Origin of the sequence: Arthrobacter sp. V1I7, from assembly GCF_030817015.1 — a bacterium.
Taxonomy (GTDB): domain Bacteria; phylum Actinomycetota; class Actinomycetes; order Actinomycetales; family Micrococcaceae; genus Arthrobacter.
Window position 1 is genome coordinate 622,920 of the sequence record NZ_JAUSYS010000001.1, and the last position, 224,967, is coordinate 847,886.

212 protein-coding genes, 4 tRNA genes and 5 pseudogenes (1 of these 221 cut by a window edge) are annotated in these 224,967 nt (G+C 67.1%); 136 read left to right on the forward strand and 85 right to left on the reverse strand.

Going from position 1 to position 224,967, the window contains the following annotated elements; all coding sequences use genetic code 11:
* Positions 1–90 precede the first annotated feature (90 nt).
* Positions 91–189, forward strand: a complete 99-nt coding sequence (locus tag QFZ69_RS02955; RefSeq protein ID WP_003792170.1) for a 30S ribosomal protein bS22 — start codon at positions 91–93, stop codon at positions 187–189.
* Between the two features lie 101 nt (positions 190–290).
* Here the strand turns inward: QFZ69_RS02955 and QFZ69_RS02960 are convergent, their stop codons facing one another.
* Entirely contained in the window at positions 291–1,109 is an 819-nt protein-coding gene (locus QFZ69_RS02960; RefSeq protein WP_306915538.1) for an HAD family phosphatase, read from the reverse strand.
* 172 nt (positions 1,110–1,281) lie between these two features.
* On the opposite strand from QFZ69_RS02960, the gene QFZ69_RS02965 reads away from it, so the two are divergent.
* Both QFZ69_RS02965 and QFZ69_RS02970 read left to right on the forward strand, forming a co-directional pair.
* Complete coding sequence (locus tag QFZ69_RS02965; protein WP_306915539.1) at positions 1,282–1,554, forward strand: glutaredoxin family protein; 273 nt, start codon at positions 1,282–1,284, stop codon at positions 1,552–1,554.
* Between the two features lie 73 nt (positions 1,555–1,627).
* Positions 1,628–2,323, forward strand: a complete 696-nt coding sequence (locus QFZ69_RS02970; RefSeq protein WP_306915540.1) for a redox-sensing transcriptional repressor Rex — start codon at positions 1,628–1,630, stop codon at positions 2,321–2,323.
* 47 nt (positions 2,324–2,370) lie between these two features.
* Here the strand turns inward: QFZ69_RS02970 and QFZ69_RS02975 are convergent, their stop codons facing one another.
* The 3 genes from QFZ69_RS02975 to QFZ69_RS02985 all read right to left on the reverse strand — a co-directional run bounded on the left by QFZ69_RS02975 (position 2,371) and on the right by QFZ69_RS02985 (position 4,869).
* Positions 2,371–3,093 (reverse strand): resistance to Congo red protein, encoded by a 723-nt coding sequence (locus QFZ69_RS02975; protein ID WP_306915541.1) that lies wholly within the window; start codon positions 3,091–3,093, stop codon positions 2,371–2,373.
* Between the two features lie 234 nt (positions 3,094–3,327).
* Complete coding sequence (locus QFZ69_RS02980) at positions 3,328–4,077, reverse strand: hypothetical protein (protein WP_306915542.1); 750 nt, start codon at positions 4,075–4,077, stop codon at positions 3,328–3,330.
* A gap of 243 nt (positions 4,078–4,320) precedes the next feature.
* The gene (locus QFZ69_RS02985) at positions 4,321–4,869 is read right to left on the reverse strand and encodes a YceI family protein (RefSeq protein ID WP_306915543.1); all 549 of its coding nucleotides are present in this window, start codon (positions 4,867–4,869) and stop codon (positions 4,321–4,323) included.
* Between the two features lie 209 nt (positions 4,870–5,078).
* On the opposite strand from QFZ69_RS02985, the gene QFZ69_RS02990 reads away from it, so the two are divergent.
* From QFZ69_RS02990 to ccsB, 5 genes are all read left to right on the forward strand, one after another.
* Positions 5,079–5,747, forward strand: a complete 669-nt coding sequence (locus QFZ69_RS02990; RefSeq protein WP_306915544.1) for a histidine phosphatase family protein — start codon at positions 5,079–5,081, stop codon at positions 5,745–5,747.
* Positions 5,748–5,800: 53 nt separating this feature from the next.
* Positions 5,801–6,391 carry a TlpA disulfide reductase family protein gene (locus QFZ69_RS02995; protein ID WP_306919577.1) on the forward strand — a complete coding sequence of 197 codons (591 nt, stop codon included), beginning with the start codon at positions 5,801–5,803 and terminating at the stop codon, positions 6,389–6,391.
* A gap of 12 nt (positions 6,392–6,403) precedes the next feature.
* Positions 6,404–7,159, forward strand: coding sequence for a cytochrome c biogenesis CcdA family protein (locus tag QFZ69_RS03000; protein WP_306915545.1), 756 nt, complete (start codon positions 6,404–6,406; stop codon positions 7,157–7,159).
* A gap of 227 nt (positions 7,160–7,386) precedes the next feature.
* Complete coding sequence (locus QFZ69_RS03005; RefSeq protein ID WP_306919578.1) at positions 7,387–9,120, forward strand: cytochrome c biogenesis protein ResB; 1,734 nt, start codon at positions 7,387–7,389, stop codon at positions 9,118–9,120.
* On the forward strand, positions 9,120–10,247 hold the full coding sequence (ccsB, locus tag QFZ69_RS03010; RefSeq protein ID WP_306915546.1) for a c-type cytochrome biogenesis protein CcsB: 1,128 nt from the start codon (positions 9,120–9,122) through the stop codon (positions 10,245–10,247). The genes QFZ69_RS03005 and ccsB overlap by 1 nt, the downstream gene beginning before the upstream one ends.
* Before the next feature lie 198 nt (positions 10,248–10,445).
* Here ccsB and QFZ69_RS03015 read toward each other — a convergent pair whose 3' ends face one another.
* The 3 genes from QFZ69_RS03015 to QFZ69_RS03025 form a co-directional block, all read right to left on the reverse strand.
* Entirely contained in the window at positions 10,446–10,892 is a 447-nt protein-coding gene (locus QFZ69_RS03015) for a hypothetical protein (RefSeq protein ID WP_306915547.1), read from the reverse strand.
* A gap of 10 nt (positions 10,893–10,902) precedes the next feature.
* Positions 10,903–11,067, reverse strand: a complete 165-nt coding sequence (locus QFZ69_RS03020; RefSeq protein WP_306999893.1) for a hypothetical protein — start codon at positions 11,065–11,067, stop codon at positions 10,903–10,905.
* Between the two features lie 537 nt (positions 11,068–11,604).
* Positions 11,605–12,033, reverse strand: coding sequence for a PLD nuclease N-terminal domain-containing protein (locus tag QFZ69_RS03025; RefSeq protein WP_306915549.1), 429 nt, complete (start codon positions 12,031–12,033; stop codon positions 11,605–11,607).
* Between the two features lie 132 nt (positions 12,034–12,165).
* On the opposite strand from QFZ69_RS03025, the gene QFZ69_RS03030 reads away from it, so the two are divergent.
* On the forward strand, positions 12,166–12,474 hold the full coding sequence (locus QFZ69_RS03030; protein ID WP_306915550.1) for a DUF4229 domain-containing protein: 309 nt from the start codon (positions 12,166–12,168) through the stop codon (positions 12,472–12,474).
* Positions 12,475–12,552: 78 nt separating this feature from the next.
* On the opposite strand, the gene QFZ69_RS03035 is transcribed toward QFZ69_RS03030, so the two are convergent.
* From QFZ69_RS03035 to QFZ69_RS03055, 5 genes are all read right to left on the reverse strand, one after another.
* Entirely contained in the window at positions 12,553–13,434 is an 882-nt protein-coding gene (locus tag QFZ69_RS03035) for a 1,4-dihydroxy-2-naphthoate polyprenyltransferase (protein WP_306919579.1), read from the reverse strand.
* A 48-nt stretch (positions 13,435–13,482) separates the two neighbouring features.
* Positions 13,483–14,637, reverse strand: a complete 1,155-nt coding sequence (locus QFZ69_RS03040; protein ID WP_306999895.1) for an AMP-binding protein — start codon at positions 14,635–14,637, stop codon at positions 13,483–13,485.
* Positions 14,638–14,646: 9 nt separating this feature from the next.
* Positions 14,647–15,600 carry a 1,4-dihydroxy-2-naphthoyl-CoA synthase gene (locus tag QFZ69_RS03045; RefSeq protein ID WP_306915551.1) on the reverse strand — a complete coding sequence of 318 codons (954 nt, stop codon included), beginning with the start codon at positions 15,598–15,600 and terminating at the stop codon, positions 14,647–14,649.
* Between the two features lie 21 nt (positions 15,601–15,621).
* A complete protein-coding gene (locus QFZ69_RS03050) occupies positions 15,622–16,062 on the reverse strand; it encodes a VOC family protein (protein ID WP_306915552.1) in 441 nt (146 codons plus the stop codon).
* A gap of 95 nt (positions 16,063–16,157) precedes the next feature.
* Positions 16,158–16,919: a CPBP family intramembrane glutamic endopeptidase gene (locus tag QFZ69_RS03055; protein WP_306915553.1), complete on the reverse strand. Its 762-nt coding sequence runs from the start codon at positions 16,917–16,919 to the stop codon at positions 16,158–16,160.
* 52 nt (positions 16,920–16,971) lie between these two features.
* Between QFZ69_RS03055 and QFZ69_RS03060 the strand changes: the two genes are divergently transcribed.
* From QFZ69_RS03060 to QFZ69_RS03075, 4 genes are all read left to right on the forward strand, one after another.
* A complete protein-coding gene (locus tag QFZ69_RS03060) occupies positions 16,972–17,955 on the forward strand; it encodes a metal ABC transporter substrate-binding protein (protein WP_306915554.1) in 984 nt (327 codons plus the stop codon).
* Positions 17,952–18,764 (forward strand): metal ABC transporter ATP-binding protein, encoded by an 813-nt coding sequence (locus tag QFZ69_RS03065; protein ID WP_306915555.1) that lies wholly within the window; start codon positions 17,952–17,954, stop codon positions 18,762–18,764. The genes QFZ69_RS03060 and QFZ69_RS03065 overlap by 4 nt, the downstream gene beginning before the upstream one ends.
* Positions 18,765–18,767: 3 nt before the next feature.
* Entirely contained in the window at positions 18,768–19,643 is an 876-nt protein-coding gene (locus QFZ69_RS03070) for a metal ABC transporter permease (protein ID WP_306915556.1), read from the forward strand.
* A gap of 331 nt (positions 19,644–19,974) precedes the next feature.
* Entirely contained in the window at positions 19,975–21,435 is a 1,461-nt protein-coding gene (locus tag QFZ69_RS03075) for an amino acid permease (RefSeq protein WP_306915557.1), read from the forward strand.
* 127 nt (positions 21,436–21,562) lie between these two features.
* On the opposite strand, the gene QFZ69_RS03080 is transcribed toward QFZ69_RS03075, so the two are convergent.
* Positions 21,563–21,739: a CsbD family protein gene (locus QFZ69_RS03080; protein ID WP_306915558.1), complete on the reverse strand. Its 177-nt coding sequence runs from the start codon at positions 21,737–21,739 to the stop codon at positions 21,563–21,565.
* A gap of 200 nt (positions 21,740–21,939) precedes the next feature.
* Between QFZ69_RS03080 and QFZ69_RS03085 the strand changes: the two genes are divergently transcribed.
* The 3 genes and pseudogenes from QFZ69_RS03085 to QFZ69_RS03095 all read left to right on the forward strand — a co-directional run bounded on the left by QFZ69_RS03085 (position 21,940) and on the right by QFZ69_RS03095 (position 23,148).
* Positions 21,940–22,422: an SRPBCC family protein gene (locus QFZ69_RS03085; protein WP_306915559.1), complete on the forward strand. Its 483-nt coding sequence runs from the start codon at positions 21,940–21,942 to the stop codon at positions 22,420–22,422.
* Positions 22,422–22,732: pseudogene (locus tag QFZ69_RS23225) on the forward strand (pentapeptide repeat-containing protein); the annotation flags it as partial. The gene QFZ69_RS03085 and the pseudogene QFZ69_RS23225, both read left to right, overlap by 1 nt.
* Positions 22,733–22,776: 44 nt before the next feature.
* On the forward strand, positions 22,777–23,148 hold the full coding sequence (locus QFZ69_RS03095) for a hypothetical protein (RefSeq protein WP_306915560.1): 372 nt from the start codon (positions 22,777–22,779) through the stop codon (positions 23,146–23,148).
* 79 nt (positions 23,149–23,227) lie between these two features.
* On the opposite strand, the gene QFZ69_RS03100 is transcribed toward QFZ69_RS03095, so the two are convergent.
* Positions 23,228–23,371: a hypothetical protein gene (locus tag QFZ69_RS03100; RefSeq protein WP_306915561.1), complete on the reverse strand. Its 144-nt coding sequence runs from the start codon at positions 23,369–23,371 to the stop codon at positions 23,228–23,230.
* 332 nt (positions 23,372–23,703) lie between these two features.
* Here QFZ69_RS03100 and QFZ69_RS03105 point away from each other — a divergent pair, with 332 nt between their 5' ends.
* The 10 genes and pseudogenes from QFZ69_RS03105 to QFZ69_RS03150 all read left to right on the forward strand — a co-directional run bounded on the left by QFZ69_RS03105 (position 23,704) and on the right by QFZ69_RS03150 (position 32,497).
* A complete protein-coding gene (locus tag QFZ69_RS03105; RefSeq protein WP_306915563.1) occupies positions 23,704–23,946 on the forward strand; it encodes a cation transporter in 243 nt (80 codons plus the stop codon).
* 56 nt (positions 23,947–24,002) lie between these two features.
* Positions 24,003–26,156 (forward strand): copper-translocating P-type ATPase, encoded by a 2,154-nt coding sequence (locus tag QFZ69_RS03110; protein WP_306915564.1) that lies wholly within the window; start codon positions 24,003–24,005, stop codon positions 26,154–26,156.
* Between the two features lie 82 nt (positions 26,157–26,238).
* Positions 26,239–26,724 carry a hypothetical protein gene (locus QFZ69_RS03115; protein ID WP_306915565.1) on the forward strand — a complete coding sequence of 162 codons (486 nt, stop codon included), beginning with the start codon at positions 26,239–26,241 and terminating at the stop codon, positions 26,722–26,724.
* Between the two features lie 148 nt (positions 26,725–26,872).
* The gene (locus tag QFZ69_RS03120) at positions 26,873–27,502 is read left to right on the forward strand and encodes a DUF305 domain-containing protein (protein ID WP_306915566.1); all 630 of its coding nucleotides are present in this window, start codon (positions 26,873–26,875) and stop codon (positions 27,500–27,502) included.
* Positions 27,503–27,597: 95 nt separating this feature from the next.
* Positions 27,598–28,482: a F510_1955 family glycosylhydrolase gene (locus QFZ69_RS03125; protein ID WP_306915567.1), complete on the forward strand. Its 885-nt coding sequence runs from the start codon at positions 27,598–27,600 to the stop codon at positions 28,480–28,482.
* Between the two features lie 73 nt (positions 28,483–28,555).
* Positions 28,556–28,729: pseudogene (locus QFZ69_RS03130) on the forward strand (pentapeptide repeat-containing protein); the annotation flags it as partial.
* Positions 28,730–28,888: 159 nt separating this feature from the next.
* A complete protein-coding gene (locus QFZ69_RS03135; protein WP_306915568.1) occupies positions 28,889–30,118 on the forward strand; it encodes an acetyl-CoA C-acyltransferase in 1,230 nt (409 codons plus the stop codon).
* A complete protein-coding gene (locus QFZ69_RS03140; protein WP_306915569.1) occupies positions 30,118–30,957 on the forward strand; it encodes an enoyl-CoA hydratase/isomerase family protein in 840 nt (279 codons plus the stop codon). Before QFZ69_RS03135 ends, QFZ69_RS03140 begins: the two co-directional genes overlap by 1 nt.
* Before the next feature lie 2 nt (positions 30,958–30,959).
* Complete coding sequence (locus QFZ69_RS03145) at positions 30,960–31,847, forward strand: 3-hydroxyacyl-CoA dehydrogenase family protein (protein WP_306915570.1); 888 nt, start codon at positions 30,960–30,962, stop codon at positions 31,845–31,847.
* 26 nt (positions 31,848–31,873) lie between these two features.
* The gene (locus QFZ69_RS03150; protein WP_306915571.1) at positions 31,874–32,497 is read left to right on the forward strand and encodes a GNAT family N-acetyltransferase; all 624 of its coding nucleotides are present in this window, start codon (positions 31,874–31,876) and stop codon (positions 32,495–32,497) included.
* Here the strand turns inward: QFZ69_RS03150 and QFZ69_RS03155 are convergent.
* The gene (locus tag QFZ69_RS03155; protein WP_306915572.1) at positions 32,494–33,330 is read right to left on the reverse strand and encodes an SGNH/GDSL hydrolase family protein; all 837 of its coding nucleotides are present in this window, start codon (positions 33,328–33,330) and stop codon (positions 32,494–32,496) included. The two genes, QFZ69_RS03150 and QFZ69_RS03155, sit on opposite strands and share 4 nt — an antisense overlap.
* A gap of 263 nt (positions 33,331–33,593) precedes the next feature.
* Here QFZ69_RS03155 and QFZ69_RS03160 point away from each other — a divergent pair, with 263 nt between their 5' ends.
* The gene (locus QFZ69_RS03160; protein WP_306915573.1) at positions 33,594–33,956 is read left to right on the forward strand and encodes a tyrosine-protein phosphatase; all 363 of its coding nucleotides are present in this window, start codon (positions 33,594–33,596) and stop codon (positions 33,954–33,956) included.
* 12 nt (positions 33,957–33,968) lie between these two features.
* On the forward strand, positions 33,969–36,644 hold the full coding sequence (locus QFZ69_RS03165; RefSeq protein WP_306915574.1) for a S1 family peptidase: 2,676 nt from the start codon (positions 33,969–33,971) through the stop codon (positions 36,642–36,644).
* Between the two features lie 37 nt (positions 36,645–36,681).
* Here the strand turns inward: QFZ69_RS03165 and QFZ69_RS03170 are convergent, their stop codons facing one another.
* Positions 36,682–37,098 carry a PaaI family thioesterase gene (locus QFZ69_RS03170; RefSeq protein WP_306915575.1) on the reverse strand — a complete coding sequence of 139 codons (417 nt, stop codon included), beginning with the start codon at positions 37,096–37,098 and terminating at the stop codon, positions 36,682–36,684.
* Between the two features lie 158 nt (positions 37,099–37,256).
* On the opposite strand from QFZ69_RS03170, the gene paaZ reads away from it, so the two are divergent.
* Both paaZ and QFZ69_RS03180 read left to right on the forward strand, forming a co-directional pair.
* Positions 37,257–39,368 (forward strand): phenylacetic acid degradation bifunctional protein PaaZ, encoded by a 2,112-nt coding sequence (gene paaZ / locus QFZ69_RS03175; RefSeq protein ID WP_306915576.1) that lies wholly within the window; start codon positions 37,257–37,259, stop codon positions 39,366–39,368.
* Positions 39,369–39,509: 141 nt separating this feature from the next.
* Positions 39,510–39,917: a VOC family protein gene (locus QFZ69_RS03180; RefSeq protein ID WP_306915577.1), complete on the forward strand. Its 408-nt coding sequence runs from the start codon at positions 39,510–39,512 to the stop codon at positions 39,915–39,917.
* A 226-nt stretch (positions 39,918–40,143) separates the two neighbouring features.
* Here QFZ69_RS03180 and QFZ69_RS03185 read toward each other — a convergent pair whose 3' ends face one another.
* The 4 genes from QFZ69_RS03185 to QFZ69_RS03200 form a co-directional block, all read right to left on the reverse strand.
* The gene (locus tag QFZ69_RS03185; RefSeq protein WP_306915578.1) at positions 40,144–40,929 is read right to left on the reverse strand and encodes a DUF427 domain-containing protein; all 786 of its coding nucleotides are present in this window, start codon (positions 40,927–40,929) and stop codon (positions 40,144–40,146) included.
* 84 nt (positions 40,930–41,013) lie between these two features.
* The gene (locus QFZ69_RS03190; protein WP_306915579.1) at positions 41,014–41,619 is read right to left on the reverse strand and encodes a TetR/AcrR family transcriptional regulator; all 606 of its coding nucleotides are present in this window, start codon (positions 41,617–41,619) and stop codon (positions 41,014–41,016) included.
* Positions 41,620–41,702: 83 nt separating this feature from the next.
* Positions 41,703–43,031, reverse strand: coding sequence for a phenylacetate--CoA ligase PaaK (gene paaK / locus QFZ69_RS03195; RefSeq protein WP_306915580.1), 1,329 nt, complete (start codon positions 43,029–43,031; stop codon positions 41,703–41,705).
* A 15-nt stretch (positions 43,032–43,046) separates the two neighbouring features.
* Positions 43,047–43,565 (reverse strand): hotdog fold thioesterase, encoded by a 519-nt coding sequence (locus tag QFZ69_RS03200; RefSeq protein WP_306915581.1) that lies wholly within the window; start codon positions 43,563–43,565, stop codon positions 43,047–43,049.
* Between the two features lie 186 nt (positions 43,566–43,751).
* Between QFZ69_RS03200 and pta the strand changes: the two genes are divergently transcribed.
* Positions 43,752–45,896, forward strand: coding sequence for a phosphate acetyltransferase (pta, locus tag QFZ69_RS03205; RefSeq protein ID WP_306915582.1), 2,145 nt, complete (start codon positions 43,752–43,754; stop codon positions 45,894–45,896).
* 8 nt (positions 45,897–45,904) lie between these two features.
* Positions 45,905–47,074: an acetate kinase gene (locus tag QFZ69_RS03210; protein ID WP_306915583.1), complete on the forward strand. Its 1,170-nt coding sequence runs from the start codon at positions 45,905–45,907 to the stop codon at positions 47,072–47,074.
* A gap of 98 nt (positions 47,075–47,172) precedes the next feature.
* Here QFZ69_RS03210 and QFZ69_RS03215 read toward each other — a convergent pair whose 3' ends face one another.
* From QFZ69_RS03215 to QFZ69_RS03230, 4 genes are all read right to left on the reverse strand, one after another.
* Complete coding sequence (locus QFZ69_RS03215; RefSeq protein WP_306999898.1) at positions 47,173–47,790, reverse strand: dihydrofolate reductase family protein; 618 nt, start codon at positions 47,788–47,790, stop codon at positions 47,173–47,175.
* Positions 47,791–47,924: 134 nt separating this feature from the next.
* Entirely contained in the window at positions 47,925–50,156 is a 2,232-nt protein-coding gene (locus QFZ69_RS03220; protein ID WP_306915585.1) for a S9 family peptidase, read from the reverse strand.
* 27 nt (positions 50,157–50,183) lie between these two features.
* Complete coding sequence (locus QFZ69_RS03225) at positions 50,184–51,248, reverse strand: LCP family protein (RefSeq protein ID WP_306999899.1); 1,065 nt, start codon at positions 51,246–51,248, stop codon at positions 50,184–50,186.
* 1 nt (position 51,249) lies between these two features.
* A complete protein-coding gene (locus tag QFZ69_RS03230) occupies positions 51,250–51,855 on the reverse strand; it encodes a low molecular weight phosphatase family protein (protein WP_306915587.1) in 606 nt (201 codons plus the stop codon).
* A 225-nt stretch (positions 51,856–52,080) separates the two neighbouring features.
* Here QFZ69_RS03230 and paaA point away from each other — a divergent pair, with 225 nt between their 5' ends.
* The 7 genes from paaA to galU all read left to right on the forward strand — a co-directional run bounded on the left by paaA (position 52,081) and on the right by galU (position 58,195).
* The gene (gene paaA / locus QFZ69_RS03235; RefSeq protein ID WP_306915588.1) at positions 52,081–53,112 is read left to right on the forward strand and encodes a 1,2-phenylacetyl-CoA epoxidase subunit PaaA; all 1,032 of its coding nucleotides are present in this window, start codon (positions 52,081–52,083) and stop codon (positions 53,110–53,112) included.
* A 107-nt stretch (positions 53,113–53,219) separates the two neighbouring features.
* The gene (paaB, locus tag QFZ69_RS03240; RefSeq protein WP_306915589.1) at positions 53,220–53,630 is read left to right on the forward strand and encodes a 1,2-phenylacetyl-CoA epoxidase subunit PaaB; all 411 of its coding nucleotides are present in this window, start codon (positions 53,220–53,222) and stop codon (positions 53,628–53,630) included.
* Positions 53,627–54,553, forward strand: a complete 927-nt coding sequence (gene paaC, locus QFZ69_RS03245; protein ID WP_306915590.1) for a 1,2-phenylacetyl-CoA epoxidase subunit PaaC — start codon at positions 53,627–53,629, stop codon at positions 54,551–54,553. Before paaB ends, paaC begins: the two co-directional genes overlap by 4 nt.
* Positions 54,554–54,564: 11 nt before the next feature.
* Entirely contained in the window at positions 54,565–55,146 is a 582-nt protein-coding gene (paaD, locus tag QFZ69_RS03250; RefSeq protein ID WP_306919581.1) for a 1,2-phenylacetyl-CoA epoxidase subunit PaaD, read from the forward strand.
* A gap of 15 nt (positions 55,147–55,161) precedes the next feature.
* Positions 55,162–56,400 carry a 1,2-phenylacetyl-CoA epoxidase subunit PaaE gene (paaE, locus tag QFZ69_RS03255; protein ID WP_306915591.1) on the forward strand — a complete coding sequence of 413 codons (1,239 nt, stop codon included), beginning with the start codon at positions 55,162–55,164 and terminating at the stop codon, positions 56,398–56,400.
* A gap of 27 nt (positions 56,401–56,427) precedes the next feature.
* Complete coding sequence (locus QFZ69_RS03260; RefSeq protein ID WP_306915592.1) at positions 56,428–57,207, forward strand: enoyl-CoA hydratase/isomerase family protein; 780 nt, start codon at positions 56,428–56,430, stop codon at positions 57,205–57,207.
* 97 nt (positions 57,208–57,304) lie between these two features.
* Positions 57,305–58,195 carry a UTP--glucose-1-phosphate uridylyltransferase GalU gene (gene galU / locus QFZ69_RS03265; protein ID WP_306915593.1) on the forward strand — a complete coding sequence of 297 codons (891 nt, stop codon included), beginning with the start codon at positions 57,305–57,307 and terminating at the stop codon, positions 58,193–58,195.
* 23 nt (positions 58,196–58,218) lie between these two features.
* On the opposite strand, the gene QFZ69_RS03270 is transcribed toward galU, so the two are convergent.
* The gene (locus QFZ69_RS03270; RefSeq protein ID WP_306915594.1) at positions 58,219–59,193 is read right to left on the reverse strand and encodes a GDP-L-fucose synthase; all 975 of its coding nucleotides are present in this window, start codon (positions 59,191–59,193) and stop codon (positions 58,219–58,221) included.
* Entirely contained in the window at positions 59,193–60,221 is a 1,029-nt protein-coding gene (gene gmd, locus QFZ69_RS03275) for a GDP-mannose 4,6-dehydratase (protein ID WP_306915595.1), read from the reverse strand. The genes QFZ69_RS03270 and gmd overlap by 1 nt, the downstream gene beginning before the upstream one ends.
* A 163-nt stretch (positions 60,222–60,384) precedes the next feature.
* Between gmd and QFZ69_RS03280 the strand changes: the two genes are divergently transcribed.
* A complete protein-coding gene (locus QFZ69_RS03280; RefSeq protein WP_306914167.1) occupies positions 60,385–61,827 on the forward strand; it encodes an IS1380 family transposase in 1,443 nt (480 codons plus the stop codon).
* On the opposite strand, the gene QFZ69_RS03285 is transcribed toward QFZ69_RS03280, so the two are convergent.
* The 3 genes from QFZ69_RS03285 to QFZ69_RS03295 form a co-directional block, all read right to left on the reverse strand.
* A complete protein-coding gene (locus tag QFZ69_RS03285) occupies positions 61,814–63,046 on the reverse strand; it encodes a glycosyltransferase family 4 protein (protein ID WP_306919582.1) in 1,233 nt (410 codons plus the stop codon). The genes QFZ69_RS03280 and QFZ69_RS03285 overlap by 14 nt on opposite strands.
* Positions 63,025–63,228, reverse strand: a complete 204-nt coding sequence (locus QFZ69_RS03290) for a hypothetical protein (RefSeq protein ID WP_306915596.1) — start codon at positions 63,226–63,228, stop codon at positions 63,025–63,027. The genes QFZ69_RS03285 and QFZ69_RS03290 overlap by 22 nt, the downstream gene beginning before the upstream one ends.
* A gap of 269 nt (positions 63,229–63,497) precedes the next feature.
* Positions 63,498–63,956: an Lrp/AsnC family transcriptional regulator gene (locus tag QFZ69_RS03295; RefSeq protein WP_306919583.1), complete on the reverse strand. Its 459-nt coding sequence runs from the start codon at positions 63,954–63,956 to the stop codon at positions 63,498–63,500.
* Positions 63,957–64,115: 159 nt separating this feature from the next.
* Between QFZ69_RS03295 and QFZ69_RS03300 the strand changes: the two genes are divergently transcribed.
* From QFZ69_RS03300 to QFZ69_RS03330, 7 genes are all read left to right on the forward strand, one after another.
* Positions 64,116–65,369: a thiamine pyrophosphate-dependent dehydrogenase E1 component subunit alpha gene (locus QFZ69_RS03300; RefSeq protein ID WP_306915597.1), complete on the forward strand. Its 1,254-nt coding sequence runs from the start codon at positions 64,116–64,118 to the stop codon at positions 65,367–65,369.
* Positions 65,366–66,490, forward strand: a complete 1,125-nt coding sequence (locus tag QFZ69_RS03305) for an alpha-ketoacid dehydrogenase subunit beta (protein WP_306915598.1) — start codon at positions 65,366–65,368, stop codon at positions 66,488–66,490. Before QFZ69_RS03300 ends, QFZ69_RS03305 begins: the two co-directional genes overlap by 4 nt.
* 2 nt (positions 66,491–66,492) lie before the next feature.
* Entirely contained in the window at positions 66,493–68,151 is a 1,659-nt protein-coding gene (locus QFZ69_RS03310) for a dihydrolipoamide acetyltransferase family protein (protein WP_306915599.1), read from the forward strand.
* A gap of 157 nt (positions 68,152–68,308) precedes the next feature.
* Entirely contained in the window at positions 68,309–69,124 is an 816-nt protein-coding gene (locus tag QFZ69_RS03315) for an MBL fold metallo-hydrolase (protein ID WP_306915600.1), read from the forward strand.
* A 119-nt stretch (positions 69,125–69,243) separates the two neighbouring features.
* Positions 69,244–70,542, forward strand: coding sequence for a MinD/ParA family protein (locus tag QFZ69_RS03320; protein ID WP_306915601.1), 1,299 nt, complete (start codon positions 69,244–69,246; stop codon positions 70,540–70,542).
* A gap of 15 nt (positions 70,543–70,557) precedes the next feature.
* On the forward strand, positions 70,558–71,295 hold the full coding sequence (locus QFZ69_RS03325; RefSeq protein ID WP_306915602.1) for a GAF and ANTAR domain-containing protein: 738 nt from the start codon (positions 70,558–70,560) through the stop codon (positions 71,293–71,295).
* Positions 71,296–71,351: 56 nt separating this feature from the next.
* Positions 71,352–72,566 carry an MFS transporter gene (locus QFZ69_RS03330; RefSeq protein WP_306915603.1) on the forward strand — a complete coding sequence of 405 codons (1,215 nt, stop codon included), beginning with the start codon at positions 71,352–71,354 and terminating at the stop codon, positions 72,564–72,566.
* A 64-nt stretch (positions 72,567–72,630) separates the two neighbouring features.
* Here the strand turns inward: QFZ69_RS03330 and QFZ69_RS03335 are convergent, their stop codons facing one another.
* Complete coding sequence (locus QFZ69_RS03335) at positions 72,631–73,608, reverse strand: phosphatase PAP2 family protein (RefSeq protein WP_306915604.1); 978 nt, start codon at positions 73,606–73,608, stop codon at positions 72,631–72,633.
* Positions 73,609–73,746: 138 nt separating this feature from the next.
* On the opposite strand from QFZ69_RS03335, the gene QFZ69_RS03340 reads away from it, so the two are divergent.
* From QFZ69_RS03340 to QFZ69_RS03365, 6 genes are all read left to right on the forward strand, one after another.
* On the forward strand, positions 73,747–75,087 hold the full coding sequence (locus tag QFZ69_RS03340; protein ID WP_306915605.1) for a glycoside hydrolase family 32 protein: 1,341 nt from the start codon (positions 73,747–73,749) through the stop codon (positions 75,085–75,087).
* Positions 75,088–75,107: 20 nt separating this feature from the next.
* Positions 75,108–76,175 (forward strand): o-succinylbenzoate synthase, encoded by a 1,068-nt coding sequence (locus tag QFZ69_RS03345; protein ID WP_306915606.1) that lies wholly within the window; start codon positions 75,108–75,110, stop codon positions 76,173–76,175.
* A 77-nt stretch (positions 76,176–76,252) separates the two neighbouring features.
* Positions 76,253–78,349 carry a PhoX family phosphatase gene (locus QFZ69_RS03350; RefSeq protein ID WP_306915607.1) on the forward strand — a complete coding sequence of 699 codons (2,097 nt, stop codon included), beginning with the start codon at positions 76,253–76,255 and terminating at the stop codon, positions 78,347–78,349.
* 63 nt (positions 78,350–78,412) lie between these two features.
* Positions 78,413–80,269, forward strand: coding sequence for an arginine--tRNA ligase (argS, locus tag QFZ69_RS03355; protein WP_306915608.1), 1,857 nt, complete (start codon positions 78,413–78,415; stop codon positions 80,267–80,269).
* On the forward strand, positions 80,266–81,972 hold the full coding sequence (gene menD / locus QFZ69_RS03360; protein ID WP_306915609.1) for a 2-succinyl-5-enolpyruvyl-6-hydroxy-3-cyclohexene-1-carboxylic-acid synthase: 1,707 nt from the start codon (positions 80,266–80,268) through the stop codon (positions 81,970–81,972). Before argS ends, menD begins: the two co-directional genes overlap by 4 nt.
* Positions 81,973–82,814: 842 nt before the next feature.
* Complete coding sequence (locus QFZ69_RS03365; RefSeq protein ID WP_306915610.1) at positions 82,815–83,198, forward strand: hypothetical protein; 384 nt, start codon at positions 82,815–82,817, stop codon at positions 83,196–83,198.
* Between the two features lie 108 nt (positions 83,199–83,306).
* On the opposite strand, the gene QFZ69_RS03370 is transcribed toward QFZ69_RS03365, so the two are convergent.
* The 4 genes from QFZ69_RS03370 to QFZ69_RS03385 all read right to left on the reverse strand — a co-directional run bounded on the left by QFZ69_RS03370 (position 83,307) and on the right by QFZ69_RS03385 (position 87,338).
* Positions 83,307–84,110: an amino acid ABC transporter ATP-binding protein gene (locus tag QFZ69_RS03370; protein ID WP_306915611.1), complete on the reverse strand. Its 804-nt coding sequence runs from the start codon at positions 84,108–84,110 to the stop codon at positions 83,307–83,309.
* 13 nt (positions 84,111–84,123) lie between these two features.
* Positions 84,124–84,915, reverse strand: a complete 792-nt coding sequence (locus QFZ69_RS03375) for an amino acid ABC transporter permease (RefSeq protein ID WP_306915612.1) — start codon at positions 84,913–84,915, stop codon at positions 84,124–84,126.
* Positions 84,916–85,032: 117 nt separating this feature from the next.
* A complete protein-coding gene (locus QFZ69_RS03380; protein ID WP_306915613.1) occupies positions 85,033–85,836 on the reverse strand; it encodes an ABC transporter substrate-binding protein in 804 nt (267 codons plus the stop codon).
* Between the two features lie 164 nt (positions 85,837–86,000).
* Positions 86,001–87,338: an isochorismate synthase MenF gene (locus tag QFZ69_RS03385; RefSeq protein ID WP_306915614.1), complete on the reverse strand. Its 1,338-nt coding sequence runs from the start codon at positions 87,336–87,338 to the stop codon at positions 86,001–86,003.
* A gap of 150 nt (positions 87,339–87,488) precedes the next feature.
* On the opposite strand from QFZ69_RS03385, the gene QFZ69_RS03390 reads away from it, so the two are divergent.
* From QFZ69_RS03390 to QFZ69_RS03405, 4 genes are all read left to right on the forward strand, one after another.
* Entirely contained in the window at positions 87,489–88,280 is a 792-nt protein-coding gene (locus QFZ69_RS03390; RefSeq protein ID WP_306915615.1) for a demethylmenaquinone methyltransferase, read from the forward strand.
* Between the two features lie 12 nt (positions 88,281–88,292).
* Positions 88,293–89,702, forward strand: a complete 1,410-nt coding sequence (locus tag QFZ69_RS03395) for a geranylgeranyl reductase family protein (protein WP_306915616.1) — start codon at positions 88,293–88,295, stop codon at positions 89,700–89,702.
* Positions 89,699–90,799: a polyprenyl synthetase family protein gene (locus QFZ69_RS03400; RefSeq protein WP_306999902.1), complete on the forward strand. Its 1,101-nt coding sequence runs from the start codon at positions 89,699–89,701 to the stop codon at positions 90,797–90,799. Before QFZ69_RS03395 ends, QFZ69_RS03400 begins: the two co-directional genes overlap by 4 nt.
* Positions 90,800–91,209: 410 nt before the next feature.
* Entirely contained in the window at positions 91,210–92,082 is an 873-nt protein-coding gene (locus tag QFZ69_RS03405; protein ID WP_306915617.1) for a type IV toxin-antitoxin system AbiEi family antitoxin domain-containing protein, read from the forward strand.
* Positions 92,083–92,184: 102 nt separating this feature from the next.
* Here QFZ69_RS03405 and QFZ69_RS03410 read toward each other — a convergent pair whose 3' ends face one another.
* Both QFZ69_RS03410 and QFZ69_RS03415 read right to left on the reverse strand, forming a co-directional pair.
* A complete protein-coding gene (locus QFZ69_RS03410) occupies positions 92,185–92,613 on the reverse strand; it encodes a hypothetical protein (RefSeq protein ID WP_306915618.1) in 429 nt (142 codons plus the stop codon).
* 13 nt (positions 92,614–92,626) lie between these two features.
* Positions 92,627–93,298: a trimeric intracellular cation channel family protein gene (locus QFZ69_RS03415; protein WP_306915619.1), complete on the reverse strand. Its 672-nt coding sequence runs from the start codon at positions 93,296–93,298 to the stop codon at positions 92,627–92,629.
* Positions 93,299–93,358: 60 nt separating this feature from the next.
* Here QFZ69_RS03415 and QFZ69_RS03420 point away from each other — a divergent pair, with 60 nt between their 5' ends.
* From QFZ69_RS03420 to QFZ69_RS03440, 5 genes are all read left to right on the forward strand, one after another.
* Entirely contained in the window at positions 93,359–94,069 is a 711-nt protein-coding gene (locus QFZ69_RS03420; RefSeq protein WP_306915620.1) for a sirohydrochlorin chelatase, read from the forward strand.
* A 142-nt stretch (positions 94,070–94,211) separates the two neighbouring features.
* Positions 94,212–95,957, forward strand: a complete 1,746-nt coding sequence (locus QFZ69_RS03425) for a nitrite/sulfite reductase (protein WP_306915621.1) — start codon at positions 94,212–94,214, stop codon at positions 95,955–95,957.
* A complete protein-coding gene (locus QFZ69_RS03430; RefSeq protein WP_373461783.1) occupies positions 95,954–96,796 on the forward strand; it encodes a phosphoadenylyl-sulfate reductase in 843 nt (280 codons plus the stop codon). The genes QFZ69_RS03425 and QFZ69_RS03430 overlap by 4 nt, the downstream gene beginning before the upstream one ends.
* Positions 96,793–97,764 carry a sulfate adenylyltransferase subunit CysD gene (gene cysD, locus QFZ69_RS03435; RefSeq protein ID WP_306915622.1) on the forward strand — a complete coding sequence of 324 codons (972 nt, stop codon included), beginning with the start codon at positions 96,793–96,795 and terminating at the stop codon, positions 97,762–97,764. The genes QFZ69_RS03430 and cysD overlap by 4 nt, the downstream gene beginning before the upstream one ends.
* Complete coding sequence (locus QFZ69_RS03440) at positions 97,764–99,215, forward strand: sulfate adenylyltransferase subunit 1 (RefSeq protein ID WP_306915623.1); 1,452 nt, start codon at positions 97,764–97,766, stop codon at positions 99,213–99,215. The genes cysD and QFZ69_RS03440 overlap by 1 nt, the downstream gene beginning before the upstream one ends.
* Here the strand turns inward: QFZ69_RS03440 and QFZ69_RS03445 are convergent.
* The gene (locus QFZ69_RS03445; protein ID WP_306915624.1) at positions 99,203–99,652 is read right to left on the reverse strand and encodes an SRPBCC family protein; all 450 of its coding nucleotides are present in this window, start codon (positions 99,650–99,652) and stop codon (positions 99,203–99,205) included. The genes QFZ69_RS03440 and QFZ69_RS03445 overlap by 13 nt on opposite strands.
* A 96-nt stretch (positions 99,653–99,748) precedes the next feature.
* Here QFZ69_RS03445 and QFZ69_RS03450 point away from each other — a divergent pair, with 96 nt between their 5' ends.
* From QFZ69_RS03450 to QFZ69_RS03465, 4 genes are all read left to right on the forward strand, one after another.
* Positions 99,749–100,915, forward strand: coding sequence for an RtcB family protein (locus QFZ69_RS03450; RefSeq protein ID WP_306915625.1), 1,167 nt, complete (start codon positions 99,749–99,751; stop codon positions 100,913–100,915).
* A 225-nt stretch (positions 100,916–101,140) separates the two neighbouring features.
* Positions 101,141–102,334, forward strand: coding sequence for an ABC transporter substrate-binding protein (locus QFZ69_RS03455; protein WP_306915626.1), 1,194 nt, complete (start codon positions 101,141–101,143; stop codon positions 102,332–102,334).
* Between the two features lie 37 nt (positions 102,335–102,371).
* Positions 102,372–103,097, forward strand: coding sequence for an ABC transporter ATP-binding protein (locus QFZ69_RS03460; RefSeq protein WP_306915627.1), 726 nt, complete (start codon positions 102,372–102,374; stop codon positions 103,095–103,097).
* On the forward strand, positions 103,087–104,052 hold the full coding sequence (locus tag QFZ69_RS03465; protein WP_306915628.1) for an ABC transporter permease: 966 nt from the start codon (positions 103,087–103,089) through the stop codon (positions 104,050–104,052). The genes QFZ69_RS03460 and QFZ69_RS03465 overlap by 11 nt, the downstream gene beginning before the upstream one ends.
* A 152-nt stretch (positions 104,053–104,204) precedes the next feature.
* Here QFZ69_RS03465 and QFZ69_RS03470 read toward each other — a convergent pair whose 3' ends face one another.
* Positions 104,205–104,669 carry a DUF4383 domain-containing protein gene (locus QFZ69_RS03470; RefSeq protein WP_306915629.1) on the reverse strand — a complete coding sequence of 155 codons (465 nt, stop codon included), beginning with the start codon at positions 104,667–104,669 and terminating at the stop codon, positions 104,205–104,207.
* A gap of 373 nt (positions 104,670–105,042) precedes the next feature.
* Between QFZ69_RS03470 and QFZ69_RS03475 the strand changes: the two genes are divergently transcribed.
* From QFZ69_RS03475 to QFZ69_RS03495, 5 genes and pseudogenes are all read left to right on the forward strand, one after another.
* On the forward strand, positions 105,043–105,549 hold the full coding sequence (locus QFZ69_RS03475; RefSeq protein ID WP_306915630.1) for a DUF2243 domain-containing protein: 507 nt from the start codon (positions 105,043–105,045) through the stop codon (positions 105,547–105,549).
* A gap of 30 nt (positions 105,550–105,579) precedes the next feature.
* Positions 105,580–105,786 (forward strand): annotated as a pseudogene (locus QFZ69_RS03480) (manganese catalase family protein); the annotation flags it as partial.
* Positions 105,787–106,098: 312 nt separating this feature from the next.
* Positions 106,099–107,370, forward strand: a complete 1,272-nt coding sequence (gene cobA / locus QFZ69_RS03485; RefSeq protein WP_306915631.1) for a uroporphyrinogen-III C-methyltransferase — start codon at positions 106,099–106,101, stop codon at positions 107,368–107,370.
* A gap of 88 nt (positions 107,371–107,458) precedes the next feature.
* Positions 107,459–108,925 carry an FAD-dependent oxidoreductase gene (locus QFZ69_RS03490; RefSeq protein WP_306915632.1) on the forward strand — a complete coding sequence of 489 codons (1,467 nt, stop codon included), beginning with the start codon at positions 107,459–107,461 and terminating at the stop codon, positions 108,923–108,925.
* 76 nt (positions 108,926–109,001) lie between these two features.
* On the forward strand, positions 109,002–110,003 hold the full coding sequence (locus tag QFZ69_RS03495; RefSeq protein ID WP_306915633.1) for a DNA topoisomerase IB: 1,002 nt from the start codon (positions 109,002–109,004) through the stop codon (positions 110,001–110,003).
* Positions 110,004–110,016: 13 nt separating this feature from the next.
* On the opposite strand, the gene QFZ69_RS03500 is transcribed toward QFZ69_RS03495, so the two are convergent.
* Positions 110,017–110,823, reverse strand: coding sequence for a DUF1206 domain-containing protein (locus QFZ69_RS03500; protein ID WP_306999905.1), 807 nt, complete (start codon positions 110,821–110,823; stop codon positions 110,017–110,019).
* A 74-nt stretch (positions 110,824–110,897) separates the two neighbouring features.
* Entirely contained in the window at positions 110,898–111,188 is a 291-nt protein-coding gene (locus QFZ69_RS03505; RefSeq protein WP_306915635.1) for a hypothetical protein, read from the reverse strand.
* 195 nt (positions 111,189–111,383) lie between these two features.
* Between QFZ69_RS03505 and QFZ69_RS03510 the strand changes: the two genes are divergently transcribed.
* On the forward strand, positions 111,384–111,920 hold the full coding sequence (locus QFZ69_RS03510; RefSeq protein ID WP_306915636.1) for a hypothetical protein: 537 nt from the start codon (positions 111,384–111,386) through the stop codon (positions 111,918–111,920).
* 247 nt (positions 111,921–112,167) lie between these two features.
* On the opposite strand, the gene QFZ69_RS03515 is transcribed toward QFZ69_RS03510, so the two are convergent.
* The 3 genes from QFZ69_RS03515 to QFZ69_RS03525 are packed head-to-tail and all read right to left on the reverse strand — an operon-like array spanning position 112,168 to position 115,654.
* Complete coding sequence (locus tag QFZ69_RS03515; protein WP_306999907.1) at positions 112,168–112,848, reverse strand: FadR/GntR family transcriptional regulator; 681 nt, start codon at positions 112,846–112,848, stop codon at positions 112,168–112,170.
* On the reverse strand, positions 112,845–114,143 hold the full coding sequence (locus tag QFZ69_RS03520; RefSeq protein ID WP_306915637.1) for an MFS transporter: 1,299 nt from the start codon (positions 114,141–114,143) through the stop codon (positions 112,845–112,847). The genes QFZ69_RS03515 and QFZ69_RS03520 overlap by 4 nt, the downstream gene beginning before the upstream one ends.
* Positions 114,144–114,196: 53 nt before the next feature.
* The gene (locus QFZ69_RS03525; RefSeq protein ID WP_306915638.1) at positions 114,197–115,654 is read right to left on the reverse strand and encodes a PucR family transcriptional regulator; all 1,458 of its coding nucleotides are present in this window, start codon (positions 115,652–115,654) and stop codon (positions 114,197–114,199) included.
* Positions 115,655–115,796: 142 nt separating this feature from the next.
* Here QFZ69_RS03525 and QFZ69_RS03530 point away from each other — a divergent pair, with 142 nt between their 5' ends.
* Both QFZ69_RS03530 and gabT read left to right on the forward strand, forming a co-directional pair.
* On the forward strand, positions 115,797–117,227 hold the full coding sequence (locus QFZ69_RS03530) for a gamma-aminobutyraldehyde dehydrogenase (protein ID WP_306915639.1): 1,431 nt from the start codon (positions 115,797–115,799) through the stop codon (positions 117,225–117,227).
* A gap of 66 nt (positions 117,228–117,293) precedes the next feature.
* Positions 117,294–118,667 (forward strand): 4-aminobutyrate--2-oxoglutarate transaminase, encoded by a 1,374-nt coding sequence (gene gabT / locus QFZ69_RS03535; protein WP_306915640.1) that lies wholly within the window; start codon positions 117,294–117,296, stop codon positions 118,665–118,667.
* 188 nt (positions 118,668–118,855) lie between these two features.
* On the opposite strand, the gene QFZ69_RS03540 is transcribed toward gabT, so the two are convergent.
* Positions 118,856–119,647 (reverse strand): hypothetical protein, encoded by a 792-nt coding sequence (locus tag QFZ69_RS03540; protein ID WP_306915641.1) that lies wholly within the window; start codon positions 119,645–119,647, stop codon positions 118,856–118,858.
* Between the two features lie 199 nt (positions 119,648–119,846).
* Here QFZ69_RS03540 and QFZ69_RS03545 point away from each other — a divergent pair, with 199 nt between their 5' ends.
* Positions 119,847–120,719 (forward strand): universal stress protein, encoded by an 873-nt coding sequence (locus QFZ69_RS03545; protein WP_306915642.1) that lies wholly within the window; start codon positions 119,847–119,849, stop codon positions 120,717–120,719.
* Between the two features lie 36 nt (positions 120,720–120,755).
* Here QFZ69_RS03545 and rarD read toward each other — a convergent pair.
* Positions 120,756–121,779, reverse strand: a pseudogene (rarD, locus tag QFZ69_RS03550) (EamA family transporter RarD).
* Between the two features lie 172 nt (positions 121,780–121,951).
* Between rarD and QFZ69_RS03555 the strand changes: the two are divergent.
* From QFZ69_RS03555 to QFZ69_RS03575, 5 genes are all read left to right on the forward strand, one after another.
* Positions 121,952–123,388 (forward strand): FAD-dependent oxidoreductase, encoded by a 1,437-nt coding sequence (locus QFZ69_RS03555; protein ID WP_306915644.1) that lies wholly within the window; start codon positions 121,952–121,954, stop codon positions 123,386–123,388.
* Positions 123,389–123,537: 149 nt separating this feature from the next.
* The gene (locus QFZ69_RS03560) at positions 123,538–124,920 is read left to right on the forward strand and encodes a GAF domain-containing protein (RefSeq protein WP_306915645.1); all 1,383 of its coding nucleotides are present in this window, start codon (positions 123,538–123,540) and stop codon (positions 124,918–124,920) included.
* A 125-nt stretch (positions 124,921–125,045) separates the two neighbouring features.
* Entirely contained in the window at positions 125,046–126,569 is a 1,524-nt protein-coding gene (locus tag QFZ69_RS03565) for an aldehyde dehydrogenase family protein (RefSeq protein WP_306915646.1), read from the forward strand.
* A 114-nt stretch (positions 126,570–126,683) separates the two neighbouring features.
* Positions 126,684–127,091: a DUF779 domain-containing protein gene (locus tag QFZ69_RS03570; RefSeq protein ID WP_306915647.1), complete on the forward strand. Its 408-nt coding sequence runs from the start codon at positions 126,684–126,686 to the stop codon at positions 127,089–127,091.
* 134 nt (positions 127,092–127,225) lie between these two features.
* On the forward strand, positions 127,226–128,794 hold the full coding sequence (locus QFZ69_RS03575; protein WP_306915648.1) for an amino acid permease: 1,569 nt from the start codon (positions 127,226–127,228) through the stop codon (positions 128,792–128,794).
* Between the two features lie 130 nt (positions 128,795–128,924).
* Here QFZ69_RS03575 and QFZ69_RS03580 read toward each other — a convergent pair whose 3' ends face one another.
* The 4 genes from QFZ69_RS03580 to QFZ69_RS03595 form a co-directional block, all read right to left on the reverse strand.
* Positions 128,925–130,508 carry an HNH endonuclease gene (locus tag QFZ69_RS03580; RefSeq protein WP_306915649.1) on the reverse strand — a complete coding sequence of 528 codons (1,584 nt, stop codon included), beginning with the start codon at positions 130,506–130,508 and terminating at the stop codon, positions 128,925–128,927.
* A 206-nt stretch (positions 130,509–130,714) separates the two neighbouring features.
* Positions 130,715–131,350, reverse strand: coding sequence for a DUF2461 domain-containing protein (locus QFZ69_RS03585; protein ID WP_306915650.1), 636 nt, complete (start codon positions 131,348–131,350; stop codon positions 130,715–130,717).
* 184 nt (positions 131,351–131,534) lie between these two features.
* Positions 131,535–133,052: a catalase gene (locus tag QFZ69_RS03590; RefSeq protein ID WP_306915651.1), complete on the reverse strand. Its 1,518-nt coding sequence runs from the start codon at positions 133,050–133,052 to the stop codon at positions 131,535–131,537.
* A 25-nt stretch (positions 133,053–133,077) separates the two neighbouring features.
* Positions 133,078–133,545 (reverse strand): Fur family transcriptional regulator, encoded by a 468-nt coding sequence (locus QFZ69_RS03595; RefSeq protein ID WP_306915652.1) that lies wholly within the window; start codon positions 133,543–133,545, stop codon positions 133,078–133,080.
* Between the two features lie 90 nt (positions 133,546–133,635).
* Here QFZ69_RS03595 and QFZ69_RS03600 point away from each other — a divergent pair.
* Both QFZ69_RS03600 and htpX read left to right on the forward strand, forming a co-directional pair.
* Positions 133,636–134,908 (forward strand): annotated as a pseudogene (locus QFZ69_RS03600) (MFS transporter).
* Between the two features lie 64 nt (positions 134,909–134,972).
* Positions 134,973–135,842, forward strand: coding sequence for a zinc metalloprotease HtpX (gene htpX, locus QFZ69_RS03605; RefSeq protein WP_306915653.1), 870 nt, complete (start codon positions 134,973–134,975; stop codon positions 135,840–135,842).
* A gap of 207 nt (positions 135,843–136,049) precedes the next feature.
* Here htpX and QFZ69_RS03610 read toward each other — a convergent pair whose 3' ends face one another.
* Both QFZ69_RS03610 and QFZ69_RS03615 read right to left on the reverse strand, forming a co-directional pair.
* Complete coding sequence (locus tag QFZ69_RS03610; RefSeq protein WP_306999910.1) at positions 136,050–136,460, reverse strand: hypothetical protein; 411 nt, start codon at positions 136,458–136,460, stop codon at positions 136,050–136,052.
* A gap of 1,022 nt (positions 136,461–137,482) precedes the next feature.
* Positions 137,483–137,974: a YajQ family cyclic di-GMP-binding protein gene (locus QFZ69_RS03615; RefSeq protein WP_306915655.1), complete on the reverse strand. Its 492-nt coding sequence runs from the start codon at positions 137,972–137,974 to the stop codon at positions 137,483–137,485.
* Positions 137,975–138,173: 199 nt separating this feature from the next.
* Between QFZ69_RS03615 and QFZ69_RS03620 the strand changes: the two genes are divergently transcribed.
* Together QFZ69_RS03620 and QFZ69_RS03625 are read left to right on the forward strand one after the other, a co-directional pair.
* Positions 138,174–138,428: a hypothetical protein gene (locus QFZ69_RS03620; RefSeq protein ID WP_306915656.1), complete on the forward strand. Its 255-nt coding sequence runs from the start codon at positions 138,174–138,176 to the stop codon at positions 138,426–138,428.
* 150 nt (positions 138,429–138,578) lie between these two features.
* A tRNA-Tyr gene (locus tag QFZ69_RS03625) sits at positions 138,579–138,660 on the forward strand.
* A 132-nt stretch (positions 138,661–138,792) separates the two neighbouring features.
* Here QFZ69_RS03625 and QFZ69_RS03630 read toward each other — a convergent pair.
* Positions 138,793–139,593: a hypothetical protein gene (locus QFZ69_RS03630; protein WP_306999912.1), complete on the reverse strand. Its 801-nt coding sequence runs from the start codon at positions 139,591–139,593 to the stop codon at positions 138,793–138,795.
* 86 nt (positions 139,594–139,679) lie between these two features.
* Here QFZ69_RS03630 and QFZ69_RS03635 point away from each other — a divergent pair, with 86 nt between their 5' ends.
* Positions 139,680–139,973 (forward strand): DUF4190 domain-containing protein, encoded by a 294-nt coding sequence (locus tag QFZ69_RS03635; protein WP_306915658.1) that lies wholly within the window; start codon positions 139,680–139,682, stop codon positions 139,971–139,973.
* 44 nt (positions 139,974–140,017) lie between these two features.
* On the opposite strand, the gene QFZ69_RS03640 is transcribed toward QFZ69_RS03635, so the two are convergent.
* The 4 genes from QFZ69_RS03640 to QFZ69_RS03655 all read right to left on the reverse strand — a co-directional run bounded on the left by QFZ69_RS03640 (position 140,018) and on the right by QFZ69_RS03655 (position 141,392).
* Entirely contained in the window at positions 140,018–140,284 is a 267-nt protein-coding gene (locus QFZ69_RS03640; RefSeq protein ID WP_306915659.1) for a hypothetical protein, read from the reverse strand.
* 117 nt (positions 140,285–140,401) lie between these two features.
* Complete coding sequence (locus tag QFZ69_RS03645) at positions 140,402–140,590, reverse strand: hypothetical protein (RefSeq protein ID WP_306999914.1); 189 nt, start codon at positions 140,588–140,590, stop codon at positions 140,402–140,404.
* A gap of 82 nt (positions 140,591–140,672) precedes the next feature.
* Entirely contained in the window at positions 140,673–140,888 is a 216-nt protein-coding gene (locus tag QFZ69_RS03650) for a hypothetical protein (RefSeq protein ID WP_306915661.1), read from the reverse strand.
* A 66-nt stretch (positions 140,889–140,954) separates the two neighbouring features.
* The gene (locus QFZ69_RS03655; protein WP_306919585.1) at positions 140,955–141,392 is read right to left on the reverse strand and encodes a DUF1810 domain-containing protein; all 438 of its coding nucleotides are present in this window, start codon (positions 141,390–141,392) and stop codon (positions 140,955–140,957) included.
* A 753-nt stretch (positions 141,393–142,145) separates the two neighbouring features.
* On the opposite strand from QFZ69_RS03655, the gene QFZ69_RS03660 reads away from it, so the two are divergent.
* The 4 genes from QFZ69_RS03660 to QFZ69_RS03675 all read left to right on the forward strand — a co-directional run bounded on the left by QFZ69_RS03660 (position 142,146) and on the right by QFZ69_RS03675 (position 144,401).
* Positions 142,146–142,874 carry an MgtC/SapB family protein gene (locus tag QFZ69_RS03660; RefSeq protein ID WP_306915663.1) on the forward strand — a complete coding sequence of 243 codons (729 nt, stop codon included), beginning with the start codon at positions 142,146–142,148 and terminating at the stop codon, positions 142,872–142,874.
* Positions 142,864–143,271, forward strand: a complete 408-nt coding sequence (locus tag QFZ69_RS03665; RefSeq protein WP_306915664.1) for a DUF1801 domain-containing protein — start codon at positions 142,864–142,866, stop codon at positions 143,269–143,271. The genes QFZ69_RS03660 and QFZ69_RS03665 overlap by 11 nt, the downstream gene beginning before the upstream one ends.
* A 102-nt stretch (positions 143,272–143,373) precedes the next feature.
* On the forward strand, positions 143,374–143,919 hold the full coding sequence (locus QFZ69_RS03670; RefSeq protein ID WP_306915665.1) for a thioesterase family protein: 546 nt from the start codon (positions 143,374–143,376) through the stop codon (positions 143,917–143,919).
* A gap of 68 nt (positions 143,920–143,987) precedes the next feature.
* On the forward strand, positions 143,988–144,401 hold the full coding sequence (locus QFZ69_RS03675; protein WP_306915666.1) for a co-chaperone YbbN: 414 nt from the start codon (positions 143,988–143,990) through the stop codon (positions 144,399–144,401).
* 37 nt (positions 144,402–144,438) lie between these two features.
* On the opposite strand, the gene QFZ69_RS03680 is transcribed toward QFZ69_RS03675, so the two are convergent.
* Positions 144,439–144,717, reverse strand: coding sequence for a putative quinol monooxygenase (locus tag QFZ69_RS03680; RefSeq protein ID WP_306915667.1), 279 nt, complete (start codon positions 144,715–144,717; stop codon positions 144,439–144,441).
* 101 nt (positions 144,718–144,818) lie between these two features.
* Between QFZ69_RS03680 and QFZ69_RS03685 the strand changes: the two genes are divergently transcribed.
* Positions 144,819–146,495 (forward strand): AMP-binding protein, encoded by a 1,677-nt coding sequence (locus QFZ69_RS03685; RefSeq protein WP_306915668.1) that lies wholly within the window; start codon positions 144,819–144,821, stop codon positions 146,493–146,495.
* Here QFZ69_RS03685 and QFZ69_RS03690 read toward each other — a convergent pair.
* Both QFZ69_RS03690 and QFZ69_RS03695 read right to left on the reverse strand, forming a co-directional pair.
* Positions 146,492–147,172, reverse strand: a complete 681-nt coding sequence (locus QFZ69_RS03690) for a VOC family protein (protein WP_306915669.1) — start codon at positions 147,170–147,172, stop codon at positions 146,492–146,494. The genes QFZ69_RS03685 and QFZ69_RS03690 overlap by 4 nt on opposite strands.
* Positions 147,173–147,255: 83 nt before the next feature.
* Complete coding sequence (locus tag QFZ69_RS03695) at positions 147,256–148,236, reverse strand: DNA-3-methyladenine glycosylase (protein ID WP_306915670.1); 981 nt, start codon at positions 148,234–148,236, stop codon at positions 147,256–147,258.
* A gap of 163 nt (positions 148,237–148,399) precedes the next feature.
* Here QFZ69_RS03695 and QFZ69_RS03700 point away from each other — a divergent pair, with 163 nt between their 5' ends.
* The 5 genes from QFZ69_RS03700 to QFZ69_RS03720 all read left to right on the forward strand — a co-directional run bounded on the left by QFZ69_RS03700 (position 148,400) and on the right by QFZ69_RS03720 (position 154,411).
* Positions 148,400–148,843 (forward strand): VOC family protein, encoded by a 444-nt coding sequence (locus QFZ69_RS03700; RefSeq protein WP_306915671.1) that lies wholly within the window; start codon positions 148,400–148,402, stop codon positions 148,841–148,843.
* Between the two features lie 68 nt (positions 148,844–148,911).
* Positions 148,912–150,297, forward strand: coding sequence for a cystathionine beta-synthase (locus tag QFZ69_RS03705; RefSeq protein ID WP_306999917.1), 1,386 nt, complete (start codon positions 148,912–148,914; stop codon positions 150,295–150,297).
* An 86-nt stretch (positions 150,298–150,383) separates the two neighbouring features.
* The gene (locus tag QFZ69_RS03710) at positions 150,384–151,586 is read left to right on the forward strand and encodes a cystathionine gamma-synthase (protein WP_306915673.1); all 1,203 of its coding nucleotides are present in this window, start codon (positions 150,384–150,386) and stop codon (positions 151,584–151,586) included.
* A gap of 229 nt (positions 151,587–151,815) precedes the next feature.
* A complete protein-coding gene (locus tag QFZ69_RS03715; protein WP_306915674.1) occupies positions 151,816–153,123 on the forward strand; it encodes a glycosyltransferase 87 family protein in 1,308 nt (435 codons plus the stop codon).
* 61 nt (positions 153,124–153,184) lie between these two features.
* Positions 153,185–154,411, forward strand: a complete 1,227-nt coding sequence (locus QFZ69_RS03720) for a glycosyltransferase 87 family protein (RefSeq protein WP_306915675.1) — start codon at positions 153,185–153,187, stop codon at positions 154,409–154,411.
* A 13-nt stretch (positions 154,412–154,424) separates the two neighbouring features.
* Here QFZ69_RS03720 and mptB read toward each other — a convergent pair whose 3' ends face one another.
* The gene (mptB, locus tag QFZ69_RS03725; protein WP_306915676.1) at positions 154,425–156,047 is read right to left on the reverse strand and encodes a polyprenol phosphomannose-dependent alpha 1,6 mannosyltransferase MptB; all 1,623 of its coding nucleotides are present in this window, start codon (positions 156,045–156,047) and stop codon (positions 154,425–154,427) included.
* Between the two features lie 259 nt (positions 156,048–156,306).
* Between mptB and QFZ69_RS03730 the strand changes: the two genes are divergently transcribed.
* Together QFZ69_RS03730 and QFZ69_RS03735 are read left to right on the forward strand one after the other, a co-directional pair.
* Positions 156,307–156,837 carry a helix-turn-helix domain-containing protein gene (locus QFZ69_RS03730; RefSeq protein WP_306915677.1) on the forward strand — a complete coding sequence of 177 codons (531 nt, stop codon included), beginning with the start codon at positions 156,307–156,309 and terminating at the stop codon, positions 156,835–156,837.
* Entirely contained in the window at positions 156,834–158,201 is a 1,368-nt protein-coding gene (locus QFZ69_RS03735) for an MFS transporter (protein WP_306915678.1), read from the forward strand. The genes QFZ69_RS03730 and QFZ69_RS03735 overlap by 4 nt, the downstream gene beginning before the upstream one ends.
* 499 nt (positions 158,202–158,700) lie before the next feature.
* On the opposite strand, the gene QFZ69_RS03740 is transcribed toward QFZ69_RS03735, so the two are convergent.
* From QFZ69_RS03740 to QFZ69_RS03760, 5 genes are read right to left on the reverse strand one after another with little or no spacing between them, the layout of a single operon-like run.
* Positions 158,701–160,008 (reverse strand): IS110 family transposase, encoded by a 1,308-nt coding sequence (locus tag QFZ69_RS03740; RefSeq protein WP_306915679.1) that lies wholly within the window; start codon positions 160,006–160,008, stop codon positions 158,701–158,703.
* Positions 160,009–160,045: 37 nt separating this feature from the next.
* Positions 160,046–161,236 carry an acyl-CoA dehydrogenase family protein gene (locus tag QFZ69_RS03745; protein WP_306915680.1) on the reverse strand — a complete coding sequence of 397 codons (1,191 nt, stop codon included), beginning with the start codon at positions 161,234–161,236 and terminating at the stop codon, positions 160,046–160,048.
* A gap of 9 nt (positions 161,237–161,245) precedes the next feature.
* Complete coding sequence (locus tag QFZ69_RS03750; RefSeq protein ID WP_306915681.1) at positions 161,246–162,772, reverse strand: APC family permease; 1,527 nt, start codon at positions 162,770–162,772, stop codon at positions 161,246–161,248.
* The gene (locus tag QFZ69_RS03755) at positions 162,769–163,989 is read right to left on the reverse strand and encodes a glutathionylspermidine synthase family protein (RefSeq protein WP_306915682.1); all 1,221 of its coding nucleotides are present in this window, start codon (positions 163,987–163,989) and stop codon (positions 162,769–162,771) included. The genes QFZ69_RS03750 and QFZ69_RS03755 overlap by 4 nt, the downstream gene beginning before the upstream one ends.
* A gap of 3 nt (positions 163,990–163,992) precedes the next feature.
* Positions 163,993–164,634: a Tat pathway signal protein gene (locus QFZ69_RS03760; RefSeq protein WP_306915683.1), complete on the reverse strand. Its 642-nt coding sequence runs from the start codon at positions 164,632–164,634 to the stop codon at positions 163,993–163,995.
* A 186-nt stretch (positions 164,635–164,820) separates the two neighbouring features.
* Between QFZ69_RS03760 and QFZ69_RS03765 the strand changes: the two genes are divergently transcribed.
* The 6 genes from QFZ69_RS03765 (at position 164,821) to QFZ69_RS03790 (ending at position 171,303) form a co-directional block, all read left to right on the forward strand.
* Complete coding sequence (locus QFZ69_RS03765; RefSeq protein ID WP_306915684.1) at positions 164,821–165,474, forward strand: MOSC domain-containing protein; 654 nt, start codon at positions 164,821–164,823, stop codon at positions 165,472–165,474.
* Positions 165,475–165,883: 409 nt separating this feature from the next.
* Positions 165,884–168,010 (forward strand): DEAD/DEAH box helicase, encoded by a 2,127-nt coding sequence (locus QFZ69_RS03770; RefSeq protein WP_306915685.1) that lies wholly within the window; start codon positions 165,884–165,886, stop codon positions 168,008–168,010.
* A gap of 221 nt (positions 168,011–168,231) precedes the next feature.
* A tRNA-Thr gene (locus tag QFZ69_RS03775) sits at positions 168,232–168,303 on the forward strand.
* Positions 168,304–168,364: 61 nt separating this feature from the next.
* Positions 168,365–168,441 (forward strand) — tRNA-Met (locus QFZ69_RS03780).
* Positions 168,442–168,573: 132 nt separating this feature from the next.
* Entirely contained in the window at positions 168,574–170,604 is a 2,031-nt protein-coding gene (locus tag QFZ69_RS03785; protein WP_306919586.1) for an acyltransferase family protein, read from the forward strand.
* Positions 170,605–170,643: 39 nt separating this feature from the next.
* Entirely contained in the window at positions 170,644–171,303 is a 660-nt protein-coding gene (locus QFZ69_RS03790; protein ID WP_306915686.1) for an NAD(P)H-binding protein, read from the forward strand.
* Here the strand turns inward: QFZ69_RS03790 and QFZ69_RS03795 are convergent.
* Positions 171,300–172,490 carry an ROK family protein gene (locus tag QFZ69_RS03795; RefSeq protein ID WP_306915689.1) on the reverse strand — a complete coding sequence of 397 codons (1,191 nt, stop codon included), beginning with the start codon at positions 172,488–172,490 and terminating at the stop codon, positions 171,300–171,302. The genes QFZ69_RS03790 and QFZ69_RS03795 overlap by 4 nt on opposite strands.
* A 107-nt stretch (positions 172,491–172,597) precedes the next feature.
* Between QFZ69_RS03795 and QFZ69_RS03800 the strand changes: the two genes are divergently transcribed.
* The 8 genes from QFZ69_RS03800 (at position 172,598) to QFZ69_RS03835 (ending at position 182,749) form a co-directional block, all read left to right on the forward strand.
* The gene (locus QFZ69_RS03800) at positions 172,598–174,304 is read left to right on the forward strand and encodes an alpha-amylase family glycosyl hydrolase (RefSeq protein WP_306915690.1); all 1,707 of its coding nucleotides are present in this window, start codon (positions 172,598–172,600) and stop codon (positions 174,302–174,304) included.
* Positions 174,305–174,354: 50 nt separating this feature from the next.
* Positions 174,355–175,302: an aldo/keto reductase family oxidoreductase gene (locus QFZ69_RS03805; RefSeq protein WP_306919587.1), complete on the forward strand. Its 948-nt coding sequence runs from the start codon at positions 174,355–174,357 to the stop codon at positions 175,300–175,302.
* 80 nt (positions 175,303–175,382) lie between these two features.
* A complete protein-coding gene (locus QFZ69_RS03810) occupies positions 175,383–176,246 on the forward strand; it encodes a CoA ester lyase (protein WP_306915692.1) in 864 nt (287 codons plus the stop codon).
* 187 nt (positions 176,247–176,433) lie between these two features.
* Positions 176,434–177,975 carry an ABC transporter substrate-binding protein gene (locus QFZ69_RS03815; protein WP_306915693.1) on the forward strand — a complete coding sequence of 514 codons (1,542 nt, stop codon included), beginning with the start codon at positions 176,434–176,436 and terminating at the stop codon, positions 177,973–177,975.
* Between the two features lie 49 nt (positions 177,976–178,024).
* Complete coding sequence (locus QFZ69_RS03820) at positions 178,025–178,966, forward strand: ABC transporter permease (RefSeq protein ID WP_306915694.1); 942 nt, start codon at positions 178,025–178,027, stop codon at positions 178,964–178,966.
* Positions 178,959–179,804, forward strand: coding sequence for an ABC transporter permease (locus QFZ69_RS03825; protein ID WP_306915695.1), 846 nt, complete (start codon positions 178,959–178,961; stop codon positions 179,802–179,804). Before QFZ69_RS03820 ends, QFZ69_RS03825 begins: the two co-directional genes overlap by 8 nt.
* Positions 179,797–181,440, forward strand: a complete 1,644-nt coding sequence (gene nikE / locus QFZ69_RS03830) for an ABC transporter ATP-binding protein (protein WP_306915696.1) — start codon at positions 179,797–179,799, stop codon at positions 181,438–181,440. Before QFZ69_RS03825 ends, nikE begins: the two co-directional genes overlap by 8 nt.
* Positions 181,430–182,749, forward strand: coding sequence for an MFS transporter (locus QFZ69_RS03835; RefSeq protein WP_306915697.1), 1,320 nt, complete (start codon positions 181,430–181,432; stop codon positions 182,747–182,749). The genes nikE and QFZ69_RS03835 overlap by 11 nt, the downstream gene beginning before the upstream one ends.
* Before the next feature lie 127 nt (positions 182,750–182,876).
* Here the strand turns inward: QFZ69_RS03835 and QFZ69_RS03840 are convergent, their stop codons facing one another.
* Both QFZ69_RS03840 and QFZ69_RS03845 read right to left on the reverse strand, forming a co-directional pair.
* Positions 182,877–183,488: an NADPH-dependent FMN reductase gene (locus QFZ69_RS03840; RefSeq protein WP_306915698.1), complete on the reverse strand. Its 612-nt coding sequence runs from the start codon at positions 183,486–183,488 to the stop codon at positions 182,877–182,879.
* 554 nt (positions 183,489–184,042) lie between these two features.
* The gene (locus QFZ69_RS03845; protein WP_306999920.1) at positions 184,043–185,434 is read right to left on the reverse strand and encodes an FAD-binding oxidoreductase; all 1,392 of its coding nucleotides are present in this window, start codon (positions 185,432–185,434) and stop codon (positions 184,043–184,045) included.
* A 102-nt stretch (positions 185,435–185,536) separates the two neighbouring features.
* On the opposite strand from QFZ69_RS03845, the gene QFZ69_RS03850 reads away from it, so the two are divergent.
* From QFZ69_RS03850 to QFZ69_RS03870, 5 genes are all read left to right on the forward strand, one after another.
* Positions 185,537–185,761 carry a DUF3188 domain-containing protein gene (locus tag QFZ69_RS03850; protein WP_306915700.1) on the forward strand — a complete coding sequence of 75 codons (225 nt, stop codon included), beginning with the start codon at positions 185,537–185,539 and terminating at the stop codon, positions 185,759–185,761.
* Between the two features lie 22 nt (positions 185,762–185,783).
* The gene (locus tag QFZ69_RS03855; RefSeq protein WP_306915701.1) at positions 185,784–186,257 is read left to right on the forward strand and encodes a MaoC family dehydratase N-terminal domain-containing protein; all 474 of its coding nucleotides are present in this window, start codon (positions 185,784–185,786) and stop codon (positions 186,255–186,257) included.
* 2 nt (positions 186,258–186,259) lie between these two features.
* The gene (locus QFZ69_RS03860; protein ID WP_306915703.1) at positions 186,260–186,703 is read left to right on the forward strand and encodes a MaoC family dehydratase; all 444 of its coding nucleotides are present in this window, start codon (positions 186,260–186,262) and stop codon (positions 186,701–186,703) included.
* Between the two features lie 84 nt (positions 186,704–186,787).
* Positions 186,788–187,996: a sugar MFS transporter gene (locus QFZ69_RS03865; protein WP_306919588.1), complete on the forward strand. Its 1,209-nt coding sequence runs from the start codon at positions 186,788–186,790 to the stop codon at positions 187,994–187,996.
* Between the two features lie 55 nt (positions 187,997–188,051).
* Positions 188,052–189,119 (forward strand): UDP-N-acetylmuramate dehydrogenase, encoded by a 1,068-nt coding sequence (locus tag QFZ69_RS03870; protein WP_306915706.1) that lies wholly within the window; start codon positions 188,052–188,054, stop codon positions 189,117–189,119.
* Between the two features lie 34 nt (positions 189,120–189,153).
* Here the strand turns inward: QFZ69_RS03870 and QFZ69_RS03875 are convergent, their stop codons facing one another.
* Positions 189,154–189,630: a hypothetical protein gene (locus QFZ69_RS03875; protein WP_306999923.1), complete on the reverse strand. Its 477-nt coding sequence runs from the start codon at positions 189,628–189,630 to the stop codon at positions 189,154–189,156.
* A gap of 82 nt (positions 189,631–189,712) precedes the next feature.
* Here QFZ69_RS03875 and QFZ69_RS03880 point away from each other — a divergent pair, with 82 nt between their 5' ends.
* Positions 189,713–190,819 (forward strand): winged helix DNA-binding domain-containing protein, encoded by a 1,107-nt coding sequence (locus tag QFZ69_RS03880; protein ID WP_306915710.1) that lies wholly within the window; start codon positions 189,713–189,715, stop codon positions 190,817–190,819.
* A 4-nt stretch (positions 190,820–190,823) separates the two neighbouring features.
* Here the strand turns inward: QFZ69_RS03880 and asd are convergent, their stop codons facing one another.
* The 8 genes from asd to QFZ69_RS03920 form a co-directional block, all read right to left on the reverse strand.
* On the reverse strand, positions 190,824–191,966 hold the full coding sequence (gene asd / locus QFZ69_RS03885) for an aspartate-semialdehyde dehydrogenase (protein ID WP_306915712.1): 1,143 nt from the start codon (positions 191,964–191,966) through the stop codon (positions 190,824–190,826).
* 76 nt (positions 191,967–192,042) lie between these two features.
* Entirely contained in the window at positions 192,043–192,261 is a 219-nt protein-coding gene (locus QFZ69_RS03890; RefSeq protein WP_306915713.1) for an NF038396 family protein, read from the reverse strand.
* 2 nt (positions 192,262–192,263) lie between these two features.
* The gene (locus QFZ69_RS03895) at positions 192,264–192,854 is read right to left on the reverse strand and encodes a dihydrofolate reductase (RefSeq protein ID WP_306915715.1); all 591 of its coding nucleotides are present in this window, start codon (positions 192,852–192,854) and stop codon (positions 192,264–192,266) included.
* Positions 192,851–193,654 carry a thymidylate synthase gene (locus QFZ69_RS03900; RefSeq protein WP_306915717.1) on the reverse strand — a complete coding sequence of 268 codons (804 nt, stop codon included), beginning with the start codon at positions 193,652–193,654 and terminating at the stop codon, positions 192,851–192,853. Before QFZ69_RS03900 ends, QFZ69_RS03895 begins: the two co-directional genes overlap by 4 nt.
* 39 nt (positions 193,655–193,693) lie before the next feature.
* Positions 193,694–194,671, reverse strand: coding sequence for an NUDIX hydrolase (locus QFZ69_RS03905; RefSeq protein WP_306915719.1), 978 nt, complete (start codon positions 194,669–194,671; stop codon positions 193,694–193,696).
* A gap of 11 nt (positions 194,672–194,682) precedes the next feature.
* Positions 194,683–196,947 carry an RNA degradosome polyphosphate kinase gene (locus QFZ69_RS03910; RefSeq protein WP_306915721.1) on the reverse strand — a complete coding sequence of 755 codons (2,265 nt, stop codon included), beginning with the start codon at positions 196,945–196,947 and terminating at the stop codon, positions 194,683–194,685.
* A 62-nt stretch (positions 196,948–197,009) separates the two neighbouring features.
* On the reverse strand, positions 197,010–198,098 hold the full coding sequence (mshD, locus tag QFZ69_RS03915; protein ID WP_306915723.1) for a mycothiol synthase: 1,089 nt from the start codon (positions 198,096–198,098) through the stop codon (positions 197,010–197,012).
* Between the two features lie 241 nt (positions 198,099–198,339).
* A complete protein-coding gene (locus tag QFZ69_RS03920; protein ID WP_306915724.1) occupies positions 198,340–199,038 on the reverse strand; it encodes a response regulator transcription factor in 699 nt (232 codons plus the stop codon).
* Positions 199,039–199,267: 229 nt separating this feature from the next.
* Here QFZ69_RS03920 and QFZ69_RS03925 point away from each other — a divergent pair, with 229 nt between their 5' ends.
* The 7 genes from QFZ69_RS03925 to QFZ69_RS03955 all read left to right on the forward strand — a co-directional run bounded on the left by QFZ69_RS03925 (position 199,268) and on the right by QFZ69_RS03955 (position 205,283).
* Positions 199,268–200,002: a permease gene (locus QFZ69_RS03925; RefSeq protein WP_306915725.1), complete on the forward strand. Its 735-nt coding sequence runs from the start codon at positions 199,268–199,270 to the stop codon at positions 200,000–200,002.
* Between the two features lie 184 nt (positions 200,003–200,186).
* The gene (locus QFZ69_RS03930; RefSeq protein WP_306915727.1) at positions 200,187–200,801 is read left to right on the forward strand and encodes an FABP family protein; all 615 of its coding nucleotides are present in this window, start codon (positions 200,187–200,189) and stop codon (positions 200,799–200,801) included.
* Positions 200,802–200,872: 71 nt separating this feature from the next.
* Positions 200,873–201,607, forward strand: coding sequence for a flavodoxin family protein (locus QFZ69_RS03935; protein ID WP_306915729.1), 735 nt, complete (start codon positions 200,873–200,875; stop codon positions 201,605–201,607).
* Positions 201,608–201,629: 22 nt separating this feature from the next.
* A complete protein-coding gene (locus QFZ69_RS03940; RefSeq protein ID WP_306999925.1) occupies positions 201,630–202,712 on the forward strand; it encodes a folate-binding protein YgfZ in 1,083 nt (360 codons plus the stop codon).
* On the forward strand, positions 202,709–203,104 hold the full coding sequence (locus QFZ69_RS03945; protein ID WP_306915731.1) for an ankyrin repeat domain-containing protein: 396 nt from the start codon (positions 202,709–202,711) through the stop codon (positions 203,102–203,104). The genes QFZ69_RS03940 and QFZ69_RS03945 overlap by 4 nt, the downstream gene beginning before the upstream one ends.
* A 19-nt stretch (positions 203,105–203,123) precedes the next feature.
* Positions 203,124–203,687, forward strand: coding sequence for a PadR family transcriptional regulator (locus QFZ69_RS03950; protein ID WP_306915732.1), 564 nt, complete (start codon positions 203,124–203,126; stop codon positions 203,685–203,687).
* Positions 203,688–203,759: 72 nt separating this feature from the next.
* Complete coding sequence (locus tag QFZ69_RS03955) at positions 203,760–205,283, forward strand: DHA2 family efflux MFS transporter permease subunit (protein ID WP_306915734.1); 1,524 nt, start codon at positions 203,760–203,762, stop codon at positions 205,281–205,283.
* A 17-nt stretch (positions 205,284–205,300) separates the two neighbouring features.
* Here QFZ69_RS03955 and QFZ69_RS03960 read toward each other — a convergent pair whose 3' ends face one another.
* The 5 genes from QFZ69_RS03960 to QFZ69_RS03980 form a co-directional block, all read right to left on the reverse strand.
* Positions 205,301–206,011, reverse strand: coding sequence for a GNAT family N-acetyltransferase (locus QFZ69_RS03960; RefSeq protein WP_306915736.1), 711 nt, complete (start codon positions 206,009–206,011; stop codon positions 205,301–205,303).
* 72 nt (positions 206,012–206,083) lie between these two features.
* Positions 206,084–207,109 (reverse strand): 6-phosphofructokinase, encoded by a 1,026-nt coding sequence (locus QFZ69_RS03965; RefSeq protein WP_306915738.1) that lies wholly within the window; start codon positions 207,107–207,109, stop codon positions 206,084–206,086.
* A gap of 190 nt (positions 207,110–207,299) precedes the next feature.
* A complete protein-coding gene (locus tag QFZ69_RS03970) occupies positions 207,300–207,554 on the reverse strand; it encodes a PspC domain-containing protein (protein WP_306915740.1) in 255 nt (84 codons plus the stop codon).
* A 3-nt stretch (positions 207,555–207,557) separates the two neighbouring features.
* The gene (locus QFZ69_RS03975) at positions 207,558–207,854 is read right to left on the reverse strand and encodes a hypothetical protein (RefSeq protein ID WP_306915742.1); all 297 of its coding nucleotides are present in this window, start codon (positions 207,852–207,854) and stop codon (positions 207,558–207,560) included.
* Between the two features lies 1 nt (position 207,855).
* The gene (locus QFZ69_RS03980) at positions 207,856–209,469 is read right to left on the reverse strand and encodes a PspC domain-containing protein (protein ID WP_306999928.1); all 1,614 of its coding nucleotides are present in this window, start codon (positions 209,467–209,469) and stop codon (positions 207,856–207,858) included.
* A 124-nt stretch (positions 209,470–209,593) separates the two neighbouring features.
* On the opposite strand from QFZ69_RS03980, the gene QFZ69_RS03985 reads away from it, so the two are divergent.
* Both QFZ69_RS03985 and QFZ69_RS03990 read left to right on the forward strand, forming a co-directional pair.
* On the forward strand, positions 209,594–211,060 hold the full coding sequence (locus QFZ69_RS03985) for an ATP-binding protein (RefSeq protein WP_306915745.1): 1,467 nt from the start codon (positions 209,594–209,596) through the stop codon (positions 211,058–211,060).
* 4 nt (positions 211,061–211,064) lie between these two features.
* On the forward strand, positions 211,065–211,739 hold the full coding sequence (locus QFZ69_RS03990) for a LuxR C-terminal-related transcriptional regulator (protein WP_373461786.1): 675 nt from the start codon (positions 211,065–211,067) through the stop codon (positions 211,737–211,739).
* Positions 211,740–211,872: 133 nt separating this feature from the next.
* On the opposite strand, the gene QFZ69_RS03995 is transcribed toward QFZ69_RS03990, so the two are convergent.
* On the reverse strand, positions 211,873–213,090 hold the full coding sequence (locus tag QFZ69_RS03995) for a pyridoxal phosphate-dependent aminotransferase (RefSeq protein WP_306915748.1): 1,218 nt from the start codon (positions 213,088–213,090) through the stop codon (positions 211,873–211,875).
* Positions 213,091–213,380: 290 nt separating this feature from the next.
* On the opposite strand from QFZ69_RS03995, the gene QFZ69_RS04000 reads away from it, so the two are divergent.
* From QFZ69_RS04000 to rplL, 9 genes are all read left to right on the forward strand, one after another.
* Positions 213,381–213,453: transfer RNA gene (locus tag QFZ69_RS04000), tRNA-Trp, on the forward strand.
* A 78-nt stretch (positions 213,454–213,531) separates the two neighbouring features.
* Positions 213,532–213,816: a preprotein translocase subunit SecE gene (secE, locus tag QFZ69_RS04005; RefSeq protein WP_306915751.1), complete on the forward strand. Its 285-nt coding sequence runs from the start codon at positions 213,532–213,534 to the stop codon at positions 213,814–213,816.
* 114 nt (positions 213,817–213,930) lie between these two features.
* Positions 213,931–214,833, forward strand: a complete 903-nt coding sequence (gene nusG, locus QFZ69_RS04010) for a transcription termination/antitermination protein NusG (protein WP_306915752.1) — start codon at positions 213,931–213,933, stop codon at positions 214,831–214,833.
* A gap of 130 nt (positions 214,834–214,963) precedes the next feature.
* A complete protein-coding gene (rplK, locus tag QFZ69_RS04015; protein ID WP_248759567.1) occupies positions 214,964–215,395 on the forward strand; it encodes a 50S ribosomal protein L11 in 432 nt (143 codons plus the stop codon).
* Between the two features lie 187 nt (positions 215,396–215,582).
* Positions 215,583–216,290, forward strand: coding sequence for a 50S ribosomal protein L1 (gene rplA, locus QFZ69_RS04020; protein WP_306915754.1), 708 nt, complete (start codon positions 215,583–215,585; stop codon positions 216,288–216,290).
* Positions 216,291–216,391: 101 nt separating this feature from the next.
* Complete coding sequence (locus tag QFZ69_RS04025) at positions 216,392–217,489, forward strand: GNAT family N-acetyltransferase (RefSeq protein ID WP_306915756.1); 1,098 nt, start codon at positions 216,392–216,394, stop codon at positions 217,487–217,489.
* A 107-nt stretch (positions 217,490–217,596) separates the two neighbouring features.
* Positions 217,597–218,706, forward strand: a complete 1,110-nt coding sequence (locus QFZ69_RS04030) for a GNAT family N-acetyltransferase (RefSeq protein ID WP_306915759.1) — start codon at positions 217,597–217,599, stop codon at positions 218,704–218,706.
* A gap of 396 nt (positions 218,707–219,102) precedes the next feature.
* Positions 219,103–219,726, forward strand: a complete 624-nt coding sequence (rplJ, locus tag QFZ69_RS04035) for a 50S ribosomal protein L10 (protein WP_306915761.1) — start codon at positions 219,103–219,105, stop codon at positions 219,724–219,726.
* 77 nt (positions 219,727–219,803) lie between these two features.
* Positions 219,804–220,181 carry a 50S ribosomal protein L7/L12 gene (gene rplL, locus QFZ69_RS04040; protein WP_264354715.1) on the forward strand — a complete coding sequence of 126 codons (378 nt, stop codon included), beginning with the start codon at positions 219,804–219,806 and terminating at the stop codon, positions 220,179–220,181.
* A 254-nt stretch (positions 220,182–220,435) separates the two neighbouring features.
* On the opposite strand, the gene QFZ69_RS04045 is transcribed toward rplL, so the two are convergent.
* Together QFZ69_RS04045 and QFZ69_RS04050 are read right to left on the reverse strand one after the other, a co-directional pair.
* The gene (locus QFZ69_RS04045; RefSeq protein ID WP_306915762.1) at positions 220,436–220,951 is read right to left on the reverse strand and encodes an aminoacyl-tRNA deacylase; all 516 of its coding nucleotides are present in this window, start codon (positions 220,949–220,951) and stop codon (positions 220,436–220,438) included.
* A gap of 7 nt (positions 220,952–220,958) precedes the next feature.
* On the reverse strand, positions 220,959–222,158 hold the full coding sequence (locus tag QFZ69_RS04050; protein WP_306915764.1) for an acetyl-CoA C-acetyltransferase: 1,200 nt from the start codon (positions 222,156–222,158) through the stop codon (positions 220,959–220,961).
* Between the two features lie 417 nt (positions 222,159–222,575).
* On the opposite strand from QFZ69_RS04050, the gene rpoB reads away from it, so the two are divergent.
* Positions 222,576–224,967 carry the 5' portion of a DNA-directed RNA polymerase subunit beta gene (gene rpoB, locus QFZ69_RS04055; RefSeq protein WP_306915766.1) on the forward strand. Its footprint extends 1,127 nt past the window's final position, so the window shows 2,392 of its 3,519 coding nt (coding positions 1–2,392); the start codon lies at positions 222,576–222,578; the stop codon falls past the right edge of the window.

Sequence of the window (224,967 nt, forward strand, 5' to 3'; positions counted from 1 at the left end):
TGTAAGAACCTGTCAGTTGCACAGTCTGCTGCTTAGCCCGCGGACCCTTCCCAACAGGCAGGTACTACATCTAGCCGGTAAGGAACTTTCGTGGGTTCAGTTATTAAGAAGCGTCGCAAGCGTATGGCCAAGAAGAAGCACCGCAAGCTGCTTCGCAAGACGCGCCACCAGCGCCGCAATAAGAAGTAGCAATTCTTCGAACTGCGTGAGAGATGCCCGCTGCCTTCCAGGTGGCGGGCATTTTCTTTTGGCCTTACCGCGGCGGAAGCGGACGGCTCAACCCACAGGGGTCAGCGGGTGGGGCCCCGGAAGCGGGAGAAGCCCCGCCACAGGCCGTAAATGGCCCCGCCGACCGTGGCCGCCTTGAGGCCCAGCGTGGCGGCCCGCCGCCCGGAGCGGAAGTCGTAGACGGGCCAGTTGTTTTCCCGGGCATGGCGCCGCAGCCGGGAGTCGGGGTTGATCGCCACGGGGTGCCCCACCATGCTCAGCAGCGGAATGTCGTTGTGGGAATCGCTGTAGGCCCAGCACCGGCTGAGGTCCAGGCCTTCGACCCGTGCCATCTCCCGCACTGCCACGGCCTTGGCCGGGCCGTGCAGGATGTCGCCCACCAGCCGCCCCGTGTACGAGCCGTCCAGGATCTCGCCGACGGTGCCAAGGGCTCCCGTGAGTCCCAGCCGGCTGGCGATCACGGTGGCGACCTCGATCGGCGTGGCGGTCACCAGCCAGACCCTGCGGCCTACCCTGAGATGCTGCTCGGCCAGGGCCTTGGCTCCCGGCCAGATGCGGGATTCGATCATCTCGTCGTAGACTTCTTCGCCGAGGGCCTCGACGTCCTCGACCGTGAAACCGGAGGCCAGCGTCAGGGCAGAGTCGCGGACGGCGTGTACATCGTCGATGTTTTCGCCGCGCAGCACGAACATGAGCTGCTTCCACGCAAAGCCGGCCGCCTGGGGGATGGTGAACGCCCCGCGCTGGTGCATTTTGCGGGCCACATGGAACAGGCTGGCGCCCTTCATGAGGGTATTGTCGACGTCGAAAAAGGCCGCTTCGCCGTGCTGCGGTGCTGCAGCAGGCTGCGTGACCACAGCGACGTACTTCTCCTCGGGCATATATCGAGTCTAGTCACTGCCGCGACGGGCCCCGTCGCACTGATGGCCCGGAGCGCGGACGGCCCGGAGCGCGACGGCCGCGCGTCGACGCCGGATGGCCCGGAGCGCGAACGGCCCGGGACGCGACGGCCGCGCGTCGACGCCGGATGGCCCGCCGGGCTACCGTGGAAACATGTCCAAGCCCGCGCCCCTCCCCGATGTAGTTCTGATCACCAAAGCTGACTGCCACCTCTGCGCCGAGGCGCGCGCCGCCGTCGGGCGTGTCACCGCCGCCCTGGGCATCGGCTGGACCGAGCAGTCGGTCGATCAGGACACGGCGCTCCGAGAGCGCTTCGCCGAGGAGATTCCCGTGGTGCTCGTCGACGGCATCCAGCGGGATTTCTGGAAGATCGACGAAGTCCGGCTCGCCCGGACCCTGCGGCGGGCGCTGGACGCGCAGTCCTGAGCGCGAGTGCTTTGTTGGCTGAACTGCGTGGGCTCTAGAGTGGGAAGCACAACGCGACGCAATGGAGCAGATAGTGACTTCGCTGGATTCATCTCCCGAGGCTGTGCCCGGGGGAGCCGGGTCTGCCGCCAAGCAGATTCCGCCCGCGGCCGTAGCCCGGCTGACGATTTATCTGCGCGCCCTCACCACACTGCTGGCCGAGGGGGTGGACCGGGTTTCGTCCGAGTCCCTCGCCGAGGCCTCCGGCGTCAGCTCTTCCACGCTCCGCAAGGACCTGTCCTACGTGGGTTCCTATGGGACGCGCGGGGTGGGCTACGAGGTTCAATACCTCAACCGGAATATTGCCGCCGCGCTGGGGCTGACGCACGACTGGAAGGTCGCGATTGTCGGCGCCGGCAACCTGGGCAAAGCCCTGGCCCGGTACGGCGGCTTTGAATCCCGTGGGTTTGAGATCGTTGCGATCTTTGACGCCGACCAGATGGTGGTCGGCAGCGAAGTGGGCTGGCTGCGGGTCAGCGACGCGGCGGACCTCGAATCGGTCCTATTGCGGACGGGCACAAATATGGTGGTCCTGGCGCTCCCCGCCACGGTGGCGCAGAGCGTGTGCGACCGCGTCGTTGCCGCCGGCGTGCGGAGCATCCTCAGCTTTGCCCCCGTGATGCTGCAAGTACCGCCGGGCGTCAACCTCCGGAAGGTGGATATGGCAACTGAGCTCCAGATCCTTGCCTACCACGCACAAAGGGCGCAGGACCCGGAGGACGTCGACTAGCGTCAGACGTTCCGGTTCCTGCGCCCAGGGCGCCGGAGGTTGGCGGATTAGTTCCGGAAGGGGCCGCCCGGCTGTGCGTAGGGATTGGCGAAAGGCTGCTGCTTGCGGAAGTACGGGGAGGTCGCCGGCAGGTAAAGCATCACGATGCCCGCGATGCCGGCCAGCACCGCGAGGGTGCCGATGCTCAGCGGGAACAGGCTGAAGACCGACAGCGCAGCGAAGACCGTGCCCAGAATCCGGGCCCAGTTCTTACCCTTGCGGACGTTGAGCGCCACGAGGGCGTAAAGGGCCGTACTGATCACGGCGAACACCACGATGGTCCCGACCAGGAAGGGCCTGATGTCGTTGAAATTGACGTCCGCGCCGCTGGCCGCCATCTGCTCCTGGAACATGTCCCGCACCGCGGGGGTATCCAAGGTGCCGATGGACAGCAGGAGCGAGAGCAGCCACAGCACGCCGGAGGCGACAATCAGCCAGAAGGCAATGTTGACGAGCTTGGGCACACCGTCGCCCGTTTGCTGCTGGCCTGCGGAGTACTGGGCGTAGGGGGACTGGCCGTACTGGGGTGCGTTCTGCCCGTACGGCGGGGTGGGGGGCGTCTGCTGGCCGTACTGGGGCGCGTTCTGGCCGTACTGGGGTGCGTTCTGCCCGTACGGCGGGGTGGGGGGCGTCTGTTGGCCGTACTGCGGCGCGTTCTGGCCGTACTGCGGCGTGGGCTCGCCCGGAACAGGACCGTCCGGGCTTGACGGCGGGACTGGAGGAATACTCATGGGCGGTCCTTCATATGTCGATCTGGATCGGCTACCGGGACCAGTAATCCTTGCCCTGCCCCCAGCATGGTTTAGTTCAACCGTACAGCGGGCCAACCGCTGCAGGGATCATTCCCGAGAGGTATTTTCAGCCATGATCCGGAGGTTCAGCCCGGACGGCGGCAGGCCACCATCGGCGGCGCCCCTTAGCGGCTTTTCAGCGACTCTTCCGGGTACTCCGGCCGCACCCCGCGATCAGACTCGGCCGCGCAGTGACGCGAACCAGGCCTGGGAATTAGGCAGCCACATCAGCACGGTGGCCGCGAGGCTGATGATGAAGCCCGGCCAACTGCTGCCGCTCCGGCCGTCCGTGGCGCTGGCGCTGATGATGGTCAGGAGCAGGGATACCCCGGCCAGGATCGTGAGGGCGAACCGGGCCCATTCGCGGCCTTCCTTCATTTTCATGGCCAGGATGATTTGGGCCGCGGCCAAGGCAAGCGCCGCCAGCACCAGCAGCAGCACCATGATGCCGATGCCGGGAGCGACGGCCAGAAGGACGAAGGATCCGAAGAGGCCGACAACTCCTCCCAGCAGGCCGAGCAGACCTCCGATGAGCCAGATCCAATAGGAGACCTTCAGCTCGATTGGCATGTTGGCGACGCTGAACATGCCGGAGAAGCCCCCTTGGGGCATGACATCGCTGACGTTCCGGGGCCGGTCGGCGGGCATCTCAAAGCGGAAGCCGCCCGGAGCCGCGGGCTGCCCTGGCGGCTGAAAGCCCGGAGCCTGGCCGTAGCCCTGTTGTGGTGGCTGGCCAAAGCCCTGCGGCGGCCCGTAATGACCCTGCTGCGGCGGCTGGTAGCCCGCTCCGGCGGGAGCTCCGTCCGGAGAACCGGCCGGCGGACCGGCGGGAGGCGGTTCGGAGCCGGTTGGCGGAACGTTGCCGGGCTGTGGGGGCTGGGCACCCGGCTGCTGCGGCGGCGGTACCTCGTTAGGGTTGCTCATGGCTCTCACTGTAGACCGCGACACCCCCGTTATCTAGGGAATTTCAGCCCGGTCCAGAGCATGTCGGAACCGGTCCTGGCTGGTCGGCAAGGCCGGCGGCAAGCAGGTGGGAAATCGTGGGCCAGGTCAGCGTCATACCGAGGCTCGCTGGCTGCCCGGCAGTTGAACGCCACTGGTAAGCGGTTAAACAAGAGCACCCCGCTCCATCCCGGGGATGGAACGGGGTGCCGCTGCAGCGGACGACTATGCTGCGGGAGCGATGAAGGCCAGTTCGAGGTTGACGGCAACCTTGTCGCTGACGAGCACGCCGCCGGCTTCGAGCACGGCGTTCCAGGTCAGGCCGAAGTCCTTGCGGCTGATCGTGGTTCCGGCGGACAGGCCGGCGCGGGTGTTGCCGAACGGATCAACAGCAACGCCGTTGAACTCGGTCTCGAGGGCCACCGGACGGGTAACGCCCTTGATGGTGAGGTCTCCCTGGAGTTCGTAGACGTCGCCCTTGGGGACGATGGTGTTGGACACGAAGGAGATTTCCGGGAACTTCTCGACGTCGAAGAAGTCTTCGCCGCGGACGTGGCCGTCGCGGTTGACGTCGCCGGAGTCGAAGCTCGCCGTCTTGATGGTGGCGTTGACCTTGGAATCGGCGACGTTGTCGGCGAGCTCGAGGGTGGCTTCGGCATCCTTGAACTGACCGCGGACCTTGCTGATGCCTGCGTGGCGGACAGTGAAGGCAATCTCACTGTGCGAGTTGTCGAGGGACCAGGTGCCGGTGGTGACGTTGGCGGGAAGAGCCATGATGTTTCTCCTTGAGTCGGGTGGGTACTGCGGTCGGTCTGATCGCCAGTCGAAACTATTCATTGAAGTCTCAACTAACTGCTTCACCCAGTATAAACATGCATTTGCATCTTTTATTCCAACGGCAGGGAACATTTCTTCAAACTCTTCAGTTCTACTTCTTGTAGAAGATTTCGTCATTGACCCTGCCCTTTGAGAAACTGGTACACATGCCCCAAGCCATTGTTCATTTGCTCCGCCACGGCGAGGTCCACAATCCAGATGCCGTCCTGTACGGCAGGCTGCCGGAATTCCACCTCTCCGAGCTCGGCCGGCAGATGGCGCTCATGCTTGCGGAGCACTTCCACGACCGCGCAGCCCACGGGGCGAACATCGTCCACCTGGCTGCCTCTCCGCTGACCCGCGCGCAGGAGACGGCGCAGCCCATTGCCGAAGCGCTCAACCTCGAAATCACCACCGAGGACCGGATCATCGAGGCAGTTAACTACTTCGAGGGTCTTCACGTCTCCAAGGCAGAGCTCCTCAGGCCGAAGCACTGGCCGATGCTGCGCAACCCGTTCCGTCCCTCGTGGGGGGAGCCCTACAAGCTGCAGGCTGCCCGCGTCCTTGCAGCCGTTCAGGATGCGCGGCTGCGGGCCATTGCACTCGGCGGCGGCGGCGACGCCGAGGCAATCCTGGTCAGCCACCAGCTGCCCATCTGGGCCACCCGGCTCAGTGCCGAAGGCAAGCCCCTTTGGCACGACCCGCGGAAACGGGAATGCACCCTCACCTCGGTCACGTCTCTCGTGTTCGACGACGTCGGCAGCCTTGTGCGAGTCGAATACGGCGAGCCCGCCGCAACCCTCCTGCCCGGTGCGTCCAGCACCCCGGGAGCCTGAGCATGACCGGACGCGACGCGCCCCGGTCCGACGGGCAGCGGACCCGGGCCGCCATGACCCGCCGCAGCGTGCTGACAGCGGGCGGCGCGGCGATCGCCGTCGTGCTGGGGCTCTCCGGCTGTGCCCAGGAAGATGCGCTGGCCAAACAGGCCAAGGCAGGCGACAACAAGAACTATGTGGCCGGCGACGGGTCGGTGACGGAGTTCGCCCTGGCGGACCGCAAGAGCCCGACTGACATCCACGGCACGCTGTTCGACGGCACCACGGTCAATGCCGGCGATTTCCAGGGCAAGGTCACCGTGCTCAACTTCTGGTTCGCGGCCTGCGCCCCTTGCCGGGTGGAAGCGCCCTCGCTGGAGGCCCTGCACCAGGAGTTCAAGAGCCAGGGCGTGCAGTTCTATGGGGTGAACCTCCGCGACGAGAAGGCCACCGCGGAAGCGTTCGACAAGACGTTCAACCTCACTTACCCGAGCTTCAACGACAAGGACGGTGCCGTGCTCCTGACCGTCTCGGGCCTCGTGCCGCCGGGGGCCGTCCCCACCACCCTGGTGCTGGACAAGCAGGGCCGGGTCGCTTCCCGAGTCCTCGGCGAGATCCAGAAAGGGACGCTCAAATCCCTTATCGCCGCTGCCGTGGCGGAGTAGCGGTCTGCCACTATGAACAGTCCCTTCGCCGAAGCCATCCTCAACGGTTCGCTCCTGCTGGCCATCCCGGTGGCGCTGCTGGCCGGGTTCGTCTCCTTCCTCTCGCCCTGCGTGCTGCCCCTCGTCCCGGGCTACCTGGGCTACGTCACCGGGCTGACCGGCGTCGACCTCCAGAAGCAAAAGCGCGGCCGCATGCTGGCCGGCATCGGGCTCTTTGTCCTGGGTTTCTCGGTGATCTTCGTGTTGCTCGGCGGGGCGTTCGGCCAGCTGGGGACGCTCATCACGGGCTCGGAGAACAGGTGGATCACCCAGGTTTTGGGCATCCTGGTGATCATAATGGGCGTGGTGTTCATGGGCGGTTTCGGCTGGTTCCAGCGCGACGCGAAGATCCAGGCCAAGCCGCCGGCCGGGCTCTGGGGCGCACCGCTGCTGGGCATCACGTTCGGACTGGGCTGGGCGCCATGCATCGGGCCCACCTATTCCGCGGTGCAGCTCCTGAGCCTTTCCGGCGGATCCTCTGCGGCCAAGGGCGCCTTCCTGGCCTTCGTGTATAGCCTGGGCCTGGGCATACCCTTCCTGCTGATCGCCCTGGCCGTGCGCCGCGGCGTCGGCGTGATGTCCTTCTTCCGCAAGCACCGGCTCGCCATCCAGCGCACCGGCGGCGGCATCCTGATTGTGCTGGGCCTGCTGATGGCCAGCGGCGTGTGGGGAACCTGGGTTTCCGGGTTGCAGTACTGGTTCCAAACCGATGTGAAATTGCCGATCTGATGAGCGAGCGAGTGAACATAGAGAAGAAGTCCCCGGCCCCCGCCGCCACGCCCGACGCCGGTACGGCACACGCCGCCGGCGCCACGCCCGACGCCGGTAAACCGGCCGCGGACGGCAATCCCGTCGCGGACGGCAATCCCGTCACGGACGGCAATCCCGTCACGGACGGGACGCCGATCGCTGCCGCCAAGGCGGAGGCTGTCCTGCCCGTGCTCGGACCGTTGGGCATGCTCCGCTGGGCCTGGACCCAGCTGACCAGCATGCGCACGGCATTGTTCCTCCTGCTGATGCTCGCTGTCGCGGCGGTGCCCGGCTCGCTGTTCCCGCAGCGGCCCGCCAACCCGTCCACCGTCACGCAGTACATCAAGGACCACCCGGACTACGGCAAGCTCCTGGACACGCTGCAGCTGTACGACGTCTACTCCTCCGCGTGGTTTTCCGCCATCTACATCCTGCTGTTCATCTCCCTGATCGGCTGCGTGGTTCCCCGGGCCATCGCCCACTACAAGGCCATGCGCTCGCAGCCGCCGCGCACCCCGGCACGGCTGTCCCGCCTGCCTGAGTACGGCACGCTGGTCATCCCCGGCGACGCCGGGATTCCGGCGTTGCAAGCCATCGCGGAAGCTGCCGGACTGCTGAAGAAGCGCGGCTACCGCGTCGATGTCCGGGACAGCGACGGCGCCTGCCCGTCCCTTGGTGCCGAGCGCGGCTTCCTGCGGGAGGTCGGCAACCTCGTCTTCCACACCTCGCTGATCGGCGTGCTCGTCTCGGTCGCGATCGGCGGCCTGTTCGGCTACAGCGGACAGCGGATCCTGGTGGAGGGCGACACGTTCGTGAACACCCTCGTCGGCTATGACCAGTTCACGCCCGGCACCAACTTCAACAGCAGCCAGCTGCAGCCCTACTCGGTCCAGCTGGAAAAGTTCCAGATCACCTTCGACCGTGAATCGCAGGGCAAATTCGGGCAGCCCATCGACTTCAAGGCCGATGTGACCACGAAGGAGTCCCCGGATGCGCCCTCGAAAGAGCAGGTGCTGAAGGTCAACGAACCCCTCAGCCTGGGTGGTACCAGCATGTACCTCACCGGCAACGGCTACGCCCCGATCGTCACTGTTCGGGATGGATCCGGCAATGTCGCCATGCAGGGCCCCGTCGTCGCCAAGCTGCAGGGCGACAACTACTACTCCTCCATGGTCATCAAGGTCCCCGACGCCAAGCCGGAGCAGCTCGGCTTTGCGGGGTTCTTCCTGCCCACGGCCTTCGTTACCGAGGAAGGCGTGTCCTTCAGCGGCGATCCCGAACTGATTAACCCGCAGCTTTCCCTGAACTCGTACTTCGGTGACCTCGGCCTGAACGACGGCGCCCCGCAAAACGTCTTCGAGCTCGACGTGAACAAGCTCACGCCGCTCAACGCCCGGAACCTCGACGCCGGCGGCATCACACTGACGCCCGGCACCAGCTATACGCTGCCCGACGGCAAGGGCTCCATCAGCTTCGACGGGGTCAAGCGCTATATCGGTGTGGACATCCACCACAACCCTGGCCAGCTCTACGCCCTGATCTTCGCGCTCCTGGCGGTCGCCGGCCTGGTCACGTCGCTGTACGTGAACCGCCGCCGCGTCTGGGTGCGGACCGGAACGCACGACGACGGGCGCACCATGGTGGAATACGGCCTCCTGGCCCGCGGGGAAGACCACCGGCTCGCCGGCGAAGCTGCCAGGATCCGGGCGCTGCTCGAGGAGGAATGGGAGCTCCGCAATGCCGCCCCCGACGCAGCCTCTGCGGCCGCAGGGACCGGTTCCGCAACAGACTCGCAGTCAGATCCCAGCGGAATGACGGATAATGACCGGGCGGACGCGGACGTGCCCGGTCCCAGCGGTGAGCCGGCTTCCCAGGACCATCCCGCAACAGACTTCACCCCGTCATCAGCCGGCTCGCCTGAGCCAAAGAAGGATTCGTAATGCTCCCCATCAACGAGACCATGGGCCAGTACAGCGAGCTGTTCATGCTCCTCGCGGCCGGTACCTACACGGTGGCGTTCATCGCGTTCGCCTGGGACCTGGCCAAGAGCAGCAAGGTGCTGCGCGCAGTGGACCTCAAAGCTGCTGAACTTTCGGGCGCCGCCGGCCCAGCGACCGGCCGCGAGACCGGCCGCGTGCCGGTTGCTGCCGGAGTGGGGGCCTCCGGCGCTGTTGACCGCGCTGAGTCCGACCTGACCGGACCGGTGGGCCGCGCCGAGCGCCCGTCGTCGTCCGTCTCTCGCAGCTCGAACGAGAGGGAAGCCGGGATCGGCGGGACCGCCGACGCCGGCATGCGCTACGACGCCGAGCGCCGCGTCCCGGCCCGGGTTGCCGTGGCCTTGACCGTTCTGGGCGCTGCGATCCATGCGGCCGGCGTCATCACCCGCGCGATCGGTGCGGGGCGGGTGCCGTGGGGCAACATGTACGAGTTCCTCACGACTGGCGCCTTCGTGGCCGTGGCCATCTTCCTGCTGGTCCTGATCCGTCGCGACCTCCGCTTCCTGGGCACCTTCGTGATCGGCCTGGCCGTCATCATGCTCGTCGCGGCCGCTGTGGCCTACTGGACGCCCGTGGGCCACCTCGTTCCCGCCTTGCAGAGCTACTGGCTCATCATCCATGTCTCCATCGCGGTGATCTCGTCTGCCCTCTTCACCCTGACCTTTGCGATGTCCGCACTGCAGCTGGTCCAGGCCCACCGGCAGAAGACCGTGGCTGCCGGCGGCGCGGACAAGCTGGGCTTCATGCGCCTGGTGCCGTCTGCGCTCAGCCTCGAGAACCTGTCCTACCGGATCAACGCCATCGCCTTCGTCGGCTGGACCTTCACGCTCATGTTCGGGGCCATCTGGGCCGAGAAGGCCTGGGGACGGTTCTGGGGCTGGGACACCAAGGAAGTCTGGACCTTCGTGATCTGGGTGGTCTACGCCGGCTACCTGCACGCCCGTGCCACCCGCGGCTGGACCGGAACCCGCGCGGCCTGGCTCTCGATCGTCGGCTACCTCTGCGTGGTCTTCAACTTCACCATCGTGAACCAGTTCTTCAACGGCCTGCACTCCTACTCGGGGCTGTAGACGGCTAGGCGGGCGATGTGCCCGCGGGCCGGGCGGCCGCCAGGCGTTCGGGCTGCATCCGGTCCGCGATTTGCCACGAATGGCCGCTAAGCGCTCTGCTTAGCGGCCATTGGCGTCACTTGGGCGGGGGGTAGGGGAGTTGCTTCGGATTTGTCGCCCGGGGGCTGCATCCGGTCCGTGATTTGCCACGAATGGCCGCTAAGCGCTCTGCTTAGCGGCCATTTGCGTCACATCGGCGGGGCGTGGGGGAGTTGCTTCGGATCCTTGCTTAGGCGGGAGGAGTCCACCCGACTCCCTCAGCGCCGCCCTGACCCGCGTCACAGCACTGGGCTCCTTCCCCGGCGCTAACGGAGTCAGATCCCATTGAGTCAGGACCACGACCCGCCAGCTGGCGTCTCTGGCGCTCTCATCGCGGAAAATGTCGCTGCGCCGCTGGGCCGGCGTTGCATGGTGGCCACCGTCGTATTGGATCGCCACTTTCTCGATCTCGTAGGAAAGATCCGGATCCTGGATCCAGCCGCCGTACTGGTTGAAGATCGGGATGTTGATGCCTGGTTCGGGCAGTCCATGGCGGAGCAGGAGGAGCCGGAGTTCCGTCTCCTTGGGCGAGTCGGTATTAGCCCGGACCAGGGCCCGGGCCCGCATAGCCCGCCGATTAGCCCGGGCGTCCCCGCTTGCCATCGAGGTACGCATTCAGCTCCCCGATGGTGATGAACGGGTTTCTCCGGCGCAGCAGGAAGTCTCCGGCAACCACCGCTTCATCGAGGCTCAGGATGCCGGTCAGATCGAACCACGTCCGCAGCGGAGAAGTGCAGGCCACTCGCCGGCGGCAGCAGCGGCCCGTACGCCGTGACACGGGATGACCAGTCCGCGGCGCGAGTCCGACGCCGACTCAGCCCGGCAGCGCCAGCCTGGGCCACGGTGAATGGTCCGCTTACGAGGTGCCGGGGAAGCTCGCTGGGGCTGCGCATAAGAGCATTGTGCGGTTGGATCGAGGGCCCTCAGCGGTTATCCCCAAAGCGGGCAGGGTGTGGGGGAGGAGTGAGTCTCGTGAGAGGCACAGTGGCGGCCCGGACGGGCTCCGGCGATTCGCCGAAAGTGGCCGGCTATAGGCCTCGCAGTCCGGCCGGATGTGGCAAACGGGCGAGGAGCGTGGCGGAGGCAGAGTCGAACCCGGCGACGTCGAACCCTGCGAGCTACCGCAGGACCTCCACCGGCCCGCCCACTCCGGCGATTCGCCGAAAGTGGCCGCTATAGGCCTCGTATTGCGGCCGGATGTGGCAAGCGGGCGAGAAACCCGAGGCGCTGGGAAGTCCGTGGGCGGTGGGGAACGCAGGCAGGGAGAGCCAGGAACGGCTTACTTGACCTCGTCGGTGCCCTGCGTACCGGCGTCGCCGGAGCCGTGAGCGTCGCCTGATTCGGAGTCGCGGCTCTCGGCAGGGCCGCCGTCGCCGAGCTTGCGATCTTTGGCGTCCAGTTCTTCCTTGAGCTTCTTGAGCCGGTCCGCTTCAGCCTGTTTGCGGCGGCGGAGTTCAAGGTTGCGCAGGAAGTCCGGGTCGTCGTCAGGCGCGACGGGGTGGCTGTAGCGCGCAGGGGTGGGGCCGGTGCCGCGGGGGCGCCCGATGAGGAACCACAGGACGGCGCCGATCACCGGAAGGACGATCTGCACCACAATCCAGGCCGGCTTCGAAATGCCCTTGGTCTGGCGTGGGTCAGTGCGGATCACGTCGACGAGTCCGTAGACAAATACGACGAGAACGGCGACGGTGACCACTACACGGAGCATGTAATCAGTCTAGCGTCCGGGTGAGTCTCCGGCGTCGCCCGGTGTTCCTGCTGCGCGAGGCAGCGCCGCAGCGCGAGGGGGCCAAGGGAAGCCCGTCCGGGTGGGCCGGCCGGCGGCGGCTAAACTTGGAATGTGGCTTTCCTGAAATACTCCCTGATCCGGCTCGCACTGTTCGTGCCATTGTTCGCGCTGTTCGTTTACCTGCAGTTGGGCTGGCTGCTCGCCGTCCTCTGCGCCGGCATGATGGCGTTCGCCATCAGCTACCTCTTCTTTCAGAAGCAACGCGATGCGGCGGCCGCAACGCTGCATAGGAGGTTCTCGGGCAAGGCCAAGCCGCTGCGTTCCGCCGGTGAAGCCGCCGACGCCGACGCCGAGGACCGCCTCGTCGACGCGCATCCGGACATCACCGTTGACCCGGACAACCGTCCCAAGGATTCCTAGAAACCGGCTTGCAGGGCGCGCGGACCCCGGAACGCGACCACCCCCCCAAGAATCCCGGGACCGCGGCCAGACCCGCGATCAGAACCCGCGGCTCAGCACCAGTCCCAGCGAGAACAGCACCGCGTAGCCGAGGTTGATCAGCCCGGTCTGCTTGAGCACCGGGATCAGGCTCTTGCGCCGCCGGCCGGAGATCATCAGCCAGGATGGCATCAGGCTGGCCGGAATCAGCAGCAGCACAATGAGCATCCAGGGCCGTCCCGGCGCCAGCACAATCACCAGCAGGATGGCGACGGCGAGCATCAGCACGTAGCTTTCCCGGGCATGCTTGTCCCCGAGCCGCACCGCCAGGGTCTTCTTCCCGGCCTTCCGGTCGGTGGGGATGTCGCGGACGTTGTTGGCCATCAGCAGGGCGCAGGCAATCAGGCCCGTGCCGATGGCACCGATGATGGCCGCGAGGCTCAGTTGGCCGGCCTGCGTGTAGGTGGTGCCGAGCGTGGCCACGAGTCCGAAGAAGACGAACACGAACACATCGCCCAGGCCGAGGTAGCCGTAGGGGTTCCTGCCGCCCGTGTAGCCCCAGGCCGCGAGGACGCAGCCGAGGCCCACGAGGATCAGCCACCAGGTCTGCGTCATGACCACCAGCGCGAGACCGAACAACATGGCGAGACCGAACGCAGCGAACGCCGCGTACTTGACCTGTTCGGGCTTGGCCGCGCCGGAGCCGACCAGCCGCATCGGGCCTACCCGGTCCTCGTCGGTGCCACGGATGCCGTCCGAGTAGTCGTTGGCGTAGTTCACGCCGATCTGGAGCAGCAGGGCCACGAGCGCGGCCAGCACGGCGTTGAGCGGGCGGAAGGCGCCCATCTCGAACGCGGCGGCAGTGCCGATCAGGACGGGCGCGATCGCGGCGGGCAGGGTGCGCAGACGGGCGCCTTGGATCCATTGAGCGGCTGTGGCCACGTTCAGTACCTCGTGTTGGTTCGGCGACGCCGGAAGTGCCCGGCCCATCTATTTTCCCTGATGCAGCTCGGTGAGCCGAACCGTCATGCCCAGCCGGTCGGGTTTCCCGTTGGGCAGCATCAAAAGTTCGCCGGCGGCCAGCACGGTTTTCGGAGCCAGGTTACCCAGCCGCGGTGCCCAGGCAGCGCCCGCGGTGAAGCCCGCAATACTCTCCGGGGAGCTGTCGGCCAGTGCCACATAGGCGGCAAGGGACTGGCCCCACTCGGCGGAGGGAACGCCGGCCACGAAGGCGGCCAGCACGCCGTCGAGCTTCTCCAGCTCCGCCTGCACGTGCGCGGCGGACACCTTCACGCCGCCGGTGATGACGACGTCGTCGGCCCGGCCCAAAACCGCCAGGCTGCCATCACTCGCCAGTTCGCCAAGGTCGCTGGTGCGGTACCAGCGGACCCCGTCGTCCTCCGCGAACGCCTCCGCGGTGAGTTCCGGGGCGTCCACATAACCGGCGGCCACGGTGGCGCCGCCGAGCAGGATGCGTCCGTCGTCGGCCAGCCGGACCTCGACGCCGTCCAGCGGGACGCCGTCGTAAACACACCCCCCGCAGGTCTCGGCGGAGCCGTAGGTGGTCACGACCCGGACGCCGGCCTCGCGCGCCGAGGCGAGCAGCTCCGGGGCGGCCGGGGCGCCGCCGACCAGCACCGCGTTGAAACGGCGCAGCACCGCGAGGGTGTCGGCCGAGGGTGAGTCCAGCAGCCGCTGCAGCTGGGTGGGAACGAGCGAGGTGAACCGGATCTTGTCCGTCAGTTCGAGCGCGGCGGCGGTGAAGGCCTCCGGGGTGAAGCCGCCGCTGAGGTCCAGGACCCATGGCCGGGTTCCGGCGAAGAGCGAGCGGACCAGCACCTGCAGGCCGGCCACGTACTGCACCGGCAACGCCAGCAGCCACTGGCCCTCGCCCTTGAGCGCCAGCGCGGTCGCCATCGAGGAGGCCGCCAGCGCATCGACAGTCAGCACCGTCGCCTTGGGCGTGCCGGTGGAGCCGGAGGTCCGCACGACGACGGCGGCATCCTCGAAACCCGGGGTTTCGACCCGTGCAACGACAGGGGTGCCGTCCGGACCTGCGGACAGTTCGACGGCGGGACCCTCGCCGCGGAGGGCAGCGGCCAGCGCCGCCAGGGCAGGTTCAATTTTTCCAGCTGGGGAAGTCACAGGGGCGCCTTAGAAGTAGTACGGGAACTGGGACCAGTCGGGATCGCGCTTCTCGAGGAAGGCTTCCTTGCCCTCCACCGCCTCGTCCGTCATGTAGGCCAGCCGGGTGGCCTCGCCGGCGAAGACCTGCTGGCCCGCCAGGCCGTCGTCGGCGAGGTTGAAGGCGAACTTCAGCATCCGGAGAGCCTGCGGGGACTGCCGTGCGATGTCGGCCGCGTATTCCAGCGCCACCTCCTCCAGTCGGGAGTGGTCCACCGCCTCGTTGACGGCGCCCATCCGGACCATGTCCTCGGCCGAGTACTCGCGGGCCAGGAAGAAGATCTCCCGGGCGGCTTTCTGGCCGATCTGGCGGGCCAGCAGCGCGGAGCCGTAGCCGGCGTCGAAACTGCCTACCGTGGCATCCGTCTGCTTGAACTTGCCGTGCTGGCGGGAGGCGATGGTGAGGTCGGAGACGACGTGTAGCGAGTGCCCGCCGCCGGCCGCCCAGCCGTTTACGACGGCGATGACCACCTTCGGCATGGTGCGCATGAGCCGCTGGACCTCAAGGATGTGCAGCCGGCCGGCACGCGCCGGATCAATGGTCTCCGGGGTCTCACCCTCGGCGTAGCGGTACCCGTCGCGGCCGCGGATCCGCTGGTCCCCGCCGGAGCAGAACGAGTGGCCGCCGTCCTTGGCCGAGGGCCCGTTGCCGGTCAGCAGCACCGTGGCCACGTCGGGGGTCATCCGGGCGTGGTCCATGGCGCGGTACAGCTCATCCACCGTGCCGGGGCGGAACGCATTCCGGACCTCGGGCCGGTTGAAGGCGACGCGGACAGTGGGCAGGTCCCGGACCACGGTGCCGTCCTCGGAGCGCTCCACCTGCCGGTGGTACGTCATGTCCTGGAAGTCGTCGAAACCGGACACGGTGCGCCACCGGGTGGGGTCAAAGACGTCGGATACCTTGGCGGGGATTTCGTTGCTCACGGTCCGAGTCTAGTAATCGCGTCAGCTGATGCAGAACTCGTTGCCTTCCGGGTCCGCCATTGTGTGCCACGAGTGCGGTCCCTGGCTGGCGGTCCAGAGGAACCTGGCGCCGCGCACTTCAAGCGCGGCGCGCGCGGCGTCCTTGTCTGCGCCCGCGAGGTTCACGTCCCAATGAATCCGGTTCTTGATGGTTTTTTCTTCCGGGACGGTCTGGAAGAGAATGCGGCGGCTGGGCGGCTTGGCGTCGAGTTCTTCGGGCGGGCGGATGGCTGCGCCGGCGCCCCACACGAGTTTGCCCTTGTGCCGCAGGGTGTCCGCCGCCGTGGCGAAGCCCTGGTCGATCATGGAGCGGATGAAGGCCTCATCCTGCGGCTCCACGGCCCAGTCCAGGGTTTCGGCCCACCAGTCGGCAAGCTCATGCGGGTTCCTGCAGTCGACGGCGATCTGGATGTTGAGTGTCATGGAAAGAAACTACGACGCCGCGCCCTCCGCCGGAAGACCCTCGGGGGCTGATGCTGCGACCTGCCATCTCGACGGCGGGCCCCGTGGCTGCGGCGCTAGCCCTGGATGCGCTGCAGCTGCTCCAGGACTTCGGGCGGGATGGCATAGATGAAGATGACGGCCAGCAGGTTCTTCGAGGCGTGGACGAAGTACGAGAACATCACGTTCTTGCCGGTCCAGACATAGACGAACACCAGCACGGCGCCCATGGCGAGGTAGGGCATCAGCACCGGCAGGGTCAGGTCTTCCTGGCCGACGATGTGGAGGGCCGCAAACAGCACCACAGACAGGGTGCAACAGATCCAGATGTTGACCCGCCGGCTGAGCTTGCCGATCAGCAGGTGGCGGAAGATGTACTCCTCCACGAAGGGGCCGACGACCACCAGCAGGGGGACCATCAGCCAGGCCGGAACCTGCTGCATGAGGGCCTGCAGTCCTGCCTGGTTCGCGGAGGTCTGGACGGGACCGCTGACGGCAACGAGGATCGCGGTGAGGATCATCATGACCACGACAGCCAGCGGGACCATGAGGAGCGTAAACCACGGTCTCGTAGCCAGGACGCGGAGGTCGCGCACGGCGATTTTCCGGGCCGCCGCCACTGCCAGGACGCCGATGGTTCCGTAAAAGAGCAGGTTGACCGCATAGGACGCCACGGCCGGGTTGCGCGAAATCTGCAGCATCAGCGGCGCCAGCAACCCGCTGGCCACGGTAAAGAATGCGGCCACGGCAACGTAGAGCCCGGCGGTGGTGAGATCGAGCCGGGAGAAGCGGTAAAGCTCCGGCCGGGGAGCGGGAGGTGTGCGGAGAGCTGTGCCCATGCCACCAGCCTAGCGTCGCGGCAGGGTGACGGGACCAAGTAGAATATTCGGTATGCCTAAATTTATGTTTCGGTGCGCCAAAGTAGTCCGCCGAACCCGTAACATCCGCGCCGCCGGAGCCGCGGTCGTCGCCGTTCTTCTCTGCCTGTCCCTGGCCGCGTGCGGGGGTGCTGCCCCAGGGCAGGGTTCTGCGGGGCAGGGATCCGCGGGCGGGAAGCCCGTGGTGCTGACCACGTTCACGGTGCTGGCTGACGTGGCGCAGAACGTGGCGGGGGACAAGCTCCAGGTCGAATCCATCACTAAGGCCGGGGCTGAAATCCACGGCTACGAGCCCACCCCCGGGGACATCCGCAAGGCGTCCAAGGCGGACCTGATCCTGGACAACGGCCTGAACCTTGAGGCGTGGTTTTCCCAGTTCGTCGAGGGCCTGGACGTTCCGCACGCCGTGGTGAGCGAAGGCGTGGATGTGCTGTCCATCAGCGAAGATTCCTATCAGGGCAAGCCGAACCCGCACGCGTGGATGTCGCCGGTCAACGTCCAGCTCTACGTGGACAACATGGTGAAGGCGTTCTCGAAGCTGGACCCGGACAACGCGGCAGTCTTCGAGGCGAACGGCGCGGCCTACAAGGCCAAGCTGCAGTCCGTGAAGGACGAAATGGTCCAGAAGCTCGCGACCGTCCCCGAGGCGCAGCGGGCGCTGGTGACGTGCGAGGGTGCCTTCTCCTACCTGGCGCGCGATGCCGGCCTCCGGGAGGTCTACATCTGGGCCGTCAACGCCGAACAGCAGGCCACCCCGCAGCAGATCGCCAGGGCCATCGAATTCGTGAAGGCCAACAAGGTCCCGGCCGTTTTCTGCGAGTCCACGGTCTCCGACGCCCCGATGCGCCAGGTAGTGGGTGCCACGGGGTCGGCGTTCGGCGGGGTGCTCTACGTGGATTCGCTCTCCGAGGCGGACGGGCCCGTCCCCACGTACCTGGATCTCATCCGGCACGACTCGAAAGTCATCACCGAAGGGCTGACGGGAGCGGCATCATGAGCCATCCGGCCATTCTGGTGGAAAACGTCACCGTCCATTACGGCGAGGTCCTGGCGCTCGACGCCGCGTCGCTGTCCCTGGAAGCCGGGCGGATCTGCGGCTTGGTGGGCATGAACGGCTCGGGTAAATCCACGCTGTTCAAGGCGATCATGGGGATGATCAAGCCCGACGCCGGCAGGGTGCTGATCAACGGCGCACCGCCATCCAGGGCGCGCAGGGAAGGCGGGATCGGCTACGTCCCGCAAAGCGAAGATGTGGACTGGCAGTTTCCGCTGTCCGTCCGCGACGTCGTGATGATGGGCCGCTACGGGCACCAGGGCTTCACCCGGCGTCCTTCCCACGCCGACCGCGACGCCGTTGACCTGGCCCTGGACCGGGTGGAACTGTCGGAATTCGCAAACCGGCAGATCGGCCAGCTTTCCGGCGGTCAGAAGAAACGTGCCTTCGTGGCCCGGGGAATCGCCCAGGGAGCCACGATGATGCTCCTGGACGAGCCGTTCGCCGGCGTCGACAAGCGCTCCGAGGCAACCGTCACCCGCCTGCTGAAGGAGTTGGCCGCGGACGGCTGCACCATCCTCATCTCAACCCATGACCTGCACGCCCTTCCGCAGCTCTGCGACGAGGCCGTGCTCCTGATGCGCAAGGTCCTGATGCACGGCCCGCCCGAAGTGGTCCTGCAGCCGGAGCATCTGGCCATGGCCTTCGGCCTCGACGTCCTCAACCGCGACCTTCCGAACCGCGACCTTCCGAACCGCGACCTTCCAAACCTTTCGAACCTCGACTTCTCGAAACAACCAGGCAGGAGCTGAGCCATGGACCTCTTCGGCATCCTGCTGGAACCGCTGGGCTATGACTTCATGGTCCGCGCCATCACCACCACGGCGCTCGCGGCCATCGTGTGCGCCGTGCTGAGCTGCTGGCTGGTGCTGATTGGCTGGTCGCTGATGGGTGACGCAGTCTCCCACGCCGTGCTGCCGGGGGTGGTGCTGGCCTACATCGTGGGCGCCCCCTTCGCCCTGGGGGCGCTGGTGTTCGCGCTGCTTGCCGTGACCCTGATCGGGGTAGTCCGCAACACCAGCCGGGTGAAGGAGGACGCGGCGATCGGGATCGTGTTCACGTCGCTGTTCGCCCTGGGCCTGGTGCTCATCTCCGTCACACCCAGCCAGACAGACCTCAACCACATCATCTTCGGCAACCTTCTGGGCGTCAGCGTCCCGGACCTTATCCAGGTGCTCGTGCTGGGGGTGGTCGCCTTTGCCATTCTGATTCTCAAGCGCCGCGATCTCACGCTGTACGCTTTCGACCCCACGCATGCGCATGCGATCGGCCTGTCCCCCAAGCGGCTCGGAGCGCTGCTGCTGGGTCTTCTGGCGCTGACCTCGGTGGTGGCCCTGCAGACCGTGGGTGTGGTGCTGGTCGTTGCCATGCTGATCATCCCCGGCGCTACGGCCTACCTGCTGACGGACCGTTTCTCCCGAATGCTGGTGATCGCTCCGGTCATTTCCGCGTTGTGCTCCGTCGCCGGCATCTACCTCAGTTACTACCTGGACACCGCGTCCGGGGCGATGGTGGTGCTGACCCAGGGGGCCGCGTTCGCCGTCGTCTATCTGTTCAGCCCCCGGCAGGGGCTGATCGGTACCCGGCTGGCGAAGGCCCGGCGCAGGAAGGCCGTCGCGCTCAGAGCTTGAGCCGCTTCCGGACCTGAACCTTACCGGACCGGACACGGCCTTTCAGAGCGGTAGGCGAACCGCTGCCCGGCCAGGGCGCACCCGGCCGCGTTGAGCAGAACATTATTCTGCCCAACTGCACGAACGCCTTCGTTAATTAGTCTTGGGTCCCGATTGGTGTTGTCCGCGTCACGTCAGGCCGGGGGAGCTTGTACGATGGATATGCCGCGCGAAGCTTCGACCCTTTGTCAGGTTCGGTACACGTTCTTGTCCCTCGCGGATGATCCACCGAATTTTGTGTACCCGGCTCCCGGTCCAGTCCCGGCCATACTCCGACCTACAAGGAACACCTGTGCCATCACTTACCCCCACAGAACTTAAGAGCGCGCCGGCGCAATCCGCCGTCGTCGACTCGACCCTCAGCGCCGAGGGCTACAAAAAGTCCCTGAGCGGCCGCCAGGTCACCATGATTGCCATGGGCGGCGCCATCGGCGTCGGCCTCTTCATGGGTGCCGGCGGACGTCTGGCCTCCACCGGTCCCGCGCTGATCTTCTCCTACGCTATTGCCGGCGTCATCGCCTACCTGCTGATGCGCGCCCTGGGCGAGCTCATCATGTACCGCCAGACATCGGGCTCGTTCGTCAGTTATGCCGGCGAAATGTTCGGCAAGAAGGGCGCATATGTGTCCGGCTGGATGTACTTCATCAACTGGGCCATGACTGGCATCGCCGAGCTCATCGCGATCGGACTGTACTTCCAGTTCTTCTTCCCCAACGTGCCGGTCGAACTGACCGCCATCGCAGCACTGCTGCTGCTCGTGGGCGTAAACCTCCTGAGCGTCAAGGCGTTCGGTGAATTCGAATTCTGGGCGTCCTGCCTCAAGGTCGGCGCCATCGTGATCTTCCTGGCCGTGGGCACCTTCATGGTGGTCACCAACGCCCAGGTGGGCGACGGCAACGCCTCGGTCAACAACCTCTTCGCAGCCGAAGGCGGGATGTTCCCCAAGGGTGCGCTGGTCATGATCCTGGTCCTGAACGCCGTGATCTTCGCCTATAACGGAATTGAGCTCGTCGGCATTACCGCCGGCGAAATGCAGGACCCGGCCAAGGAAGTGCCCAAAGCCATCCGCGCCGTCGTCTTCCGCATCGTGGTGTTCTACGTCGGTTCCGTGACCCTCCTGGCCATGCTGCTGCCCTCGGACCAGTACGTGGCCGGCACCTCGCCGTTCGTCACCGTGTTCGGCCAGATGGGCCTCGGCTGGATGGGCGACGTCATGAACATGATCGTCATCACCGCTGCGCTGTCCTCCTGCAACTCGGGCCTGTACTCGATCGGCCGGATCTTCCGCACCATGGCCAACAATGGACATGCTCCGACGTGGCTGACCAGGATGTCCAAGAGCCATGTGCCGTACGCCGCCATCCTGGCCATCGGCGGCGTCTACTTCGTAGGCATCCTGCTCAACATCTGGCTCGGCGGCTCGCACGCCTTCGACCTCGCGCTGAACTCCGCGTCGATCGGCGTGATCTTCACGTGGGGTGCCATCTTCGCCAGCCAGATCGCGTTGCGGAAGACCAAGGGCAAGGTTTCATCCCTGCCCGCGCCCGGCGGACCCTGGACCAGTTGGGTGGGCCTGATCGCGCTCCTGGCCATCGCCGTGCTGATCGGCTTCGACACCATGACCAGCAAGACCGGCGAGGTGTTCCACCTCGGCCTGTGGACCCTGGCGACGATCCCGTTCTTCGCGCTCGTGCTGTGGCTTGGCTGGCAGAAGGTCAAGAACAACGAACCCAAGAGCGAGCTCTTCAACTAGCTGGCCCTGGTCAGGCGAAAGGCGGGCACTCCTCCGGGGGTGCCCGCCTTCCGCCGCTACGGAAGCGGCGCAAAAGCGGCGCCGGCCTTCCCCCAAAGGAAAGTCCGGCGCCGCCGTTCTGCAACGATCAATCCTTCTTGAAGGCGTCCTTGGCGTTCTCGCCGACCTTCTTCGCGTCGGCAACAACCTGGTCCTTCTGGCCCTCGGCCCGCAGCTGGTCGTTATCCGTGGCCTCACCCGCAGCTTCCTTGGCCTTGCCGCCGAGGTGCTCCGCCTGGTTCTGAATCTTGTCTCCGATACCCATGCTGTAGGCCACCTTTCGTTTCCGGTTGAAATTCAACGAGGTTCCACCCTAACACAAAGCATGCTTACTAATTCAAGGGTCTCTCCGGAGATCCGCCGGCAGCCCTGCCCGGTACCGGGGGTGCGCGGCAGCCGCCGGCAGGCCGGCGGGGCCTTGGGAAAGGGTGAATTTTTCCTCCGCATCGGGCTAGGCTCGAAGCCATGGACCACAAAACCAGTCTTACCCAGCACATCAATGCCCCGGCGGACAAGGTCTGGGCGGTCATTTCGGACATCCCCGGATCAGCCGCAACGCTGTCCGGCATTGACTCCATCCAGATGCTCACCGAGGGACCCTACGCGGAGGGGACCCGCTGGAAGGAAACCCGGACCATGATGGGGCGCGCGGAAACCGTGGAAATGTGGGTCGCCCAAAGCCAGCCTCCCTCTCGGCGCGGCGGCGGAACGACCGCCAGCACCACCGTTAAGGCGTTGCAGGGCGGGGCCGACTACACCACCCGCATCGCGCTGGCCGAGCGCGACGGCGGGACGGACGTTACCCTGACGTTCGGTGCCGAAGTACTCAAGCCGACGCGGCTCAGCAAGGTTTTGATGGCCGTTTTCGGGCCCATCGGCCTGCGGATCACCCGCAAGGCCCTCGCCAAGGACCTGGCGGAAATCGCGGTCAAGGCCGAGTCACTCTGATGGCGGCAGTTTTCCGGGCCGCCAGGACCGCCAAGGTCACGGCGCCGCGGCTGGTGCCCGTCCGCCTTGACGAACTGCGGGAGGACCCAACGCCGGATTTCCAGCGGGAGAGCGGTACGACGGCGTCCGGTACAGTCGCGCAATCGCCGGCGGGCTGGAACTGTGCGGCACGGACTTCGCCGAGTGCGGGTTCGCCGGCGCCTCCTTCAACGAGGCCCAGCTGCCCGGTGCCACCTTCCGGGACTGCATCCTGTCCGAGCTTTACGCCCCGGTTTTCACCGCGGCCCGGAGCGGCCTGCGCGACTTTGACTGGGCGGCCGGCTTCGGCTCATCAACGCCTTCAGGAACGGATCTATGAGCCAGAGCAAGCCGGCCAAGTACGCCCTACGGGAACTAGGCCGACGAATATACGACCTCACCGAGCAGATCAACGATGCTGACAAACACCTGAACCGGCTTTTGTATGCCGTCGCGCCCACGGTCCTGGCACTGCCCCAAGTCGGACCGGTCAGCGCAGCCCAACTGGTCATCACCGCAGGAGAAAACATCGACAGGTTCCCCAGCGAAGCCGCCTTCGCACGGCTCTTACTGCGGGACGCCGGCGGCCCTGGCGAGGTGATTTCAACCCGCGTCGCTGAGAGCGTGATACGCCACGTGAAGTTCTTTTGCTGGGTCGGTGGTGGCGCTGGTCGAGCGCATCGGCCAGCTCACCGGCTGCTGCGGTGAATCTTTGTGCTGCGGGCCGGACTTCGTCTGGCCAGTTGATCGCGGAGACCGCGGTGCGCGCTTTCCGGATTAACCCTGATCAGTTTCCGTCGATCTTCGGGGATGGGCCAGTGATGTTGGTGGCGATCCCGTGGAAGCAGACATTGCCGATATGGGTGAGGGCTGCGAGCAGGCCCGCAGTCCGGACTGCTGCCTGGATGTTTGGGTCCCCTGGTTGGTTCATTGGAATCTCCTTGTGTTTCCGGTTGCACTCAAGGATGGTCCGCGCTCGAGGTGGGCCGAAGTCTTTCGCGCTGGGCAACAAAGTTTCCCCGGCCGCGCAGGCGCTTATTTATTTGGCGGCCGCCCTTCCCAACGTATACCCCCTGGGGGTATATTAATGACGTTGTCAGTGAAGTGGTATGTCCCGGCGGTGTGAAGCACCGCCATCACAGCCGTTCAACCCCAGCGCCCATCGCACCTTCTTCAAGGAATGGAACTGACATGTGTGAAACAGAATCCCGGAAGGAATTGCCGCTGACGTCCTCCGGATCGGGTTGCAGTTGCTGCTCAACCATGGCCCCTGAAGACTCAAAGACCGAAACGGTTGGCGCCGAGTACGCCGTTGAAGGGCTCACCTGCGGACACTGCGTGGTAACCGTTGAAAAAGCAGTCGCCGCCGTGGACGGTGTGGATGCCGTCTCCGTCGAACTCGTCCGGGCGGCCAATCGCGCCTGGTCGTTTCCGGGCCTGCTGCTGATTCGGCGGTCCGTGAAGCTGTCATCACCGCCGGTTACAGCCCGGTCACGGCCTAATTAGGTCCGCCCGCCTCCGGACCGATCGTCCGCAGGCCGGCCTGCTCTCGAGAAGGAAACATGGAAGACCACACAAACCACCACGGCCACCACCCCGATCCTGCCGGCCCGAACGATGACACTGCGTCTCGGCCTTCGGCTGGCAAAACGGCACTGGCGCCCGCCCTGGACCACCACAACCACCACGAAGCCCATGGCCCTGATGATGATCACGTAGTGCACAGCCACGGCCAGCACGCCGGGCACAGCACCGCAATGTTCAAGGACAGGTTCTGGCTGACCCTCGTCCTGTCGGTGCCGGTGGTGTACTTCAGCCCGATGTTCGGGCACCTGCTCGGCTACATGCCACCCGACTTCCCCGGTTCGACCTGGATCCCGCCCGTCCTGGGCACCGTGATCTTCCTCTACGGCGGCCAGCCGTTCCTCAAGGGCGGCCTGCACGAGATCAAATCCCGGCAACCGGGCATGATGCTGCTGATCGGCATGGCCATCACCGTCGCCTTCGTCGCCTCGTGGGCCACCAGCCTCGGCATCGGCGGTTTCGACCTGGACTTCTGGTGGGAACTGGCCCTGCTGGTTGCCATCATGCTGCTGGGCCACTGGATCGAAATGCGCGCCCTCGGCTCAGCCCAGGGCGCCCTGGACGCACTGGCAGCGCTGCTGCCCGACGAGGCCGAACGCATCACCGACACCGGCACCGAAACCGTCAGCGTCTCCGAACTCAGGGCCGGCGATACCGTCCTGGTCCGTTCCGGAGCCCGGATGCCGGCAGACGGCACCGTGATCGACGGCCAGGCCGAGTTCGATGAATCGATGATCACCGGTGAGTCCAAGACCGTGCCCCGCTCAGCCGGCGACCCTGTCGTTGCGGGAACGGTGGCCACGGACAATACGGTCAGGGTCCGGGTCACCGCCGTCGGAGACGACACCGCCCTGGCCGGGATCCAGCGCCTCGTCGCAGAAGCTCAGGCGTCCTCCTCCAAGGCCCAGGCTCTGGCCGACCGGGCTGCAGCGTTCCTGTTCTACTTCGCCACGGCTGCCGGTGTCATCACCTTCATCGCGTGGACGTTGCTGGGCAGCGTCCCCGACGCAGTCACCCGCACCGTGACGGTGCTGGTCATCGCCTGCCCGCACGCCCTGGGCCTGGCCATCCCGCTGGTCATCGCCATTTCCACCGAGCAGGCGGCCCGGGCCGGGGTGCTGATCAAGAACCGGATGGCCCTGGAGCGCATGCGGACCATCGACGTCGTCCTGTTTGACAAGACCGGAACGCTGACCAAGGGCGAACCGGAACTCAAGGACGCGGCCGGCGTTGACGGCGTCAGCCGCGAGGAACTGCTCGCTCTCGCCGCCGCCGTCGAATCCGACAGCGAACACCCCGTCGCGCGCGCCATCGTCCGCGCCGCCCGCCAACAGGACCTGGCGATTCCGCAGGCCGTGGGCTTCACATCAATGACGGGCCGGGGTGTCCGCGCCAGCGTGGACGGCAGGACCGCCCAGGTGGGCGGGCCCGCGCTCCTGCGAGAACTCGGAATCGCCGAGCCCGAAACCCTGGCAGCGTCCACCCGGGCCTGGATGGACCGTGGGGCGGCCGTGCTCCACATCGTCGAGGACAACCGGATTTTGGGAGCCGTCAGCCTGGAAGACGCTATCCGCGACGAGTCACGGCAGGCCGTGGCTGCCTTGCAGAACAGGGGTATCAAGGTCGCGATGATCACCGGCGATGCCCATCAGGTCGCACAGGCGGTCGCAGCCGAGCTGAACATCGACGAAGTCTTCGCCGAGGTCTTGCCCGCGGACAAGGACAAGAAGGTCGCCGAGCTGCAGGCCCGCGGCCTGAAGGTGGCGATGGTCGGGGACGGCGTCAACGACTCCCCGGCCCTGGCCAGGGCCGAGGTCGGCATCGCCATCGGCGCCGGCACCGACGTGGCCGTGGAATCAGCCGGGGTGGTCTTGGCCGGCAACGACCCCCGGGCGGTGCTGTCGATGGTGGACCTGTCCCGGGCGAGTTACCGGAAGATGTGGCAGAACCTGGTCTGGGCCACCGGCTACAACATCATTTCTGTCCCGCTGGCCGCCGGAGTCCTTGCCTTCGCCGGCGTCGTGCTCTCCCCAGCCGCCGGAGCGGTCCTGATGTCCGCCTCGACAATCGTGGTTGCCCTGAACGCGCAGCTGCTGCGCCGGGTGAAACTGAACCCAGCCGAGGTTCGTTGACCCAGAAGGCGCTGAACCGCCGGGAACACCGGCGGCCACAGCCGGTAGCCTAGAAAACAGCCCGAACGGAAGGAGGATCGTCATGAGAGCATCCCACCCGAACGCCGCGTCGGCGATCCTCCACCGCGCGGGCCTGCTGGCCGGCCTCCTGGCCGTCCTCGCCGGAATCCTGGGCATGCACGTCATGACGGGCAGCCACAGCATGCACTCCCCTGCCGCCCTCACCGCCGCGGTCGGGACTGCAAAAGTCCATGCGGAATCCACAACGGCCCATGGACACACAGCCCACGGACCAGTCGACACTTCCTCGGCCCACTCGTCGGGCGGGCACGAAGCGGCCAGTGTCTCCATGGAGCAGTGCTCATGCTCCGATAACTGCACGGGCATGAACTCCATGGCGGTGTCCTGCACCCCGTCGGCGAAAACCGGATCGCTGTCCGCGCCGTTGCCAGGCACAGTGGTCTTCAGTGTCATCTCCAACGCCGGGGCCCCAGGAGCCGTGCTCCGTTCCTATTCGTATCTTCCCGGCAGTCCTTCGCCGGGTGAGCTGTCCATCAGCAGGACGTAAACCAGGCACCCCCGCTCCGGAACAACGATCTCCGGCGCGCACCTCCCTTATTGAGCCCTTTACCGGGGCCATCAAGCCCGCATCCGCTGATGCACACCACTCCACAGCGCCACGCGCGCCCACTGATGTTTTGAAGGACCTGATTTCCATGAACAAGAAGCTTCTGCCCCTTTCCGCCACCGCCGTCGCCGCAGCCCTGGCCCTGGCCGGCTGCGCCTCCGGATCCGGCACCGGATCATCCGGCACGTCGATGCCGATGGACCACGGCAGTTCCTCCGCCAGCGCACCCTCCACCAGCGCCCCCGCATCGGCCACGGAACACAACGCCGCGGATGTCACGTTCGCCCAAATGATGATCCCGCACCACGCCCAGGCAGTTCAGATGAGCGACATGATGCTGAAGAAGCAGGACATTCCTGCCGAGGTGACGGCCTTGGCCACCAAGATCAAGGCAGACCAGGGACCGGAAATCGAAATGATGACCGGCTGGCTCCAGGGCTGGAACGAACCCACACAGATGCCCTCCGGCCACAGCAGCCACAGCATGGGCGGCATGATGGGTGATGAGGACATGAAGAAGCTCGACGCCGCCCAGGGCACCGAAGCAGCCCGGCTCTTCCTGCAGCAGATGATCGCCCACCACGAAGGGGCGATCACGATGGCCAAAACCGAGAACGCCGCCGGCAAGAACACCGACGCGGTCAAACTCAGCAAGGACATCGTGAGCGCGCAGGAAGCCGAAATCCAGGAAATGCAGAAACTGCTCTCCACCCTCTAAGCGGCACAACGTCCGGCACCGGCCGTCGCCCCGTGGCGCGCTGCCGGTGCCGGTGCCTGCTTTCCATCTTTTCCATCGATCTTCCGGAGCTCCCCATGACCATCTCACCCAAAACCATCTCCCGGTCCGCAGCCCTGATGGCCGGCGGCGCCGCCCTCGTCCTTGCCCTGGCTGCCTGCACACCGGCGGCCGAACCGCCTGCCGGCGCATCGTCCACACAGCAGACCGGCAGCGGCCTGCCCAGCGCCCACATCCACGGGCTGACCGTCAGCGGCGACACCAGCCAGGTACTCCTGGCCACCCACGACGGACTGTTCGACGTGACGAAGCAGCCTGCCAGCAAAATCGGCGGCACCAATGACCTGATGGGCTTCACCGCCGGGAAAGACGCCGGCGTCTTCTACGCCTCCGGCCACCCCGGAGAAGGCTCGGATCTTCCCAACCCGCTCGGCCTGGTCAAATCCGTCGACGGCGGCAAGACCTGGGAACAGCTCTCCCGGCAGGGCGAATCAGACTTCCACGCCCTGACCACCACCAAGTCCGGCATCGCCGCGTTCGACGGAACACTGCGCACCAGCCCGGACGGCAAGACCTGGAAAACCGTGACCGCCGACTTCGCCCCCGCAGCGCTGGCCGGCCACCCCGACAGCGACACCGTCCTGGCCACCACGCCGGAGGGAATCCAACGGTCCACCAACGGCGGCGCCACCTGGGCGCCGGTGAAGTCCGGACCCGTCATCCAGTTCGCCGCCTTCGCCCACCCCGCAGAAGCAGCAGGGGTCGAACCCGACGGAACGGTCCACTACTCAGTCGACGCCGGCGCGACCTGGACCCGCAAGGGCCACATCGACGGCCAGGTCCTGGCGGTAGCGGGCGTCAAGGGCGTCGACGGCAACCCGTGGATCTGGGCAGCCACCGCTGACGGGATCGTCGTCTCCACGGACGGCGGCAGCACCTTCCGCCCGTCCGACGCCTCCTGACCTGCGTGACCCGTCCTGGTCCTGACGGGCGGAATCCTTCTCTTAGCCGCCACCGCCCCGTTGATTGTCCTGAACCGGAGGGACCCTTGACGTGACCGGCGCGAAGCTCAAGGATTTCGACCTCCGCGGCACGGACTTCCGCATCATCAGCGGACCGGGCAGCCTTGCTGGCCTCGTGATCGACGACTACCAGCTCGGCCTCCTGGCACCGTTGCTGGCCGGCCACCTCGGCGTCGTCGTCGCGTAACGCTGCGGCGGTCCGGTTGACCACCTTGCCCCGCCGTGTAATCTTTATAGAACGAACGGTCGGTAAATTAGTGCGCTACCCGGTCGGCACTGACCGCCGCCGCTGACCGTCCGCTTGGCTTTCGATGACAGAGACGTTTATCGCGTGAAGGGTGTACCCATGGCATCAGCAGTTGCAGGACCACAGGCATTTCTCGTGGGCGGGGCCCGCACGCCCGTCGGCCGTTACGGCGGGGCGCTTTCCGCCGTCCGTCCCGATGACCTGGCAGCGCTCGTGGTCCGCGAGGCTGTGGCCCGCGCCGGCGTCGACCCGGAGAGCATCGAGGAGGTGATCCTCGGCAACGCCAACGGCGCCGGAGAGGAAAACCGCAATGTCGCCAGGATGGCCACCGTCCTGGCCGGACTGCCCCTGCACATCCCCGGGATCACGGTGAACCGGCTGTGCGCCTCGGGCCTCAGTGCCATCATCATGGCCAGCCAGATGATCAGGTCCGGCGCCGCGGACATCGTGATCGCCGGCGGCGTCGAATCCATGAGCAGGGCCCCGTGGGTCCAGGAAAAGCCGCAGGCGGCCTTCGCCAAGCCGGGCCAGATCTTCGACACATCAATCGGCTGGCGGTTCGTCAACCCTAAGTTCCAGAAGGGCGGTCTCTCCCGCGACGGCAAGATGACCTACTCCATGCCGGAGACGGCAGAGGAAGTCGCCCGGGTGGATGGCATCTCCCGCGAGGACGCAGATGCGTTCGCGGTCCGCTCGCACGAGCGTTCCCTCGCCGCGATCGCTGCGGGCCGGTTCGCCGGGGAGATCGTCCCGGTGACCGTCAGGACCCGCAAGGGCGAGACCGTCGTCGATACCGACGAGGGCCCCCGCGCCGGGACCACCCTGGACGTTCTCGCCGGGCTCCGCCCCGTCGTCGCCGGCGGTTCGGTTGTCACCGCCGGAAACTCCTCCACCCTCAACGACGGCGCTTCCGCGATCGTGGTCGCCTCCGACGCCGCGATCAAGCGCTTCGGCTTCACCCCCCGGGCCCGCATCATCGACGGCGCCTCCGCCGGCTGCGAACCGGAGGTCATGGGCATCGGCCCCGTCCCCGCCACGCAGAAGGTGCTCGCCAGAACCGGGCTCAGCGCCGGTGACCTCGGCGCCGTCGAACTCAATGAAGCGTTCGCCACCCAGTCACTGGCCAGCATGCGGCGGCTGGGCCTGGACCCGGAGATCGTGAACCGCGACGGCGGCGCGATCTCCCTGGGGCACCCGCTGGGATCCAGCGGGTCCCGGCTCGCCATCACCCTGCTCGGCCGGATGGAACGCGAGGACGCCGAGATCGGCCTCGCCACGATGTGCATCGGCGTCGGCCAGGGTACCGCGATGCTGCTGGAGCGCGTCTAGTGGCGGCCACCGGTTCCGGACTCAACCCGGACGACTTCAGCACGCTGAAGATCGAGGAGCGCGAGGACCGGCTGGTGGTGCTGCTCAACCGCCCCGAGGTCCGCAACGCCATCGACCAGCAGATGGTCGATGAACTCCACCTGGTCTGCGCTTACCTCGAGCAGGTCCCCAAGGTGCTCATCATCGCCGGCACCGACGGCGTCTTCGCTTCCGGTGCGGACATCGGCCAGCTCCGCGAACGCCGCCGCGACGATGCCCTGCAGGGCATCAACTCCGCCATCTTCGTCCGGATCGCCAGGCTGCCGCTGCCGGTCATCGCCGCCCTCGACGGCTACTGCCTGGGCGGCGGCGCCGAGCTCGCCTACGCGGCGGACTTCCGGGTCGGCACGCCAGAGTTGCGGATCGGCAATCCGGAAACGGGACTGGGCATTCTGGCCGCGGCCGGTGCCAGCTGGCGGCTCAAGGAGCTCGTGGGGGAGGCCGTGGCCAAGGAAATCCTGCTTGCCGGCGTCGTCCTGCGGGCCGAGCGCGCCCTCGCCGTCAACCTCATCACCGAGATCCATGAAGCCCCGAAGCTGATGGACGCGGCCCACGCCCTCGCCGACCGGATCGCCCGGCAGGATCCGCTGGCGGTCCGGATCACCAAGTCCGTGTTCCACGCCCCGGCCGAGTCGCACCCCCTGATCGACCAGCTGGCCCAGGGCATCCTCTTTGAGTCCCAGGCCAAATTCGACCGGATGCAGTCTTTCCTGGAAAAGAAATCAGAAAAGAATCCAGCTAAGAATTCAGCCACTAAGCCAGCCACGCAGCCGTTACCGACCTCAGACCGGAAGAAGTAGACATGAGCAGCCCCGCCCTCCCCGCGAACCTTCCCGCCGATAACCTCCCCGACTTCGTCGGCGTTCTCGGCGGCGGCCGCATGGGCGCCGGCATTGCCCACGCCTTCCTGATCAACGGGGCCAACGTCCTGGTGGTCGAACGCGACGAGGAATCCGCCGAGGCCGCCCGCGAGCGGGTGGAATCGGCGGCAGCCAAAAGCATCGAGCGAGGCGCCACGGACGCCAGCCTCGACGAGATGGTCTCCCGGCTCTCCGTGACGGCGGACTATGACGACTTCAAGGACCGCCAGCTGGTCATCGAGGCGGTGCCCGAGGACTGGAACCTGAAGGTCTCCTCCCTTCGCGGGATCGAGCAGCGACTCGCCCCCGACGCTTACCTCGCCTCCAACACCTCCTCGCTGTCCGTCAACGGGCTGGCCCGCGAGCTGAAGCGGCCGCAGAACTTCCTGGGCCTGCACTTCTTCAACCCGGTGCCGGCGTCGACGTTGATCGAGGTCGTGCTCGGCAAACACACCTCTGAGGAGCTCGCCCGCGCCGCCCGCGGCTGGGTCGAGGCGCTCGGCAAGACCGCCGTCGTCGTCAACGACGCACCGGGCTTTGCCTCCTCGAGGCTGGGCGTGGCGATCGCCCTCGAAGCGATGCGCATGGTGGAAGAAGGCGTGGCCTCGGCCGAGGACATCGACAACGCCATGGTGCTTGGCTACAAACACCCCACCGGCCCGTTGCGGACCACGGATATCGTGGGCCTCGACGTCCGCCTGGGTATCGCCGAATACCTTGCCTCCACCCTGGGCGAGCGCTTTGCGCCGCCGCAGATCCTGCGCGACAAAGTGGCACGCGGCGAGCTGGGCCGGAAGTCCGGCAAGGGCTTCTTCGACTGGACCGACTGATCATCACGGGCATCTAGGATGGGTCGGTGACTTCCCTCTACGGACCCGCACTTGAACCGGTCACTCTCGCCGGCCGGTACGTCGTCCTCGAACCGCTGAGCCAGGACCACCATGACGGCCTCGTCGAGGCCGCCCGGGACGGCGAGCTGTGGAAGCTCTGGTACACGTCCGTCCCCGGCCCCGAACAGATGGCGGCCGAAATCGGCCGCCGCCTGACCCTCCAGGAGCAAGGCTCCATGCTCCCCTTCACCACGCGGCTCATCGATCCCGCCACGGGCGGCCCGGGCAAGGTGATCGGGATGACCACCTACATGAACATCGACGCCGACACGCCCCGGATGGAGATCGGCTCCACCTGGAACGCGGCCTCGGCGCACGGCAGCGGCAGCAACCCGGACTCCAAGCTGCTGCTGCTGGCGCACGCCTTCGACACACTCGGCTGCCCGGCCGTCGAGTTCCGGACACACTGGCTCAACCACCAGTCCCGGGAGGCCATTGCAAGGCTCGGCGCCAAGCAGGACGGCGTGCTGCGCAGCCACACCCGCTCCGCCGACGGCGCCCTGAGGGACACCGTGGTGTTCTCCATCCTGGAACACGAATGGCCGATGGTCCGCAACGCACTGGAGTTCCGGCTCGCCAAGCGGGCCTAGGGCACCGTGTAGACGCCGGCCGCTTTCAGCGAGGCGAAGTAGCCGAAGCGGAATCCTTTGCTGTTGGGGTGGTAGTCGTCGGGGGTCAGTCCATCGCTCAGGTCTAAGTTGATCCACGGCTCTGTTGAGCCGAGACCGTGTCCGGCGAAGGCTGGAGCCACATCCACATACTGAGTGTTGACTCCTAGCCTCGATGTCGCTGCTGCTGCGCCGGCTATCGACGCGTTGAGGGCGTCCACGAAGGTGTTGGCCGTGGCCGGTAGGGCGTCGATGCTGGGTTCGAACAGGTGCGGATAGCCCGTCACAACAATCTTTGCCTCAGGAGCAATGGCGTGGGCGGCCAGGATGAGGGTGCCGACACGTTCCGGGATCAGGGCGAGGTTCGCCTGAGCCGCCTGAAGCGCGGGACCACAGCCCGGGGATTGGAGACCGCCCCCGCACGCGACCATCACGGCGCCGACATTGAGATCGTTGCCACCGGCCGTAATCGTCAGGAGTTTGGCCGTCGGCGTCAGACGGGGCAATTGCAAGTCGATGACGTCCTTGGTCGTCTTCCCGCTGCAAGCCAGGTTAGCAACGAGCTCCACGTCTTTAATTCGGTCGCCCAGGACAGGGTATCCCTTCTTGCTCACGAAGCAGGCAGGAGGGGTTGTATCCGTATAGTGCTCAGCTCCCTGGCCCGCGGCATAAGAGTCGCCGAGCGCAACGTACGCGATCGCGCTTCGGGCGGGCGCAGTGTGGGCCGGCGCCGCAGCGAGGCCCGCACCGATAGCCAGAGTGGCGAGGCCGGCAGCCAGTGCTGTGCGACGGCGTCGGAGTTTCAGACTTCCCATGGTGTTCCCCTTAGTGGCGCGTAAAGAGCAGGTTAATGACCGGGCCGGACACGCCGCGTTAGTGCCGCAGGCAGGCTCCGCTTGAAAATGAGCCCGGCGGCTGCCGGGCTCGTTGTCACCCTACCCGTGGGGGTCCAGCCGTCCCCGGGTCAATGGTCCCTACTTTTGCAGGTTCGTGACCGTGGACTCACCCCATGGTGGGGCGCCTTTGGTCTTGTGGTCAGCTTTCGAAGTGACGATTCCTGCCGGGCCCGGCGGCCAAGTTGGCGGGGGTAATCAAAGCAGTCGCGGCATCGCACGGCGGCGTCGTGATCCATTGTTCGGCGGGGCGGGACCGCAGCGGGATGATCGCCGCCATGATCCAGGAGCTCGCCGGAGACAGCGAGGCAGCGATTGTGCGCGGCTATCAGCGCGCAATGCTGGGGATCAACGAGCATCACCGGCGGTCGGCCACCCCTCATCCGCACGAACGCTACCTGCCGGAAGAGGTGCTGCGGGCCCTGCTCAAGGAACGCGGCGAAAGCCTGCTCGCGTTCCTCCGTCACGTGAAGACGGAGGAGTTTCTCCGACGCAACGGCGTGACGGAATGGGAGCTTGCAGCCATCCGGGTCCTTCTGGGCAGATAAGGTAGCCGGGTGATGACTCCGAAGATTCAGCTGGCCCTGCGGGCAGTCTCGGCTGCCGCCCTCGTCCTCGCTGGCTCGTTTTTTGCCGTTCCGGCGCTCGCCGATGGTGACCAGGAACCCGCGACGACGGCGTCTGCCGCGACTGCGCCGCCGGTGGCGTCTTCTGCTGTGCCGATGGCGGAGACGCCGGTGACGCCGGTCCCCGGCGATGCCGGTCTCGCGCAGGCCGTCCTGCGGGACCTCGGCATGACGCTCGGCGAATTCAATGCCGCGGGCGAACAGGCCAGGCGCGCCGCCGACGCGTTGCCGTCGTTGCAGAAGCTCCCGGGATACGTCGCGGTCCGGCTGCACGGCGGCAGAATCGTGGTCGAAGGCGCCGGCATCGAACTGCAGTCCCGAGTGGACGAGTTGAACCAGGCCGGTCCGGCAGACTTCGTGCTCGCGGCCACCGCGACCCTCCCCGCAACGACCCCGGCAACGCTCACGGCTCCTTCGGATTCGCCGCAGGCGCCGGCCGCAACGCCGGAGACCAGTTCGGCCGCCGAGCTCGTGGCCGCCAGCACCGAGCAGCTGTTCGAGGCCTTCGTCCGCGACGTCGGCACCGCCGGGCTCCAGGCCGTCGCCTACTCGGACGGCCGCTTCATCATCCGCACCGGGGGAGAGAACACGGCCGAGGCCGGCCGGTCTGCCGCAGCCATCCTGGCCGGCGGGGCCGCTCCGCCGGCGGCGCCGACTCGAACAGCGCCCGGGAAGGTCTCTCCGGCCGACTTCGTGGCCCGCTACGCCAACGTGGCGCTGGAGAAGGGTTCGCCGATTGCCACCGAGGAGGAGGTCTTCGGCGGGCAGGGCTACGTCACGGAAGCGAATGCCACCTGCTCTGCCGGATTCGGCGCCTTCAATCCCGCCGGCCAGCCTGTGGTGCTGACGGCGGGACACTGCACCCAGGACGGCGAAGCCAAGACGGCGAGCGTCGAGCCGCGAAGCTCGGCCCCGGCGTCCGGAACGACGACACCCCAGGCTCCGCCCTACCCTGCACTCGGCACCTTCGGTTTCAGCCAGTTCGGCGGTGACCAGAGCTCCTGGATTACCGGAGACGAGAACAACCCGGGCAACGTCGGAACCGACATCGCGGTCATTGAATCACTCCGGAAGGGCCTCGATGTCCAGCCGGCCGCGACGGTGTGGGCCGCCGGCAACGCAGTCGACCCTGCCGCCGACCCCGGCCTCACCGCCGTCAAGATCGTCGGAATGGTGGCCCCGTTCGAGGGCCAGCAGGTCTGCCGTTCCGGACGGACCACCGGCTGGTCCTGCGGCACGGTGCAGGAACTGGGAATCTATGTCGTCGGGGGAACGACCGCTGATCCGGCCGACCTTCGGGCCTTCCGCGGCTTCCTGTCCAAGGATGTCCAGTCCAGCGGCGGCGACTCGGGCGGTCCCTGGATCAGCGGCAACTTTGCCGTGGGGACCCATTCCGCCGGCGACGGCGGGGGAGGCACCGAAAACTTCGCCATCGCAACAACACTGGAAGACTCCCTCTCCCGGATTCCTGGCGGCGTTCAGCTGCAGCTCTTCCTGAACAAACCGGAGCTCGTGGCGCCGGCGGACCAGACCGTGACGGCGGGGCAACCCGTCACCGGTCGCGTTCCGGCGGCTCCGGCCTCTGCCGTGGCGGCCAATTCGAAAGTCCGCGTGATCATCGCCGACGACCCGGCTGGTACGCCGGTTGAGGTCGCGGTCGACCCCTCGGGAAACTGGTCCTTCCCGGCGCCGCCGTCCTCCGGACCCCTCCGGTTTTCCGCGGAGACAGTGAACGGGTTCAGCCGGTCAGGGAAGGCCTCGTTCTCGATCGAGGTCTCCGATCTGGCCGCACCGGTCATCACCGGTCCCGCCGAAGGAGCTGCCCTGAAGGGTGTGGACCACATTGACGGCACCGGAACGCCCGGGCTCACGGTCAAGCTTTCCGGCGACGCCACCGGCACGGACACGGTTTCGCCCGACGGCCGCTGGAGCATCGCAATGACCGGCAAGCCGGTCTACGGCCAGCTCAGGGTAACGGCGACGCAGACCTCCCCGCAGCAGGCCGACAGCCCTCTTGCTATCCGTAATTTCACCCTCGCCCCGCCGGCGCCAGCCGTCTCCACGGTCCGCGAAGGCGGTCAGTTCGAACAGGATTCGCTTCCCGGAGCGATCTCGGGGACCGGCGTCGACGGCGCCGAGGTCACCGTCACAATCGACGGGACACCGGCCGGAATCACCACCGCTAAGGGCGGCCGCTGGAGCCTGCCGTTCCCGGCGGGCCTCGCTCCCGGAGCTCATGGTCTGTCCGCGAGCCAGTCGGTCGAGGGCGTGGTTTCGGACCCGCTGCTCGCCACGTTCAACATCGATGCACCGGCGGAGCCTGCCGTACCCGCCGGGACGGTGGACCCGGCGGCGCCTGCGGAACCGGTGGACCTGGCGGACCCGGCGGCGCCCGCTGTGCCGGTGGACCCTGCCGCGGGAGCCCGTGCCGTGCCGGCGCCGGCCGCCGTTCTGCCGGCGGGAACGCGGGGCGCCCCCGGCCAGCTGGCCAATACCGGCGCCGGTTCAATCCTGCCGACGGCCGTTGTGGCGGCCGGTTCGCTCCTGCTGGGCGCGGCGCTCCTTGTGCTGGGCCGGCGCAAGCGGACGACGGCGGCGCCGTCGGCATAGGCGCGCCGCGAGCCTGGGGGCGGCAAAGCTAAGCCTCTCAGTCCTTGCGGTCCAGCAACAGGTTGGTGATCCGCAGCGTGCACAGCCGCTGGCCGGCCTCGTTGGTGATTACGACTTCGTGCGTGGTCACAGTCCCGCCGAGGTGGATGGGGGTGGCTGTGATCGTGATGAATCCCTCGCGGGCGGATTTGTGGTGGGTGGCCGAGACGTCCACGCCCACTGCCGTCTTCCCGAGCGTACTGGCGTGAATGACAGCGGCCCAGGAACCCACCGCCTCGCCGACGGCCAGCGAGGCGCCGCCGTGAAGCAGGCCGAAGGACTGCCGGTTCCCCTCCACCGGCATGGTCGCGACGACGCGTTCGATCGATTCCTCGACGATTTTCACGCCCATCTTCTCGTCCAGTTCGCCGAGCGTGATCTTCCACAGCTCGGCATTCCGCGGCTCGGGCGTCATGGCTTCTCCTCTTCGACCAGATGGCTCAGGCCGGTTTGTGCTGCCCCAACGGGTGTGCGGCAGGCCTCATTCATGTACTGTAGACATATTACCGAACGGACGGTCAGTAATGCGCTGGCCGTGTTGATCTTGCCCCGCGTTGGAAGGACCCGTCAACGATGACCACCACTGCAACTGCTCCGGAATCCACACTAGACACTGTCGGGATCGTTCCCAGCTTCATCAGGGACTCCTGGTGGACGCCCGATGCCGGCTCCGCGGCCGGCGCGGCCCCCGTCCTCGACGCCAGCACCGGCGAACTCCTGGCCAGGGTGAGCACCGAGGGGCTGGACCTCGCCGCCGTCGTCGACTACGGACGCACCACGGGGCAGGCGGAACTGGGCAAGCTGACCTTCCACCAGCGCGCGCTCAAACTCAAGGAGCTGGCGCAGTACCTCACCGGACGCCGCGAGGAGTTCTACGCGCTCTCGGCGCAGACCGGTGCCACCAGGATCGATTCGATGATCGACATCGACGGCGGCATCGGCGTGCTCTTCACCTTCGGTTCCAAAGGCCGCCGTGAACTTCCCAACTCCCAAGTGGTGGTGGATGGCCCCATGGAGGTGCTGTCCAAGGACGGCTCCTTCGCCGGCGAGCACATCTACACCCGCATCCCGGGCGTGGCCGTGCAGATCAATGCCTTCAACTTCCCGGTCTGGGGCATGCTCGAGAAGCTTGCCCCGGCTTTCCTTGCCGGCGTGCCGACCATCGTCAAGCCCGCCACCCCCACCGGCTACGTGGCCGCTGCAGTGGTCAAGGCCATCGACGAATCAGGCATCCTGCCGAAGGGTTCCCTGCAGCTGATCTCGGGCTCCGTCCGCACCCTGCTGGACCACCTCGACTACCGCGACCTCGTGGCCTTCACCGGCTCCGCGTCCACCGCCAACACGCTCAAGAACCACGTCAATGTGGCCAAGGGCGGGATCCGCTTCACCTCGGAAACCGATTCCCTGAACGCCGCGATCCTGGGCCCGGACGCGGTCAAGGGCACACCGGAATTCGACGCCTTCATCAAATCCCTCGTCACCGAGATGACCGCCAAGGCCGGCCAGAAGTGCACCTCGATCCGCCGCGCTATCGTCCCGCAGGAACTTGTGGCCGATGTTGTGGCCGCCGTGGGGGAGCGGATCCTGGAGCGTGTTGTGCTCGGGGACCCCCGCACCGAAGGCGTCACCATGGGTGCCCTGGCCTCCCGTGAGCAACTGGCCGACGTCCGGGCGGCCGTCCAGTCCATGCTCGACGCCGGCGGCGAACTCGCATACGGCACCCTCGATTCGCCGAAGGTCACCAGCGCGGACGGTAGCGTCGGCGTCGTCGAGGACGGCGCCTTCATGTCCCCGGTGCTGCTGAGCTGGGCTGATCCGGAGGCCGAAGAGGTCCACTCGCTTGAGGCGTTTGGCCCGGTCTCCTCGGTGATCGGCTATGCGGACCTGGCCGACGCCGTCCGCCTCGCCGCCCGTGGCGGTGGCTCGCTGGTTGCCTCGATCTGCACGAATGATCCCGCCGTTGCCCGTGAACTCGTCACCGGCATCGCGGCCCACCACGGCCGCGTCCTGATGCTTAACCGTGAGGACGCCCGCAGCTCCACCGGCCACGGCTCACCGGTCCCGCACCTGGTCCACGGCGGTCCCGGCCGCGCCGGCGGCGGCGAGGAGCTCGGCGGTATCCGTTCGGTCATGCACCACATGCAGCGCACCGCCATCCAGGGCTCGCCCAACATGCTGACCGCCGTCACCGGGATCTGGCACGCCGGCGCGGACCGGAACTTCACCCTCGAGACCGAAGGCCAGCACCCGTTCCGGAAGTCCCTGAGCACCCTGCACATCGGCGATGCCATCCGCTCCGGGCTGCGCGAAGTGTCCCTGGACGAGATCACGAAGTTCGCGAACTCCACCGGCGACACCTTCTACGCCCACACCAACCGGGAAGCAGCCGCGGCCAACCCGTTCTTCCCGGGCATCGTGGCGCACGGCTACCTGCTGCTGGCCTGGGGCGCCGGACTGTTCGTGGAGCCGGCTCCGGGCCCCGTGCTGGCCAACTACGGCCTGGAGAACCTGCGCTTCATCACCCCGGTGGCCGCCGGCGACTCCATCAGGGTGACCCTGACGGCCAAGAAGATCACCCCGCGCGAGACCGACGAGTACGGCGAGGTGGCCTGGGACGCTGTCCTGACCAACCAGAGCGACGAAATCGTCGCCACCTACGACGTGCTCACCCTGGTGGAGAAGTAGACCTTCCTGCGCCCTGCCACCGGCGTGAGACTCCGCGCCCATGTTTTCTCGCTCATGGGGAAACCCTCACGCCGGCGGGGTAGATCGGCGGATCTTTCTACCCCGCCGCGGCGTAAAATCTTCATCGTAGGAGGTGGCGAAATGACCCTAGTACTCAGCAAAGCCACAACAGTCCTGCCAGTCGATGATGCAGAACGCGCCCGGCATTTCTATGCGGACACGTTGGGTCTCCCGCACCGTGGAGTGGCAGACGACGGAAGCGAATTATTCGGCAGTGGCGACGGCCCGATGCTGCAGCTCATGCCGGTCACGGATGGAAAGCACTCAGAGCACACCACCCTGAGTTTCGAAGTCAGCGAAATCGAGCGCACGGTCAAGGACATGGAAGCCAAGGGCGTCCAGTTCCAGGACTACGACCTCCCGGATCTCAAGACCGAGAACCACATTTGTACAACGGAATCTGAGAAGTGCGCCTGGTTCATGGATTCGGAGCGCAACATCCTCTGCGTGCATGAGAACATCACCACGCAGGCTGACTACCAGCTCTGACCCCAGTTCTGAGCGCTGGGCACCGGCGGACAGAAACACGCAGCGTCCCGGCTCGAGCCGGGGCGCTTTTCTGTGGCCGACGGCCGGGCAGGGGCACATTGACTTGGACACGCCGGTGTTCGTCGGCGAAACACGTGCCGCGGCCGTCAAAGTGCCCCCGGACCGCCCGCACCGCCCGGGCGGGACCACGGTGACACGGGGCGGGGCTGGAGTACGCCATCGACCCTCAGGTCCACTCTCTCATTGAAGAAACTGACGAGGCCGTGGATCTGGGCGGCATCGGGGAAGCGCCGGTCGTGCTCCACGCGAGGTTCCTGCCCTGCCCGGAATCCGGGTAGCTCCAGTAGCTGGCCTGGCCCTTGTAAGGGCAGACGGTCCGTTTGGGGCTCTCCTCCATCAAATCCAGCCGGACATCAGACGGCGGGATGTAGTACCGCACCGGGAGCATCGTCTCGTACAGCAGCTGCGCAGCGTTCGTGCGGGCCAGCGTCACGCCGTCGAGCGCTACCTCCACGTCCGAGGACGACGCGCGGATATCCACGCGGTGGAACGGGTCACGGGGGTGGCCGATGATTTCCTCATCGTCCTCGAGCCAGTCGAAGGCCGAGAAATCCAGCAGCACATAGCCTGCCAGGTCCGGGTCCTCGAGCCGGAAGGCTGCCCGCGGAACCGCTGCCGCGGCCGTCACAACGTCGAGTTCCTCGCCGGCGCAGGTGTGCTTGCCAAACGCCGTTCCGGGGTCGAGCGACGTCGGTGCCTCGCCTTGTTGAAGCGCGAACGCGTGCTCCTCGACAGAAGCCGCCGGCAGTCCCGGCGCGACGAGCTCCGCCAACAGTTCCTGCTCCCGCACCGCAAAGATGGGGGTGATCCGCCGCGGTTCCCAAATCAGGCAGGCCTGCAGGGTATCGACGACGACTTTTCCGTCGAGGCTCGCACGGATCCTTTTGGCAGTGGGTTCGTACCTCAGCTGGGGGAAAGTGCCGAAGAGCACCTTGGATAGTCTGGTGGCCATCCTCACAGCGTGGACTCGGCGCCGCCCGCCGTCAATGGGATCCTGCGGGAGGTGAGGAGGGTCCCGGCCTAGGAAAGACCCGGCCTAGCGGGGAACGTGCAGGCCGTGGAATGCCATGGTGATGACGTCGTCGGCCAGCTTTTCCGGGGACAGCGTTCCGCCGGGCTTGTACCACTCGACGATCGAGTTGATTGTGCCGAACAGCAGACGGGTGACGGTGCGTGGGTCGATGTCCTGGCGGAGCGTGCCCTCGTCCCGGGCCTCGGAAATCAGGGCGGCCACCTTGTGGTCGAAGGCGCGGCGCCGTTCCAGCGCGTCCCGCTCGATCTCAGTGTTCCCGCGCAGGCGCAGCAGCAGGGTCACGAAGGGCAGCCGTTCCACCAGCACGGAGATGGTCTGGCGGACCACGAACTCCAGCCGGGCATCGGCCGAACCGGCGGTGGCCGCGGGCTGGTCCAGGATGGCTTCGAGCCCGCCGAGGGCGTGGTCCAGGGCGAGCTTCAGCAGGTCGCCCTTGGACGGTACGTGATGGTAGATCGCGGATTTGGAGATGCCCAGGTTCTCGGCAAGGATGCCCATCGACGTGGCGTCGTAACCGTGGCGGTTGAAGACCTCGACGGCGATCACCAGCACCGACTGCTGGTCATAACCGGGACGGCCGCGCTTGGTGGTGGTTGCTGTGCTGGGCATAGTGGCTAGTTTCTCACGATCAGGGGATCAGTCAGCCCGCCCGGCGGCCGGAGGGCCGGCCCGGGCGGCTGGACGTGATGTGGTCAGGGCTTCGGCCGCAGGTCGTAGATCCGGCGCAGCTTGCCGTTGGACCGTTCCAGCGATCCTGGCTCCACGACGTCCACCCGGCAGGTGGAACCCACCTGGATCTTGATCTGCTGCTGCAGCACCTTCGCCGCAGCCGCGCTTCCCTCCAGGCTCACGGATCCGCGGCGTTCGATCTTCACCGCGAGCTGGTCCATGCGCTGGCCCTCGGGGCGGGTGAGCTCCAGCTGGAAGTGCGGGCTCAGCTCCGGGATGCGCAGCGCGATCTCCTCGATCTGCGAGGGGAACAGGTTCACGCCGCGCAGGATGATCATGTCGTCGCTGCGGCCGGTGATCCGGCCCATGCGGCGGTGCGCCGGGCGGGCCGTGCCGGGAAGCAGCCGCGTGAGGTCCTTGGTGCGGTACCGGATGATCGGCAGCGCTTCCTTGGTGAGCGAGGTGAAGACCAGCTCGCCGTGCTCGCCGTCGCCGAGGACCACAGACGGGTCAAACGCGTCAATGATCTCGGGGCGGAAGTGGTCCTCCCAGATGTGGCTGCCGTCCTGGGTTTCCACGGCTTCGCCGGCCACGCCGGGGCCCATGACCTCGGAGAGGCCGTAGATGTCGCAGGCCTTGATGTTCATCGTCACTTCCAGCTCGTGGCGCATTTCCTCGGTCCACGGCTCGGCGCCGAGAACGGCGTACTTCAGCGAGGTGGAGGCAGGGTCGATTCCCTGCTTGACCATGGCATCGGCAATCGTCAGCAGGTACGTCGGGGTGGCCAGGATGACGTCGGGCTCGAAATCCTGGATGAGCGTGATCTGGCGTTCGGTCTGGCCGCCGGAGATGGGGATGACCGTGCAGCCCAGGGCCTCGGCGCCGGCGTGGGCCCCCATCCCGCCGGTGAACAGGCCGTAGCCGTAGGCGTTGTGGACCTTCATGCCGGGACGGACCCCGGAGGCGCGGAACGAGCGCGCCACCAGCTTGGCCCAGTCGGCGAGGTCCTTCTTGGTGTACCCGACCACGGTGGCACGGCCCGTGGTGCCGGAGCTGGCATGGATCCGGGCCACCTCGCGCTGCGGTACGGCGAACATGCCGAAGGGGTATTCGAGGCGGAGGTCTTCCTTTGTGGTGAACGGGAACCTGGCCAGGTCGGAGAGCTCGCGAAGGTCCGTCGGGTGGACGCCGGTCTCGTCGAACTTGCGCTTGTACAGGGGTACGCGGTCGTAGGCGTAGGCCACGGTGTGCTGCAGGCGGCTGAGCTGCAACGCCTCGAGCTCGTCGCGGGAGATGGTTTCTTCGCGGTCCAGGACGGCATCACTGGTGGCGGCGACGGTTTCTTGGGTCATCTGGGGTCCCTGCTTCTATTTCTTCGAGATGGTGCGGCTGCGGCCGCGGAATTCGGCGATGAGTTCGCCGGGGAGGGTGTCGGTGGGGAGTTCGCCGGCGACCGTGGCTGCGGGCGCCGGGCCCGCGGGTGCCGCCGTCGGGGCTTCCGTGCCGGGAGCGGCGGCGTAGATCTGGATGTCGTAGAGGCCGCTGCGTCCCGTGCTGGCGCGCCGGTTGGCGACGGCGGTCAGGACCTGGCCACGGAACGCCGGCTTGATGAAGTTGATATCGACGCCGGAGGCCACGGTGATGTTTCCCTCGTCAGCCGGCTCCGGGTTGGCGGGGTTGCAGGCCAGCGCGAAGGCGGTGTCACCGAAGGCGAAGATCATTCCGCCGTGGGCCATGCCGAATCCGTTCAGCATTTCCTGCCGGAGCGCCATGCGGATCGTGGCGTGTCCATCGTCCAGCGCCACGACTTCGATGCCCATCCACTCCGAGGCGTAGTCGTCCTTAAGGATGGGGTGGGTATCACCGGAAACCGTCAGTCCAGCCATGCGTCATTGCCTCCAGCTTTATTTACCGAATGTTCATTAGGTAATCCCATTTGGGTGCCCACTGTCAAGAGGGGGCAGGGTGTTAAGCGGTCGCCGGACACGGCCTGGCAGACCCGGTGCGGGCTGGTCGGCTGGAGAAAGTAGGGTGGGAGTGGAGCAGCAGCACTTCACAGTAAGGGGCGGGCCATGGCTAAAGGAATCTACGTCAGCGCGACCACTCCGGGGTCGGGCAAGTCGTTGATCGCCCTGGGCCTGGCGGACACCCTGCACCGGCATGCGGACCGCATCGGCTTCTTCAAGCCGGTGGTCAACGGCCACGATGTTGCCTCGGACCCTATGGTCGCCTTGATGAAGGCCCGGTTCGACCTCGACGACGACCGCTGCCGCGGCGCGCTGACCTTCGCCGAGGTCCGCGGATTGCTCGCGGAAGGAAAACGCGAGGAAATCGACTCCCGCTGCGTGGAGATCTTTGCCGGGATGTCGCGGCACTGTGACGTCGTGATCGTGGAGGGCACCGACCTGACCGGCCAGGACGCCGCCGTCGAGTTCGACCTAAACGCCCGGCTCGCCAACAACCTGGCCGCCCCTGTCGTCGCCGTCGTCGGGGCGAAGGGCCTGACCGTGGCGGAGGCCGCTGACGCCGTTGAGGTGGCCCGCAAGGAGCTCCTCGCCGAAAGGTGCTCCCTCCTCGCCATCATGGTCAACCGCGCCGATCCGGAAGACCTCGAGGCCATCGCCGCCGCGGTCCGCCCGGGCGCCTCCGGCCGACCCGTCTATGTCCTGCCCGAGCTGGAGGAGATCGCCCGGCCCACCACCGGCGAGGTGGCCGCCGCCATGGGAATGGGTCAGGTGGCCGGCCTGGCCGACCTGGAACGCGACGTGCACTCCATCAAGGTGGCCGCCATGAGCGTCGCCAACTTCCTGCACATGCTCGACGACGGCGCGCTGGTGATCGTGCCGGGCGACCGGGCGGACGTGCTGGTCGCCTGCCTCGCGTCCTCCTTCTCGCCGGAGTTCCCGGTGCCCTCCGCGCTCATCCTCACCGGCGGGCTGGCACCCGAAGCCAACATCTATTCGCTGCTGGCGCAGGCGCCTTTCCCGGTGTTCACCGCCCCGGACGATACCTATGTCACGGCCCAACGGGTCTCCGGCGTGCGCAGCGAAATCTGGTCGGGGCACCGCCGCAAGGTGGCTTCCGCCCTGGGCCTCTGGTCCAAACGCGTGGACGAGGCCGAACTGATCGAACGGCTGCACCTGCCGCGGCCCGAGCGGATGACGCCGCTGCGCTTCCTGCACGAGCTGATCGGGCGGGCCCGCTCGCAGCGCCGGCACATCGTCCTCCCGGAAGGCAAGGATGCCCGGATCCTGCGGGCGGCGGAAATCCTGCACCGCCGCGACGTCTGCGAGCTCACCGTCCTGGGCCGGGAATCCGAGGTCCGCGAGGTCGCGTCCACCCAGGGCATCGACCTCACCGGCATCAACATCATCGACCCGGCCAGCTCGGTGCTCCGCGAGCGGTTCGCGCAGGAGTACGCGAAGCTGCGGGCGCACAAGGGCGTCGACCTCGCCAAGGCGCAGGAAGTTCTGCTGGACGGCAGCTATTTCGGCACGATGATGGTCCAGCTGGGCGTGGTGGACGGAATGGTGTCCGGAGCCGCGCACACTACGGCCCACACCATCCGTCCGGCGCTGGAGTTCGTGAAAACCCGCGAAGGCGTCAAGATCGTCTCCTCCGTGTTCCTGATGCTGATGCCGGACCGGGTGCTGGTGTACGGCGACTGCGCCGTGAACCCGGACCCGAACGATGAGCAGCTGGCGGACATCGCCCTGGCCTCGGCCGAGACCGCCGCGCAGTTCGGCGTGGAGCCGCGGGTGGCCATGCTTTCCTACTCCACCGGTGGTTCCGGGACCGGGGAGGCCGTAGACAAGGTCCGGCAGGCCACCGGGCTCGTACGCAGCCGGCGCCCGGACCTCCCGGTGGAGGGACCCATCCAGTACGACGCCGCCGTCGACGCGGCCATCGCCGAATCGAAGATGCCCGGTTCCTCGGTGGCCGGGCAGGCGACCGTCTTCATCTTCCCGGACCTGAACACCGGCAACAACACCTACAAGGCCGTCCAGCAGTCCTCCGGAGCCGTCGCCGTCGGACCGGTGCTGCAGGGGCTGCGCAAACCGGTGAACGACCTCTCCCGCGGGTGCACCGTCGAGGACATCGTCAACACGGTGGCCATCACCGCGATCCAGGCCCAGTCCACCGAAAGCCAGTCCACCGAAACCCGGTCCGCCACCCCCAGCTCCGCCGAAACCCAGTCCACGGAAATGAAGGCTTAGGAGGCCCCATGCTCGTGCTCGTCATCAACTCAGGCTCGTCCTCGCTCAAGTACCAGGTCCGTGACGTCGAAGCCGGAAGCGTGCTGGCCGAGGGGCTGGTCGAAAGAATCGGCGTGGGCAACGGCGGCGACGGCGACGGCGAAATCGTGGGTCCCCGGGACCACGCGGAGGCCCTGGAACAGGTGGACGCCGACATCCACGCGGCGCTGGGGGAGCGGGTGCTGGACGCCGTAGGCCACCGCGTCGTGCACGGCGGGGAACGCTTCGCCGAGCCGGTGCTCGTCAACAACGAGATCACCCGGGCGATCGAGCGGCTCAACCCGCTCGCGCCGCTGCACAACCCCGCCAACGTGCTCGGGATCCGCGCGATCTCGAAGAAGTGGCCGGACCTGCCGCAGGTGGCCGTGTTCGACACCGCCTTCCACCGCACCCTGCCCGAGCACGCCTGGCGCTATGCGGTGCCGGACGCGCTGTACACGGACCACGGCATCCGCCGCTACGGTTTCCATGGCACCTCGCACGAATATGTGACGCACCGGGCTGCCGCGCTGCTGGACGTCCCGGTGGACGAATTCGACGCCGTCATCGCCCACCTCGGCAACGGCGCCTCCGTCACCGCGATCCGCGGCGGTGAGTCAGTCGACACGTCGATGGGTTTCACCCCGCTGGAGGGCCTCGTGATGGGCACCCGCTCGGGCGACCTGGACCCGTCCATCCTCGTGTTCCTCGGACGGGCCGGCTGGTCCCCGGAGGACCTCGATTCCATGCTCAACCGGCAGTCCGGCCTCAAGGGCCTGGCCGGCAACTCCGACATGCGCTCTGTCGTCGAGGCGTCGGAAGCCGGTGACGCCAAGGCGGCCATGGCCCTGGCCGTCGCCTCCTACCGGCTCGCGAAGTACATCGGCGGCTACCACGTGGCGGTCGGCGGGGCGAAAGCCCTCGTGTTCACTGCCGGGATCGGCGAAAACTCGCACCAGTTCCGGGCCCTGGTGGCGGAGCGGCTCGGCGCTCTTGGGGTGGAGCTCGACGCCGGCCTGAACCGGCAGCGGTCCGCGGATCCGCGGGTGATTTCCACGCCCGCCTCGACCCTGCCGGTGCTCGTCGTTCCCACCGATGAGGAACGCGCGATCGCCGAGGCAGCGGCCGCCGTCGTCGGTCACGCGTCCGTTGCCCCGTAACGGCCCTTAAGAAGGCTCATAACGGCAGCTATGGAGCAATCGACGGGAAGCCTGGGGCGATGACGGACGCCCCGCCGGGTGTGACCCGCTGTCCGATTTTATGCACCAGCATCATAGGTCCCGTACTTTGGAAGCCCGGCCGACTCATAGACTAGAATCGCGAGTCCGCCGGGCGTCGTTTTGGTGCGGACCAGACGCAGGCCGGCCGGGGCGCCTCCCACCGGAAACAGCCGCCGGCCGTTACCCACCACCACCGGGGCGATTACCAGCCTCAGCTCGTCAATCAGCCCCGCGCCAAGCAGCGACTGTGCCAGCCGGGCACTCCCGTGGATCTGTAACTCCCTGCCGGGCTGCCGCTTCAACTCAGCGACCTGTGCGGCGACGTCCCCGGACAGGATCGTCGTGGGCGCCCAGGCAGCCCGTGCCAGGCTGCGGGAGGCCACGTACTTCGGCAGACCATTCATCTTTTCAGAGAATGGATCATCGGGATCGGTGATCTTCGGCCAGTCCCTCGAAAAGTTGTCGTAGGTGCGGCGGCCGAACAGTAGTGCGTCCGCCGCACCGAGCCAGTCCGCAGCGTGCTGGATGAACTCCTCGTCCAGGAAGGGGACGAACCAGCCTCCCCGTGAGAACCCGTCGCTGATGTCCTCATCAGGGGAGCCAGGACCCTGCGACACACCGTCCAAGGTAAGGAATTCCGTGAGCGTCAGTCTCATCGCGTGTTGCCTCTCTCCGTGTTGGTTGCAGAAGCCCATCGACTGCTCCGGGAGTGCCGTTTTGACCCCCGAAGGGCCGTTATGGAGCAATCGATGGGGACGGGGGTGGGTCGGTGCGGGCTGCCGGGATCCTGTTACTTCAGCCCGGCTCCCGGCAGCAGCTCGGCGGCGCCCAGGGAATCGGCGACGAAGGCGTAGTCCCAGGCCCGCTCACGCCAGTGCACGTAGCGGCCGGACGCGCCGCCGTGGCCGCCTTCCATCTCGATCTTCATCACGATGGGATCGTGCCCCGTGGTCTCCTCGCGCAGCCGCTGCACCCACTTGGCCGGCTCCACGTACAGCACCCGGGTGTCGTTGAAGCTCGTGACGGCCGCGATCTTGGGGTAGGCCACGCCGCGGACGTTCTCGTACGGGGTGTACGACTTCATGTAGGCGTAGACGTCCGGGTCTGTGATCGGGTTGCCCCATTCCTCCCATTCGAGCGCGGACAGCGGAAGCTCGGGGTCCAAAATGGTGGTCAGGGCGTCCACGAACGGCACGGCAGCGACAATCGCGGCGTACTTTTCCGGGGCGAGGTTGGCGACGGCGCCCATCAGCAGGCCGCCGGCGGAGCCGCCCATGGCCGCGATCCGCTCCGGGTCCACCCAGCCGGACCGCGCGAGCCAGTCGGTGGCCGCGATGAAGTCCGTGAAGGTGTTCTTCTTGTGCAGCTTCTTACCCTTCTCGTACCAGTGTCGGCCGAGCTCCCCGCCGCCACGGACATGGGCGATCACAAACACAACCCCGCGGTCCAGCAGCGAGAGCCGGGGGATCGCGAAGCCCGGGTCCATGCTCAACTCATAGGAGCCGTAGCCGTACACGAGGCCGGCCGCCGTCGCGTCCTGCTTTACCGACGCGTGCCGGAGCACTGAGAGGGGGATCCGGGTGCCATCCGCGGCCACGGCCCACTCCCGCTTCGCCACATAGTCGCCGGGCCGGTAGCCGCCCAGCACGGGGCTTTCCTTGCGCAGGAGCAGCGCGCCGTCGGGCTGCTCCGGCGTCGGCAGCACGAAGTCGTACACCCGGGTCGGGGTGAAGTAGGAGGTGTAGGCCATCCGGATGACGGGAGCGTCGTAGTCGGAACCCGCGACCTCGGCCGTGTAGAGCTCCTCCTCGAAGGCAGGCTCCACCGGTGCGGCCTGCTCCGGCGTGCCGAGTCCCGCCAGGGCAAGGACCTGCACCCGCTCGATGGTGTCCTTGCGGACGGAGACAAAGACATGCGTCGAGGTGACACCGGCGCCGTTGACGCGGACGTCGTCGGAATGCTCGACGACGGTGGTCCAGTGCTGCTCGGCGAGCGGCCTGGCGAGTTCCGCCGGGTCCACCAGGGAGATCATGGAGTTGATCGCGTCCCGGTTGTGCGTCAGGAGGATCCGCTCCTCCGGTGATCCGGAGGCATTGTCCAGCAGGAACGGCTCCGCCTCGTACAGGATGCGTTCCCCGCGGGAGATCACGGTGCTGAGCCCGGCGTCGAGCGCGTCAAAGCGCAGCAGCCTGGTTTCGCTGAACTCGGAGCAGCCGATGCTCAGCACGAGGTGGCGCCGGTCGGCCGAGAGTTCGAAGCCGAGCCACATGGCGACGTCGTCCTCCTGGTAGATGACTTCGTCGTCGGTGACGGGCGTGCCCAGCACATGGGACTTCACCTGGTACGGCCGCCACGAGTCGTCGACCACGGTGTAGAAGATCCGCGAACCGTCCGGGGAGAAGGCGATGCCGTAGAAGACATTCTCGATCACATCGGGGAGCAGCTCGCCGCTCCGGAGATCCTTGAAGCGCAGCGTGAAGCGCTCGTCGCCGGCATTGTCCACGGCGTAGGCGTAAAGGGCCCCGTCGACGGTCACTGCGGCCCCGCCCACCGAAAAGAAGGGCTTGCCCTCCGCCTCCACGTTGCCGTCCAGCAGGACTTCCTCACCGGGGATGTCGACGCCGGCCTCAACGGCAGGGGGAGTCCAGTCCGCGACACGGTCGCCGGTGTCCTGGGCCTGCACGCGGCACTGGATGCCGTATTCCTTCCCCTCCACCGAGCGCGTGTAGTACCACCAGCCGTCCTTGCGGTAGGGCACGGAGAGGTCGGTTTCCTGGGTGCGGCCTTTGATCTCCTGGAAGATCGCCTCACGCAGCGGCTCCTGATGGGCGGTCACTGCCTCCTGGTAGGCGTTTTCTGCCTTGAGCAGGTCCACGACCTCCGGGGATTCCTTCTCGCGCAGCCACTCGTAGTTGTCCTCGAACGAGTCGCCGTGGTGGGTGCGCAGGGCGGGAACCTTCCTGGCGACGGGAGGCTGCACTTCGTCAGGGTGCGCAGCGGGCTGCGAAAGGGTGTGGGTCATTGGTCCAATGTACCCAAAAGCACCGACTCAATTGCCGTTCTGCAGGTTGTTGGCGGCCACGTACTCGGCCAGCGTCTGCCCGGCCAGCGCGGCCGAGACCGCGGCGGTCGCTGCGGGGTCCTGCAGGACGATGGACTGACCGTCCCGGCTGGTTCCGGTGCCCGCCGTCGGAAGCGTGAAGAACACGCCGCGCCCGGGTGCAGTGCTGCGGAGGCTGTAGGCCAGGTGTTCCAGCGATGCGAGGGTGAAGCTGGCGTCCAGCGTGACGTGCGGCAGCACCGTCCGGACCAGTTCCCGAACGGTGTTCCGGTCGGCGAGTCCGCCTTCGTTCAGCAATTTCGCCAGCGCGGCCTTCAGGAAGGTCTGCTGGTTGCGGACCCGCTGGTAGTCGCCGTCGACAAAAGCGTGGCGCTCCCGCACGAAGGACAGTGCCTGGGCGCCATTGAGCCGGTTCGCGCCGGGCGGGAAATAATATCGGGTGTCCACCGTGGATGAGAACGGCAGCTTGACGTCGACCACAACGCCGCCGAGGGCATCCGTCAGTGCGCTGAATCCCTCGAAGTCCAGCATCACCGTGTGGTCGATGCGCTGGCCCAGCAGCGCCGACACCGTCAGCGCCTGGAGCGGCACCCCGCCCAGTTCCAGGGCGGCATTGATTTTCGCGGCACCGTACCCGGGGATGTCCACCCACAGGTCCCGCATGATGGAAATGCCGTAGACGCTCTGCCGGTCCGCGGGGAGGTGGATGAAAACGAGGACGTCGCTGCGCTGGTCGGAGCGCGCCCCGGAGGCCGCTTCGGCCCGGGCATTCACCCGGCTGTCGCTGCCCACCAGCAGGATGTTCAACGCGACGGGCGGCGGTTCCGGCTCCGGCGTCGGCGTGGCGCTGGGGGTCGGTGGCGTCTCCGGGGCGGCGGCCGGGGCCGGGTTGGGAGTCTCTGCAGGGGCGGACGTGTCGGTCCGCGGCCGGCTCAGGAAATACGCCGCGCCTGCGACGGCGAGGATTAGCAGGGCGGCCACGGCAACGAGGAGCGGGCGCAGGTGGCGCCTTCCGGCGGGAGCCGGGGACCCGTCCAGCGCCGGCCCGCCCACCTCAGACCTCCGCCGGTGCGGTCCGGTGGGCGAAGCGGAGGATGGTGAGGACCGCCGGCACCAGCTCGTCCTCCATCCGCTGGTAGGCCTCAGGTCCCAGCCGGTAGGGGTCCGCCACGTCATTGTCGGCGGCGTCGTTCACCAGGGCGAGGTGCCGCACGGTGGCGGCCCGTTCGGGAAGGGCCTTCCACCGCGTGGCCAGGTCGGCGTCCGGCGCGGGGCCGGCGTCCCGCTCCTCCAGGGCTTTCAGCAGGCGGGCGAATTCGCGGATCGTGAAGGTCCGCTTGAGCGCTGACGGCTTCAACCTGACCACGTCGCTGCGGTGGCTCGCTGTCATGGTAAGGATGATGTCCGTGCCGCGGAGCATCCCCGGCGTCAGTTGGCGTGCCGCGAAGCCGTCCGGCCGTCCGCCGTGGGATTCAATGATCCGGGCCGAGGGGAGCTGGACCGGGGCGCCGGCCGCGGCCAAGGTTCCGGCGCTTCGGACCCGGAAGGTACCGGCGCTGACCTCGTCGAGCCCGGCCTGGAGCATCCGCTCGGCGACGGGCGAGCGGCAGATGTTTCCGGTGCAGACAGTGAGGATCCGGACATTTGAGGAGGTTTCCACAGTTCCTAGTTTCCGTCGCCCAAGTTCCTGGTGGCCAGGCGGTCACCCCGTTGGTCCGCCGAGAGGGCAGCTGCGGCGGCGTGTTCCAGAGATTACCACCAACGGCCCCGGCAAAACTTGGAATCCGCTAAGACCGGCCGTGGCTGTGCTTGACGCATCTCAGCACTTCCCCATATCCTGAACGAACGGTCGGTAATTATTTATCGGAAATGCATAGGAGCAACCATGGCATCGCAGACCCTGCAGTCAGCGCCCGCAGAGCCAACACCGGGACGGCATGAACAGAGCCCCGAAGATGCGGCGCGGCGGGACGCGGAGGGACAGGCCTACTTCGACAAGGTCATGGCGGAAGATTCCCGCATCGAGCCGCGCGACTGGATGCCGCCGGCCTACCGCAAGACCCTGTTGCGACAGATCTCGCAGCACGCGCACTCGGAGATCATCGGTATGCAGCCGGAGGCCAACTGGATCTCCCGCGCCCCGAGCCTCAAGCGCAAGGCCATCCTGATGGCCAAGGTCCAGGACGAGGCCGGCCATGGCCTGTACCTCTACTCTGCCGCCGAAACGCTCGGCCAGCCGCGCGATCAGATGATGGCCGACCTCATCGCCGGCAGGGCCCGCTACTCCTCGATCTTCAACTACCCGGCCCGGACCTGGGCGGACATGGGCGCGATCGGCTGGCTGGTGGATGGTGCGGCCATCTGCAACCAGGTGCCGCTGTGCCGTGCGTCCTACGGGCCCTACGGCCGGGCCATGGTCCGGGTCTGCAAGGAGGAGTCCTTCCACCAGCGGCAGGGTTTCGAGATCCTGCTGGAACTGGCCAAGGGAACACCGGAGCAGAAGCAGATGGCGCAGGATGCGGTGAACCGCTGGTACGCCCCGGCGCTGATGATGTTCGGCCCGCCGGACGATGATTCACCCAATTCCCAGCAGTCCATGGCCTGGAACATCAAGCGCTTCGGCAACGACGAACTCCGCAGCCGCTTTGTCGGCATGATGGTCGAGCAGGTCAGGGTCCTGGGGCTCACACTCCCGGACCAGGACATCCGTTTCAACGAGGAAGCCAGGAAATGGGAGCACGGCCCGCTGGACTGGAACGAGTTCAAGGAAGTCCTCGCCGGCCGGGGCCCCTGCAACGCGCAGCGCCTGGAGCGCCGCCGCGAAGCCCACGAGAACGGCGCCTGGGTGCGCGAAGCCGCCGCAGCCTATGCGGCAAAACAGGCACGTAAATACGCAGAGAAGGAAGACGCAGCATGATCCCCACCGACGCCCCACCCTCGCAAGTCCCCAGCCGCCCCCTAGCCTCGCAAGCTCGGCCAGGGAACCCTGCGGCTGTGGGCCCGCGGCCGGGGACCCCTGTCGCCATGGCCCCCCACGGCAACCCGGAAGTCCCCGCCAGTTCCGCCGGCGAGGTGATCCGCGGCGCGGAGAAGGTTCCGGCAGGCTCACCCGCCGGCTCACCCGCCGAAGCCCCGGCCGGCGCAACCGGCAGAGGAAATGTCTGGCCGCTCTGGGAAGTCTTTGTCCGGTCCAGCCGCGGTCTCTCACACGTGCACGCCGGCTCCTTGCATGCCCCGGATGCGGCCATGGCCCTGCGCAACGCCCGCGACCTGTACACCCGCCGCAACGAGGGCGTGTCCATCTGGGTTGTCCCGGCCGACGCCATCGCCGCCAGCGATCCCGATGCGAAGGGCTCCTTCTTTGAGTCACCCCAGGGCAAGGACTACCGGCACGCCACGTATTACACCAAGAGTGAGGGCGTGAAGCACCTGTGAGCAGTCCCGGAACGGATACCGAAGATCACGGCGGCCACGGCGACATCTCCGTGGGCGTGGCCGGCAGCGGCGATTCGTCTGCCAGCGCCACCCGCATCACCCCGGGCAACGCACTCCGCCCGGAGGACATCGCTTTGGCGGTGGCCCGAGGCACCGCCAAGCCCAGCGAAGACGTCGCCGAGTACGCCCTGCGCCTGGGCGACGACGCCCTCATCCTCGCCCAGCGGCTGGGCCACTGGATTTCCCGCGCCCCCGAGCTGGAGGAGGACGTGGCCCTCGGGAACATCGCCCTGGACCAGCTGGGCCACGCCCGGTCCTTCCTCAGCTACGCCGGAGGCGCCTTCGAAGGGGACGGCGGAGCGAAGAGCGAGAATGACCTGGCCTACTTCCGCCGCGAACACGAGTTCCGGTCCGCGCACCTGTTCGAGCAGCCCAACGGCGACTTCGCCGTCACCATTGCCCGCCAGTTTTTGGTGAGCTACTACCAGTTCGAGCTGTACCGCCGGCTGACGGAGTCCACGGACACCACCCTCGCGGCCGTCGCGGCCAAGGCCGTGAAGGAAGTGGACTATCACCGCGACCACAGCGCGCAATGGATCCTGCGCCTGGCGCTCGGCACCGAGGAATCCCGCCGCCGCATCATCCACGGCCTCCGGCTCAGCTGGCCGTACCTCGGCGAGCTTTTCGAGGACGACGAGCTGACCGCCCGCCTGGCTGAAGCCGGCGCCGCCGTCGAACCGTCCAGCCTGAAAGCGGATTTTGACCGCCTGACCGGTGAGGTCCTGGCCGAAGCGGAGCTGGAGGTGCCGCAGGTGCCGTCCGCACCGGGCGGCGGGCGCCGCGGCCAGCACTCCGAGCACCTGGGGTACATCCTCGCCGAAATGCAGGTGCTGGCCCGGGAGCATCCCGGAGCGAGCTGGTGACCGCCGTGGACATGTTCGTACAGGACGCCGGGACCGGGACCGGGAGGGGGGCCACCGAAGCCACCGCGGAGCAGAAGGCCTGGGCCGTTGCCGCCACGGTCTGCGACCCGGAGATCCCGGTCCTCACCATTGAGGATCTCGGGATCCTGCGCGACGTCCGGGTGACGAAGGAAGCCAACGCCGACGACGGCGGGATGGTCTCCGCCGTCCAGGTCACCATCACGCCGACCTACTCGGGCTGCCCGGCGATGGACGCGATCCGCGACGACCTCAAGGCCGCGTTCCACTCGGCCGGTTACGCCGGCGTGCAGGTGGAACTGGTGCTCGCCCCGGCCTGGACCACGGACTGGATGAGCGAGGCCGGGAAGGCCAAGCTGCAGGAGTACGGCATCGCCCCGCCCTCAGGCCGCGCTGCCGCCGGCGGGCTGGGACACCCCTCCCGGGGAACCGTCCGCCTCAGCCTGGCCGTGAAATGCCCGCAGTGCTCATCGTTGAACACCAAGGAACTCACCCGCTTCGGTTCCACCTCCTGCAAGGCGCTGTATGTGTGCCAGGACTGCAAGGAACCGTTCGACTACTTCAAAGTTTTGTAAGGAACAGGTGCTCCCATGCCCGTTGTCCGCCAGACTGCCGCCGAATCGGCGCAGGCCACCGGCCGCCGTCGTCCGTCCTTCCACGCACTGACGGTGAGCGAGGTCCGCCGGCTCACCGAGGACGCCATCGAAGTGACCTTCGCGGTTCCCGCCGAGCTGGCCGGGCAGTTCGATTACCTCCCCGGCCAGTACGTAGCCCTGCGCACCACCCTGACGGACGGAAACGGCGAGCCGCACGAGGTCCGCCGCAGCTACTCCATCTGCGCCGAGCCGCGCAGCTTCGCGGACGGCAGCAGTGAGATCCGCGTCGCCATCAAGAAGGACCTGGGCGGCCTGTTCTCCACCTGGGCCAATGCCGAGCTCAAGGCCGGCGACGTCCTGGACGTGATGAGCCCGATGGGCGCGTTCGTCTCCAAGCACGGCCGCGACGGCAAATCGGTCGAGCAGAACGTGATGAACTCGATGAACCGTCCGCAGGACATGGCAGACCAGCTGGCGGGGGAGCCGGGCTCCTTCGTGGCCATCGCGGCCGGATCCGGCATCACCCCGGTGATCGCCATCGCCCGAACGCTGCTGGCCGCGCACCCGGAAACACGCTTCGATCTGGTCTACGCCAATAAGGCCGCGATGGACGTGATGTTCCTCGAAGAACTCGCGGACCTCAAGGACAAGTACCCGTCGCGGCTCGCCCTGCACCACGTGCTCTCCCGCGAGCAGCGGATCGCGCCGCTGCTCACCGGCCGGATCGACGCCGGGAAGCTGCAGGCGCTGCTGAGTACCGCGATCCACAGCGACGACGTCGACGAGTGGTTCCTGTGCGGGCCGTTCGAGCTGGTCCAGTTGTGCCGCGACACCCTCGCCGCCCGCGGCGTCAAACCGGAACATGTCCGCTTCGAGCTGTTCACCTCGGGCAAGCCGGACCGCCCGGAGGGGAACATCGGCCGGCCCGTGATCGCTGACGAGTCCAAGGAAACGTTCAAGATCACCTTCAAGCTGGACGGGCTGCAGGGCGAGGTTGCCAGCCCCACCCACGCCCGCGAATCCATCCTTAACGCCGCCCTCCGGGTCCGGCCGGATGTCCCCTTCGCCTGTGCCGGCGGGGTCTGCGGAACCTGCCGGGCCAAGGTGGTCACGGGTGCCGTCACGATGGACGAGAACTACGCGCTGGAGCAGGATGAACTGGACAAAGGGTACGTCCTCACCTGCCAGTCCCACCCGACGACGCCGGAAGTCACCGTCGACTTCGACGTCTAGCCCTGTCCCGATATCCCAAGGAGCCCCATGATTTCCCTCTCCATCGCCGACGGCATTGCCGAGATCGTGCTGAGTGCGCCGCACAAACTCAACTCGCTGGACGAGCAGGCGCTGGCGGATCTCGGGCAGGCGTACGACGACGCCGCTGACGCCGCCGCGCGCGGCGGGGTCAGGGCGCTGCTGCTCCGCGGCGAAGGGCGGGCCTTTTGCGCCGGGCGGGATATCGCCGGAGTGACGCCGGAGAGCGACGACGCGCAGGCCTACCTTGGCGGGCTCGTCCAGCCGCTGCTGAAGAAGATGAGTTCCTTCCCGGCGCCGACCTTCGCGGCTGCCCAGGGCGCCTGCCTCGGAGTCGGGCTCGGGCTGCTGCTGGCCACCGATGTCGTCTATGTCGCGGAAAACGCCAAGTTCGGGTCCCCGTTCGCCAAACTCGGCGCCACGCTGGACTCCGGCGGGCACTGGTACTTCACCGAACGCCTCGGCATGCACCGGACCCTGGACCTTATCTATACGGCCGAGCTCATCAGCGGCGCCGAGGCCGTGGCGCGGGGGCTGTTCAGCCGCGCCATGCCCGCGGACGAACTGCTGGGGAACACCCGTGCCATTGTGGCGGGCGTGGCCACCGGTGCCACCGGGGCGTTCACGGCCAGCAAGGAACTCGTGGCACACATCCGGGACCAGCGCCTCGGGCTGTGGGAAGCGATGGAAGAGGAAAATGCGGAGCAGGCGCGGCTGTGCAAGAGTGAAGACTACGCCGAGGGATTCCGTGCTTTCCAGGAGAAGCGTCCGCCGGTTTTCAAGGGCTGAAAACCGGTCTGCCGGGCTGCCGGAGACCAGGTTGTCTCTGTACCTGTCTTTCGCAGAGGCCATTCTCATTTTGAAAATGCGCTTGTAGGGTTCGGGTATGACTTCGGGGAAACGAGTAATCAAGGCTGTCATTCCGGCCGCAGGGCTCGGAACACGCTTCCTTCCCGCTACCAAGGCGATGCCCAAGGAGATGCTGCCGGTGGTGGACCAGCCGGCCATCCAGTATGTGGTGGAGGAAGCAGTCCGCGCCGGGCTGACCGATCTGCTGATGATCACCGGCCGCCAGAAGCGTGCCCTCGAGGACCACTTTGACCGGGAGCCCAGCCTGGAACGCGCCCTGGAGCTCAAGGGCGATCTGGACCGGCTGGACGCGGTCCGGCACGCCTCCAGCCTGGGTCCGCTGCATTACGTCCGGCAGGGCGACCCCAAGGGCCTGGGCCATGCCGTCCTGTGCGCCCGCCAGCACGTGGGCCACGAGCCCTTCGCGGTCCTTTTGGGCGACGACCTGATCGACGAGCGCGACGAGCTGCTGAGCACCATGATGGATGTGCAGGCCAGGACCGGCGGGTCGGTGGTCGCACTGATCGAGGTCGGCCCGGCCGAAATCAGCGCCTACGGCTGCGCCGATGTGTCGGCCATCCCGGGCGAGGACCACGTGAGGGTCAACGGCCTGGTAGAGAAGCCGGACGTCGCGGATGCCCCCTCAAACCTGGCCGTGATCGGCAGGTACGTGCTGCACCCCGCGGTGTTCGATGTCCTGGAAGGCACCGGGCCCGGCCGCGGCGGGGAGATCCAACTGACGGACGCGCTGCAGGCTCTGGCGGTATCGGACGGCGAGGGCGGCGGCGTCTACGGTGTGGTCTTCCAGGGCCGCCGCTACGACACGGGTGACAAGCTGAGTTACCTCAAGGCCGTCATTTCGATCGCCGCGGAGCGGGTGGAGTTCGGCGAAGAGCTGAGGTCGTGGATGAAGGGCTTCCTCAGCTGATCGACCGACTCCACCAAGCGTCGTCAGGCCCTGATGCGGCCGCTGTTTGCCCGGTACCACTCGACGGTGCTCTTGACACCGTCGGTCAAGCTGATTCGCGCCGACCAGCCGGCCGCTGCAAGTTTGGAAACATCCAGCAGCTTCTGCGCAGTGCCGTCGGGTTTGGTTGCATCCCAGGAAATTTGTCCCTCATAACCGACAGCCTCCGCCACGATTGAGGCCAACTCCTTGATCGTGACGTCGGACCCTGTCCCCACATTCACCTGGGCCGGACGGTCGTAGTGCTCCAGCAGATGCAGGCAGGCGGACGCCATGTCGTCCACATGCAGGAATTCGCGCCGCGGGGAGCCCGTTCCCCAGTTGGTGACACTGCTGGCACCTCTCGCGGCGGCCTCGTCGAAGCGGCGGATCAAGGCAGGCAGGACGTGGGAGCCCTTCCGGGAGAAGTTGTCCCCCGGGCCGTACAGGTTCGTCGGCATCGCCGAGATCCAGGGCAGCGCATACTGGCGCCGTATTGCCTGGACATGCATGATGCCGGCAATTTTTGCTATTGCGTAGGCGTCATTGGTGGGCTCAAGGTGCCCGGTCAGCAAAGACTCTTCTCGAATGGGCTGCTCAGCGAACTTGGGGTAGATGCAGGACGACCCGAGAAACAGGAGCCTCTCAACCCCGTACTCGCGTGCCGCGTCCAGGACATTCACCTGGATGCGAAGGTTGTCGCTGAGGAAATCCACCGGGTAGGTGCTGTTGGCCAGGATGCCGCCCACCTTGGCTGCGGCGAGGACCACGTAGCGAGGCCTCGCGGCTGCAAAGAAGGCGAAAACGTCCGCACGATTCTTAAGGTCGAGCTCATCGGAGGCGCGCCCGACCAGGTCCGTGAACCCTTCGTCCTCGAGATTCCGCCAGATAGCCGAGCCGACGAGCCCCCGATGGCCCGCTACATAGAACGTCGATGCACGGTCCAGCGGGGCGGGTTCGAAGGTGACCGCTGCCCCCACTAGATTTTCCAGCTCTCGAGGTCGACGCTGTCGATCCAGCTGTCACCGGCATGCTTCAAGGCCTCGATATCGGCGTCCACCATGATGCGGGCGAGCTCCGGCGTGTGGACGGATGCCTTCCAGCCGAGTTTTTCCTGGGCCTTGGAGGCGTCGCCGATCAAGGCGTCAACTTCGGTCGGCCGGAGGTATCGTTCGTCGAACCGGACGTGGTCCTCCCAGTTCAGGCCCGCGTGGTCGAAGGAGATCTGCAGGAAGTCACGGACCGTGTAGTCGCCGCCGGTCGCGAGCACGAAGTCCTCCGGCTCGTCGGCCTGAAGCATCCGCCACATGCCTTCGACATACTCCGCGGCGTAGCCCCAGTCCCGGACGGCGTCGAGGTTTCCCATGTACAGCAGATCCTGCTTCCCGGCCTGGATAGCGGCGACGGCGCGGGTGATCTTGCGGGTGACGAAGGTTTCGCCGCGGCGGGGGGACTCATGGTTGAAGAGGATCCCGTTTACCGCGAACATGCCGTAGGCCTCGCGGTAATTCCTGGTGATCCAGTAGCTGTAGACCTTGGCCGCACCGTAAGGGGACCGCGGATAAAAGAGAGTCTCCTCGTTCTGGGGAGGAGGAGTGGCGCCGAACATCTCGGAGGAGGACGCCTGATAGAACTTCGTTTCTATGCCCGACATCCGGACGGCCTCGAGGAGGCGGATGGTGCCCACGCCGGTCGTATCGGCCGTGTGCTCGGGCTCATCAAACGAAACGCGAACGTGGGACTGGGCGGCCAGGTTGTAGACCTCGTCGGGTTTGATTTGGGCCAGCAGCGTGACGAGCCGCGCACCGTCACTCAGGTCGCCGTAATGCAGGAAGAGCGTGGCATTGGGATCGTGCGGATCGATGTAGAGGTGATCGACCCTGGCGGTGTTGAAGGTCGATGCCCGGCGGATAAGGCCATGCACCTCATACCACTTGCCCAGGAGCAGTTCTGCAAGATATGAGCCATCCTGGCCCGTAATGCCGGTGATAAGCGCGCGCTTGGTCATTTTGCCCCCCATATCTGCGAAAGAATAAAGTGCGCGGGCTTTAGCCCGGGGATTTCATGGCGGGTGGCTGAGGGTGTGTGTTTAAGCAGGGAAAGGGTGCTCTGAGCTGGGAAAATAGTGGTTGTCGAGACCGTTATTTGCCGAGTGAAGGAGCACCCTTTCGATGCAAAAGTCTACCTGTGTTTTTCCGTCGGTTCCGGTCACTTTCACCGGCCAGTCGCTGGTCTCCCACGCCGGGGTGAAGGTCCTGACCGGTTTCATGGATGCCCTGGGTTTCGGGGCACTGTGCGAGGACCGGTTGGGCCAGTTCGTTCCCGCAGGCGCGACGCACCGGCCCGGCCGGCTGGTCGGTTCTCTGGCGGCGATGCTGGCCGCCGGAGGTGAACACGTGTCCGATCTGGACATCCTGCGGGTCTCACCGGGGGTCTTCGGCCAGCTGCCCTCGAACGCGACGGTGTCCCGGTTTTTCGAACGGACCGTGACGAACCCCGAGCTGTTCGGCTATGGCATCGAAACCCTCACCCGGCAACTGCGCTCCACGGCCTGGGAAGCGGCCGGGAACCGGAACCCGGCGTTGTCGGCGACAGCGGCGGATCCGCTCATCCTGGACCTGGACGCCACCCTCGTGGCCTCACACTCGGAGAAGGAAAACGTCGCCGGCACCTACAAGGGCGGCTACGGCTTCGCCCCCTTCATCGCGTCCTGTGACTACGGTGCCGGTAACGGCACCGGGGAAATCCTCGCCTGCCTGCTGCGGACCGGCAACGCCGGCGCGAACAGCGCCGATGACCACATCCGCGTCTTCGAGACCGCCGTGTCCGGCCTGCCCGAAGGATTCTTCGACGAGACCGGGGCGCTGGCCGGAGAGAACGTCCTGGTCCGCACCGACAGCGCCGGAGCCTCAAGGAAGTTCCTCTGGTACCTGCACAGCCGGAACGCCCAGTTCTCCGTCTCCTACCCCGTCCCCGCGGCCAAAGCCCACATGGTCGATTGGATCAACGACAAGAAGAACTGGCAGCCGGCCCTGGACCAGGCCGGCAACGACCGGACCGATGCCTGGGTCATCAACGCCACCGACATCATCCCGCTCACCGACTACCCGCCGGGAACGAACCTGTTCCTGCGCGCCGAGCCCCTGCACCCCGGCGCGCAACCGACGCTGCTGGACATCGACGGGCACCGGATCACCGCGTTCCTGACCAACTCACCGCGCTGGCACGGCCCGTTCCTTGACGCCAGACACCGCGCCCGGGCCCGGTGCGAAAACCGGATCAAGACCCTGAAAAACACCGGTCTGGGCAAGCTGCCGTTCTTCGACTTCGCCGCGAACCAGGCCTGGGCGTGGATCGCAGCCCTGGCCTCCAACCTCGTCTCCTGGCTCCAGCTCACCGCGCTCCCCGCCGGCGACCACGCCAAGGGATGGGACATCAAACGCTGGCGCTACCGGCTCTTCGCCACTGCAGGCAAGATCATCACCCGCGCCAGAAAGAGCTATCTCCTCCTGCCCGGAACGGCACCCGAACACCAACTGATCCACAGATTACTCGAAGCCACCGCAAGCATCGCGGCGAGCCTCAAGAACCCCACCGCCATCATGCAGACCTGACGCCCGGAACCAGCCCCATCACTGCGAGCAGACAGACAGCCATCACGGGTACGTGGAAACCCGCGCCAACCCCGGCGCATGGGACGGTCGAGGGTGCCCGGAATCCGCCCAGACAACACGCCAGCCGCTCAGCCGCCATCAACACCCCGACCGACGACCGATGCAAAATCCGGGTTAGGCGGCCCGCCGGTATAAAGCTGTGGATAAAATCGCCGAACTTGGCCATTGCCGTGGCTTCGGACAGTGTCAACTGCCGGAATTTCAGCCCGTTTTCCCCGAGTTCCCTCGAGAAACTCTCGTCGGAGCCGAGCGCTTCGGCTGCCGCGACCAATGCGGCTGGATTATCCGCATCGACCCGCACTCCGGCTGCTGCCGAGACGATCTCTTCGGCCGTAACGCTGCCCGGGTCCGTCGCGGCGAGAACCGGCACGCCTGCGTTGAAATAGGAAGTGAGTTTACTCGGCACCGACATTTCCCTTACGCCGCGGAGTTCGTTCACCAGAAGGACGTCGGCGGCGGTAAGTGCTGTTTGGAACTCGGCGTCAGGAAGTGAATCAACGAATGATATGTTGCCTATTCCTGCTGCGGCCAGCTCCAGGGCCGGCCGCTGATTGCCATCCCCCATCAGGACGAACCGCACGGCGCTGTTGCCTGCTTCTGCCAGGCGGGCAGCCGCGACGACATTTTCCAGGCCCTGCTTCTTCCCCATGTTCCCGGCGTGAAGAACGATCGTCTCGTGGTCTTTCCAACCGAGTCTTTCCCGAAGATCCTGCTGCCCGGTTGCCGGAGCCGGCGGGAGATGGGTCCAGTTCCGGATCACGCGGACTTCCCGGCCGGAAATACCCAGGGTGTCGGTGATGTAGGTGCGGAACCGTTCATGAATCGCCACCACACCGTCCGCACTGCCCAGAATCGAAGACTCGAGGCGGATGGCAAGGCGCGCGAACGGCCCTGTTGCCATGCTTGTCTCCACAACGCCCCGGCTGTACAGGTCCTGGACCCAGATAAGGCACGGGGTCCTTTTCCTGGAAAGCCGGGCTCTCATGGCCGCAAGGCCTGTGGAGATGAGGGCAGGGCTGACCAGTACTACGTCGGGCCTGTCCCAGCGGGCGGCCACGACCCGCAACCCGAAAGTCAATTCCAGAAGAATTCTTCGGAAACCGGTAGGCCTTCGTGGAATATAGTGCCGGAGTCTTTTTACTTCGACCCCATCAGGGATTCATTCTTTTGCCAGCCGTCATAACCCGGTTGACGTTGCCACTCGGGATAGTGCGGAAAACCGGTGATGACGCTAACCGAGTGGCCGGCCGCGGCGAGGTTTATAGCCAAATTCGTGGTGTACGGGGCATTACCGGACCGCTCCGGAGCATAATTTAGCCCGATGATGGTGATTCTTGTCATTGAGACCGCCAAATACTGGTTACGAATTACCGCGGATATAGCACCGGCTGCGCCCTGCACGCCGCCAATGCAACTGCATGTTGCTGACGATCTTATGAACGGCGGGACGGACCCGGCACGAGTATCTACTACTAGTTTTGCCGGAAGCTACGCGCGCTGGTTGTCGTCGCGACGGCGGTTCGGAATCTTATTGCGTCCAGGGATAATCCACCGGAATCGGCGGAATTACCGCGCGAATTCGAGGCGACATGGAACGGGGGGGCGGTGTCCTATCGCGTATCGAGGTCTTCAAAGACGAGGAAGGTCTGGGTGTCGAGCACCCCTGGCATTGACTGGAGCTGGTCGAAGATGACGCGGCGCAGGTCGATGTTGTCCACGGCGCGGACCAGCAGGATGACGTCGAAGTCCCCGCCCACGAGGGCGATGTGATGCACTTCGGGGATGGCCCGGAGCAGCTCCCGCAGTTCGCGCCAGGAATGCTGGCGGACCTTGAGGGTCACGTACGCCGATGACTTCAGCCCTGCTTTGATGGGGTCCACGAGCGCCGTGAACTTGGTCAGGACCCCTTCGCCGGTCAGCCGGGCGATCCGGGTGTAGGCGTGCGCACGCGAGATGTGGACGTTTTCCGCCACCTGCGTCACCGACATCCTGCCGTCCCGGGTCAGCTCCGCAACGATGGCCCGGTCCACGTCGTCCAGCGGCACTGCCGCCTGCTCCGCCTCCGCCATTTGTCCACAACTCCCGCCGGTAATCCAGCTCACACTTACGATTTGTCTTCCAGACTAGGCCTTATTCGGAGACTTCTCCATGATTTGCCGCAGAGGTGGATACGAAACATCGGCGGGCAGCATACTGGGGGTGAATAGTGGCTACAGAAGGACGGACCAATGACGATCTCCGCAGACCACACTGCGCAGCACCCGGCCGCTGAGAACCCGGCTCCCGGCGCGACGGCGGCGGCCCAGGCCGAAACGTCGGACAGGACGCCGGAAGACGCCGCCACCGAGGCCGTCCGCAAGCTCGGCATCACGGTCGAGGATTATATGCTCCCGGCCAGGCACCAGATCCAGATGGTGGGTCCGGACGGCACCCTGAACCCCCATACCGAGCAGGGCGCCCAGCCCGGCCACGAGTACAGCCTCCCCGGCGATGACGAACTCATCGCCGCTTACGAGCAGCTCGTCGTCGGACGCCGGGTCAATGACCAGAACTCCGCCCTCGTCCGGCAGGGCCGGATGGCCGTTTACCCCTCCAGCCACGGCCAGGAAGCCTGTCAGGTCGCCGCGGCGCTCTGCCTCTCCGACGGCGACTGGATGTTCCCCACGTACCGCGACTCGGTGGCCGTGATGGCCCGCGGTGTGGACCCCGTCCAGACCATGACGCTGTTCCGGGGCGACTGGCACAGCGGCTACGACCCCGCCAGGCACAAGGTCGGAATCCAGTGCACGCCGCTGACCACACAGTTGCTCCACGGCGTCGGTGTGGCCCACGCCGCCAAGCTGCGCGGCGAGGACACCGTGGTCCTGGCCATGTGTGGCGACGGCGCCACGAGCGAGGGTGACTTCCATGAGGCACTGAACTTCGCCGCCGTATTCCACCTGCCCGTGGTCTTCTTCGTCCAGAACAACCAGTACGCGATCTCGGTGCCGCTGGCGCACCAGTCCGTCGCGCCGTCGCTCGCGCACAAGGCCGTGGGCTACGGCATGGCCGGTGAACGCGTGGACGGCAACGACGTCGTGGCCCTGCTCGCCGTGCTGGGCCGCGCCGTCAAGCTCGCCCGCGAAGGCTCCGGCCCGCTGCTCGTCGAGGCCCACACCTACCGGATGCAGGCCCACACCAACGCCGACGACGCCAGCCGCTACCGCCAGGACAGCGAAGTCGCGCAGTGGGTGGCCAAAGACCCGCTCAGCCGGATGAAGACCTACCTGACGGACCGCGGGCTGCTCGACGACGACCGCTCCGCTTCGATCGCCGAGAACGCCGAAACCGTTGCCACACAGCTCCGCGAAGGCCTGGGCGAGGAGGTCCCGGTGGAGCCCCAGGACCTCTTCAAATACGTCTTCTCCACGCCGACCCCGCAACTGAAGGAACAGTCCGCCCTGCTCGCCGACGAGCTCTCCCGGGAAGAGGCAGCGAAATGAGCCCCACCATCACCACCTCCTCCGAGGCGAACGGCAACGTCAGCGCCGCCACGGCCCGGGCGGCCGCGACGGCCGCAGGCGCGGCTGCGCAACATACAGAACCGACCGGCCCGCAGTCCATCACGCTCGCCAAGGCGCTGAACACTGCCATGGTCGACGCCATGCACGCGGACCCCTCGGTCCTGGTCTTCGGCGAGGACGTCGGCATGCTCGGCGGCGTCTTCCGCATCACGGACGGGCTCACCAGGACCTTCGGCACGAGCCGCTGCTTCGACACCCCGCTGGCGGAATCCGGGATCGTCGGCATGGCGGTCGGCATGGCCATGAACGGCATGCGCCCGGTCATCGAGATGCAGTTCGACGCGTTCGCCTACCCGGCCTTCGAGCAGATCGTCAGCCACGTCGCCAAAATGCACAACCGCACTAAGGGGGCCGTCAAGCTGCCCATGGTCATCCGGGTTCCCTACGCCGGCGGGATCGGCGGAGTGGAGCACCACTGCGATTCCTCCGAGGCCTATTACGCCCACACCGCGGGGTTGAAGGTCTTCACCCCGGCCACCGTGGCGGACGGCTACCGGATGCTCCGCGAAGCCATCGACTCGGACGACCCGGTCATGTTCATGGAGCCCAAGAAGCTCTACTGGTCCAAGGACCAGGTGGATCTGGACGCGCTGCGGGCCGAGCATGCCGCGAACACCGAGCGCGGGACCTCGTCCGAGGGCCGTGCCGCCGTCGCCCGCCCCGGCACGGACGCAACGCTGATTGCCTACGGACCGTCCGTCCCGACGGCGCTCGCCGCAGCCGCTGCGGCCGCCGCGGAAGGGCGCTCGCTGGAAGTGATCGACGTCCGGTCGATCGTGCCGTTCGACGACGAAACAGTCTGCGCCTCGGTCCGCAAGACCGGCCGCGCCGTCGTCATTGCCGAGGCGCATGGCTTCGCGTCCGTGGCCTCCGAGATCGTCGCCCGGGTCCAGGAACGCTGTTTCCACCACCTCGCCGCGCCGATCCGCCGCGTCACCGGCTTCGATGTGCCCTACCCGGCGCCGAAACTCGAGCACTACTACCTGCCCGGCGTGGACCGCATCCTCGACGCCGTTGACGACCTCCAGTGGGAAGACTGACCATGAGCGAAACGAAAGTATTCCTCCTCCCGGACCTCGGCGAAGGACTCACCGAAGCCGAGCTCGTCAACTGGCTCGTGGCCGTGGGCGACGAGATCAGCGTGGACCAGCCCATCGCCGAGGTGGAGACCGCCAAGTCCATGGTGGAGGTGCCCTCCCCGTACGCCGGCACCGTCGCCGTGCTGCACGGCGAGCCGGGCCAGACCCTCGACGTCGGCAAGCCGCTGATCTCGGTGACGCCTATCGGCTCCGCTCAGGGTTCTTCCCGCGGGGCCGCCGCGGATGATGCCGCCCCCGCCCCTTCGCCGGACGGCATCGCTGCAAGCAGCATGCCGTCCGGCTCCGACAGCGGCCCCGGACTTCCAAATGCTCGCAAGCTCGCATCGGGTCCCTCGTCCGGTTCCTTAGATGCCACTCCCGGGGCGGCATCATCCGCGCCGGCTGGGTCTGCGGGTACGTCGCCTTCCGCCGATGCTCAGTCGCCTGCGGCTGTCGGCTCACCTGATGCGGCTTCTTCCTCGCCTTCTACTGTCGCCGCCCAGGCCTACCGCGAGGAGGAGAAGGCCGGGTCCGGGAATGTGTTGATCGGGTACGGGACTCCGGGCGGGAATGGCGTTGCCCGGCGGACCCGGGCTCGCAGGGCTTCCGTGAGCCGGAACCTTCCTGAAGTGTCGGCCGCTGAGAAGGCTGCCGATGAGCTGTTGCTGATGCGGACCCGGGTGCCTGGGAAGCTGGGGGCGGTTATTTCTCCGCTGGTCCGGCGGATGGCGCGCGAGCATGGGATTGATTTGGGGGAACTCCAGGGGTCCGGGGCCAGCGGGCTCATTCTGCGGCGCGATGTCGAAGCCGCGATTAAACCGTCTCCGGTGCTTGGGCGCCCGGCGGTGGAGCGCCCGGCCGTGGAGCCTGCCGCGCCGTCCGCCATCGATTCCCGCACGGGTCTGGGCATCACCGGACGCACGGCCGTCAGGGGAGTGCGGAAGGCCGTTGCGGCCAACATGGCGCGCAGCCGTTCCGAGATCCCGGAAGCCACCGTCTGGGTGGACGTGGATGCCACGGTGCTCGTCGAGTTGCGTGCCGCCCTGAAGAAAGCGGATCCGCAGCACACGCCCGGACTGCTCGCCTTCATCGCCCGCTTCGTCACCGCGGGGCTGAAGAAGTTCCCGGAACTCAACACCCGGATTGTCACCACCGAAGACGTAGCGGGCGGCACGGTGCAGGAGATCGTAGCCTTCGACGGCGTCAACCTTGGCTTTGCGGCCCAGACCGACCGGGGCCTGATGGTGCCGTCGGTGCGCAACGCGGACAAGCTCAGCGCCCGTGAACTGGACGCCGAGATCCGCCGGCTCACCGCTGTCGTCCGCGAGGGCAAGGCGACCCCGGCGGAACTGGGCAGCGGCACTTTCACGCTGAACAACTACGGCGTCTTCGGGGTGGACGGCTCGGCCGCGATCATCAACCACCCCGAGGTGGGAATCCTCGGCGTCGGGCGGATCATCGACAAGCCGTGGGTGCTCAACGGCGAACTCGCGGTCCGAAAGGTCACGGAGCTGACCCTCACCTTCGATCACCGGGTCTGCGACGGTGGCACGGCAGCTGGCTTCCTCCGCTACGTCGCCGACGCGATCGAGAACCCGGGATCGGCGCTCGCGGACATGTGACTACTTGAGTGCCGAAAACCGGCGGGTCAGCCATGACACCGGCACGGGCTCCGGCGACGGGCATGGCTCCGGGACTTGTCAGCCGGCCATGGGTAGAATCGAGGCCTGAACATCGCAACACCAACGGCGCTGAACAGCGTTGGAATATGGAGATTTCATGTCACGATGGCTCGAGGTCGGTCCGGACAACTACGTTCTGACAACCCAAGGATCCCTGCTCAACACAGGCCTGGTGGTCGGCACCGAACGCGCCATGGTGATCGACACCGGCGGCGGCCCCAGGCAGGGACGCGAGATTCTGGCCGCCGTGCGGGAGAAGACCGCGCTTCCCCTCGTCGTCGTCAACACGCACGCGCACTATGACCACTTCTTTGGCAACGCTGTTTTTGCCGACGACGGCGTGTCTGAGTTCTGGGCGCACGAGGCCTGCGCCGCGGAGATCGAAGAGAACGGGGACGGCCAGCGCCGCGCCGTTGCCGCCGAGGAACCGGAGATGGCCGCCGGTGAAGGCAGCGACGTCGAACTCGTGGTTCCGAACGCCATCGTCAAGGACCAGCCGGTCCTGGTGGACCTCGGCGGCCAGGCCGTCACCCTCTTCTACCTGGGCCGCGGTCACACCGACGGCGACCTTCTCGTTGGGACAGCCACGACACTGTATGCCGGTGACCTCGTGGAGCAGGGTTCGCACCCCTCGTTTGAGGACTCATACCCCGAGGAATGGGCGGGCGCCCTCCGGCACGTGTCCGCGCTGCGCCACCGTTACGAATTTCTGGTTCCCGGCCACGGAGCGCCCTGCAGCGACCAGTTCGTCAAGACCATGGCCGACACCATGGGCACCGCCGTGCGGCAGGCGATCCAGGCCACCCGGGAAACCCCCGACGACGCCACCAAGGCAATCCCGATCCTTCCCTATGGCCCGGAGCAGTCACGTTGGTTCATCAAGCGGCTGCAGGAGACGCGGGCGCACCACTGACGCGGTCAATTCCCTTCCCGATGATCAGGGTGCTCGTGACCTCGCCTAGACTTGCCCTTTGAACGACGTCAAACAAGCGCCGCAGCGTGTCCCGCTGTGAGTCCTGGGAGAAATCAACGATGCCCGAACCGGTGGAAGACAATACAGCTGCCACTACTGACAACGCAGGGCAGCCTGAAACCCGCCGCCGACGCGACTTGCGTCGAGCCGACGGTGACGATGCTGCCCGGACAGGAACCATGCCGGTCGTCAATCCCCCCACCAGCCCCGCCGAACCCGCCGTCCCGAAGCGCCGCAGTTCGTGGGCCGAGGCCGCCGAAGCCGCCGACGAACGCAATTGGTCCCCCGACACCGGCGCCGCGCCCGTGGTCCGCCCGGTCCTCGGGGCTCCGTTGCCGCCCGCACCGGAGACAGCACCTGCCGTGCCCGCCCAGCCGGGCCGCTCGACCCGCACCGCCAGCCGGACCGCCGCTTTGGCGACCGCCCCGGTTCCCGACTTCATCAGCTCACCCGGACTCTTCGTCCGCGAGCAGAAGCCAAAGCCAGTCGGCGGCTTCCGCGGTGCCCTGTACCAGATGACCGGCGGCGGGATCAATCTCGGTCCGAGCGCGCGCCAGCGCGAAGAGGACGAACTCGCCCGGCGCATCTCCCGCCAGCTCCAAGGCAGCTACAACACCGCCGTCCTGAGCCTCAAGGGCGGCATCGGCAAGACCTCCACCACCGTCGGCGTCGGCCTGACCCTGGCGGAATTTCGTGGCGACCCGCCCTGCGCAATCGACGCGAACCCGGACTCCGGTGATCTCGTGGAGCGCGCGCTGGGCGAGGGCCTCTACCAGCAGCAGAGCCCGCGAACCATCACGGACCTGCTCCGTAACATCGAGTCGGTCGACTCCCTCACCGCCCTGGCACGGTACATGCACCACGCGGGCAGGCTCCACCTGATCGCCGGAGAACAGGATCCCGAGGTCTCAGACTCACTGACGGCCAAGGAGTACCTGCGGATCCGCAAACTCGTCTCCGGCTACTATTCGGTGGCCCTCACGGACTGCGGCACGGGCGTCACACACAACGCCATGAGCGGTATCCTGCAGTCCGCGGACAACCTCATCATCGCCGCCGGCTATGCCGTCAGCGGCGCCAAGCGGGCGCGCAGCACGCTGCACTGGCTGGCCAGCCACGGCTATGAGCAACTGGCGCGCAACGCCGTCGTCGTCATCACGGACAAGGACGAGGTTTCCTCCCGGGTAGACAAGGACGCGATCGAGGACCACCTGTCCGGAATTTGCCGCCAGCTGATCGCCGTCCCGCACGACCGCGGGGTGGCCGATGGCGACCTGGTCACCCTGGATGTGCTCCGTCCGGAAACGCGTCGCGCCTACCGGGAGATCGCCGCCGCGATCGTCGACGGCTACGTGTAGCCGTACGATTTAGGCATGACCAACAACAGCCCCGGGGACGACGCCGCCCTCCAGCTACAGGACCTCCTGTTGGGCACGGAAAACGTCGAGGACTTCCTCGACCAGCTCGCGGTCTTCGCGGCGGCCACGCTCAGCAGGCTCATCGGAGCCGAAGTTGAGTGCGGCGTCACGCTCCAGCGCCGGAAGCGGACGATGACCGTGGCAGGGAGCAGCCCGCGGGCGGTCGTGCTCGACCGGATCGAACAAAGATTCGGCGACGGACCGTGCACTGAGGCGCTCCGGACCAAGTCCGTGGTGCTGCTGCCCGATGTACACGCCGATCCCCGCTGGCCCGCTTACCAGCTGCAGCTCGCCGGCCATGGCTGCCGAAGCACGCTCGGCGTCCCGCTCGAAATCGGCGAGGATGCGGACGCCGCTTTGAACTTTTTCGGCTCGGACACCGGGCTCTTTACCGGGGAGATCATCAAGGAAGCCGCCGGCTTCGCCGACCTCGCGGGCCGGTCGCTGCGGCTCGCCGTCCGGATCGGGACGGCCCGGACCCGCGCCGAGGATCTGCAGGCCGCGATGGAACACCGCACCTCGATCGATCTGGCCTGCGGCGTCGTCATGGCCCAGAACCGCTGCACCCAGAATGAGGCCATGGCAATCCTGACCAAGGTCTCCAGCAACCGGAACCAGAAGCTCCGGGATGTTGCCGCCGACCTCCTGCGGAACATCACCAACGGCGAGGTCCGGACCCACTTCGAGGCGTGACACCGTCCGGACGCCGGGAGTCCGCGTCCCGGCGTGGCCAGCCTAGGATATAGGGGATGACGACCACCCGCCCCGCACCCTTCAGCCTCCGCGGCATCGCCGTTCCTGCCTTTGGCCCGGCCCTGCTGTTCAGTATCGGCGAGGGGGCGATCCTTCCGGTCGTGGCGCTGTCCGCCCGCGACCTGGGCGCCTCGGTGGCCGTAGCCGCGCTGACTGTCACACTGATCGGGCTGGGATCCTGGTTCTTCAACCTGCCGGCCTCGCTCATCACACTGAAGTTCGGCGAACGCTGGGCGATTGTGGGGGCGGCCGCCGCCAGCGCCATCGCCCTGTCGGGTGCGGCCCTGTCCGCGCTGGTGCCCGGGGGCCTCTGGCTGCTCGCCGGGTCGATGCTCGTCGTCGGGATGGCCGCCAGCGTCTTCAGCCTGGCCCGGCAGAAGTACCTGACCGAGGCAGTGCCCGTGATCCTCAGGGCCCGTGCCCTGTCCACACTCGGCGGCGTGAACCGGGTCGGCATCTTCATCGGCCCTTTCATCGGCGCTGCGGTGATGCAGTTCGCCGGTATCACGGGAGCCTACTGGGCCGGCGCTGTGGCGATGGCCGCAGCAGCGGCACTGTCGGTGACCATCCCGGACCTCGTGGCGAAGCCCGCCCCGGCGGATGGCGTCCCGCTGGAGCAGGCGACGATGCGGGGCGTGGCTGCGTCCCATGCCGGGATCTTCCTGACCGTCGGGATGGGCGTGCTGCTGCTCAGCGCGCTGCGCGCCTCCCGCCAGGTGGTGATCCCGCTCTGGGCCGATCACCTCGGCATGGACGCCACCCAGGCCTCCCTCATCTACGGCCTCTCCGGCGCGATCGACATGCTGGTGTTCTACCCTGCCGGTAAACTGATGGACCGCAAAGGCCGGCAATGGGTCGCAATCCCCTCGACCCTCATCATGGGAACTGCGATGCTGTTGATCCCGGTCAGCACCGGCTTTGTGGGCCTGCTCCTCGCGGCGCTCCTGATCGGTTTCGGCAACGGCATCAGCTCCGGCCTGAACATGACCCTGGGGGCCGATTTCTCGCCGGACAACGGCCGCGGCCAGTTCCTCGGCATCTGGCGCTTTCTGGCCGACGCCGGGGCCACCGGCGGCCCCGTGCTGCTCTCGGGAGTCACCGCCGTAGCGTCACTCGGGGCGGGGGTGGCGGCCACCGGCGTGCTCGGCTTCGCTGCCGCCGCCGTTTTCGCCGTCACCATTCCGCGCCTCAAACACCGCCGGAACTACTGAACGCCCGCCAATTCTGGACCCGGCCCGCGGCGATGTAAACGGTTTCGGGACTACCGCGGCGCCTTTAGCGCCGTGGCGCGCGGCGCCGTCGTGCGGCCTGTCCGAACAGCCACACACCGGCCACCGTCGCGAGGTACCCGACGATCACAATGAGGGTGGTTCCGGCCCAGAAGTAGTCGGAGGTGCTGCCTTCCTGGCCGGGGCCGGGTGCGATCTTCAGCAGCGAGTAACCGGCCAGGGAGGCCGAGGCGAGCCCTGCCAGCATGGGCAGCGCGAGCCACAGCCGGGAGGCTGCCCAGTGTTCCCCGTAACCGGTCCAGGCATTCCAGCGCGGTCCGGTGCGGATGATCAACCAGCCGGCCGGGAGCATGAACGCCGCCACCACGAGGAAGGCGGCCACGACGTCCGCGGGTCGGTGCCACTGGTTGATCAGGGTGGAAACGCCGGTGGCGACGGCGAAGCTGCCGCCCAGGAAACCGACAAGCGGCCGCCAGCGCGGCGAAACGACCAGGAACACGGCCGCCGCGGCCGACGCCGCCAGCGTCGTGTGTCCCGACGGCAGGGAGTTGAACTCCAGCGTCTCGATTCCGCGGTACGGCCGGACGGGTACGAGGTCCTTGAGGATTTGGGTGGCCACGTTGGCGCCCACGCAGGCCGCCACGGCGATTCCGGCCGCGCTCCAGCGCCGCCGCAGGATGGTGACTAAGAGGATGACGACGGTGGCGATCAGGACGGACGCGGCCGGCAGCCAGTCGAGTAGCTTGTTGGCGGCCTTGCCCGCCGTGCCATGGATTTCGACGGCCTCGACCAGCGCCGATTCGTCGATGAACTGCCCCGTGGCGGTGCGGACAAAGAAAAAATAGGTGGCGGCAAGCGCGGCCAGGCATGCCAGCGTGGCCAGCGTGAACGTCAGGCCCAGGCCCTTGCCGGGCTTCCCGCCCGGACTTTCCGCGGCGGCCCGGCGCTTCCGGGCAGGGTTGTACTGCGGCCCCGGATAGCCCGACGGTGCGTGTTGGTCTGTGCGTTCCTGACGAAAATCCATCGCTATCAGGTTCCCACAGAACCCTGCGAGGCGCCTGAGGACAGGCTGTGACGAGCGGCGTTGACGGGGGAAGCCCACGCCCTGGTTCCGCCCGGGACGGCCGTGACCTGCCATCTCGGGCGCGGGTAGTGTGTGGCCATGGACACCGTGGCGAATCACCCGGACCCCGCCTTTCCCCGCTTCCACCCCCGGCCCGCGAAGGGCTGGATCAACGATCCGAACGGCCTGAGCTACATCGACGGCCGCTACCACGTCTTCTTCCAGTACAACCCGGACTCCGCGCGCCACCATGGCATCCGTTGGGGCCACCTGAGCTCGCCGGACCTGGTCCGCTGGGACGAGGAACCGGTAGCGCTCAGTCCACAGCCCGGTGGGCCGGACGCCTTCGGCTGCTGGACCGGGGTCGTGACCGACGACGGCGGCGTCCCCACCGCTGCCTACTCCGGCGTCGAGACCGCGGACGGGAAGTCCCGGGTCGTCCTGGCCCGGGGCTCCAGCGACCTTGCCGCCTGGACGCAGGACGGCCACGTGGCGGCCGGTCTGCCCCCGGACCCTCAGGTCACCGCCGTACGGGACCCGTTCATCTTCCACTTCCAGGGCCGGCGTTATGCCCTCCAGGGAGCCGGTCTGGGATCGGGCCGGGCGGCCGTCCTGCTCTACAGGGTGGACGATCTCCGGAACTGGACGTATGAGGGGATCTGGTTCAGCTCCGACCAGCCGCTCGCTGCCAGGCACTTACCCGCGGAGATCTGGGAGTGCCCCCAGCTGGTCCGCGTCCCGGATTCCTCCGGGGCGGAAACCTGGCTGCTGATGGCATCCTTGTGGCTCTCCGGGGACCTCCACGAACACGCCAACGGTGTCGGCTATCTCCTCGGTTCGGTCGTGCCCGGGATCGCCGGCCTGCCGGTCTTCGCCCCGGAGACGGGAGGAAAGGCGGATCTCGGCCGGGAATTCTACGCGCCGCAGATCCTGCCGCTGCCGAAGCGGACCCTGCTCTGGGGCTGGTCACCGGAAGCGACGGGCGGAGAGGAGCGGCCGGGACGCAGCCAGGAGCAGACGGACGACGCCGGCTGGGCCGGCATCCTGACGTTTCCGCGGCAGCTCTCCGTCCACGGCGGCGCGCTCGCCGTGGAGCCGGCGGCAGAACTCCAGGCATACCGCGCTGCGCGGCTGTACGAGGGTGCCGCCGGAACCCTGGCCCTGCCCCGGTACGCCGAGGCACACGTCACCGGGGGCGAGGGCCGGATCCGGCTCATCCTCGGCTCGGCGCGGGGGCAGCGCACCGTGTTCACCGAAGACGTGGCCGGCGGCGACGAGTACCGGATCTTCGTAGACGCCTCGATCGTGGAGGCGTACCACCACCGGGCTGTGCCCACGACCGTGCGCGCCTACCCTGGCACCGATGAGGCGTGGCAGCTGGAACTGCCGCATGGAGCGTCGGCCGACGTCTGGGAACTGCGGCACCCGGACCAGGCATAGCGCCCCGGTAAAGTGAAAAGATGCTCAGCCCATCGTCCCGGCACTCTCCGGACCTCCCCCCGGGTCCAGCCCCGTCCCGTCCGGGGCAGCTCCCTGGGCTGGACGAACTCCTTGCCGTCGCCCAGGTGGTGAGTTTGCCGATGCGGGTGAAATTCCGCGGCATCCTCCACCGTGAGGCCCTGCTGCTGCGGGGACCGCTGGGCTGGGGCGAGTTCTGCCCCTTCCCCGAATACGGCGACGCTGAGGCTTCCCGCTGGCTCGCCTCCGCCATCGAGGCCGGCTGGCAGGGATTCCCCGCGCCGCTGCGGACCAGCATTCCGGTCAACGCCACCGTCCCGGCGGTTTCCGCGGACCGGGTGCCGGAGATCCTGGCCCGCTTCGGACGGGTGGACGCCGTCAAGGTCAAAGTCGCCGAGCGCGGCCAGGGCCTGGCGGACGACGTTTCCCGCGTCGCCGCGGTCCGGGAGGCCATGCCGGATGCCAGGATCAGGGTGGACGCCAACGGCGGCTGGGACGTCCCGACGGCCGTCGAAGCGCTGACCCGGCTCGCCGCCGTCGGGCTCGAATACGCCGAACAGCCGGTTCCGGACATTGCCGGGCTCGCCGAAGTGCGGCGCCGGCTGCGCGACGCCGGGACCCCCCTGCTCATCGCCGCGGACGAGAGTGTGCGCAAGGAGGAGGACCCGCTCAAGGTGGCGCGCGCCGGCGCCGCGGACCTGATCGTGGTGAAGGTGGCGCCGCTCGGGGGAGTGCGCCGGGCCCTGGACATCGTGGCGCGGGCCGGGCTCCCCGCCGTCGTCAGCTCCGCCCTGGACACCTCCGTCGGGATCCGTGCGGGGCTGGCGCTCGCCGCGGCCCTCCCGGAATTGCCGTACGCGTGCGGGCTCGGGACTGTGTCCCTGCTGGCGGCCGACGTCACCCGGGACCCGCTGGTGTCCGACGACGGCGCCATCCGGCTCCGCGAGGTAACCGCGGACCCGGCACTGCTGGTGGAGCACGCCGCGGCCCGGGAACGCCGGGACTGGTGGCTGGACCGGCTGCGCCGGGTCCACGCAGCCTCTGTCAAGTCGCTGGAGAGTTCACCGTAACTTCATCCGGCTGACGGCAGCGCGACGGGAACGGCTGACACGGTGGGCGGGCACATCCCACCCATGGAAGGTCTCCCATGTCTGTCATTCCCGGCCGCAAGTTCACCCTGCTCCCCATGCTCGGCCACACCAAAGGCAAGCGCAGCGCCGTCACCTGCGCGCTGAAATGCGACAACGCCTGCTCCGGCGACGTCTGCAACACCAGCTCCAACGAATACTTCCGGGACATCGCTTCCGCCACGATGTCCCGCCGCGCCGTGCTCGGCTTCGGGGCCGCCGGAGCCCTCGCCGTCGCGTTCGGCGGTGCCCTGGCCTCGGCAGAGTCCGCCGTGGCCGACGGCGGTCCTGGCCTCGCGGCCGCCGCCAAGAACGGCTTCGGACGGTCCAAGCTCACCTTCGCGGCCATCGCCCCGGTGGACGCCGCCGTCGACGCGTTCACCGTGCCGGCAGGATTCGGTTGGCAGCCGGTCATCCGCTGGGGCGATCCGCTCTTCAACGACGCACCGGACTTTGACCTCAACAACCAGACCGCCGCAGCCCAGGCGCGGCAGTTCGGCTACAACAATGACTACACGGACATCCTCGAGGTTCCGGGCAGCAAGGGCAGCCGCGCCGTGCTCTTCGCCAACCACGAATACACCAACGAGACCATCATGTTCCCGCCCTCGCTCCCCGCTGCAGAGGTCCGGGCCGTCGCCGCCGCCGCGCACGGGCTCACGGTCGTGGAGCTGGAACGCCGGAACAAGAACCAGCCGTGGAACTACGTCAAGGGCGCCAGGCTCAACCGCCGCTACCTCAACGACACCACCTACGAACTGACCGGCCCGGTGGCCGGTTCCGCCCTGGTCCGGACCGCCGCCGATCCGGCCGGGCGCTCCATCCGCGGAACACTGGGCAACTGTGCCGGCGGTACCACCCCGTGGGGCACCATCCTCTCCGGCGAGGAAAACTTCAACGGCTACTTCGTCGCCCCGGGCACCTCCGCGGCGGACAAGCGCTATGGGCTCACCAACAAGCCCACGGCGCGGCGGTGGGAACTCGATGATCCGCGGTTCAACACCAACAACCCCGGGTACGAGAACGAGGCCAACCGCTTCGGCTGGATCGTGGAGGTGGACCCCTTCGATCCCACTTCCACGCCGAAGAAGCACTCCGCCCTCGGCCGCTTCAAGCATGAGGGCGCCAACGTGATCGTGGCCAAGTCCGGCCATGTGGTGGCCTACTCGGGCGACGACGAGCGCTTCGACTACCTCTACAAGTTCGTCTCCGCCGGCAAGTACCGTCCCGGTACATCAGCAGGCGACCGCGCCCACAACATGACCCTGCTGTCAGCGGGAAACCTGTATGTTGCCAAGTTCGAGGGCAGCTCCCCGGCCCTCCAGCTCGACGGCACCGGCGCCGTCCCCTCCGACGGCGGCTTCGACGGCACCGGGCAGTGGCTGCCGCTGGTTGTGGACGGCAAGTCCGCGGTGGCGGGGATGTCGGTGGAGGAAGTCCTGGTGTACACGCGCCTGGCCGCGGACAAGGTCGGACCCACCAAGATGGACCGCTGCGAGGACGTTGAACCGAGCCCGCACACCGGCAAGGTCTACGTCGCCTGCACCAACAACTCGGACCGCGGCAGCTTCGGCAAGGAGGGCGCCACCGAGGTCAACCCGCGCAACAACAACCGTGACGGCCACATCGTCGAAATCACCGAGACCGGCGACCAGGCGTCCACGGCCTTCACCTGGAACCTCCTGATGGTGTGCGGCGATCCGTCCCAGGGCGATGTCACCTACTTCTCCGGCTTCCCGGTGGACCAGGTCTCACCCATCTCCTGCCCGGACAATCTCGCGTTCGATTCGGTCGGCAACCTCTGGATCTCCACCGACGGCGCCCCGTCCGGCATCGGCAAGGCAGACGGGCTGTTCAAGGTCACCCTGGACGGCCCCGAGCGCGGCCGGGTTGAGCAGTTCCTCGCGGTCCCGCGCGACGGTGAAACCTGCGGGCCCATCATCCACGACGAGGAACGCACCGTGTTCGTCTCCGTGCAGCACCCGGGCGAGGACGGCTCATTCGACGCGCAGCTGTCCTTCTTCCCGGACTACGTGGCGGCCGGCACGGCACCCGCGCCGGGCCAGGCCCTCGCCCCGCGCCCGTCCGTGGTGCAGGTCTTCCGCACGGACGCCTGACCCGCCGGCGCCCGGGCCCCGGGCTGAACTGATAATTTGAACAGTGTGAATAATCCGGCCGAAATGGTTGTCCCCAGAGTCCAGGCAGCGATTGCCAGCGCCTTCGGCGAAGAGTACCGCGGCACGGATCCGGTGGTCCGGCCCTCGCAGTTTGCGGACATCCAGGTCAACGCCGCCATGGCGCTGGCCAAGAAGGTCGGGTTGCCGCCCCGGGAGGCCGCCGCAAGAATCGTCGACGCCCTGGACCTGGACGGCATCTGCAGCGCCGTCGAGATCTCCGGACCGGGCTTCATCAACCTCACCTTCGACGGGACCTGGATCGAGGAGCTGCTCAACGACGAGGCGACCACCGCGGCCGGTGCCGCGGCGCCGGCCGGGCCGGTGCGGGAGCCCCGGCGCGTCGTCGTCGACTATTCCTCGCCCAATGTGGCAAAAGAGATGCACGTCGGGCACCTGCGCACCACCGTGGTGGGCGACAGCCTCGTCAAGGTGCTTGAGGCGCTGGGGGACACCGTCATCCGGCAGAACCATATCGGGGACTGGGGCACCCCGTTCGGGATGCTGATCGAGCACTGGCTCGAAGTCGGGGAGGACTCACCGGAGGCGGCCCTGCTGGTTGATGACCCCAGCGCCTTCTACCAGGCGGCGCGCGCGAAGTTCGACGCCTCCGCCGCCGAGGCGGACGGCTTCGCCACCAGGGCCCGGCTCCGGGTGGTCGCACTGCAGAGCGGCGACGCAGCGACCTTTGCCGTCTGGCAGCGGCTCGTCGCCCAGTCGAAGCGCTACTTCAACGCCATCTACGCCAAGCTGGGCATCAGCCTCACCGACGACCACATCGCCGGCGAAAGCTCCTACGACGCGGATCTGGCACAGCTGTGCCAGGAACTCGAGGACCTCGGCCTCGCCCGGGTCAGCGACGGCGCCCTCTGCACCTTCCCCGCAGGGTTCACCGGCCGGGACGGCCAGCCGCTGCCGCTCATCATCCGCAAGTCCGACGGCGGTTACGGGTACGGCACCACCGACCTCGCCACCATCCGCTACCGGGTCCGCGACCTGCAGGCCGACCGCGTCCTCTACGTCGTGGGCGCCCCGCAGAACGTGCACCTGCGGATGGTTCTGGCCACGGCCCGCGACGCCGGCTGGCTGCCGGAAACCGTCGAAGCCGTGCACGTGCAGATCGGCAATGTCCTGGGGGAAGACGGGAAGATCCTGAAGTCCCGCTCCGGCGCCCCCGTCAAGCTCATGGCCCTCCTGGAGGAAGCCGTGGACCGGGCCCGCGCCGTCATCGACGCCAGCAGGCCCGAGTTGACCGAGGAGGAACGCGCGGTGACCGCACGGCAGGTCGGCATCGGCGCCGTCAAGTACGCGGACCTGTCCGTGGGGCACGACACCGAGTACGTCTTTGACTTCGACCGCATGCTGGCCCTCAGCGGCAACACCGGACCCTACGTACAGTATGCGGCCGCGCGGATCCGCTCGATCCTGCGCAAGGCCGGAGTGCTGGAACGCCACCTCGCCGCCGGAACTGCCGCTGCCGGAACCGCCGCTGCCGGAACTGCCGGAACCGCCGGAACCGCCGCTGCCGTCGCTGCCGGAGCCGGCACTGCCGGCATGAACGTGGACGGCGGGACCCCGGCGACGGCGATCGCCGTCGTCGAACCCGCCGAACGGGCCCTCGCCCTGCACCTGCTGGAGTTCGGCGTCACGCTCAGCCGGGTGGGTGAGCTGCTCGAGCCGCACCGGCTGTCCACCTACCTGTTCGAGCTCGCACAGCTCTTTACCGCCTTTTACGACCAGTGCCCGGTGCTGAAGGCCGAGGAATCGGTGCGGGACTCGCGCCTGGCCCTGTGTGCCCTGGTGCTGCGCCGGCTCTCCGGCGGCCTGGAGCTGCTGGGCATCGAGACGCCGGAGAACATGTGAGTGCGGCCGGCGGGCTGGGCGCACTGGACACCGCGCGCATCGCCGTCGCTGCGCTGCTGGACGCCGGGGTGCGCTGCGTGGTCGTGGCGCCCGGCTCGCGTTCCGCGCCGATGGCCTATGCCCTCGCCGAGGCCGACGCCGCCGGACGGGTGGAGCTGCTGGTCCGGATCGACGAACGCTCCGCCGGCTTCACCGCCCTCGGCCTCGCCCTGGCCACCGGGGCCCCGGCGGCGGTGCTGACCACCTCCGGAACCGCCGTCGGGAATCTGCTGCCGGCAGTCATGGAGGCCAACCACGCCGCCGTGCCGCTGGTGGTCATCTCGGCGGACCGGCCCGAGGAACTCCGAGGCACCGGGGCCAACCAGACCACGGTGCAACTGGACCTGTTCGGTGAGCACGTGCGCTTCGCCGTCGACATCCCGGCCGGCACCGACCCGCAGCGCGCCGTGGAGACCGCCCTGAGCGCGGCCACCGGCGCCTTCGAGGACACCCCGCCCGGGCCGGTGCAGCTCAATCTGGCGTTCCGCGACCCGCTGGTCCCGGCCCCGGGCGAGGCGCTTCCGCCCGAATCCGGCCGCCGGCTGTACAGGGCCGCCCGCGGGCCCCTGGCCCTGGATTTTCCGCCCGCCTCCGGCGAGCTCCCCAGGCGGCGCACCGTGGTGCTGGCCGGGCACGACGCCGGTCCGGTCGCCGAGGCGTTCGCGCGCGCCCACGGCCTGCCGCTGCTCGCCGAACCGTCCTCCGACGCCCGCTTCGGGCCGAACGCGGTGGGGCCCTACCGGCTGTTGCTGGAGCACTTCGGACCGGAGTCAGCGCACCCGATCGAGCGCGTGGTGCTGTTCGGCCGGCCCACGCTCTCCCGGCCCGTGAGCGCCCTGCTGGCCCGCGCCGACGTCCCCTCGGCCCTGTACCAGCCCGTTCCGGTCGCCTGGTACGAACCCGGCCGGCGCACCGAGTTGCCGCTGAACAACCTGACCGACCTGGCCGACTTCGCCGGGCGGGGCTCCGCGGCCTGGCTGGATGCCTGGCTGCTCGCCGGGGCCGCCGCGCAGCACACCGTCGATTCCGTGCTGGCCGGAAGCGCCGCCGCCACCGGACCGTCCGTCGGCGCCCTGGTCTGGCAGCACTCGCGCGGGCAGCTGGTGCTCGGGTCCTCCAACGGCGTCCGCGACGTCGACCTCGCCGGCGCGCCCGCACCGGAACCCCAGGCCACCGTCTTCGCCAACCGCGGCCTGGCCGGGATCGACGGGACCATCTCCACGGCCACGGGCATCGCCCTCGGCAGCCGGCAGGACACCACCGTGCTGCTGGGCGACGTCACCTTCCTGCACGACACCGGCGGACTCCTCCTCGGCGCCGGGGAAACCGAGCCCAAGCTGCGGATCGTGGTCCTCAACGACGCCGGCGGTGCCATCTTCGGGCTCCTGGAACACGGCGCCGTCGAGGCCTCGGGCCGCTACGGGAACGCCGTCGAACGCCTCTTCGGCACCCCCCACTCTGTGGACCTGGCCGCCCTCGCCGCGGCGTACGGCGTCGCGCACCGCCGGGTCAGCACGACGGCGGAGCTCGCCGTTGCGCTGGCGGAACCGTGGCAGGGCCGCAGCATCATCGAGGTGCGCACGGACCGGCACGGGCTCCGCGAGCTCCACACCCGGATCAGGGCCGCCGTCGGCGTGGCCGTGACGCCGATCCTTCAGGCCTAGTTCCTGAGGGTGCTTTCGGACGGGGCGACGCTGGCGGGGCCACGCGGAAAGTGCCCTGACGACGCGGAATTGCTCTGACGACGCGGGCGGGCGACGCGGAAAGTGCCCTGACGACACGGAATTGCTCTGACGACGCGGGAAGTGCCCAGCGACGCCGGACTTTCCGCAGCATCTGGGCCTTCGCGCGTCGCTGAACGCGCAGCGCGTCGGTGTGGTCCACATCAGGGCGGCTGGTTATGGCGCGACCGCTCCCGGGCTGCGATCTTCGTTCCATGAACGAGTTGCCCAGACTGATCCTGACCCGTGAGCATGTGCGACAAGGCCTGACGCGCAAGGAGCTGGCCACCAGATGCAGCTCCGGCGCGCTGGTCCGGGTGCGCCAAGGCGTCTACGTAGACGGGACCGCATGGCGCGCGCTGCAAAGCTGGGAACAGTACCGGGTCCGGGTCAGCGCAGCCGCGGAAACGTTCGTGGCTCCGACGGTCTTTGCCCGGCACTCCGCAGCTTCGGTGTGGGGGATTCCGACCATCGGCCGCCGCCTTCCCGTCCACGCGCTGACATTGCAAAACGAGGGCGGTCGCTCGCGGGCGGGAGTGCAGCGCCACTATGCGTCACCCGACGGGTTGAAGGGTGGTCCGCCGCGGCGGGCTGCTTGTCACAGGGAGAGTTCGCACCGTGCTGGATCTCGCCGCCTTCACGCCATTTGCCGAGGCCGTGGTGCCGTTGGACCATGTGCTCAAACCCGACGTTGCGCGGCGCCTGCCGGCCCTGGCGAAGGAGCTGCTTTGGGCCGGAATCGACGGCAACTATACCGCGGCGGCCGCCGGACGAATCCGGACCGAGTGGAGTTTGCCGATCCGCGCTCCGGCTCTGCCGGCGAGTCATACAGCCGGGCACTCATGTGGGTGGCCGGGTTCCAGGCGCCGGAACTCCAGCACGAAGTTCGCGACCGTTCAGGGCTCGTGGGCTACACGGCCTACTACTGGGACGGAGTGCGGGTTGCGGGCGAGTTTGACGGTGTCGAAAAGTATCTCAAGCCCGAATACCTGAAAGGCCGGACCACTTCACAGGCCGTCGTCGACGAAAAGAACAGGGAGAACCGGATCCGGGACTGCGGAATCGGCATGGTCCGCTGGGACTGGGCCGAGCTGATGGCAGCCGGGCAACTGGAACGGAAGCTGGCAGCGGCCGGCGTGCCCCGCCGTCGTGCGCGCTCCGCACGGTGACCATGACGCGCAATCTATCTCATGACGCGCAAATGCCCTGGTGCTACCGGAATTCCAGCTGCGCCAGGGCATTTGCGTGTCGCCAGGTACTTTGAGGGGCGCGGAAGCCTACTCCGCAATGTCGATATGCGTCGGGTCGAGCACGCGCCGGAGGAATTCCTTGGTGCGGGCCTGGGTGGGGGCGCCGATGACCTTCTCGGCCACGCCTTCCTCCACCACGACGCCGCCGTCCATGAACACCACGCGGTCGGCCACCTCGCGGGCGAAGCCCATCTCGTGGGTCACCACCAGCATGGTCATGCCTTCTTTTGCCAGGTTCCGCATGACGGCAAGCACATCGCCCACGGTCTCCGGGTCCAGGGCCGACGTCGGCTCGTCGAACAGCATGAGCTCGGGGTCCATGCTCAGGGCGCGGGCGATAGCCACCCGCTGCTGCTGTCCGCCGGAGAGCTGGTCCGGGAAACGGTCCGCCAGGTGTTCGAGCCCGACCCGCTCCAAATTTTTCATGGCCACCGCGGAGGCCTCGGCCTGGCTGCGCCTGAGGACCTTGGTCTGTGCGATCGTGCAGTTCTGCAGCGCGCTCAGGTGCGGGAACAGGTTGAACTGCTGGAACACCATGCCCACCTTGCGGCGCATCTTGTCGATGTCCACATCGGGGTCGGTGGATTCGAAGCCGCCCACGTGGATGGTGCCCACGTTGGGCTGCTCCAGCAGGTTGACGCAGCGCAGCAGGGTGGACTTGCCCGAGCCCGAGGGCCCGATCAGGCAGACCACTTCGCCCGGGGCCACGTCAAGGCTGATGCCCTTCAGCACCTCGTTGGAGCCGTAGGACTTGCGCAGGTCCTTGATGGAAACGCCGGCGGCATGGACGGGACCGGTGTGATTACGGGAGTGAATTACGACGTCGTTCATGAGACTGTCCTGCCTATCGCTTCATCCGCGCGGAGCGGCTTTCGAACTTCCGGGCCAACAGGCTCAACGGGATGGTGATCACCAGGTAGAACGCACCGGCCACCAGGAGCGGGGTGAGGCCCGCGCCCAGACTGGAGATGCCGTCGCGGCCGAACTTGGTGAGCTCGTACTGTGAGGCGGTCAGGCCCAGCACGTAGATAAGCGAGGAGTCCTTGGTGAGCAGGATGACCTCGTTCGTCAGCGGCGGCAGGACGATTTTGAAGGCCTGCGGGATGACGATGGAAACCATGGCCCGCCACTGCGGCATGCCGAGTGACCGTGCGGCTTCCAGCTGTCCCTTGGGCACCGCCTGCAGGCCGGCGCGAAGAGTTTCGGCGATGTAGGCGGCTGCCACCATGCCGAGCGAAACCATCACCACGACTGTCACGTTCCAGGAAACGCCAAATGCCAGCGGCACGCCGTAGCCGAAGGCGATAAAAACGAGCAGGGCCGGGATGCCGCGGAAGAATTCGATGTAGCCGGTGGCGATCCAGCGGTACAGCGGGAAGGAGGAGAGCTTCATCAGGGCCAGCAGCAGGCCGCCGGAGAGGCCCACGATGAAGCCCAAGGCGGTGTAGATCAGGGTGTTCTTCAGGCCGACCAGGAAGATGTCCGGGAACATCGGGCCGATTTTGCCGAAGTTGAAGACGCTGTTGCCGATGGTCCTCCAGTCCGTCGCCAGAATCAGGGCGGCCAGTGCCACCACAAAGATTGCTGCCTGGGCATACAGGCTGGCTCTGGCTCGTTGCCGTGCGGTCATTGCCAAGGGGTGCTCACATTCGTTTATGCGTGGCTGAGGCCCCGGACGGACTGCGGTGCAGCTCGTCCGGGGCCCCGGCTACGTGGATCTCAGGGCTGCGGAGGTGTCAGGCCGAAGCGCTGGCTACTTGGCGGTCTCGCCGAACCAGGTGGTCTTGAACTTCTCCAGGGAGCCGTCATCGGTCAGACGCTTGAGCGTTCCGTTGACCTGCTCGGTCATGGCGGTGTTGCCCTTCTTGATGGCGATACCCAGCTGCTCGCCGGTGGCAAACTTTTCGACGCTCTTGAACCTCGGGTCGTCTTTGATGGCGTAACCCAGGACGGACTGGTTGCCCAGGGTGGCATCGATCGTGCCGGCCTGGAGGGCCTGGACCAAGAGTCCGGTGTCCTCGAACTGCTGGGCGTCGATACCGTTTTCGCTTGCGTACTCCGCTCCGGTGGTGGCCTGCTGGACGCCCACCTTCTTGCCCTTGGCGTCGTCCAGGCTCTTGATGCCGGACGAGTCGCTGGCGACGAGGACGAGGTCGTCATCCAGGTACGGGGTGGAGAAGTCCATGACGGACTTGCGGGTGTCCGTGATGGAGACGGAGGAGATGGAAACGTCACACTGGGTGAGCGCGGTACCGGTCTCGATGGCTTCGAAGGAGCTGTCCACCACGTTGAGTTCGGCCTTCAGGTCCTTGGCCAGCTCGGCGGCGATGTCCATGTCGAAGCCGACGATCTTGCCGTCCCTCTGGAATTCGAAGGGCTCATAGGGAACGTCCGAGCAAACGGTGAGCTTGCCGGCGTTGATGAGCGAAACGCCCCCCTCGGGAGAGGCTGCCGGGGTGGAACCTCCGCCGCAGGCCGTGAGGGCGAGGGAACCGACGGCGAGGACTGCGGCGGCCTTGGCGGCCAGCTTTGCGGTGGCAAAGGACTTGAGCTGCATGGATTTTTACCTTTTGTTGCAGGGGCAGACGTGACTTGGTCGGCTTATAGTGTAACGCTAATAAGAGATGTGCATCACAGAAAACTTCTCTTGTTCATTGGATAACTTATCGCAGGCTAGCGCAAGCCCCAGCAGACTGGCGCTGTCTCTCATCCCGGAATAATTTAATGACTGATGCCGAGGGACTCCAGCATTGGCCGGAATTTCGCCCAGGTTTCCGCGAGCTCGGCTTCGGGTGCGGAGCCTTCCACCACGCCGCAGCCTGCGTACAGCCGGACACTGTCTGCCGACTCAATGACCGCACCGCGCAGGGCGATGCCCCATTCGCCGTTGCCGGCCGCGTCAAGCCAGCCGACCGGTCCGGCATACGGCCCGCGGTCCAGGTGTTCGAGCTTGCGGATCAGGGCGCCTGCCACCGTGGTGGGGGTGCCGCAGACCGCCGCGGTGGGATGCAGCGCGTTAATCAGGGCGAGGCACGTCGGAACGTGGCCCTCCACCTCGGCCAGCTCGGCCTTCACGTCGGAGGCGAGATGCCACACGTTGGGCAGCTCGAGGATAAACGGCTCGCTGTGGGCGTTCAGGGCCTCGGAAAACGGAGCCAGCTGGGTCGTCAGGGACTGGATTGCGATGTCGTGTTCGTGCCGCTGCTTCTCCGAGCCGGCCAGCACACGTTCGGCGAACTCCAGCGGCGGGCCGGCCATCCCCTCGGCATCACGGCGGTCCAGGGTGCCGGCCAGGACTCGGGCCTGCGCGGTGCGGCCTTCCACCTGGATCAGCATCTCGGGGGTCGCGCCGACCAGCCCGTCCACGCCGTAGGTCCAGCACTCGCGGTAGCGGACGGCCAGCTGCCGCAGGATCTCCGCGGCATTCACGCCGTCGGGCACAGTGGCCACGATGTCCCGGGCCAGCACGAGCTTTTCCAGTGCTCCGGTCCGGATCTCCGCGACGCCGGCGGCCACGGCTGCCATCCAGTCATCTTCGCTGAGCGATCCGGTCGCCAGCTTTGCCTCCCGGGCAGGAACCTGGGCGGCAACGTCCACCGGCAGTACGACGGCGGCAGTGTCCAGCCAGCGGTCCAGCGCGGCGCGGGCGCCCGCTTCGGTGAGTCCGCCGTCGTCGGCCGTCAGCTGGGTCAGCCAGGCCTTGCCGTCACGCAGGCCCACCACAATCTCGGGGACGATCAGCCGGGACTCATGGGCGGACGCCTTGGAGAAGGCAAAGGAACCGAAAGCCACCGGGCCGGTGCCGGGGCAGTCCACGGCGTCGGTGATCTCCGCCTCGAGGACCAGGTGGCGCCACCAGATATCCGCCTCGAGGAAACGCTCGGGCCCGGTGGCCGTGAACCGGGCGATTTCGCCGAAGCCCACCAGGCCGGCTTCGCGGCGGGTCCAGCAGAGGACATCGTCCCGGACCAGAAACGACGGCAGCCCCCCGGGGAATGATTCTGCATCGAGGGGAACTGTCAGTGATCTGATAATTCTGGTACGGAACGCGCTCGTCATGATGAGACAACATTACTCCCGCCCGCGGGCGGCCGGTTCGGGCCCCGGTTCAGGCCCGGTTCAGGCTCGGCGGCGGCCCGGTTCCGGCCCGGTTCCAGCCCTGTCGAGGGCGTGGTTCGTGGCGGGCCGAACATTTGAGACAATGACAGGGTGAACCGAGCATCACTGGATAAGCGTCCGGACGAAGTAGCCACGATGTTTGACGACGTCGCACCCAAATACGACGTCGTGAACGATGTCCTGTCCATGGGACAGACACGGCGCTGGCGCCGGGTTGTGGTCGAGGCCATGGATGTGAAGACAGGCCAGCGGGTGCTCGATCTCGCCGCCGGCACGGGGACCTCGAGCGAGCCGTTTGCCGACGCCGGCATCGACGTGATCGCCTGCGACTTCTCCCTCGGCATGCTCAAGGTCGGCAAGCGCCGCCGCCCGGACATCGATTTCATCGCCGGTGATGCCACCCGCCTGCCCTTCGCGGACAACACCTTCGACGCCAGCACCATCTCCTTCGGCCTGCGCAACGTCAACGAGCCGAAAAAGGCCCTGGCCGAGATGCTGCGAGTCACCAAGCCCGGCGGCAAGCTGGTCATCGCCGAGTTCTCCCAGCCCGTGGTGCCGCTGTGGCGCACGATGTACACCGAGTACCTCATGCGCGCACTGCCCGCCATCGCCGTCAAGGTCTCCTCCAACCCGGACGCCTACATCTACCTCGCCGAGTCGATCCGCGCCTGGCCGGACCAGGACCACCTGGCCGCCTGGCTGCAGGAAGCCGGCTGGGACAGCGTCACCTACCGGAACCTCAGCGGCGGGATCGTGGCTGTGCACCGCGCCCAAAAACCGGGCGGTCCCGCAACCGGCCCCGCCGCGGGCGCAACCGCACTGGCCGCACACACCGGACCCGTGGCCAAGCTGCGCCGCAACATCAAGCGGACCGCGCGTTAGCCTGCTGCCGCTGTGAAAGTACTGATCGTCGGAGCCGGACCGGCTGGATCCACCGCCGCCTACTACCTTGCGCAGGCCGGCGTGGAGGTCACGGTGCTGGAAAAGACCAGCTTTCCCCGTGAAAAGGTCTGCGGCGACGGGCTGACGCCCAGGGCCGTCCGCGAGATCCGGAAGCTTGGCCTGCCGCATCCCGAAGCCGAGGGCTGGCGCCGCAATAAGGGCCTGCGCCTGATCGCGGGCGGGCGCACCATCGAACTGCCCTGGCCCGAGGTCTCCGACTTTCCGCAGTATGGCCTGATCCGCACCCGGCTCGGCTTCGACGAGGAACTGGCCCGGCATGCACAGACCGTTGGCGCCGTCGTACGGGAACGCCACAGCGTCACCGAAGCCCTGCGCTCCGAGGACGGCCGTGTGACCGGCGTCCGTGCCGCGCTGCTGGATGACGCCGGCCGCAAGACCGGTGAAACCCGGGACTTCCACGCCGATGTCGTTCTGGCCGCGGACGGAAACTCCACCCGGACCGCCGTCTCGCTCGGCATCCCGAAGCGCGATGACCGGCCGCTCGGCGTCGCCGTCCGCACTTACTTCACCAGCCCGCGGCACGACGACGACTGGATGGAAGGCTGGCTGGAGCTTCGTTCGCCGGCTTCCCACGCCTCGTCAGCTCGGCGCGGGGCACGCGCCGGCTCTCTTGGCCGCGACGGCAAGCTGCTGCCCGGCTATGGCTGGGTGTTCGGCGTCGGCGACGGCACGTCCAACGTGGGCCTGGGCATCCTGAACTCCTCGAAGGAATTCGGCAAGCTCGACTATAAACAGGTGCTCCGCGAATGGACCGCCGGCATGCCCGCCGAGTGGGGCTTCACGCCGGAGAACCAGGTGGGTGATATCCGCGGCGCCGCACTGCCGATGGGCTTCAACCGCACGCCGCACTACTCACCCGGGCTGCTGCTGCTCGGCGATGCCGGCGGCATGGTCTCCCCGTTCAACGGTGAGGGCATCTCCTACGCGATGGAATCCGCCCGCTTTGCGGCCGAGTTCATCATCGACGCCGCCGCCCGGCAGCGCGCCGGAGCATGGGACTCCGGCTCAACGTCCGACGCCGACGCGCACCTCGCGCGCTACGCGGACTACGTCCGGGACCAGTGGGGCTCGCACTTCACGCTGGGCCGCGCCTTTGCAGTCCTGATCGGCAAGCCGGCCGTGATGAAACTCGCGCTCCGGACGGGCATGCCCATCCCTGTACTCATGCGGTTCGTGGTGCGGTTGCTGGCCAACCTGACCGATCCGGCGGCCAAGGGCTTCGAGGACCGGGTCATCCGGGTCCTGGAACGGCTGGTTCCGGCCACCTCCAATGCCGGCGGCCCTCCGCCCTCCAGCGCCAACTCCGCGGTTTCCGCGACAAAAGTTAGGGTTAACCCGTGACCAACTCTGCAGACCAAAGCTGGACGCACGCCGGACACGGCCTGCCGAGCGCTGAGCCCGACCTGAATACCACCGCCATCGCCACCGGCCTCCAGCTGCCGGCGGGTTTCGCGGCGATCGCGGAGGACCCGGAACTGGGGCCCGCCATCACCACGAATCTGGCGCGCGTCGAGAAGAAGCTGCGCGAGGCCATCGCCAACTCCGATCCGCTGGCGGACGCGACGTCGCGTCACCTCGTGGAGGCCGGTGGCAAGCGCATCCGGCCGCTGCTGACGCTGCTGTGCGCCCACCTGGGCGACGCCTCGCTGCCCGCCGTGGTGCAGGCCGCCGTGGTCGTGGAGCTCACGCACCTGGCAACGCTTTACCACGACGACGTGATGGACTCCGCGCCGTTCCGCCGCGGCGCGCCAACGGCCCACGAGGTCTGGGGCAACTCGGTCGCCGTGCTGACCGGCGACCTGATCTTCGCCCGCGCATCCATTCTGGTTTCCGAACTCGGATCCCGCGCGCTGGGGATCCAGGCCCGCACCTTCGAGCGGCTCTGCCTGGGCCAGTTGCACGAGACCGTGGGCCCGCGCCCCGATGAGGATCCGGTGGAGCACTACCTGTCCGTGATCGCCGACAAGACGGGCTCGCTCGTGGCCGCCTCCGGGCAGCTTGGCGCGATCTTTGCCGGCGCCGACGAGGCCTACGAGCCCTTGCTCGTGGAATATGGCGAAAAAGTCGGTGTGGCGTTCCAGCTCGCCGACGACGTCATCGACGTCACCGGCATCAAGGTCAAGTCCGGAAAGTCGCCCGGCACGGACCTCCGCGAAGGCGTTCCGACCCTGCCCGTGTTGCTGCTGCGCAAGGCCGCCCAGGACGGCGACGGGTCCGCCGTCGAACTCCTGAAGCTGATCGACGGCGACCTCAGCTCCGACGACGCGCTGGCCGCCGCCGTCGCCCGCCTCCGGGAGCACCCCGTCACCGCGGAATCCTGGGTGGTGGCCCGCGCCTGGTCCGAGGAAGCCATCAACGCCCTCGCCCCGTTGCCCGAGGGCGTGGTCAAGGCCTCGCTGACGAGCTTTGCGCGGGCAGTGGTGGACCGCAGCAGCTAACCTGCCGGCCCGGCAGCGAAGCGCAGCCAATCAAACCGGCGCCTGAAGCCCCGGCCCGCCGGCGCCGCTTAAACGGAACGGCCCCGGTTCCTCACAACGTTCGAGTCATCCGTTGTGCCGAACCGGGGCCGTTTCTCCGTTCGCATCAGATCCACCGGAGGCATTTGGTGAACCCATGAACGAGCCTATGACAAAACTGTCACAGTGTCTAGGCTTGCCGTAATCTTTTGTGACAGATGTGTTCCGGTTCCGGCCGCCGCGGTCCGGGGGCACATTGAGCCCGCTTCTCCGCGCCTCAGGGTCGGGGGGGCGGCGTGTCCGTGTCAAAGAGCCCCCCGACCGCTTCAACCTTGTCCACATGGCAGAACTGGTCGCGCCCGCGGCCGCCGCGAACAGGGCAGATTGGGAGAATGCAGCCTTCCACATTCCTGGCCTCGCGCGGCGGGACAGCCTCTGCGGCCGAGCTAATCCGGGCCGGCATCAACCGCAGCGGGATCACCAAGGCCCTGGCCTCCGGAACGGTAGTGAGGATCCGCAGGGGCCACTACGGCCTGCCGCATGATGTCGGCGCCTACCGGGCCGCCCGCGAACTGAAGGGCCTGCTGACCTGTGTGTCGGCTGCACCCAGCTACGGCCTCTGGACTTTGGCGCCGAGTCCGGTCCTCCATCTGACCTTGGGGCATCGAACCGGACCGCCCGGCGTCGTGGCCCATGGCCGGTGCCGGCACCCCCGTCATCCCTGGCTCCCCGTGGCCGGGTTAGCCGACGTGCTCGTCCATGCCCTGCATTGCCTGCCCGAACGGGAGGGCCTCGTTCTGGTCCAGTCCGCTGTCGGCACCGGGGACATCAGTCTCGACTTCCTGCGCGGAAAGCTCAGCGGCAACCGCAACGCCCGGGCAAGGTCGGTGCTGGACTTGGTGATACCGCGGGCTGATTCCCTGCTGGAAGTCCTGGCCAATGCTGCCTTCATCCGGGCAGGCCTGCAGCTTCGGCGGCATGTGCAAATCCCGGGCGTGGGGGAGGTGGACTTCCTGATTGAGGACTGCCTGGTAGTGGAGACCGACGGCGGCACACAATTGGAGCCGCTGCAGGTCAAGAAAGACCGGAGGCGGAACAACGCGACCGTCGTCGGGGGCTATCTGGTGCTCAGATATGGCTACGACGATGTCGTTCACCATCCGGAGCGGATGGTCGCAGACGTCATCGACGTGCTGCGGCAGTATCGCCGAGGAGCATTCCATGCCTGGGGGCCGGATCCGAAGAGTCGACCGGGGGCACTTTGAGGCCTGCACCAGGGAGTACCCGTTCGGGGGACGGCGTGTCCGTGTCAATGTGCCCCCGGAGAGGCACCTGCAGCGGGAAACGGCCGGGGCGAGCGGCCGGCTTCAGTCCTCGTCTTCGTCGTTGAAGGCCCACTCGAACATATCGAAGACAAACTCGGAGAAGGTTCCCTCTTCGCTCTTCCACTGCCCGCGGGCGTTGTTGCGGCGGTACACGATCGGGTCCGGGATGCTGAGGTCTCCGGTGCGGAAGCCCCAGGTGAACTGCTCCTCCTCGTCCTCCAGGAACATCAGGAAGCCTTCGTCATCGACTTCGAGCTCTTCGGGGTCCCAGAAGTAGTGGTACGCCTCCATGATGTCCTCGCAGCCGCCCACGGCCAGATAGAACTCCCGCAATGCCAGCGGCACCTGGAACTGGTGCTCGGCGAGGGCCGCATCCACCTCATCCGCCGGGAGCCCATCCTCTTCCTGCCATTCGTCTTCGAGATACTTCGGGACTAGCGCGCGGAACTTCTCGAGGAACATGTCAGTCATGGTCTTATCCTAGCTAATCCTCAGTGCCGCTTTTCGCCGCGTCCAGGCCCAGGCGGTGCCAGCCGCGGACAGCCAATGGAACGTGCCAGCGGCGCCGCCAGGCCGTGACCCTGAAGGCGAAAACGACGGCGGCCACCGCACCCGCGGTGAGCGCGTTGAAGGCGCCGGTGACGGTGAGGATCACGGTCAGGGCCGCCCCCGCGAACGCCGGCAGCGCGTACAGGTCCCTCGGGTCGAAGAGCTGCGGGACCTCGTTGGCGGTGATGTCCCGCAGGAGGCCGCCGCCCACCGCCGTCGTGACCCCGAGGAGGACGGCTGAGATCGGGTTCATCCCGGCGGAAAGGGCCAGGAGCGTGCCGCTGATGCAGAAGAGGGCCAGGCCTCCGGCGTCGAACAGGATCAGCAGCGAGGTGAAGCGCTGGACGCTGGAGAACAGGAAGTACACCAGCACCGTGGCCAGGAGCGGCGGGGCCAGGTAGGCGGGGTTCGAGAAGGCCGCAGGCGGACCCGCGTTGATGATGATGTCGCGGATGACACCGCCGCCCAGGCTGACCACCGAGGCGAGCAGCAGCGAGCCGATGATGTCGAACTGTTTCCGCGCCGCGAGCAGGGACCCGGAAACCGCGAAGAAGAAGACACCAGCGAGGTCCAGCCAGACCAGGACGAGGCTAAGGGAAAAAGTCATGGAGCGTCCGGTCGGTTATCAGGGGGCGGAGGGGGCGGCTCCAAGGTTACGCTAGCGGCTATGAATAGCCCCATCCTGATCGCCTGCGCCCACGGCACCTCCAGCGCCCTCGGTGCTGCCGAAGTCAACGCCCTCCGCGACGGGATAGCCGCCCTGCGGCCGGGACTCGACGTCCGCGAAGCCTACGTCGACGTGCAGGACCCCGAACTGCCGGCCGTCGTCGCCGGGCTCCCGGCGGGGGAGTCCGCCGTCGTCGTTCCCCTGCTGCTCAGCGTGGGCTACCACGTCAAGGTGGACATCGCCCGGGCGGTCAAGGGCCGGCCGGACACGTTCGCGGCAGCCCCGCTGGGGCCCGATCCGCGGCTGGCGGCCGTGCTGGACCTGCGGCTCCGGGAAGCCGGTGTCATCGACAGCGACAACGTGATCCTCGCCGCAGCCGGTTCCTCCGACCCCACCGCCTCGCAGAACGTGGAGGAGCTTGCCGGGCAGCTGCGGGCGCTGCGGCCCAACCGGATCATTGCAGCGTACGGCGCTTCCGCCACTCCTTCGGTGCAGGACGCCGTGCACGCAGTCCGCGAGGAGGGCGCTCTGGTCGCCGCAGGGCCGCAAGGCAGGGTGGTCATCGCTTCCTACCTCCTCGCTCCGGGCTTCTTCCACGACCAGCTTGCGAAGGCCGGCGCGGACCTCGTCACCGCCCCGCTGCTGCCGTCCCCGGTGCTCGCGGAAATCGCCCTGGAACGCTACGACGCGGTACTCGCGGCACGGGCCTGAACAGGTCCTGGATGCGGGGAATCATGCACACGGACCGAGCCACTTCAAGGCTCCCCGGCGGTTCGTGACGAATTGTTTCCCTAGGTGACCTCCCGTTTCCGGCCCTTTGGAACGGGATTACGGCCGGACCTAAAGTCGATCCATGACTGATACAGCTCTAGCCGGAGCGTCCGTGGACCAGGCCGCCGCAGGCCGCGCCAAGCGCCCCTCCCGCCCTGCCGCGAAGCCGCACGGCCAGTGGAAGGTGGACGGGACTGCCCCGCTGAATGCCAACGAAACCTGGAAGCAGGAAGACAACGGCCTGAACGTCCGCGAGCGTATCGAGTCGGTTTACTCCAAGCACGGCTTCGACTCGATCGACGGCACGGACCTGCACGGCCGCTTCCGCTGGTGGGGTCTCTACACCCAGCGCAAGCCCGGGATCGACGGGGGCAAGACCGCCACGCTCGAACCGCACGAGCTGGAAGACAAGTACTTCATGCTGCGCGTCCGGATCGACGGCGGCGCCCTCAGCACCGAGCAGCTCCGCGTCATCGGCCAGATCTCCGTTGACTTTGCCCGCGACTCGGCCGACCTCACCGACCGCCAGAACATCCAGCTGCACTGGATCCGGGTGGAGGACGTCCCCGAGATCTGGCGCCGCCTCGAGTCCGTGGACCTGTCCACGACGGAAGCCTGCGGGGACGTTCCCCGCGTCATCCTGGGCTCCCCGGTCGCCGGCATTGCCAAGGACGAGATCATCGACCCCACGCCGCTGATCCACGAGCTCGCCGAACGCTTCATCGGCGACCCGGAACTGGCCAACCTGCCGCGCAAATTCAAGACCGCGATCACCGGCCACCCCAGCCAGGACGTGGTCCACGAGATCAACGACGTCGCCCTCGTCGGCCTGGAGCACCCCCAGCTCGGCATCGGCTACGACCTCTGGGTGGGCGGCGCGCTCTCCACCAACCCGATGCTGGGCAAGCGCCTTGGCGCGTTCGTCCGGCCGGACCAGGCCGCCGACGTCTGGCTCGGCGTGACGAGCATCTTCCGCGACTACGGCTACCGCAGGATGCGCACCAAGGCCAGGCTCAAATTCCTGCTGGCCGACTGGGGACCGGTGAAATTCCGCCAGGTCCTCGAGGACGAATACCTCGGATACAAGCTCGCCGACGGCCCCGCCGCCCCCAAGCCCTCCTCCCCGGGCGACCACATCGGCGTCCACGAACAGAAGGACGGCAAGTTCTTCATCGGCGCCACCCCGCTGGCCGGCCGCCTCTCCGGCAGCCAGCTGGTGAAGCTTGCAGCCACGCTCGAAGCCCGCGGCTCGCAGCGCCTGCGCACCACACCGCACCAGAAAATCGTCGTCCTCGACGTGCCCCAGGAACAGGTGGAACCGCTCGTGGCCGAACTCGACGCGCTGGGTCTCTCCGCCCGGCCGTCCGTGTTCCGCCGCGGTACCATCGCCTGCACCGGCATCGAGTTCTGCAAGCTCGCCATCGTGGAAACCAAGCTCACGGCAGCCACGGCCGTCGCCGAGCTGGAACGCCGCCTGGCCGACCTTGCCGAGAGCAAGCAGCTGCCGGAGGCACTGTCCCTGCACATCAACGGCTGCCCCAACTCCTGCGCCCGGATCCAGACGGCGGATATCGGCCTCAAGGGCATGATGCTGCCGACGCCCGACGGCGACCCCACCCCGGGTTTCCAGGTCCACCTCGGCGGCGGGCTGGCGTCCACCAGCCGTGAAGAAGCGGGTCTGGGACGCACCGTCCGCGGCCTCAAGGTCACAGCGGACGAGCTTCCCGACTACGTCGAACGCGTCGTCCGGAAGTTCGCGGCGGAGCGGTCCGCGGACCAGACCTTCGCCGAATGGGCTTTCGCGGCCGACGAGGGAGACCTTCAATGAATCCCCAACCGCTCCCCAACCTCGCAAGTCCCCAGCCGCTCCCTAGCCTCGCAAGCTCGGCCAGGGAACCCGGCGGCCGTGGGCCCTCGGCCGGGGACCCCGGCGGTCGTGGCCCCTCCTCCACAGGAGCTGGCCCAGCAATCCGCTCCCAAGAGGAACTCAAAGCCGTGGCCGAGGCCGGCGCCGCCGAACTCGGCTGGGATGCCCCGGCCCGCGAAGTCATCGCCTGGGTGGCGCGCAACTTCGACCTGCCCGCCGTCACGGTCGCCTGCTCCATGGCCGACGCCGTGCTGCCGGCGCTCGTCGCGGACCAGCTCCCCGGTGTCGACGTCCTGTTCCTGGAGACCGGCTACCACTTCCCGGAAACCTACGCCACGCGGGACGAGGTGGCCGCCAACCTCCGCGTCAACGTCGTTGACGTGCTGCCGGAGAACACGGTCGAGCAGCAGGACCGGCTCCTGGGCAAGGACCTCTTCGCCCGCGACGCCGCCCGGTGCTGCGCGCTGCGCAAGGTTGCCCCGCTGCGCCGCACCCTTGCCGGCTACGAGCTGTGGTTCACCGGCGTCCGCCGCGACGAGGCCCCCACCCGGACGAACACCCCGCTGGTCAGCTGGGACGAAGCCAACGGCCTGGTCAAAGTCAACCCGCTCGCAGCCTGGAGCTTCGACCAGCTCGTCCAGTACTCCGACGACAATCTCCTCCCCGTCAACCCGCTGCTTTCACAGGGCTACCCGTCCATTGGCTGCCAGCCCTGCACCCGCAAGGTGGCGCCCGGCGACGACCCCCGTGCCGGACGCTGGGCAGGAACCGACAAGACAGAATGCGGACTACACGTATGAGCACCCAAACCACCAACGAGGACCTGGAGCTGTCTGTGCTGGATCTTGACGCTACGCCGCGTGGAGAATCAGCGGCAAGACTCTCGAGCCTGGACACCCTCGAGTCCGAAGCCATTCATATCATCCGCGAGGTGGTTGCCGAGTTCGAGAAGCCTGCGCTGCTGTTCTCCGGCGGCAAGGATTCCGTGGTGATGCTGCACCTGGCCACCAAGGCGTTCTGGCCCGGCAAGGTGCCCTTCCCGGTCCTGCATGTGGACACCGGACACAACTTCCCGGAGGTCATCGAGTTCCGCGACCGGACCGTCGAGCGGCTGGGGCTGAAGCTCGTCGTCGGCAGCGTGCAGGAGTTCATCGACAGCGGCGAGCTGGCCGAGCGCGCCGACGGCACCCGCAACCCGCTGCAGACGGTGCCGCTGCTGGATGCGATCCAGCGCAACAAGTTCGACGCCGTCTTCGGCGGCGGACGCCGGGACGAGGACAAGGCCCGCGCCAAGGAGCGGATCCTGAGCCTGCGTGACGAATTCGGCCAGTGGGACCCGCGCAACCAGCGCCCCGAGCTGTGGAACCTCTACAACGGCCGGCACACGGTGGGCCAGCACGTCCGCGCGTTCCCGATCAGCAACTGGACCGAACTGGACGTCTGGCGCTACATCGAGCGCGAAGGAATCGACCTGCCCGGCCTCTACTACGCCCACGACCGCGAGGTCTTTTCCCGCGACGGCATGTGGCGCGCGGTAGGCGACGTCTCCCAGCCGCTCGATCACGAGGTAGTCCTCACCAAGACCGTCCGCTACCGGACCGTGGGGGACATGTCCTGCACCGGCGCCGTCGAATCCGCTGCCGCCACCGTGCGGGACGTCGTGATTGAAGTTGCCGCCTCCACCATCACCGAACGTGGCGCCACCCGGGCAGATGACCGCATCTCCGAGGCAGCCATGGAAGACCGCAAGAAGGACGGCTATTTCTAATGAGCACCGACAACTCGCTCCTCGGCACCGACCTCGCGTCGCCGGTCCTGTCCACCACGCTGTTCCGCTTCGCCACGGCAGGCTCCGTCGACGACGGCAAGTCCACCCTGGTGGGCCGGCTCCTGCACGACTCCAAGGCCATCCTCGCCGACCAGCTCGACGCCGTCGCGCGCACCTCCGCGGACCGCGGCTTCGGCGGGGCAGGCGCCACGGGCACTCAAGCGATTGACCTTGCCCTGCTGACCGACGGCCTGCGTGCCGAGCGCGAACAGGGCATCACCATCGACGTCGCCTACCGCTACTTCGCCACCGACCGGCGCAGCTTCATCCTGGCTGACTGCCCCGGACACGTGCAGTACACCAAGAACACGGTGACCGGCGCGTCCACCGCAGACGCCGTCGTCGTGCTCATCGACGCCCGCAAGGGTGTCCTGGAGCAGACCCGCCGGCACCTGTCCGTGCTGCAGCTGCTGCGGGTGGCGCACGTCATTGTTGCCGTGAACAAGATCGACCTCGTCGACTTCAGCGAGGACGTGTTCCGCGAGATCGAAGCCGATGTCCAGCAGGTGGGCCGCGAGCTGGGGCTGGGACGGGACGAATTAAATACCGGCGGGATCGCGGACCTTTTCGTCGTCCCGGTGTCTGCGCTCGACGGCGACAACGTCGTGGACCGCTCGGACCGTACGCCCTGGTACGACGGCCCGGCCCTGCTCGAAGTCCTCGAGATGCTGCCCGCCGCCGACGAACTCGAAAGCCACCTGGAAAGCTTCCGCTTCCCGGTCCAGCTCGTGATCCGGCCACAGGGGGCGCTGGCGCCCGACGCCGTCGCCGCCGGGCTGGACGCAGCGGCGTACCGGGACTACCGCGCCTACGCCGGCCAGATCACTGAAGGTTCCGTGAAGCTGGGGGATAAGGTCAGCGTCCTGACCCCGGGCCAGGCCACGCGCACCACCACTGTGACCGGCATCGACTTTGCCGGAGCCGAGCTCACCGAGGCCGTGGCCCCGCAGTCCGTCGCGTTGCGGCTCGCGGATGAGTTCGACGTCGCCCGCGGAGACACGATCGCTGCGGCGGGGCCCGCCGGTGGCAAGATACCGGAGGCGTCGGCCGATCTGTACGCGGCGCTCTGCTGGCTCTCGCCCAAACCGCTCCGCGAGGGCGCCAAGGTGCTGGTGAAGCATGGAACCCGCACGGTCCAGGCCCTGGTCCGGAATGTGACCGGAAAGCTTGATCTCGCCAACTTCCAGCTGGAGCCCACCTCCACGCTGGAACTGAACGACATCGGCCACGCCCAGCTGCGGCTTGCTGCTCCACTGCCGGCGGAGAACTACCGGCACCACCGCCGTACCGGCGCGTTCCTCGTGATCGACCCGCTCGACGGGAACACCCTCGCCGCGGGCCTCGTCAAGGACCACCCGGGCGACCATGAGGACGAGCGCTACTCGATCTGAGGCTGGCGCGCTTCGAGCTGGGCCTTCAGCCTCTGCAGGTCCTTCCGCATGGCCCTCCTCATCAGAAGGGCCATGACCGGCCCTGCCATGCGGGAGAACCCCGAGGGCTTGTCGGTGTTGCGCAGGGTCATGAGCGTGGCACCGTCCGCATCCGTCCATTGGTAGGCGGTCTGCATCGGAAACGGACCCTGGCTGGTCCGCATGACGAGCCTCTCACCGGGAACGAGCTCGACGATTTCGTACGTGTAGCTCAGGTCCCGGGCCAGGAACCGGGCGGTGAAAGCGATCCTGGACCCCACGACGAGCGGGCCGGAGTCCTCCCGTTGCGTGGCGTGGATGTTCACGTACCACTGCGAAGCATTGTCCGGATCACCCGCGAAGTCGGCCACCTCAGCACGCGGCCGTCGAATCAGGATCCGGGTCACTACGTCCACCATGTGCAGCTCTCCTTTTTCGACCCGCCATTGACAGCGGGAAGTCCGTCAACAATAGTTCCTCGCAACCGGACCGGACCGCAGTGTCGAGGGAAAGCCATGGAAACCATCAACAGCCGGCTTATCAGCTGGGCGTCCATCCTGGATGAGCAGACCCGCGCGCAGGCCGTGTCCACGTCCCGGCTGCCCTTCATCCATCCGCATATTGCGCTGATGCCGGACGCCCACCTGGGCATGGGGGCCACCGTCGGATCCGTCATCCCCACTGTTGGCGCCATCATGCCCGCGGCGGTCGGCGTCGACATTGGCTGCGGGATGATCGCCGTCCGCACCCAGTACGTGCTCACGGATCTTCCGGCTGACCGGAAGCCGCTGCGGGAGGGCATCGAGCGTGCCGTGCCGCTTTCCGCCGGCCACAACAACCGCCAGATCACGGCGTCCGCCGAACCCCGGCTGGCCGAGCTGCGGGGGCTGGCAGCCCAGGCCGGCTTCGACCCCGCACGGTACACGGCGAAGTGGGAATTACAGCTGGGGTCCCTGGGGTCGGGCAACCATTTCATCGAGGTCTGCGTGGATGAGACCGAGGCGGTGTGGCTGTTCCTGCATTCGGGCTCGCGCGGGGTGGGAAACAAGATCGCCCAGCGGCACATAGCCGAGGCCCAGAGCGCGGTGCAGCGCCGGGGCGTCGTCCTGCCGGACCGCGACCAGGCGTATCTGGAGGAAGGCACCCCCGAATTCGACCGCTACATCCGGGAACTCGGCTGGGCCCAGCAGTTCGCCCTGCTGAACCGTGAGGAAATGATGGACCGGGTGGTCCGGCAGTTCGAAAGATGGGTCGGCGGCCCCGTCCGCGAGACCCAACGGATCAACTGCCACCACAACTTCACGGCCAAGGAAAGGCACTTCGGCAAGTCCGTCTGGGTCTCACGCAAGGGAGCCATCCGGGCCGAAGCCGGCGACCCGGGGCTCATCCCCGGCTCCATGGGCACTGCGTCCTACGTCGTTGTCGGGCTGGGTAACCCGGTATCCCTCAACTCCTCGCCGCACGGAGCCGGCCGGAAGTACTCCCGGAACGCCGCGCGGAAGGCCTTCACCCTCGCCGAGCTGAAGACTGCCATGCGCGGCATCGAGTTCCGTGCCAGCGAGGCGTTTATCGACGAGATCCCGGCCGCTTACAAACCCATTGACCAGGTCATGCGGGACGCCGCGGATCTCGTCACGATACGGCACAAGCTCCGGCAGCTCGTCAACGTCAAAGGAAATTGACGGTCCCGGGAACCCGGGATACCGGCCCGAATATGACGCTCCGTGAACCCCTGTGACCCCCGGTTTCCGGACGATTGAACCTGCTTTATGACACTCCCTATGGTGAATCCATGACAACCAGCAAAAGCCCCTCCGGCCGCCTCCGCCGGATTTTCCGGGGGCGATGTCGCCGGAGCTGACCACCCGCCCCGGCCAATCCGCCTTCCCGAGAACAGGACTTCAGCCATGTCATCGACGCCCGAAAAGCCCACCCCCGGCCCGCCGAACCCGCAACCGACGCCCGGCACCACCCGGATCGTCGCCGGGGAGTCCGGCAAGCCCAAGCGCAGGCGCACCCTGGAGATCAGCATCGCCGCCGGACTTGCCGTGCTGATCGGCGCGGGCGCCGCGGTGGCGTCCACCGTTTCCCGCCCCAACGCTGACGCCGCCGCGCCGGCCGCCGTCGCAGCGTCCCCCGCCACCGAACTCAGACTCGGCTACTTCGGCAACATCACGCATGCCCCGGCGCTCGTCGGTGTCAGCCAGGGCCTGATCGCCAAGAACCTCGGCGACACGAAACTCAGCACCCAGGTCTTCAACGCCGGCCCGGCCGCCATCGAAGCCCTCAACGCTGGCGCCATCGATGCCACCTACATCGGGCCCAACCCGGCGATCAACTCCTATGTCAAGAGCAAGGGCGAATCGATCAGGATCATCGCCGGTGCCGCCTCCGGCGGGGCGCAGCTGGTGGTGAAGCCGGAGATCACCTCGGCCGCGGACCTCAAGGGCAGGAAGCTCGCGACGCCGCAGCTCGGCGGCACCCAGGACGTGGCCCTGCGCGCCTGGCTCGGCAAGCAGGGGTACAAGACCTCCACCGACGGCAGCGGCGACGTCGCCATCAACCCCACCGAAAACGCCCAGACCCTGAAACTGTTCCAGGACGGCAAGCTTGACGGTGCGTGGCTGCCGGAACCGTGGGCATCGCGGCTGGTCCTTCAGGCCGGCGCGACGGTCCTCGTCGACGAGAAGGACCTGTGGGATAAAGGCGAGTTCATCACCACGGTCCTGATCGTCAACAAGAACTTTGCGGCAGAACATCCTGACACCGTCAAGGCACTGCTGAAGGGCCACGCCGAGTCCGTGGACTGGCTCACTGCCGCCCCGGCCGCAGACAAAGCCACAACGCTGAACGCCGCCCTCAAGGAATCCGCCGGGGCCGCCCTTCCGCCCGAGGTGATCGACCGTTCGCTCAAGAACATCGGCTTCACCGTTGATCCGCTCGCCGGGACGTACCGGAAGCTGCTCCAGGACGGTGTGGACGCCGGCACCACCAGCCAGGCCGACATCAACGGCATCTTTGACCTCACAGCCCTGAACAGCGTCGTGAGCGAAGGCTCTTCGGGGAACAGGATTTCCGCGCAAGGACTCGGCAAGGACTAGTCCTTTCCATCCCGCCACAAATAGTAAGGACGTGACCATGCCAGTCGTACTGGAAAACCTGGGCAAGCGCTTCGGCGACGGCGCCCCGGTGCTGGACGACGTCAATGCCACCATCGGGCAGGGCGAATTCGTCGCCCTGCTCGGTGCGTCCGGCTGCGGCAAGTCGACCCTGCTGAACATCATGGCGGGACTGGAGGCCCCGACGTCGGGAGCCCTGGAGGTACCCAGCGACGGTGCCGCCTTCATGTTCCAGGACGCGGCGCTGTTCCCTTGGCTGACGGCCCGGGAAAACATCGAGCTGGCGCTGAAGCTGCGCGGCGTCGGGAAGGCCGACCGCCGGGTGAAATCCGACGAGCTCCTCGAGCTCGTGCACCTGGAGGGTGCGGGGGACAAGCGCCCGCATGAGCTTTCCGGCGGGATGCGCCAGCGCGTGGCATTGGCCCGCTCGCTGGCCCAGGACCGGCAGCTGCTGCTCATGGACGAGCCCTTCGCGGCCCTGGACGCGATCACCCGGGACCTGCTCCACGACGAGCTGGAACGGATCTGGAAGGAAACCGGCCGTACCATCGTCTTCGTCACGCACAATGTCCGTGAAGCCGTCAGGCTCGGGCAGCGCGTGCTGCTGCTCTCCTCGCGGCCCGGCCGTGTAGTGCAGGAGTGGCAGGTCAGCGAAGAACACCGTACCGACGCCGGACTGGCCGGCCAGCTCACGGGTGTCATCACCGCCCGGCTTCGCGAGGAGATCCGCCGTCATGCCAAGTAAGTCCCTGTTCCACGCCGACGCCGCCCCTGACCCCGCGCGGGACGATGCCTCGCCCAAGGCGGCTTCCGTCACGGCGGCGCTGACCCGATCCTCCTCGGGCAAGGCCGACCTTCGCGAACTCGAGTCCGGGCTGGACTCGCTGCAGTCCGACGCCACCCGTACGGGCCGCATCGACTGGAGCCGCATCCTGCTCCCGGTCGCCGCGGTCGTGGTGCTCGTTCTCGTCTGGCAGCTCTACGTGTCGATGGGCTTCAAACGGCGCGATCTGGTTCCCGGCCCCCTGGACGTGCTGGGACAGTTCGGGAATCTCTGGGCTGGGGGCAAGCTCCAGGAAGCCGTCTGGACCTCGCTGCAGCGCGGACTCCTGGGCTTCCTGATCAGCGTGGCCATCGCCACTCCGATCGGACTCCTGCTGGCCCAGGTGGCACCCCTGCGCCGCGCGTTCGGGCCCCTGATTTCCGGGCTCCAGGTGCTGCCGTCCGTGGCGTGGGTGCCGGCCGCCATCATCTGGTTCGGCCTCACGGACGCGACGGTGTATTTCGTGGTGTTCATGGGGGCCATCCCGTCAATCATTAACGGGCTGATCTCCGGGGTGGACCAGATCCCGCCGCAGTACCGCAGTGTCGGCACGGTCCTGGGCGCCTCCCGCCTGCAACTGGCCCTGCAGATCATCCTCCCCGCCGCCTTGCCGGGCTACCTGAGCGGGCTCAAGCAGGGTTGGGCCTTCTCCTGGCGTTCCCTGATGGCGGCGGAAATCATCGCGGTGGGCGGAAGCATCGGCTTCGGGCTGGGTTCCATGCTTAACCAGGGCCGCGACCTCTCGGACATGACGGTGGTGATGGCGGCAATCCTGCTGATCCTCGCCGTCGGCATCCTGATCGAACTGCTGGTCTTCGCACCGGTTGAAAAGCGCCTGCTCCGCCGCCGCGGCCTCCTCGCCGGCAGCACCCGCTAGCCACCGGCGCAGCTCAAACGGAGTTCGAGTCCGGCGGCCCTGGCCGGGAACAGCCCTCCCTGCCCGCCAAGGATCCTGGCATCAGGCTGAGCTGATCGGGCGTCAAATAGTTCCAGTTTGCCTGGAGTGCGTGGTGGCCCTTGAGCTTCCCGTCACAATGTCCGTGTCGTCGCGGTCCCGCGACGGCTGGAGGAGAGAGCCAGGCCAAGGGCGATCATGCCAAGGCCCAGAACCAGGTGCAGCCAGTTGTCCGCATTGTTGACCGGGACGAAGTTCGCCGGGGAGTTGTGGGCAATCAAGAGCCCGTAGAGCCACAGCACCAGGTAAATGGCGCCTCCGACGATCAGGTAGTTACGGGCCTGGGCGGGCGTCCGGCCGAGCAGCAGCCCCGCCACCCCAAAAAGCAGGTGGACGATGTTGTGCAGGATGGAGACCTGGAAGACGCCGAGCAGAAGTGCCTGCGACTCGTGCCCGGCCATGCCGAGCGCCTGATAGTTGGCCGTGATCCCGGGGATGAAACCGAGGATGCCTACCAGTACGAATACTGCTCCAACCGCTTGCGCCGCCTTCTGGATGGCGGTGCTGCTACCCGCCGCGGGGCGGCTTGCCGTTGTCATAGTGAACTCCATTTCGCTAGCGGGCCATCGGGTCCGCGAGCGGAGCCCGACGTCGCTTCGTGGCAAGGGCCGGGCGGGATGCGCGGCCTTCCTAAATGATAAGACTGCTTAGTAGTATTTTCCAGAGCCGACGGTCCCATCCATCGGCACCCGGGCGAGGCCGGCAGGAAGGAACCTCCCATGTCATCAACAGCTGTGGCCGAGGTGTGACGGTGGTGGATTCCGGGCTCCCGGCCATGTGGGGAACGCTGCTCGACGCGCTGCGGGGACTGGGACGCCGGCTCGATGACGTCCCATGCTGGTCCTCTTCGCCTTCGGCCGGCGGCACTTCATCGAAGGAGTGGCACCGAGGGCAGGAAAGGCGGAGTACCCCATGGCTGATCATCCGGCGGACGGCTCGAGGCTGAAACCCCCGTCCAAGGCTGCCGGGGTCCTGTATGGCCTCGGGCTGGGCGGATTCATTGACGGCATAGTCCTGCACCAGATCCTGCAGTGGCACCATATGGTGAGCCACGTCGACGAATTCCCGGTCGACGCTGTTCACGGGCTGCAGGTGAACACCCTGGTGGACGGCCTGTTCCATCTGGTGGCCTGGGTCCTGGTCCTGGCCGCATCCATCAGCACCATTGCGAGCTGGCACAGCGGCCGCTTAGCCCCGAACTGGCGGTTCCACTTCGGGCTCGTCCTGATGGGCTGGGGGATCTTCAATGTTGCCGAGGGCCTGGTCAACCATCAGTTCCTGCAGCTCCACCACGTCAGGGACGATCTGGGCGGGCCGATCCTGTGGGACGTCGGGTTCCTTACCTTCGGCGTGCTCCTCATCGTCGGCGGACGGCTTCTGCACGGCGTCGGGCTGAGGTCCTTGAACCGGTTTCCTTGACGCTCAATCCAACTTTATTAGGGGAGCGCCATGTACTTGCACACTCAGCTACTTGTCAATGAAATCGCCGTCGACGAACCGGATCCCGCAGCCGCGAATGCCTCCAGGAAGGTCTGGGCGTTCGGTGAGATGCGCACGACGATGCAGTACCTCTTCCAGTGCATCAATTTCCCCGGGGACCCCGCGTCCAAGCCGTACAAGGACCTGCTTGAGGGCATCGGCACGGAAGAGATCAGCCGGTCCACTATTGCTTACCTGATAGTCCGGGACCAGGCCCACGAAAATGCGTTCGCCAAAGCTCTTCCTGGGCGCCTCGCCGTCGAACCGTGGGGCAGCGTCGCGTCCCGCGGTACTCAGCGTCCGTAGCGGGGGCACATTGACACGGACACGCCGGGGTTTCCGCCCGAAGTGGCTGAGCCGGCCGGCAAAGTGCCCCCGTACGGGCGGCGCCCGGGCGCGCCGGCGATTTATGTGACGTGACGTTACCCTGCGTGAACGGGTGTTTCCGCACCGTTGTTCCGCTTTGTCACAGGGCCCTATCGTCGATGCATGGCAATTCAGGACATTTACCCCACGGCGCTGCGCCTCCTCGGCCGCCCCGTGCTGGTCGTAGGCGGGGGGCCCGTCGCCGCCCGCCGCGCCAAGGGACTGCTCGATGCCGGCGCGGTCGTCACCGTCGTTGCCCCGCTCGCCTCGCCGGCGCTGCTTGAACTCGCCGACGCCGGCCTCCTCTCTTGGGAACCGCGCCAGTACCGGACGTCCGACGTCGACGGCGTCTGGTTCGTCCAGACCGCCACCGGGAATTCCGCCGTGGACGCGGAGGTCTCGGCCGACGCCGAGGCGCAGCGCGTCTGGTGCGTCAACGCCTCCGACCATGAATCCTCCGCGGCCTGGACCCCGGCCGTTGCGGTCGTGGACGACGTCAGGATTGCCGTGAATGCCGGCGGAGACCCGCGCCGCGCCATGGCCCTCCGCGACGCCGTCGCCACCGCCCTGGAAACCGGGGACCTGCCGTTGCGCCGGCGGCGGGCGTCCGGCGGTTCCGTGGCCCTGGTGGGCGGGGGCCCCGGCGACGTCGGACTGATCACGGTCCGCGGACGGCGCCTGCTCGGCCAGGCGGACGTCGTGGTGGCGGACCGTCTCGGCCCCCGCGAACTCCTCGGAGAGCTGGCCCCCGACGTCCGCGTCATCGAGGTCGGCAAGACTCCCGGACACCATCCGGTCCCGCAGTCCGAAATCAACCGGATCCTGGTTGACGAGGCCGTGCAGGGACACCGCGTGGTCCGGCTCAAGGGCGGGGACCCGTACGTTTTGGGCCGCGGCGGCGAGGAAGCGGAGTTCTGCCGGCAGAACGGCGTCGAGGTGGAAGTGGTTCCCGGCGTGACGTCGGCTATCTCCGTTCCGGCCGCCGCCGGCATTCCGGTCACGCACCGCGGGCTCGCGAAGGGCTTCAGTGTCGTCACCGGCCACGAGGAGCTCTCGGAGGTCCCGGCCCGCGCCGACCACACCGTGATCCTGCTCATGGGCGTCGGCCAGCTCCGCGACTCTGCTGCCTCCCTGGCCCGCGCCGGTTTGCCAGCGGGCACGCCTGTTGGCATCGTAGAGAATGGATACCTGCCGAACCAGCGGGTGACCATCGGAACGCTCGGGACCATTGCGGACCAGGCGGAGGCCGCAGGCGTCGCAAACCCTGCCGTGATCGTGATCGGCGACGTGGTCCGCGTCAGCCCGTTCGCGCCGTCGCACTTCAAGACCGCCGACTACAGCACCACCTCCCCGAACGCTCCCCGCCCCACCAAGACCCGCGTACTGACCCCCTAACACCCGTCGATTGCTCCATAGCTGCGTTATCAAGCCCCAAAAGGGCAGCTCTGGAGCAACGGATGCAGAAGAAAAAAGGAACACAGCCGTGTCAATCAGCACCCCCGTAGGAACCGCTGCCCGCCCGCTGCGCATCGCCGTCGTCGGCTCCGGACCGGCCGGCGTCTACGCCGCGGACATCCTCACCAAGAGCGAGGCCGTCAAGAGCGGCGAACTCACCGTGAGCATCGACCTCTTCGACCGCTACCCGGCGCCCTACGGCCTGATCCGCTATGGTGTGGCGCCGGACCACCCCCGGATCAAGGGCATCGTCAACGCCCTGCACAAGGTCCTGGACCGCGGCGACATCCGCTTCTTCGGCAATGTGGACTACGGCACGGACCTCTCGCTTGAGGACCTCCGCACCCACTACGACGCCGTCATCTTCGCCACCGGCGCCATCAAGGACGCGGACCTGAACATCCCGGGCATCGAACTCGAGGGCTCCTACGGCGGCGCCGACTTCGTCTCCTGGTACGACGGCCATCCGGACGTGTCCCGGGACTGGCCGCTGGACGCCAAGGAAATCGCGGTGATCGGCAACGGCAACGTGGCCCTGGACGTGGCCCGCATGCTCTCCAAGCACGCGGACGATCTCCTGGTCTCCGAAATCCCGGACAACGTCTACGCCGGGCTGAAGTCCTCCCCGGTGACCGACGTGCACGTGTTCGGCCGCCGCGGCCCGGCCCAGGTGAAGTTCACCCCCCTGGAACTGCGCGAACTCTCCCACTCCAAGGACGTGGACATCATCCTCTACGCCGAGGACTTCGAGTTCGACGCCGAATCGGACCGTCAGGTCCAGAGCAACAACCAGACCAAGACCATGGTGGGCACGCTCACCAACTGGATCGCCGAACAGCCCGAGGACCTTGCCGAGCTCACCGCATCCCGCCGCCTGCACCTGCATTTCCTGCACAGCCCGGTGGAGGTGTATGACGGCGCCGAAACCCCCGGCCGTGTCGCCGGCATGAAGTTCGAACGCACCGAGCTGGACGGCACGGGCAATGCCCGCGGCACCGGAGAGTTCGTCGACTACCCGGTCCAGGCCGTCTACCGCGCGATCGGCTACTTCGGCTCCTCGCTGCCGGACGTGGAGTTCGACCACAGCAAGGGGGTTGTGCCGAACGACGGCGGCCGCGTCCTGGACGCCTCCGGCGCCCACGTGCCGGGCATCTACGCCACCGGCTGGATCAAGCGCGGACCCGTGGGCCTGATCGGCCACACCAAGGGCGACGCGCTGGAAACCGTAACCTACCTGCTGGAGGACCGCGCCCGGCTGCCCCTCGCAGCCGCCCCCGCACCGGAGGCCGTCGTCGAGCTCCTCGAGGGCCGCGGCGTCCGCTACACCAGCTGGGAGGGCTGGCTGGCCCTGGACGAGCACGAGCGTGCCCTGGGCGCATCGGCGACGGCCGCCGGCGAGTCCCACGGCGTCCCGGTCCAGCGCGAGCGCATCAAGGTAGTGCCCCGCGAGGACATGGTGGAGATCTCCCGCGGCGGGGTCGCAGCCCAGCTGTAAAGCGCCGGGTTTGCCTATTCGCGGCCGGTAGGCCGGGTTTGCCTATTCGCGGCCGGTAGTCAGTAGGCTTAGCGTCATGAGGCTCCGTCACAGCAACGCGTCCGGCCGCGGGTACCGCCGCGTTCCCGCCGGGACCGGTTTCAGCTACAAGGACCTCGACGGGTCCACACTGGCTCCCGGTCCGGTGCGGGACCGGCTGGAAAGCATCGGTATTCCGCCGGCCTGGACGGACGTCTGGATCGCCCCGTACGACAACGGGCACATCCAGGCCACCGGCCTCGACGCGGTCGGCCGGCGGCAGTACATCTACCATCCATCCTGGCGCGAACGGAAAGACCGGCTGAAGTTCGACCGTTCGCTCCAGCTGGCCGAAACCCTGCCCTCAGCGCGCCGCCTCGTGACCATGGACCTGCGCTCCGAGGGCCTGACCCGGGAGCGGGTGCTGGCGGCCGCTTTCCGGATGCTGGACAGCGGATCGCTGCGGGTTGGCTCGGAGCGCTACACCAACGAAAACGGCAGCCACGGTCTCGCCACCCTGCTCTGCGCCCACGTCAAGGTGCGCAAGGACGAGCTGAGGCTCAGTTTTCCCGCCAAGAGCGGCAAGACGTGGGAATCGCGGATCAACGACGCCGACCTTGCCGCCGTGGTGCGCCAACTTAAGCAGCGCGGCGGCAACGCCCGGTTGCTGGCCTACAAGAACGGTCGGAGCTGGCACCCGGTGTCCAGCGCCGACATCAACGAGTACGTCAAGGAGCGCACCGGGGAGGACTTCACCGCGAAGGACTTCCGCACGCTGCGGGGGACGGTCGCCGCAGCGGTCCGCCTGGCGAAGAGCGGCCCGCAGCCCAGGGTGGGCGCCCGCAAGCGTGCCGTTAGCGGGGCCATGCAGGACGCCGCCGCCGTCCTCGGCAATACACCGTCGATCGCCCGCAAGAGCTACGTGGACCCGCGCCTGCTGGACCATTTCGCCGCGGGGGAGACGATCGACCCGAAGCGGCTCGACTCCGCCGAATCCGAGCTCCGGGCGTTGCTGTACCAGGAAGGCACCGTGGTTCCGCTGCGGAAGGCTGCCGGCTGATTCCGGCGGGCGGCTACATCCGACCAAAGCGTGCGCGGACCAGCGCGAACGCCCCGTAGGCAACGAAGCCGGCTCCAATGGCCGTAAGCAGAACCGGTCCGAACGGGTGGTCCTGCAGGGCCTTGAGGCTGCCGTCCAGCCCCGTAGACGAGCCCGGGTCGTTGGTGGCTGCGGCAATGACGAAGAGCAACCCGGTCAGGACCAGTGCCACACCCTTGGCGATATGGCCGGCGACGCCCAGGACGCTGACGAGGTGGCCGCGGTGCGTTCCCTCGAAATGGCGCAGCTCGTCCTTGAACTTCTTGCCGGCACCCTTGACCATGAAGTACACGCCGATCCCGATGATCGTCAGGCCGAGGGCGATCAGCACGGGAACTCCGAAGGGGCTCTGCACCAGCGCCCTGCTGAAGTCACGGGTCGAGTCACCGGAATCGCCACGGTTGCCGAGCGCGAAGCCGGCGAAGCTCAGTCCGACGCTGCCGTAAGCGATGCTCAGGAAGCCGGAGGAAACGAGCTTTCCCAGCCGCTGGCCGCGCGGGAGATGGCGGGCGCGCAGTGTCGCCTCGCTGAGCTGCCAGAGCGAAAGCCCGGCGCAGCCGATGAATCCGGCCCACATCACCGCGGGCCCCCAGGCGTTGGCGGCGAGTTGTTCGATGGCGCCGGTCGGTTCGGCCTGGCCCGGGGCACCAAGCACCAGGGCGACGGCGATCGCGCCGATCATGATGTGCAGCAGCGCCATCACGGCGAAACCGGCGCGCGCAACGACGTCGAGCACGGTGCTGTTCGCCGCCGCCTCGGCGGCGTCGGCTGTTCCCCCCATGGCCGTCTCTTTGGATGGCATCCGCTCCGCCCTGTCCGCCCGCTCCGCCGTTCCCGGCGCAGCCGGGTCGTTGTTCAGCCGTTCATGGGGCCTTCGGCGTGGATGTTACCCGCGCCGGAACCCACGATCGTCACGGTGCACCGGACAATGAGTCCGCCGGGGGCGGACTCCACTTCGACCAGGGTCTCGCCCTGTTCGATCACCGCGTACTTTTCCGTCCCGGATTCCACGTCGAAACCGCGCGCGGCGGCGTCCTGTTTCGCGTTCGCCAGCGCGGCCTCCCGGAGCCTGTCCAGGTAACCCGGCTCGTCCGCCCGGGACCTGTCGCCGAACGACCAGCCGAAGAGCTTCCCGGTTTCCTCCATGGCCCGATCTTACGCGCAGGCGCCGCGCTTCCGGGGTTTGGCAGCGTACTTCGATCAGTACTACCAAGATGTTGGTAAGTGTGCTTACCATGACCAGATCATGCCCCCGTTCTGGACATGCCTCAGGCGGCAACAACAGTGCCAACGGCTGCCGCCGGAATTCCGGATCCGACCAAACACGATAGGAAGCTCAACATGGCAGGTAATCTTGTTGCCCGATCCATTCACGACCTGACGGCGGGCGCCTGGTTCGGCGGCTCGCTGATGGGCGCCATCGGGCTGAACGGCGCCGCGGCGGAAGCCAAGGACCCCGCGGAACGAACCCGGCTGTCGAGCCTTGGCTGGAAGAAGTGGGCCCCGTTCCAGGCGGCCGCCTTCGGCGCGCACATCCTCGCCGGCCTGGCTATCATCTGGGAGAACAAGGACCGGATGGCAAAGCAGGAGGGCGTCACCAGGGTGACAATCTACAAGTCCATCGTCACCCTCGCCGGCGCCGCCGCGACGCTGTGCGCGGGCCTGCAGGGCGCCAAGGTCGAGAAGCTGGCCAGTGAGGGGGCTGAAGGTGCAACGGAACCCAAGCCCGGCGCGTCCGACGAACTCCGTTCCGCGCAGCAGCAGTTGAAGGTGCTGCAGTGGGCGATCCCGGTGTTTGCCGGCTGGGTGATCTTGCTCGGGGCCAAGCACGGCGAAATGCAGCGCCCCAAGAACGTCTTCCAGGGCCTCTCACGCTGATCCGCGGCCGCACCCATCCCGGCTGAAACACAAAGGCCTCCGGGAGGAACTCAAAGGCCCCCGGGCGGAACATCAGTTCCGGCCTGGAGGCCTTTGATCGTGCCGGGCCCCTGCTGCTGGGCGCAGGGGCCGGCCGTCCCCTCGGCGTTGACGGGCGCCGATGTCAACTGCAGTCCAGCAGCAAAGCCGCATCTGACAGACCGCTGGGATTGAGCATCTTCCCGCGACCTTGGGAAACCCTTGGACACTACTCCCGGAGCCACTCCGCGCAGGAATTCAGGTTCCGGGTGACGCTCTCGACGGCGGCTGCCTCGTCCCGCGCGGCGATGGCCTCCAGCAGCTCGCCGTGGCCCTGGTGCGGCAGCCCGTTGAACCCTCCCCGGCGCTGTTGCCGGAGGAGATCAGCGTGGAAAACGACGCCGAAGCTGGCATACAGCTCATGCAGCAGCGGATTGGCGGACGCCTTGGCCACCATCACATGGAAGTCCCAATCGGCACGGGCCCAGGCGGAATAGTCTTCAGCAAGCCAGGCGACGCGGCCTATGGCGAGCAGTTCCTGCATGGCGGCGACGTCGCCGGCCGTCGCATGGCGGGCCGCGAGCCGGGCCGCTTGAGTGTCGAGTGCCACGCGGACCTCAAGGATGTGCTCCTCGGAATGGTCCTGGTACATCCGCCGCGCGGCGCCCGAGATCTCGCTGGTGGCCCGGACGTAGGTGCCGTCCCCGCGGCGGACGTCGAGCATGCCGCTGTGGGCAAGTGCCTTGATCGCCTCGCGCAGGGTGCCGCGGGAGACGCCGAGGGCCGCCATCAGCTCCGGTTCCGCCGGGATGCGCTGCTGCAGCGGCCATTCCCCCGAATGGATGAGCACTCGCAGCTTGGCGGTGATCTCCTCGACCAGCGGGGGCCGGTGCGATGCGGTGAGCGTCATCGCCGGATCCTTTCGGCAGACGGCGGGACCGCGGACGGCGGGACCGCGGACGGCGGCGGCGTGGGCCGCAGCTCCTTGGACCGGGCCGTGAGGAGATGGCCCACGGCGATCTGGCCGAGGGCCACCGCCAGCAGCAGGATCAACGGCAGCATCCAGGAACCGGTGGCGCTGTGCAGCATTCCCATGCCGAAAGGACCGAGGGTCGCCAACAGATACCCCGCGGACTGTGCCACGGTGGACAGCGCGGTGGTCTCCGCGGTGGTACGGCCGCTGCGGCTGATCATCACCATGACCAGGGGGAAGATGCCGAGCCCCAAGCCGAGCAGCACCGCCGTGAGCGGAGCCCAGTCGACCGGCAGGACCAGCATCGCCAGGACGCCGAGCGCCATGGTCACGGTGGCCAGATAGAACGCGGTCCGCAGCATCCGTGGTCGGGAGCCGATTCCGACCAGGACCATGCCGGCGGGGACGGACACGAGCTGCATCAGCCCGAACATCAGCCCGCTGCCGGAGGGAGTCATTCCCATCGTCACCAGCAGGTAAGGGAACCAGCTGAGCACCGCGTAGGCCAGGAATGCCTGCACGGTGAAGCCGAGGGTGATCAGGGCCCCGGTACGGGTGCGCAGCAGGGGCCAGGGCGCCACCCGGGCTGCCTTGACCGCGGAGGCATTGCGGTGGGCATACAGCGCAATCGGGAGAAAGCCGAGGCACGCGGACAGGGCCAGGAAGCCGATCGCCCCGAGCCCCGCGGAGGCCGATCCCAGCCCCTGCGCCACGGGGACGATCAGCACGGCGACGACCGTGGCGCCCGTGGTCATCGTCACCGTGTAGAGGGCCGTCATGAGCGACGTGCGGTCCGCGAAGTGCACCCTGATGAAGGACGGCATCGCCACGTTGCAGACGGCCAGCCCGGACATACCCACCACGGTCCCCGCCAGCAGCATCCCGGTGGACGGAACGCCGCGAAGCAACAGGCCCGCGGCCAGCATCACGAGGGAAAGCAGGATGGCCTTCTCAAGCCCGAGGCGCCGGGTGAGCCAGGACGTGGCGGCGCCGGCCACCGCGAAACACAGCGTCGGGATCGAGGGGATGACGGCGGCGGTCAGCGGCCCGTAGCCCAGGACTGCCTGCAGGTCGTGAAGCAAGGCTGCCGCCCCGGTGATTCCGGCCCGCAGGTTGAGCCCGATCAGCACGAGCGCGACGACGCCGGCCACGACCGCGCCCCGCGGCCGGCGCGATGCCGGGGACCCTCCGGTCTCGGGAAGGACGGACGTTGCTGTGTTGTTGCTAGCCATGCCTAAAGGTTAGACGTTTGATGTCTGTGCACCCTACTTTGGTGAGGTAGGCCTCAGCGTGACGTTTGTCCGTACGGGTGGCGCGCGCCGAGCCGCTGCACGGCCAGCGCCAGCCACAGCTGCACACGGTCCGGCGTCTGGGCCGGGTCATAGCCGGTCAGTTCGGTGATCTGGGCGAGCCGGTAGCGGACGGTATTCCGGTGCAGCGTGAGGTCCTCGGCGACGGCGGCTACCGAGCCGTTGTTGCCGAGGTAGCTTTCCAGGGTGTTCATCAGCTCCGCCCCGTGCGCGGCGTCGAAACTGCGGAGCGGATTCAGGGATTCGTTCGCCATATCGGCCAGCGGCACATCCTCGCTGGCCAGCAGCAGCGAGGTCAGGCTGAGCCGCTCGGGTTCGTTGACCGGCAGGCCGTGGCTGGCCGCGTCGCGGGCCTCGAAGTAGCTCCAGCGCAGGCCGTTGGGCTTTGTGTAGGCCCCGCCGATTCCGATTGTCGCGTGCAGCCCGGCCTCGGCCAGATGGTCGCTGAGGCTGCGGGCCAGCGCGCTGGCGCCGCTGCCGTCGTCGGGGATGACCGCGATCAGATCCTTTCCGACGACGGCGCTCACCGCCTTGTCCAGCGGCTGCGGCAGTGAGGTGCTTCCGAGCTGTTTGGAGTGCGCCGCCGATTCGGCGAGCAGCACCACGTTCTTGCGGGTGCTGTTGATGCCGATGCCGGCGAGCCGGCGGGTGGCCTCGCTGGGTTCAAGGGTTCCGTGGATTACATCCTCGAGGACCTGCCCGGCCAAAGCGCGCTGCGACTGCCGCTGCTTGACCATGTTGTTCAGCTCGACACTGATCAGGTTCTGGGCGTAGCCCACGATGCCGGAGTCTTCGAAGGGCTGCTTCAGCCAGAGGGTGCACGCATCGCGGCGGCCCGTGGGGATGGGGTAGGAGGCCCAGCCGTCCGCGCTGGGAGCGGGATTGCCGGCCACGCTGTTATAGAGCTGGGCGGTGAACTGGGTCAGCACAATCTCGGTGCGCAGCATCGAGCCGAGGTGCCTGAGGAGTTCGGCCAGGCCGCCGCCGGTCAGGAGGGCCCGGGCGAGGATCTGGTGCCCGGCGATGAGGCGCTCCAGCTTGCCGTAGTGGTCCGCGGACTGCGCGTCGGCCACGAGTTTACCAATCGCGATGAACGGGGTCTCGTAGGGGACCTCCACAACCGGCAGGCCCCAGCGGTTGGCCTCGGCGATCAGGGCCGGAGGCACGGCCTCGTGCGTCAACCCGATTCCGAAGCCGATTCCCACCGCGCCTGCCCTCTGGACCTGCCGGACGAAGCGACGCTGGTCCGCGGCGCTGCGCAGCCGCATACCGGTGGTGAGGACGAGTTCGCCGCCGTTGAGGAACCGCTGCGGGTCCTCCTGCTCGGTGACGGCCACCCAGAGGATGTCCCGGTGCGAGGTGGTTTCCGCGAGGCCTGCCTTGGTGAGCTTGAGGGAGGGGACCCCCAGCAGGGCGGCGAGTGAAATGGCCATGGCTTCAGGATAGCCCGGGGCTGGGCAAGCGCACTAAACTCTCGCGCCCACGGTGTGCAGGTGACTATTCCCTGCGGAACAGCCCTGGCATAGGCTCGGAGCAGTCTCATTGGGCCCTTCAGCACGAAAGAGGTTGTACACCGTGGTTCAAACCTTGCAGAACTTCATCAACGGCGAGTTCGTCACCCCCGCCGGTACCGGCACGCTGGACATCGTCAATCCCACCAACGGTGAAGTGGTGGCGACGTCCCCCATCTCCGTGGCGGCCGACGTCGACGCCGCCATGACGGCGGCGAACGATGCCTTCAAGAGCTGGAAGCACGCGACGCCGGCACACCGCCAGCTTCTGCTGCTCAAGCTCGCCGATGCCATCGAAGCCAACAGCGACGAAATCGTCGAGGCCCAGCACCGCAACACCGGACAGGTCCGCTCCCTGATCGCCGCCGAGGAGGTTGCCGCCGGCGCGGACCAGCTGCGCTTCTTCGCCGGCGCCGCCCGCCTGCTCGAAGGCAAGTCCGCCGCGGAGTACCTCGAGGGACACACCTCCTACGTGCGGCGCGAACCCATCGGCGTCGTGGCCCAGGTGGCGCCCTGGAACTATCCGTTCCTGATGGCCATCTGGAAGATCGGTCCCGCCCTGGCCGCCGGCAACACCGTGGTGCTCAAGCCCTCGGACACCACGCCCGAGTCCACCCTGGTCCTGGCCCGCCTGACCGGCGACATCTTCCCGGCCGGCGTCCTGAACGTCGTGCTCGGCACCGGCGAGACCGGCGCGATGATGGTCGAGCACAAGGTCCCCGGGCTGGTTTCCATCACCGGGTCCGTCCGGGCCGGCATCGCCGTCGCCTCCGGCGCAGCCAAGGGCCTCAAGCGCGCCCATCTGGAACTTGGCGGTAAGGCCCCGGCCATCGTTTTCAAGGACGCGGACATCAAGAAGAGCGCCGCGGCCATCGCCGAATTCGCATTCTTCAACGCCGGCCAGGACTGCACCGCGATCACCCGTGTGCTGGTCCAGGACGAAGCGCACGACGATGTCGTGGCGGCCATGGTGGAGCACACGAAGACCCTGCACACCGGCTCGCAGAACGACGAGGACAACTACTTCGGTCCGCTGAACAACGTGAATCACTTCAACGCTGTCGCCGCCGTCGTGGAGTCCCTGCCCGGGAACTGCAAAATCGAAATCGGCGGCCACCGCGCCGGGGAGAAGGGATTCTTCTTCGAACCCACCATCGTCACCGGGGCCAAGCAGAGCGACGACATCGTCCAGAAGGAAACCTTCGGACCGGTCATCACGGTGCAGAAGTTCAGCACCGAGGCGGAAGCCGTCGAGCTGGCCAACGACGTCGAATACGCCCTCGCCTCCAGCGTCTGGACCACTGACCACGGCACCGCCATGCGCGTGAGCCGCGACCTGGACTTCGGTGCGGTGTGGATCAACACGCACATCATGCTCACCGCCGAAATGCCGCACGGAGGCTTCAAGCAGTCCGGCTACGGCAAGGACCTGTCCATGTACGGCGTCGAGGACTACACCCGGATCAAGCACGTCATGTCCGCGCTCGATTCATAATCCGGATTCATGGCGCAATCGGGTAACCCGGCGCATCACCCCCCTCACGCTGAGAAAGGCTTTCCCATGACCACCACCGCACATGACATCACCTACCGTCTTGAGCAGAAACGCCGAGTCCAGGCCGATTTCCCGGGCCCCAAGTCCCTCGCCCTGACCGCCCGCCGCAAGGCCGTCGTGGCCGCCGGCGTCGCGTCCAGTGTCCCCGTCTTCGTTGCCGACGCCGACGGCGGCATCATCCACGACGTCGACGGCAACTCCTTCATCGACCTCGGCTCCGGCATCGCCGTGACGAGCGTCGGCGCTTCGGATCCGGCCGTCGTCGGAGCCGTCAAGGAGGCCGTGGAGCACTTCACCCACACCTGTTTCATGGTCACTCCGTACGAAGGCTATGTCGCCGTCGCCGAGCAGCTGAACCGTCTCACCCCCGGCGACCACGAGAAGCGCACGGTGCTCTTCAACTCCGGTGCCGAGGCCGTGGAAAACGCCGTCAAGGTGGCCCGCCTGGCCACCGGCCGGGTCGCCGTCGTCGCGTTCGACCACGCCTACCACGGCCGCACCAACCTGACCATGGCGCTGACCGCCAAGGCCATGCCGTACAAAACCAACTTCGGCCCGTTCGCGCCCGAGGTCTACCGGATGCCGATGAGCTACCCGTACCGCGAGGAAAACCCGGAGATCACCGGTGCCGAGGCCGCCAAGCGCGCCATCACCATGATCGAGAAGCAGATCGGCGGCGAGCAGGTTGCCGCGATCATCATCGAGCCCATCCAGGGCGAGGGCGGCTTCATTGTCCCCGCCGAGGGTTTCCTCCCCGCGCTGGCGGCCTGGGCCAAGGACAAGGGCATCGTCTTCATCGCCGATGAGGTCCAGTCCGGCTTCTGCCGCACGGGCGAATGGTTCGCCGTGAACCACGAAGGTGTGGTCCCGGACATCATCACGATGGCCAAGGGCATCGCCGGCGGCATGCCGCTGTCCGCGATCACCGGCCGGGCAGACCTGCTCGACGCCGTCCACCCGGGCGGCCTCGGCGGCACCTACGGCGGCAACCCGGTAGCGTGCGCCGCGGCGCTGGCCTCGATCGGCTCGATGGAGCAGTACGACCTCAACGGCCGCGCCCGGCACATCGAGGAGCTCGCCCTCGGCAGGATGCGGGACCTCGCAGCTGAGCTTTCTGAGCGTTCCGGGCGTTCCGTGATCGGGGACGTCCGCGGCCGCGGCGCCATGCTCGCGATCGAACTGGTCCAGGCCGGGTCCAAGGAACCGAACCCGGAACTGACCAAGGCCGTCGCAGCTCACTGCCTCAAGGAGGGTGTCATCATCCTCACCTGCGGCACCTACGGCAATGTCATCCGGCTGCTCCCGCCGCTGGTCATCAGCGACGAGCTGCTGCTGGACGGACTTGAGGTCCTAGCCGCGGCCATCAAGGCCAACGCCTGACAAACACCGCACGCCCGGCCGGGCCCTGACGACAGGCAGGCCAGCGGGCAGGCAGGCCGGCGGAAGAGCCGCGGACCACGGGTCCGCGGCTCTTCTCCGTGCCCGGACACATCGTCCGGGCGGGCTACGTCCGCCAGCCATTTCAGTGCTGTCATTTCCACGCTGCTATTTCCACCCTGTTATTTCCACTATTTCCACGGTGAAGCGTCCAGCTGGATGGCCACCACGTACAGGTGCTGGCCATGTTGGATCTTTTCGACCTCGTACACGCGCACCCGGGTCTCCGGGACGGTGGCCATCGAACGGCCGACGCCGAGTCCGTAGCTGAGCACCCCTTCGAAGTCGCCGGCCTGCGCATAGCCGGTGAGCGCCTTGTAGCCGATGCCGGGCGGGGGAGCGCTCTTGACGGTGCTCGCGGTGCCGTCCGCCGTGTGCGCCTGGGCGCCGCGGAACACCACCTTGAGGACGGCGCCGGCGCCCGGCAACGGGACGGGCAGTCCGCTGCCGTCGGCGAGCAGCTCGGGCACGAACTCGATGTCGTAGCTGGGGAAGCCTCCGTTGAAACGGAAGCTCATCTGGTCGTAGGGCGGGGTCTCGGACGGGTGCTGGCCCGCGCCGATCGCGTAGAGCGTGGGCAGCGGGGCCGCCGGCGGAGGTGCGATCGGCACCGGATTGCCGTGGGTGGCCTTGAACGTCCGGCCTGGCCCGGGCCAGGCCCAGTCGAGGGCGATCCTGCTGGCGATCACCTTGTCGCCGCTTTGCGGGGGCCCGATCTCGTCTGTGTCGCCGGGGGGAGCCGCCGTGGACGGAGCCGCTGTGGGCGTGCCAACCGGCGGGGACGGGGATGACGCAATTCCGGGCTGGCTGGTCCCGCCGGGCTGCGGTGAGGGCGGGGTGCAGGCGGTGAGAATCAGCAGCAGTCCCAGGATCCCCGCCCCGAAGTTCCTGGCCCGGAATTTCCGACCTCTGATCGCACTCACACTGAACTCCCCTCGACCGTCCCAGCCTAGGTCCGAAGAGATTCCCCCGCTCAGGGCCGAAAGTCACGGTGCCTTAGGGGTTGTTCGGCGCGGCGCTGGACTAGAGTCGTTCCTACCACCGCAGAAACGCAGACCGGCCGATGTCGCCGGGAACCCCGGAGCAAACTGGCTACTGCCCCGACCCATAAGGGGTTCATCCATGCGATACGTAGTTGGCTACACACCCAACGAACGCGGCGCCGACGCCGTAGCCCTGGCCTCGGCCATGGCCGGCGCACAGGGGGCGCACCTTGACCTGGTTTACGTGGCGGACCGGCGTGCCGCCAACGTCGATTCGAACGCCGAGGGGACCCGCGGCAGCGCTGCCGAGCAGGAAGCGCTGACCCCGGAGCGCGAAGGGCTGGCGCTGGTACCGGCGGAGCTGGAGGCAAACTTTCATCTCCGGCAGGCCGAGTCGTTCGCCGCGGGCCTGATCGACGCGGCAGTGGAATACCAGGCCGGTCTGATCGTGGTGGGCGCGGCGAACAACGGGCTGTTCAAGCGGTACAGCGTAGGAAGCGTGGCCAACGCCCTGCTCCATGCCTCGCCCTTTCCGGTGGCGCTGGCGCCCCGCGGTTATCGCCGCAGGGATCCCATCACGCGGCTGACCCTTGCGGTGGGCCAGCGCACCGGCGCGGAGGCGGCCATCGACGTGGCGATCGGAGCCGCGGGACGCCGCGGCGTCCCGTTGCGGCTCGTCTCGCTCGTGGAACTCGACGCCGGCGGGGACAGCGGAGAGAACATCAATGCCGCCCATGTCCATGCCAATACGGTCCTGACGGAGGCCTCACGCCGGCTCCCGGCGGGGCACAACGTGAGTGTTGAAGTGGCGCACGGCAGGACCATTGAGGAAGCGATCGACGACCTTGAGTGGGACGACGGCGAAGTTCTGATCGTGGGCTCGTCGCGGCTCGGGGAAAAGAACAAGCTCTTCATCGGCAGCACGGCCAACAAGGTCCTGCGCGCCCTCCCTGTCCCCATGGTGGTGGTCCCGCGGGACTACGAACGCAGCGATTCCGGCCAGCAGCTCTGAGCGCTGCACCGACCGGTGGCGACGCCTGGGAATGCCTCAGGCGGCGCGGGCGCGCTTCCGGCTGACGGAATTCTTCCGGGCGGTCCGCAGCATGTCCACGGTGAGCACCAGGAGGGCAAGCCAGACGACGCCGAAACCGATCCAGCGGTCAGGGGTCATGGCCTCCTTGAATACGGCGAGCGCCACGATGAACTGCAGGACCGGCGCAAAGTACTGCAGCAGGCCGATCGTGGTCATCGGCAGCCGACGCGCGGAGGCGCCGAAGAACAGCAGCGGCACCGCGGTGATGACGCCCGACGCCGCGAGCAGCCAGAAGTGGCCGGCGCCATTGGTGGTCAGGGTTGCGGCCCCGCTGACCGCGAGGAAGATCATGGTGGCCGCGGCGAGCGGCGCCAGCACGATGGTCTCGACGGTGAGGCTGGTGATCGCATCCGCGCGCGGTCCCACCCGCTTCTTGACGAAACCGTAGAGGCCGAAGCTCAGCGCCAGGGTCAACGCAATCCAGGGCAGCTTCCCGTAGGAGACGGTCAGGACGCCGACGGCGATGAACCCGATGCCGACGGCGGCCCACTGCAGCGGACGCAGCTTCTCCTTCAGGACGAAGACGCCCAGCAACACCGAGACCAGCGGGTTGATGAAGTAACCGAGGGAGGCCTCCACGGCCTGCCCGGTGGTCACACCGTATGTGTAGGTCAGCCAGTTCACCGCGATCAGCCCGGCCGCGATCGCAAGCGGGCCGATCACCGTACGGTTCCGGAACGCGGCTCCGAGCACCCGCCAGGAGCGGGTGATGGTGATCAGCAGGGTGCAGAACAGCAGCGACCAGACCACCCGGTTGGCCACGATTTCGACGGGCGCCGGCCGGTGCGAGCACAAAGAAGTACAGCGGCAGCAGCCCCCACAGCCCGTAGGCGCCGATGCCGAACAGGACGCCCGCCGTCGTGTCCTTGTCTACGGCCTTGAGTGGCGCAGGCTGCTTCCGCGCGCGGCTCTCCGACGGTGCGGCCGTATCCGGGGCGGTCGGCATGGCAGGAGAGAACGATCCGTCGGGTCTGGGCACAAGATCAATAACACCACCTGCGCGGCCCGTATTCCGTCCAATTGGTTCCCCGCGCCCGATGTCGCTGCGATCTCAGTCACCCGGAGCCCCCGCCCGTTGCCGCAGACATTTAGAATTAGGGATTGTGCGCTGCATGACGCGGCGCAGTCGCCAAGACTCAGAAGGGCTCCCGGTGTCCACCTCGGCCGAAACCACCTCCAAGCGTCCGCTCCGCGTTGCGATTGTCGGCGCCGGACCGGCCGGCGTATATGCCGCGGACATCCTGACCAAGTCCAATGAGGTCAAGGACGGCGATTTCGAGGTCAGCATCGACCTCTTCGAGGCGTACCCGGCGCCCTACGGCCTGATCCGCTACGGCGTAGCCCCGGACCACCCCCGGATCAAGGGGATCGTCAACGCCCTGCACAAGGTCCTGGACCGCGGGGACATCCGCTTCCTCGGCAACGTAACCTACGGCCGCGACCTCACGCTGCACGATTTCCGCTCGTTCTACGACGCCGTGATCTTCTCCACCGGCGCCATCAAGGATGCGGAGCTGGACATCCCCGGGATCGGGCTGGAGGGCTCCTTCGGCGGGGCCGATTTCGTCTCCTGGTACGACGGCCACCCCGACGTGCCACGGAACTGGCCGCTCGAGGCCAAGGAGATCGCGGTGGTTGGCAACGGCAACGTGGCGCTGGACGTGGCCCGCATGCTGGTCAAGCATGCCGACGAACTGCTCGTCACGGAAATCCCTGACAACGTCTACCAGGCGCTCAGGAACTCCCCGGTCACGGACGTCCATGTGTTCGGCCGCCGCGGCCCGGCCCAGGTGAAGTTCACCCCGCTGGAACTGCGCGAACTCTCCCATGCCAAAGATGTGGACATCGTCCTGCACCCGGAGGACTTTGAGTTCGACGAGGCCTCCGATGAGGCAATCCGCAGCAACAACCAGATCCGCACCATGGTCAACACCCTGACGAACTGGCTCGTCGAGGAGCATGCGGAGGCGGAGAAGCCGTCCTCCCGCCGGCTGCACCTGCACTTCCTGCACAGCCCGGTCGAGATCTACGACGATCCCGCCCACCCCGGCAAGGTCGCGGGCATCAGGTTCGAGCGGATGCAGCTGGACGGCACCGGAAACGCCAAGGGCACGGGGGAATACCTCGACTACCCGGTGCAGGCCGTCTACCGGGCGATCGGCTACCACGGCTCGCCGCTGGACGAACTGGAATACGACGCCCAGCGCGGTGTCATCCCCAACGAGGGCGGGCGGGTGCTCGATGCCGAGGGCAACCCGGTCCCCGGCATCTACGCGACCGGCTGGATCAAACGCGGGCCCGTCGGCCTGATCGGCCACACCAAGGGCGACGCGCTCGAGACCATCGGGTTCCTGCTCGAGGACCGGCTGACCCTCCCCCCGGCGCAGAACCCGGACCCGCAGGCCATTATCGATCTCCTGGAGGAGCGGGGCATTGAGTACACGACCTGGGAAGGCTGGATCAAGCTCGACGCCCACGAGCTGGCGCTGGGCGAGGAGTGGTCCGCCGCGGTGGACGCCAGCGGCATTGTCCGGGAGCGCGTCAAAGTGGTTCCCCGCGAGGACATGATCGAAATCTCCCGCGGCTAGCCGGCGGACTCGGCAGAGCGTCATCGGCCCTGAGCACGACGTCGGCCCTGAGCACGACGTCGGCCCTAGCCGGGCCGCGGGTCCGGCCACTAGACTTGCCGGACTCGGCCGCCTCCGGCAGGCCGTCGTGCCCGTCAGGTGGGAGTTCAATGAGGAATCTGGACCATCCGGCAGCATCCAATGGCTACACTGCGGAGCTGCGCCATAAGTATGCCAGCACCGGCCATGAGCAGCTGGACCCGCGTGGCCTGCTGTTCCCCGAGGCCCGGCAGCTGCCCGGGGTAAGCCCCGTAATCCAGGAGTCATGGCGGCGTTCCGCCCGGCTGCACGCCAACCCGGACCACCCCGAGGCCCCGCTGGCCATGGACCGCGAGGAACTTGTTGAGTACCGGCGCCAGCATCCCCTCGCCACCATCATGCCGGTCATCCACAAGCTGCTGGTCCTGCCCAGCCACGACAGCGGGATGCTGGTGGCCGTGGGAGACGAGCTCGGCCGGCTGCTCTGGGTTGACGGCGACGCCGCAATGCAGCGCAAGGCCGCAGCCATGATGTTCGTTCCGGGCGCCGACTGGTCCGAGGCAACCGTCGGTACCAGCGCGCCCGGCACCGCCCTCGCCCTGGGCCGCGGGATCCAGATCTCCGGCGCCGAGCACTACAAGCGGTCCGTCCACCCGTGGAGCTGCACGGCTGTGCCGTTCCACGATCCCGATTCGGGCGCCCTGCTCGGCGTCGTCGACATCACCGGCACCGAGTCCGCCGTCGCGCCGCACACCCTGTCCCTGGTTGAGGCGACCGTCGCCGCGGCGCAGGCATACCTGCGGGTGGAACGGCTCCAGCTGGCCGCCGCGAGTTCCGCGCCGCCGGCCCGGCGGCGCCGCCCGGCTGCTCCGGCAACGGCCGGCGCGGCGGCATCCACCCGGGACGCAACGAGCCTGTACCGCAACAGCCTCCAGCTGCTCGGCCGCGACCAGGCGCTGCTGAGCATTGCCGGCCGGACGGTGACCCTGTCTGCCCGGCACAGCGAGATCCTGGCGCTGCTCAGCACACACCCGGAAGGGCTCAACGCCGAAGAACTCTGCTCGCTGCTGTACTCCGGGGAGGCGTCCACCATGACGCTGCGGGCCGAGATGGTGCGCCTGCGCAAGGTTCTCCAGCAACTCAATCCGGACGCGGTCCCGCATTCCCGGCCCTACCGGCTGCCCGTGGATCTGGTGCCGGACTCCGGCCAGGTCCTCAATTGCCTGCAGCGGGGCGCCCACCGGATCGCCCTGGAGATCTACCGCGGCGCGGTACTGCCCCGCTCGGAAGCGCCCGGCATTACCGAGCTGCGGAACCGGGTCTCCTCCCTGCTGCGCGAGGCGGTGCTCACCGGCGGGAGTGCGGAGTCACTGCTGAAGTACGCCCGGCTGCCGGAGGCAAGGGACGACGTCGAGGTCCGGCTCGCGGCTCTGAAGCTGCTGCCGCCCCGGTCGCCAAAGCGTGCCGCCGTCGTCGCCGATCTCGAACGGCTGGACGCGGAACTCAGCGCGTGACAGCCGGAAGTGATCAGGCTCACTTCGGTTGCAACCTGACTGCAACCTCCCTGCTCCTACGCTGAGGGCAACGGCAACTGCCATCGTCAGTTCGCCATCAATCCTGCATAGCAAAGGAGCTAGCAATGACTGTCTACGCACAGCCCGGTACCGAGGGCTCGAAGGTCACCTTCAAGGACCGTTATGAGAACTGGATCGGCGGCGAGTGGACTGCCCCGGTCAAGGGTCAGTACTTCGAGAACATCACCCCCGTCACCGGTAAGGCCTTCTGCGAGGTTGCCCGCGGCACTGCAGAGGACATTGAACTGGCGCTGGACGCAGCCCACAAGGTGGCACCTTCCTGGGGAAAGACCTCCGTCGCAGAGCGCGCCGCTATCCTGAACAAGATCGCCGACCGGATCGACGCGAACCTCGAAATGCTCGCCGTCGCTGAATCCTGGGACAACGGAAAACCGATCCGCGAAACCCTCAACGCCGACCTCCCGCTCGCAGCGGACCACTTCCGCTACTTCGCGTCCGCCGTCCGTGCCCAGGAAGGCCGCCTGTCCCAGCTCGATGACGACACTACCGCCTACCACTACCATGAGCCGCTCGGCGTTGTCGGCCAGATCATCCCCTGGAACTTCCCGATCCTGATGGCCGTCTGGAAGCTCGCCCCGGCTCTCGCCGCCGGCAACGCCGTGGTCCTGAAGCCGGCCGAGCAGACGCCGACGTCCATCCTCGTCCTGATGGAGCTCATCGGCGACCTTCTGCCCGCCGGTGTGCTCAACGTCGTCAACGGCTTCGGCGTCGAGGCCGGCAAACCGCTGGCCTCCAGCCCCCGCATCCGCAAGATCGCTTTCACCGGAGAGACCACAACCGGCCGCCTGATCAGCCAGTATGCCAGCCAGAACCTTATTCCGGTGACCCTGGAACTCGGCGGCAAGAGCCCGAACATCTTCTTTAACGACGTCGCCGACACCAATGATGCGTTTTACGACAAGGCCCTTGAGGGCTTCACCCTCTTCGCCTTCAACCAGGGCGAAGTCTGCACCTGCCCGTCCCGGGCCTTGGTCCAGGACGGCATCTACGACTCCTTCATGGCCGACGCGCTGGCCCGCACCCGCAAGATCATCCAGGGCAACCCGCTGGACACCGACACCCAGCTCGGCGCCCAGGCCTCCAACGACCAACTCGAAAAGATCCTCTCCTACATCGACATCGGCAAGCAGGAAGGCGCCAAGGCACTCACCGGCGGCGCCCGTGCCGAGATGTCCGGAGACCTGGCCGGCGGCTACTACGTCCAGCCGACCATCTTCGAAGGCCACAACAAGATGCGCATCTTCCAGGAGGAGATCTTCGGCCCGGTGGTGTCCGTCGCCCGCTTCAGCGATTACAACGACGCCATGGGCATTGCCAACGACACCCTCTATGGCCTGGGTGCCGGCGTCTGGTCCCGCAACGGCAACGTGGCCTACCGCGCCGGCCGCGAAATCCAGGCCGGGCGGGTGTGGGTCAACAACTACCACGCCTACCCGGCCGGGGCCGCGTTCGGCGGGTACAAGTCCTCCGGCATCGGGCGCGAGAACCACTCGATGATGCTGGACCACTACCAGCAGACCAAGAACCTGCTGGTCAGCTACTCGGAGAACAAGCTCGGCTTCTTCTAGGCGGCACTGAACCGGGCGGGGATGGATCAGGACTGATCCGTCCCCGCCCACACCCCCTTCCGCGGCCCGTCCCGCGTTCCGCCCTTTCGTCCGCCGCAACCAGATGAGGTCCCGATGTCCCAGACCAGGCTCGACGCCGCCGTGACCCGCCCCGGTGAGGATTTCTCGCGGGTGGCGCTCACCCCTGAGTCCGTTGACCTGCTGCGCAAGCTGTGGAAGCAGCATGGGCCGCTGATGTTCCACCAGTCCGGCGGCTGCTGTGATGGTTCTTCGCCGATGTGTTATCCGGCCGGGGAGTTCATCACGGGGGACTCGGACGTGCAGCTGGGACTGTTCGACATTTCGGACGGGCTGCGGCCGCAGCCGGTGGAATTCTGGATGTCCCGGGAGCAGTTCAACTACTGGAGCCACACCCACCTGACCGTCGACGTCGTCCCGGGCCGGGGGAGCGGCTTCTCGGTGGAATCCCCCGAGGGCAAGAGATTCCTGATCCGCTCCACCCTGATGGACTGGCCGGTCTGAGGACGCGGCAGACCGGTCCGGAGCCTTGTGGCGCCGTCCGTCTCAGTATGTAGGACAAAAATGGTGGTCCAAGGGATGGACACTACGATTGATAGGTCTGTTTCCAACAAGTTATCGAGATTGTGGACTTTCCTATGAACCTTTTCCGGACCAAATCCATCGAGCAGTCCATGGCTGACGCCGATGAACCCGGACGTCAGCTGAAGCGGTCGCTCAGCACCTGGGACTTGATGATCATGGGCGTCGCCGTTGCTGTCGGCGCCGGTATCTTCTCCGTCGGTGCCAAGGCCGCCGCGAATTTTGCCGGCCCGGCCGTGACCATTTCCTTCGCCATCGCCGCGGTCACCTGCGCGCTCGCCATCATGTGCTACGCCGAATTCGCCACCGCGATCCCGGTGGCGGGCTCCGCCTACGTCTTCACCTACGCCACCATGGGCGAACTGCTTGCCTGGATCATCGGCTGGAACCTGATCCTGGAACTGTTCACCGCCGGCGCCGTGATCGCCAAGTACTGGGGCATCTACCTCAGCAAGGTGTTCGCGCTGATGGGCGTCGACATTCCGCCGTCGATCTCCGTCGGGGGCATTGACCTCTACTGGGGCGCCTTCCTGATTGTCGCCGTGTTCACCGTGCTGCTGGTGCTGGGGACCAAGCTGTCCGCCCGCGTCGGCAACGTCTTCACCCTGATCAAGATCGCGGTCGTGCTCTTCGTCATCGTGGTCGGCTTTACCTACGTGAAGTTCGAGAACTATGCCCCGTTCGTGCCCGCCTCTGAGCCCACCGGCGGCACCGGAACCGCGGACGTCCTCAAGCAGTCCTTCTTCGGTTTCCTCACCGGCGCCGCCCCCGCGCAGTACGGCACGCTGGGAATCTTCGCCGGCGCCGCCCTGGTCTTCTTCGCCTTCATCGGCTTCGACGTGGTGGCCACCTCGGCCGAGGAAGTCAAGAACCCGCAGAAGACCTTGCCCCGCGGTATCTTTGGCGGCCTCGCGGTCGTCACGGTCCTCTACATCCTGGTGTCGCTGGCGTTGACCGGCATGGTGTCCTACACCGAACTGGCCGAAGCTGAGAATCCGACGCTGACCACCGCCTTCGAGGCCGTGGGGAATACCGACGCGGCCAAGATCATCGCGTTCGGGTCCCTCGTGGGCCTCACTACGGTGATCATGGTGCTGCTCATGGGGCTGTCCCGAGTGGTCCTGGCCATGAGCCGCGACGGCCTGCTGCCGCGCTCCCTGTCCAAGACCAGCACGACCCGCGCGACGCCGGTCCGCCTGCAGATCATCTGCGGCGCAGGCGTGGCCCTCGTGGCCGGACTGACGAATGTGGACCTGCTGGAGGAAATGATCAACATCGGCACGCTGTCGGCCTTCGTGATGGTGAGCCTGGGCATCCTGGTCCTGCGGAAGAAGCGCCCGGACCTGAAGCCGGCGTTCCGTGTGCCGTTCGGCAAGGTGCTCCCGATCGTCTCTGCGGTTCTCTGCCTCTACCTGATGACCAACCTCGCGGTAGAGACCTGGATCTTCTTCGCCATCTGGCTCGTGATCGGCATCGCCATCTACTTCGCCTACGGTCAGCGCCACTCGCGGCTGAACGAGAAGTTCGCCGACGCCAAGGCTTCCGTCAATGGCCCGGCCGTGAATGCAGCCGAGCCCGCGTACCGGAAGGCGCAGGACAACGACGACGAGTTCACCCGCGTCTGACTCTGATCTAGTGCCGTGGGCTGCTGGTCCTCGCACCTACCCTCAACCGCCCGTCCCCTCAACCGCCCGGCGATCCTCGGATCGGCGGGCGGTTTTGCGTCTGCGGCACAAGAGGTCGGCCTGCGGGGACTCAGGCTGCGGTCGAGTCATGGCGGCGTTCACGTTTTCGGGTCTTGGCGTGGTGCCGGAGCTCGCGCCGGAGGTGTCGGGCCGTTGCAGCTGCCGGCATGGCGTGCGGCCTTACGGCCTCTGTGTCCCGAATTGGTGAGCCCCGTACTGGCGTCCCGGGCAGGGGTGGCGCGGTGGAGTGGTAGCTGTGGCCGGAGGGGGTGGTGACGTCGAGGGTGTGTCTGGGCTCATTCGCCCCCGCAGGCCCGGGCCGGGGCCGGCTTGTCCAGCCGGGGGTCTCCTTGGTGTGGTTGCAGGCTTCACAGAGCCCGGCTCCGTTGGCGGCGGCCGTCGCGCCTCCTTCGGCCCACGGGAGGATGTGGTCCAGATGCCGGATCGGGGCGTCGCAGTACGGGGTGCGGCAGGTGTCGTCCCGGGCCTGGAGGAAGCGCCGGAGCCCGGCGGGGAAGAGCCGGGCCCGTGAGTCCATCGCGACGAGGTCCCCGGTGCCGGGGGCGGTGTAGAGCCGCCGCAGCCAGGTCTGCAGCTGGCGGTCGCCGCCACTGCCGCCTCCGCTGCCTTTGCCTCCGGCGCCCGGGCCCGATCCTTCGGCACCCGGCGCTGAGCCGGCGTTTTTGATCAGCTCGCGGGCCCAGCCGGCGGGGACGATGCCGTAGCCGGGGAGCCTCGCGGGTTCACTGTCGCCCTGGAAGAGGGTCCGGTCGGTCATCACGAGCTGGATTTCGATGCCGGTGTATCCTCCCGGGGTGCCGGTGAGGCGTTCGACGAGGCTGTCGGCCATGAGCTGGCCGCGGCCGCGGGGGTCCCCGCCGGCCCGGGCCGTGTCGGCCTGCCGGGACAGGGCGGCGTAAGCGGCGACGCCGGCGGAGACCGGGAGCAGCGCGGTCAGGTAGCACATGGTGTCCGGCGCGGGGCGGAGGCTCACGTGCCGTTCGGCGGCGGCATGGCTGGCCCGCTCGGTGACCGAGCGCGGGTCCCGGCGGTAGGCCGCTGCCCTGGCCGCGGCGGCGATGGCGCGGTCGCCGGCGCCGGTGAAGGTGCCGGTGTCGGCGGCGAGTTCCTCATCGACCGCGCAGCGGTCCGCGGCTGACAGGCAGGCGGTTTCCTTCACCAGCAAGGTGGCGCGCCATTCGTTGAGCTGGCCGGTCTCAAGCGCGGCGAGGGTATGCGGCATTTCGGTCACGAGGGCCTTCGCCAGGCCCAGGAGCCGGGAGCCGCGGGCCGGGGATTCCCGCCGGGCGAGCGCGATCTGCGCCCCGACCCCGGTGCCTAACTGGTCGGCGGGTAGTCCGGCTTCGGCCTGTTCGCGGCGCTGTTGGAGATCAAAAGTGACGGCGAGTTGCGCCTGCAGCGCAGCCGCGGCGGATTTGAGGTCCTCCAGCCTGCGGATGTGGTCGATTGGTCCGGCATCGCCATCGGCGCAGTCGTCAGCACCGAGGGGGCCAAGGCCGCCGCCGGAGTCATCGGCGCCGGGAAGGGAGGGGCACGCGGTAGCGAGCAGGCGGGCGAAGTCGGTCACCATCGCGCCGCTTCCAGTGCCGCCGCCTGCTGCCCGAACCACTTCGGGCGCCTGATTGCCGTCCATGATCATAGTCAATCAGTCACCTGTGACAAAAAAGGCTTCGGCTCCCTGCGGCTCATGACGGCCGGATCATGGGGCGCCGGGCCCGCGCGGCCACCGCCGCCCGCCTCGGTCTGACAGTTGTTCCGGTTGTAAGGACGAGGAGAGGACGAGGGCGGCGGCGGTGGCACCCCCTGCACTAGTGGCCGGGCACGGCCGCGCCGTGCTTCTCATGGCGCGGCATGGCGGCCCACCCAGTCCACCAGCGGACGCAGCCGGTCCCAGAGCGCAGCGATTTCCCCGACAGCTTCCGGGGTGGCCGCCCACGTCGCCTGGCCCAAATACGCGCCGGCCGAGAGGGACTTGTGTTTCAGGAGTTCGGCCCTCGGATGCTCGGGAGGGAAGCCGCGGGGGACCGTCTTGAGTTTCTCCCCTTCCACGGCAAAGCCGGCGCGGGCAACGGCGTCCACGATGTGCTGCAGGGCGCCGCCCGTCCCGGAGGCATCAACAGAGTTACGGTACCGGACCAGCTGCGCGGGCGAATGGGAATGGTAGCCGCCACCCACCAGCAGGCCGTCGGCGCTCAGATGGAGGTGGTAGCCCAGGCCTTCCTGCGTGGACGCGAAGGCACCTTGCGCTGTTTTGTAGGGTGATTTGTCCTGCGAGAACCGAATATCCCTGTTGGGACGGAAGATCTTCCCCGGCCCGAACCTAGGTTCCAGTTCGTCGAGCAGCGCCATGAACGGATCCCTGATCAGGGCGTTATAGCTGTCCTTGTGCGCCAGCCACCACTCGCGGTTGTTGTTGTCTTCAAGTTCCGCATAGAACGCAAACGCCTCCGCGGGAATCCCCTGGAAAGTAGTCATAACGCGATCCTAGGCACCCCGGGCTGGTGGCAGCCACCGTCAAGACTGCTATGTGGATACAGGGAGTGTGCAAAAAACGGGCCGCGCACACGGGACGGTGCAAACAAGGGTATGCAAAACACCTCGCCCCGCCACGGAATCCGTGGCGGGGCGAGGTGTTCTAGCAAATGCGTACGAGCCGCTATTAGCCGATCTTGTTCGCTGCCTCGGCGCCGGAGGTGCCGCCGATGACGCCAGCTTCAGCCGCGCCCAGGTTGGCGCGCAGCTTCGCGCCGAGCTCGGCGTCGACGTTGGTCCAGTACTGGATGGCGCGTTCCTTGATGCCGGCGTTCTTCACGCCGCCCACGGCACCGGTGATGGTCTCCAGCAGGCGTGCCTTTTCGCCGTCGTTGAACACTTCGCGGTACAGCGTGCCGGCCTGGCCGAAGTCGCCGTCCTCGGCATGCAGGGAGTGTGCGGAGAGCGTCAGCGCGCCGTCGTTCTCCCAGCCGCCTGCCGGGCTCTGCGGCTCCACGGCAGCCGGGCCGCCGACAGAGTTCGGGGCGTAGACCGGTACCGAAGGAGCGTTGAAGTGGTAGCGCCCGGCGCCGTCCTGGCTGTAGTTGTTGACCTGGCTCTTGGGCAGGTTCACGGGGAGCTGCGCGTGGTTGGTGCCCACGCGGTAGCGGTGTGCGTCCGCGTAGGAGAAGATGCGGGCCTGCAGCATCTTGTCCGGGGAAGCGGCAATGCCCGGCACGAAGTTCGAGGGCGCGAAGGTGGCCTGCTCGATCTGCGCGAAGTAGTTCTCCGGGTTCCGGTTCAGCTCCATGGTGCCGACCTTGATCAGCGGGTAGTCCGCGTGCGGCCAAACCTTGGTGAGGTCGAACGGGTTGAAGCGGTACGTCTTGGCGTCTTCGTACGGCATGACCTGGACGTGCAGGTCCCAGGACGGGAAATTGCCGGCGGCAATGTTTTCCTGCAGGTCGCGGATGTAGAAGTCCGCGTCCGATCCGGCCAGCGCCTCGGCCTCGTCGCCCGTGATGGAGTTGACGCCCTGGTTGGACTTGAAGTGGTACTTGACCCAGAAGCGCTCGCCCTCCGCATTGATCCACTGGTAGGTGTGCGAGCCGTAGCCCTGCATTTCACGCCAGGAGGCCGGCAGGCCACGGTCGCCCATGAGCCAGGTGACCTGGTGTGCGGACTCGGGGGAGAGGGTCCAGAAGTCCCACTGCATGTCCGCGTCGCGGAGGTGGCTGCCCGGGAGGCGCTTCTGCGAGTGGATGAAGTCCGGGAACTTGATGCCATCGCGGATGAAGAACACCGGGGTGTTGTTGCCGACGAGGTCGTAGTTGCCCTCGGTGGTGTAGAACTTCACCGCGAAGCCGCGGGGGTCGCGCCAGGTGTCGGGGGAGCCGTTTTCGCCGGCGACGGAGGAGAAGCGGATCAGCATCTCCGTATCAACTCCCGGCTGCAGGAAAGCGGCCTTGGTGTACTTTGAGACGTCTTCGGTGGTCTTGAAGGTACCGAACGCGCCGCCGCCCTTGGCGTGCACTACGCGCTCCGGAACCCGCTCGCGGTTGAACTGTGCCAGCTTCTCGATCAGGTAGTGATCGGTCAGGATGATGGCGCCATCGGCGCCGGTTGCCTGGGAATGGGCATCGGACGTGACCGGGGCGCCTGACTGGGTCGTCGACACTGCGGGCGCAGAGATGTTCTGAGTCATCTTTCTCCTATTTCTAGTTTCTTGCTTAGTTTCGTTCTGAGGGAAGTTTTTGGCGGCGCTGGCAGTCTTCGCAGATGCCCTGGTACATCACGTCGGCGATCTGGATGGTCATCGGCTTGGTGCCCTCATCCCAGTGCGGGGTGAGGCACGGCGCGTGGCCGACGGCGCATTCGACGTCTTCGACGCGGCCGCAGCCAATGCACACCGCGTGGTGGTGGTTGTCGCCCACGCGCGTCTCATACAGGGCGGGGGAGTGCGGGGGCTCGAAGCGGCGCAACATCTGTAGATCCGTCAGGTCGCCCAGGACCACATAGACGGACTGCGCCGTCAGTTCGGGCAGTTCCTGGCGGGCGGCGGCGAGAATGCTCTCGGCCGGGGAGTGCGGATGGTGTTCGACGGCGGCGAGCACGGCGAGTCGCTGCTTCGTCACCCGACGGCCGTGGGCACGCAGGGCGGCAGCCCATGCATCGTGAGCGCCGGCGGAAACTGTCATGACCCTATTCAAGCACTTATTATGATTGCCTCACAATAAGGCAAGGCTAACCCGGTTCCACGGCAGCACTGCGCACCCTAAAGTGACCGGGTGGGGAAATTTCTGGCGGACATCACGCCGCTGCGCGAGAGTCCGGCCTTCCGCCGTCTGTGGCTGGGCTCAGCAGTCTCCGCACTGGGCAGCCAACTGACCCTGGTGGCGGTCAGCCTGGAGGTCTACCGCCTCACCCAGGACAGCCTCTATGTGGGGTTGCTCAGCATCTTCGCGTTGGTCCCGCTCGTGTTCGGCGGCTTGATCGGGGGGCTCTATAGCGGACGCCCACGATCGCCGCAGGGTGGCACTGCTGGCCTCTTCAGTCCTGTGGTTGACCACCGCATCCCTGGCACTCCAGGCCTGGCTGCAGCTGGGAAACGTCTGGCTGCTCTATGTCCTTGTTGCCGTGCAGAGTGGCGCGCAGGCCATCAACCAGCCAGCGCGCAGCGCCATAATCCCGGTGCTGGTCCGCAAGGAACTGCTGCCGGCCGCCAATGCCCTGAGCATGATGAGCTTCGGCCTGAGCATGACGGCCGGGCCCCTGCTGGCCGGAGTGCTGGTGGCCTCGGTCGGCTTCGCCTGGACGTATTCGATCGACGTAGTCAGCTTTGCCTTCGCGTTCTGGGCGCTCCTGAAGCTGCCGCCCATGCCGCCGGGGGAGCATGCCCGGCCAGCGGGGCTGCGATCCGTCGTCGAGGGCTTCCGGTTCCTAGGTACGCGGCCCAACCTGCGGATGACCTTCATCATCGATCTTGTCGCCATGATCTTCGCCCAGCCCCGGGCGCTGCTGCCCGCGATCGGCGCGCTGATGATCGGCGGCGGCGAGGCCACGGTGGGTATCCTGCTCGCGTCGACCGCCGTCGGAGCTTTCCTGGCCGGGCTTTTCTCCGGGCCGCTGGGAGCGGTGCGCCGGCAGGGAGCCGCCGTCGTCTGGTCCGTGATGGGCTGGGGAGCCTCGATTGCCGGCTTCGGCCTGGTGGTGCTGCTCGCCGGTCGCTCGGGCGAGGGCGGGGTGACGCTGTGGCTGCTGCCGGCGGCACTTTGTTGCGCGCTCGCCGGCATTGCCGACTCCATCAGTGCGGTCTTCCGTACGACCATTCTGCAGGCCTCCGCCCCGGACCATCTGCGGGGGCGGCTTCAGGGTGTCTTCATTGTTGTGGTGGCCGGTGGCCCGCGGGTGGGGGACATGCTCGCAGGTGGCGGGACTAAACTTTTGAGTGAGGGTTGGGTCCTGTTGCTGGGTGGTTTGCTATGCATCGTGGTGGCATGGGTGGTGGCGCACCTGCAGTCGGGCTTCCTGAAGTACGACGCGCGGAACCCCGTCCCATAGCGGTTCGTTTTTCCGGAAGAAGCGGTTCCCGGAACGCCAACGGGAGCCCGAGGTGGGAGGGACAGTGCATCGACATCACAATGGCCTGAAGACCGCGGCCCTGTTCGGCGTACTGTGGACGGTGTTGCTCGGACTGGGCGCGCTGATCGGATCCAGCACGCGTAGCGCTGCGCCGATCTGGATCATGGCCCTGGTCGGCGTCGGCACCACGGCGTACGGGTACTGGAACAGCGACAAAATTGCCATCAGGGTGATGCAGGCCTACCCGGTGGCGGAAGCCGACGCTCCGCAGCTCTACCAGATCGTCCGGGAGCTCTCCACCCGGGCGCAGCGGCCGATGCCCAGGATTTACATTTCGCCGACGATGTCCCCGAATGCCTTTGCCACCGGACGGGACCCGCAGAATGCGGCCGTGTGCTGCACCGCGGGGATCCTCCGGCTCCTTGATGCCCGGGAGCTCCGCGCGGTGCTGGGCCACGAGCTGATGCACGTCTACAACCGGGACATCCTGACCTCCTCGGTGGCCGCCGCCGTCGCCGGCGTCATCACCTCGGTGGGGCAGATGCTGCTGTTCTTCGGCGGCGGGGACCGCCGCAATGCGAACCCGCTGGCGATGCTCGCGATGGCGCTGTTGGCCCCGTTCGCCGCGGCACTGATCCAGATGGCCATATCCCGCACCCGGGAGTTCGACGCCGATGAGGACGGCGCCGTGCTGACCGGGGATCCGCTCGCACTCGCCTCGGCCCTGCGCAAGATCGAGCAGGGCGTGCAGCTGGCGCCGCTGCCGCCGGACCAGCAGCTGGTCAATGCCTCGCACCTGATGATCGCGAACCCGTTCCGCGGCCCGGGCATGGCGAAGCTGTTCTCGACGCATCCGCCAATGAATGAGCGGATCGGGCGGCTGGAGCGGATGGCGGGGAGGCCGCTGGTCTGATTGCCTGCTAGCTGCGGAAGTTCACGAACTGCCCGCTACTAATTGGATGATGTTGACAACCGCGAAATTCCGGCCTTTATGGTTGGCCGTGACGGCACGGAAATGGCCCATTGCGGACCTCTTGCGGACTTTCTGCGGACTGGACAGCCTCGCCAACGAGAAACCCCGCCAGTCACCGCGACTGGCGGGGTTCTCTGTGCGTGGTCGTTAGTAGCGGACGACGTACGTCCTGCTGAACCGGTAGCTGACCTGGTTCCCTAACGTGCCCTTGACGCGGACGACGAACTTATCGCCTTTGCTTTCCCAGACCGGCGGCCCCCAGACCTTAGTGGTGTTAGACCAGCCGCCTGCGAAGATTTTGCCGTTCCTGAACCAACGGTATTCCAGCTTGGTGCCCTTGGGCCAGCCGTACTTGTTCGCCCTCAGGACTGTTCCTGGGGTGACGTATACGGTGGACTTACCGGCTGTGCATTTCGCGGTAGTTTGGGCACATGTGGCGGGCGAGCGTCCGTTGGCGCTTGCCGGGGCCGCCGTCACGAGGCCTCCTGCTCCCAGGGCAACGGAAAGGGCGGCAGCGGCTGCTGCTTTACGGAAGATCGATCGTTTCAATGCTGGCACGGTTCCCCGCACCTCCTGTCGGTGGTTGGCAGATAAATTTTGGCTGCTGAACGCTTCCGACATACACCGTCTACGGCGCCCCCGAGCATGAGTATAGCCACAAGGGTCCCAGGGGCATCAAAGGCGCAGGGCCTAGGCAGGAAGGAATCCGGGGAGCCGGTTTCCCCACGTGATGCCACGTAGGTTTTGAGCAATGGGCTGCAGCCCAGGTGTGGGCCACCGGGACCAAGCTGAAAGCCGAACAAGCGCTCGCAATAGCTACGTTCCGCGAATCACCAATCCGGACGATACTGCCGTCCCAGGTACAGGCTTGGGTCGAGGGGATGTCCGTGAGGCTGGCGCCGGCCACTGTAAAGGTCTACTACGGCATCGTCAGTTCCGCCTTCCGCGCCGCGGTCACGGATAAGATCATCGCGGAAAATCCCTGCGCGGGCGCGAAGCTGCCCTGTGAGCGGCGTCGTGAAGCAGCTATGACAATCCACGGTGGGGCAGTTGGGGGACACTCTAAGGGCCGCTCCGGACTGGTTTGCCCCCTTCATCTCCGTCTGCGCTTTCGCGGGACTGCGCTTGGGGGAAGCAGCAGGCCTGAGGTTGGCGGACGTTGATTTTTTGCACAGGACCTTCAGCGTTTCTCGGCGGATTCAAGGAAACACTAAAGCGGCGACGGAGGTCGTCCCGCCCAAGCATGGCTCCGAACGGGTTGTCTACGTAGCGGATGATCTGGTCCAGATCCTAGCCATGCACGTCAAAACCATCGGAGTCTTCGGCGATGAGAAATGGCTGTTGGGGTACGGCGGAACCTACTTCAACCGCAACTCACCGGCCGACCGCTGGCGGCAGGTCCGCAAAGCCTCCCACATAGGGGGAGTTCACCCTCAACGCTTACTCCCACCTCTGGCCTACTGCCGAAGACAAAACGAGGACCGCGGGATCAAGGCTGATCGCTGCGGTCCTCGAGGGTTCTGCGGACTCTGCGCGGACTATGGAACCAACTTCCCTGTAGTCACAAGGAAAAATCGGCCTTAGCTGCGGAAGTTCACGAACTGCAGGTCGGCCTCGTCGAAGCCCTTCAGCAGGTTCATGGTTTCCTGCAGGTCATCGCGGGACTTGGAGGTCACGCGCAGCTCGTCGCCCTGGATCTGGGACTTAACCGATTTGGGGGCCTCGTCGCGGATGAGCTTGTTGATCTTCTTGGCGAGGTCCTGGGCAATGCCCTCCTTGATGGAGGTCTCGAGCCGGAATTCCTTGCCGGAGGCGTAGGGCTCCCCGGTGTCGAGGGATTTCAGCGAGATGCCGCGGCGGATGAGCTTGGACTGCAGCACGTCCAGGACGGCCAGCACGCGCTCTTCGGAATTTGCCTTCATCAGGATCTTCTCGCCGCTGAAATCGACCTCGGCGCCGACGCCCTTGAAGTCGTAGCGCTGGACCAGTTCCTTCTGGGCCTGGTGCAGCGCATTCGCGACTTCCTGCTTGTCGACCTTGCTGACGACGTCGAATGTGGATTCGCCTGCCATGACTGTCCTCCTGGTGGTTGCCGGGTGCCTGTGAATGGCCCTGATGTCTGCATTCCAGCCTAATACGGATGCCTCGGATATGAAGGCCGGTGAGGCAGTACCAGATTCACAGTTCGCTTACAGCCGAGGCAGGGCGGGAAGGAAGCTTGGGCGGTCATAGTTGCAATGGTTTGTTAGTACGGCTCGAAAGGCGATGAACATGCACCGCAAGGCCATCCGATATGTCACACGTTCCACCGCTGCTGCCGCAGGCAGTATTGCCACGACCGCGACGTCGGTGGCCGCCGCGGCGCTGGCCGCCTCCATCATCTTCAGTCCGGCCGCGGATGTCTCCTCCCGGCTCGACGGCGTCCAGGCGGATCTCGCGCGTGCGGTCCAGCTGAATCAGATCACGGAGGACCAGGCGTCCAGGTTCGAGGCCAAGATCGCCGCGCGCATCCTCGGAGAGGCCTGAGTTTCCGGGCTTTTTGGGGCCTCAGGGCGCCGATTCGATTCTTCGGCGGAAGTTCTGTAAAGTTGTCTTGCCCGCGGTTGCTGGAAGCGGAACGGACTGGAAACAGCCGTTCTGCAGCTGGAAGCCGCGAGTGATCTTCTTTTGAAGTTCGGCAGATTACCCGAGCGGCCAAAGGGGGCTGACTGTAAATCAGCTGGCAACGCCTACGGGGGTTCGAATCCCTCATCTGCCACCCTTGGAAAAGCCTCCGGAACCAACAGGTTCCGGAGGCTTTTTCTTTTGAGTCTCCTCGAACATCCTTTGACGGTTCCCAGTCCGGCGTCTCCCGATCGCATGCCCGACACCGCGGACCGCGGCCGAGAACTTACGCGTACTTCAGGCTGAGCAACAGCGACTTCAGCTGCGCGTACTGTTCCGTCGCCATCCAGGCTTTCGCTGCCTCGGATGAAGCGAAGACGGGCTGCCTTGTGAAGTCAAAAACCACGTAGGCGGCCATGATCCCGTTGGCAAGCGGAACCTGGTTGGATCCGGAACTTTCCTGGGTGGGCAGGAACTCGGAGGCGAGCCGGACATCCATGAAGTAGTACGAGCTGCCGTCGGGCTGGACCTCGTCGAGGGCGAAACCGAACTCGGCGGGTTTCCCGGTGGCATCGATGATCCCGGGTACCGGTGCCCGGTCCAGGACTGTCCGTTCGACGCGGCCCGCAGCGCCGTCGCCGTACATGCCGCTGGAAATGCTGACGACTTCAGCGCCGGACTGGTCCAGAACCACCGCCTCCACGGATCCTGCCTTGGACGCTTCGTCGAGGTACGGACCCTGCTTCGTCTGTACTTTCCATCCGGCCGGGTAGGCGAAGGAGATGTGTCCGTCGGGGAAGGTGAAAGTCTGCAACCCGGCGGCTTCCGCTGGTGCCCCGCCAGGTGCCGTGGATACTGCGGAAGTGGGGAGCGGCGTCGCCCCAGTTGTCGCGGTCGCGGCCGGTGGCGCGGTGGCCGACGTGGCCGGTGGCGCGGTGCCGCCCGTGGACCCCGTCCCTGAGTCTTGGCCGCTGCAGCCGGCGGTGGCCAGAAGTGCGGCAACGGTAGCCGCCGTCAGGGTTCGGCGGAATCCGGGTGCCGGTGTTTTCAAGGTGTCCCCCAATGTTCGTCCGTTGAGCCGATTCATGCTTCTTCCTATTATTCGGCCCATCTGCTGGAATCACCCGCTATAGGCAGGGCTAGAATCATCGCAACTACGCAGATCGGGGACGCATGGCAGCGCAGAACGTACAAATGCGCCAGGGCACGCGCTACAACCGTCTGGCAATCGCATCCTTGGTTTTGGCCGGAGTCGCCATGCTGGGAAACGTCCTCGTGGGCGCTGGCGTCCTTGCGGTCTTCGCCGTCGGCGCCGGGCACGTATCCCTTGCCCAGATCCAGCGGCGGGGAGAGCGCGGCCGCGGGCTGGCAATCTCCGCCCTCGCCATCGGGTACGCGATCGCCCTCTTGGCCCTCTTCTCCACGCTCTACTTCGCGGCGACCTTCGCCATGCAGCAGGGGCAGTAGCAGATCCACCGCCCTGCCGACCGTGTGCAAGGGCCTCGAGGCGGCTATTTCGCCATGCCGGGATGCACCGCCACGAACTCGATCTTGTGTGCCGGCTGGACCGTTTTCTTCGGTGCCCGGGAGTAACCTTTCGCGTCCAGATGGTTCTCCGCCCGGTACACGGCCAAAGCTTCGTCGTAGACCTTGTTGAGCTGGCGACCGGAGAACTGCTCTGTTGACCCATCGCTGAACGTGATGGAAATGAGCGTGCTGCCGGGAAAGTGCCGGTTCATGCGGATGAAGCCGTCGGCGTCCTGCTGCAGATTAATCAAGGTAGTCCTGCCTTCGTGATCGGGAGCTCCCAGTCTCCCGTACGTTTCCCTGATACGACGGCGCGGCCCACTGGGACGAGCGGAAGGCCCCTCGCTGAGGAGCCTTCCTGGTGCGGGCTAAACCTTCTCGCGGGTGCGGTCAACCGGTGCCGGTTCCTCGACCGTGAACTCCCTGCTGCGGCGGGGGAAGGCCCAGAACTTGACGTCCTTTTCTTCCACCCGGGGCTCGGCGTGCTCCTCAGATTCCTTTGCGGCATCCTTCCGGACGTCCCGCCCGAAATCCCTGTTGTACTGATAGCACATCACTGACCTCCTTTTGGTGACTGCCCTTTAATCCTCCTCCGCCTCGGCCGGTCCGTCGATACCCGTGCTGACACCGGCGTTCGGTTTAGTCCGCCTCATGGATCGCCGCCAGTCTGCTGCGCCACCACCACCGGGCCGAGGCCCGGATGCTGAAGGCGCTGTCGAAATCGGCGGCCGGGAGGGCATCGACGGTAGGTCCGAGCAGGTTGCCGCCCAGGTTGACACCGCCGCGGCCGCCACCGCTCTGATCGCCCGCACCTTGAAGGGCGTGGCCGCCATCGATCGGGAAACCCCTGATCACGGCGCTGACGAAGCCCGTCCGGTAGGTTCCCCCTCCTCCAGCGGCCGGACTGCGGGACTGGTGTGCCTAAGCTTTTCCCTCAAGGAGCTCGTCGGTGGCGGTATCGGGCAAGCCCTCGAAGTACTGGTCAAGAAGGCGCCGGAAGGCCGGTTCCTCCGGATCTGCCCGCAGGAACAAGGTGATCGAGGAGCGCAGTTTTTTCTCATCCGTGCTGCCGAAGATCTGCCCGGCCGTACGTCCGGCCAGGCCGGACACCGCCGCCGCACTTTCGAGCAGGCGTGGACCCAGCACCGGATGCCGGAGGTAGGCCCGCGCTTCGTCCAGGCTGGAGAGGGCGTATCGCCTGGCGGTCGCGCTGTGCCCCAGGCCTGCAAGCTGGGGGAAGACGAACCACATCCAGTGGCTTCGCTTGGAGCCCTGCCGAAGCTCCGCGAGAGCCCGACGATAAGTTCCGCCCAAATCCTGGGCCGTGACAAAGCGTTCAAGATCATAGGGGTCCTCCACGGATTCCTCCACGGTTTCCTCCTCAGGTCAGGTGGCTGCCGCCTCCATCCAAGCACCGATCCGGAGCCGCGGAAAGCCTACGACGTGCCCGCCAGCCGGTCCTTCGCACGATCGCCGCGGGGTCCCGCCGGAACCAGCTCGGTGGCCCGGGCGAGTCCTTGGGCCGGCGTCGAGACATACAAGCTCTCGGCCCGGCTCACCTGGAAGGTTTCATGCCGGCAACCACAGAACCCGCCGGAGTCCGGACATGACCTGCTAGGTCTGGCGCACCACGCGCTCACGCGTCCGGCACTGGACGACGTCGACCTCGCCCCGGAGCGGGAGCTTGTGCGCCTCTGGGGCTGGTCGGAGCAGGCCTGCGACCGCAACGCCCTGGCCGCCTTGGCGCAGGCCCTGGCCGCCTTGGCCAGTGCCGGGTTTCGAGTTGCCGCCGTCCGCGCTGGGCCGTTATGCGCAGGCCATGCGGGACGTCGCCGATGCCGACGTCGGAAGCGTTCCCACCGACTCTCCGGAGGCCGCGATGCGATCCGTGGTCCTCGGTACGGTCCTGATGGAATCCGTGCTGTTGGCCATACGCAGGTTGGCACAACAAAGCGCTTCCCGGGAGCGGTTCGGTGCGGGGGCTTTCCCCCTGACGTGGCGGGGAAAGCCCCGGCCGGGGTGAACCGGGCGGAGCCAGTCGTTGCTAGAGTCGGCTGTACACGCGGATGGCACCGGCCGGGGCCCTCACTCCCAGCCAGGAAAGGCGTAGGCATGGTGGAAATGCTGGGACTTTTTACCGAGACGAGCCTGGTGGAACTCCTGCTGCTGCTTGCCACCTTCGTCCTGACCTCCCTGATCGGCATCGAACGGCAGGTCAGGCAAAAAAGCGCCGGATACCGGACCCACGTGCTCGTGGGGCTGGGATCCTGCGCGTTTACGCTCGTCTCGGCCTACGGCTTCGCCTCCGTGCTCGACCCCGGGGTGGCCCTGGACCCGTCCAGGATTGCCGCGCAGATCGTCAGCGGCATCGGTTTCCTCGGCGCCGGAGTCATCTTCAAGGGCCGGGATGTCGTCCGGGGACTCACCACGGCGGCGACCATCTGGGTGGCCGCCGCGGTGGGCATGGCCTGCGGGGCGGGAATGGTTTCCCTGGCCCTGGCGCTGACGGTGTTCCACCTCATCACGCTGTTCGTTGTGGCGCCCGCGGTCCGAAAAATCCCCTCTGCGGACCGGAACCGGGTCCTGCACATCAGCTACGCCGACGGCCAGGGGGTTTTGCGTGAAGTGCTCGAAATCGCCACGACCATGGGGTTCAGCTCCTCGATCCTGCGCACGCGCAGAGCCGGGGATGAGCAGAAGCCGATGGTCTTGATGGACGTCCGGTTCTACGGACAGCCTCCGCTACGCAACCTCGTGCCGCACCTGATGGACCTGCACGGTGTCGAAAGCGTGATTGTCCGGGGCACCGACAGCAACGAGGACGACGACGATGCAGCGTGAGCAGCCGCCCGCAACGGATCCGCGGGTGGACGCCTACATCGAGGCCCTGCCCGGCTGGCAACAGGCGATCTGCCACGAGGTCCGAGTGCTGGTCCACGCCGCCGATCCGGACGTCCGGGAAACCATCAAGCGGACCACCCAGCCCTACTTCATCCTCGACGGCAACATCTGCGCCCTGCTGGCGGCAAGGGACCACATCAACGTCTTTCTGTACGACGGCGCAATCGTTCCGGATCCGGAGGGCATCATCACCGGCGGTCATGGCAACAAGACCGCCCGCACCGTGGCCATCCGGCAGGGCCAAGCCATCAACGCTCCCGCCCTCACCGCGATGTTCCGGCAGATCATCGCGAACAACCGGGCTGGCGGCTGGCGGAAGCTGAAAGCCGGCCCCTGACTCGCGCGATCATGCTTTGACTCCCGTATGTCGTTGGACCGCCTAAAGGGAGAAGAAACGGGCTGCTTGGCACCATTGTTACTGGCGGGTAACATGATGGGCATGCACCTGCTCCTCCGTACCCTGGTCCTGCTCTTTACGTCCTCCCGGCGGACCCCGCTGGACATCTGGGACACCTCGTCCCTGCCGCTGCGCGTCCTGCCGACAGACATCGACATCGCCATGCATGTCAACAACGGCATGTACTTTTCCCTGATGGACCTGGGCCGCTTTGACCTCATGTCCCGCAGCGGTACGTGGAAGGCCATGCGCCGTCGCGGTTGGAGCCCGGTGGCCGCCGGCGAGACCATCGCTTTCCGCCGCTCGCTGCAGCTCTGGCAGCAGTACACCATTGAAACGAAGATCATCGGCCTCGATGCAAAGGCCATCTACTTCGAGCAGCGGATGGTGGTGGACGGCGAAATCTACGCCCGGGCCTACATCGCCACGCGGCTGGTCAGCAAGGGAAAGCCCGTCAGCCAGGAGGAGATCCTGCGCGAGTTCGGCGAGCCGCCGGCGGGCCTCGAGCTTCCCGACTGGATCCACGAATGGCGGGAAACCAATGGCCTGCCCGGGGCCCGGCGTCCCGCCCCGCACGTCTGGGCCTGAGCCGTTCCACGATGAGCCATCAGCGAAATGCGAGGGACAATCCCAAGCCGCTCGCGTACCGTTGACCCATGGCTACCGTAAACATTACAGGTGAACAATTCGCATCGACCGTCGAGGGCAACGACATTGTGCTCGTTGATTTCTGGGCAGAATGGTGTGGGCCCTGCAAGCAGTTCGGCCCTACGTACGCAGCAGTTTCCGAGAAGCACCCAGATGTGGTCTTTTCCAAGGTGGACACCGAAGCCGAGCAGCAGCTCGCCGCCGAGGCCGGCATCACCTCGATCCCCACGCTGATGGCCTTCCGCGAAAAGGTGCTGGTCTTCTCGCAGCCCGGCGCCCTGAATGCCCAGCAGCTCGAGCAGGTTGTCGACGCGGTCAAGGCCCTGGACATGGAGGAAGTCCACGCCCACGTGGCCCGTTCCCAGGCCGAGGCTGCCGCTGCTGCGAGCCAGCAGGACGGCACCCAGATCCCCGAGGCCTAGGGTTCCCGAAGCCTAGGCCTCCGGACGCGCCTGCCGGCTAGAGCCGCTCGAGCCTGACCGGCTCGGCCAGCAGGGCGCTGAGGGATTCGTTGAGGTCCTGGACCGCGGTGCCCTTGGAGTGCTTGTCCAGGTCGGCCTGCGAGGCCCACTGTTCCGTCAGCACCAGCCTGTCCTCGCTGGCCTCGGTGAGCTCGTATCGGATGCAGCCGGGCTCGGCCACCACCTCGTCAATCGCGATTTCCAGCGCGAGCTTGACGCGGAAGAACTCGCCCTCGTTGGGGATGAAAATGGCCTGAAGGTCAACGGGTGCACTCATGGTTTTCACAATACCGGGCCGTGGCACCCAGGTCCGAACATTTCATAGGGCTTCCTAGCTTCGCTCTTCTTTTGCCGCCGCGCTGTTGGTAGCGTTCCAGCATGCTTTCTTACACAGCCGGGGACACAGACGTCGCGCTGCTCCAGGACACCATCGGCGACAACTTCGAAGGGGTTGTTCGGAGGTTTCCCCTCCACGACGCCCTGATCGAGGCCGCGGCGGTGCCCGGCGAGGAAGCCCGCCGGTGGAGTTACACCAAACTGAACGACGACGTCGACCGCGTCGCCCGCGCGCTGCTGGCGCTCGGCGTCGCCAAGGGCGAGCGGATCGGGATCTGGAGCCCGAACTGTGCGGAATGGACCATCCTGCAGTACGCGACGGCCAAGATCGGCGCCATCCTGGTCAACGTCAACCCGGCCTACCGCAGCCATGAGCTTGAATTCGTGGTCAAGCAGAACGGCATGCGCCTGCTGGTCTCGGCGCCGTCGGACCGGAACAGCGACTACACCGGAATGGCGCGGCAGGCGCTGGCGGCCTGCCCCGAGCTGCGTGAGCTGGTCTTCCTGCCGGATGCGGGCCTGGCCGAGCTCACGTCCGGCGTCCCGGAATCAGAGGCCGAGTGGACGTACGCGGAACTGCTCAGGCGGGCCGACGACGTCGCGCACTCAGCCCTCAAGGCCCGTATGGCAGAACTGGACCCGCACGACGCCATCAATCTGCAGTACACCTCCGGAACCACGGGTTTTCCCAAGGGCGCCACCCTGACGCATGCCAACATCCTGAACAACGGCTACTCGATCGGCGAACTGCTGAAGTACACGGAGCACGACCGGGTGGTGCTGCCGGTGCCGTTCTACCACTGCTTCGGCATGGTGATCGGCAACCTCGCGGCCCTCAGTCACGGCGCCGCCACCATCATTCCGGGCCGCGGGTTCACTCCTGCGTCGGTGCTGGAGGCGGTACAGGACTTCGGCGGAACCTCGCTGTACGGGGTACCCACGATGTTCATCGCCGAGCTGGCGCTGCCCGACTTCGCCTCCTATGACCTCTCCACCCTGCGCACGGGCGTGATGGCCGGATCGCTGTGCCCCATCGAGGTGATGAACCGGGTCATCTCGGAGATGAACATGGTAGACGTGGCCATCTGTTACGGCATGACGGAGACGTCGCCGGTGTCCACCATGACCCGGAGCGTGGACACCATGGCCCAGCGCACCGAGACCGTGGGCCGCACCATGCCGCAGCTTGAGAGCCGGATCGTGGACCCGGTCGCCGGGGAGGTGCTGCCGCGCGGCGAGATCGGCGAACTGTGCACCCGCGGCTATGCCGTCATGCAGGGGTACTGGAACCAGCCGGACAAGACCGCCGAGGCGATCGACTCCGAGGGGTGGATGCACACCGGCGACCTTGCCCGGATGGACGAGGACGGATACATCGTGATCGAGGGTCGAATCAAGGACATGGTGATCCGCGGCGGCGAGAACATCTACCCGCGCGAGATCGAGGAGTTCCTCTACACCCATCCGGACATCCAGGACGTGCAGGTGATCGGTGTTCCGGATGCCCGGTACGGGGAGGAACTGATGGCCTGCGTGATCCTTAAACCCGGGTCGGCACCGTTGGATGCGGCAGCCGTGGCGGAGTTCTGCCGCGGCAGGCTCGCGCACTACAAGATTCCGCGCTACGTCGACGTCCGGGAGAGCTTCCCCATGACGGTCTCCGGCAAGATCCGCAAGGTGGACATGCGGCAGGAAGCGGCGGCCCGTCTGGGCCTCTAGCCTCCGTAGTGCCACCCATCGAGCACAACACGGCCACGCGGCGATTCCAGCGTCGCGGTGAGCGGTGCGTTCTGCACAGCGTCGATCGGGCCCGTGTGAACGGCCGGAAGCTTCAGCATGTCGACCGCCTGCGTCGGGACGCCGCGCAGCACCAGGCCCTGCAGCGCCACATCGGTGAGGGGCATGTGGGCACACGGATGTTGCCCTTCCCATTCGATCAAGCTGGGCAGCGCGCCTGCGCATTCAGCGCGGCCGTCGTCGCGGACTGTGATTCGCCACTTCAACAGTCCGTGAGGCGTGTCGCGCTGCGCTGCCAGCAACTCGCCAGGGTTGAGGGCGAAGTTGGCAAGGTCCCGGCGCAGCATTTCGATCTTGCGCGTGCGCGCCACTGCGTGCACCAGCCGAGGGGATTCGCGGACAGCCTCGCGCACCTCGGGGTGGTCGAGCCCGAACCAGCGCGGCCTCCCCGGCGCCGGCGCGTCGGGATCGATCGCGATGACCTCGAGGTAGCAGTCGGGGAAGCTCTCGCTGCTGATGGCAATCACTCGGTTGTGCGTACCCATCAACGGGTGCTTGCCACCGCCGGAGGGCTGAACGCCGAACGTTGCCGCGCACCAGGCCGCGCCCTGTTCCAGCGAATCGGCGGCGATGACCAGGTGATCGATACTGGCGTTCACAACTCAACCGTACCGCTCGGGGCGTTCGACCGATCAGCCTGGTGTCCCTGCCGGCGACTCGCCAACAGGGGGTGGACGAAGGCTCAGTGCCCGCGGTGGTCCTGGATGGTCATGCGGGCGCCGAAAGTGGGCTTGCGGAAGCCGCTGAGCCCGATCATCCGCACCACGCGCTGCCGGTGGCCGGCCCACGGCGCCAGCAGGCGGAGCATGCCGGCGTCGTCCGTCCTGCGGCCGGTCAATGCCGCCCCCACATACGCCGCGAGGTGGTAGTCGCCCACCGAGACCGAATCGGGGCAGCCATGGGTGCGCTGCACCACCTCCGCCGCGGTCCAGACGCCGATCCCGGGAATCGCCTGCAGCTTCGCCGCGGCTTCCGCGGCGGGCAGGGCGGCAAGGCGTTCAAGCGCGACGGCGGAGCGCAGCGCACGCATCACGGTGACGGAGCGCTGGGGACCCACGCCCGCCTTGTGCCATTCCCAGGACGGAATCCGGAGCCACTGCTCGGCGGTGGGCTGGACCATCAGGTTGGCGGGTGCGGCGCTGCCGGCGCCGGGAGCCACGGTGCCGAAGCGGTACATCAGGTAGCGGTAGCCGCGGCGGGCCTCGATGAGCGTGACTTTCTGCTCCAGGATGGTCGGGACCAGCGCATCGATCATCCGCCCGGTGGCGGGCAACCGCACGGCGGGGTTCCGGCGTCGGGCTTCAGTGACCATCCGGGGGAGTGTGGCGCGGAACGCGGGCTCATCAAAGCAGGACCAGTCGTCGTCGCGGCCCAACATGCGGGGCACGGCGGCGACCGCGGAGGCTGCTCCCGGTCCCCACGCCAGTGCGTCAACGGCAGCATCCGCACGGGAGCCGGGGGTGGTCAGGCGCAGCGTGGCCGGACCGGCCGGCGTCGTGAAAGCCAGCCAGGTCCCGTCCGGCGCCGTGCGGACGGACGGATCACCGTGGCCGCGGAGGAGGGTGCCGATGGTCTGCTGAAGGTCGAAGGGCCCGTCCGGGTGCCAGCGCAGCGAGGCGTCCGCCGCGGCGGCAATGCCTGCGGGGACGTCTGCAAGGGTCATCCGAACATGTTCCCATGTCCCGCTGACAGCGGCCGCATCTGCCCGCATAAAGCATGGGCCGTAGGACCCTTAACCTCCAGGCCTGCCGGGGCTAAGATCCGGCTGTGGCGTGGAGCGCCCACGCCCGCCTCTTGGCCCGGATCGTTGTTCTTAGGAGAGTGTGATGGCTGGAGTAGTACATTTCGAAATCCCCGCAGACGACGAGAGCCGCGCACGGGACTTCTACAGTTCGGCGTTCGGCTGGAAAATAAGCCCCATACCGGAGATGAGTTACGCCATGCTCATGACGACGCCGTCGGATGAGACGGGGATGCCCTCCGTGCCGGGATCCATCAACGGCGGCATGTTCCGCCGCGAGGGAGACCTCACGTCCCCGGTGGTCACGGTGGATGTGGAGGACATCGACGCGGCATTGCAGAAGATCAATTCCCTCGGCGGCAGCACGGTCAGGCCGCGCGAGGAAGTCGGCACCATGGGCTGGGCCGCCTACTTCCGGGACACCGAGGGCAACGTCGTGGGGCTCTGGCAGAACGCGGTACCCGAAGGCGGGACCTCCGAGGCTGCCGGCACGGGGACCGCGGCGGGAGGAAACGACATCGGCGCGTGAGCGAAGCCGGAGCCGTGTGTCCGGGTTCCGCGACCAGCCCCGGCCGCGGAGACGGTAACTTTGTACCTATGAAGTACGCCCAGTCCGTTCTGGACCTCATCGGCAACACGCCGCTTGTCAAGCTGAACCACGTCACCGACGGCATCGGGGCCACGGTCCTGGCGAAGTTGGAATATCTGAACCCGGGCGGTTCCGTCAAGGACCGCATCGCGGCCAAGATGATCGAGGAGGCCGAACGCACCGGCAAGCTCCTGCCCGGCGGCACCATCGTGGAACCCACGTCCGGCAACACCGGCGTCGGGCTGGCCCTCGTGGCCCAGCAGAAGGGCTACCGCTGCATCTTCGTGGTGCCGGACAAGGTCGGCGAGGACAAGCGGGCCGTGCTGCAGGCCTACGGCGCCGAAGTCGTGGTGACGCCGACCGCCGTCCCCCCGGACAGCCCGCAAAGCTACTACGGCGTCTCGGACCGGCTGGTCACCGAGATCCCGGGGGCGTACAAGCCCGACCAGTTCTCCAACCCGGCCGCGCCGGCCAGCCACTATGAATCCACCGGCCCCGAAATCTGGCGGGACACCGATGGTACGGTCACGCACTGCGTCATCGGGGCCGGCACCGGCGGCACCATCACCGGCACCGGCCGGTACCTTAAGGAAGTTTCCGCCGCGCGTGCCGAGGCCGACGGCGGTGTGGTCAAGATCATCGGCGCGGACCCGGCGGGTTCGGTCTACTCCGGCGGCACCGGCCGGCCGTATTTCGTCGAAGGCGTCGGCGAGGACATGTGGCCCGCCAACTATGACAAGTCCGTGCCGGACGATGTCATCGCCGTCAGCGACGCGGACTCCTTCGCGATGACACGCCGGCTCGCGCGGGAGGAAGGCCTGCTGGTCGGCGGATCCTCCGGCATGGCCGTGGTCGCCGCGCTGCAGGTCGCCCGGGACCTGCCGGCGGACGCCGTCGTCGTGGTGATCCTGCCGGACTCCGGCCGCGGCTACCTGGCCAAGATCTTCAACGACCAGTGGATGCGCTCCTACGGCTTCCTGGCCAGCGGCGACGACGCCTCCGTGGGCGAGATCCTCAAGGCCAAGACCGGCGAACTGCCGGACCTCGTGCACATCCACCCCAACGAGAGCGTCCGCGACGTCATCAACATCATGAACGAGTACGGCGTCTCGCACATCCCGGTCCTCTCCCAGGAGCCGCCGGTGGTGATGGGCGAGGTCCTCGGCGCCGTCGATGAACGCACCATCACCGCCAAGCTCTTCCGCGGCGAGGCGAAGCTGACGGACAAGATCTCCGAACACATGGAAGCCCGGCTGCCCGTGATCGGTTCGCTCGAATCGATCTCGACCGCCCGCGAGCTCCTCTCCGACACTGACACCCTGATGGTGACGTTCGTCGGCGCCCCGGTGGGGATCCTGACCCGCCACGATCTCCTTGCCTACCTCAGCAACTGACCTCAGCAAACCGACCTCAGCCAACTGACCCGGAGACCGGAACCGCCCTGCCGGGGCGACCCGGAGGCCGGCCGAAAGGATCGCACATGTCTTTGCCGAAGAACCCCGGTTTCAACACCCGCGCGGTGCACGCCGGCCAGGCTTTTGAGCCGCGCACCGGGGCTGTCGTGCCGCCGGTCCATTTCTCCTCCACCTACGCCCAGGAGGCCATCGGCGTGCTGCGCGCCGGCTACGAATACGGCCGGGGCACCAACCCCACCCGTGACTCGCTGCAGGAGCAGCTAGCCGCTCTGGAAGGCGGGACCGCCGCGTTCTCCTTCGGCTCCGGTCTCGCGGCCGAGGACTCCATGATCCGTGCCCTGACCCGCCCGGGCGACCACATCGTGCTCGGCAACGACGCGTACGGCGGCACCTACCGCCTGATCAGCCGGGTCCTGGGGGAGTGGGGCATCGGGAACACACCGGTGGACATGTCCGATCTTGACGCCGTGGCGGAGGCCGTCGCAGCGGGCGGCGGCGCGGCCGGTGGAGGCAAGACCCGCCTCGTGTGGGTGGAGACGCCGTCGAACCCGATGATGAAAATCACCGACATCGAGGCGCTCGCCACGCTGGCGCACGACGCCGGCGCCCTCCTCGTGGTGGACAACACCTTCGCCTCGCCGTACCTGCAGACCCCGCTGGCCCTCGGCGCGGACATCGTCGTGCACTCGACCACCAAGTACATCGGCGGGCACTCCGACGTCGTCGGCGGGGCGATCATCGTCAACGATCCTGAACTCGCCGAGAAGATCGGCTTCGTGCAGTTCGCCGTCGGCGCCGTGTCCGGACCGATGGACGCCTTCCTCACCACGCGGGGGCTCAAGACGCTGGGCGTCCGGATGGACCGGCACAGCGACAACGCACAGGCCGTGGCCGAATGGCTGCTGCAGCGCCCAGAGGTGGAAGCCGTGCTGTACCCGGGCCTGCCCTCGCACCCCGGCCACGAGCTGGCCCGGAAGCAGATGAAGAAGTTCGGCGGCATGATCTCGGTGCAGTTCAAGGGCGGCGAGGCGGCGGCCCGCAGGGTGGCCGAATCGACCTCCGTGTTCACCCTCGCCGAGTCCCTCGGCGGCATCGAGTCACTGATGAACTACCCCTCCGAAATGACGCACGCCTCGGTCAAGGGCACCGAGCTGGCCGTCCCGGTCAACCTGATCCGGCTTTCCTGCGGCATCGAGGATGTCGAGGACCTCATCGCCGACCTGGAGCAGGCCCTCGACGGGCTCGCGGGCGCCGAGTCAGGCAGCTAGGAGAGTTCTGGATTAGTGGGTCGTGGCTGTGAGGTTGGGCGCTACGGGTGCGCTTCGCCGGGCCGCAGGATTATTGGGCACCACTGAGATTCAATTACCCTTGACCCGTAGCGGAGGCCGTTGCAGGTAGCCCCCCGATGCTCCCGGCGCCATCCAAACGGCATGACCCGGCAATTGTTTTACCCTAACTGACAAGGATTCCGCCATTTCCACGGACGCATTCTTCGCCATGCTCACACGGATCCGCAACCTGATCCTGCCGGAGGCCTGGCAGTCCAGGCTCAACACGCCGGGCGGGCTGCTCGCCGGTGTCATCCTGGGGCACCTGGGTTTCCTGGTCTTCGCGGCGATACTCTCCCTGCGCGGCGAGGCGTTCAGCGACACGTTCATTTACCGCGACTGGGCAGGGGCTGGTTTCGACGAAGCGAACCTCAGCGGCGGCCCAAGTCCCTGGGTGTACCCCATCCTCGCGCTGATCCCCATGGCGCTGGCAGGGCTGGCCGGTCCCGGACCGTTCTTTTTCCTCTGGGTGCTGATGACCACAATCCTCAACTGCTGGGGCCTGGCGAAACTGACAGAGCGTGGCCGTAACCAGGACGCGATCCCGGCGGGCTGGTGGTGGTTGATCTTCACCCTGCTGATGGGCTGGCTGGGATTCGCGCGCGTGGACGGCCTCACCGCACCGATCGTCCTGGTGGCCCTGGCCTACGGGGTGGGCCGGCCGTTCATCGCCTCGGTCCTGCTCAGCGCCGCCACCTGGGTGAAGGTCTGGCCGGCGGCCGTTATGCTGGCCCTGTTCGCCGTCGTCAGGAACCGCCTGCTGGTTGTCCTGGCAGGCGTGGCCACGTCAGCGGTGGTGGTCGCACTCGCCGCCGTCTTGGGCACTGTGCCCAGGCTGCTGGACTTCCTGATGCAGCAGGGCGATCGGGGCATGCAGCTCGAGGCAACGTTCACCACCCCCTGGCTCTGGCTGTCGGTCCTGAACATCGGCGACTCCCGGATGTACATGAACACCGACATCAACTCCATGCAGGTGGACGGCCCCGGAACGGCCGTGATGTCCGTGTTGATGCAGCCCCTCCTGATCCTGGCCGCGCTGTTCGTGGCCGGACTGACGTTCTGGGCGCTGCACAACGGAAAGCTCAACGGCAACGGCAACGGCAAGGTCGACGGCGGCGTTGACCGCACCGAACTGCTGCTGGCCGGAGCCCTCACCTTGGCCACTGCCTTTGTGGTCTTCAACAAGGTTGGCTCGCCCCAGTTCATGGTGTGGCTGGCCCCTGCCGTGGCGGTGGGCCTGGCGCACAGCTGGCGTGAATGGCGGGTTCCCGCGGCCATGCTCATCGCGATCGCGGTGGCCACTTTCTTCATCTACCCGCTGTACTACGATGCCCTCAGCCACAACAACCCCCTCATGGCCGGCGTACTGACCATCCGCAACGTCCTCCTGGTGATCCTGTTCCTGTGGTCGGTCCGGCGCCTGTACTCGCTGGGCAAAAAGACTTCGGCGTCCGTCCCCGCGCTCAAGGAGTCCTGAGATTTCCAGGGAGTTCTTCGACCGGCTGGTCAGCGTCCGCAGCACCGTCCTGCCCGTCCGCGTGGTGGACTGGTTCGCCCGTCCGTCCAGCGTCTGGTGGGGCTTCGCAGTCATCCACCTGTATTTCCTGGGCTGGATGGCCTCGTTCTTCCTTAACGGGGGTACGTTCAGCGACACCGAGCAGTACCGTCAGTGGGCCATGGACGGGTACAACCCGGACAGCCTGAACGGGAAAATCAGCCCCTGGGTGTACCCGGTGCTGGCGCAGATCCCGATCTTCCTCGCGAACATCGCCGGACCCAGCCTCTACCTGCTCTGCTGGTACCTGATCATCACAGCCCTCAACGCCGTCGGACTCGCTTTCCTGACCGGCGGGCCGCGGAAGGTGAAGGGCATCGCCCCGGCCTGGTGGTGGCTGTTTTTCACAGTATTTATGGGTTATCTCAGCTTCGCCCGGGTGGAGGGCATCACGGCCCCCCTCGTGCTGATTGCCCTGCTGTATGCGGCCGAACGCCCCGTCGTCGCGGGCGTCCTGCTGAGCATCGCCACGTGGATCAAGGTCTGGCCGGCAGCAGTCCTGGTGCCGATCGTCATTGCCAGCCGGAAGCGGATCCAGGTGCTGGCCTCCGGCGTCGCGGTCACCGCCGTCGTGGGCCTGGGCACGTACCTTTCCGGTGGCTTGCCGCACATCATGGACTTCCTGACCAACCAGGGCGAGCGTGGCATGCAGCTTGAAGCCACGTTCTCCACCCCGTGGGTGTGGCTCAGCGTGTTCAACATCGCCGGCTCCAGGATGGCGGACAACACGGCCATCAACTCCACCGAGGTCTACGGGCCGGGCGCCAGCGTGGCAGCGTTCCTGATGCAGCCGCTGCTGATCCTCGCCGCAGTGGTGGCCGCCATCCTGCTGGTCCGGGCGCTGAAGCGCGGCGCCGAGCGGGAGGAACTCTTCCTCGAAGGCGCCTTGATGATGACCACGGCATTCATCGTGTTCAACAAGGTGGGTTCGCCGCAGTTCATCATCTGGCTGGCCCCGGTGATCATCGCGGGACTGACGCACGACTGGGAGCGGTGGAAGGTTCCTGCGGCGTTGCTGATGGGGATCGCCATGACCACGTTTGTGATCTACCCGCTGTTCTACACCCCGCTTATCCACGCACACCCGGTCATGGCTGCCATCCTCACCACACGCAACGTGCTCCTGGTGGTGCTGCTGTGGTGGTCGGTGAAGCGGACCGCGGAGCTCGGCCGCAAATCGCCGGCGGTTCCCCAGGCTCGGACAGCCTGAGCCAGCGGGTGCCTCAGCGGGAGCCGCGGCGCTGGTCCAGGGCCCAGCGCCAGGCCCGCTGGGCCCAGTCCGTGGGCTTGCCCTCAATCAGCAGCTTCCGCGTGTGGACGTCGAGGACCAGTAGGTAGAACGTGAAAAGGAGCGCCGTCACAAACGCCAGCGACGACACGTCCACGGCCAGCTCCACAAAGGACCAGACCGAGAGCTGGTCCTGCGCACCGAACACCACAAAGAACGTCACACCGACGTAGAGGCACCGGATCTGCCAGTCGTTCCGTATGCCAGTGACTGCCAGGAACGGCACAAACCACAGGATGTACCACGGCTGGATGATGGGCGAGAGCATCACGACGGCGGCGAAGGCGAGGGCCATCCGGCGCACCGCCCGCGAGTAGTCGCCCCGGAACATCAGCAGCAGGACCAGCCCGACGGCCGTCCATTTCATGCCGGTCCTCAGCAGGTCCGCGAAGGTGCCGCCGGGCAGTCCCAGCACATTGCCGAGGAACTCCACCTGCTGCCCGAGGAAGCCCGACGGCGAATAGCCGGTGTAACCCGGCGTCGGATCCATGATGGCCCAGACCCAGCCCACGCCCAGGTTGTACGGCAGGCCGCTGACGGCCAGCACGGCGAAGCTGATCCCCGCCGTCGCGCCCCAAATGAGGAACTTACGGGTCCACGAGGCAGCCGGCCCGGCCCACATGATGCCGATGAACGGGAGCAGCAGAACTGTGATCGGCTTGATCCCGATAGACGCCGTGACCAGCAGGATTCCGGTCAGGTAGCGCTTCGTCGCGGCATAGTAGACGCCGGCAACCGCGAGACCCACCATCAGGGCATCGTTGTGGGCGCTGGCCACGAAGCTGATCAGGAACAGCGGGTTGGCCACTGCGATCCAGAGTGCCCGCGCGCCGTTGATGCCGTGCAATTCGGCCAGCTTGGGCACGTAGATGACGCAGAGCAGAACACCAACGCCGGCGAGAAGGCGAAAAAGCAGGACGGACACGTCGGGTTGTGCGCCCGTCAGCCCCACAACGCCGCGGGCGAGCCACAGGAAGTAGGGCCCATAGGGCGTCCTGTTCTCAGCCCAGGCAGGGTCCGCGCCCAGGGAAAACCAGTTATTGAGCGTGGAGATGCCGACTTCATAGGGGTTCTGGCCCTCCATGACCAGGCGGCCCTGGCCGGTGTAGGCGTATACATCCCGGGAGAAGATCGGAACGGCCAGCAGGAGGGGCAGCGACCACGCGGAAATGGCGATCACCACCGACCGTAAGGACGATTCGCCCCAGCCCCCTAGCCGCTGGCCGAGCCGAAGCCAGGAGCGCATCAGCAGCATCGCCCCTACCGTCAAGAGGACGGTGGACAGGGTGACGCCCCAGCCCTCCGTTCGCAGGGCGATGACCACCGGCTGGCGGATCATGGGTGAGCCGTTGGCGATCCAGCCCGTTCCGATGGAACCGACAAACATCATCAGGGCGCCGAGAAACCCCTGCCAGATGGCCGGGTAGGCCCGGCGCTTGGATGGGGCGGCGGTTGCAGCAGGCGCACCGGACTGCGGGAGTTCCGACCCGGCTGCCGTCTTTTTCGACGGGGCCGTGGAACTCTCCGAAGAGCTGAGGTGTGAACCGCCTGCCGTCATGTTTGTCTGGTCCCCTACTTACGTTACGGCGCTGGCCGGACCACCTATAGGCCGCTCTACAACCACGCCATTTTAGCAGTTGGGCAGCGGCATGCCCCAGCCCTGCGACCTGAACCGCATCCATAACAACGGGAAATATGGGCGAATCCCCGACTGACGGCCTCGGTCACGTTCAGAACCAGGAACTTGCCGGACACCTGGCAGAGACGCCTGGCTGAACGGCCTAGCTTTCTTGAAGATAGGCAGCTAGGGTTTCGGCATGGCACTTCGATCCGACTGGTCCGCACGAAACTGCAGCATGGCCCGCGGCCTGGATATCCTCGGCGACCCGTGGGGCATGCTGGTCCTCCGTGAAATCTTCTTCGGCAACGGCCGCTTCGACGCCATCAAGGCGCGGTTGGAGGCGGCGGATTCCGTGCTGACCAAACGCCTCGCGGCGCTCGTCGACGCCGGGCTGCTCACCCGCCGGCCCTACGACGACGGTGGCCGCACCCGCCAGGAGTACGTCCTCACCGACAAGGGCGAGGACGCCCTTCCGGTGCTCAACGCCGTCGTTCTCTGGGCCGAAAAACATCTCCCCGCGCCGTCCGAGCAGGCCCATATGCTCGTGATCCATTCGGGCTGCGGGGCCGCCACCTCCTCCGCCGACACCTGCACGGCCTGCGGGGCACGGATCACGGCGGACAACACCAGCTGGCACAGCCTCACGCGTACCACCGAGCCGGTACCCCTCGCCACCTCCCCGCGCACGTCCTCGAAGGCCCCCTCCCAGCACGGAACCGCTGCATGAGCGCGCCTAAAACCACCCTCCTTCCCGCCCGCGAGCGGCGGCTGCACCCGGCCTGGATCGTGGCGGCTGTCGCTTTCCTCGCGCTGGTCGGCGCCGCCGGCTTCCGCGCCGCTCCCGGTGTGCTGATGGTGCCGCTGCAGAATGAATTCGGCTGGTCCACCACGGTGCTCTCGGCAGCCGTCAGCATCAACCTCGTGCTCTTCGGCCTCACGGCCCCGTTCGCCGCGGCCCTGATGGAACGTTTCGGCATCCGCGCCGTCACCTCCGTGGCGCTCGTGCTGATCGGGGCCGGCAGTGCGCTGACGGTGCTGGTGAACCAATCCTGGCAGATCCTGCTCACCTGGGGGCTCCTGATCGGGCTCGGCACAGGCTCGATGGCCCTCGTCTTCGCCGCCACCATCGCCAACACCTGGTTCGCCCGGAGCCGCGGTTTGGTGATCGGCATCCTCACCGCGGGCAGCGCGGCCGGGCAGCTGGTCTTCCTGCCCTTCATCGCCATGCTCGCCCAGGACCCGGGCTGGCGCCAGGCCTCGCTGCTGATCGCCGCGGGGGCGCTGGCCGTCGTCCCGCTCGTGCTGAAATTCCTCAAGAACTCCCCGGCCGATGCCGGCGTGCTGCCGTACGGTGCCGATCCCGATGCAGTCGGGGAACCAGTCGCCGGAGAACCGTCTACCGGAAAGCCGGAAACGCCGTCGGATCCGGCGGAATCCGTGGAATCCACGGAGCCGCGCCGGAACGCCGCGATCCGGGCGCTGCAGGTCCTCAAACGGGCCAGCAAGGTGCGGACCTTTTGGGCCCTCGTGGCCGGCTTTGCTATATGCGGGGCCACCACCAACGGTCTGATCGGCACACACTTCATCCCCTCCGCCCACGACCACGGGATGGCCCAAACCACCGCCGCGGGCCTGCTCGCCGTCGTCGGGATCTTCGACATCGTCGGGACCATCGCCTCCGGCTGGCTCACGGACCGATACAACCCGCGGATCCTGCTCGCGGTGTACTACCAGTTCCGCGGCATAGGGCTCCTGGTGCTTCCCCTGCTGCTCAGCGCCACCGTGCAGCCCAGCATGATCGTGTTCGTCGTGATCTACGGCCTGGACTGGGTGGCCACCGTCCCGCCGACCGCCGCGATCTGCCGCCAGGTGTTCGGTGCCGATGGCAGCGTGGTATTCGGCTGGGTCTTCGCCGCCCACCAGCTCGGCGCTGCCGCTGCGGCCCTGGCGGCGGGCGCCATCCGGGACTCCACAGGCCAGTACACCTATGCCTGGTTCGGGGCCGCCGCGATGTGCACTATCGCCGCCGTCATCAGCGCGACTATCCGCATGGATGCCGGCAAGCGCGAAGCCGTGCCGATCCCGGGCTAGCTGGCTATAGGTCTTGTCAATAGCATCGTCGGGCATGCGGCAGTGCCTCCTCGGTGACGCGGCGGCGGCTTTTGTGCTGTGGCTTGCGGTTTGCGGCTGGGGCCCGACGTCGAGGGATGGGGCAGCGCCCACGCTGACTTATGCGGCCTCTGTGTGTACAGGGTCATCTGGCGTCGTTCGGGCTGCTGCCATGGGCGAAGGGCCGGGCGCCAAGCTAGCCTCGGCGTAACGCGTGAAGCGTCCGCCATAGCGGAAACGGCGTCTGATCCGGCCCTTCGTCGGTTCCAGCGTCTCACCGCTGAGCCGGGTTGTGAAGGGCTTCCGGGCACCTCCTTGATCGATCCGGACCGGGCGCTGGCTTTCCGGGCCGCCATGATCGTGCGCCGCGGCTTGTCGCTGTCAACGTCGTTCGTCCTCGCTGCGCTGCGGGCGCTCCACGTTGACCGCTCCGTACGCCGCGGTGCGGCCGGCAGCTATCCGGGAAAGCCTGGGGGTTTGCTCAGGCCCAGTGCGCGGGGTCGTAGGCTGTCTGGTCACGCACCAAGGCGTAGGCGATCCGGTTGGCACGGTGCGCCATCGCACAGGCGACGACGCCACCGTTCTTCCCACGCTCCTTCAACGCGGCCGCGTGGGCGCGGCTGGGCCCGTCGCAGAGCCATAGGCCAATGCCCAGGTCGATCAGCGCCCGGCGCAGGGTCACGCTGCCTTCGCGGCTGATGGAACCGTCCCGGCGCCTGCCGGCGGACTCGTACTGCATCGGAGACAGCCCTGAGGCCCGATAGACCTGAGACGGTCCGGGCCAGCGGTGCGGGTCGCCCACGGCGGCACCGTAATTCCCGGCCCGGACCGTTCCCCAACCGGGGACCGTGATCAGCGTGGCAAAAGGACTACGGGGCAGCAACGCGGCCATCGCCGCCTCGGCCGCCGTTACCTGGGCGTCCAGGTCCGACAACAACACCAGATCCGCGGCCAAAACCTCCCTGGCGACGGCAGCGTCAGGCATTGGCAACGCATCCCGTGCGGCCGTGACCAGCCCTTCCGCCACCGGCCGTCGCACCTGCAGTCCCCGGACGGCCGCGAAACGGATGAACCGGCCGGCGCCCAGGGCCGCCAGCCTGTGCGGATCGGCAAAGTGTTCCGCGACGAACCTGCCGACCTTGGTGCCCAACACATCGGGCAGAACCAGGCCAAGCCCTGGGAAACAGCGGTCCAGCTGGCCCAGCAGTTGGTTCTTCGTGGCAGTCCGGGTCTGGACCCGTCGCCTCCGATGCGCGGACCAGGCAGCCAGTTCACCGATGACCAGCTCCCGGGACCGCACCGGAACCCCGCGGCCGGCGAGTACCAGCTCGGTGATCGCCTCAAGATCGATCGCATCGGTCTTGATTCTGCGCCTGCCCTGGACACGCCGTTGCTCGGCGACGTGTGCCGGATTCAGCTCCAGTACCTCCCACCCGGCAGGCCATGCAGACGGTGCCAGCAAAGGACGATGGTAGTGGCCTGCAGCCTCTATCCCCACCTTGACCAGGGCCCCGGCAACGGGCAGCACGCGGCGGACACGTGCCAGAACTGCCTCAAGCCCCGGCGCTGTCATCTTAAAATCCACTTGACCCAGCAAACGCCGGCGATCTGCGCCCGTGACCGACAACGCGACCGTCGACTTTCCCACATCGACAGCAACAACAACAACCGTTGGCGCCCGCACCACAGCAACATCAAGAGACATCATCTCCACCTCCGGAAAGTGACAGGAGGATCCCACGGCCCAGCGCCAGATCCTCAAAGGAATCTGATACTTCCCTTCTGGCATCTCCGGAGGTGTTTGTGAAGGAACAACTCAACTCATATCAGCTGAAGGCCGCGAGGCCGGTGATGTGCTGGCCCAGGATCAGGGTGTGGACCTCGTCGGTGCCCTCGTACGTGCGCACCGATTCGAGGTTTGCGGCGTGCCGCAGCGGCGAATAGTCCAGGGTGATCCCGTTCCCGCCCAGGATGGTGCGGGCCTCGCGGGCAACGGCGATCGCCTCGCGCACATTGTTGAGTTTGCCCAGCGAGATCTGCTCGGGCCGCAGCTTCCCGGCGTCCTTGAGCCGGCCCAGCTGCAGCGCCAGCAGCGTGCCCTTCTGGATTTCCAGCAGCATGTTCACCAGCTTCTCCTGCGTCAGCTGATAGCCGGCGAGGGGCTTGCCGAACTGCAGCCGCTCCTGCGAATACTTCAGCGCGGCCTCGTAGGAATCCCGGGCCGCGCCCATCGCGCCCCATGCGATCCCGTACCGCGCCTCATTCAGGCAGGTGAACGGACCCCGCAGCCCGAGGGCGGCCGGCAGCAGCGCCTCGGAGCCCAGCCGGACGCCGTCGAACGTGACATCGCACTGAATCGAGGCGCGCATCGAAAGCTTCTGCCCGATCGGCGTCGCGGTGACCCCGGGGGTTCGTGCGGGGACCAGGAAGCCGCGGACGCCGTCGGCGGTTCTGGCCCAGACCACCAGCACGTCCGCCACCGAGGCAAGCCCGATCCAGCGCTTGGCGCCGTCCAGGATCCAGCCGGCGCCCTCGCCCGGGCCGTCCCGGCGGGCGGAGGTCGTCATCGAGGCGGGGTCCGAGCCGGCGGCGGGTTCGGTCAGGGCGAAACTGCCGATCAGTTCGCCGGCGGCCATCCGGGGGAGCCAGTGCTGTTTTTGCTCCTCCGAGCCCCACTTGTGGATCGCGGTCATGGCCAGGGAACCCTGCACGGAGACGAAGGTCCGGATGCCGGAGTCGCCCGCTTCCAATTCCATGGCGGCCAGGCCGTATTCGACGGCGGTGCGCCCCGGGCAGCCGTATCCCTCCAGATGCATGCCGAGGACGCCGAGTTCGCCCAGTTCCGGGGCCAGCTCCAGCGGAAAGACGCCGTCCTCGTACCATTCGGCGATGCCGGGGCGGATCCTCTGGTTCGTGAAATCGCGGACCTTTTCCCGTACGGCCAGCTCCTCCGCGCTCAGCAGGGAATCGATCGCCAGAACGTCCGAAAGGTCGGCGGCTTCAGCAGTGCGGCTCATGCCAGCATCCTACGGCCGCTCTGGCGCAAGCGCGCCGCTCGCGGGCTGGCGCTGCAGGAAGTAACCGCGGGTTGACGGGGCGAAGCGGCAGACGGCGGCCAGCACCACGCCCAGCGCCAGCAGCACCACGCCGCTGATGAAGGCCCCGCCGACGCCGAAGATCTGCGTGTCGCCGTAGCCCGGATCCCACATCTGCACGGCCGAGACGAAGAATGCCGCGGTCAGCAGGAGGGCGCCGATCAAGGGCAGGATCCCGCGGAACCAAAGGTTGCGGGCCGAGCGGCCAAGGGTGGCGCGGAAGTACCAGACGCAGGCGAAGCCGGTGAGGGCGTAATAGAAGGCGATGAAGAGGCTGATGGAGCTGATGGAGTCCGCCAGCAGGTTCTGGCTCAGGAGGCTCATCAGCACGTAGTAGGCAACCGCTGCGGCGCCCATCATCCGGGTCGAGAACCCGGGCGTCTGGTAGCGCGGATGCACCTGGCCGAACTTCGGCGGCAGCGCGCCATGCACGCCCATGGAGAGCGTGCCGCGGGCAGTGGGGAGGATGGTGGTCTGGGTCGAGGACAACACCGACGCCAGGACCGCTACGATGATCAGCCAGCCCCAGGGGCCCAGCACCGCGTCTTTCATGGCGAGGAAGACGTCGCTCTGGTTGGCTTCATTGCCGAGGCCGATCCCTTCCGTGCCCACGGAGGCATACATCATCACCAGCAGGGCGACCGAGACGTAGATGGCCACGAGCACGAACGCCGAAATGACCGCGCCCCGGCCCGGCGTGGTTCTCGGATGTTCTGTCTCCTCGTTCACGGCCAGGCAGGTGTCCCAGCCCCAGTAGATGAACAGGGCCAGCAAGGCGCCGTGCACCACGGCGCCCGGGTCGGCGAAGGCCCCAACCGGGTTGAACCACGCGAAGTCGAAGGCCTGGCCCGCGGTGGCGTCACCCGACACCCCGGCGGCAATCTGGACGATGATGGCGACGGCAAAGATGCCCAGTGCGACATATTGCACGTAGGTCAGGACCCGTTGGACATGCTCTCCGAGCCGGATGCCGCGGTAGTTCACGAGGGTCATGAAGACGATGAACAGCACGCCGGTGGCCGTGACCACCAGGCTGTTCCCGGCCACGGAACCGTCGCCGACCAGGAGCCACAGATACTGCCCGGCGACCTGGGCCAGGTTGGCGAGGACCACGACGCCGGCGAGGGCCACGCCCCAGCCGCCCAGCCAGCCCGCCCATGGGCCGAAGGCGCGGCGGGCCCAGATGAACGTGGTCCCGCAATCCGGCATGGCGCTGTTTAGCTCGCGGAACGCGTAGGCGATGAAGAGGACCGGCACAAAGCCCAGCAGCAGGATCAGGGGTGTGTAGTTGCCGTTCACGGCCACGATCAGGCCCAGGGTCGCCGCGAGCGAATAGACCGGCGCGGTGGAGGCCAGCCCCAGCATGACGGAGTCGCCCAGATCCAGGATCCCGGCGTGCAGCCCTTTGGCGGGAACCGGAACCGGGCCGCCGGCCGCCGTCGTCGACTCGAGGCTCATAGGACGATACCTGCCTTGCTGGTGTGGTCTTGGCTCGACGTCGGAAACAGCGGAGCGGGTGCGTCGATCGTGTTCGGCACAAAGCGGCAGAAGTAGTCGGTGACGGGGCCATCGGATTCGCGGATTCCGCAGCCGACGGATTCGCCGTCGACCACCCACAGGCCCAGCACCGGACGGTTGCCGTCGAAATCGGGTAGGGCGTGGAACTGCTGGTAGCACCAGCCTTCCCGGCCGTAGCCGCCGGGCTGTTCGAGGTTGATGCCGGCGGCGTGGATTTTGATGTTGTCCCCCTCCCGGCCGTGCAGCGGCTTGGCCACCCATTCCTTGAGCGGACCGGGTCCGTCCAGGTAGGCCGGGAGCAGGTTCGGATGGTCCGGGTAGAGGTGCCACAGTGCGGCCAGCAAGGCCTTGTTCGAGAGGAGCATCTTCCACGCCGGTTCCACCCAGCGCGGGCTGTGGGCGCGCTGCAGCAGCCGGTGCCCGAACGGCTCCTTCATCATCAGTTCCCAGGGGTAGAGCTTGAAGATGGTGCTGATGACGAAGTTGTCGAGGTCCACGAAGCGGTTGAGGTTGGGGTCCCAGCCGATGTCCGACATGTTGATGCCGATGGTGGTCCATCCGGCCTGGCTGGCGACGTCCCGCATGTAGGCCGCGGTCATCCAGTCCTCCCCGGATTGCTCTGCCTCGGAATGGGCGACGTGGAGAGTGCTCATTCCGGTGCGGTACTGCAGCTTCTTCCATTGCCGGATGAGGGCCTCATGGATGCCGTTCCACTGGTCCTTTTCGGGAAACACGTCCTGCAGCCAGAACCACTGGGCGACAGCGGCCTCGATGAGTCCGGTGGGGGTGTCGGCGTTGTACTCGAGCATTTTTGCTGGGCCGCCCTGGCCGTCGTAGATGAAGTCGAACCGGCCGTAGACGTCCACGTCACCGGCCTGCAGTGACTCCGCCGCCAGCTCGAGGGCCTGCGGCCCGATGCCGATGGTGCCCATCGCGCCGGTGGCCAGGTACTTCGCTGCCTCCAGGCACATGCGGTGCATGTCTTCGGCGGTCTGTTCGAGCGCCTCCACCTCCGCCATCGCAAACTCATAGTAGGCGCCCTCATGCCAGTACTCGATGTTCGTGCCGTCCGGCATGGCGGTGGTGGAGAACACCAGGCCCTGTTCTTCGATCCGCTGTTTCCAGTCAGGCCTCGGCTTTGATCCCAGTCGTTTCATTCCTTAGCCACCGGTGCTTCCACCCTTGGAGCTGCTGCCGAAGCCGCCCCTGCTGACGGTGCCGCCTTGGGTGCTGTAACCCGTGGACGCCTTGGCGCCCGGCGGCACGGTCCTCGTGTAGCTGGGGTAGCTGGCGCGGTTCTGCCCCAGGGCGGGCACACTTGAGCCGCGGGAGTAGAAGTACCAGGCGTAGAGCGCGGAGGTCCGCCCCGCGCTGCTGCTGTTGTCACACTGGGTGTCTTCGACACGCTGGCCGGTTTCCTCGTTGAAACAGACCTGCGCGTAGTCGGGATCCTCCGCTTTGCTGGCAACAATGGCGGTGATGGTGCCGGCCAGGAGCGCTGTCACACCCAGCCCGACGACGACGGTGCGCCGTTGCGAGCGCTTCTTCCGCGCCGCGGCACCGGCCAACTCGCGTTCCCGCTCGCGTTCGAACGGGTCGAACACGGCGCCCGGCGTCATGGCGTTATCGGGAAGACCCGGTGCCTCACCGGGAGGACCCGTGGCGTCCTGGGGCTGGGCGGGCTGACCGGCCGGGTTCTGCAGCTCCGGGCGGAGCTCGGGCTTGGGCACCTGCCACGGCGGCGGCTTGGGCTCGCCGCCTTTCCTGGGCAGCTCCTCGCCGTCGTGCTTGCCCTGATCCATGGTCTCCCCTGCTTCCGTCCTGAGGGCCGGGGCGATCCGCGCCGCGGACGCTGCCGTGCCACAAGCCGTTCCGAATTCTGATGCCAGCCTAACCGGCTTACCGGCTTGGGCAGAGGAAAATGCCCGGAAAACTCCCGGTGACCGCTGCTTCGCCCCGTTAGCGGGGGACCGGCCTACACTGGTGCCATGAACACTGCATCTGTGCTTGCCGTGTGCCGGGTTCACCAGCTGCTGACGGACCCCGGCAGTGTCGGCGTGACCGCGATCGACAAGCGTGCCGTCGACGGACCTGTCCGGGTGCACAAACTTGGCCTGCACGGAGACATCCAGGCGAGCCGGATCGACCACGGCGGCGAGGACCAGGCGCTGTACGCCTACTCCCAGGATGACGCGGACTACTGGACCGGGGAGCTGCAGCGGGAGCTGCCGCCGGGCATTTTTGGCGAGAACCTGCGCATCACCGGGATCAACGCCACGAACGCCATCATCGGCGAGCGCTGGAAGGTCGGACTGGACGTCGAGGTGGAGGTGACCTCGCCCCGCACACCCTGCGCCACGTTCCAGCGGCGGATGGACGAGCCGCGGTGGGTCAAGAGGTTCGGCGACGCGGGCAGGGTGGGCACCTATCTCCGGGTGGTCCGCACCGGCAGCATCCAGGCGGGGGACCACATCCACCGGATCTTCGTTCCTACGCACGGGGTGACGATCGGCAAGTGGTTCAGCGATCCCACGGTCGAGGACATGGAGGCGCTGCGGGATGCGGACGCCGACGGCCAGATCCGCCTGCAGCCTGAGTACCACGAGGAATTCGCGAAGCTGCAGCGTCGTCTCGGGGGGTAGCGGCCCGCCTTCCGGCCGCTGGTGATATTGCCCGTGTGCGCAAGCTCACCGCCGTCGTCGGCCGCCCGGTTACCTAACCGTGGATCCATGCCCTACAATTGAACTATCCCCCACTCCGGAAATCCCTTATTTCCTGCCCAATTCTTGAGGCAAGACTGGTAAGTGTTGGGGCCCGCGCGAATGAGATGCGGGCATTTTCATAGGGAGAGCCGGCTAAAGAAAACGCTGTACAGACTGCTGGGATAGCAGCCAAGAGATGCAGCGGGAAGTCCTGCCACGGGATTGCGAAAGCGCCGGACTTCTATGTGACCGGCCGGTCAAGTATGCCCGGCAATTACGGCACGCGTACTGCGGCTCCGCTCACCTCGGGTTGTGCCGCTTGGCCCCTATGGATGAGGAAAATTCACCTATGCCCGAAAATCAGAACAACTCCGCCGACACCGAAAACAACCAGGTCGACGTCGAGACTTCTGAAACGGCTGCCCCCGCAGCCGAGTCCGCCCCGGTAGCCACCGAGGCTCCTGCCGCCACCGAGGCTCCTGCCACCGAGGCTCCTGCCGCCGAGCAGGCCGCTGACACCAAGTCTGCCGACACTAAGTCCGCCCCGTCCAAGGACGAGGAAACCGAGGATGAAGGCGTCAAGTTCGTGGACCTCGGCATTGACGGCCGCGTCCTTGCCGCCCTGCAGGACGTCGGCTACGAGAAGCCGTCCCCGATCCAGGCAGCAACCATCCCGCTGCTGCTCGAGGGCCGCGACGTCGTGGGCCTGGCCCAGACCGGCACCGGTAAGACTGCAGCATTCGCAGTACCGGCGCTGTCCCGCCTGGCCGAGCTCCACGACCTCAACGGCCCGTCCCGCAAGACCCAGGCCCTGGTGCTCGCTCCGACCCGTGAGCTTGCCCTCCAGGTTGCCGAGGCCTTCACCTCCTACGCCAAGCACATCGATGACTTCACCGTCCTCCCGGTGTACGGCGGCTCCGCCTACGGCCCCCAGCTCGCCGGCCTGCGCCGCGGCGCCCAGGTTGTTGTCGGTACCCCCGGCCGCGTCATCGACCACATCGCCAAGGGTTCCCTCGACCTGTCCGAACTCCAGTACCTGGTGCTGGATGAGGCTGACGAAATGCTCCGGATGGGCTTTGCCGAAGACGTGGAACAGATCTTCCAGCAGACCCCCGCGGGCCGCCAGGTTGCGCTGTTCTCCGCCACGATGCCGAGCCAGATCCGGCGGCTGTCCAAGCAGTACCTGAACAACCCGGCCGAGGTCCAGGTCAAGTCCAAGACCACGACGGGCGCCAACACCCGCCAGCGCTACCTGCAGGTCATGGGCCCGCACAAGCTGGACGCGCTGACCCGCATCCTTGAGGTCGAAGAGTTCGAAGGCGTTATCGCTTTCGTCCGGACCAAGATGGCTACCGAGGACCTTGCCGACAAGCTGCGTTCACGGGGTTTCCAGGCTGCCGCCATCAACGGCGACATCCCGCAGCAACAGCGTGAGCGCACGGTCGAGGCGCTGCGTGACGGCAAGATCGACATCCTGGTCGCCACGGACGTTGCGGCCCGCGGCCTTGACGTTGAGCGTGTCAGCCACGTGGTCAACTACGACATCCCGCACGACACCGAGTCCTACGTGCACCGCATTGGCCGCACCGGCCGTGCAGGCCGTTCCGGCGACGCCATCCTCTTCATGACGCCGCGGGAGAAGTACCTGCTGCGTTCCATCGAAAAGGCGACCCGCCAGCCGGTGGAGCAGATGCACCTGCCCACCGCGGAATCGGTCAACACCCTGCGCCTGGGCAAGTTCGCCGAGAAGATCACCGAGACGCTTGCGTCTGAGGACGTCGCCGCATTCCGCGACCTCATCTCCTCGTACGAAGAAGAGCACAACGTACCGGCGTCCGAGATCGCTGCTGCGCTGGCCGTCATGGCCCAGGGTGGTCAGCCGCTCCTGGTCAAGGAACTGCCGGCCGCTCCGGAATTCCAGAAGCGCGAGCGCTCCAAGGACGGCTTCGGCTCCCGCGGCCCGACCCGCACCCTGACCGAGGGCAACGCCACCTACCGGATCGCCGTCGGACGCCGTCAGCGCGTCATGCCGGGTTCCATCGTTGGCGCCATTGCCAACGAAGGCGGCATTTCCTCGGCCCAGATCGGCGGCATCGACATCCGTGCGGACCACTCCCTCGTGGAGCTCCCGGCGGACCTGAGCCCCGATCAGCTGAAGGCCCTGTCCCGCACCCGGATCGGCGGCGAGCTGATCCACCTTGAGCTGGACAACGGCCGTTCGCCCGCGGCCGAGCGTGGCGGCTACCAGGGTGGCAGCCGCGGCGGCGACCGTGGTGGCTTCTCCGGCGGCAGCGACCGCGGCGGCAACTTCAAGGGCAACGGCGGCTTCAAGCGCGAATTCCGCAAGACCGACGGCGAGCGGTCCTCAGCTGACCGTGGCGGACGCTCCTTCAGCGACCGCGCCGAGCGTGGGGTCGGCTCCGATTCCCGCAAGCCGCGTACCGAAGGTGGCTTCAAGCCCCGCAACAAGTGGTAATCACGCCTCTTGTGTGAATTGAGGACGGGCCGGCTTCCAGCCGGCCCGTTCTTGCTTTAAGTTCGCTTGGTCACACCCGGTCCCGACAATGTTCCCGGACCGCGTGCGGTGCCGTCCTGAGGCCGCCGGCGCCGCGGATTTCCGGGACTTTTCGGAGTTCCGGACCCGTCTGGCGGCCGATTTGTTGAGCGGGCAATCTTCCGGTAGAGTATTTACTCGTTGCCCCCCTAGCTCAGTGGTAGAGCGCGTTCTTGGTAAGAACGAGGTCACCGGATCGATTCCGGTGGGGGGCTCTGAATGAGGGCCTGTGTCAAGGCGGTTTTGACCGGCTTAGCGCAGGTTTTCCTCATTTACGGCGGTGTAGCTCAGTTGGTTAGAGCGCACGACTCATAATCGTGAGGTCGGGAGATCGAGCCTCCCCACCGCTACCAGTCCGGAAGCCCTCTAGATCCCGAGATCTAGGGGGTTTCCCGTTTCCGGGACCTGCCGGGAAAATTCCTTCGGTCGCCGGGCGAACGGCTATCGTTCCTGTAGGACAAAAGACTAGTGGGGGACATATTGTGATGGCCACACCTTTGGAAGGGCTCACTAAGAGGGCAACTGCGAAGAAGGCGGCGTTCCGTCCGGACATTCAGGGCATGCGCGCATTGGCTGTGCTTGGTGTAGTCCTGTACCACGCCGGTATACCGTGGCTCCCGGGGGGCTACATCGGGGTGGATGTCTTCTTCGTGATTTCGGGATATCTGATCACAGGTCTGCTGTTCAGGGAGTTGCAGGATACAGGGCGAATTGCGTTGGGGAGTTTCTACGCTCGCAGGATCCGACGCCTTCTTCCTGCTTCCGCAGTCGTGCTGGTTGTGACTCTCGCGGCCGCCAAGCTACTTCTGCCTGCTTTTCTGCTTGCTGACGTATCGAGGGATGCGATGGCGACATCGGCTTTCCTGTCCAACATGCTCTTTGCGTACACGAGCACCGACTATCTTGCCGGAACTGCGCCATCCCTGTTCCAGCACTATTGGTCCTTGGCCTTGGAGGAACAGTTTTACCTGGTCTGGCCGCTCATCATGGTGGCCGCTGCCGGGGCGGCGCTGGGGCGGCGCAAGCGTATCGGGGTCGTCCTCTTCACGATATGCGTGGTATCACTGGCTGCCTGCATCATCCTGACTCAAATCGACCAGCCCTGGGCGTTTTTCGGCCTCCACACCAGGGCGTGGGAGCTAGGAGCTGGAGCGCTTCTGGCATTGTCATCCCCTGCCGTCAGAAGATTGCATCCCTGGTTGCACCGAGCCCTGGCATGGTCGGGTCTGGCACTTATCCTGGGGTCGATGGCGATCTTCACGGAGGAACTCATATTTCCCGGGTGGGCAGCAGTTTTCCCAGTCCTTGGCACCGTTGCACTCATCGCGGGCGGCTGCGGAGAAACGCAACCCCTCGCCTTCCTCAGCAGCAAGACCACACAGTATTTCGGCAACATCTCATACTCCCTGTACCTCTGGCACTGGCCGCTTCTGACAATTCCCGTCCTGATGTGGGACGGAGACACACCTTGGTGGATGAATGCAGCGGGCGTGGCTGCATCTATCGGATTGGCTCACCTGACGGTCAAGTTCGTGGAGCGGAAATTCCAGCATGCCGCAATTTTTAGTCAACCGGTACGTCGAAGCTATGCGCTCGGGGCAGGGCTGACGATTGTCGCCATGCTGGCCAGCTTCGGGCTGGGCCGGCTACCCTCTCTTGATGCTGGCCGGCCAGCATTGGCTCCTACCAACTCGCAGCGGCAAGTCCCAGCAGTCGCCGGGTTCGTGCCATCGGATTTGTCACCGAGCATCCGGGACAGCGGCAAGAGTCTTCCTGTCATTTACGAAGATGGATGTCATGTAGGCTTCGGGGCGACTTCGTCACCGGACTGTACCTATGGGGCTGAAGGAGAGTCGGAGACCGTCGTCCTCTTCGGGGATTCTCACGCTGCACAATGGTTTTCACCGCTGCGCCAGATAGCAGAAGAATCGAACATTAAGCTGGTCAGCCTGACCAAGTCCTCGTGCCCATCCGTGAGCCTCACAGTACGGAAGAGCTCCTCGTCCAAGTATCCAGAGTGTGATATTTGGAGAGCAAACGCCATCGACCGAATCAAAACACTAAAGCCATCGGTTGTGATCATTTCAAATTATTCGTCCAGTTACAGGGCGCTGGGCCAAGCCGGTCCGGCCGGGTATGCCGCCGCTTGGAAATCTGGCCTCGCTGCGACACTTGACCGACTGCCCCGGGAAACAGCCGTTGTGGTGCTCGGCGACACGCCCACGTGGCCCGAATCCCCAAATGTCTGCCTGTCTGCTCACGTTACAACGGCCGAGGTCTGTGCAGCTCCGCTGAGCGGCCTTCGGGACAAGGAGTCTTTGACGATTGAACGAAAGGTTGTTCAATCCGCGGGAGGAAAATTTATCTTGCCGTCTGAGTGGCTTTGCGGCGACAGGTGCTCACCTATCGCTGGGAACGTCTTGGTCTACCGCGACGAGCACCATGTAACAGACGAGATGGCCGCGACCCTCGCCAGCAGGCTCAAACCTGTGGTGGCCCGGGCACTCCGCGAGTAATCCGTGCCGGGCAGCGGCGACGTGGGACAGAATGGGTCCATGACGCGAATCGCAATCATCGGCGGCCACGGAAAAGTGGCCAGGGAACTGTCAAAGATCCTCACAGCGGGCGGGCAGGACGTCACGTCCTTCATCCGCAACCCGGATCACGCGGCCGCCGTGGCCGCCACCGGCGCGACGCCCGTCGTCCTGGACGTCGAGAATTCGACGACGGCGGAAATCGCCGGGGCACTGCGGGACCACGACGCCGTCGTTTGGTCCGCCGGAGCCGGCGGCGGAAACCCCGAGCGTACCTACTCAGTGGACCGGGACGCCGCGATCCGTTCGATGGACGCCGCCGCCCGGTCCGGCGTCGGACGCTACGTCATGGTGTCGTACCTCGGAGCCGGAGCGGACCACGGGGTCCCGGCGGACAACCCCTTTTTCCCCTACGCGGAGGCCAAGGCAGCGGCCGACGCCTACCTGCGCGGTACCGGCCTGGACTGGACCATCCTCGGCCCCGGAACGCTCACCGGCGGACCCGGCACCGGCCTGATCGACGTCAACCCGGACGGCACCTGGCAAGGGACCGATACCGCCCGCGCCAACGTGGCCCTCGTCGCGGCAGCGGTCCTGGGGCTGCCCGCCGCCATCGGACGGACCATCGAGTTCCGCGACGGCAGCCTGCCCATCGCGTCAGCCCTGGAGACCGTGGCCTAGACCGGCCCGGGAAGCTCCAGTTCCAGCGCGTGTTCCTCGACGTAGTCCAGGGCATGCCGGATGGCGCCCATCGTGACGATCGAATCGCCCAGCGGCGAGACCGTCACGAGCGGCGGCGTGGCGGTGAAGCGGGGGAGCAGGGCGCTGATGCGGGGGAGCAGGGCGCCGGCGGACTCGGCCACTGCGCCGCCGATCACCACCTGCTCCGGGTTGATCAGGCTGGCGATCGAGGCAATCACGCGCGCCATCCGTTCCGAGATCCGGTCCAGAATCTGCAGCGCCGCAGGATCCCCCGCGGCGGCGTCCTCGAACACCCGCCGCGCGCTGGCCGCCCCTCCGGTCTGCGGGCCGCCGCCGGCCGCGGACCACTGCCGGGCCAGGCTGGCGATGCCGTCGCTGGAGCCCACGCCGTCGAGCATGTCCAGATAGCCCATCTCCCCGGCGGCGCCGCCCCGGCCGTGCAGCAGCCGGCCGGACTCCATCACGCCGGCGCCCAGCCGTTCGCCGGCCAGGAGCACGACGAGGTCATCGACGCCGGCGCCGGAACCGCGCCAGCGTTCACCGAGTGCGGCAAGGTTGGCGTCGTTTTCCAGCAACACCGTCCAGCCGTGCAGCTCCTTGAAGGCGGAGCGGAGTCCGACGTCGAACAGGCTCCAGAAGTGCTGGGTCACCAGGACGTTGCCGTCCCGGTCCACGGGGGCGGCGATGCCGGCCCCGGCAGCGAGGACTCTGGCAGGATCCGTCCCCGCCGCCGCCAGCGCCTGCCGGCAGGCCCGGTCCACGACGGCGATCCGCTCCTCCGCGGGGATGTCGACAGCGCGGAAGGCCTCGCTGGAACGCGCGACGACGGTTCCCCGCAGATCCGCGACGGCGGCCGTGGTGGTGGCGGCGCCGATGTCGAGGCCGAGGACGTGACCGGCCTCGTGGTTGAGCTCGAAGCGCCGGGCCGGCCGGCCCTTCCGGAGGGTGCCCGGCGACTCGGGGTCCCGCTGGGGCGTGTCCAGTTCCCGGATCCAGCCGCGCCGGATCAGGTCCTCGCAGACGGCGATCACGGAGGCCCGGGTAAGTCCGGTCCGGGCCATCAGCTCCGTCCCGGTGGCCGTGTTGAGCCCGCGGACAATCCCGAGGACCGCCTGGGCGTTCACCCGGCGCAGGAGCTGGGGCGTGGCGGCGGCGGCCTGCGGCATCAAATCTTGACCTTCCCCTGATCCGGGACCCATAATTGTTCAGGCAATATATTTAGCTTGTATCTAAAATACCAGAAACCGGTTCCGAGCTCCCGAAGGATCATCCCTTGACCAACACCGCCACGCTGGCAACCCTGTCCGGTTCCGACCTCGCCGCCGACCCCAATTGGTGGCGCCAGGCGTCGGTGTACCAGATCTACCCGCGCAGCTTCTCCGACTCCAACGGTGACGGCCTGGGCGACATCAAGGGCATCACGGCCAAGGTCCCGTATCTGAAGGAGCTCGGGATCGACGCCGTCTGGCTGAGCCCGTTCTACCCCTCCGCCCTCGCCGACGGCGGCTACGATGTCGACGACTACCGCGACGTGGACCCCAAGCTCGGCACCCTCGCGGACTTCGACGAGATGTCAGCCGCGCTGCACGCCGCCGGCATCAAGCTGATCGCGGACATCGTCCCGAACCACTCGTCCGACCAGCACGCCTGGTTCAAGGAGGCACTCGCGGCGCCGAAGGGATCCGCCGCGCGTGAGCGCTACATCTTCCGGGACGGCAAGGGCGAGAACGGCGAGATTGCGCCCTCGGACTGGGAATCCGTCTTCGGCGGCCCCGCCTGGGAACGCATCACCGAACCCGACGGCACACCCGGGCAGTGGTACATGCACATCTTCGCCAAGGAGCAGCCGGACCTGAACTGGTCCAACCGCGAAATCCGCGATGATTTCCTCAAGACCCTGCGCTTCTGGTCCGACCGCGGCGTGGACGGCTTCCGCGTCGACGTGGCGCACGCACTGACCAAGGACCTCACCGAGCCGCTACTGTCCAAGGTCGAGCTCAGCCCGGCGGGGTCGGGCGCCGACGGCCACGATGACGGCTCGCACCCGTTCTGGGACCGCGACGAAGTCCACGAGATCTACGTGGAGTGGCGTGAGGTCTTCAATGAATACAACCCGCCGCGCACCGCCGTCGCCGAAGCCTGGGTCCACGCCAGCCGCCGCGGCCGCTACGCCAGCCCCGAGGGCCTAGGCCAGGCGTTCAACTTCGACCTCCTGCAGGCCGACTTCGACGCCGAGGAATTCCGCGAGATCATCACCCGGAACCTCGCCGAGGCCACCGAATCCGGCGCGTCATCCACCTGGGTCTTCTCCAACCACGACGTCGTCCGGCACGCCACCCGCTACGGCCTGCCCAAGGGCGGCGGCCGGCATGCAAAGGGACAGGACGGCAAGGGCTGGCTGCTGGCCGGCGCTCCGGCCGAGGAGCTCGACGTCGAACTGGGCCTGCGCCGCGCCCGTGCCGCCACCCAGCTGATGCTGGCTCTGCCCGGCTCCGCCTACCTGTACCAGGGTGAGGAGCTGGGACTGCAGGAAGTCGGCGAAATCCCCGACTCCGAGCGCCAGGACCCCACGTTCTTCCGCAACAAGGATGTCGAGATCGGCCGCGACGGCTGTCGCGTGCCGCTGCCCTGGGCAGTGGAGGGCAGCTCCTTCGGCTTCGGCGACGGCGGCGCGCACCTGCCGCAGCCTGCCTGGTTCAGCCGCTACGCGGTCGCCGCCGAGGACGGGGTGGCAGGGTCCACGCTTGAGTTCTACCGCAAGGCCCTGAAGCTGCGGCGCGAACTGCAGACCTCGGAGGAGCTGGAATGGTTCGACTCCGGCAACCCCGATGTCCTGCACTTCAGCCGCCCCGGCGGCTGGCAGACGGTGACCAACTTCGGCGACGAAGCGGTGGCACTCCCGGCCGGTGAGGTGCTGCTGAGCAGCGCACCGTTCGAGGGGAACCTCCTGCCCGGCAGCACCACCGTCTGGCTGCGGTGAGCCGGACGCCTCCGAGCCCCGAAAGCAGCGAACTTCTGACCCAGGAGCCGATCCCCGCCCAGGAACTGATCTATGGGTGCATGGGGCTCGGCGGCAGCTGGTCGGCGGAGACGTACTCGTCCGTGGACGTGGACGAGGCGGCTGCCGCCGTCGACGCCGCCCTCAAGGCCGGGATCACGCTGTTCGACCATGCCGACATCTACCGCAATGGCAAGGCCGAGGCGGTCTTCGGTGAGGTGCTGGCCCGGACGCCGGGGCTGCGGGACCGCATCCGGCTGCAGACCAAGTGCGGTATCCGGCTCAACGAGCAGGGCCTGGAGACGCACTACGACCTGAGCCGGGACGCCATCCTGGCGCGGACCAACGAAGGCCTCGCCCGGCTCCGCACGGACTACGTGGATGTGCTGATGCTGCACCGGCCGGATCCCCTGATGGACCCGGCCGAGGTGGCCTCCGCCGTCGGGCAGCTGATCGCCGAAGGCAAGGTCCGCGCCGTGGGCGTGTCCAACATGTCCGGGCCGCAGATCGACGTGCTGCAGGACCGGCTGGAGACCCCGGTGGTGGCAAACCAGCTCGAGATGAGCCTGCTGAAGCGGGCCTGGCTGGAAAGCACGGTGCTGGTCAACCACGCCGAGGGAACGGACTACAGCTTCCCGCACGGCACGGTGGAGCACTGCGTCCGGCACGGGATCACCCTGCAGGCCTATGGGGCGCTGGCGCGGGGCCTCTACACCGGGGCGCCGTCCGCGCGGCCGACGGTGGCGGAGGAAGCCACCACCGCCCTCGTGGCGCAGCTGGCTCGGGAAAAGGACACGACGGTCGAGTCGATCCTGCTGGGATGGCTGATGAAACACCCGGCCGGGATAGCACCGGTGATCGGGACGGCCAACCCGGAACGCATCCAGGCCTGCGCCGGCGCGGCGGAGGTCGCCGCCGGCATGAGCCGGGCCGAGTGGTACCGGCTCTGGGTCACCGCGCGGGGCAGTAACATCCCCTAGCCTGTGATTTTGGTCGTATGAACACCCCGCAGGGCAGGAATACTTAGCCGGATGGTACCCGGTGCGGATAGCGTAGAGACATGACCTCTACGACCGCAGCCGGGACCATCCGGCCTCAACGCAATGTTCCAGCAGAAATCGCCCGTTCGTGGCTCCTGGTCAACGCGATGAAACCCGAGCTCTTCGACCAGTCCGCCGTCTCCCGCGCGGACGCCATCATCCTGGACATCGAGGATGCGGTGGATCCTTCCCAGAAGGACGCCGCCCGTGCCCACGTGGTGGACTGGCTCACCGGCGGCGGCGCCGCCTGGGTCCGGATCAACGACGCCACCAGCCCCTTCTGGGCCGATGACCTCGCCGGACTCCGCGGCACCCCGGGCCTGCTCGGCGTGATGCTCGCCAAGACCGAGTCCGCTGACCAGGTCACCGAAAGCTTCCACCGGATGGACGGCAAGACTCCGGTGATTCCGCTGGTCGAGTCCGCCGTCGGAATCGAGGAAGCCAACAAGATCGCCAAAGCCCAGGGCGCCTTCCGGCTCGCTTTCGGTTCCGGCGACTTCCGCCGCGACACCGGCATGGCCGCCACCCCCGAGGCCATGGCCTACCCGCGCGCCAAGCTCGTCGTCGCCAGCCGGGTCGGCAACCTGCCGGGTCCGATTGACGGCCCCACGGTCGGTACCAACCACCCGATCCTGCGCGAGCAGACCGGCATCACCGTCACGATGGGCATGACCGGCAAGCTGTGCCTCGCCATCGACCAGACCCACGTCATCAACGAGGTCATCAGCCCGACGCCCTCCGATGTCGCCTGGGCCACCGACTTCATGGCCGACTTCGAGGCCAACGGCCGCGTCATCCGTGACGGCTCCGACCTGCCCCGCCTGGGCCGCGCCGAAAAGATCATGCGGCTCGCGGTAGCCTTTGGGGTGCAGCCGGCCCTGTAGCCGCCCGCACCAGACACGCGACCCCGTGGCCGATACCCGTTATCTGGTCCACGGGGTCTTTTGGTATGTGACGGCGCCTCCCTCGTCATTTTTGAAAGATGAGTTAGGTTAGCCTAAACTTCCTTTGGCCCTTCGGTCCTGTTACTCCCGTCTGCCGCGTCCGCAGACACTAAATCTAGGTGGTTCCGTGCGCTTTTCCCTTCCCTCATCTCTGTCCCTGGGGCTCGTGGCGCTCATATCACTGTCGGGTTGTGGCTTCAGCGGCTCCTCCGCAGGAGCCACGCAGGCCGCCAAGGCTGACCAGCGGATCGTCGTCGACAATTTCCGGGCTCCGGTGGCGAACTGGGCGCTGGAGAGCGATGCTGCCTACATTCTGTCCCTGTCCGGCTGCCTCGAGACCCTGACCCGCTACGATGAGGCGCAGGGGAAAATCGTGCCGTTGCTGGCAACGGAGTGGAAGCAGGTCTCGCCCCTGGAGTGGGACTTCACCATCCGCGGAGGAGTCAAGTTCCAGGACGGGAGCGCGCTCAGCGCTGATGCCGTGGCCGGTTCCTTGCAGAAAGTCCTTGCAGCAGCGGTTCCGGCTCGGGCCTTCAATCCCAAGGTGGTCACTGGGGTCAAAGCGGTCGACGATCGCACAGTACGGGTTAGCACCCCGACTGAGAGCCCGTTGGTTCCGTACCGCCTCGCGAGCGTCAACACCGGCATTCTGGCCCCGGCAGCGTTCAAGGGCGATACGGTGGATCCGTTCGGGCACTGCACCGGACCCTTCGAGCCAGTATCTGAAAAGCCGAAGCAATCCTTGACGCTGGACCGCAATGAGGCTTACTGGGGCGGCGAGGTGCAGTTGGCCGGGGCAGAGGTCCGGTTCATCACGGACGGGGCGACCCGCGCTGCACAGGTTCAGACCGGCGAAGCGGATGTGTCCCTCTCCATCCCGGTTTCCGGCCTGCCCGGCTTGGAATCAGATGCCAGCGTCAAGGTTCTCAAGTCAGATTCTCCGAGGACCGCGACGCTTTACATGAACAACGGCCGGGCGCCGTTCGACGACGTCGACTTCCGGAAGGCGGTCCGTTCGGCGCTGGATCTGGACGCCCTTGCCGCCAGCGTCTACGAAGGTGCGGCCGTCGCCGCGAGTGGGCCGTTCGCGCCATCGGAGCCCTGGGCCGTAAAGGGATCCGTGACACCCAAGCAGGACCTGGAGGGTGCACGGAAGCTGCTTGCCACCGCCGGATACACCGCTGACCGCCCGCTGGAGGTCATCGCAATCGTTGAACGGGCGGAGTTCGCGGATGTGGCCACCGTCATCCAGGAGGACCTGAAGGCGGTGGGCATTCCGGTGAAGATCCAGACCAAGGAATATGCCGCAGCGGAGCCCGACCTGCTGGCAGGCAATTACGACATGGTGCTGAGTCAGCGCAACCGCCTGATCGACATCGCCGACCCCATCGGATTCCTGACGGCGGACTATACCTGTGACGGCACCTACAACCTCAGTCACTTCTGCAACAAGGACTACGACGCAACGATCGCCAAGGCAGCCACAACAGCGGACGCGGACGAGCGCTACCGCTTGTACGCCGAAGCCGGGCAGATCCTGCAGGAGCAGGCCGTGAACGTCTGGCTCGTGAACGAGCAGGCCATTGACGCCGTCCGTGCCGATCTTCAGGCCCACGTCCAGGACCCCCTGTCCCGCTATGTGGTCAGGGCGGAAACGGCGAAACCCTGATCCTGACCGTGACCGTCCGCATACAACAACGAGACGAACGGCGTCCGCAGTGATGCCATTCCTCGCCCGGCGAACGGCTGCCCTGGTGGCAGCCGTTCTTCTGGCCTCCTTTACGGTCTTCCTCATCCCCTACATGACCCCGGGGGACACCGTGCGGAAGATCATCCGCTCCCGTGTGGCCGGCGAAGTCATCGACGACTCCGCCGTGGAGGCGTTGAGTCTCCAACTCGGCCTCAACGACCCACTGTGGGCGCAGTACCTGCGCTGGCTGGGGCGGCTGCTCACCGGCGATATGGGCTTGTCCTACACCAGCCGAACCCCGGTGGCCGATCAGGTGCTGCCGGCGCTCTGGATTACGCTGAGCCTGGTAGTCCTGGCCCTCGGCACAGCGGGCGCCCTTTCCGTGGTCCTCGGCGTCACGGCTGCCCTGCAGGAGGGACGGCCCGCCGACAAGGTGATCACGGCGGTCACCCAGGCGTTCATCGCCGTTCCGGAGTACTGGCTGGCGCCGCTGCTGGTATTGGCCTTCGCGCTGCAACTGTCCGCGCTGCCCTCGGCCGGATGGGAAGGACCCCAATCAGCGGTTCTGCCCGTGGCCGTCCTCGCCCTGCGGCCCACGAGCTACTTCACGTCGGCGGTGCGGGAGGGAATTCTCGAGGCGCTCGGCGCGGAGCATGTCGTCGCCGCCCGAAGCAGGGGCGTCTCCCATCTGCAAACCGTTGCGAAGCACGTGATTCCCAACGGCCTGCTGCCGCTCACCACGTTGGTGGCGGTGTGGTTCGCGGGGCTGCTGGGCGGATCCGTCATCGTCGAGGTCATTTTCGCGATCCCCGGCATGGGACGGTTACTGTTCGACGGCGTCCTGAACAGCGACATTCCCCTGGCGCAGGGAGCCGTGGTGGTCGTCGTCGGGCTGGCCGTCGTGTTGACCACAGCTGCGGACCTGGTCCACGGGCTGCTGAACCCCCAAATCAGGATGAGCCATGCGTAAACTGCCGCCGACCATCCTGGCCGCCGGATCCATTCTGGTTCTTATCGTGACGTCCGTGGCCCTGTCTGCCTGGCTAGCGCCCTACCCGCCCGCTGACCAGGACCTGGCCGCCAGGCTCGCCGCACCCAGCGCCGCCCACTGGCTGGGCACGGACAATCTGGGCCGGGACACCCTGAGCAGGCTGCTCGACGGCGGCCAGTTCTCTTTGACAATAGCCGCCCTGGCCACGGTACTGACAGCCGTAACGGGTACCGCGGTGGGTGTGCTCAGCGCCCGGCGGCGCGGCTGGCTGGACGAGTTCTTCACCCGCACCAATGACGTGCTGTTGGCCATGCCTGAAATGGTGGTGGCCCTCTTCCTGGTGGCCGCCATGGGCACCGGCTACCACTCCCTGCTGCTCGCCCTGACGGTGACCGGCTGGACTCCGTTTGCCCGCCTGGCCCGCTCGCTCGCCTATGACGTTTCGGCGCGGGGCTTCATCGAGGCAGCCCACGTGGTGGGCTGCCCGCCCTCCTTCATCGTCCTGCGGCACATCCTGCCCCACCTGGCCGGGCCGCTGCTGGGACAGGCCACTCTTCGGTTCGGGCAGTTCCTCATCAACGTTGGCGCCCTCTCCTACCTGGGTCTGGGGGTGCAGCCGCCCCAGTCGGACTGGGGATCGATGCTGGCAACTGCCCAGCCGTACGCGGTCAGGGCGCCGATGACGATCCTGGTCCCCGGGCTGGTGATCTTCGTCGTCGCGCTTTGCGTCACCTTGATCGGGCAGTACGTGTCGCGCATGACCGGAAGCCGCCTGCTGCTGGCCTCAGCTCCCGTACGGGTGGCCGCGGATGTCTGAGGGACTGATCATCGAAGGGCTCCGCGTCGGCCAGCGGGCACGCCCGGGAGGACGCCCCACGTCTTTCCGCCAGGGTCCCGCCAAGGCGATCCTGTCCGACCTGGACCTCTCCGTGACGCCCGGGGAGTTTGTGGCCCTGGTGGGAACGTCGGGAAGCGGCAAGACGATGACCGCCCTCAGCGTCATGGGCCTGCTGCCGCCGGGGGTCCACATCGAGAATGGCTCGGTCCGGTTCGGCGGGACGGATCTGCGGGCGCTCGGCGAAGCGGAGCTCAACCGTGTGCGCGGAGGCCGGATCGGGATGCTCTATCAGCAGCCCAAACGGATGTTCAACCCCCGGAAGACCATTGCCAACCATTTGGCCGAGCCGCTGAAGCTTCATCGCGGGCTCCGCGGGAGCAGTGCCAGGACGGAGGCGCTGGAGCTGTTGGCCGAAGCAGGGTTCGAGGATCCGGCCTGGTGCGCCCGGGCGTATCCGCACCAGCTGTCGGGAGGAATGGCCCAGCGGGCCATGTTCGCCCTCGCCATGGCGGGGCAGCCCGAACTGCTGCTCGCGGACGAGCCGACGTCGGCCCTGGACAAGGTGCTCGAGCGGCAGATCCTGGAGCTGATCGACCGGCAAAGGCGCGCCCGGGGACTGGGGGTCCTGTACATCACCCACGATCTCGCCACAGTGTCCGCCTTCGCCGACCGGGTAGTGGTTTTGGAGGCTGGCCGCGTCCAGGAGTCAGGGCCGGTCAGGCGAGTGCTGTGCACGCCTCGGACCACGTACACAAAAGAACTCCTCAGTGCCTCGGCCCTTCCTCCGGCCCCTGCTCCGGCCGCTGCCCCTTCCCGTCCGATTCTGGGCCTGCGCAATGTCACCAAGCGGTTCCCGTCCAACCGGCGCGGCGCCCGGCCGGCCGTGGATGACGTTTCGCTCGAGCTCCGCGAAGGCGAGATTCTCGGCATCCTGGGTCAATCAGGATCCGGCAAGAGCACCTTGGCGCGGCTGATCCTCGGACTCGAAACCCCTGACAGCGGAAGCATCACCCGGTTCCTCGGCGCTGCGGTCAACCGGGCAGGGGCTCCGGGCAAGGATTTCCAGCTCGTGTTCCAGGAACCGCACGATGTGTTCGACCCGCGCATGAAGCTTCGCACCAGCCTGGAAGCTCCATTGCGGCCACGGCGGGACTGCACGGCTGAGGATCGCAGTGCGCGCATCCATCGGGTGGTCCGCGAGGTTGATCTCGACCCCGCGCTGCTGGACAGGTACCCCGGCCAGTGCTCGGGCGGGCAGCTCCAACGGCTCACAATCGCCAGGGCGCTGCTGCTGGAACCGGCGGTCTTGATCTGCGACGAAGCCACGTCCGCCCTGGACGCCGTAACCCAGCGCACGGTCCTGGACCTGTTGCTGCGCCTGCACCGCGACCGCCAGCTTTCCCTGATCATGATCTCCCACGACATGAACGTGCTCCGGTACATGAGCCACCGGGTGGCCGTACTCTTCCAGGGCGCCGTCGTCGAAGTGGCGCCCAACGCCGAATTCTTCGCCGCTCCCCGGCACGGGCACAGCAAGCAACTCGTGGCAGCGGCACTCCCCGTCCCCACGCCGGCCACCGGCGGCCAGCGGAGTGAACTGCTCGATGCCGTTTAGTCGCCACCGGGGTGAAGCGGGGACCCTGCTCGGCGCCCAGCTCGTCTTCAACCTCGGCTTTTATGCAGTCATTCCCTTTCTTGCCGGCGCCATGGGCGACGATTATGGCCTGGACGCCGTCGCCGTCGGGCTTGTCCTGGGTGCCCGCACGTTCAGCCAGCAAGGGATGTTCCTGCTCGGTGGCCTCCTGTCAGACCGTTGGGGCGCCCGCCGGGCAATCCTGATAGGTTGCCTCGTCCGCATCTCCGGCTACGCCGCGCTGGCGGCAGCATCGGATTTCAGCTTGTTCCTCCTCGGGGCGGTGCTCACCGGCGCCGGAGGGGCCCTGTTCTCGCCGGCTCTTGAGTCCCAGTTATCCCAAGCCGACCGCGCGACCGACGGCTCCGGCCCGGCCGGAGGGAAAAAGGGCCGGCGGTCTGTGTTCGTCTGGTTATCGGTCACCGGGGAAATCGGTGCGCTGCTCGGACCGCTGCTGGGAGCCTCCCTGCTGGGCTGGGGATTCGATGCCGCGCTGGCCCTCGGCATGGGAATCTTCAGCGTCGTCACCGTTTCGCTCTGGTTCCGTCTCCCGGCCGATGCGTCCTGCAGGCCCCCAAGAGCAGTCGCCTCGGAGCCGGAAGTCCCACGCAACGGGCACCACGGGGCACTCGATTGTCTGAGGAACCGGCGCTTCGTCCTGTTCTGCGTGCTGGCCAGCACCAACATGCTGGCCTACAACCAGCTCTATTTCGCCGTTCCTCTTGAGCTTGGCCGTCGCGGTCTGGACGGCTCGTGGCTGGCGATGCTCTTCCTGCAGGCATCCGTCCTGACCCTGGTCCTGCAACTCCCGGTCTCGGCGATCGGCCATCGGCTGGGTCCCGGCCGGGCGTTGTCGGTTGGCTTCGTACTGCTCAGCGCCGCATTTATTGCAGCCGCGCTGACCTCTGAGCACGCCGGGTCGTCCGGAAACTCGATAGCCCCGATGGCGGCCACCATCGCCCTCCTGATCTTGGGCCATATGCTCCTCACCCCTACTATCCTGTCCGTGATCCCGAGATTCCTTCCTGGCGAAGGGCCAGCATCCGGGCGGGGTGCTTACTACGGACTGGCGGCGAGTTGCGGCGGTATCTCCGTGCTGGTCGGCAACGCAGTGATGGGGCAGTTGGTGGACCTCACCGATCGGCTCAACTGGTGGCCAGGCACCCCCTGGGTGCCGCCGGTCCTGCTCGCATTCCTGTCGGCGCTGGCGCTCCCTCGGGTGCTGCTAACGAAAGCCTCGCCCTCAAGCGTTTCGTCGCGGACGCTTCCGGCATCCACCGCGGAAGCATAGCCGACGGCGACGGGACCGAGCGGGCCGGGATCGGCAGCTCGCCGCCCAGACCCGTCAACTGCTGCCGGCTCCGGCCTCGACGGCTTCGCCGTGGTGGACGAGCGGTGGGCGCCGAATGCCCCTGTCCTCAGCGGGACAGTTTCTGGGTGTCCGGCTGCGGGTCGCCGATGTGGCCGGGTGCGTTGGCCGCCAGGACGCGCTCGACGAACGCGCCGTACTCCTCCATGTAGTGGCGGAGGAATGCGGCAGTGGATTCGTCCCTGATCTCGCCGTCGTTGCCGAACACATCGGGGTTGAACTTCACGTACGCCTCCGGGGCGTTGAGCTGGGGGGCGTCGAGGAAGCTCAGCACGGCGCGCATGGAGGACTGCATCACGGCGGTGCCGATGCTCCCGGGCGAGGCGCCGATGATGCCGGTGGGTTTGCGGGCGAACGAGTTGGTGCCCCAAGGACGCGAGCCCCAGTCGATGGCGTTCTTCAACGCCCCCGGAATGGAGCGGTTGTATTCGGGCGACACGAAGAGGATGCCGTCGGAGGCTTCGACGGCGTCCTTTAGGGCTCGGCCTTCCGGCGGGAAATCGGCGTCATAGTCGTAGCTGTATAGCGGCAGGTCCTTGATGGGGATCTCCATGAATTCGAGATCCTCCGGTGCGAGCTTGATCAGGGCCCTGGACAGAGTCCTGTTGATGGAGCCGCTGGCCAGGCTTCCGACGAAATAGCCGATCTTGTACGTTGCCATGAGCTTGTTCCTTCCCAGGGCCGGAACTCCGGCCAGGTCGACGATGCGGGTGCTCCGGGCCGGGCGGAAGCCGGCCCACCCCCAAGTTCAACACGGAGGACCCGCCAGAGACAGGCTTGCCGCAGATTTTCCAGCAGACCGGAGGGAATCGGAGCCGGGCAGAACGTCGCTGAAGACAGCCCGGCGGCTGGCGAGCTGCAGAACCGGTCGGGCCATAATAATCGGGCCATAATAATAGGACCGGCGCGGCGGCATACGTCGGGTCAACGGGATGTATTGCAGTTGGGTAGCGCACCTGGACGGGGGGGGCAGGGCGGCAGGTTCAAGTCCTCCCATCTCGACGGTGCGGGCCGGAAACGGCAGAGAACAACCTGGGTCAGTGCGCTGGCCGTGTTGGGCGCATACTCCGCGGAGTCATACCAATGACTCAGGTGGCCCGCACTTTTACCTGCCCGGCCGGTTTTCCTGGCGCTGAGATCCTTGGCAGCACTGGCGGGCCCAAGCGAGTCCATGCTGTGATGCCAGGACCTATGGCAGAATCCCTGCCGGCCACCTTACGTCGCCGCGGCGGGAGCGATGTTGTGGTTGAGGCGGAAGACATTCTCGGGGTCGTAGCGGGCCTTCACGGAGGCCAGCCGGTCGTAGTTCACTCCGTATGCTGCCCGCACGCGCTCCTGCTCCGTTCCACCAAGATTGTTCACGTACACCGCTGCCTGGAGGTAGGGGCTCATCGCCTCGAAGCAGCGGCGCGTCCAAGCGATATTCCTGTCGGAGTCGGCCGTATCCTCCCACTGGGACACGATCAGGAAGTCGTAATGACGATCACGGTGGGCAAAAGCTGTGGCCCGCGGGTCCACCCGACTGGCCGCCCCGGTCATCTGCTGAAATCCGATGCCCGTATAGGGTGACGGGCTCGTTGCTGCGAACTCCAGCAGTGCCTCGATGGCACCGTCGGTGATGTCCTTGAGATAGCTTGATTTCCAGTAATGCTGGCGCCCGGCGGGGGCACCAGCGTCGTGCGCGCGCTGGAACGCCAGATAGGGCAGAGGTCGAAATTCCCCCTCGACAGGCTTGCCGAAGTTCCGCAGCGGCTGGAGGGTGAGCTCTCCCTCATGGAGCGGGCCGCAGTAGCACGCTGCTATCGAGACGACGGGCCGCCCCTCTGCATCCCGGCCTACTGAGGCGCTGGTGGACAGTTCATCGGGTGCACCGCTCGAAAATTCGTAGTAGAAGCGCAACGCTGCCCTGGCCTGCTCCGCCGGGAAGACCAGCCCGCCGGCGAGCACAGTGCTGACCGGGTGGAGCTGGTAAGTCAGTGAGGTAACGACGCCGAAATTGCCCCCGCCCCCGCGCAAGGCCCAGTAGAGATCCTCGTGTTCGGCAGGGCTGGCCGTCAGGAAGTCCCCGTCTGCGGTAACGATATCGGCCGCGAGCACATTGTCGCAGGAGAGACCATATTTGCCGTTCAGCCAGCCCAGACCACCGCCGAGCGTAAGGCCGGCAATGCCAGTGACGGAGATTACTCCCAATGTGGTGGCCAACCCAAAGGCCTGGGTTTCATGGTCGAATTCACGGAGCAACAATCCCGTCTGTGCCTGGGCTGCCCGACGGGCAGGGTCCACCCTTATGCCTTTCATGCGGGACAGGTCAAGCATCAACCCGCCTTGGCACACGGACGCTCCGGAGACGCTGTGTCCTCCGCTGTGGATCGACAGCGGCAACTGTTGCGCGCGGGCGAAGCGCACGCCCTGAATGACGTCGGCCACCCCAGCGCAGCGGAGGATGGCTGCCGGCCTGCGGTCGATCATGGCGTTGAATACGTGGCGGATGCGGTCGTAGTCCGGGCCACGGGGAGTCAGCAACTCGCCCTGCAGGCGACCCGCCAAGGCGCCGAGCGGGCTTGTGTCCTGGGCGGCCCCGCTACTGGTAAATGGTCCTTGTGGCATCCGAACCCCCGATCATTGGAGCCGATGTTGGCCCGGGGGGCAGCAGATGTCAATGACTCAACACGAGCGCGATGTGAAGTCGACGGCCGGTAGACTGGGGCCGTGCTGAACGAATTCTGGGCCTCCGCGTCAACCACCTACAAGGTGCTCGTTTTCAGCGCCATGGGCCTGATTGCCCTCGGCATCATTCTCAACCTGGTGGGAAACAGCTCGCAGAACCAGGGCCTCGCCGTCGCCTCGCTGCCGATCATCGGACTGGGGCTGATCCTGCACATCGCCGGGATTGTGGTGCGCGGCCAGACCATCCGGAAGAACCTCAAGCGCTGACCGCTGGCACTAGGCTGGATCCATGACTATCAATCCGGATCTGCAGGGCCGCAGCTACCCTGCCGCAGAGGTGTACGACGTCGGCCGCGAGAAGATCCGCGAGTTCGCCCGCGCGGTCAAGGCCACCCACCCCGCCCATTTCGACGTCGACGCGGCCGCCGCCCTGGGCCACGGTGACCTGGTGGCGCCGCCGACTTTCGCGATCATCATCGCCCAGCGCGCCGACGCCCAGCTGATCGAGGATCCGGACTCCGGCATCGACTTCTCCCGGGTGGTCCACGCGGACCAGCGTTTCATCCACCATCGTCCGATCGTCGCCGGTGACCGGCTCGTCGCGGAACTGCACGTCGACGGCGTCCGCGCCATGGGCGGCGGAGCCATGATCACCACCCGCTCGGAAATCTTCGGGCTCACGCCGGACGGGACCGGCGAGGATTCGCGCGAGCCCGTTGCCACCGCCACCTCGTCCATCCTGGTCCGCGGAGAGGGACAGTAACCATGACAAGCACCCCCACCCTCGCCGGCCTGGCCGTCGGCCAGGACATCGGCAGCCGCAGCGTCGACCTCACCCGCACGGACCTGGTGAAGTACGCCGGCGCTTCCGGTGACTTCAACCCCATCCACTGGAACGAAGCCTTCGCCACCGGCGTCGGACTGCCGGGCGTGATTGCGCACGGCATGTTCACCATGGGCGCGGCCGTCCAACTGGTCACCGACTGGGCCGGCGACCCCGCCGCCGTCGTCGACTTCCAGACCCGCTTCACCAAGCCCGTGCCGGTCGCCGACACGACAGGGTCCCCGGAGCCCGGAGCCGTGATCGAGGTCAGCGGCGCAATTGGAGCGCTCGACGCCGACGCCGGCACCGCCCGCGTGGACCTCACCGTAGTCTCGGCCGGGCAGAAAGTTCTGATGAAGGCACAGGCCGTCGTCAGGCTGGTCTGACCGTATGGTGCTGCCTTGAGTAACCGCACGGCCACGGCGGCGGAGGTGACCCTCTGGCGGAACGCTGTCGTCGTTGCCTACGCGATGAGCGGCGTGGCGTTCGCCAGTTGGGTCTCCCGGCTCCCGGCCATCCGCGACGGCCTCGACCTTACCCCCGGAACCATCGGCCTGCTGCTGCTGTGCATGACGGCGGGCTCCTTCATCTCGGTGTCCGCGTCGGGGCTGATCGTGTTGCATTTCGGTTCCAAGCGGACCATCCGGATCGGCAGCATCATGGTGGGCTGCGGGCTCGTCCTGGCCGGCTTCGGAACGTCCGCCCTGGCCAACCCACTGGCCGTTGCCGCGGGCCTGGCCGTGATCGGCCTCGGCACCGCGAGCTGGAACACGGCCTCCAACGTCGAGGGCGCCGCTGTCGAACGGGCGGTACGCCGGCACATTATGCCCCGACTGCACGGAGCGTTCAGCGTCGGCACCGTCGCGGGCGCCGGGATGGGCGCCTGGGCCGCCGGGGCCGGGACCCCGGTGTTCTGGCATCTCGCCGCGGTGGGGGTGCTGGTGGCGGGCTCGGTGGCCACGGCCGCGTCATGGTTCCGTGCGGACACCACGCCGGTGGAGGCCAAAGAAAACTTCCAGCCGGCCAAGCCGGACACCTTCGAAGATCCGTCCACCGGACCGCTCCCCATCATCGGCCAGGCCGCCGGCCGTCCGGAGGAGCCGCTGGACATCAAACGCCAGATCGCGCAGGCCTGGCGGGACCGCAGGACGCTCCTGCTCGGCGTGCTGGTGCTGGGGCTGGCCCTGGCCGAGGGGGCTGCGGGGGACTGGGTGGCCCTGGCGCTCGCCGACGGCCACGGCCAGTCCGATGCCGCCGGCGCCGCCGGGTACGGGCTGTTCGTCACCTTCATGACGGTGGGCCGCTTTGCCGGCACGCTCGTCCTCGACCGCTTCGGCCGGGTCCCGGTGATGCGCTGGTGCGCCGCCATGGCCGTCCTGGGCCTCGGCTTGTTCGTCTTCGCCCCGGTTCCGTGGCTGGCATACGTGGCCCTGGCTATCTGGGGACTCGGCGCCTCGCTGGGCTTCCCGGTGGGCATGTCGGCGGCAGCGGACGACCCCGCCAAGGCCGCGGCCCGGGTGTCGGTAGTCTCCACGATCGGCTACGGGGCCTTCCTCTGCGGGCCTCCGTTGCTGGGCCTGCTGGCCGAACACATCGGCATCCTGCACTCGTTGCTGGCGGTGATGGTGATGCTGGTGGTGAGCTTCCTGCTATCGCCCGTGGCCCGGAAGCTCGGCTAGGCCCTACACCGGCTCCGCTTACGGCGGGGGCCATGATCCCCGCTAGGCTGGTCAGGTGACCCAGACACTGCTTTCCGACCTGACTACGGCCGCCGTCGGCGGCCCCGCCGGCAGCTTCATCGAGGCCCGCACCGAGGCCGAAATCATCGACGCCGTCCGTTCGGCGGACGCAGCCCGCGAACCGCTGCTGATCATCGGCGGCGGCTCCAACCTGCTGGTGTCCGACAACGGATTCCCCGGGGCCGTCCTCAGGATCGCCTCGGAAGGGTTCACCGTCACCGCCGAGGATTCCTGCGGCGGTGTATCCGTCGTGGTCCAGGCCGGGCACAACTGGGACGCCGTGGTGCAACACGCGGTGCTGCACGCCTGGTCCGGCATCGAGGCATTGTCCGGCATTCCGGGCGCCACCGGCGCCACTCCCGTGCAGAACGTCGGGGCCTACGGCTCCGACGTCTCCCAGACCATCGCCGCCGTCCGCACCTGGGACCGGGAACGCAACGCCGTCCGGACCTTCACCAACTCCGAACTGACGTTCGCTTACCGGGATTCCATCCTGAAGCAGACCACCGTCAACGGCTCCCCGCGCTATGTGGTCCTCACGGTCGAATTCCAGCTTCCACTGGGCCGGATGAGCGCCCCCATCCGCTACGCCGAGCTGGCCAGGGCCCTCGGCGTCGAGGCGGGCAGCAGGGCATACTCAAACGACGTCCGGCGCGAGGTGATCCGGCTCCGGGCCTCCAAGGGCATGGTCTGGGACCCTGCCGACCGGGACACCTATTCCACCGGTTCGTTCTTCACGAACCCCATCGTGCCTGCCGACGCGGCCGCAACACTCCCCGGGGACGCCCCGCGCTACCCGGGCGGGCAGGACGGACTGACCAAGCTCTCGGCGGCCTGGCTGATCGATCAGGCAGGCTACGCCAAGGGCTTCGGCCTCGGGCAGGACAGCCTCTCCGGCGGCCGGGCGTCGCTGTCCACCAAGCACACGCTGGCCATCACCAACCGCGGTGGCGCGCGGACCGAGGACATGCTGGCGATCGCCCGCGAGGTGAGGCGCGGCGTCGTCGAACGCTTCGGTATTGAACTGCACCCGGAACCGCTGCTGATCGGCGTGGAGCTCTAGAGCCGGCGTTTCAGTACGCGATCCGGGCCGGGGCTCAGTTCCGGCGGCCGCCCGCGGAAACCCTGCTGAACAACATGAACGTGAAACCGGACGCCGCGGCGCCCAACAGGAAGACCTGGCAGAACGCCACGGACTGGGCGCTGGGGCCGCCCCGGAGCACCAGGCCGGCGCAGGCAAAGGCGACGGCCCCGGCGAGCAGGGCCAGGGAACCCAGCAGCAGGCTTTGGATCGTGGCGGGAAGCTCCGGCCCGGACTCAAGCCGCAGCCCGGCGTCCCCCGGGGGCGCCGCTGCGATCCGTGGCTGCAGCGCGGCCGCGGTGACGAAAGCGGTCACGGAGACGGCCGTACACACGGCGGCCGTCAGCTGCATGCTGCTCATCGTAGGGGAGAGGCGGGTCCCACTGGCAATCGCGACGGCCAGTCCGGCAGCCATTCCGGCCGCGCTGGATGCCCACCCCAGCAGGGCGAGCCGCCGGCACAGGGGCCGCAACTGCGGCCACATCTCACTCATCGTCATCCATCAAGGGTAGGCAGTCCTGCTGGAAGGCGGCTGGGAACGGCCGGGGCGGAGGCCGTGGCCCTACGATAATTCCATGACAGCAGTGGTGCGCGCCCGGCTCAGCCGCGGAACCATGGGCCGGCTCCGGCTGGCCTCCCAGGAACTCACGGAACCGGCCCGGGGTGTGGCCGGGGCAGTCCGGTGGATGACCGCAATGCAGGCCCAGGACCTGCAGGCCGCCCTCTGGGCGGTCGGGCAGCGGGTGCCCGGATCCCGCGTGGGCGATGTCCGGGACGCGCTGGACCGGGGTGGGATTGTGCGGTCTTGGCCGATGCGCGGCACCCTGCACCTGCTGGCTCCCGAGGACTTGAGATGGATCCTGGACATCACCGCCGACCGCCTGATCCGGGGCATGGCAGCACGCCACCGGGAGCTCGGAATTTCTGCGGCGGACGTCGACGCTGCCACTGAAGCCGGGCTGCAGCTGGTCTCCGGCGGCAGAGCCGCAAGCCGGGCGGAGCTGTTCGAGGCCTTCGAACGGGCTGGCCAGTCCACGGCCGGCCAGCGGGGCATCCACCTGCTGGGGATCCTGTGCCAGCGGGGATGGCTGGTGCAGGGCCCGCTGGCCGGCAACCAGCAGCTGGTGGTCGCCTTTGCCGACTGGATCAAAACGTCGCGGAGCCTGGACCGCGCAGAGGGCATCGCCGAGTGGCTGCTGCGGTATCTGCGCAGCCACGGCCCCGCCACGGAGCGTGACTTTTCGTGGTGGGCCGGGATCCCCCTCACTGAGGTCCGGATGGCACTGGCCGAGGTCAAGGGCCAGCTGGTGGAGTTGGAGTTCGAGGGCGCCAGCTACTGGCTGTCTCCGGAGACCGCGGCCCTGCTCGACGGCGGCGTCGTCCCCGGTGCACGCTCCGTGCTCGCGCTGCCTGGCTTCGATGAGTTCCTGCTGGGCTACACCGACCGGTCGCTGGTGTTGCCGCCGGAGCACGCCAACAAGATCGTGCCGGGCGGCAACGGCGTGTTCCGGAAGACGATTGTGGCCGGCGGGCAGGTGGTCGGGACCTGGACGGGCCCGGTAGCCGGACGGGGCGCCGCCGTCGTTCCCGAGCCGTTCGACAGCGTTAACGGACTGCGGCCTGCCGCCCAAAGATCCTTTGAGCTGCAGGCCGCGAAATACCGGAGGTTCCTCGGGGTTTGACGCCCTAAAGGTTTCCGGTGGCGATGTTGAGCATGCGGCGCAGCGGCTCGGCGGCACCCCACAGCAGCTGGTCGCCGACCGTAAACGCACTGATGTACTGCGGACCCATCTCGAGCTTGCGGATCCTGCCTACCGGGATGTCGAGGGTGCCGGAGGCCGCCACGGGGGTCAGTTCGGCCATCGACGCCTCCTTGGTGTTGGGAACCACCTTGGCCCACTCGTTGTCGGCGTCCAGGAGCTTCTCGATCTCGGCGACGGAGAGGTCCTCGCGGAGCTTGAGCGTGAGCGCCTGGGAGTGGGAGCGCATGGCACCGATCCTGATGCACAGGCCGTCCATGATGATGCGGTCGTCGCCGGAGGTGCCCAGGATCTTGTTGGTCTCGACCCCGGCCTTCCACTCTTCCTTGGACTGGCCGTTGCCGAGGTCCGCGTCGATCCACGGGATCAGCGAGCCGGCCAGCGGGACGCCGAACTGGCTGGCGTCGATGGACGTGCGCTGGTGGGCGAGGACCTTGCGGTCGATCTCGAGGATGGCCGACGCGGGATCCTCCAGATCGGTGCTGACCTCGGCGTTGAGTGTGCCGAACTGGCTCAGCAGTTCACGCATGTGCCGGGCGCCGCCGCCGGATGCCGCCTGGTAGGTCATGGAGGTGCCCCACTCGACGAGGCCGTTCTTGAAGAGGCCCCCGAGGCCCATGAGCATGCAGGAGACGGTGCAGTTTCCGCCGATGTAATCCTTGGTGCCGTTGACCAGGCCCTTGTCGATGACATCCCGGTTGATGGGGTCCAGGACAATGATCGAATCGTCGTTCATGCGCAGCGTCGAGGCGGCGTCAATCCAGAGGCCGTCCCAGCCGCGGCTGCGCAGCTCCCCGTGGACCTGCTTGGTGTAGTCCCCGCCCTGGGCGGTGACGATGATCGGCAGCTTCGCCAGCGTCTCGACGTCGAACGCGTCCTCGAGCTTGCCCGCATCGCCGCCGGCAGAACCCGCGAACGTGGGCGCGGCACCACCGGCGTTCGAGGTGGAGAAAAATACCGGGTTGATGTTGGCGAAGTCGCCCTCGTCCTGCATGCGCTGCATCAGGACGGAACCGACCATGCCCCGCCAACCGATCAGGCCGACGGACGGAGTAGCTGCTGTAGTCATTCGTCCAGTTTAGACTTCGACGGCGGGTGCGCGCAGTCGGTTACGTCACGCCGGGCCGTTCCCGGCGACGGAACCGCTATTCGCGGTCATGCTCCGTGAGCAGGGCGTGCTTGCGCTTCCGGAGGGCATAGACCGCCCCGAAGGCGAAGAACTGGGTGACAACGACGAGCACGACCGCGCCGACGATCTTGTTGCCGCCCAGGATCATGGTCAGCCCCACGATGGCGGAGAGCAGGGCCAGCAGCGGCAGGAGCATGTAGCCGAGGACAAAGAGGGTTTCGGGTTTCTTCAGCATTCCTAGGCCTCCGTCCGGCGCCACAGGGTGATCCGGTAGCGGGTGCCGTTCTCCGCGGTCAGCCAGCCGTCGGCGGGCAGGGACGCGCCGGCGGTCCAGTCGTAGCCGAGTTCGGGGGCGAACGTGTCGCCCTCCGCGCTGGTGTCGATGGTGGTGATGACGGCGACGTCGGCAAGGTCCATCGACTGCGCGAAGGTCTCCCCGCCGCCGATGATCCAGACCATCTCGTGGCCGGGGGCAAACTGGGACTCCAGCAGGGCGTCGTCGAGGGACCTGACGGCGAGGGCGCCGTCAGCCTGGGGCGTGCCGCCCCAGCCGTCCTGCCGGGTGATGACGAGGTTGGTCCGGCCGGGCAGCGGGCGGAACTTGTCGGGGAAGGATTCCCAGGTCTTGCGGCCCATGATCACAGGGTGGCCATTGGTGAGCCGGCTGAAGTGCCTGAGATCCTCCGGCAGGTGCCATGGCATGCCGCCGTCCTTGCCGATGGCTCCGGCACTTGTCTGGGCCCACACGACGCCGAGTCCGCTGAGGGAGGCGGCGAGTTCCTCGGTGAAGTCGGCGGGCTGCGCGTCGTGGCTGGCTTCGTTGCTCATACGGCTATCGGGGCCTTAATCGTCGGGTGGTGCTGGTATCCGACCACTTCGAAGTCATCGAGGGTGTAATCGAAAATGGAGTCCGGCTTGCGGGTGATCTTAAGCTGCGGGTAGTCGTAGGGCTCCCGGGCCAGCTGCTTGAGGACCTGGTCCATGTGGTTGTCGTAGATGTGGACATCGCCGCCGGTCCAGACGAACTCGCCGGGTTCCAGACCGACCTGCTGGGCGATCATGCAGGTCAGCAGGGCGTAGGAGGCGATGTTGAACGGCACGCCCAGGAAGGTGTCCGCCGAGCGCTGGTAGAGCTGGCAGGAGAGTTTTCCGTCGGCCACATAGAACTGGAAGAAGGCATGGCACGGCGGCAGGGCCATGTCCGCGAGCTCGGCCACGTTCCAGGCCGAGACGATGTGGCGCCGTGAGTCCGGGTTGGACTTCAGGTTCTCTATGAGTTCGGCGATCTGGTCGATGTGCCCGCCGTCGGGGGTGGGCCAGGAGCGCCACTGGACGCCGTAGACGGGGCCGAGTTCGCCGTCGGCGTCGGCCCATTCGTTCCAGATCGTGACGCCCTGGTCCTGCATCCATTTCACGTTCGTGTCCCCGCGCAGGAACCAGAGCAGCTCCACGGCCACGGACTTGAAATGCACGCGTTTGGTGGTGATCAGCGGGAAGCCCTTGCTCAGGTCGAAGCGCAGCTGGCGGCCGAACACGCTGAGCGTGCCGGTCCCGGTGCGGTCCGATTTGTGGGTGCCGTGTTCCAGGACATCGCGCAGCAGGTCTTCATAAGGCGTTGGAATGCTCACCGTCCCAGTCTACTGACTGGGCCGGGAGGGCCGGGCACCTCAGTCGTCGAAGGGCCGGAACCGTTCCACGGCCACCACCTTGTTCTTGCTGCCGTGCGCCACATGGCACACGATGATCTCGCCCGGGGCCAGGAAGGGATCCGCGGAGGGCAGCTTGGCCTTCAGGCGCGAGCTCATGTGCTTTTCGAGCTGCTTGAAGACGGTCGGCAGCGCCGGGCGGTGCGTGCACAGGGCCACTGCCCGCTGCTTGTCGAACAGGGCGGCGACGACGGCGGCCGTCTTGCGCGGGTTGCGGCCGTGCCGGTGCTCGGTGAGCGCCTCATTGAGTTTCACCTTGGCCTCCGAGGCCTTGGCGTACGGTGCGATGGTGGCCACGCACCGCAGCCAGGGGCTCGAGACGATCCGTGCGGGTTTCCACGCCCGCAGGAGCCGCCCCACCGCCTGGGCCTGCCGCATGCCCGTCGCAGCCAGCGGGCGGTCCCCCTCGGCCTTGGTCCAGGAGGAGCGGGGCTTGGCCTTCGCATGGCGCACGATCAGCAACGGCCATGTGTCCAGCTCGCCGCGGTCATGGGCCGCCGCCAGATGCTCGAGCGGGCCGACATCGCTGGGATTGCTCAGCAGGCCGGCGGCCTTCTCCGGCGAACACCACATCACGCTGTCCACTTCCTTGCCGTCGGGCACGAGCCTGGCGCCGTCGACGTCGACGGCCCAGTAGTGGACCACCTTCAAACCGGCGGGCACGTGGTAGTGGATGGGAGGAAGCGGGATGCCCAGCGGGGCGTTGAGCCCGATCTCCTCCTCCACCTCGCGGGCGGCGCACTCCGGCACCGTCTCACCGGGATCGATCTTGCCTTTGGGCCAGGACCAGTCGTCATACCGCGGACGGTGGATCAGCAGGACTTCCAGCTCGTCCTTGTTCGCCGAATTGAGCCGCCAGGGGATGGCGCCGGCCGCGGTGACCGCAATCGCTTCGCCCGGGTGGTCCGTCTGGTCTGCAACCAGTGCATCGCTACTCAACGCCAAAGCCCCTACCGAAGGCCAGCCGAGCGCTGCCGCGACCGGGACGCAAGCAGCCAGGACTGCACGTCCTCCAGGCTGTGCCCGTCCTCGGTGACATGGTGGCGCTTCCACTCGCCCGAACTGTCCAGGTGCCAGCTGGCAGTCTCCGGATCCATGTAGCGGCGGAGCATGCCCAGGACATAGGAAGTGTCGTCTCCGCTGGTGAGCTGGACGAGGGCCTCCACCCGGCGGTCCAGGTTGCGGTGCATCATGTCGGCCGAACCGATGTAGACCACGGGATCGCCGGCGTTGGCGAAGGCGAAGACGCGGGAGTGCTCGAGGAAGCGGCCCAGGATGGAACGGACCGTGATGTTCTCGCTGAGGCCGGGGACCCCCGGTCGCAGCGAGCAGATGCCGCGGACAATGACGTCCACCGGGACGCCGGCCTGGGAGGCCCGGTACAGGGAATCGATGACGGCCTCATCCACCATCGAGTTGACCTTGATCTGGACACGCGCCGGCAGGCCTGCCCTGGCGTTGCGGATTTCGGCTTCGATCCGGTCGATGAGCCCGGACCGGACCGAACGCGGTGCCACCAGGAGCCGCTTGAACGTGGACTTGGGCGCGTAGCCGGAGAGCTGGTTGAAGAGCTTGGAGAGGTCTTCGCCGACCTGCTCGTTGGCCGTCAGCAGGCCCAGGTCCTCGTAATAGCGGGCTGTGCGCGGGTGGTAGTTGCCGGTGCCGATGTGGCAGTAGCGGCGGAGGCCGTCCACTTCCTGGCGCACCACCAGGGACAGCTTGCAGTGCGTCTTGAGGCCCACGATGCCGTAGACCACGTGGACGCCGGCCTGTTCCAGTTTCCTGGCCCAGGAGATGTTGGCCTGTTCATCGAACCGGGCCTTGATTTCCACGAGGGCAAGGACCTGCTTGCCGGCTTCGGCGGCGTCGATCAGCGCATCGACGATGGGGGAGTCGCCGGAGGTGCGGTAGAGCGTCTGTTTGATTGCCTGGACTTTCGGGTCCGAGGCGGCCTGCTCCAGGAACGCCTGGACCGACGTCGAGAAGGAATCGTAAGGGTGGTGCAGGAGGATGTCCCGCCGGCGCATGGCCGCGAAGACGTTGGCGGCCTTGGAGGTCTCCGATTCGTTGAGGTACCGGGAGGTGTGCGGGACGTGCTTCGGGTAGCGCAGGTCCGCGCGGTCGATTCCGGCGATGACGGAGAGGCCGCGGAGATCCAGCGGGGCCGGAACGGAATAGACCTCGGATTCCTCTACGCCGAGTTCACGGATCAGCAGGGCCCGGATGTTCGGGTTAATGTCATTGGCGACCTCGAGCCGGACGGGCGGGCCGAAACGGCGCCGCAGGAGTTCCTTCTCCAGCGCCTGCAGGAGGTTCTCGGCGTCGTCCTCCTCCACTTCGACGTCCTCGTTGCGGGTGACCCGGAAGATGTGGTGCTCCAGCACCTCCATGCCGGCGAAGAGCTGGTCCAGGTGGACGGCGATGACTTCCTCGAGGGCAATGAAACGCGCCACCCGCCCGGGAACGGAACCGGCGCGGGGACCATCGATCGAGATCAGCCGGGGCAGCTGGTCCGGGACCTTGACGCGGGCGAAGAGTTCCTTGTCGCTGACCGGGTTGCGGACCACCACGGCCAGGTTGAGCGAAAGCCCGGAGATGTAGGGGAACGGGTGGGCCGGGTCCACGGCCAGCGGCGTCAGGATCGGGAAGACCTTTTCGGCGAACATGGCGCTCAGCTGGTCCTGGGCCTGGGAGTCCAGCTCGTCCCAGTGCATGAGGTGGATGTGTTCGTAAGCGAGGGCGGGGCGGATCTGTTCCGCGTAGACCTGGGCGTGGCGCTGCTGCAGCCGGTGCGCGGCTTCACCGATCTGCTCCAACACCTGCATGGGGCTCAGTCCCGCGGGGGAGGGTACGGCGAGCCCGGTGGCGATCCGGCGTTTGAGTCCGGCGACGCGCACCATGAAGAACTCGTCCAGGTTCGAAGCAAAGATGGACAGGAAGCCGACCCGCTCCAGCAGGTACAGGTTGGGGTCTTCGGCCAGTTCCAGGACGCGGGCGTTAAAGGCCAGCCAGCTCAGTTCGCGGTCCAGGAAGCGGTCAGGGCTGATGTCCCCTTCCGGTTCCAGGTTGGGAGCGAATTCGGGAATGTCGATCCGGTCCTGCGTGGCGCGCGAGGCCGGCACCTCGGAGGAACCGAAGCGGGCACGCACGGGACGCACACTTTTTTCCGACTTAGCGGTTTCAGACGTGGCGGTCCGGGCAGATTCCCGTTGCATGGTCTCTCCTATTGCTGGCGCGATTTAGCTTCAACCTTACAAGCAATAGCATTCCGGCGAGCTCAGATTTCGGAGCCGGCCGGCCGCATGTCCGCCGACTTGATTAACGGCTGCGGCTCCGGCCGGACAACCGTTTCGTCCACCGGCGCATACATGACGTCCATGTCCCAGCGGGTGAAGCCCAGTTGCCGGTAGAGCGCGACGGCCGGGATGTTGTCCGCGTCCACATAGAGCATGACGGCGTGCAGTCCCTGCCGCTGCAGGTGCTTGATGCCGGCGATCGTGAGTGCCTTGCCCAGCCCGGTGCCCTGCGCCTCCGGGGTGACGCCCACGGCGTAGACCTCGCCGATCGCGGGGTGCCCGCCGTGGCGGGGATGCACCTTGGTCCAGTGGAAGCCGAGCAGCCTGCCCCCGGGGTCCACGGCAAGGAGAAAACCGGCCGGGTCGAACCATGGCTCGCCCATCCGGGCGTCGAGGTCCGCGCGCGTCATGTTCCCCTGCTCCGGGTGGTGCGCGAACGCCGCCCGGTTCGCGGCCAGCCAGGCCTCCTCGTCCTGGCCCGGCACGAAGGCCCGGAGCGTGGCGCCGCCCGGAAGTGCGGCGTCGGGCAGGGCGGCGTCCGGCAGCTGCGCGGCCGATGTCGCGAGCCGCATTTTCCACAGCTCCCGCACCGGGCGGTAGCCGTAGCGTGCCGCCAGCTCTGCGGCCGCTTCATGGTTGCCGTGGGACCAGGCCTTGAGTCCGGCAAAGCCCCGGGTAGCCCGGAGCTCCCCCACGAGCCGGTCCGCCACACCCTGGTTGCGGTAGCTCGGGTGGACGGCGACTTCCAGCACCCCGTTGCCGTCCGGCTCCTCGACGACGACGGCGAAGCCTGCAAGGTCCTGGCCGGTTGCCGGATCGGTTTTTTCTTCAGGGCTGTAGAGGGCGAGCGTCAGCACCGTGTTCGTACCGGCGGTCGCGCCCGCGGTCGCGACCGTGTCGGCGGCCGTGCCGGCGGCACTGAGCGTCACGAGGGTCTGTTCGGACAGCGGCGGATTGCCGTCGGATTCCTCCGCCGCGGCCACGAGGGCTTTGACGTCCTTCAGCAGCTGCTCCTCCGCAGCCCCTTTGGCGACGAGTACGGGCCAGTTTTCCGGATGCACAGGGCTCATGGAGCAAGGCTATACGCTGGCGCCCCCGCGGCGCCGATTTGGCGCTGCCCGGACCGTTACGTATAGTCGTTAACTCATCCGGCGGTTGGCTTCCAATTGAGCAGGATGTGAGGGGGATCCACCACTGGGGTGGCCTCGATACGTTCGACCCGTATGTCCTCCACTCAAAAGAAGCCCCGGACTCCTGAGTCCGGGGCTTCTTTGGGCCTGGCGTAAGGTCCCGGGGAGGTCCGGGCGGTGGCTAGGCCTCGCTCAGTTCCTCATCGGGGTGGCGGACCAGGGTCAGGCGGTAGCCGACGTTGCGCACGGTGCTGATGAGGTTCTCGTGGTCGGCGCCGAGCTTGGCCCGCAAACGCCGGACATGGACGTCCACCGTGCGGGTGCCGCCGTAGTAGTCGTAGCCCCATACTTCGGTCAGCAGCTGCTGCCGTGTGAAGACGCGGCCGGGATGCTGGGCGAGGTACTTGAGCAGTTCAAATTCCTTGAAGGTCAGGTTCAGTGCCGCGCCGTTAACGCGGGCCGTGTAGCTGGCCTCATCGATGACGACGCCGGCGGCCCGGATCTCCGCCGGGGCATCGTCCTGGTCCGGCACGGCCCGGGCGACCCCGAGCCGGATGCGGGCTTCCACTTCGGCCGGTCCGGCGGACTCGAGCACGATGTCGTCTACGGCCCAGGCCGAAGACACGGCGGCCATCCCGCCCTCCGTCAGGATCAGCATCAACGGCGCGCTCAGGCCCGTGGCCTTGAGCAGCTGGGTCAGGGAGCGGGCGCCAACGAGGTCCTTGCGGGCGTCCAGCAGGACAATGTCGCAGGGGTCAGTGTCCAGCAGGGCGGTGGGTTCCGCGGGCAGGATGTGCACGCGGTGGTTCAGCAGTTCCAACGCAGGCAGGACGTCCACCGACGAGCCGGTGCTGTTCGTCAGGAGCAGGATGTGCGACATGATTCCTCCAAGGGGTGTCCGCGCATCGTTGGGCGTCTGTAGCTGAGATTGAGTATACCCAAGCGACCCTTCCCAGACATGCTCCCGTCACCCGGGGCGGGTCCTTTTGCGACATAAAACGTTCTCATGAGGCAGGATTGAGCCGTCAGGGCCTGCAGTCCTGATGAAGGCGATCAGGTCCAATCGGGGTCCGCAGTGAACGAAGGTACAGCTTGATGGCGGGTATGCAGTGACGGCGTGGAGCATAGGAATCATCGGCCTGGCCGGTCTCGCCGCAGTCATCGCGGGCGCCTACTCCTCGCCGGCGGCCCTGCTCGCCGTCGCATGCCTCACGGCCCTCGGCATCGGAATCGGCTGGCCGCATTTCCTGGGGATCCCGGCCAGGAGGACACTGGCCGCCCTGATCGGCCTGCCCGGGGTGGGATCCGCCATCGCGGCCACCTATCTTCCCGCCCCGGGTTTCCTGGACTGGACCCCGTCCTTCATCGCCGCCGGGGTGATGGCCATCTTCGTCATGCAACTGCTCCGGGGCACCGGCCAGGCCCAGCGCCTGGAGTCGACGCTCGGCTCCTGCGCGGGTGTGATGCTGGCCTGTCTCGGAGCAGGGTGGATCGCCGGCTCCCGCTTCAACGGGGTCCGGGAGATGGTGCTGGTCGCGGGCATCAGCGCCGCAATGGCCCTTCTGGCGGGCCTCATCCGGTGGCCGGACCGGGTGGTCGCGCCGTTGGGTATTATCGGTGCCGGGCTGGCCGGCCCGCTCGCCGGGCTGGTTTTCTCCGACATCGCCGTATTGCCGGCGGCGCTCGTTGGCGTCGTCGTGGGATCCGTGCTGGTGAGTTTCCGCCGGCTGGTGGTCCTCCGCGGCGAATCCCTGGACTTCCCGGCGGCCCTGGGCATGGGCCTGGCCCCGGTCTCGGCCGTCGGTTCGTTGGCTTACTTCATAGACAAACTACTCATCTACTAACGCGTTAGGATGGCATCATGTCCGTACTTGCATTTGAGATCTTCTTCCTTGTTCTGCTTGGCATCGCCAGCCTTGCCATGGCCTGGTTCGCCGGCTTTGTGGTCTACCGCCTCTTCAAGGGCCAGAAGTAACCAGCCCGAAGTAGATATCCGTCCAGAACACGTAGTTTCCAGAGGTAGTTGCTGTGCCGATTGAAATACCTACAGATCTGACGCCCGAAATCGTGCCGCTTTCCTGGCTCATTGGGGAGTGGGAGGGTGCCGGCCGCCTGGGCGCCGGGGACGAGAGTTCCGAGCACTTCCTGCAGCACGTCTCCTTCACCCACAACGGCCTGCCGTACCTGCAGTACCGCGCCGAGAGCTGGCTGACCGATGATGAGGGCACCAAGCTGCGTCCGCTGACGGTCGAAACCGGATTCTGGGCCCTCGAGCGCAAGCAGCGCGAAGAAGACAGCGGGCCGGGCCTGATTCCAGGCGACATCGTCCCGGTGCTCAAAAGCGCCGATGAGGTCGAGGCGCTGCGCAACAGCGACGGCGGCTTCGACATCGCTGTCTCCGTTGCCCACCCCGGCGGGATCTCCGAGCTGTACTACGGCCAGATCAAGGGACCCCAGATCCAGCTGAGCACCGACATGGTGATGCGCGGGAGCCACTCCAAGGAATACACTGCCGCCACCCGGATCTTCGGACTCGTGGACGGCCAGCTGCTGTGGCGCTGGGATGTGGCGACCGGCAAGGGTTCGACGCCGGGCGGCGGGCTGGAGGCCCATGCCTCCGCCATCCTCGCCAAAGTCAGCTGACAGCTCGTCCGGGCCGAGCGCGAGGGCTCACTGATTTTCCGTTGTCCACAGCGAACACAGGGAGCCGCGCAGTGCCTGAAGCAGCAGCCACGCCCGGGGAGAAGCAGAGCTACAACGACCTGAAAGCTGTGTTCTTCAACGGGACGCTCAAGAAGTCGCCCGAGACGTCCAACACCCAGGGGCTGATCGACGTCAGCCGCCGCATCATGGAGAAGCAGGGCGTCAGCACCCGGGTGATCCGGACGGTGGACCATGACATCGCCAGCGGCGTCTATCCGGACATGCGGCAGTACGGCTGGCAGAGCGATGAGTGGCCTGAACTCTATCCCGCCGTCCAGGAGGCGGACATCGTCGTCGTGGCGGGACCGATCTGGCTGGGCGATAATTCCTCGCAGACCAAGAAGCTGATCGAGCGGCTCTACGCGCACTCGGGGCAGCTGAACGAGAAGGGCCAGTGGGCCTTTTATCCCAAGGCCGGTGGCTGCCTGATCACCGGCAACGAGGACGGCATCAAGCACTGCTCCTCGAATGTCCTTTACAGCCTTCAACACATCGGCTTCACGATCCCGCCGCAGGCCGACGCCGGCTGGATCGGCCCGGTCGGACCAGGCCCGAGCTACCTCGACGAAGGCTCCGGAGGCCCGGAGAGCGACTTCACCAACCGCAACACCACGTTCATGACGTGGAATCTGCTGCACCTGGCCCGGATCCTCAAGGACGCCGGCGGCATTCCCGCCTACGGCAATCTGCCCGAAGCCTGGACGGCCGGCACACGCTTCGACTTCGAAAATCCGGAATACCGCTAGGCCCTGAGGACTTCTACTAGATATGACTACCACGAGCCCCTTGTTGTCGCGCCCGGGCGCGGTCGAAGCCGGCGGCGCCGATGCCGGCGTCGCGTCCCACTACGGCGAGCCGCTGCGGGAGCAGCGGGCGCTGGCCGCCGGCAGCGCCGTCGTCGACCTCTCCCACCGCGGGGTGGTCACGGTCAGCGGGCCGGACCGGCTGAGCTGGCTCAATACGCTTTCCTCCCAGCAGCTCACGGACCTGGCGCCCGGCCAGTCGACCGAACTGCTCCTGCTCAGCGTGCAGGGCAGGATCGAATTCGACGCCCGGGTGGTGGACGACGGCGGGACCACCTGGCTGATCGTCGAAGCCGCCGAGGCCGGACCCCTCGCGGAATGGCTGAACCGGATGAAGTTCATGCTCCGGGTCGAGATCGCCGATGTGTCGGCGGACTGGGCCGTGCTGGGCTCCACCCGGCGGATCCCTGAGTGGTCCGCGCTGCAGGCCTGGGAAGACCCCTGGCCGCACGTCGGCGCCGGCGGCTACTCCTACGCAGTCGTGGGCGAGGATTCCCACCCGGGCCTGGAACGGCCGTGGTTTGAATACCTTGTCCCCGCCGCCGAGCTCGAAACCACGGTGGCCGAGTGGCCCCTGGCCGGTATCTGGGCCGCCGAGGCGCTGCGGATCGCGGCGTGGCGGCCCCGCTGGGGCGCCGAGACCGACGACAAGACCATCCCGCACGAGCTGGACCTGCTGCGCACCGCAGTCCACCTGGCCAAGGGATGCTACAAGGGCCAGGAAACCGTGGCCCGCGTCCACAACCTGGGCCACCCGCCGCGCCGGCTCGTGTTCCTGCAGCTCGACGGCTCGCAGCACACCCTGCCCGCCGTGGGCAGCGAGGTCCGTGCCGGTGACCGCAAAGTCGGGACGGTGACGTCCGTGGCACAGCACTACGAGATGGGTCCGGTGGCCCTCGCCGTCATCAAACGGTCCGTTGCCCCGGACGCGGTCCTGACCGTCCTTGACGGGGACGAGCCCTACACCGCGGCGCAGGAAGTCATTGTGGCTCCCGACGCCGGCCAGGTCGTGGGACGGCAGACCGGATTCCTGAGGGGGACACGATGACCACCGGAAGCGCCGCACCTGACGACGAGACGCTCGCCCTGGCCCACGCGCTCTTCGATGCGGCGCGGGAAGGGAACGCCGCGCTGCTCGGCAGCTACCTGGCCGCGGGGGCGCCGGCCGGCCTGACCAACGCCGCGGGGGATTCGCTGCTGATGCTTGCGGCCTACCACGGCCACGCCGACGCCGTGCGGCTGATCCTGCAGCACGGCGGCGACGCCAATGCCGCCAATGACCGCGGCCAGACGCCGCTCGCGGGGGCGGTCTTCAAGGGGTACGCCGACGTCGTGCAGGCGCTCGTGGCGGCCGGTGCCGACCCCGACGCGGGCACGCCGTCCGCCCGGGCCGCGGCGCAGATGTTCGCCCGCGCGGACCTGCTCGCCCTGCTCGGCTGAATCTGCCGGAAACCGCACCATGGCCGGAGCCGCGCCCCTGACCCCCCTCGGCATCGCCGTGCTCTCCCTGCTGGCTGAACGGCCGATGCATCCCTACGAGATGTACCAGCTCCTGATGGCCCGGCATGAAGACCGGCTCGTGAAGGTCCGCCCGGGAACGCTCAACCACGCCGTCGGCCGGCTGGAGGAGCAGGGGCTGGTCGCAGCCACCGGAACGGACCGGGAGGGCAACCGTCCCGAACGCACCACCTATGCGATCTCCGCTGCAGGACGGGAAGCCCTGACCGAACGGCTCCAGGGCATGCTCGCCACGCCCGTCAACGAGTACCCCGCCTTCCCGCTGGCCGTCTCGGAGGCGTACAACCTGCCGGCCGGCGTCGTGATCGACCTGCTCGACCAGCGCCTCAACGAGCTGGAGGGGCAGTTGAAACTCCTTTTCGACGCGGAGGAGCGGGTGCGGGGAAGAGGCCTCGACCGCAAGTACTGGATCGACATGCAGTACCAACAAACCATGCTCAACGCCGAGATCGGCTGGATCCGTAGCCTCCAGGAGCAGCTCGGCAGCGGCCAGCTGCCCTGGTAGCCGCCTTTCGCATCCGGGCCGGCCGCCTCTCCAACCTGACCAGCCAAGCGCACCAGCACCCTAAGGAACCCCATGGAAAACGTAGCCAGGCCGTGGCCGGCACTCTGGTCCCTGGTGATCGGCTTCTTCATGATCCTGATCGACACCACCATTGTGTCGGTGGCCAACCCCCGGATCATGGAGGGTCTCAACGCCGACATCAACTCGGTGATCTGGGTGACCAGCGCCTATCTGCTGGCGTACGCCGTACCGCTGCTGATCACCGGCCGGCTGGGCGACCGCTTCGGCCCGAAAAAGCTCTACCTGGGCGGGCTGGTGGTGTTCACCCTGGCCTCGCTCTGGTGCGGGCTCTCGGGCGACGTCCAGACACTGATCGTGGCGCGGGTCCTTCAGGGTTTCGGCGCGGCAATGATGACCCCGCAGACCATGGCCGTCATCACGCGGATCTTCCCGCCGGACCGCCGCGGCGCCGCGATGGGCATCTGGGGCGCCACGGCCGGTGTCGCCACCCTCGTGGGCCCGATCCTCGGCGGCGTCCTGGTCGACGGGCTCGGCTGGGAATGGATCTTCTTCATCAACGTCCCGGTAGGCATCGCCGGCTTCATCCTCGCGTGGCGCTTCGTGCCGGCCCTGAGCACGCACCCGCACAAGTTCGACATCCCCGGGGTGCTGCTCAGCGCGGTCGGGCTTTTCCTGCTGGTCTTCGGCATCCAGGAGGGCGAGACCTACAACTGGGGGACCATCGCCGGACCTCTCACCGTCTGGGGCCTCATGATCGCCGGGGTCGTGGTTCTGACCGGGTTCGTGGTGTGGCAGCGGTACAACAAGGGCGAGCCGCTGCTTCCGCTATCCCTCTTCCGGGACCGCAACTTCTCCCTCGCGAACATCGGCATCACCACGGTCGGCTTCACGGTGACCGCCTTCAGCCTGCCGCTGATCTTCTACTACCAGCTCGTCCGCGGCCTGACTCCGACCCAGTCCGCGCTGATGATGGTGCCGATGGCCGTCATCTCCGGCGGACTGGCCCCCGTCGTCGGCAGGATCATCGACCGCGTCAACCCGAAGTACATCACGGCGTCCGGCCTGGTCCTGATGTCCGTGGCGCTGTTCTGGAACGCCGCCCTGATGCACCCGGACACGCCGGTCTGGCTGTTCCTGCTGCCCAGCGCCGTGCTCGGCTTCGCCATCGCCGGCATCTGGGCACCCCTGAGTACCACCGCCACCCGGAACCTGCCGCCCCGGCAGGCGGGAGCGGGAGCGGGCGTCTACAACACGACCCGCCAGATCGGCGCCGTGCTGGGCAGCGCCGCCATCGCGGTCCTGATCCAGGCCAGGCTCGCGGCCGAACTGCCGGCAGTTCCGGGAGGCTCCGGGGAGGCCAGCCAGATGTCATCCGGCGGCACTCTGCCCGAGGCCCTGCACGAGGGCTTCTCGACGGCGATGGGCCAGTCCATCCTGCTCCCGGCGGCGGTCATCCTGCTCGGCGCCGCGGTGGCCCTGTTCTTCGCCAAACCGCAGCCGGTGCAGAACCTGGGGCCCGCCCCGGCCGCCCCGGCCCAGGCTGCCTCAGCGGGTGGGCAGGCCAAGCCGCGTTGATGCGCCCGGCATCCGAATCAGCCCAGCAGCACGCTGGTCTGGATGCCGCCGGCGGCGAAGCCCAGGCTCCGGGCGATGGCGAGGGACCCCTTGTTGCTGACATCGGAGCGCCACTGGAGGGTCAGGCCGGAGGTGAGCGCCTCATGGGCGGCGATCGAGGCCGCCAGCGAGCCCAGGCCCCGGCGGCGCCACTCCGGAGCGACCAGCACCCCCATGTGCGCCAGGATGCCTTCCCACTCGGTGTACGCGCCACACGCGACGGGGGTCCGCCGGCCGTCCTCCAGATGCAGAATGGTGAACCGGTGCGCCAGGTCCGAGAGGCCCACTTCGTTGACGTCATCCGGCGGACAGGCCGCTTCCAGCTCGATCGCTTCCGGGTTGCCGTGCGAGACGGTCAGCTCCTCCGAGGGCTGCTGCAGGGGCAGATCGTCCGCGAAGAAGAGCGCCGCCGCGCCGAGTCCGTGACCGCCGTGCTTCCGGGTGATGGTCAGGAGAGTGACATGCTGAGCGAGTTCCTCGTCGGGCAGCCCGACGGCGGCGTCCAGCGCCCACTGCGGGCCCACCAGGGCGGAGTTGCCGAACAGGCGGACGAAATCCACCGTGCGGCGGGACTCATCCGCCCGGGTGAGGCGTTCGCCGGCGGCAGCGGCGAAGTCGGCGTCGTCGAATCCCAGGTGGCGCGCCCACGCGAGCTGGATGATGTCAGCGGAACCGGGCTCAAGACTCATGACTCAACCCTACCCACCGCGCCGCCCGCGGCGCGGGCGGTCTGTCGAGCGGCCGGTCCAGCCGGACGCGTCTCAGCCGAAGAGGACCGCGGCCTCGTCGTAGCGGTGCTGCGGGACGGCCTTCAGGTTGCCAAGGGCGGCGTCGAAGCCCACGTGGACGATGTCGGTGCCGTTGAGCGAAACCATGGTGCCCCATCGCCTCTCCACGACCGAGTCGATCGCCGCCATGCCCAGACGGGTGGCGAGGACGCGGTCGAACGCCGTCGGCACGCCGCCGCGCTGGATGTGGCCAAGGACGGTGGCGCGGGTTTCGATGCCCGTCATGGCCTCGAGTTCAGGGGCGAGCCGTTCGGCGATGCCGCCCAGGCGGGGCCGGCCGAAGGTGTCGAGGCCGCGTTCGGAGTGCGGCGTCTCCTGGCCGTCCGGGACGAAGCCCTCCGCGACAACAAGGAGGGGCGCGCGGCCGCGGTCGTGGGCCGAACGGACCCAGTCCGCGATCTGTTCCATCGAGGCTTTCTGCTCCGGGATCAGGATGGCGTGGGCGCCGGAGGCCATGCCGGCATGCAGCGCGATCCAGCCCACGTGGCGGCCCATGACCTCGGCAATCATGCAGCGGTGGTGTGATTCTCCGGTGGTGCGCAGGCGGTCGATCGCCTCGGTGGCGATTTCCACCGCGGTGTCGAAGCCGAAGGTGTAGTCGGTGGCGTCGAGGTCGTTGTCGACCGTCTTGGGGACTCCCACGATCTTCAGCCCCGCATCCGTGAGCCGCTTGGCGGCGGCCAGGGTTCCCTCGCCGCCGATGGCGATGATGGCGTCGATGCCGAGGCGTTCCATGTTGGCCTTGATGACCTCGGGGCCGCCGTTGTTCTCGAAGGGGTTGGTGCGGGAGGTGCCAAGGATGGTCCCGCCCTGCTTCGCGATGCCGCGGACCATGGTCCGGGGGATATCGATGACGTCGGCTTCAACGACGCCGCGCCAGCCGTCCAGGAACCCCACGAATTCGTGGCCGTGGACGGCGATGCCCTTGAGGACGGCACCACGGATGACGGCGTTCAGTCCGGGGCAGTCTCCGCCGCTGGTGAGGATTCCAATTTTCATTTCTCGGCTCTAATCCTGGTTCGAAGGTGTACAGGCAGAGCGCCACACTGAGCTCACCCTAGAGTCTAATCGCGGATGTGGGGCAGGACACAAACGGTTACCGCGGCGAAGTACCCCCCGCCGTTGGGGCGGGGGCACTCGCCGGGCACTTCGGGTCTGGGGCCGGCACGGCGGGCGCCTCAGCGGCGCTTCAGCGCCCGATCGACCGGTTCTGGAGGAAGGACTGGAGGACGATGGCGTTGCGCTGGTCCGGCAGGATCAGCCACGCCGCGAGGTAGAAGACGAAGGCAGGGCCCGGGAGCAAGGCCAGGAGCAGGAACGCTATTCGCACGAACGCCACATCGACGTTCAGTTTGGCGGCGATCCCGCCGCAGACCCCGCCGAGCCAGCGCTGCGGACCACGTTTCAGGCCGAGGCCCCGGACGGTACTGAAGAACTTATCCATGGTTCAAGACTTCCCTGTCGATGAATCTTTGTCACGTCCGCGGGCCGAGATGAGCCCGCCGACCACGAGTGCTGCGCCGGCGCCGAGCATCAGCCCGATCAGGACATAGCTTCCGTCCAGGGCCACGAGGCCAAGCCGGGCGACGATGATCAGCGCGGCGAGGGCCAGCACGATCAGTCCCCAGACGATGGTCCCGACGCGGGCTGGGGAGCTCTCCAGCGGCTCAGGGTCGCCGGGCTTCACGGACGCGGTCGGCCCGTTGTCCGTGGAGCCGTCTGTCGGTGCGTTGTAGCTGCTCATGTCAGTTTCCCTCCTGGATGGTCACATTGCTGACGGTGCCGGAGATCCTGAGGATCAGCCGCGCACCGGGCTGGCCCGTGTTGTAGTCGTTTTGCTGGGTGGTCATGCCGCCGTGGCTCCGGCCGCCCTCGTTAAGGTTTCCCATGGTCATGTCCGCGTGGATCTGCACGGGCACGGTCTCCGGGATGACCACGGTCACGTTGCTCGCCGTGACGTCGATGGGGATGACGACGTCGGAGCCGAGCGGCGGGTTGAGCGCCAGCCTGGTGAGGTCGACGGTCCCCCTGCCGCCGGTGATCTCAAACCCGTCCCGGGCCTGCTCGATGCTGGCCGGGGACCAGTCGGCATCCTGGAAGCGGAACCTGTCGCCGTTCGGGACCACGTTGAAGATGCCTCCGATGATCAGGGCCACCGCGGCGAAGAACCCGAGGATGCCCGAGGTGCGTCCGCGGAGGCCGGCGAAGAGGATCCCGAGGCCCAGGACAGCCGCCCCGCTGGCCCACACGATGGCGTTGCTCGAGTCGCCAAGGTCGATCACGTTGGCGGCGTCGAGGGCCTTGATGCCGCCGCCGACGAGGAGAGCAACCCCGGCTGTAACGGCCACGGCCGGGGCGCCGGGGCCAAGATTCCGAGGCTTGGCCGGAGGGACGGGACCGCCGGGACCGGGACGGTAGCCGCCACCGGGTGGGGGCGTGGGGTCCGACGGCGGAGGAGCGCCCCAGCCCGGGCCGGGCACCGTACTGCCGTAAGGCGTGCTGCCGTGACTCGTGCTGCCGTGACTCGTGGTGGCGAAAGATGCTGCGGGGGCTGCATGTGCCTGGCCCGGGCCTGGCTGCCCGGCCGGGTCTGCGGAATTCACCGGGCCGCCGGGATTAGCGTGCGGGGACATGGCTGGGGCTCCGTTCGGGGTTTTGTTGCGTCGGAACAGGTAGTAGACGAGGTAGCCGATGCCGCCCAGCCAGAAGACGGTCCAGATGAAACCGCCGAAGCCGTGCCGGTCCCAGCCCCAGACGCCGCTGCCCAGGCCGGGCAGGCCGATCAGGGCCGTGATCAGGGCGCCGGTCATCCCGCCGCTCCACCGGCCCGCGGCGGCCTCCTGGACGTGGATCCGGCCGTCGGGTTCGGGCAGCAGCGCCCAGGCGAGTCCATACAGGAGCACGCCGACGCCGGCGAAAATGGCCAGGACAATGAAGATGCCGCGGACGATCAGCGGGTCGACGCCCAGCCGCTGCGCGATACCGCTGGCAACGCCACCTACCCAGCGGTCGCGTCCGCGGTTGATTCCCTGGCTCCGGACCCAGTCGAAAAAGGACTGCGACTGGGCATCGCCTTGCGGAGGTGTCGCGCCGTAGGAAGGTGTGGCGCCGTAATACGGCGGCGGGGGAAGCGTGCCGGATCCGCCCGGTTCGCCGGACGGGTACAGGGGCGGTGCCGCCGGGGCGGGGCCGCTGCCCGGAACGTCCGGTGCGCCCCCGGCACCGGAGCCCGCCGGAACATCCAACGGGACGGTGGCCGGAGTCTCCGAGCCGGCGGGAGAGGCTGCGGACGGACCAGTGCCGGCCGCGGGGCGGGACGGGTCCTGGTTTTCATCGGGGTGCGGGGTGTGCGGATTCATACTTCGATCCTCCCGGTTGCCGCCGCCGCGCTCTACTGGGGAACACCCTGAACTGTCCCTGAGTCGGCCCGGGTTCAGGCTGAAAACGGGTCCGGGGAACCCTGATCCGTGCTTGGATTGAGTCATGACAACCGCCGTTTCCCGTCCGCCGCTGGTCCGCGGCGGCGACCGTGTGATTGCCGGCGTCTGCGCCGGGCTTGCCAGTCACCTGGGCTGGCCGGTGCGGATGGTACGGATTGGAATGGCGGTGGCGGCGCTCGCCGGCGGCGCCGGCGTCGCCTTCTATGCCTGGCTCTGGATCATGGTGCCAACCGCGGACGAAAGCGCCAGGCGCAATGCCCGTCGGCCGGCGTCACCCATCGCCCCGGCGGTGAGCGCACCGTTTGCCGGCCCCTATCCGGGCCCCTACCCGGGCGGTTACCAGGGCCCGGCGGCTGCGGACTTCGCGGGGCCCCGGGACCTGCCATCGCTGTCACCGGACGCCGTCCTCGCGGCGGACTCGAGCGTGCAGACCGTTCCCGCGACGGACGCGGCGCCCCAGGGGCCGGCCGGCAAGGCCGCTGCCGCCCCTGGGCCCTGGCCGAGCCGGGTCCGGAGCATGCCGTACGGCAAGGAGATCCTGCTGGGATCCGGGCTCCTGCTGGCCGCGGGAATCCTGATCGCCAGGATGCTCGGTTTTGACGTGCCGCTGGGGACCCTTATCCCGGTGGCCGCCATCCTGGGCGGCGCCGCGATCGCGTGGATGCAGTTGGACGAAACCCGGCGGGCGGGCCTCGTGGACAAGACCAAGGCCGACCAGGCCGGGGGCTGGGCCAGGCTCGCGGCCGGCCTGGCGCTCGTAGTCGCCGGCGTCCTGGTGATGGTGTCCGGCTCGGGTTCGTGGGAGCAGACCTGGCTCGCGCTGCTGGCCTCGGTGGCGGTGCTCGGCGGTGTGGGCCTGGTGCTGCTGCCCTGGGGGCTTAAGTTCTGGCGCGACCTGGAAGCGGAGCGCTCCGGCCGCGTCCGCGCCACCGAACGCGCCGAGATCGCCGCCCATCTGCACGACTCCGTCCTCCAGACCCTGGCCCTGATCCAGCGGCGCGCGGGCAACGAGCACGACGTCGTCCGGCTGGCCCGCGCGCAGGAACGCGAGCTGCGGGGCTGGCTGTACCGGGACCCGGCTAAGGAGGCCGGGCAGCTCTCCGAAGGCATCACGGCAGCCGCGGCGGAAGTGGAAGATGCGCTGGGCCAGGCCGTCGAGGTCGTGAGCGTGGGGGACTGCGCAATGACGGAACGGCACGAGGCACTGGTCCAGGCCGCCCGTGAGGCGATGGTGAATGCCGCCCGCCACGGCGGCGGCGCCGTGTCCGTCTACCTGGAAGTCACCGACGGCGCCGCGGAGGTGTTCGTGAAGGACCGCGGACCCGGGTTCGATCCGGACTCGGTACCTGCGGACCGGCTCGGCGTCCGCGAATCGATTATCGGACGGATGAACAGGCATGGCGGCACGGCCGCCATCATCAGCAGCCCGGATGGCACCGAGGTGCGGCTCAGGTTGCCGCTGGAAGCCCGCCCCTCGGCCACCAATGGTGCCGCGACAACGGAGAGGTAAGACTGTGAGCAACACAGATTCAGGAAACACGGCGCGGGCGATCCGTGTCGTCATTGTGGATGACCACGCGATCTTCCGGTCCGGCCTCAAGGCGGACCTGGACCCCGCCATCCTCGTCGCGGGCGAAGCCGGGACGGTCGACGAAGCCGTTGCGGTCATCGCCGCGGTGCGTCCCGACGTCGTGCTGCTGGATGTCCACCTGCCCGGCGGCCTCGGCGGCGGCGGGCGCGAGGTGATTGCCGGTTCCGTCCCGCTGCTGGGGACCACGCGGTTCCTCGCCCTGAGCGTCTCAGACGCGGCGGAGGACGTCGTTTCGGTCATCCGGGCCGGCGCGCGCGGCTACGTCACCAAGACCATCTCGGGTGCGGAAATTTCCGACGCCGTGCGCCGGGTGGCCGGTGGCGACGCCGTCTTTTCGCCCCGGCTGGCGGGCTTTGTGCTGGATGCCTTCGGCACCGCGCCGGCCGACATCGCCGACGACGAACTGGACCGGCTCTCCGCCCGCGAGCTTGAGGTGATGCGGCTGATCGCCCGCGGCTACAGCTACAAGGAAGTTGCCAAGGAGCTGTTCATCTCGATCAAGACGGTTGAAACCCATGTTTCGGCGGTGCTGCGCAAACTCCAGCTCTCCAGCCGGCACGAACTCACCCGCTGGGCCGCCGAGCGGCGCCTGCTCTGACGGATCGGACGCTCCCTCACCTTTCGCCGCCTGCCGGCAGACGCTCCCTCACCTTTCGCCGCCTGACGACAGACGCTCCCTCACCGCAGTGAGGGAGCGTCTGTGTTCTTCGTGCGAAAACTGAGGGAGGGTCCTATTTGGCCTTGCCGAGGAAATCCTGGAGGCGGGCGACGCCGGTGGCCAGGTCCTCGTCACCGAGGGCGTAGGACAGGCGGAGGTAGCCGGACGGGCCGAACGCCTCGCCGGGAACCACCGCCACCTCGACCTCGTCCAGGATCAGGGCGGCCAGCTCGGCCGACGTCGCCGGCCGGACGGGTCCGTCAGCGGACGGAAGCTCCTTGCCCAGCAGCGCGCGGACGTCGGCGTAGACGTAGAACGCACCCTTCGGCGTCGGGCACTCAACACCCTCAATCGCATTCAGGCCCGCCACAATCGCCTTGCGGCGGCGGTCGAAGGCGAGCTTCATCTCGTCCACCGCGGCCAGCGGTCCCGAGACCGCCGCGATGGCGGCGACCTGGGGGATGTTCGAGACATTGGACGTGGCGTGTGACTGCAGGTTCGTGGCGGCCTTGATGACGTCGGCCGGGCCGATCATCCAGCCCACCCGCCAGCCGGTCATGGCGTACGTCTTGGCGACGCCGTTGAGGATGACGACCTTGTCGCCCAGTTCCGGGACTGCTGTGGCGATCGAGGTGAACGGCACGCCGTCGTACGTCAGGTGCTCATAGATCTCGTCGGTGACCACCCACAGGCCCTTCGCGGCGGCCCACTGGCCGATCTCCTTGACCTGCTCCGGCGAATACACGGCACCGGTCGGGTTGGACGGGGAAACGAACAGGAGGATCTTGGTGCGCTCCGTGACGGCGGCGTCCAACTGCGCCACGGTGACCAGGTATTCCTGTTCCGGTCCGGCAAACACCTCGACCGGCACGCCACCGGCGAGGCGGATGGCCTCCGGATAGGTGGTCCAGAACGGGGTGGGGACGATGACTTCGTCGCCCGGGTCCAGCAGCGTGGCGAAGGTGTTGTACACGGCCTGCTTGCCGCCGTTTGTCACCAGCACCTGGGCGGCCTCGGCCTTGTAGCCGGAATCCCGGAACGTCTTGTCCGCGATGGCCTGCTTCAGTTCGGGCAGGCCGCCCGCGGGGGAGTAGCGGTGGTACTTCGGCTGGCTGGCGGCGTCAATGGCGGCCTGCACGATGTAACCGGGAGTCGGGAAATCCGGTTCCCCGGCGCCGAAGCCGATGACCGGCCGGCCGGCCGCCTTCAGCGCCTTCGCCTTGGCGTCGACGGCCAGTGTGGCGGATTCGGCAATGGCGGAGATGCGCTGGGATATGCGGGCGGCAGGCATGGCGGGTCCATTCTTCGCTTGCAGCTGGAGGGCTGTTTGGGGGATTCGACGGAACCTACTCTATGCTGCTCAGCGGATCGCCCCGGGTGCCGGCGCGGAAATGTGACTGCTGGCCAGGTGACTGCAGGCAGTCGGCTGGTTTCCGCGGTTCGGCCGGGGTCCCGAGGAGCCCGGTTCGACGTAGGCGCAGTTGTTGCGTAGACTGGTTCTCCGGTGCTGAAAACACGATGATGCTCTGCGCCTCAGGAAAGTCTGAGGGAAGCGGGAGTCTGAGGGTTTTCGATCCACCTAGGGTAGTGGCGCAATTGGTAGCGCAGCGGTCTCCAAAACCGCAGGTTGCAGGTTCGAGTCCTGTCTGCCCTGCGCAAGCTGTTCCGGGTAAACCGGAGCAAGCGCAGCAACCATGGTTCAGTTCAGAGCCGGGTATCCGACATTGCGAGGATGAGTGAGGATCAGGTGACCGAAACAGCTGCCAACAGCTCCAAGGGCCGCCCCGCCAGGAACGCCGACAAGGCCGGCTTCTTCGCTCGAATTGCGCTCTTCATCCGCCAGGTAATCGGCGAGCTGAAGAAGGTCGTTGCACCGACCCGCAAGGAATTGATCAACTACACACTCGTGGTGCTGGTGTTCGTGGTCATCATGATGCTCATCGTCACCCTGCTGGACCTGGCCTTCGGGACCGGAGTGAGCTGGGTCTTCGGCGGCACGGCCTCCACGGACCGCTAACCCGACCGGTCCGCAGACCGCGTGGATGTCCCCGGAAAACCGGTGCCTCCGCGGGGTGTGCGGAATTGAGTCATTTAAATAGGCATGTAAGGCAATGAGGAAGCAGGAGACCAAGTGTCTGAGCAGGAGCTCGAGGTAACTGAGACTGAGCTGGATAAGCGCCAGGACGCCGCGGTGGAAGCCGGGGAAGAGTCCGAGGCTGTGTCTGCTGCGCCCGAATCCGACGTCGCTGACGAACCCGTAGCCGACGAAGAAACCGCCGAAGCCGAAACCGGCGCAACTGCCGACGAGGCCGAAACCGACGAGGCCGAAACCGGCGAGGCCGAAACAGACGAGGCCGAAACCGGCGCATCCGCAGACGAGTCCGAAACGGACGAGTCAGGCGACGTTCTCGTCGTTGCCGCCGCTGCCGCGGACGTGGACCCGGCCGATGAGTTCAAGGCCAAGCTGCGCCGCCAGGAGGGTGACTGGTACGTCATCCACTCCTACGCCGGCTACGAAAACCGCGTCAAGGCCAACCTTGAGACCCGCATCCAGACGCTGGACATGGAAGATTATATCTTCGAGATCCAGGTCCCGATGGAGGAAGTTGTTGAGATCAAGAACGCTCAGCGCAAGGTCATCAACCGCGTCCGCATCCCCGGTTACGTGCTGGTCCGCATGGACCTGACGGACGCCTCCTGGGGCGCCGTCCGTCACACTCCCGGAGTCACCGGATTCGTGGGCAACGCCCACAACCCGGTTCCGCTGCGCCTCGACGAGGTCTTCTCCATGCTCGCCCCGGTCTTCGAGGAAGAGCAGGCCGAGAAGGGCAAGCCCGTCAAGCACGCTGCCGCCCAGATCGACGTCGACTTCGAGGTCGGCGAATCGGTCATCGTCAAGGAGGGCCCCTTCGAGACCCTTCCGGCCACGATCTCCGAGATCAAGGTGGATTCCCAGACCCTCGTGGTGCTGGTCTCCATTTTCGAGCGCGAAACCCCGGTCACGCTGGCGTTCAACCAGGTCAGCAAGATCTAGCTTCCCCCACAGAATTCGCCCCGGGCTGCCCGCTTAGCAGCCCCGGGGCGGCCGGCCGCCTTGCCATGGCGGCCACCAACCTGAGGCACGCTCCTGTGTCCCAGGACGCAATTGAGAGAAGGACCCTACATTGGCTCCCAAGAAGAAGGTCACCGGCCTCATCAAGCTGCAGATCCAGGCAGGTGCCGCTAACCCGGCCCCGCCGATCGGTCCTGCGCTCGGCCAGCACGGTGTCAACATCATGGAATTCTGCAAGGCGTACAACGCCGCGACGGAATCCCAGCGCGGCAACGTCATTCCGGTTGAAATCACGGTCTACGAGGACCGCTCGTTCACGTTTATCACCAAGACCCCGCCGGCTGCAGAGCTCATCAAGAAGGCTGCAGGCGTCGCCAAGGGTTCGCCTACCCCGCACACCGTCAAGGTTGCCAAGCTGACCCAGGCCCAGGTCAACGAGATCGCCACCACCAAGATGGAAGATCTCAACGCCACGAGCCTCGAAGGCGCCGCGAAGATCATCGCCGGTACCGCCCGTTCGATGGGTATCACCGTCGAGGGTTAATACCCACCGCTGTCCAGCGACTGCAACCCAAAACCGGGAAGCACGACGCCGGATGGCACCGCCGGGCAACCGGCACCACCTAATCATTGAGATGTTGGAACCCGGACGGATAAACCAACCGGAGTCCCGACTGTGGCAGGGCCCAGCGCGGTCCGCAGACCACAACTGCACAAGGAGAATAAGCAGCATGGCAAAGCGCAGCAAAGCATATGAGGCAGCCGCAGCCAAGATCGACGCGGAGAAGTTCTACGCGCCGTTCGAGGCAGTGACGCTGGCCAAGGACACCAACCCGTCCAAGTTCGACGCCACCGTTGAGGTTGCATTCCGCCTGGGTGTAGACCCGCGTAAGGCTGACCAGATGGTCCGCGGCACCGTGAACCTGCCGCACGGCACCGGTAAGGTTGCCCGCGTCCTCGTCTTCGCAACGGGCGAAAAGGCCGAAGCAGCAATCGCTGCCGGCGCCGACTTCGTTGGTTCCGATGACCTGATCGAAAAGATCGCAGCCGGCTGGACCGACTTCGATTCCGCCGTCGCCACCCCTGACCTCATGGGCAAGGTTGGCCGCCTCGGTAAGGTCCTGGGTCCGCGCAACCTGATGCCGAACCCGAAGACCGGTACCGTGACCGCTGACGTCGCCAAGGCCGTCAACGACATCAAGGGCGGCAAGATCGACTTCCGCGTCGACAAGCACTCGAACCTGCACTTCATCATCGGCAAGGTTTCGTTCGACGCCATCAAGCTGGCCGAGAACTACGCAGCCGCACTGGAAGAGGTCCTTCGCCTCAAGCCGTCCGCTTCCAAGGGACGCTACATCCAGAAGGCCACCGTCGCCACCACGTTTGGCCCGGGCATCACGGTTGACCCCAACGTCACCAAGGTCCTGACCGAGGTCTAGTCCTCGACAGCCCAAGCGCAGAAAAGCACAAGCGCAGAAAGACCGTCCCGCAACCGCGGGGCGGTCTTTTCGCATTCCGGCGCGCTGGTTAGGCTGTCCCGGTGACTACAACGCCGTACCACATCGAGCCCCTCGCCCTCCCGGCCGCCATCGATTCCGCCGACGCCGGCGCCTTCCTGGCAGTCGCGGAGCTGTGCGATGCCCTGACGCTCGAAACCTGGGGCAACCTGGACCGGTCAGCCCCGCCCGCGGCCCGGCTTCAGGATTGGCGGGACAATGCCTACCGGACGGTCCGGGTCTTCTTCGTGCGCCAGGGAGGGCGGGTGGTGGGCAGTTCGTGGATCAGGTGCGAAGTCCAGGAGAACCTTCGCAGCGCCCTCCTGCACGTCCAGGTGCTGAATGAATTCACCCGCCGGGGGATCGGCCGGACGCTGCTGCAGCATGCGCAGGAGCTGGCAGCCGCCGAGGGCCGCACGATCCTGCAGAGCTTTACGGAACATCCCGCCGATTTCGACGCCGACGGTCCGGGCCTGCTCCGGCCCGCCACCGGAACGGGGTCCCTGCCCGCCGACGCGCGGGGTGTCCGGTTCGCGCTGGAGGCAGGCTACCGCCTCGAGCAGGTCGAGCGCTTCAGCGTCCTTGATGTGCCGGCACACGCCGGGACCTGGGATGGCCTGGAACGGGATGCTGTGGCCAGGGCCGGGGAGGACTATGAGCTCCTCGCCTGGACGGGGAGCTGCCCGGATGATTACGTCGACGAGCTTGCCGTCCTGATGTCCCGGATGAGCACCGACGTGCCGACCGGAGAGCTGAGCTATGACGAGGAAACCTGGGACGTCGCCCGCGTCCGGCACATCGAGGACATCTGGAAGCGGGCAGGAATCGTCTCCCTCGTGGCCGCCGCCCGGCACCGGCCCAGCGGTAAGTTGGCCGCCTACTCGGTGCTGCAGCTCACGCCCTCGAAACCCTGGTTGGCGGATCAGGACGACACCCTCGTAGCCAAGCCCCACCGCGGCCACCGGCTCGGCATGCTCGTGAAGCTGCTCAACCTGCGTCGTCTGCGGTCCGAATACCCGGGCGTGGAACGCGTGATCACGTTCAACGCGGCGGAAAACGATCACATGCTGGACATCAACGTCGCGCTCGGCTTCCGGCCCGCGGGCTGGGACGGCGAATGGCAGCGCATCGTCGCGGCGTAACCCATGGAACGGTGGGCCAAACCGGCATATGCTGGCGGTCAAAGCCCGGCCTAAGCCGGGCTTCAGGCACCCGTAGGGGATGCAGAACGGCTGGGATGGTGTCCTCCATGGCAAATGACGTACGGATTGAACAGCTTTGGATCCCCGACGCCGTGGACGGACCGGACGCCGCCGACTTCCTGGCCGCGATTGAAGTGGGCCGCAAGGTGCGCATGCAGACCTGGGGGAGTGACGACCTCGCGTACGCTCCGCAGGAGAAGCTGCTCGAGATGGCGGACCCCTATGAACGCCAGGTGATCCTCGTGGCCAAGATCGGCAGCGAGATCGTCGGCACCGTGGACATTGCGTTGCCGCTCTCGGACAACCTTGACCTCGCCGAATTCACGCTCGACATCCTGCCGGAGTTCCAGGGGCAGGGCGTGGGCCGGCAACTGCTCGAAGCTGCGGAACACTTCGCCCGGGACGAGGGCAGGCACACGATCCTGATCGACACGAACCATCCGGGCGCGTCGCTGGGCGACAGCGAGGCCGGGCAGCTTGTCCCCGGCAGCGGCCTCGGTTTCGTTCCGCTGGGCACCCGCGAGGTGGAGTTCGCCCGGCACACCGGTTACACCCTGCAGCACATCGAAAAATTCAGCGCCTGCGCCCTGCCGCTCGATACTAAGCTCGTGGCCGAACTGGAGGCCGAGGCGGAGGAAGCCAACGGTGGCCGCTACCGCCTGCATCACTGGACCGACCGGTGCCCTGACCAGTGGCTCGAGTCCGTCGCGGCGCTGGAAAACCGTGCCGGTGAAGACGGAGTGCCGGGAGTCGACATGGAGGACATGGTGTTCGACGGCGGGATCCTCCGCGAGGCGGAAGAGATCGCGATCGTGCAGGGCCGCCGCACGGTAGTCACCGCCGTCGAACATATCGCCACCGGCGAGCTCGTCGGCCTGACCACCATCAGCGTGCTCGCGCTGCGCCCCGACGTCGTGTTCCAGGACGACACGGTGGTCCTTCAGGAGCACCGCGGCAACAAGCTCGGCCTGCTGATCAAGGTCGCCAACATGGTGCGGCTCTCGGAACAGTTCCCCGATGCCAGGGTCCTCTACACCTGGAACGCCCCGGAAAACCGGTACCTGCTCAAGGTCAACCAGCAGCTCGGTTTCACCACTGCGGGCGTGACCGGGATCTGGCAGAAGGAACTGCCGGACTTCGGGCCCAGCGTCAGCTGACCCCGGCGCCGGCATCCGCCCCCGGACGCCGGCGCAAGTCCCTCACCGGGCGCGGACCGGGCGCGGCCCGGCGACTGTCCGGCGACGGTCCGGTGCCCCGATTTGGAGCTTCCCTCCCGCACCCCGTAAGCTGGGAGGACCAAAGACCGTCGGTTGTTGGAAATCCACTCTCCCAAGCAAGGCTCACCTCTGCAGTCGCGCCGGGAGGGCCAGTGGATCTCCGGACGAAGGACCCTGAACATAGGGCGGCCGGCGCAGGTGAACGAAGCAAAGCTCCGTGGTTCTGGACCGCGTCGAGACAAGCCCCGTGCATCTGCGCGGGGCGTTTTTAGTTTTAGCTCTGTTGAGCGGGGACCGGGAAACAAAACCACCGGCACTATCCCCGGAAGGAGGGTTATGGCAACGCCTAGCAAGGTTTCAGCAGTAGCTGAGATCACTAACGATTTCAAGGAATCGAACGCCGCTGTCCTGACCGAATACCGTGGGCTCACCGTTGCACAGCTCAAGCAGCTGCGTGTCTCTCTCGGCCAGGACACCAAGTTCTCGGTCGTAAAGAACACCCTGACCGCCATTGCAGCCAAGGAAGCTGGTGTCGAAGCATTCAACGACCAGCTCTCCGGCCCCACTGCAATCGCGTTCATCAAGGGTGACGCAGTTGCCGCTGCCAAGAGCCTGACGGATTTTGCCAAGGCCAACAAGCAGCTGGTTATCAAGACCGGTTACTTCGAGGGCAAGGCACTGAACGCGAGCGAAGTCGCTGCCCTGGCAGCACTCGAGTCCCGCGAGCTGCAGCTCGCCAAGGTTGCAGGCATCCTCAAGGCTCCTGCTGCCGCCGCTGCACGCATCATCGACGCACTGCGTCTCAAGCTTGAAGAAGAGAACGGTGCGCCGGCAGCAGCCGAAGCACCCGCCGCTGAAGAAGCTCCGGCCGAGGCTGTTGCTCCGGCCGATGCTCCCGCAGCAGATGCAGCAGCAGAAGCCGAAGCTCCGGCCGACGCCGCAGCCCCCGAAGAGAAGTAACTCTCTTTCAAACCAGACTCCGGTGTGAAGGCAATGGCTCAGGCCGCCGAGCACCACTATAGGAAGGACGCCACACCATGGCGAAGCTCACCAACGAAGAGCTCATTGAAGCTTTCAAGGAACTGACCATCATCGAGCTCTCCGAGTTCGTCAAGCTCTTCGAAGAGACCTTCGAAGTTACCGCTGCCGCGGTTGCAGTTGCTGGCCCCGCCGGCGGCGGCGCTGCTGAAGAAGCTGAAGAGCAGACCGAATTCGACGTCGTCCTGGAACACCCGGGCGACAAGAAGATCGCAGTGATCAAGGAAGTACGCGCAATCACTTCCCTGGGCCTCAAGGAAGCCAAGGACCTGGTTGACAGCGCTCCCAAGGCTGTTCTCGAAGGTGTCACCAAGGAAGCTGCCGAGAAGGCTGTTGCACAGCTCGAAGAAGCTGGCGCTCGCGTTACCCTCAAGTAACTCGCGGCTCCGGGAAGGGTCGGAAACGGCCTGTTCCCAGCTTGGTTCCGGAAACCCCGTCCACTCCGGTGGGCGGGGTTTTCCGCGTTTTGACCAACGCTGCCGGTCAGGTCCGGGCAGCGGTGCCGCCAGGCCCGGTGAGTCAGCTCGGTGCCGCCAGGCCCGGTGAGTCAGCTCGGTGCCGCCAGGCCCGGTGAGTCAGTTCGGTGCCGCCAGGCCCGCTGAGTCAGTTCGGTGCCGCCAGGCCCGCTGAGTCAGCTCGGGTCCGAAATGTCCGCGATGACGGCGTCCAGGGCGCCCGTCAGGGCGTCGGCGTCGACGAAGGCGCTGTAGCCGTGTTCACCGGCTCCCATGGAAATCCGCCGGCCGCTGATACTCCGGTCGGCGTACACCGGCCAGGCCACCGTGCTGCCGAGCGGCGTGATGGTGCCGCGCTCGTAGCCCGTGGCCGCCAGTGCGACGTCCGCCGCCGGCAGTGACAGCTTGTTGACGCCCACGAGCGCCCGGAGCTTGGGCCAGGAAATCTGCCGGTCCCCAGGGATCAGGGCGAACAGGAAGCTTCCGTCCTTGTGCTTGACGACGAGGGATTTCACAATGTCCCCCGGCTGGATCCCGAGGATTCGTGCGGCCTCCTCGAGGCTGTTCGCGGCGAGGCGCTCGACGACGCGGACCTCCAGCCCCCGGGCGGCGGCGTCGGCCAGGAAGCGCTCCCGGCCCTTCCCGCCGTCGGCTCCGCCCGCGACGGCGGTCGCTGCTCCCTTGTCCTTCACGACCGTCTCAGTCGCGGTACAGCAGGAGGGCTTCGCCCTGGCCCCCGCCGCCGCAGAGGGAGACGGCCGCCTTGCCGCTGCCCCTCCGTTTCAGTTCGTGCGCCGCGTGCAGCGCCAGCCGGGCACCGGAGGCGCCGATCGGGTGTCCCAGGGCGATGGCCCCGCCGTGGAGGTTGCATTTGTCCAGCGGGTACTCGAGATCCTTGAGGGACTGGACGGCCACGGAGCCGAAAGCTTCGTTGATTTCGATGAAGTCCAGGTCCGCGGTGGACCAGCCCGCCTTGTCCAGCGCGCTCTGGATGGCATTGGAGGGCTGGGAGTGCAGCGAGTTGTCGGGGCCGGCAACCTGCCCGGGCTTGCCGACAACGGCAAGATAATCCAGCCCGTTGTCCTCGGCGAACTTCCGCGAGCAGAGCACGAGGGCCGCGGCGCCGTCGGACAGGGGAGAGGAGTTGCCCGCAGTGATCGTCCCGTCCGTGACGAAGGCCGCCCGCAGCCCGGCCAGCGACTGCACCGTGGTGTTGGGGCGGATGCCTTCGTCGGCCTCCACGACGACCGGATCGCCCTTGCGCTGCTTGACGCTGATCGGGGCAATCTCGCCGTCGAACACCCCGTCCTTCGCTGCCCGGGCAGCGCGCTGGTGCGAGGCGGCGGCGACCTCGTCCTGGGAAGTGCGGTCGATGCCCAGGACGAGGTTCTTGCTCTCGGTCGACAGCCCCATGGACTGGCCGTCGAAGGCATCGGTCAGGCCGTCGTGGGCGGCGGCGTCGAGCGCCTGCACGGTTCCGTAGGTCCAGCCCTGCCGGGAGCCGGGAAGGACGTGCGGGGCGCGCGTCATGGATTCCTGGCCGCCGGCGACGACGACCGTGGCGTCGCCGCCGCGGATCATCCGGGCAGCGTCAATGACGGCGGTGAGGCCGGAGAGGCAGACCTTGTTGATGGTGACAGTGGGGACGTTCCAGCCGATGCCGGCGGCGACGGCGCTCTGGCGCGCGGGGTTCTGGCCCGCTCCGGCCTGCAGTACCTGGCCCATGATGACCGAGTCCACCTGATCGGCTTTCACCCCGCTGGCGGCCAGCGCCGCCCGGATCGCGTGGGCACCGAGCTCCACGGCCGTGAAGCTGGCCAGCTGGCCATTGAGGCGGCCCAGGGGCGTGCGGGAAGCGGCAAGGATGACAACATCATTGTTGTCCGCGGAGTTGCTCATGGTTTCCTCTTCCGATCATTTTCGAGTTAAACCTAGGTTATCGTGAGCCCGATCACCTATCCACACCGCTTCCGGCCCGGCCCGGGCGGGGAGCCCAGGACGCGTGCCGCCGGGCGGGGGCCGCCATGGCGGACGGAAGCCGGTGCTTGCAATCGGAACGGAAGTGGGGTAGACAAGTAGGTTGCTTTGCCGTATCGTAGAGATTTGCGTCTTCCCTGTTTACCTTCAGCCTTCATATAGCGGTGGGCTTAGCCTGGCAGCTGCGCCATCAATGTGCCGTCAACAGCGGCACCAACATGGACAGCGCGGGTCCCGGGTCATATAGCGGAACCGGACTGGTAGCACTGCGGAGTCACTCTGCAGGGTGCATAACGGGGGAGATCTGAAAACGCCTGAAGGTCTGTGGAAGGATCCCTCTTGGTCGCCTCGAGCACCTCTAATGTAAACAACGCTGCAACCGCTATCAATGCCGAAAGCACCGACGGTGCAACCCGGCGGCTCTCATTCGCAAAGATTCACGAACCTCTTGACGTTCCGAATCTGCTTGCCCTGCAAACGGACAGCTTCGACTGGCTGGTCGGAAATGAACGCTGGCAGGCCCGCGTAGCGAAGGCCGTCGAAGAAGGCGACCTGAGCGTCGCCACGTCCTCCGGTCTTTCCGACATCTTCGAAGAGATCTCCCCGATCGAGGATTTCCAGGGCACCATGTCCCTGAGCTTCTCCGAGCCGGAGTTCGCTGACCCGAAGTACACCATGGCCGAGTGCAAGGACCGGGACGCTACCTACTCGGCTCCGCTGTACGTTAAAGCCGAATTCATGAACAACAACACGGGCGAAATCAAGCAGCAGACCGTGTTCATGGGTGACTTCCCGCTGATGACCGAAAAGGGCACCTTCGTCGTCAACGGCACCGAGCGTGTTGTCGTCTCCCAGCTGGTCCGTTCCCCGGGCGCGTACTTCGAGCGCACCGCCGACAAGACCAGCGACAAGGACATCTTCACCGCGAAGATCATCCCGTCCCGCGGCGCCTGGTTCGAACTCGAAATCGACAAGCGCGACCAGGTCGGCGTTCGCCTCGACCGCAAGCGCAAGCAGTCCGTCACGGTGCTGCTGAAGGCCCTCGGCTGGACCGAAGGCCAGATCCTCGAAGAGTTCGGCCAGTACGACTCCATGCGCGCAACGCTGGAGAAGGACGCCACCGAAACCCGCGAAGACGCCTTGCTGGACATCTACCGGAAGCTGCGACCGGGCGAGCCGCCCACGGTCGAGGCTGCCCAGTCCCTGCTGGACAACCTGTACTTCAACTCCAAGCGCTACGATCTGGCCAAGGTCGGCCGTTACAAGATCAACCGCAAGCTTGGCATCGACCGCTCCCTTGGTGACAAGGAAGCGTCCGTCCTGCACGTGGAAGACATCGTCGCGATGATCAAGTTCCTCGTTGCCCTGCACGCCGGTGAGAAGACCCTCACGGGCAAGCGTGACGGCCAGGACCACGAGCTGCGCGTTGAGATCGACGACATCGACCACTTCGGCAACCGCCGCATCCGCGCCGTCGGCGAGCTCATCGAGAACCAGGTCCGCACCGGCCTGTCCCGCATGGAGCGCGTTGTCCGCGAGCGTATGACGACCCAGGACGTCGAGGCCATCACGCCGCAGACGCTGATCAACATCCGCCCCGTCGTGGCAGCCATCAAGGAGTTCTTCGGAACGTCCCAGCTGTCACAGTTCATGGACCAGAACAACCCGCTCTCGGGCTTGACCCACAAGCGCCGCCTGTCCGCGCTGGGCCCGGGCGGTCTGTCCCGCGACCGTGCAGGCATGGAAGTCCGAGACGTTCACCCGTCGCACTACGGACGCATGTGCCCGATCGAAACCCCGGAAGGCCCGAACATCGGCCTGATCGGTTCGCTGGCTTCCTACGGACGGATCAACCCGTTCGGCTTCATCGAGACGCCGTACCGTCTCGTGTCCGAGGGTGTTGTCTCCGATGAGGTCCAGTACCTGACGGCCGACGACGAAGCCGAGGTCCTGATCGCACAGGCCAACGCTCCGCTCGATGCGAACAAGAAGTTCGCCGAAGAGACAGTCCTCGTCCGCGCCCGTGGTGGTGGAGGCGAGCCCGTGCTGGTTCCCGCCGCCGACGTCGAGTTCATGGACGTTTCCCCGCGCCAGATGGTGTCCGTGGCTACCGCCCTGATCCCGTTCCTCGAGCATGACGATGCAAACCGCGCCCTCATGGGTGCCAACATGCAGCGCCAGGCCGTGCCGCTGGTCCGTTCCGAGGCGCCGTTCGTCGGTACCGGCATGGAGCGCGCCGCAGCAGTCGATGCCGGTGACGTCGTCATCGCGAAGAAGGCAGGTGTGGTGACCGAGGTCTCCGCTGAGCTGGTCATCATGCTCAACGACGACGGTACGGAAACCAACTACCGGATCAACAAGTTCGCCCGCTCCAACCAGGGCAACTGCTACAACCACCGCGTTCTGGTGAGCGAAGGCCAGCGCCTGGAGGTCGGCGGCATCATCGCCGACGGCCCGGCAACGGACCAGGGCGAACTTGCCCTCGGTAAGAACCTGCTCGTGGCATTCATGTCATGGGAAGGCCACAACTTCGAGGATGCCATCATCCTGTCCCAGCGCATCGTGGCTGAGGACGTTCTTTCCTCCATCCACATCGAGGAGCACGAGATCGATGCCCGCGACACCAAACTTGGTGCCGAGGAAATCACCCGTGACATCCCCAACGTGTCCGAGGAGGTCCTGGCCGGCCTGGACGAGCGTGGCATCATCCACATCGGTGCCGAGGTTGAAG

What these genes read in the sequence shown, in the direction of transcription:
- QFZ69_RS02960 (WP_306915538.1), bottom strand. Translation starts at nt 1,109, where the DNA reads ATGCCCGAGGAGAAGTACGTCGCTGTGGTCACGCAGCCTGCTGCAGCA.
- QFZ69_RS02965 (WP_306915539.1), top strand. Translation starts at nt 1,282, where the DNA reads ATGTCCAAGCCCGCGCCCCTCCCCGATGTAGTTCTGATCACCAAAGCT.
- QFZ69_RS02975 (WP_306915541.1), bottom strand. Translation starts at nt 3,093, where the DNA reads ATGAGTATTCCTCCAGTCCCGCCGTCAAGCCCGGACGGTCCTGTTCCG.
- QFZ69_RS02980 (WP_306915542.1), bottom strand. Translation starts at nt 4,077, where the DNA reads ATGAGCAACCCTAACGAGGTACCGCCGCCGCAGCAGCCGGGTGCCCAG.
- QFZ69_RS02985 (WP_306915543.1), bottom strand. Translation starts at nt 4,869, where the DNA reads ATGGCTCTTCCCGCCAACGTCACCACCGGCACCTGGTCCCTCGACAAC.
- QFZ69_RS02990 (WP_306915544.1), top strand. Translation starts at nt 5,079, where the DNA reads ATGCCCCAAGCCATTGTTCATTTGCTCCGCCACGGCGAGGTCCACAAT.
- QFZ69_RS02995 (WP_306919577.1), top strand. Translation starts at nt 5,801, where the DNA reads ATGACCCGCCGCAGCGTGCTGACAGCGGGCGGCGCGGCGATCGCCGTC.
- QFZ69_RS03000 (WP_306915545.1), top strand. Translation starts at nt 6,404, where the DNA reads ATGAACAGTCCCTTCGCCGAAGCCATCCTCAACGGTTCGCTCCTGCTG.
- QFZ69_RS03005 (WP_306919578.1), top strand. Translation starts at nt 7,387, where the DNA reads ATGCTCCGCTGGGCCTGGACCCAGCTGACCAGCATGCGCACGGCATTG.
- ccsB (WP_306915546.1), top strand. Translation starts at nt 9,120, where the DNA reads ATGCTCCCCATCAACGAGACCATGGGCCAGTACAGCGAGCTGTTCATG.
- QFZ69_RS03015 (WP_306915547.1), bottom strand. Translation starts at nt 10,892, where the DNA reads ATGCGGGCCCGGGCCCTGGTCCGGGCTAATACCGACTCGCCCAAGGAG.
- QFZ69_RS03025 (WP_306915549.1), bottom strand. Translation starts at nt 12,033, where the DNA reads ATGCTCCGTGTAGTGGTCACCGTCGCCGTTCTCGTCGTATTTGTCTAC.
- QFZ69_RS03050 (WP_306915552.1), bottom strand. Translation starts at nt 16,062, where the DNA reads ATGACACTCAACATCCAGATCGCCGTCGACTGCAGGAACCCGCATGAG.
- QFZ69_RS03055 (WP_306915553.1), bottom strand. Translation starts at nt 16,919, where the DNA reads ATGGGCACAGCTCTCCGCACACCTCCCGCTCCCCGGCCGGAGCTTTAC.
- QFZ69_RS03060 (WP_306915554.1), top strand. Translation starts at nt 16,972, where the DNA reads ATGCCTAAATTTATGTTTCGGTGCGCCAAAGTAGTCCGCCGAACCCGT.
- QFZ69_RS03065 (WP_306915555.1), top strand. Translation starts at nt 17,952, where the DNA reads ATGAGCCATCCGGCCATTCTGGTGGAAAACGTCACCGTCCATTACGGC.
- QFZ69_RS03070 (WP_306915556.1), top strand. Translation starts at nt 18,768, where the DNA reads ATGGACCTCTTCGGCATCCTGCTGGAACCGCTGGGCTATGACTTCATG.
- QFZ69_RS03080 (WP_306915558.1), bottom strand. Translation starts at nt 21,739, where the DNA reads ATGGGTATCGGAGACAAGATTCAGAACCAGGCGGAGCACCTCGGCGGC.
- QFZ69_RS03085 (WP_306915559.1), top strand. Translation starts at nt 21,940, where the DNA reads ATGGACCACAAAACCAGTCTTACCCAGCACATCAATGCCCCGGCGGAC.
- QFZ69_RS03095 (WP_306915560.1), top strand. Translation starts at nt 22,777, where the DNA reads ATGAGCCAGAGCAAGCCGGCCAAGTACGCCCTACGGGAACTAGGCCGA.
- QFZ69_RS03100 (WP_306915561.1), bottom strand. Translation starts at nt 23,371, where the DNA reads ATGAACCAACCAGGGGACCCAAACATCCAGGCAGCAGTCCGGACTGCG.
- QFZ69_RS03105 (WP_306915563.1), top strand. Translation starts at nt 23,704, where the DNA reads ATGGCCCCTGAAGACTCAAAGACCGAAACGGTTGGCGCCGAGTACGCC.
- QFZ69_RS03110 (WP_306915564.1), top strand. Translation starts at nt 24,003, where the DNA reads ATGGAAGACCACACAAACCACCACGGCCACCACCCCGATCCTGCCGGC.
- QFZ69_RS03115 (WP_306915565.1), top strand. Translation starts at nt 26,239, where the DNA reads ATGAGAGCATCCCACCCGAACGCCGCGTCGGCGATCCTCCACCGCGCG.
- QFZ69_RS03120 (WP_306915566.1), top strand. Translation starts at nt 26,873, where the DNA reads ATGAACAAGAAGCTTCTGCCCCTTTCCGCCACCGCCGTCGCCGCAGCC.
- QFZ69_RS03125 (WP_306915567.1), top strand. Translation starts at nt 27,598, where the DNA reads ATGACCATCTCACCCAAAACCATCTCCCGGTCCGCAGCCCTGATGGCC.
- QFZ69_RS03135 (WP_306915568.1), top strand. Translation starts at nt 28,889, where the DNA reads ATGGCATCAGCAGTTGCAGGACCACAGGCATTTCTCGTGGGCGGGGCC.
- QFZ69_RS03145 (WP_306915570.1), top strand. Translation starts at nt 30,960, where the DNA reads ATGAGCAGCCCCGCCCTCCCCGCGAACCTTCCCGCCGATAACCTCCCC.
- QFZ69_RS03155 (WP_306915572.1), bottom strand. Translation starts at nt 33,330, where the DNA reads ATGGGAAGTCTGAAACTCCGACGCCGTCGCACAGCACTGGCTGCCGGC.
- QFZ69_RS03165 (WP_306915574.1), top strand. Translation starts at nt 33,969, where the DNA reads ATGACTCCGAAGATTCAGCTGGCCCTGCGGGCAGTCTCGGCTGCCGCC.
- QFZ69_RS03170 (WP_306915575.1), bottom strand. Translation starts at nt 37,098, where the DNA reads ATGACGCCCGAGCCGCGGAATGCCGAGCTGTGGAAGATCACGCTCGGC.
- paaZ (WP_306915576.1), top strand. Translation starts at nt 37,257, where the DNA reads ATGACCACCACTGCAACTGCTCCGGAATCCACACTAGACACTGTCGGG.
- QFZ69_RS03180 (WP_306915577.1), top strand. Translation starts at nt 39,510, where the DNA reads ATGACCCTAGTACTCAGCAAAGCCACAACAGTCCTGCCAGTCGATGAT.
- QFZ69_RS03185 (WP_306915578.1), bottom strand. Translation starts at nt 40,929, where the DNA reads ATGGCCACCAGACTATCCAAGGTGCTCTTCGGCACTTTCCCCCAGCTG.
- QFZ69_RS03190 (WP_306915579.1), bottom strand. Translation starts at nt 41,619, where the DNA reads ATGCCCAGCACAGCAACCACCACCAAGCGCGGCCGTCCCGGTTATGAC.
- paaK (WP_306915580.1), bottom strand. Translation starts at nt 43,031, where the DNA reads ATGACCCAAGAAACCGTCGCCGCCACCAGTGATGCCGTCCTGGACCGC.
- QFZ69_RS03200 (WP_306915581.1), bottom strand. Translation starts at nt 43,565, where the DNA reads ATGGCTGGACTGACGGTTTCCGGTGATACCCACCCCATCCTTAAGGAC.
- pta (WP_306915582.1), top strand. Translation starts at nt 43,752, where the DNA reads ATGGCTAAAGGAATCTACGTCAGCGCGACCACTCCGGGGTCGGGCAAG.
- QFZ69_RS03210 (WP_306915583.1), top strand. Translation starts at nt 45,905, where the DNA reads ATGCTCGTGCTCGTCATCAACTCAGGCTCGTCCTCGCTCAAGTACCAG.
- QFZ69_RS03215 (WP_306999898.1), bottom strand. Translation starts at nt 47,790, where the DNA reads ATGAGACTGACGCTCACGGAATTCCTTACCTTGGACGGTGTGTCGCAG.
- QFZ69_RS03220 (WP_306915585.1), bottom strand. Translation starts at nt 50,156, where the DNA reads ATGACCCACACCCTTTCGCAGCCCGCTGCGCACCCTGACGAAGTGCAG.
- paaA (WP_306915588.1), top strand. Translation starts at nt 52,081, where the DNA reads ATGGCATCGCAGACCCTGCAGTCAGCGCCCGCAGAGCCAACACCGGGA.
- paaB (WP_306915589.1), top strand. Translation starts at nt 53,220, where the DNA reads ATGGCCCCCCACGGCAACCCGGAAGTCCCCGCCAGTTCCGCCGGCGAG.
- paaD (WP_306919581.1), top strand. Translation starts at nt 54,565, where the DNA reads ATGTTCGTACAGGACGCCGGGACCGGGACCGGGAGGGGGGCCACCGAA.
- paaE (WP_306915591.1), top strand. Translation starts at nt 55,162, where the DNA reads ATGCCCGTTGTCCGCCAGACTGCCGCCGAATCGGCGCAGGCCACCGGC.
- QFZ69_RS03260 (WP_306915592.1), top strand. Translation starts at nt 56,428, where the DNA reads ATGATTTCCCTCTCCATCGCCGACGGCATTGCCGAGATCGTGCTGAGT.
- galU (WP_306915593.1), top strand. Translation starts at nt 57,305, where the DNA reads ATGACTTCGGGGAAACGAGTAATCAAGGCTGTCATTCCGGCCGCAGGG.
- gmd (WP_306915595.1), bottom strand. Translation starts at nt 60,221, where the DNA reads ATGACCAAGCGCGCGCTTATCACCGGCATTACGGGCCAGGATGGCTCA.
- QFZ69_RS03280 (WP_306914167.1), top strand. Translation starts at nt 60,385, where the DNA reads ATGCAAAAGTCTACCTGTGTTTTTCCGTCGGTTCCGGTCACTTTCACC.
- QFZ69_RS03290 (WP_306915596.1), bottom strand. Translation starts at nt 63,228, where the DNA reads ATGACAAGAATCACCATCATCGGGCTAAATTATGCTCCGGAGCGGTCC.
- QFZ69_RS03295 (WP_306919583.1), bottom strand. Translation starts at nt 63,956, where the DNA reads ATGGCGGAGGCGGAGCAGGCGGCAGTGCCGCTGGACGACGTGGACCGG.
- QFZ69_RS03300 (WP_306915597.1), top strand. Translation starts at nt 64,116, where the DNA reads ATGACGATCTCCGCAGACCACACTGCGCAGCACCCGGCCGCTGAGAAC.
- QFZ69_RS03305 (WP_306915598.1), top strand. Translation starts at nt 65,366, where the DNA reads ATGAGCCCCACCATCACCACCTCCTCCGAGGCGAACGGCAACGTCAGC.
- QFZ69_RS03310 (WP_306915599.1), top strand. Translation starts at nt 66,493, where the DNA reads ATGAGCGAAACGAAAGTATTCCTCCTCCCGGACCTCGGCGAAGGACTC.
- QFZ69_RS03315 (WP_306915600.1), top strand. Translation starts at nt 68,309, where the DNA reads ATGTCACGATGGCTCGAGGTCGGTCCGGACAACTACGTTCTGACAACC.
- QFZ69_RS03320 (WP_306915601.1), top strand. Translation starts at nt 69,244, where the DNA reads ATGCCCGAACCGGTGGAAGACAATACAGCTGCCACTACTGACAACGCA.
- QFZ69_RS03325 (WP_306915602.1), top strand. Translation starts at nt 70,558, where the DNA reads ATGACCAACAACAGCCCCGGGGACGACGCCGCCCTCCAGCTACAGGAC.
- QFZ69_RS03330 (WP_306915603.1), top strand. Translation starts at nt 71,352, where the DNA reads ATGACGACCACCCGCCCCGCACCCTTCAGCCTCCGCGGCATCGCCGTT.
- QFZ69_RS03335 (WP_306915604.1), bottom strand. Translation starts at nt 73,608, where the DNA reads ATGGATTTTCGTCAGGAACGCACAGACCAACACGCACCGTCGGGCTAT.
- QFZ69_RS03340 (WP_306915605.1), top strand. Translation starts at nt 73,747, where the DNA reads ATGGACACCGTGGCGAATCACCCGGACCCCGCCTTTCCCCGCTTCCAC.
- QFZ69_RS03345 (WP_306915606.1), top strand. Translation starts at nt 75,108, where the DNA reads ATGCTCAGCCCATCGTCCCGGCACTCTCCGGACCTCCCCCCGGGTCCA.
- QFZ69_RS03350 (WP_306915607.1), top strand. Translation starts at nt 76,253, where the DNA reads ATGTCTGTCATTCCCGGCCGCAAGTTCACCCTGCTCCCCATGCTCGGC.
- argS (WP_306915608.1), top strand. Translation starts at nt 78,413, where the DNA reads ATGGTTGTCCCCAGAGTCCAGGCAGCGATTGCCAGCGCCTTCGGCGAA.
- QFZ69_RS03370 (WP_306915611.1), bottom strand. Translation starts at nt 84,110, where the DNA reads ATGAACGACGTCGTAATTCACTCCCGTAATCACACCGGTCCCGTCCAT.
- QFZ69_RS03380 (WP_306915613.1), bottom strand. Translation starts at nt 85,836, where the DNA reads ATGCAGCTCAAGTCCTTTGCCACCGCAAAGCTGGCCGCCAAGGCCGCC.
- QFZ69_RS03385 (WP_306915614.1), bottom strand. Translation starts at nt 87,338, where the DNA reads ATGACGAGCGCGTTCCGTACCAGAATTATCAGATCACTGACAGTTCCC.
- QFZ69_RS03405 (WP_306915617.1), top strand. Translation starts at nt 91,210, where the DNA reads ATGCAGCCTTCCACATTCCTGGCCTCGCGCGGCGGGACAGCCTCTGCG.
- QFZ69_RS03410 (WP_306915618.1), bottom strand. Translation starts at nt 92,613, where the DNA reads ATGACTGACATGTTCCTCGAGAAGTTCCGCGCGCTAGTCCCGAAGTAT.
- QFZ69_RS03415 (WP_306915619.1), bottom strand. Translation starts at nt 93,298, where the DNA reads ATGACTTTTTCCCTTAGCCTCGTCCTGGTCTGGCTGGACCTCGCTGGT.
- QFZ69_RS03420 (WP_306915620.1), top strand. Translation starts at nt 93,359, where the DNA reads ATGAATAGCCCCATCCTGATCGCCTGCGCCCACGGCACCTCCAGCGCC.
- QFZ69_RS03425 (WP_306915621.1), top strand. Translation starts at nt 94,212, where the DNA reads ATGACTGATACAGCTCTAGCCGGAGCGTCCGTGGACCAGGCCGCCGCA.
- QFZ69_RS03430 (WP_373461783.1), top strand. Translation starts at nt 95,954, where the DNA reads ATGAATCCCCAACCGCTCCCCAACCTCGCAAGTCCCCAGCCGCTCCCT.
- cysD (WP_306915622.1), top strand. Translation starts at nt 96,793, where the DNA reads ATGAGCACCCAAACCACCAACGAGGACCTGGAGCTGTCTGTGCTGGAT.
- QFZ69_RS03440 (WP_306915623.1), top strand. Translation starts at nt 97,764, where the DNA reads ATGAGCACCGACAACTCGCTCCTCGGCACCGACCTCGCGTCGCCGGTC.
- QFZ69_RS03445 (WP_306915624.1), bottom strand. Translation starts at nt 99,652, where the DNA reads ATGGTGGACGTAGTGACCCGGATCCTGATTCGACGGCCGCGTGCTGAG.
- QFZ69_RS03450 (WP_306915625.1), top strand. Translation starts at nt 99,749, where the DNA reads ATGGAAACCATCAACAGCCGGCTTATCAGCTGGGCGTCCATCCTGGAT.
- QFZ69_RS03455 (WP_306915626.1), top strand. Translation starts at nt 101,141, where the DNA reads ATGTCATCGACGCCCGAAAAGCCCACCCCCGGCCCGCCGAACCCGCAA.
- QFZ69_RS03460 (WP_306915627.1), top strand. Translation starts at nt 102,372, where the DNA reads ATGCCAGTCGTACTGGAAAACCTGGGCAAGCGCTTCGGCGACGGCGCC.
- QFZ69_RS03465 (WP_306915628.1), top strand. Translation starts at nt 103,087, where the DNA reads ATGCCAAGTAAGTCCCTGTTCCACGCCGACGCCGCCCCTGACCCCGCG.
- QFZ69_RS03470 (WP_306915629.1), bottom strand. Translation starts at nt 104,669, where the DNA reads ATGACAACGGCAAGCCGCCCCGCGGCGGGTAGCAGCACCGCCATCCAG.
- QFZ69_RS03475 (WP_306915630.1), top strand. Translation starts at nt 105,043, where the DNA reads ATGGCTGATCATCCGGCGGACGGCTCGAGGCTGAAACCCCCGTCCAAG.
- cobA (WP_306915631.1), top strand. Translation starts at nt 106,099, where the DNA reads ATGGCAATTCAGGACATTTACCCCACGGCGCTGCGCCTCCTCGGCCGC.
- QFZ69_RS03495 (WP_306915633.1), top strand. Translation starts at nt 109,002, where the DNA reads ATGAGGCTCCGTCACAGCAACGCGTCCGGCCGCGGGTACCGCCGCGTT.
- QFZ69_RS03500 (WP_306999905.1), bottom strand. Translation starts at nt 110,823, where the DNA reads ATGGGGGGAACAGCCGACGCCGCCGAGGCGGCGGCGAACAGCACCGTG.
- QFZ69_RS03505 (WP_306915635.1), bottom strand. Translation starts at nt 111,188, where the DNA reads ATGGAGGAAACCGGGAAGCTCTTCGGCTGGTCGTTCGGCGACAGGTCC.
- QFZ69_RS03510 (WP_306915636.1), top strand. Translation starts at nt 111,384, where the DNA reads ATGGCAGGTAATCTTGTTGCCCGATCCATTCACGACCTGACGGCGGGC.
- QFZ69_RS03515 (WP_306999907.1), bottom strand. Translation starts at nt 112,848, where the DNA reads ATGACGCTCACCGCATCGCACCGGCCCCCGCTGGTCGAGGAGATCACC.
- QFZ69_RS03520 (WP_306915637.1), bottom strand. Translation starts at nt 114,143, where the DNA reads ATGGCTAGCAACAACACAGCAACGTCCGTCCTTCCCGAGACCGGAGGG.
- QFZ69_RS03525 (WP_306915638.1), bottom strand. Translation starts at nt 115,654, where the DNA reads ATGGCCATTTCACTCGCCGCCCTGCTGGGGGTCCCCTCCCTCAAGCTC.
- gabT (WP_306915640.1), top strand. Translation starts at nt 117,294, where the DNA reads ATGACCACCACCGCACATGACATCACCTACCGTCTTGAGCAGAAACGC.
- QFZ69_RS03545 (WP_306915642.1), top strand. Translation starts at nt 119,847, where the DNA reads ATGCGATACGTAGTTGGCTACACACCCAACGAACGCGGCGCCGACGCC.
- QFZ69_RS03560 (WP_306915645.1), top strand. Translation starts at nt 123,538, where the DNA reads ATGAGGAATCTGGACCATCCGGCAGCATCCAATGGCTACACTGCGGAG.
- QFZ69_RS03565 (WP_306915646.1), top strand. Translation starts at nt 125,046, where the DNA reads ATGACTGTCTACGCACAGCCCGGTACCGAGGGCTCGAAGGTCACCTTC.
- QFZ69_RS03570 (WP_306915647.1), top strand. Translation starts at nt 126,684, where the DNA reads ATGTCCCAGACCAGGCTCGACGCCGCCGTGACCCGCCCCGGTGAGGAT.
- QFZ69_RS03575 (WP_306915648.1), top strand. Translation starts at nt 127,226, where the DNA reads ATGAACCTTTTCCGGACCAAATCCATCGAGCAGTCCATGGCTGACGCC.
- QFZ69_RS03580 (WP_306915649.1), bottom strand. Translation starts at nt 130,508, where the DNA reads ATGGACGGCAATCAGGCGCCCGAAGTGGTTCGGGCAGCAGGCGGCGGC.
- QFZ69_RS03585 (WP_306915650.1), bottom strand. Translation starts at nt 131,350, where the DNA reads ATGACTACTTTCCAGGGGATTCCCGCGGAGGCGTTTGCGTTCTATGCG.
- QFZ69_RS03590 (WP_306915651.1), bottom strand. Translation starts at nt 133,052, where the DNA reads ATGACTCAGAACATCTCTGCGCCCGCAGTGTCGACGACCCAGTCAGGC.
- QFZ69_RS03595 (WP_306915652.1), bottom strand. Translation starts at nt 133,545, where the DNA reads ATGACAGTTTCCGCCGGCGCTCACGATGCATGGGCTGCCGCCCTGCGT.
- QFZ69_RS03615 (WP_306915655.1), bottom strand. Translation starts at nt 137,974, where the DNA reads ATGGCAGGCGAATCCACATTCGACGTCGTCAGCAAGGTCGACAAGCAG.
- QFZ69_RS03620 (WP_306915656.1), top strand. Translation starts at nt 138,174, where the DNA reads ATGCACCGCAAGGCCATCCGATATGTCACACGTTCCACCGCTGCTGCC.
- QFZ69_RS03630 (WP_306999912.1), bottom strand. Translation starts at nt 139,593, where the DNA reads ATGAATCGGCTCAACGGACGAACATTGGGGGACACCTTGAAAACACCG.
- QFZ69_RS03635 (WP_306915658.1), top strand. Translation starts at nt 139,680, where the DNA reads ATGGCAGCGCAGAACGTACAAATGCGCCAGGGCACGCGCTACAACCGT.
- QFZ69_RS03660 (WP_306915663.1), top strand. Translation starts at nt 142,146, where the DNA reads ATGGTGGAAATGCTGGGACTTTTTACCGAGACGAGCCTGGTGGAACTC.
- QFZ69_RS03665 (WP_306915664.1), top strand. Translation starts at nt 142,864, where the DNA reads ATGCAGCGTGAGCAGCCGCCCGCAACGGATCCGCGGGTGGACGCCTAC.
- QFZ69_RS03670 (WP_306915665.1), top strand. Translation starts at nt 143,374, where the DNA reads ATGCACCTGCTCCTCCGTACCCTGGTCCTGCTCTTTACGTCCTCCCGG.
- QFZ69_RS03675 (WP_306915666.1), top strand. Translation starts at nt 143,988, where the DNA reads ATGGCTACCGTAAACATTACAGGTGAACAATTCGCATCGACCGTCGAG.
- QFZ69_RS03680 (WP_306915667.1), bottom strand. Translation starts at nt 144,717, where the DNA reads ATGAGTGCACCCGTTGACCTTCAGGCCATTTTCATCCCCAACGAGGGC.
- QFZ69_RS03685 (WP_306915668.1), top strand. Translation starts at nt 144,819, where the DNA reads ATGCTTTCTTACACAGCCGGGGACACAGACGTCGCGCTGCTCCAGGAC.
- QFZ69_RS03695 (WP_306915670.1), bottom strand. Translation starts at nt 148,236, where the DNA reads ATGACCCTTGCAGACGTCCCCGCAGGCATTGCCGCCGCGGCGGACGCC.
- QFZ69_RS03700 (WP_306915671.1), top strand. Translation starts at nt 148,400, where the DNA reads ATGGCTGGAGTAGTACATTTCGAAATCCCCGCAGACGACGAGAGCCGC.
- QFZ69_RS03705 (WP_306999917.1), top strand. Translation starts at nt 148,912, where the DNA reads ATGAAGTACGCCCAGTCCGTTCTGGACCTCATCGGCAACACGCCGCTT.
- QFZ69_RS03710 (WP_306915673.1), top strand. Translation starts at nt 150,384, where the DNA reads ATGTCTTTGCCGAAGAACCCCGGTTTCAACACCCGCGCGGTGCACGCC.
- QFZ69_RS03715 (WP_306915674.1), top strand. Translation starts at nt 151,816, where the DNA reads ATGCTCACACGGATCCGCAACCTGATCCTGCCGGAGGCCTGGCAGTCC.
- mptB (WP_306915676.1), bottom strand. Translation starts at nt 156,047, where the DNA reads ATGACGGCAGGCGGTTCACACCTCAGCTCTTCGGAGAGTTCCACGGCC.
- QFZ69_RS03730 (WP_306915677.1), top strand. Translation starts at nt 156,307, where the DNA reads ATGGCACTTCGATCCGACTGGTCCGCACGAAACTGCAGCATGGCCCGC.
- QFZ69_RS03735 (WP_306915678.1), top strand. Translation starts at nt 156,834, where the DNA reads ATGAGCGCGCCTAAAACCACCCTCCTTCCCGCCCGCGAGCGGCGGCTG.
- QFZ69_RS03740 (WP_306915679.1), bottom strand. Translation starts at nt 160,008, where the DNA reads ATGCCAGAAGGGAAGTATCAGATTCCTTTGAGGATCTGGCGCTGGGCC.
- QFZ69_RS03745 (WP_306915680.1), bottom strand. Translation starts at nt 161,236, where the DNA reads ATGAGCCGCACTGCTGAAGCCGCCGACCTTTCGGACGTTCTGGCGATC.
- QFZ69_RS03750 (WP_306915681.1), bottom strand. Translation starts at nt 162,772, where the DNA reads ATGAGCCTCGAGTCGACGACGGCGGCCGGCGGCCCGGTTCCGGTTCCC.
- QFZ69_RS03755 (WP_306915682.1), bottom strand. Translation starts at nt 163,989, where the DNA reads ATGAAACGACTGGGATCAAAGCCGAGGCCTGACTGGAAACAGCGGATC.
- QFZ69_RS03760 (WP_306915683.1), bottom strand. Translation starts at nt 164,634, where the DNA reads ATGGATCAGGGCAAGCACGACGGCGAGGAGCTGCCCAGGAAAGGCGGC.
- QFZ69_RS03765 (WP_306915684.1), top strand. Translation starts at nt 164,821, where the DNA reads ATGAACACTGCATCTGTGCTTGCCGTGTGCCGGGTTCACCAGCTGCTG.
- QFZ69_RS03770 (WP_306915685.1), top strand. Translation starts at nt 165,884, where the DNA reads ATGCCCGAAAATCAGAACAACTCCGCCGACACCGAAAACAACCAGGTC.
- QFZ69_RS03785 (WP_306919586.1), top strand. Translation starts at nt 168,574, where the DNA reads ATGGCCACACCTTTGGAAGGGCTCACTAAGAGGGCAACTGCGAAGAAG.
- QFZ69_RS03790 (WP_306915686.1), top strand. Translation starts at nt 170,644, where the DNA reads ATGACGCGAATCGCAATCATCGGCGGCCACGGAAAAGTGGCCAGGGAA.
- QFZ69_RS03795 (WP_306915689.1), bottom strand. Translation starts at nt 172,490, where the DNA reads ATGCCGCAGGCCGCCGCCGCCACGCCCCAGCTCCTGCGCCGGGTGAAC.
- QFZ69_RS03810 (WP_306915692.1), top strand. Translation starts at nt 175,383, where the DNA reads ATGACCTCTACGACCGCAGCCGGGACCATCCGGCCTCAACGCAATGTT.
- QFZ69_RS03825 (WP_306915695.1), top strand. Translation starts at nt 178,959, where the DNA reads ATGCGTAAACTGCCGCCGACCATCCTGGCCGCCGGATCCATTCTGGTT.
- nikE (WP_306915696.1), top strand. Translation starts at nt 179,797, where the DNA reads ATGTCTGAGGGACTGATCATCGAAGGGCTCCGCGTCGGCCAGCGGGCA.
- QFZ69_RS03835 (WP_306915697.1), top strand. Translation starts at nt 181,430, where the DNA reads ATGCCGTTTAGTCGCCACCGGGGTGAAGCGGGGACCCTGCTCGGCGCC.
- QFZ69_RS03840 (WP_306915698.1), bottom strand. Translation starts at nt 183,488, where the DNA reads ATGGCAACGTACAAGATCGGCTATTTCGTCGGAAGCCTGGCCAGCGGC.
- QFZ69_RS03845 (WP_306999920.1), bottom strand. Translation starts at nt 185,434, where the DNA reads ATGCCACAAGGACCATTTACCAGTAGCGGGGCCGCCCAGGACACAAGC.
- QFZ69_RS03855 (WP_306915701.1), top strand. Translation starts at nt 185,784, where the DNA reads ATGACTATCAATCCGGATCTGCAGGGCCGCAGCTACCCTGCCGCAGAG.
- QFZ69_RS03860 (WP_306915703.1), top strand. Translation starts at nt 186,260, where the DNA reads ATGACAAGCACCCCCACCCTCGCCGGCCTGGCCGTCGGCCAGGACATC.
- QFZ69_RS03865 (WP_306919588.1), top strand. Translation starts at nt 186,788, where the DNA reads ATGAGCGGCGTGGCGTTCGCCAGTTGGGTCTCCCGGCTCCCGGCCATC.
- QFZ69_RS03875 (WP_306999923.1), bottom strand. Translation starts at nt 189,630, where the DNA reads ATGAGTGAGATGTGGCCGCAGTTGCGGCCCCTGTGCCGGCGGCTCGCC.
- QFZ69_RS03880 (WP_306915710.1), top strand. Translation starts at nt 189,713, where the DNA reads ATGACAGCAGTGGTGCGCGCCCGGCTCAGCCGCGGAACCATGGGCCGG.
- asd (WP_306915712.1), bottom strand. Translation starts at nt 191,966, where the DNA reads ATGACTACAGCAGCTACTCCGTCCGTCGGCCTGATCGGTTGGCGGGGC.
- QFZ69_RS03890 (WP_306915713.1), bottom strand. Translation starts at nt 192,261, where the DNA reads ATGCTGAAGAAACCCGAAACCCTCTTTGTCCTCGGCTACATGCTCCTG.
- QFZ69_RS03895 (WP_306915715.1), bottom strand. Translation starts at nt 192,854, where the DNA reads ATGAGCAACGAAGCCAGCCACGACGCGCAGCCCGCCGACTTCACCGAG.
- QFZ69_RS03910 (WP_306915721.1), bottom strand. Translation starts at nt 196,947, where the DNA reads ATGCAACGGGAATCTGCCCGGACCGCCACGTCTGAAACCGCTAAGTCG.
- mshD (WP_306915723.1), bottom strand. Translation starts at nt 198,098, where the DNA reads ATGAGCCCTGTGCATCCGGAAAACTGGCCCGTACTCGTCGCCAAAGGG.
- QFZ69_RS03920 (WP_306915724.1), bottom strand. Translation starts at nt 199,038, where the DNA reads ATGTCGCACATCCTGCTCCTGACGAACAGCACCGGCTCGTCGGTGGAC.
- QFZ69_RS03940 (WP_306999925.1), top strand. Translation starts at nt 201,630, where the DNA reads ATGACTACCACGAGCCCCTTGTTGTCGCGCCCGGGCGCGGTCGAAGCC.
- QFZ69_RS03945 (WP_306915731.1), top strand. Translation starts at nt 202,709, where the DNA reads ATGACCACCGGAAGCGCCGCACCTGACGACGAGACGCTCGCCCTGGCC.
- QFZ69_RS03950 (WP_306915732.1), top strand. Translation starts at nt 203,124, where the DNA reads ATGGCCGGAGCCGCGCCCCTGACCCCCCTCGGCATCGCCGTGCTCTCC.
- QFZ69_RS03955 (WP_306915734.1), top strand. Translation starts at nt 203,760, where the DNA reads ATGGAAAACGTAGCCAGGCCGTGGCCGGCACTCTGGTCCCTGGTGATC.
- QFZ69_RS03960 (WP_306915736.1), bottom strand. Translation starts at nt 206,011, where the DNA reads ATGAGTCTTGAGCCCGGTTCCGCTGACATCATCCAGCTCGCGTGGGCG.
- QFZ69_RS03965 (WP_306915738.1), bottom strand. Translation starts at nt 207,109, where the DNA reads ATGAAAATTGGAATCCTCACCAGCGGCGGAGACTGCCCCGGACTGAAC.
- QFZ69_RS03970 (WP_306915740.1), bottom strand. Translation starts at nt 207,554, where the DNA reads ATGGATAAGTTCTTCAGTACCGTCCGGGGCCTCGGCCTGAAACGTGGT.
- QFZ69_RS03975 (WP_306915742.1), bottom strand. Translation starts at nt 207,854, where the DNA reads ATGAGCAGCTACAACGCACCGACAGACGGCTCCACGGACAACGGGCCG.
- QFZ69_RS03980 (WP_306999928.1), bottom strand. Translation starts at nt 209,469, where the DNA reads ATGAATCCGCACACCCCGCACCCCGATGAAAACCAGGACCCGTCCCGC.
- QFZ69_RS03985 (WP_306915745.1), top strand. Translation starts at nt 209,594, where the DNA reads ATGACAACCGCCGTTTCCCGTCCGCCGCTGGTCCGCGGCGGCGACCGT.
- QFZ69_RS03995 (WP_306915748.1), bottom strand. Translation starts at nt 213,090, where the DNA reads ATGCCTGCCGCCCGCATATCCCAGCGCATCTCCGCCATTGCCGAATCC.
- secE (WP_306915751.1), top strand. Translation starts at nt 213,532, where the DNA reads ATGAGTGAGGATCAGGTGACCGAAACAGCTGCCAACAGCTCCAAGGGC.
- rplA (WP_306915754.1), top strand. Translation starts at nt 215,583, where the DNA reads ATGGCAAAGCGCAGCAAAGCATATGAGGCAGCCGCAGCCAAGATCGAC.
- QFZ69_RS04030 (WP_306915759.1), top strand. Translation starts at nt 217,597, where the DNA reads ATGGCAAATGACGTACGGATTGAACAGCTTTGGATCCCCGACGCCGTG.
- rplJ (WP_306915761.1), top strand. Translation starts at nt 219,103, where the DNA reads ATGGCAACGCCTAGCAAGGTTTCAGCAGTAGCTGAGATCACTAACGAT.
- rplL (WP_264354715.1), top strand. Translation starts at nt 219,804, where the DNA reads ATGGCGAAGCTCACCAACGAAGAGCTCATTGAAGCTTTCAAGGAACTG.
- QFZ69_RS04050 (WP_306915764.1), bottom strand. Translation starts at nt 222,158, where the DNA reads ATGAGCAACTCCGCGGACAACAATGATGTTGTCATCCTTGCCGCTTCC.